Annotated in this window: 212 protein-coding genes, 5 tRNA genes, 1 pseudogene and 1 riboswitch (1 of these 219 cut by a window edge); of the genes and pseudogenes, 154 read left to right on the top strand and 64 right to left on the bottom strand. The window is 69.6% G+C overall.

Features of this window, described 5'->3' with window-relative positions; all coding sequences use genetic code 11:
- The 6 genes from ABD264_RS05355 to ABD264_RS05330 all read right to left on the bottom strand — a co-directional run.
- Nucleotides 1–7: the start of a restriction endonuclease gene (locus ABD264_RS05355; protein WP_344204815.1), read on the bottom strand. Its footprint begins 860 nt before the window's first position; 7 of the gene's 867 nt are visible here — the first part of the coding sequence; it begins with the start codon at nt 5–7; the stop codon falls past the left edge of the window.
- A gap of 140 nt (nt 8–147) precedes the next feature.
- Entirely contained in the window at nt 148–651 is a 504-nt protein-coding gene (locus tag ABD264_RS05350; protein ID WP_344204813.1) for a hypothetical protein, read from the bottom strand.
- Entirely contained in the window at nt 651–1,064 is a 414-nt protein-coding gene (locus tag ABD264_RS05345; RefSeq protein ID WP_344204811.1) for a PIN domain-containing protein, read from the bottom strand. The genes ABD264_RS05350 and ABD264_RS05345 overlap by 1 nt, the downstream gene beginning before the upstream one ends.
- 6 nt (nt 1,065–1,070) lie before the next feature.
- Nucleotides 1,071–1,556: a helix-turn-helix domain-containing protein gene (locus tag ABD264_RS05340; protein ID WP_144940753.1), complete on the bottom strand. Its 486-nt coding sequence runs from the start codon at nt 1,554–1,556 to the stop codon at nt 1,071–1,073.
- Between the two features lie 120 nt (nt 1,557–1,676).
- The gene (locus ABD264_RS05335; RefSeq protein ID WP_344204806.1) at nt 1,677–2,918 is read right to left on the bottom strand and encodes a heparan-alpha-glucosaminide N-acetyltransferase domain-containing protein; all 1,242 of its coding nucleotides are present in this window, start codon (nt 2,916–2,918) and stop codon (nt 1,677–1,679) included.
- A 61-nt stretch (nt 2,919–2,979) separates the two neighbouring features.
- A complete protein-coding gene (locus ABD264_RS05330; protein WP_344204804.1) occupies nt 2,980–4,242 on the bottom strand; it encodes a type I restriction enzyme subunit R domain-containing protein in 1,263 nt (420 codons plus the stop codon).
- A 138-nt stretch (nt 4,243–4,380) separates the two neighbouring features.
- Between ABD264_RS05330 and ABD264_RS05325 the strand changes: the two genes are divergently transcribed.
- The 3 genes from ABD264_RS05325 to ABD264_RS05315 all read left to right on the top strand — a co-directional run bounded on the left by ABD264_RS05325 (nt 4,381) and on the right by ABD264_RS05315 (nt 7,375).
- The gene (locus tag ABD264_RS05325) at nt 4,381–4,884 is read left to right on the top strand and encodes a Fur family transcriptional regulator (RefSeq protein WP_260983256.1); all 504 of its coding nucleotides are present in this window, start codon (nt 4,381–4,383) and stop codon (nt 4,882–4,884) included.
- A gap of 75 nt (nt 4,885–4,959) precedes the next feature.
- Nucleotides 4,960–6,486 carry a catalase gene (locus ABD264_RS05320; protein WP_094395007.1) on the top strand — a complete coding sequence of 509 codons (1,527 nt, stop codon included), beginning with the start codon at nt 4,960–4,962 and terminating at the stop codon, nt 6,484–6,486.
- 421 nt (nt 6,487–6,907) lie between these two features.
- Nucleotides 6,908–7,375 (top strand): DUF4282 domain-containing protein, encoded by a 468-nt coding sequence (locus ABD264_RS05315; RefSeq protein ID WP_290499350.1) that lies wholly within the window; start codon nt 6,908–6,910, stop codon nt 7,373–7,375.
- Nucleotides 7,376–7,442: 67 nt separating this feature from the next.
- Here ABD264_RS05315 and ABD264_RS05310 read toward each other — a convergent pair whose 3' ends face one another.
- From ABD264_RS05310 to ABD264_RS05295, 4 genes are all read right to left on the bottom strand, one after another.
- Nucleotides 7,443–9,233 (bottom strand): DUF2334 domain-containing protein, encoded by a 1,791-nt coding sequence (locus ABD264_RS05310; RefSeq protein WP_344204801.1) that lies wholly within the window; start codon nt 9,231–9,233, stop codon nt 7,443–7,445.
- 170 nt (nt 9,234–9,403) lie between these two features.
- Nucleotides 9,404–10,057 carry a calcium-binding protein gene (locus tag ABD264_RS05305; RefSeq protein ID WP_144941664.1) on the bottom strand — a complete coding sequence of 218 codons (654 nt, stop codon included), beginning with the start codon at nt 10,055–10,057 and terminating at the stop codon, nt 9,404–9,406.
- Nucleotides 10,054–11,394: a glycosyltransferase family 2 protein gene (locus tag ABD264_RS05300; protein ID WP_344204799.1), complete on the bottom strand. Its 1,341-nt coding sequence runs from the start codon at nt 11,392–11,394 to the stop codon at nt 10,054–10,056. Before ABD264_RS05300 ends, ABD264_RS05305 begins: the two co-directional genes overlap by 4 nt.
- 3 nt (nt 11,395–11,397) lie before the next feature.
- Nucleotides 11,398–11,607 carry a hypothetical protein gene (locus ABD264_RS05295; RefSeq protein ID WP_344204797.1) on the bottom strand — a complete coding sequence of 70 codons (210 nt, stop codon included), beginning with the start codon at nt 11,605–11,607 and terminating at the stop codon, nt 11,398–11,400.
- A 521-nt stretch (nt 11,608–12,128) separates the two neighbouring features.
- On the opposite strand from ABD264_RS05295, the gene ABD264_RS05290 reads away from it, so the two are divergent.
- The 8 genes from ABD264_RS05290 to ABD264_RS05255 all read left to right on the top strand — a co-directional run bounded on the left by ABD264_RS05290 (nt 12,129) and on the right by ABD264_RS05255 (nt 23,390).
- Entirely contained in the window at nt 12,129–13,136 is a 1,008-nt protein-coding gene (locus tag ABD264_RS05290; protein WP_344204795.1) for an o-succinylbenzoate synthase, read from the top strand.
- A gap of 196 nt (nt 13,137–13,332) precedes the next feature.
- Nucleotides 13,333–15,558, top strand: coding sequence for a PhoX family protein (locus ABD264_RS05285; protein WP_303104336.1), 2,226 nt, complete (start codon nt 13,333–13,335; stop codon nt 15,556–15,558).
- Nucleotides 15,559–15,842: 284 nt separating this feature from the next.
- The gene (locus ABD264_RS05280; RefSeq protein WP_303104334.1) at nt 15,843–17,555 is read left to right on the top strand and encodes a nitrite/sulfite reductase; all 1,713 of its coding nucleotides are present in this window, start codon (nt 15,843–15,845) and stop codon (nt 17,553–17,555) included.
- Nucleotides 17,552–18,289: a phosphoadenylyl-sulfate reductase gene (locus ABD264_RS05275; protein ID WP_144941673.1), complete on the top strand. Its 738-nt coding sequence runs from the start codon at nt 17,552–17,554 to the stop codon at nt 18,287–18,289. Before ABD264_RS05280 ends, ABD264_RS05275 begins: the two co-directional genes overlap by 4 nt.
- Nucleotides 18,271–19,221: a sulfate adenylyltransferase subunit CysD gene (gene cysD, locus ABD264_RS05270; protein ID WP_290499359.1), complete on the top strand. Its 951-nt coding sequence runs from the start codon at nt 18,271–18,273 to the stop codon at nt 19,219–19,221. Before ABD264_RS05275 ends, cysD begins: the two co-directional genes overlap by 19 nt.
- A 2-nt stretch (nt 19,222–19,223) precedes the next feature.
- Entirely contained in the window at nt 19,224–20,564 is a 1,341-nt protein-coding gene (locus ABD264_RS05265) for a sulfate adenylyltransferase subunit 1 (RefSeq protein ID WP_145009936.1), read from the top strand.
- An 88-nt stretch (nt 20,565–20,652) separates the two neighbouring features.
- Entirely contained in the window at nt 20,653–22,599 is a 1,947-nt protein-coding gene (gene menD, locus ABD264_RS05260; protein ID WP_344204791.1) for a 2-succinyl-5-enolpyruvyl-6-hydroxy-3-cyclohexene-1-carboxylate synthase, read from the top strand.
- Nucleotides 22,600–22,646: 47 nt separating this feature from the next.
- Complete coding sequence (locus ABD264_RS05255) at nt 22,647–23,390, top strand: SDR family oxidoreductase (RefSeq protein WP_144941681.1); 744 nt, start codon at nt 22,647–22,649, stop codon at nt 23,388–23,390.
- A 99-nt stretch (nt 23,391–23,489) separates the two neighbouring features.
- Here the strand turns inward: ABD264_RS05255 and ABD264_RS05250 are convergent, their stop codons facing one another.
- From ABD264_RS05250 to ABD264_RS05240, 3 genes are all read right to left on the bottom strand, one after another.
- A complete protein-coding gene (locus ABD264_RS05250; protein ID WP_144942181.1) occupies nt 23,490–24,323 on the bottom strand; it encodes an amino acid ABC transporter ATP-binding protein in 834 nt (277 codons plus the stop codon).
- A 143-nt stretch (nt 24,324–24,466) separates the two neighbouring features.
- Entirely contained in the window at nt 24,467–25,261 is a 795-nt protein-coding gene (locus tag ABD264_RS05245) for an amino acid ABC transporter permease (RefSeq protein ID WP_144941683.1), read from the bottom strand.
- A gap of 42 nt (nt 25,262–25,303) precedes the next feature.
- Nucleotides 25,304–26,074: an ABC transporter substrate-binding protein gene (locus tag ABD264_RS05240; RefSeq protein ID WP_144941685.1), complete on the bottom strand. Its 771-nt coding sequence runs from the start codon at nt 26,072–26,074 to the stop codon at nt 25,304–25,306.
- Between the two features lie 279 nt (nt 26,075–26,353).
- Between ABD264_RS05240 and ABD264_RS05235 the strand changes: the two genes are divergently transcribed.
- From ABD264_RS05235 to ABD264_RS05220, 4 genes are all read left to right on the top strand, one after another.
- Nucleotides 26,354–27,625, top strand: a complete 1,272-nt coding sequence (locus ABD264_RS05235) for a geranylgeranyl reductase family protein (protein WP_144941687.1) — start codon at nt 26,354–26,356, stop codon at nt 27,623–27,625.
- Between the two features lie 23 nt (nt 27,626–27,648).
- The gene (locus ABD264_RS05230) at nt 27,649–28,698 is read left to right on the top strand and encodes a polyprenyl synthetase family protein (protein ID WP_303104323.1); all 1,050 of its coding nucleotides are present in this window, start codon (nt 27,649–27,651) and stop codon (nt 28,696–28,698) included.
- Nucleotides 28,699–28,794: 96 nt separating this feature from the next.
- A complete protein-coding gene (locus tag ABD264_RS05225) occupies nt 28,795–30,576 on the top strand; it encodes a sodium-dependent transporter (protein WP_344204787.1) in 1,782 nt (593 codons plus the stop codon).
- A complete protein-coding gene (locus ABD264_RS05220; protein WP_144941691.1) occupies nt 30,573–30,839 on the top strand; it encodes a methionine/alanine import family NSS transporter small subunit in 267 nt (88 codons plus the stop codon). The genes ABD264_RS05225 and ABD264_RS05220 overlap by 4 nt, the downstream gene beginning before the upstream one ends.
- A 159-nt stretch (nt 30,840–30,998) precedes the next feature.
- Here the strand turns inward: ABD264_RS05220 and rarD are convergent, their stop codons facing one another.
- Together rarD and ABD264_RS05210 are read right to left on the bottom strand one after the other, a co-directional pair.
- Nucleotides 30,999–31,958, bottom strand: coding sequence for an EamA family transporter RarD (rarD, locus tag ABD264_RS05215; RefSeq protein ID WP_144941693.1), 960 nt, complete (start codon nt 31,956–31,958; stop codon nt 30,999–31,001).
- Nucleotides 31,959–32,097: 139 nt separating this feature from the next.
- On the bottom strand, nt 32,098–33,678 hold the full coding sequence (locus ABD264_RS05210; protein ID WP_144941695.1) for a DUF6882 domain-containing protein: 1,581 nt from the start codon (nt 33,676–33,678) through the stop codon (nt 32,098–32,100).
- A 150-nt stretch (nt 33,679–33,828) separates the two neighbouring features.
- Between ABD264_RS05210 and ABD264_RS05205 the strand changes: the two genes are divergently transcribed.
- Complete coding sequence (locus ABD264_RS05205) at nt 33,829–35,235, top strand: SseB family protein (RefSeq protein ID WP_144941697.1); 1,407 nt, start codon at nt 33,829–33,831, stop codon at nt 35,233–35,235.
- Nucleotides 35,236–35,388: 153 nt separating this feature from the next.
- Here the strand turns inward: ABD264_RS05205 and ABD264_RS05200 are convergent, their stop codons facing one another.
- Together ABD264_RS05200 and ABD264_RS05195 are read right to left on the bottom strand one after the other, a co-directional pair.
- Nucleotides 35,389–36,912: a catalase gene (locus ABD264_RS05200; RefSeq protein WP_344204783.1), complete on the bottom strand. Its 1,524-nt coding sequence runs from the start codon at nt 36,910–36,912 to the stop codon at nt 35,389–35,391.
- A 47-nt stretch (nt 36,913–36,959) separates the two neighbouring features.
- Entirely contained in the window at nt 36,960–37,436 is a 477-nt protein-coding gene (locus tag ABD264_RS05195) for a Fur family transcriptional regulator (RefSeq protein WP_055083244.1), read from the bottom strand.
- Nucleotides 37,437–37,990: 554 nt separating this feature from the next.
- Here ABD264_RS05195 and ABD264_RS05190 point away from each other — a divergent pair.
- Both ABD264_RS05190 and htpX read left to right on the top strand, forming a co-directional pair.
- The gene (locus ABD264_RS05190; protein WP_344204780.1) at nt 37,991–39,643 is read left to right on the top strand and encodes a sigma-70 family RNA polymerase sigma factor; all 1,653 of its coding nucleotides are present in this window, start codon (nt 37,991–37,993) and stop codon (nt 39,641–39,643) included.
- A gap of 130 nt (nt 39,644–39,773) precedes the next feature.
- Nucleotides 39,774–40,676 (top strand): zinc metalloprotease HtpX, encoded by a 903-nt coding sequence (htpX, locus tag ABD264_RS05185; RefSeq protein ID WP_145009914.1) that lies wholly within the window; start codon nt 39,774–39,776, stop codon nt 40,674–40,676.
- Between the two features lie 96 nt (nt 40,677–40,772).
- Here the strand turns inward: htpX and ABD264_RS05180 are convergent, their stop codons facing one another.
- Both ABD264_RS05180 and ABD264_RS05175 read right to left on the bottom strand, forming a co-directional pair.
- Nucleotides 40,773–41,264 (bottom strand): YajQ family cyclic di-GMP-binding protein, encoded by a 492-nt coding sequence (locus ABD264_RS05180; RefSeq protein WP_126874629.1) that lies wholly within the window; start codon nt 41,262–41,264, stop codon nt 40,773–40,775.
- A gap of 53 nt (nt 41,265–41,317) precedes the next feature.
- The gene (locus tag ABD264_RS05175) at nt 41,318–42,202 is read right to left on the bottom strand and encodes a patatin-like phospholipase family protein (RefSeq protein ID WP_144941705.1); all 885 of its coding nucleotides are present in this window, start codon (nt 42,200–42,202) and stop codon (nt 41,318–41,320) included.
- 96 nt (nt 42,203–42,298) lie between these two features.
- On the opposite strand from ABD264_RS05175, the gene ABD264_RS05170 reads away from it, so the two are divergent.
- Together ABD264_RS05170 and ABD264_RS05165 are read left to right on the top strand one after the other, a co-directional pair.
- Nucleotides 42,299–42,380: transfer RNA gene (locus ABD264_RS05170), tRNA-Tyr, on the top strand.
- A gap of 325 nt (nt 42,381–42,705) precedes the next feature.
- Nucleotides 42,706–43,101 carry a thioredoxin family protein gene (locus tag ABD264_RS05165; protein WP_295109516.1) on the top strand — a complete coding sequence of 132 codons (396 nt, stop codon included), beginning with the start codon at nt 42,706–42,708 and terminating at the stop codon, nt 43,099–43,101.
- Between the two features lie 149 nt (nt 43,102–43,250).
- On the opposite strand, the gene ABD264_RS05160 is transcribed toward ABD264_RS05165, so the two are convergent.
- Both ABD264_RS05160 and ABD264_RS05155 read right to left on the bottom strand, forming a co-directional pair.
- A complete protein-coding gene (locus ABD264_RS05160; protein WP_126874631.1) occupies nt 43,251–43,964 on the bottom strand; it encodes a VIT1/CCC1 transporter family protein in 714 nt (237 codons plus the stop codon).
- A 77-nt stretch (nt 43,965–44,041) separates the two neighbouring features.
- The gene (locus ABD264_RS05155; protein ID WP_144941707.1) at nt 44,042–45,061 is read right to left on the bottom strand and encodes a DNA-3-methyladenine glycosylase family protein; all 1,020 of its coding nucleotides are present in this window, start codon (nt 45,059–45,061) and stop codon (nt 44,042–44,044) included.
- Between the two features lie 264 nt (nt 45,062–45,325).
- On the opposite strand from ABD264_RS05155, the gene ABD264_RS05150 reads away from it, so the two are divergent.
- The 9 genes from ABD264_RS05150 to ABD264_RS05110 all read left to right on the top strand — a co-directional run bounded on the left by ABD264_RS05150 (nt 45,326) and on the right by ABD264_RS05110 (nt 54,617).
- Entirely contained in the window at nt 45,326–47,044 is a 1,719-nt protein-coding gene (locus ABD264_RS05150) for a DUF2079 domain-containing protein (RefSeq protein ID WP_344204773.1), read from the top strand.
- A gap of 157 nt (nt 47,045–47,201) precedes the next feature.
- Nucleotides 47,202–49,472, top strand: coding sequence for a DEAD/DEAH box helicase (locus ABD264_RS05145; protein WP_344204771.1), 2,271 nt, complete (start codon nt 47,202–47,204; stop codon nt 49,470–49,472).
- Nucleotides 49,473–49,650: 178 nt separating this feature from the next.
- A tRNA-Thr gene (locus tag ABD264_RS05140) sits at nt 49,651–49,722 on the top strand.
- 53 nt (nt 49,723–49,775) lie between these two features.
- Nucleotides 49,776–49,849: transfer RNA gene (locus ABD264_RS05135), tRNA-Met, on the top strand.
- 129 nt (nt 49,850–49,978) lie between these two features.
- Complete coding sequence (locus ABD264_RS05130) at nt 49,979–51,910, top strand: SIP domain-containing protein (protein ID WP_344204769.1); 1,932 nt, start codon at nt 49,979–49,981, stop codon at nt 51,908–51,910.
- Nucleotides 51,911–52,141: 231 nt separating this feature from the next.
- Nucleotides 52,142–52,591 carry an FAS1-like dehydratase domain-containing protein gene (locus ABD264_RS05125; RefSeq protein ID WP_055085581.1) on the top strand — a complete coding sequence of 150 codons (450 nt, stop codon included), beginning with the start codon at nt 52,142–52,144 and terminating at the stop codon, nt 52,589–52,591.
- Nucleotides 52,588–53,070: a MaoC/PaaZ C-terminal domain-containing protein gene (locus tag ABD264_RS05120; RefSeq protein WP_145009901.1), complete on the top strand. Its 483-nt coding sequence runs from the start codon at nt 52,588–52,590 to the stop codon at nt 53,068–53,070. Before ABD264_RS05125 ends, ABD264_RS05120 begins: the two co-directional genes overlap by 4 nt.
- A gap of 10 nt (nt 53,071–53,080) precedes the next feature.
- Nucleotides 53,081–54,196: a UDP-N-acetylmuramate dehydrogenase gene (locus ABD264_RS05115; RefSeq protein WP_295109538.1), complete on the top strand. Its 1,116-nt coding sequence runs from the start codon at nt 53,081–53,083 to the stop codon at nt 54,194–54,196.
- 16 nt (nt 54,197–54,212) lie between these two features.
- Complete coding sequence (locus tag ABD264_RS05110; protein ID WP_144941719.1) at nt 54,213–54,617, top strand: PGPGW domain-containing protein; 405 nt, start codon at nt 54,213–54,215, stop codon at nt 54,615–54,617.
- Between the two features lie 120 nt (nt 54,618–54,737).
- Here the strand turns inward: ABD264_RS05110 and asd are convergent, their stop codons facing one another.
- From asd to ABD264_RS05075, 7 genes are all read right to left on the bottom strand, one after another.
- Entirely contained in the window at nt 54,738–55,874 is a 1,137-nt protein-coding gene (asd, locus tag ABD264_RS05105; RefSeq protein WP_144941721.1) for an aspartate-semialdehyde dehydrogenase, read from the bottom strand.
- A 27-nt stretch (nt 55,875–55,901) separates the two neighbouring features.
- On the bottom strand, nt 55,902–56,246 hold the full coding sequence (locus ABD264_RS05100; RefSeq protein WP_344204765.1) for a GNAT family N-acetyltransferase: 345 nt from the start codon (nt 56,244–56,246) through the stop codon (nt 55,902–55,904).
- Between the two features lie 39 nt (nt 56,247–56,285).
- Nucleotides 56,286–56,954, bottom strand: a complete 669-nt coding sequence (locus tag ABD264_RS05095) for a dihydrofolate reductase (protein WP_344204764.1) — start codon at nt 56,952–56,954, stop codon at nt 56,286–56,288.
- Complete coding sequence (locus ABD264_RS05090; protein WP_055085589.1) at nt 56,951–57,772, bottom strand: thymidylate synthase; 822 nt, start codon at nt 57,770–57,772, stop codon at nt 56,951–56,953. The genes ABD264_RS05095 and ABD264_RS05090 overlap by 4 nt, the downstream gene beginning before the upstream one ends.
- 38 nt (nt 57,773–57,810) lie before the next feature.
- Nucleotides 57,811–58,761 carry an NUDIX hydrolase gene (locus ABD264_RS05085; RefSeq protein ID WP_144941725.1) on the bottom strand — a complete coding sequence of 317 codons (951 nt, stop codon included), beginning with the start codon at nt 58,759–58,761 and terminating at the stop codon, nt 57,811–57,813.
- Nucleotides 58,762–58,842: 81 nt separating this feature from the next.
- On the bottom strand, nt 58,843–59,754 hold the full coding sequence (gene mshD, locus ABD264_RS05080; RefSeq protein WP_344204761.1) for a mycothiol synthase: 912 nt from the start codon (nt 59,752–59,754) through the stop codon (nt 58,843–58,845).
- 32 nt (nt 59,755–59,786) lie between these two features.
- Nucleotides 59,787–60,476 (bottom strand): response regulator transcription factor, encoded by a 690-nt coding sequence (locus ABD264_RS05075; RefSeq protein WP_055085596.1) that lies wholly within the window; start codon nt 60,474–60,476, stop codon nt 59,787–59,789.
- A 290-nt stretch (nt 60,477–60,766) separates the two neighbouring features.
- On the opposite strand from ABD264_RS05075, the gene ABD264_RS05070 reads away from it, so the two are divergent.
- The 3 genes from ABD264_RS05070 (at nt 60,767) to ygfZ (ending at nt 63,364) form a co-directional block, all read left to right on the top strand.
- On the top strand, nt 60,767–61,375 hold the full coding sequence (locus tag ABD264_RS05070) for a hypothetical protein (protein WP_094394968.1): 609 nt from the start codon (nt 60,767–60,769) through the stop codon (nt 61,373–61,375).
- Between the two features lie 115 nt (nt 61,376–61,490).
- The gene (locus ABD264_RS05065) at nt 61,491–62,108 is read left to right on the top strand and encodes a nitrobindin family protein (RefSeq protein ID WP_055085600.1); all 618 of its coding nucleotides are present in this window, start codon (nt 61,491–61,493) and stop codon (nt 62,106–62,108) included.
- Nucleotides 62,105–63,364, top strand: coding sequence for a CAF17-like 4Fe-4S cluster assembly/insertion protein YgfZ (gene ygfZ, locus ABD264_RS05060; RefSeq protein WP_344204756.1), 1,260 nt, complete (start codon nt 62,105–62,107; stop codon nt 63,362–63,364). Before ABD264_RS05065 ends, ygfZ begins: the two co-directional genes overlap by 4 nt.
- Before the next feature lie 123 nt (nt 63,365–63,487).
- Here the strand turns inward: ygfZ and ABD264_RS05055 are convergent, their stop codons facing one another.
- A complete protein-coding gene (locus ABD264_RS05055) occupies nt 63,488–64,519 on the bottom strand; it encodes a 6-phosphofructokinase (protein WP_290499386.1) in 1,032 nt (343 codons plus the stop codon).
- A 232-nt stretch (nt 64,520–64,751) separates the two neighbouring features.
- Between ABD264_RS05055 and ppk2 (ABD264_RS05050) the strand changes: the two genes are divergently transcribed.
- The 3 genes from ppk2 (ABD264_RS05050) to ABD264_RS05040 all read left to right on the top strand — a co-directional run bounded on the left by ppk2 (ABD264_RS05050) (nt 64,752) and on the right by ABD264_RS05040 (nt 67,933).
- Entirely contained in the window at nt 64,752–65,663 is a 912-nt protein-coding gene (ppk2, locus tag ABD264_RS05050; protein ID WP_172644385.1) for a polyphosphate kinase 2, read from the top strand.
- 52 nt (nt 65,664–65,715) lie between these two features.
- Nucleotides 65,716–66,405 carry a hypothetical protein gene (locus ABD264_RS05045; RefSeq protein ID WP_344204752.1) on the top strand — a complete coding sequence of 230 codons (690 nt, stop codon included), beginning with the start codon at nt 65,716–65,718 and terminating at the stop codon, nt 66,403–66,405.
- A gap of 79 nt (nt 66,406–66,484) precedes the next feature.
- Nucleotides 66,485–67,933, top strand: coding sequence for a PepSY-associated TM helix domain-containing protein (locus ABD264_RS05040; protein WP_344204750.1), 1,449 nt, complete (start codon nt 66,485–66,487; stop codon nt 67,931–67,933).
- 98 nt (nt 67,934–68,031) lie between these two features.
- On the opposite strand, the gene ABD264_RS05035 is transcribed toward ABD264_RS05040, so the two are convergent.
- Entirely contained in the window at nt 68,032–68,397 is a 366-nt protein-coding gene (locus tag ABD264_RS05035; protein WP_055086191.1) for a hypothetical protein, read from the bottom strand.
- A 1-nt stretch (nt 68,398) separates the two neighbouring features.
- Nucleotides 68,399–69,610: a pyridoxal phosphate-dependent aminotransferase gene (locus ABD264_RS05030; protein WP_344204748.1), complete on the bottom strand. Its 1,212-nt coding sequence runs from the start codon at nt 69,608–69,610 to the stop codon at nt 68,399–68,401.
- A gap of 239 nt (nt 69,611–69,849) precedes the next feature.
- On the opposite strand from ABD264_RS05030, the gene ABD264_RS05025 reads away from it, so the two are divergent.
- The 6 genes from ABD264_RS05025 (at nt 69,850) to ABD264_RS05000 (ending at nt 74,006) form a co-directional block, all read left to right on the top strand.
- Nucleotides 69,850–69,922: transfer RNA gene (locus ABD264_RS05025), tRNA-Trp, on the top strand.
- 64 nt (nt 69,923–69,986) lie between these two features.
- Entirely contained in the window at nt 69,987–70,253 is a 267-nt protein-coding gene (gene secE, locus ABD264_RS05020; protein ID WP_344204746.1) for a preprotein translocase subunit SecE, read from the top strand.
- 46 nt (nt 70,254–70,299) lie between these two features.
- A complete protein-coding gene (nusG, locus tag ABD264_RS05015; protein ID WP_344204744.1) occupies nt 70,300–71,217 on the top strand; it encodes a transcription termination/antitermination protein NusG in 918 nt (305 codons plus the stop codon).
- Nucleotides 71,218–71,350: 133 nt separating this feature from the next.
- Complete coding sequence (gene rplK, locus ABD264_RS05010; RefSeq protein ID WP_055086197.1) at nt 71,351–71,782, top strand: 50S ribosomal protein L11; 432 nt, start codon at nt 71,351–71,353, stop codon at nt 71,780–71,782.
- A gap of 87 nt (nt 71,783–71,869) precedes the next feature.
- Complete coding sequence (rplA, locus tag ABD264_RS05005; RefSeq protein ID WP_144941735.1) at nt 71,870–72,580, top strand: 50S ribosomal protein L1; 711 nt, start codon at nt 71,870–71,872, stop codon at nt 72,578–72,580.
- 259 nt (nt 72,581–72,839) lie between these two features.
- Complete coding sequence (locus ABD264_RS05000) at nt 72,840–74,006, top strand: GNAT family N-acetyltransferase (RefSeq protein WP_145009893.1); 1,167 nt, start codon at nt 72,840–72,842, stop codon at nt 74,004–74,006.
- A gap of 222 nt (nt 74,007–74,228) precedes the next feature.
- Here ABD264_RS05000 and ABD264_RS04995 read toward each other — a convergent pair whose 3' ends face one another.
- From ABD264_RS04995 to moaA, 3 genes are read right to left on the bottom strand one after another with little or no spacing between them, the layout of a single operon-like run.
- Complete coding sequence (locus tag ABD264_RS04995) at nt 74,229–75,491, bottom strand: molybdopterin molybdotransferase MoeA (RefSeq protein WP_145009890.1); 1,263 nt, start codon at nt 75,489–75,491, stop codon at nt 74,229–74,231.
- Between the two features lie 40 nt (nt 75,492–75,531).
- Nucleotides 75,532–75,795: a MoaD/ThiS family protein gene (locus ABD264_RS04990; protein ID WP_094394960.1), complete on the bottom strand. Its 264-nt coding sequence runs from the start codon at nt 75,793–75,795 to the stop codon at nt 75,532–75,534.
- 3 nt (nt 75,796–75,798) lie between these two features.
- Entirely contained in the window at nt 75,799–76,875 is a 1,077-nt protein-coding gene (gene moaA, locus ABD264_RS04985) for a GTP 3',8-cyclase MoaA (protein WP_055085299.1), read from the bottom strand.
- Between the two features lie 91 nt (nt 76,876–76,966).
- Here moaA and ABD264_RS04980 point away from each other — a divergent pair, with 91 nt between their 5' ends.
- From ABD264_RS04980 to glmM, 62 genes are all read left to right on the top strand, one after another.
- The gene (locus ABD264_RS04980) at nt 76,967–78,460 is read left to right on the top strand and encodes a molybdopterin molybdotransferase MoeA (protein ID WP_303104256.1); all 1,494 of its coding nucleotides are present in this window, start codon (nt 76,967–76,969) and stop codon (nt 78,458–78,460) included.
- Between the two features lie 98 nt (nt 78,461–78,558).
- Nucleotides 78,559–79,020 carry a cyclic pyranopterin monophosphate synthase MoaC gene (gene moaC / locus ABD264_RS04975; RefSeq protein ID WP_303104864.1) on the top strand — a complete coding sequence of 154 codons (462 nt, stop codon included), beginning with the start codon at nt 78,559–78,561 and terminating at the stop codon, nt 79,018–79,020.
- Nucleotides 79,017–80,201, top strand: coding sequence for a molybdenum cofactor biosynthesis protein MoaE (locus tag ABD264_RS04970; RefSeq protein ID WP_344204736.1), 1,185 nt, complete (start codon nt 79,017–79,019; stop codon nt 80,199–80,201). The genes moaC and ABD264_RS04970 overlap by 4 nt, the downstream gene beginning before the upstream one ends.
- Nucleotides 80,201–81,037, top strand: a complete 837-nt coding sequence (fdhD, locus tag ABD264_RS04965; RefSeq protein WP_145009881.1) for a formate dehydrogenase accessory sulfurtransferase FdhD — start codon at nt 80,201–80,203, stop codon at nt 81,035–81,037. The genes ABD264_RS04970 and fdhD overlap by 1 nt, the downstream gene beginning before the upstream one ends.
- Nucleotides 81,038–81,336: 299 nt before the next feature.
- Nucleotides 81,337–81,870 (top strand): 50S ribosomal protein L10, encoded by a 534-nt coding sequence (gene rplJ, locus ABD264_RS04960; RefSeq protein WP_055085305.1) that lies wholly within the window; start codon nt 81,337–81,339, stop codon nt 81,868–81,870.
- Between the two features lie 122 nt (nt 81,871–81,992).
- Nucleotides 81,993–82,379, top strand: coding sequence for a 50S ribosomal protein L7/L12 (gene rplL / locus ABD264_RS04955; protein WP_068468040.1), 387 nt, complete (start codon nt 81,993–81,995; stop codon nt 82,377–82,379).
- A gap of 173 nt (nt 82,380–82,552) precedes the next feature.
- A riboswitch (glycine riboswitch) is annotated at nt 82,553–82,668 on the top strand.
- A 158-nt stretch (nt 82,669–82,826) separates the two neighbouring features.
- Nucleotides 82,827–85,721, top strand: a complete 2,895-nt coding sequence (gene gcvP, locus ABD264_RS04950) for an aminomethyl-transferring glycine dehydrogenase (protein WP_344204730.1) — start codon at nt 82,827–82,829, stop codon at nt 85,719–85,721.
- On the top strand, nt 85,721–86,866 hold the full coding sequence (gcvT, locus tag ABD264_RS04945; RefSeq protein ID WP_344204728.1) for a glycine cleavage system aminomethyltransferase GcvT: 1,146 nt from the start codon (nt 85,721–85,723) through the stop codon (nt 86,864–86,866). Before gcvP ends, gcvT begins: the two co-directional genes overlap by 1 nt.
- A 157-nt stretch (nt 86,867–87,023) precedes the next feature.
- Nucleotides 87,024–87,767 (top strand): MBL fold metallo-hydrolase, encoded by a 744-nt coding sequence (locus ABD264_RS04940; RefSeq protein WP_094394944.1) that lies wholly within the window; start codon nt 87,024–87,026, stop codon nt 87,765–87,767.
- Nucleotides 87,768–87,994: 227 nt separating this feature from the next.
- Nucleotides 87,995–91,504, top strand: coding sequence for a DNA-directed RNA polymerase subunit beta (gene rpoB / locus ABD264_RS04935; protein ID WP_344204725.1), 3,510 nt, complete (start codon nt 87,995–87,997; stop codon nt 91,502–91,504).
- A 65-nt stretch (nt 91,505–91,569) separates the two neighbouring features.
- Entirely contained in the window at nt 91,570–95,460 is a 3,891-nt protein-coding gene (locus ABD264_RS04930; protein WP_344204723.1) for a DNA-directed RNA polymerase subunit beta', read from the top strand.
- A 184-nt stretch (nt 95,461–95,644) separates the two neighbouring features.
- The gene (locus tag ABD264_RS04925; protein ID WP_303106716.1) at nt 95,645–96,421 is read left to right on the top strand and encodes an IclR family transcriptional regulator; all 777 of its coding nucleotides are present in this window, start codon (nt 95,645–95,647) and stop codon (nt 96,419–96,421) included.
- Nucleotides 96,422–96,636: 215 nt separating this feature from the next.
- Nucleotides 96,637–97,836: a 4-hydroxybenzoate 3-monooxygenase gene (locus ABD264_RS04920; RefSeq protein ID WP_344204720.1), complete on the top strand. Its 1,200-nt coding sequence runs from the start codon at nt 96,637–96,639 to the stop codon at nt 97,834–97,836.
- Nucleotides 97,837–97,879: 43 nt separating this feature from the next.
- On the top strand, nt 97,880–98,692 hold the full coding sequence (pcaH, locus tag ABD264_RS04915) for a protocatechuate 3,4-dioxygenase subunit beta (protein ID WP_344204718.1): 813 nt from the start codon (nt 97,880–97,882) through the stop codon (nt 98,690–98,692).
- The gene (gene pcaG / locus ABD264_RS04910; RefSeq protein WP_344204716.1) at nt 98,685–99,260 is read left to right on the top strand and encodes a protocatechuate 3,4-dioxygenase subunit alpha; all 576 of its coding nucleotides are present in this window, start codon (nt 98,685–98,687) and stop codon (nt 99,258–99,260) included. Before pcaH ends, pcaG begins: the two co-directional genes overlap by 8 nt.
- Nucleotides 99,257–100,696: a lyase family protein gene (locus tag ABD264_RS04905; RefSeq protein ID WP_344204714.1), complete on the top strand. Its 1,440-nt coding sequence runs from the start codon at nt 99,257–99,259 to the stop codon at nt 100,694–100,696. The genes pcaG and ABD264_RS04905 overlap by 4 nt, the downstream gene beginning before the upstream one ends.
- Nucleotides 100,693–101,481 (top strand): alpha/beta fold hydrolase, encoded by a 789-nt coding sequence (locus tag ABD264_RS04900; RefSeq protein WP_144941763.1) that lies wholly within the window; start codon nt 100,693–100,695, stop codon nt 101,479–101,481. Before ABD264_RS04905 ends, ABD264_RS04900 begins: the two co-directional genes overlap by 4 nt.
- A gap of 145 nt (nt 101,482–101,626) precedes the next feature.
- Nucleotides 101,627–102,025 carry a carboxymuconolactone decarboxylase family protein gene (locus ABD264_RS04895; RefSeq protein WP_144941765.1) on the top strand — a complete coding sequence of 133 codons (399 nt, stop codon included), beginning with the start codon at nt 101,627–101,629 and terminating at the stop codon, nt 102,023–102,025.
- Between the two features lie 143 nt (nt 102,026–102,168).
- Nucleotides 102,169–103,380, top strand: a complete 1,212-nt coding sequence (locus ABD264_RS04890) for a thiolase family protein (protein ID WP_144941767.1) — start codon at nt 102,169–102,171, stop codon at nt 103,378–103,380.
- A 33-nt stretch (nt 103,381–103,413) separates the two neighbouring features.
- Entirely contained in the window at nt 103,414–104,112 is a 699-nt protein-coding gene (locus ABD264_RS04885; protein ID WP_144941769.1) for a 3-oxoacid CoA-transferase subunit A, read from the top strand.
- Nucleotides 104,109–104,768 (top strand): 3-oxoacid CoA-transferase subunit B, encoded by a 660-nt coding sequence (locus tag ABD264_RS04880; protein ID WP_144941771.1) that lies wholly within the window; start codon nt 104,109–104,111, stop codon nt 104,766–104,768. The genes ABD264_RS04885 and ABD264_RS04880 overlap by 4 nt, the downstream gene beginning before the upstream one ends.
- A 47-nt stretch (nt 104,769–104,815) precedes the next feature.
- Nucleotides 104,816–105,643, top strand: coding sequence for an IclR family transcriptional regulator domain-containing protein (locus ABD264_RS04875; RefSeq protein ID WP_144941773.1), 828 nt, complete (start codon nt 104,816–104,818; stop codon nt 105,641–105,643).
- A 222-nt stretch (nt 105,644–105,865) separates the two neighbouring features.
- The gene (rpsL, locus tag ABD264_RS04870; protein WP_012397684.1) at nt 105,866–106,240 is read left to right on the top strand and encodes a 30S ribosomal protein S12; all 375 of its coding nucleotides are present in this window, start codon (nt 105,866–105,868) and stop codon (nt 106,238–106,240) included.
- The gene (gene rpsG, locus ABD264_RS04865; protein WP_012397685.1) at nt 106,240–106,710 is read left to right on the top strand and encodes a 30S ribosomal protein S7; all 471 of its coding nucleotides are present in this window, start codon (nt 106,240–106,242) and stop codon (nt 106,708–106,710) included. Before rpsL ends, rpsG begins: the two co-directional genes overlap by 1 nt.
- 79 nt (nt 106,711–106,789) lie before the next feature.
- Nucleotides 106,790–108,904, top strand: a complete 2,115-nt coding sequence (gene fusA / locus ABD264_RS04860) for an elongation factor G (RefSeq protein ID WP_144941775.1) — start codon at nt 106,790–106,792, stop codon at nt 108,902–108,904.
- A gap of 159 nt (nt 108,905–109,063) precedes the next feature.
- Nucleotides 109,064–110,254, top strand: coding sequence for an elongation factor Tu (gene tuf / locus ABD264_RS04855; protein WP_144941778.1), 1,191 nt, complete (start codon nt 109,064–109,066; stop codon nt 110,252–110,254).
- Nucleotides 110,255–110,738: 484 nt separating this feature from the next.
- A complete protein-coding gene (gene rpsJ / locus ABD264_RS04850; protein WP_003803825.1) occupies nt 110,739–111,047 on the top strand; it encodes a 30S ribosomal protein S10 in 309 nt (102 codons plus the stop codon).
- Between the two features lie 16 nt (nt 111,048–111,063).
- Nucleotides 111,064–111,720 carry a 50S ribosomal protein L3 gene (gene rplC / locus ABD264_RS04845; protein WP_055085346.1) on the top strand — a complete coding sequence of 219 codons (657 nt, stop codon included), beginning with the start codon at nt 111,064–111,066 and terminating at the stop codon, nt 111,718–111,720.
- 5 nt (nt 111,721–111,725) lie between these two features.
- A complete protein-coding gene (gene rplD, locus ABD264_RS04840) occupies nt 111,726–112,349 on the top strand; it encodes a 50S ribosomal protein L4 (protein ID WP_144941780.1) in 624 nt (207 codons plus the stop codon).
- Nucleotides 112,346–112,651 carry a 50S ribosomal protein L23 gene (rplW, locus tag ABD264_RS04835; RefSeq protein ID WP_055085350.1) on the top strand — a complete coding sequence of 102 codons (306 nt, stop codon included), beginning with the start codon at nt 112,346–112,348 and terminating at the stop codon, nt 112,649–112,651. Before rplD ends, rplW begins: the two co-directional genes overlap by 4 nt.
- A gap of 31 nt (nt 112,652–112,682) precedes the next feature.
- Nucleotides 112,683–113,522 (top strand): 50S ribosomal protein L2, encoded by an 840-nt coding sequence (gene rplB / locus ABD264_RS04830; protein ID WP_144941782.1) that lies wholly within the window; start codon nt 112,683–112,685, stop codon nt 113,520–113,522.
- Between the two features lie 12 nt (nt 113,523–113,534).
- Nucleotides 113,535–113,816 carry a 30S ribosomal protein S19 gene (rpsS, locus tag ABD264_RS04825; RefSeq protein WP_035959716.1) on the top strand — a complete coding sequence of 94 codons (282 nt, stop codon included), beginning with the start codon at nt 113,535–113,537 and terminating at the stop codon, nt 113,814–113,816.
- A gap of 53 nt (nt 113,817–113,869) precedes the next feature.
- Entirely contained in the window at nt 113,870–114,235 is a 366-nt protein-coding gene (rplV, locus tag ABD264_RS04820) for a 50S ribosomal protein L22 (protein WP_055085353.1), read from the top strand.
- Nucleotides 114,236–115,072 carry a 30S ribosomal protein S3 gene (rpsC, locus tag ABD264_RS04815; protein ID WP_144941784.1) on the top strand — a complete coding sequence of 279 codons (837 nt, stop codon included), beginning with the start codon at nt 114,236–114,238 and terminating at the stop codon, nt 115,070–115,072.
- The gene (gene rplP / locus ABD264_RS04810; RefSeq protein WP_055085357.1) at nt 115,072–115,488 is read left to right on the top strand and encodes a 50S ribosomal protein L16; all 417 of its coding nucleotides are present in this window, start codon (nt 115,072–115,074) and stop codon (nt 115,486–115,488) included. Before rpsC ends, rplP begins: the two co-directional genes overlap by 1 nt.
- 3 nt (nt 115,489–115,491) lie before the next feature.
- Nucleotides 115,492–115,788 carry a 50S ribosomal protein L29 gene (rpmC, locus tag ABD264_RS04805; protein WP_144941786.1) on the top strand — a complete coding sequence of 99 codons (297 nt, stop codon included), beginning with the start codon at nt 115,492–115,494 and terminating at the stop codon, nt 115,786–115,788.
- Entirely contained in the window at nt 115,785–116,072 is a 288-nt protein-coding gene (rpsQ, locus tag ABD264_RS04800; protein WP_144941788.1) for a 30S ribosomal protein S17, read from the top strand. Before rpmC ends, rpsQ begins: the two co-directional genes overlap by 4 nt.
- A gap of 308 nt (nt 116,073–116,380) precedes the next feature.
- Nucleotides 116,381–117,586 carry an alpha/beta hydrolase-fold protein gene (locus ABD264_RS04795; RefSeq protein ID WP_344204703.1) on the top strand — a complete coding sequence of 402 codons (1,206 nt, stop codon included), beginning with the start codon at nt 116,381–116,383 and terminating at the stop codon, nt 117,584–117,586.
- A 393-nt stretch (nt 117,587–117,979) separates the two neighbouring features.
- A complete protein-coding gene (gene rplN / locus ABD264_RS04790) occupies nt 117,980–118,348 on the top strand; it encodes a 50S ribosomal protein L14 (protein WP_012397698.1) in 369 nt (122 codons plus the stop codon).
- Nucleotide 118,349: 1 nt separating this feature from the next.
- Nucleotides 118,350–118,688, top strand: coding sequence for a 50S ribosomal protein L24 (gene rplX, locus ABD264_RS04785; protein WP_055085364.1), 339 nt, complete (start codon nt 118,350–118,352; stop codon nt 118,686–118,688).
- On the top strand, nt 118,688–119,257 hold the full coding sequence (gene rplE / locus ABD264_RS04780) for a 50S ribosomal protein L5 (protein WP_144941792.1): 570 nt from the start codon (nt 118,688–118,690) through the stop codon (nt 119,255–119,257). The genes rplX and rplE overlap by 1 nt, the downstream gene beginning before the upstream one ends.
- Nucleotides 119,258–119,331: 74 nt before the next feature.
- The gene (rpsH, locus tag ABD264_RS04775) at nt 119,332–119,730 is read left to right on the top strand and encodes a 30S ribosomal protein S8 (protein WP_055085367.1); all 399 of its coding nucleotides are present in this window, start codon (nt 119,332–119,334) and stop codon (nt 119,728–119,730) included.
- 31 nt (nt 119,731–119,761) lie between these two features.
- Nucleotides 119,762–120,298, top strand: coding sequence for a 50S ribosomal protein L6 (gene rplF, locus ABD264_RS04770; RefSeq protein ID WP_055085369.1), 537 nt, complete (start codon nt 119,762–119,764; stop codon nt 120,296–120,298).
- Nucleotides 120,299–120,300: 2 nt separating this feature from the next.
- Nucleotides 120,301–120,672 carry a 50S ribosomal protein L18 gene (gene rplR / locus ABD264_RS04765; protein ID WP_055085371.1) on the top strand — a complete coding sequence of 124 codons (372 nt, stop codon included), beginning with the start codon at nt 120,301–120,303 and terminating at the stop codon, nt 120,670–120,672.
- The gene (gene rpsE, locus ABD264_RS04760; RefSeq protein ID WP_144941794.1) at nt 120,669–121,406 is read left to right on the top strand and encodes a 30S ribosomal protein S5; all 738 of its coding nucleotides are present in this window, start codon (nt 120,669–120,671) and stop codon (nt 121,404–121,406) included. Before rplR ends, rpsE begins: the two co-directional genes overlap by 4 nt.
- Entirely contained in the window at nt 121,406–121,612 is a 207-nt protein-coding gene (rpmD, locus tag ABD264_RS04755; RefSeq protein ID WP_055085375.1) for a 50S ribosomal protein L30, read from the top strand. The genes rpsE and rpmD overlap by 1 nt, the downstream gene beginning before the upstream one ends.
- A 2-nt stretch (nt 121,613–121,614) precedes the next feature.
- Nucleotides 121,615–122,082 (top strand): 50S ribosomal protein L15, encoded by a 468-nt coding sequence (gene rplO / locus ABD264_RS04750; RefSeq protein WP_055085377.1) that lies wholly within the window; start codon nt 121,615–121,617, stop codon nt 122,080–122,082.
- Nucleotides 122,083–122,271: 189 nt separating this feature from the next.
- Complete coding sequence (gene secY, locus ABD264_RS04745; RefSeq protein WP_144941797.1) at nt 122,272–123,585, top strand: preprotein translocase subunit SecY; 1,314 nt, start codon at nt 122,272–122,274, stop codon at nt 123,583–123,585.
- Nucleotides 123,586–123,687: 102 nt separating this feature from the next.
- Complete coding sequence (locus ABD264_RS04740; RefSeq protein WP_144941799.1) at nt 123,688–124,254, top strand: adenylate kinase; 567 nt, start codon at nt 123,688–123,690, stop codon at nt 124,252–124,254.
- A 100-nt stretch (nt 124,255–124,354) separates the two neighbouring features.
- Nucleotides 124,355–125,191 (top strand): type I methionyl aminopeptidase, encoded by an 837-nt coding sequence (gene map / locus ABD264_RS04735; protein ID WP_145010371.1) that lies wholly within the window; start codon nt 124,355–124,357, stop codon nt 125,189–125,191.
- A 99-nt stretch (nt 125,192–125,290) separates the two neighbouring features.
- On the top strand, nt 125,291–126,439 hold the full coding sequence (gene rlmN, locus ABD264_RS04730; protein WP_344204697.1) for a dual-specificity RNA methyltransferase RlmN: 1,149 nt from the start codon (nt 125,291–125,293) through the stop codon (nt 126,437–126,439).
- Between the two features lie 296 nt (nt 126,440–126,735).
- Nucleotides 126,736–126,957, top strand: coding sequence for a translation initiation factor IF-1 (gene infA / locus ABD264_RS04725; RefSeq protein ID WP_012397711.1), 222 nt, complete (start codon nt 126,736–126,738; stop codon nt 126,955–126,957).
- Nucleotides 126,958–127,046: 89 nt separating this feature from the next.
- The gene (gene rpmJ / locus ABD264_RS04720; RefSeq protein WP_012397712.1) at nt 127,047–127,160 is read left to right on the top strand and encodes a 50S ribosomal protein L36; all 114 of its coding nucleotides are present in this window, start codon (nt 127,047–127,049) and stop codon (nt 127,158–127,160) included.
- A 158-nt stretch (nt 127,161–127,318) separates the two neighbouring features.
- Nucleotides 127,319–127,687 (top strand): 30S ribosomal protein S13, encoded by a 369-nt coding sequence (gene rpsM / locus ABD264_RS04715; protein WP_012397713.1) that lies wholly within the window; start codon nt 127,319–127,321, stop codon nt 127,685–127,687.
- 58 nt (nt 127,688–127,745) lie between these two features.
- Entirely contained in the window at nt 127,746–128,150 is a 405-nt protein-coding gene (gene rpsK / locus ABD264_RS04710) for a 30S ribosomal protein S11 (RefSeq protein WP_094394925.1), read from the top strand.
- 148 nt (nt 128,151–128,298) lie between these two features.
- Entirely contained in the window at nt 128,299–129,318 is a 1,020-nt protein-coding gene (locus ABD264_RS04705; RefSeq protein ID WP_055085387.1) for a DNA-directed RNA polymerase subunit alpha, read from the top strand.
- A gap of 71 nt (nt 129,319–129,389) precedes the next feature.
- Entirely contained in the window at nt 129,390–130,157 is a 768-nt protein-coding gene (gene rplQ / locus ABD264_RS04700) for a 50S ribosomal protein L17, sunset domain variant (protein WP_055085389.1), read from the top strand.
- A 120-nt stretch (nt 130,158–130,277) separates the two neighbouring features.
- Nucleotides 130,278–131,162: a tRNA pseudouridine synthase A gene (locus ABD264_RS04695; protein ID WP_303105235.1), complete on the top strand. Its 885-nt coding sequence runs from the start codon at nt 130,278–130,280 to the stop codon at nt 131,160–131,162.
- A 258-nt stretch (nt 131,163–131,420) separates the two neighbouring features.
- Nucleotides 131,421–131,864 carry a 50S ribosomal protein L13 gene (gene rplM / locus ABD264_RS04690; RefSeq protein ID WP_055085393.1) on the top strand — a complete coding sequence of 148 codons (444 nt, stop codon included), beginning with the start codon at nt 131,421–131,423 and terminating at the stop codon, nt 131,862–131,864.
- Nucleotides 131,865–131,896: 32 nt separating this feature from the next.
- Complete coding sequence (rpsI, locus tag ABD264_RS04685; RefSeq protein WP_144941805.1) at nt 131,897–132,397, top strand: 30S ribosomal protein S9; 501 nt, start codon at nt 131,897–131,899, stop codon at nt 132,395–132,397.
- Nucleotides 132,398–132,594: 197 nt separating this feature from the next.
- A complete protein-coding gene (gene ppk2, locus ABD264_RS04680; protein WP_295110647.1) occupies nt 132,595–133,632 on the top strand; it encodes a polyphosphate kinase 2 in 1,038 nt (345 codons plus the stop codon).
- Between the two features lie 48 nt (nt 133,633–133,680).
- Entirely contained in the window at nt 133,681–135,030 is a 1,350-nt protein-coding gene (gene glmM / locus ABD264_RS04675) for a phosphoglucosamine mutase (protein WP_144941809.1), read from the top strand.
- Between the two features lie 186 nt (nt 135,031–135,216).
- Here the strand turns inward: glmM and mscL are convergent, their stop codons facing one another.
- Complete coding sequence (mscL, locus tag ABD264_RS04670) at nt 135,217–135,672, bottom strand: large conductance mechanosensitive channel protein MscL (protein WP_055085400.1); 456 nt, start codon at nt 135,670–135,672, stop codon at nt 135,217–135,219.
- Between the two features lie 109 nt (nt 135,673–135,781).
- Entirely contained in the window at nt 135,782–136,738 is a 957-nt protein-coding gene (coaA, locus tag ABD264_RS04665; protein WP_344204687.1) for a type I pantothenate kinase, read from the bottom strand.
- Nucleotides 136,739–136,812: 74 nt separating this feature from the next.
- On the opposite strand from coaA, the pseudogene glmS reads away from it, so the two are divergent.
- The 8 genes and pseudogenes from glmS to ABD264_RS04625 all read left to right on the top strand — a co-directional run.
- A pseudogene (glmS, locus tag ABD264_RS04660) lies at nt 136,813–138,642 on the top strand (glutamine--fructose-6-phosphate transaminase (isomerizing)); the annotation flags it as partial.
- Between the two features lie 231 nt (nt 138,643–138,873).
- Nucleotides 138,874–139,245 carry a holo-ACP synthase gene (locus ABD264_RS04655; RefSeq protein ID WP_094394911.1) on the top strand — a complete coding sequence of 124 codons (372 nt, stop codon included), beginning with the start codon at nt 138,874–138,876 and terminating at the stop codon, nt 139,243–139,245.
- The gene (locus ABD264_RS04650) at nt 139,238–140,899 is read left to right on the top strand and encodes a bifunctional ADP-dependent NAD(P)H-hydrate dehydratase/NAD(P)H-hydrate epimerase (RefSeq protein ID WP_344204684.1); all 1,662 of its coding nucleotides are present in this window, start codon (nt 139,238–139,240) and stop codon (nt 140,897–140,899) included. Before ABD264_RS04655 ends, ABD264_RS04650 begins: the two co-directional genes overlap by 8 nt.
- Nucleotides 140,900–140,984: 85 nt before the next feature.
- Nucleotides 140,985–143,183 (top strand): glycogen debranching protein GlgX, encoded by a 2,199-nt coding sequence (glgX, locus tag ABD264_RS04645; protein WP_303105226.1) that lies wholly within the window; start codon nt 140,985–140,987, stop codon nt 143,181–143,183.
- Between the two features lie 144 nt (nt 143,184–143,327).
- Nucleotides 143,328–145,697, top strand: a complete 2,370-nt coding sequence (gene treY, locus ABD264_RS04640; protein WP_344204681.1) for a malto-oligosyltrehalose synthase — start codon at nt 143,328–143,330, stop codon at nt 145,695–145,697.
- A gap of 3 nt (nt 145,698–145,700) precedes the next feature.
- Entirely contained in the window at nt 145,701–147,521 is a 1,821-nt protein-coding gene (treZ, locus tag ABD264_RS04635; RefSeq protein WP_344204679.1) for a malto-oligosyltrehalose trehalohydrolase, read from the top strand.
- Nucleotides 147,522–147,619: 98 nt separating this feature from the next.
- Nucleotides 147,620–148,711, top strand: a complete 1,092-nt coding sequence (gene mgrA, locus ABD264_RS04630) for an L-glyceraldehyde 3-phosphate reductase (protein ID WP_144941824.1) — start codon at nt 147,620–147,622, stop codon at nt 148,709–148,711.
- A complete protein-coding gene (locus ABD264_RS04625) occupies nt 148,708–149,427 on the top strand; it encodes a LysE family translocator (RefSeq protein ID WP_344204677.1) in 720 nt (239 codons plus the stop codon). Before mgrA ends, ABD264_RS04625 begins: the two co-directional genes overlap by 4 nt.
- Before the next feature lie 108 nt (nt 149,428–149,535).
- Here ABD264_RS04625 and ABD264_RS04620 read toward each other — a convergent pair whose 3' ends face one another.
- Nucleotides 149,536–150,333, bottom strand: coding sequence for a phosphatase (locus ABD264_RS04620; protein ID WP_144941828.1), 798 nt, complete (start codon nt 150,331–150,333; stop codon nt 149,536–149,538).
- A 10-nt stretch (nt 150,334–150,343) separates the two neighbouring features.
- Nucleotides 150,344–151,633 carry a glycosyltransferase gene (locus ABD264_RS04615; protein WP_260983306.1) on the bottom strand — a complete coding sequence of 430 codons (1,290 nt, stop codon included), beginning with the start codon at nt 151,631–151,633 and terminating at the stop codon, nt 150,344–150,346.
- 109 nt (nt 151,634–151,742) lie between these two features.
- On the opposite strand from ABD264_RS04615, the gene alr reads away from it, so the two are divergent.
- The 6 genes from alr to tsaD all read left to right on the top strand — a co-directional run bounded on the left by alr (nt 151,743) and on the right by tsaD (nt 158,503).
- Nucleotides 151,743–153,713, top strand: a complete 1,971-nt coding sequence (gene alr, locus ABD264_RS04610; RefSeq protein WP_144942187.1) for an alanine racemase — start codon at nt 151,743–151,745, stop codon at nt 153,711–153,713.
- Between the two features lie 181 nt (nt 153,714–153,894).
- Complete coding sequence (deoD, locus tag ABD264_RS04605) at nt 153,895–154,611, top strand: purine-nucleoside phosphorylase (RefSeq protein WP_344204673.1); 717 nt, start codon at nt 153,895–153,897, stop codon at nt 154,609–154,611.
- A 131-nt stretch (nt 154,612–154,742) separates the two neighbouring features.
- On the top strand, nt 154,743–156,125 hold the full coding sequence (locus ABD264_RS04600; protein ID WP_344204671.1) for an MFS transporter: 1,383 nt from the start codon (nt 154,743–154,745) through the stop codon (nt 156,123–156,125).
- An 83-nt stretch (nt 156,126–156,208) separates the two neighbouring features.
- Nucleotides 156,209–156,895 carry a tRNA (adenosine(37)-N6)-threonylcarbamoyltransferase complex dimerization subunit type 1 TsaB gene (gene tsaB, locus ABD264_RS04595; protein WP_145009828.1) on the top strand — a complete coding sequence of 229 codons (687 nt, stop codon included), beginning with the start codon at nt 156,209–156,211 and terminating at the stop codon, nt 156,893–156,895.
- Complete coding sequence (gene rimI, locus ABD264_RS04590; protein ID WP_425554287.1) at nt 156,892–157,434, top strand: ribosomal protein S18-alanine N-acetyltransferase; 543 nt, start codon at nt 156,892–156,894, stop codon at nt 157,432–157,434. The genes tsaB and rimI overlap by 4 nt, the downstream gene beginning before the upstream one ends.
- Nucleotides 157,421–158,503 (top strand): tRNA (adenosine(37)-N6)-threonylcarbamoyltransferase complex transferase subunit TsaD, encoded by a 1,083-nt coding sequence (tsaD, locus tag ABD264_RS04585; protein WP_344204668.1) that lies wholly within the window; start codon nt 157,421–157,423, stop codon nt 158,501–158,503. The genes rimI and tsaD overlap by 14 nt, the downstream gene beginning before the upstream one ends.
- 164 nt (nt 158,504–158,667) lie before the next feature.
- Here the strand turns inward: tsaD and ABD264_RS04580 are convergent, their stop codons facing one another.
- Both ABD264_RS04580 and ABD264_RS04575 read right to left on the bottom strand, forming a co-directional pair.
- On the bottom strand, nt 158,668–159,813 hold the full coding sequence (locus ABD264_RS04580) for a glutamate--cysteine ligase (protein ID WP_290499489.1): 1,146 nt from the start codon (nt 159,811–159,813) through the stop codon (nt 158,668–158,670).
- 97 nt (nt 159,814–159,910) lie between these two features.
- The gene (locus ABD264_RS04575; protein WP_145009822.1) at nt 159,911–161,269 is read right to left on the bottom strand and encodes a THUMP-like domain-containing protein; all 1,359 of its coding nucleotides are present in this window, start codon (nt 161,267–161,269) and stop codon (nt 159,911–159,913) included.
- Nucleotides 161,270–161,429: 160 nt separating this feature from the next.
- Here ABD264_RS04575 and ABD264_RS04570 point away from each other — a divergent pair, with 160 nt between their 5' ends.
- The 13 genes from ABD264_RS04570 to ABD264_RS04510 all read left to right on the top strand — a co-directional run bounded on the left by ABD264_RS04570 (nt 161,430) and on the right by ABD264_RS04510 (nt 180,053).
- Nucleotides 161,430–162,413, top strand: a complete 984-nt coding sequence (locus ABD264_RS04570; protein WP_295109446.1) for a siderophore ABC transporter substrate-binding protein — start codon at nt 161,430–161,432, stop codon at nt 162,411–162,413.
- Nucleotides 162,414–162,500: 87 nt separating this feature from the next.
- Nucleotides 162,501–163,484 (top strand): ABC transporter permease, encoded by a 984-nt coding sequence (locus ABD264_RS04565; RefSeq protein WP_145010359.1) that lies wholly within the window; start codon nt 162,501–162,503, stop codon nt 163,482–163,484.
- The gene (locus tag ABD264_RS04560; protein ID WP_344204663.1) at nt 163,477–164,538 is read left to right on the top strand and encodes an iron chelate uptake ABC transporter family permease subunit; all 1,062 of its coding nucleotides are present in this window, start codon (nt 163,477–163,479) and stop codon (nt 164,536–164,538) included. The genes ABD264_RS04565 and ABD264_RS04560 overlap by 8 nt, the downstream gene beginning before the upstream one ends.
- Nucleotides 164,535–165,290: an iron ABC transporter ATP-binding protein gene (locus ABD264_RS04555; RefSeq protein ID WP_144941842.1), complete on the top strand. Its 756-nt coding sequence runs from the start codon at nt 164,535–164,537 to the stop codon at nt 165,288–165,290. Before ABD264_RS04560 ends, ABD264_RS04555 begins: the two co-directional genes overlap by 4 nt.
- Before the next feature lie 268 nt (nt 165,291–165,558).
- A complete protein-coding gene (gene groES, locus ABD264_RS04550; protein ID WP_095798825.1) occupies nt 165,559–165,855 on the top strand; it encodes a co-chaperone GroES in 297 nt (98 codons plus the stop codon).
- Nucleotides 165,856–165,957: 102 nt separating this feature from the next.
- Nucleotides 165,958–167,541, top strand: a complete 1,584-nt coding sequence (gene groL / locus ABD264_RS04545) for a chaperonin GroEL (protein ID WP_144941844.1) — start codon at nt 165,958–165,960, stop codon at nt 167,539–167,541.
- A gap of 230 nt (nt 167,542–167,771) precedes the next feature.
- A complete protein-coding gene (locus ABD264_RS04540; RefSeq protein WP_344204656.1) occupies nt 167,772–169,874 on the top strand; it encodes an acyltransferase family protein in 2,103 nt (700 codons plus the stop codon).
- Between the two features lie 236 nt (nt 169,875–170,110).
- Nucleotides 170,111–171,607, top strand: a complete 1,497-nt coding sequence (guaB, locus tag ABD264_RS04535; RefSeq protein WP_094395213.1) for an IMP dehydrogenase — start codon at nt 170,111–170,113, stop codon at nt 171,605–171,607.
- Nucleotides 171,608–171,656: 49 nt separating this feature from the next.
- Nucleotides 171,657–172,778, top strand: coding sequence for a GuaB3 family IMP dehydrogenase-related protein (locus ABD264_RS04530; protein ID WP_094394888.1), 1,122 nt, complete (start codon nt 171,657–171,659; stop codon nt 172,776–172,778).
- A gap of 78 nt (nt 172,779–172,856) precedes the next feature.
- Entirely contained in the window at nt 172,857–173,903 is a 1,047-nt protein-coding gene (locus ABD264_RS04525) for an SURF1 family protein (protein ID WP_295110856.1), read from the top strand.
- Nucleotides 173,896–174,489, top strand: a complete 594-nt coding sequence (locus ABD264_RS04520) for a DUF3817 domain-containing protein (RefSeq protein WP_144941848.1) — start codon at nt 173,896–173,898, stop codon at nt 174,487–174,489. The genes ABD264_RS04525 and ABD264_RS04520 overlap by 8 nt, the downstream gene beginning before the upstream one ends.
- A gap of 42 nt (nt 174,490–174,531) precedes the next feature.
- The gene (gene guaA, locus ABD264_RS04515; RefSeq protein ID WP_344204651.1) at nt 174,532–176,130 is read left to right on the top strand and encodes a glutamine-hydrolyzing GMP synthase; all 1,599 of its coding nucleotides are present in this window, start codon (nt 174,532–174,534) and stop codon (nt 176,128–176,130) included.
- Between the two features lie 92 nt (nt 176,131–176,222).
- Nucleotides 176,223–180,053, top strand: a complete 3,831-nt coding sequence (locus tag ABD264_RS04510; RefSeq protein WP_344204649.1) for a hypothetical protein — start codon at nt 176,223–176,225, stop codon at nt 180,051–180,053.
- Nucleotides 180,054–180,403: 350 nt separating this feature from the next.
- Here ABD264_RS04510 and cpaB read toward each other — a convergent pair whose 3' ends face one another.
- The 3 genes from cpaB to ABD264_RS04495 all read right to left on the bottom strand — a co-directional run bounded on the left by cpaB (nt 180,404) and on the right by ABD264_RS04495 (nt 182,565).
- Nucleotides 180,404–181,078 carry a Flp pilus assembly protein CpaB gene (gene cpaB, locus ABD264_RS04505; protein WP_344204647.1) on the bottom strand — a complete coding sequence of 225 codons (675 nt, stop codon included), beginning with the start codon at nt 181,076–181,078 and terminating at the stop codon, nt 180,404–180,406.
- A gap of 330 nt (nt 181,079–181,408) precedes the next feature.
- Nucleotides 181,409–181,798 (bottom strand): FmdB family zinc ribbon protein, encoded by a 390-nt coding sequence (locus ABD264_RS04500; RefSeq protein WP_145009801.1) that lies wholly within the window; start codon nt 181,796–181,798, stop codon nt 181,409–181,411.
- 149 nt (nt 181,799–181,947) lie between these two features.
- Nucleotides 181,948–182,565: a 5-formyltetrahydrofolate cyclo-ligase gene (locus ABD264_RS04495; RefSeq protein WP_344204643.1), complete on the bottom strand. Its 618-nt coding sequence runs from the start codon at nt 182,563–182,565 to the stop codon at nt 181,948–181,950.
- 121 nt (nt 182,566–182,686) lie between these two features.
- On the opposite strand from ABD264_RS04495, the gene galU reads away from it, so the two are divergent.
- From galU to ABD264_RS04475, 4 genes are all read left to right on the top strand, one after another.
- Nucleotides 182,687–183,595: a UTP--glucose-1-phosphate uridylyltransferase GalU gene (galU, locus tag ABD264_RS04490; protein ID WP_144941860.1), complete on the top strand. Its 909-nt coding sequence runs from the start codon at nt 182,687–182,689 to the stop codon at nt 183,593–183,595.
- 9 nt (nt 183,596–183,604) lie between these two features.
- Nucleotides 183,605–184,249 (top strand): GNAT family N-acetyltransferase, encoded by a 645-nt coding sequence (locus ABD264_RS04485; RefSeq protein ID WP_144941862.1) that lies wholly within the window; start codon nt 183,605–183,607, stop codon nt 184,247–184,249.
- Between the two features lie 445 nt (nt 184,250–184,694).
- Entirely contained in the window at nt 184,695–185,369 is a 675-nt protein-coding gene (locus tag ABD264_RS04480; RefSeq protein ID WP_144941864.1) for a hypothetical protein, read from the top strand.
- Nucleotides 185,370–185,453: 84 nt separating this feature from the next.
- On the top strand, nt 185,454–187,340 hold the full coding sequence (locus ABD264_RS04475) for a CYTH and CHAD domain-containing protein (RefSeq protein WP_344204639.1): 1,887 nt from the start codon (nt 185,454–185,456) through the stop codon (nt 187,338–187,340).
- A gap of 278 nt (nt 187,341–187,618) precedes the next feature.
- Here ABD264_RS04475 and ABD264_RS04470 read toward each other — a convergent pair whose 3' ends face one another.
- The gene (locus ABD264_RS04470; protein WP_144941868.1) at nt 187,619–189,433 is read right to left on the bottom strand and encodes an MDR family MFS transporter; all 1,815 of its coding nucleotides are present in this window, start codon (nt 189,431–189,433) and stop codon (nt 187,619–187,621) included.
- The gene (locus ABD264_RS04465) at nt 189,430–190,050 is read right to left on the bottom strand and encodes a TetR/AcrR family transcriptional regulator (RefSeq protein ID WP_144941871.1); all 621 of its coding nucleotides are present in this window, start codon (nt 190,048–190,050) and stop codon (nt 189,430–189,432) included. Before ABD264_RS04465 ends, ABD264_RS04470 begins: the two co-directional genes overlap by 4 nt.
- A gap of 108 nt (nt 190,051–190,158) precedes the next feature.
- Here ABD264_RS04465 and ABD264_RS04460 point away from each other — a divergent pair, with 108 nt between their 5' ends.
- The 5 genes from ABD264_RS04460 to ABD264_RS04440 are packed head-to-tail and all read left to right on the top strand — an operon-like array spanning nt 190,159 to nt 195,279.
- A complete protein-coding gene (locus ABD264_RS04460; protein WP_344204634.1) occupies nt 190,159–191,235 on the top strand; it encodes a glycosyltransferase family protein in 1,077 nt (358 codons plus the stop codon).
- Nucleotides 191,232–192,455, top strand: coding sequence for a glycosyltransferase family 2 protein (locus tag ABD264_RS04455; protein WP_144941875.1), 1,224 nt, complete (start codon nt 191,232–191,234; stop codon nt 192,453–192,455). The genes ABD264_RS04460 and ABD264_RS04455 overlap by 4 nt, the downstream gene beginning before the upstream one ends.
- The gene (locus tag ABD264_RS04450) at nt 192,445–193,476 is read left to right on the top strand and encodes a WcbI family polysaccharide biosynthesis putative acetyltransferase (protein WP_344204630.1); all 1,032 of its coding nucleotides are present in this window, start codon (nt 192,445–192,447) and stop codon (nt 193,474–193,476) included. The genes ABD264_RS04455 and ABD264_RS04450 overlap by 11 nt, the downstream gene beginning before the upstream one ends.
- Nucleotides 193,473–194,063 (top strand): DUF3253 domain-containing protein, encoded by a 591-nt coding sequence (locus ABD264_RS04445; protein ID WP_303105181.1) that lies wholly within the window; start codon nt 193,473–193,475, stop codon nt 194,061–194,063. Before ABD264_RS04450 ends, ABD264_RS04445 begins: the two co-directional genes overlap by 4 nt.
- Before the next feature lie 31 nt (nt 194,064–194,094).
- On the top strand, nt 194,095–195,279 hold the full coding sequence (locus ABD264_RS04440) for a M20 metallopeptidase family protein (RefSeq protein ID WP_144941879.1): 1,185 nt from the start codon (nt 194,095–194,097) through the stop codon (nt 195,277–195,279).
- 14 nt (nt 195,280–195,293) lie between these two features.
- Here the strand turns inward: ABD264_RS04440 and ABD264_RS04435 are convergent, their stop codons facing one another.
- Together ABD264_RS04435 and ABD264_RS04430 are read right to left on the bottom strand one after the other, a co-directional pair.
- Complete coding sequence (locus ABD264_RS04435) at nt 195,294–196,259, bottom strand: cation diffusion facilitator family transporter (protein WP_055086422.1); 966 nt, start codon at nt 196,257–196,259, stop codon at nt 195,294–195,296.
- The gene (locus tag ABD264_RS04430) at nt 196,259–196,699 is read right to left on the bottom strand and encodes an ArsR/SmtB family transcription factor (protein ID WP_094394551.1); all 441 of its coding nucleotides are present in this window, start codon (nt 196,697–196,699) and stop codon (nt 196,259–196,261) included. Before ABD264_RS04430 ends, ABD264_RS04435 begins: the two co-directional genes overlap by 1 nt.
- 219 nt (nt 196,700–196,918) lie before the next feature.
- On the opposite strand from ABD264_RS04430, the gene ABD264_RS04425 reads away from it, so the two are divergent.
- A complete protein-coding gene (locus ABD264_RS04425) occupies nt 196,919–197,176 on the top strand; it encodes a hypothetical protein (protein ID WP_344204624.1) in 258 nt (85 codons plus the stop codon).
- A 9-nt stretch (nt 197,177–197,185) separates the two neighbouring features.
- On the opposite strand, the gene ABD264_RS04420 is transcribed toward ABD264_RS04425, so the two are convergent.
- The 3 genes from ABD264_RS04420 to ABD264_RS04410 all read right to left on the bottom strand — a co-directional run bounded on the left by ABD264_RS04420 (nt 197,186) and on the right by ABD264_RS04410 (nt 199,905).
- Complete coding sequence (locus ABD264_RS04420) at nt 197,186–198,028, bottom strand: TVP38/TMEM64 family protein (RefSeq protein ID WP_344204622.1); 843 nt, start codon at nt 198,026–198,028, stop codon at nt 197,186–197,188.
- 366 nt (nt 198,029–198,394) lie between these two features.
- Nucleotides 198,395–199,441 carry an NADP-dependent oxidoreductase gene (locus ABD264_RS04415; RefSeq protein ID WP_344204620.1) on the bottom strand — a complete coding sequence of 349 codons (1,047 nt, stop codon included), beginning with the start codon at nt 199,439–199,441 and terminating at the stop codon, nt 198,395–198,397.
- A 77-nt stretch (nt 199,442–199,518) separates the two neighbouring features.
- On the bottom strand, nt 199,519–199,905 hold the full coding sequence (locus ABD264_RS04410; protein WP_114045794.1) for a DUF1304 domain-containing protein: 387 nt from the start codon (nt 199,903–199,905) through the stop codon (nt 199,519–199,521).
- Nucleotides 199,906–199,995: 90 nt separating this feature from the next.
- On the opposite strand from ABD264_RS04410, the gene ABD264_RS04405 reads away from it, so the two are divergent.
- On the top strand, nt 199,996–200,574 hold the full coding sequence (locus ABD264_RS04405) for a TetR/AcrR family transcriptional regulator (RefSeq protein WP_062818758.1): 579 nt from the start codon (nt 199,996–199,998) through the stop codon (nt 200,572–200,574).
- Nucleotides 200,575–200,814: 240 nt separating this feature from the next.
- On the opposite strand, the gene ABD264_RS04400 is transcribed toward ABD264_RS04405, so the two are convergent.
- Both ABD264_RS04400 and ABD264_RS04395 read right to left on the bottom strand, forming a co-directional pair.
- The gene (locus tag ABD264_RS04400; RefSeq protein WP_344204610.1) at nt 200,815–201,111 is read right to left on the bottom strand and encodes a hypothetical protein; all 297 of its coding nucleotides are present in this window, start codon (nt 201,109–201,111) and stop codon (nt 200,815–200,817) included.
- A 223-nt stretch (nt 201,112–201,334) separates the two neighbouring features.
- Nucleotides 201,335–201,407: transfer RNA gene (locus tag ABD264_RS04395), tRNA-Ala, on the bottom strand.
- Nucleotides 201,408–201,508: 101 nt separating this feature from the next.
- Between ABD264_RS04395 and ABD264_RS04390 the strand changes: the two genes are divergently transcribed.
- Entirely contained in the window at nt 201,509–202,465 is a 957-nt protein-coding gene (locus ABD264_RS04390; RefSeq protein ID WP_344204608.1) for a type 2 periplasmic-binding domain-containing protein, read from the top strand.
- 6 nt (nt 202,466–202,471) lie between these two features.
- On the opposite strand, the gene ABD264_RS04385 is transcribed toward ABD264_RS04390, so the two are convergent.
- Both ABD264_RS04385 and corA read right to left on the bottom strand, forming a co-directional pair.
- Nucleotides 202,472–203,551 carry a mechanosensitive ion channel family protein gene (locus tag ABD264_RS04385; RefSeq protein WP_144941892.1) on the bottom strand — a complete coding sequence of 360 codons (1,080 nt, stop codon included), beginning with the start codon at nt 203,549–203,551 and terminating at the stop codon, nt 202,472–202,474.
- A 35-nt stretch (nt 203,552–203,586) separates the two neighbouring features.
- Complete coding sequence (gene corA / locus ABD264_RS04380) at nt 203,587–204,627, bottom strand: magnesium/cobalt transporter CorA (protein WP_290499522.1); 1,041 nt, start codon at nt 204,625–204,627, stop codon at nt 203,587–203,589.
- A gap of 66 nt (nt 204,628–204,693) precedes the next feature.
- On the opposite strand from corA, the gene ABD264_RS04375 reads away from it, so the two are divergent.
- From ABD264_RS04375 to ABD264_RS04365, 3 genes are all read left to right on the top strand, one after another.
- Nucleotides 204,694–205,218 carry an NUDIX hydrolase gene (locus ABD264_RS04375; protein ID WP_344204604.1) on the top strand — a complete coding sequence of 175 codons (525 nt, stop codon included), beginning with the start codon at nt 204,694–204,696 and terminating at the stop codon, nt 205,216–205,218.
- 8 nt (nt 205,219–205,226) lie between these two features.
- Complete coding sequence (locus ABD264_RS04370; protein WP_344204603.1) at nt 205,227–206,273, top strand: glycine betaine ABC transporter substrate-binding protein; 1,047 nt, start codon at nt 205,227–205,229, stop codon at nt 206,271–206,273.
- An 85-nt stretch (nt 206,274–206,358) separates the two neighbouring features.
- Nucleotides 206,359–207,576, top strand: a complete 1,218-nt coding sequence (locus ABD264_RS04365; RefSeq protein WP_144941900.1) for a pyridoxal phosphate-dependent aminotransferase — start codon at nt 206,359–206,361, stop codon at nt 207,574–207,576.
- Between the two features lie 13 nt (nt 207,577–207,589).
- Here ABD264_RS04365 and ABD264_RS04360 read toward each other — a convergent pair whose 3' ends face one another.
- Together ABD264_RS04360 and xseA are read right to left on the bottom strand one after the other, a co-directional pair.
- The gene (locus ABD264_RS04360; RefSeq protein ID WP_144941902.1) at nt 207,590–207,898 is read right to left on the bottom strand and encodes an exodeoxyribonuclease VII small subunit; all 309 of its coding nucleotides are present in this window, start codon (nt 207,896–207,898) and stop codon (nt 207,590–207,592) included.
- 81 nt (nt 207,899–207,979) lie between these two features.
- Nucleotides 207,980–209,272, bottom strand: a complete 1,293-nt coding sequence (gene xseA, locus ABD264_RS04355) for an exodeoxyribonuclease VII large subunit (protein ID WP_145009769.1) — start codon at nt 209,270–209,272, stop codon at nt 207,980–207,982.
- Between the two features lie 58 nt (nt 209,273–209,330).
- On the opposite strand from xseA, the gene ABD264_RS04350 reads away from it, so the two are divergent.
- Nucleotides 209,331–210,257: a hypothetical protein gene (locus ABD264_RS04350; protein WP_344204599.1), complete on the top strand. Its 927-nt coding sequence runs from the start codon at nt 209,331–209,333 to the stop codon at nt 210,255–210,257.
- Nucleotides 210,241–211,323, top strand: coding sequence for a 4-hydroxy-3-methylbut-2-enyl diphosphate reductase (locus tag ABD264_RS04345; protein WP_344204597.1), 1,083 nt, complete (start codon nt 210,241–210,243; stop codon nt 211,321–211,323). The genes ABD264_RS04350 and ABD264_RS04345 overlap by 17 nt, the downstream gene beginning before the upstream one ends.
- A 6-nt stretch (nt 211,324–211,329) precedes the next feature.
- On the opposite strand, the gene ABD264_RS04340 is transcribed toward ABD264_RS04345, so the two are convergent.
- The 6 genes from ABD264_RS04340 to ABD264_RS04315 all read right to left on the bottom strand — a co-directional run bounded on the left by ABD264_RS04340 (nt 211,330) and on the right by ABD264_RS04315 (nt 216,340).
- Nucleotides 211,330–212,532, bottom strand: a complete 1,203-nt coding sequence (locus ABD264_RS04340; RefSeq protein ID WP_344204595.1) for a DNA recombination protein RmuC — start codon at nt 212,530–212,532, stop codon at nt 211,330–211,332.
- A gap of 70 nt (nt 212,533–212,602) precedes the next feature.
- Entirely contained in the window at nt 212,603–213,214 is a 612-nt protein-coding gene (locus ABD264_RS04335; RefSeq protein ID WP_344204593.1) for a response regulator, read from the bottom strand.
- A complete protein-coding gene (locus ABD264_RS04330; protein WP_344204591.1) occupies nt 213,211–213,660 on the bottom strand; it encodes a hypothetical protein in 450 nt (149 codons plus the stop codon). The genes ABD264_RS04335 and ABD264_RS04330 overlap by 4 nt, the downstream gene beginning before the upstream one ends.
- Before the next feature lie 15 nt (nt 213,661–213,675).
- Complete coding sequence (locus ABD264_RS04325) at nt 213,676–214,551, bottom strand: sensor histidine kinase (RefSeq protein ID WP_344204589.1); 876 nt, start codon at nt 214,549–214,551, stop codon at nt 213,676–213,678.
- A complete protein-coding gene (locus ABD264_RS04320) occupies nt 214,548–215,309 on the bottom strand; it encodes an ABC transporter permease (RefSeq protein ID WP_344204587.1) in 762 nt (253 codons plus the stop codon). The genes ABD264_RS04325 and ABD264_RS04320 overlap by 4 nt, the downstream gene beginning before the upstream one ends.
- Before the next feature lie 104 nt (nt 215,310–215,413).
- The gene (locus tag ABD264_RS04315; RefSeq protein ID WP_344204585.1) at nt 215,414–216,340 is read right to left on the bottom strand and encodes an ABC transporter ATP-binding protein; all 927 of its coding nucleotides are present in this window, start codon (nt 216,338–216,340) and stop codon (nt 215,414–215,416) included.
- Nucleotides 216,341–216,477: 137 nt separating this feature from the next.
- Here ABD264_RS04315 and ychF point away from each other — a divergent pair, with 137 nt between their 5' ends.
- Nucleotides 216,478–217,563: a redox-regulated ATPase YchF gene (ychF, locus tag ABD264_RS04310; RefSeq protein WP_344204583.1), complete on the top strand. Its 1,086-nt coding sequence runs from the start codon at nt 216,478–216,480 to the stop codon at nt 217,561–217,563.
- Nucleotides 217,564–217,955: 392 nt separating this feature from the next.
- Here ychF and ABD264_RS04305 read toward each other — a convergent pair whose 3' ends face one another.
- Nucleotides 217,956–218,756: a transposase gene (locus ABD264_RS04305; RefSeq protein WP_344204581.1), complete on the bottom strand. Its 801-nt coding sequence runs from the start codon at nt 218,754–218,756 to the stop codon at nt 217,956–217,958.
- Nucleotides 218,757–218,871: 115 nt separating this feature from the next.
- On the opposite strand from ABD264_RS04305, the gene ABD264_RS04300 reads away from it, so the two are divergent.
- The 6 genes from ABD264_RS04300 (at nt 218,872) to ABD264_RS04275 (ending at nt 228,989) form a co-directional block, all read left to right on the top strand.
- Complete coding sequence (locus tag ABD264_RS04300) at nt 218,872–219,087, top strand: helix-turn-helix domain-containing protein (protein ID WP_110919384.1); 216 nt, start codon at nt 218,872–218,874, stop codon at nt 219,085–219,087.
- A gap of 198 nt (nt 219,088–219,285) precedes the next feature.
- Complete coding sequence (locus tag ABD264_RS04295; protein ID WP_344204578.1) at nt 219,286–221,256, top strand: type I restriction-modification system subunit M; 1,971 nt, start codon at nt 219,286–219,288, stop codon at nt 221,254–221,256.
- 5 nt (nt 221,257–221,261) lie between these two features.
- Nucleotides 221,262–222,602: a restriction endonuclease subunit S gene (locus ABD264_RS04290; RefSeq protein WP_344204576.1), complete on the top strand. Its 1,341-nt coding sequence runs from the start codon at nt 221,262–221,264 to the stop codon at nt 222,600–222,602.
- A 2-nt stretch (nt 222,603–222,604) separates the two neighbouring features.
- Nucleotides 222,605–225,538, top strand: a complete 2,934-nt coding sequence (locus ABD264_RS04285) for a type I restriction endonuclease subunit R (protein ID WP_344204574.1) — start codon at nt 222,605–222,607, stop codon at nt 225,536–225,538.
- Nucleotides 225,539–225,896: 358 nt separating this feature from the next.
- Nucleotides 225,897–227,852 (top strand): AAA family ATPase, encoded by a 1,956-nt coding sequence (locus ABD264_RS04280; protein ID WP_344204572.1) that lies wholly within the window; start codon nt 225,897–225,899, stop codon nt 227,850–227,852.
- Between the two features lie 267 nt (nt 227,853–228,119).
- Nucleotides 228,120–228,989: an IS5 family transposase gene (locus ABD264_RS04275; RefSeq protein WP_344204570.1), complete on the top strand. Its 870-nt coding sequence runs from the start codon at nt 228,120–228,122 to the stop codon at nt 228,987–228,989.
- A 3-nt stretch (nt 228,990–228,992) separates the two neighbouring features.
- On the opposite strand, the gene ABD264_RS04270 is transcribed toward ABD264_RS04275, so the two are convergent.
- A partial coding sequence (locus tag ABD264_RS04270) for a GNAT family N-acetyltransferase (RefSeq protein ID WP_344204568.1) occupies nt 228,993–229,711 on the bottom strand: 719 nt, incomplete at its 5' end.

Below are 229,711 nucleotides of genomic sequence, written 5' to 3'. Positions count from 1 at the left end.
CACTCATAGTGCTTGCAGCCTATATCGGCCAAGCAAGCGCTCCGCCAATCAGGCGTGGAAGCCACGCACAATGTCACTTGCCCTTGGTGGCAGACACGTTTACGTGACGGAGCTCTACCGCGGCCTAGTCCGCCAGCTCTATGCCAATCACGGATTCGCTCCCGGATTGGGACGCACTTTCAGACCCATTGCGTAGCTGATTTCCTCGTCGATGAGCTCTTCAATCGCGGAAAGTTCGGATGCCAATGTGGCCAAGCCGGTGTCCATCCACCCCTTGATGCTGTACTGAGGCGGATTCGACCGGCCGAGCTGCCTCTTCATCGTGGCCAAGGTCGGCGTTTCACTCGATTCCGCGGGGCCAAACACCTCGCCGCCAACGAACACCCCGTGAACGACGTCATTGCGAAGTTCAAGGGCCTTCTCCAGTCGCTCCGCTAACTGCTCATCAGCTACCTTCTTGAACTCGGTCACTAGTTGCCCACCAGATGCCGCCCATCCCTTCGTCGGGATGTTGGGATCACCGCCCTGCACCATTGTCGTGAGGTGGACCAGTTCGCCAGCTTTGTCCTCTAGCCACGCTGCGGACATCACGACGTGTCCGACTGACTGGATGAGTTCCGGGGGATAGAGGCTCTCAACCGTTGTCGCCATTACTTGCCCTTGGTGGCAGACACGTTTCCGTGACGGAACTCCATCGCAACGTCATAGGGCTTGAGGGCGGTCGCCGGGAAGTCCTTCTCGTTGGATATCACGATGAGCTCGGCTCTTGAACGGACCGCTGCCGCCAGCACATGTCTGTCCTTGGGGTCATTGGTCATGGCAGGCACGAGGCTCTCGTCGTTCTCGAACAGAGCGTCGGGGAAGAAGCCCCGCATGGCGTTCACGCGTCTGCGAGCGCTGTGCGGGTCCTTGTGAAGTTTCTTCACCAGATTGCGCTCTACCTCGTTCAGAATCTCATCCGACCAAAGCGGCCTGAATTGCTTGGCCGTTGCCAGACGCAGTAGTAGATCTGCGATAGGCATGGGAATCAATACGCATGCATCGAGAACCACCGGGAACGACATGGGGATTTACCGGGTGGCCGGGTCTGCCGGGATGTCGAAGTATGTGCCGTGGTTAGCTGCCTCGTGAGTTGCCTGTCGGAGGCCTTCGCGGCGTGTCTTCTCGAGGCGTTCTTCGTAGGCAATGAGATCAGTCAGCAGGACTCTGCGGTGCCTTCCGACTTTGGTGAATGGGATATCACCTTGCTCCAGCAGCTTGACCAGTGTCGGCCGGGAAATTCCCAGATGATCAGCAGCTTGCTGGGTGGTCAGCTTCGCGTTGGTAGGTACCACGGAGACGCCGCGGTTGTTGGCAAGCGCGTCCACGACGTGTGTGAGCAGGGAGTAGACCTCAGCGGGGATCTGCTGTGTGGCTCCGGTCGGAGACACCAGATATGGGATCCCGCGGCCCTGTGCTGAGGGCGTGGCCTCGAGGAAGGCCGCGAGGGCTTTCAGTTCTTCCTCATGAGCCGGGGTGGGTGCGACAGTTGAGCGATCCAGCGGGGCGGTTGTCATGTTTCTACCCTACTGGCTATTCGAAATATTCAAAATGTCGTCACTCCACCTCACCCTGCCCGCAGCCGCTCCCGTAGGTCGAACGCCAGAGCGGGTACCGCGGGACAAGGTTGGCGCCAGTTAGGAGTTGCGGGTCTTTCCAGGATTGGCATTGCCGCCCTGCCCGGCGACGAGGCGACGCGTCCTCTTCGCGCAGTAGGCGACCACCCGCTCGAGCGGTCCCTGCCCCAGAGTCCGTTGCCAGATGACCGCGAAGACGGCGGCCACAAGTACGTGCACGAGGTACCAGAGGTAGGGGGAGTCGTAATGCAGCTCGAGGGACAGGGCCAGCAGGTGCGCCGAGTACAGCGTGAGGGTCATCGATCCCATCGCCGACAACGGCAGGAGCCAGTCCCCGATCTTCTGACTGATCAGCAGGAACACCCCCAGCACCGCCAGACTCAGTCCGAGGCTGGTCGCAATGGCCAGCGGCGTGTTGGAATGCGGGGTCGTGATGGCCAACCACCACCCGGTGTCGGTCGGTAGTGAGCCGGTACCCCACACCAGGATCTCGTCGAGCGTGGACTCGCTCAAGCGCGATGCCTCCTGCAATACGGAGTAGCCTCCGAGGCCGTAGAGGAGCACGGCGGACACGAGCTGGGCCAACACGGTGAGCACGACGCCCACGATCACCAAGCGGACCTGGGTGCGCACTGCTCGCAGATCCAAGCGGCCCAGCCCCATCCCGACCAGCAGGTACGTCATGTACGGCAGCGCCGGGTAGTTGCCGGTCAGCAGAAGCTGAGACAGCGTGCCCGCGGGGTTGCTGAGGACATTGGGCAGGGTGGGGTTGTAGTACCACCACTCCGGCAGGACATCCAGCATGCGCTGCATCAGCAGGGGCGAGAGGATCCCGAACGCGGCGGCCCAGATGAACAGCGTCCTGGGGCGGGCATGCAGGAACGGGATGGCCAGGATGAAGAACATGCCGTAGTAGAACAGGATGTTGTAGGCGGGAGGATCCTCCGGCATCGCGGCGTTGACGGTCATACCCACCGTGACGATCAGCAGGGCGCGGACCAGGACACTCACCCGGTCAGCGGTCAGGGCTCGTCCCTCGCGGGGTTGCCGGGCGCCGGAGCCCAGCGCCAGGCCCACTCCGGCCAGCAGCGCGAACAGGGCCGCCGAGTGCCCGGAGAACAACCGCCAGGACCAGCTGGCCTCCCCGGTCTGCTCGTTCCACGCGGGCAGCAGGTGGATGGCCATGAGCCCGATCAGTGCCAGCCCTCGGGCGGCATCGATCCCCACCAGTCGCCGCTTGCGCGGCGCCCCGTCCGTTGCGGTTGCCACGTCCCCCGTGCCACCGCGTCGTGTCGAATTCACTCGTTCTCCTGAGTTCCCCCCGGCCTCGCGGCCCCCTAACACGTGCTTTCAGGGATAACCCCTACCCTGCCCGCGACCGTTCCCACAAATCGAACGCCATGGCCAGTTCCACCAGATCGGTGGGCGGGAGCTCCTGGAGTCGCTTGGCGATCGCCTCGGACTGGCGGTTCTGATTCCATACGGAATCCTCCAGCACAAGACGCACCTGCGGGGAATGCGAGAAGTCCACCCTGGTGTTGTTGCGCGCCTGTTGCTGCAGGTCCTTGTTCTCGGCGGCCTCGCGGACCAGTAGTTCCACCGCGCTCACCTTGTGCTCGTCGCTGGCGTCCAGGCCTCCGAGGAATCTGTTGACCTTCTCCACCAGCTCGGCCTTGGCCGCCCGCTCGCGTTCCTGCTGGCGGGTCATGCCGGCCTCGGTCATGCCCTGCAGCCCTCGGGCCTCGCCGTCCTCCAGTTGCAGGTCCTCGTCCCGCTGCTTCTCCAGCCGGTAGTGGGTGAGGACGACGTCGTCCGCCGTCACCGTCTCGCGCTCGCCGCCGTCCAGCTGCTCGCGCAGCAGTCGCGCCAACAGGTCCGCGAACACCGAGAGCTTGAGGTAGTACGTGTCCCCGAAGTTGAGGATCTGGGAGAAGAACGCATAGGACTTCGTGTACTGGCCCAGCAGGGAACGGAACTCGTCGAGCTCGTCGCGCGCTGCGGCGTCGTCGTCGTACACGGCGCGGGACCAGCGGTTGGTGAACCGCTCGACCGCCGGCACCAGCGCCGAGGTCAGCGCGCCGCGCTTGCCGTTCCTGTCCGACCACGCCGCCCACACCCGGTCGACCTCCGCGGGTGTGTAGATGTTGGCGGCATCCAGCTTGGTCATCTGTTTGGCCACGAGGTCCGGGTCCGAATCGGTTTCGATGCGCGCGTCCTCGTAGTAGTCCTGGAACGCCGCCAGGATCTGGGCGGGGTCGTTGACGAAGTCCAGCACGTACGTGTTCTTCTTGCCGTCCGCGCGCCGGTTGAGCCGCGACAGCGTCTGCACCGCGGCGATCCCGGAGAGCTGCTTGTCCACGTACATGGCCGTGAGTAGCGGCTGGTCGAAACCCGTCTGGTACTTGTTCGCCACGATCAGGATGTTCTGGTCCTCCTGGCTAAACACCCCGGCCAGGCCCCTCCCGCGCAGTTCCGGGTTCATGGACGCCTCGGTCACCTCCGGCACGGCCGCGTTACCGATCGCGGTAACATCCGGATCCGGCAGCGAGCCCGAGAATGCCACCAGCGTCTTCAGCGGCAGCTTCTCGCGTTCGATGTGCTTCTGGAACGCCCGCTGGTACTTCACAGAGCGTTTGCCACGGCGCCAGAAGGTGAGGAGGGGGAAGCCGCCCTCCCCGAGGGTTCACCCTCCCGTCACCCCTACGTCGTCCGGCACACACCGCAACCTTTTGATGAGTAACTCAAAACATGACACAGTGAAGCTATGACCTCGACCACTCTGACCGATCAGCCCGGGGGACGGGAGAACGGTGGCGGCGCCGTCGTGGCCGTGCCGTGGACCGATCGGATCCGGGCGGCCGGACTGCGGGTCACCAAGCCCCGACTGGCGGTGCTGGACGCTGTCGAGCGCCACCAGCACGCCACCGCGGACGAAGTGCTCGCGGACGTGCGCACGGCATTGCCGGAGATCACGGTGCAGTCCATCTACGTGGTGCTGCACTCGCTCACGGACGCCGGACTGTTGCGCCAGCTGGACCTGGCGAACTCCCCGGCGCGGTACGAGACCCGGGTCGATGACAACCACCACCATGCCGTGTGCACGGTGTGTGGACGCATCGAGGACGTGGCCTGTGCCGTGGGGCATGCACCGTGCCTGACTCCCAGCGAGACCCACGGGATGAGCATCCACGTGGCCGATGTCGTCTACCAAGGCGTGTGCTCCGACTGCTCGGCCCAGCGGGCCGGTGCGACCGCGGCGCCCGTGTAGGCCCCCCCTGAGCTCCGGGAACCCCTCTGGGCCACCGGTTCACCCACCCATCCCAATCCCATCAAGGAGTACGCGATGACGGAATCCACACCGCACGCCACCGGGTCCACGACCCAGGCCGGCATTCCCGCTGTCAGCGACCGCAACTCGCTGACCACCGGCCCCAACGGTTCGATCGTGCTGCACGACCACCAGCTGGTGGAGACCCTGCAGCACTTCAACCGGATGAACATCCCCGAGCGTCGTCCGCACGCCAAGGGCGCCGGCGCGTTCGGCACCTTCGAGGTCACCGAGGACGTCTCGCAGTGGACCAAGGCGGACTTCCTGCAGCCGGGCAAGAAGACCGAGATGCTGGCCCGCTTCTCCACCGTGGCCGGCGAGCTGGGCTCCCCGGACACCTGGCGTGACGTCCGTGGCTTCGCCCTGAAGTTCTACACCGAAGAAGGCAACTTCGACATGGTCGGGAACAACACCCCGGTGTTCTTCGTGCGCGACCCCATGAAGTTCCCGCACTTCATCCGCTCGCAGAAGCGCCTGCCGGACTCCGGGCTGCGTGACGGCACCATGCAGTGGGACTTCTGGACCAACAACCCCGAGTCCGCCCACCAGGTCACCTACCTGATGGGTGAGCGCGGCCTGCCCAAGACTTGGCGCCACATGAACGGCTACGGCTCGCACACCTACATGCTGGTCAACGCCGAGGGCGAGAAGTTCTGGGTCAAGTGGCACTTCGAGTCGCGGCAGGGCGTGGAGAGCCTGAGCAACGAAGAGGCCGAGCGCCTGGCCGGAGCCGATGGCGACGTCCACCGTCGCGACCTGTTCGAGGCGATCGAGCGGGGCGAGTACCCGAAGTGGGACCTGTACTTCCAGATCATGCCGTACGAGGAGGCCAAGACCTACCGGTTCAACCCCTTCGACCTGACCAAGACCTGGTCTAAGAAGGACTACCCGCGGCACAAGGTGGGCACCATGACCCTGAACCGCAACCCGGAGAATTTCTTCGCCCAGATCGAGCAGGCGGCCTTCTCCCCGGCGAACATGGTCCCGGGCACCGGCAACTCCCCGGACAAGATGCTCCTGGGGCGCACCTTCGCCTACGCGGACGCCCAGCTCTACCGCGTCGGCACCAACTTCCAGCAGCTGCCGGTGAACCGCCCGATCAACGAAGTGCACACCTACAACTTCGAGGGCAGCATGACGTATCACCACAGCGGCGCCCGGCGGGTGTACGCCCCGAACTCCTTCGGTGACTCCTGGTCGGACGAGACCGGTCCCGTGGACAATGGCTGGGAGGACGACGGCGCTCTGGTCCGCGAGGCCTACACCTTGCGTCAGGACGACGACGACTTCGGCCAGCCGGGCACCCTGATCCGCGAGGTCTTCAACGACGCGCAGCGCGCGCGGTTCGTGCAGACCGTGGCCGGCGCCCTCGAGGGTGTCGCGGAGCCGGTGCTCTCCAACGCCTTCCAGTACTGGAAGAACGTGGACGAGAACATCGGTCAGCGCATCGAGGAGGCCGTCAAGTCCAACGCAGCCACCCCCGAGGTTCCGGGCATGGGCGTGGACGAGGACCCCACGAGCAACTCCGAGATCAGCGAGTGACGCCCCGGGGGTGAGCGGACCCCGGGTGAGTTCGGCGGGCCCGGGCGCGGTGGGCTGACCACCGTGCGGGGCTCCCGGCCGCCGAAGGCCGCCCACCCCTGACGTTCACACGCGTGCGAACACCCGGTCAGTGATCCTGGCCGGGTGTTCGCGCGTTCTGGGTCCCGCGGGCACCTGCCAGGGGGCGCGGACAACTGAGCGCTCCAGGGGGGACCGGCCGCTCACCTCGAGCACGGGCCCGTTCGGGAAGGGGGAGCCGGGGAGCCGCGCGGCGCGGCGTCGTCCGGCGCGTAATGTCCGCGCTTCGACGTCGGCGTCACAGAGCAATCGTCTGCGAATGCACGCCCGCGGGTCAGAATGAGGGCGGGGCTGCTGCCCGCGGCCCCGTGTCCTTCACTTATCGCCCCCCACGAGGAGTGTCATGTCCGAGCAGAATTACCCCCGCTACGACCACAACGATCCCCGGGAGCCGGTGGCCGGTCCCCGAGCGGACGGTGGTCACCCCTACGCCGCCGGTAGCACCCCCCGCCACGATGCGTATCCCGCCCCGCACGACGGCGCTGCGCAGCCCCCGCACGCGCCGCACCGCCCCGACAGCGAGCCGGGCTTCCTGGCCGCATTGTTCGACCTGGACTTCAAGCACTTCATCACCATCAAGTTCGCGAAGTTCATCTACGTCCTGTCGATCGCACTCAGCGCACTGGGCGGATTGATCGTGGTGATCTCTGGATTGGTCGCACTCACGGAGAGCGCCGCGGGTCTGCTGTTCGTGGTCTTCGGGCTCGTGAGCGTCCTGATCAACATCGTGCTGATGCGCGTGTTCCTGGAGTTCGTGATCTCCATGATCCGCACCGCCCAGAACACGACCGCGCTCGTGGAGAGGCGCTGACCCACGGCTGAACCCACGGTGTTGTGCGTCCGGGTCGGCGCCCCGAGTGGGGGCGCCGACCCGGACGCTACTTCAGCTCCGTGACCGGCGTGAACTCGTATCCGAGCTCCTTGATCCCTTGCACCGTCTGCTTGAGGTATTTCAGGTCCAGGTAGGGGTGGAAGAAGAAGCTCGCGGTGGATTCGCGCACGGTCAGGTTCGCGTTGGCCCGTGAGACCAGGAACTCCGGGGTGCGGGCGGCATGGTTGTTCTGCTCGCCCTCGGTGATGTTGCCGAGGTTCTCGGGGTAGACGGTGCCGCCGTAGATGTCGTGCACGGTGTAGGGGAACTGCTGGCTGTAGGATTTGGCGGCCTCGGAGGCCTTCCCCGTGAGGCTGCTGGCGTAGTAGTCGCCCTGTTCGTAGCGGGCGTCGTACTCGCGGGCCATGGCCACGTAGGAGTTCACGGACCCGCCGTAGTGCGGTGTCTCGAAGATCGTGGTGTCGCCGAGTCCGGCCTCTGCCATGACTTCGCGGCCGGCTTCGAGGCGCTGGGTCCACTGGGCGACGTCGTCCTGGGCCGCCCTGCCCACGGGCGTGATGTAGGAGTCGTTGGTGCAGTCCTTGAACGTGTAGGGGGCGGTGTCCGTGGTGGTGCACGCGTACTTGTAGAACTCGTAGTCCTCGCCGGACCGCCCGCTGTAGGGGTTGTTGCCGGTGCCCATCTGGTGCGTGGAGCCGTGCTGGATGAGCGTGCCGCCCTTGCCCTGCATGTACTTCAGCGCGGAGACCACTTCGGGTCGGTCGGAGAGTGTGAGCCCGTACCAGTCGGAGCCGTCCTTGTTCTTGCCCAGCTGGATGGGGATCACGGCCACCTGGAACGGCACGTTCTCGGAGGCCAGGTAGTCCGCGACCCGCCTCAGGTCCGCGGGGTCGGACTCGGGCCCCACGTCCTCCAGGCGCACGGCCGCCTGCTTGGTGGGCTTCGCCTCGGAGCCGAGGAGGTCGTAGAAGAGGTCCGCGTAGACCAGGTAGACGTCGTTGGAGTCGATGTAGTCCAGCGGCACCTCTGCGAGGTACGTCAGGTTTCCCGAGCGGACGGCCCAGGGCACCTCCGTGGGTCCGCTGGCGGCCGCGGTGCAGGACACGGCGCGGGATCCGTCGCGGCACTGCGACGTCGCCAGCACCTCCACCGCATCTCCACTTCTGGTCGCGGCCTTGCCGGTGAACGGGACGGTGAGGTCCTTGACCCCCTCGGTCTCGCGGTGCACGTCCTGGCCGCCGTATGACACGGCCGTCACACGCGAACTGGCCACGGACGACGTCGCGCGTGGGTCCCAGCCGTACCTCGCCACGAACGCCGCGGCGTCGTCGTCCGGGCGCACCAGCTCGTTGACGTTCTGGTCGAGCCACATGACCGGTTTGTCAGAGGTGCGCACGTCCGAGAGGAACGCTTCGGGAAGGGTGGAGCGGTAGTCGGTGCCAAGGTAGACGGTCGCGTCGTAGCCCTCCAGCATCCCGTCCGTGTACTGCGCCACGGGTTTGAGCTCGGTGGTGCCGAAGTGGCTCAGCAGGTTCCCGGTGGCAATTGCGTACAGGGCGTCGTCGTCCGCGTAGTCTCCGGTGCCGTCGTAGAGCACGAGCGTGGACGTCCCGCCCTCGCGACCGTAGGACGCGGAGACCTGCTCCTCCGGGGCGGTGGAGCTCTCCCCGTCCAGCGCCGGGTCCGCGTACTGCTTGGCCACGGAGGAGGCCTGCCCATCCACCAGGGTGCTGCTCGTCAGCCCGAAGACCACCACCAGGGCGATCACCAGGACCACAGCGAGTCCCGTGAGCCAGGCCAGCCGCGCGCGCCGTGTGAGTCTGTAGTTATGGTCCATCGTCTGCTGCTTCCCCTAGGGCCCGCATCCGTCGGGCGCAGTGGTGGAATGTCGTGCGTGGTGCCTTCTCGGCCGGACGTCGGTCTCCGGCGCCGGTGCCGACCGGTGCTGCGGGCGCGACGTCGCTCGCGGGCGCCGCTCACCCCGCCCCGGTTCGCGAGGCCAGCTGATCAGCGCTGCGCCGTGACCTCGAAGTCGTGAAAGAGGACCTTGGCGTCCTCCGTGTAGAGACCGATCCCGCCGCCGCGGTAGGGCGACTCCTCGTCCGTGACGGAGGCCAGTTCCGTGCCGTCCACGGTGACGGTCATGGTGGGCCAGTCCTGGGTGACCTCCACGCGGTAGTCCCTGCCCACGGGGAACGTGCGGTTGTCACCGGAGGCGATGAAGCGCTGCGCCCCGGGGTAGGCCGGGTCCTGCTTGGAGATCTCCCAGCCGTTGGGCTTCAGGGCCACCGCGTAGAAGTGGTCGTTGTCCCGCAGGTTCCACTGCACCCACCCCACCTCCCACGCGTTGGGCTCGTCGTTGCGCCGCAGCTGCTCCTCCGTGCGCACCGTGACAGCGAAGTCCGCTTCCTCGTAGGACTCGGTGGTGTGCACGAGCGCACCGTGGGTGATGGTCGCGGCCTCCGCGACGTGCGGTTCGAGCAGCACCTGCCGGTCGTTGCCCTTGACGGTGCCGTAGCCGGTGTACATGACCTGCCAGCGGCCGTGCGTGGAGCCGTCTGCCCACGGCTGCACGCGCCACAGGTTATTCACTGCCGCCACGGCCAGCACCGCGAGCACCAGCAGCGCGCAGAGGACGACGACGCCGCGTCGCCGGCTCATGCATGCGCCTCCGCCATCAGCTCGTGTGCGGTTTCGTCCTTCTGCTCCTGGTCCTCCACCACGCGCTCCGTCTTGGACCAGCCGTTCTGCCCGCGCACCGCCCGCCACGCGGCCTTCCACCCGGCGACGTACCAGAGCACGGCGTAGAGCACGTAGAGGTGCATGAGCACCACGGCGGAGAGGACTCCCAGGCCGCTGTGCCGTTCCTGGGACCAGTACACGAGGCCGTAGAGCAGTGCCGGGCCGAACGCGATCAGGTAGGAGGACAGCCACCACCCCGAGACCACCGCGTGTCCGGTGACGATGCCGAGCCCGAGGTCCAGCGCCCAGAACGCGAACGCCAGGGAGAGGAAAGAGGTGAGCAGGAGCAGGAACGGGCTGGTCAGGTGGTAGACCAGGTCCGCCCGCCGGCTCCCCGAGAGGTCACGCAGCACCCACGGCACGAGGTTCCATGACTGCAGGTGCCCCTGGAACCAGCGGGTGCGCTGCTTGACCCACCGCTTGACGTCCACCAGCCCCTGCTGGTGGACGGACGCGGTGGAGACGAACTCGGTCTGCCACCCGTCCATGAGCAGCCGCACGCCCAGGTCCAGGTCCTCCGTGAGGCTCCGGGACCACGGCGAGACGCCCAGCCCGTCCAGCGCGGACAGACGCACGAACTGGCCGTTGCCGCCCAGGCCCACGCTGCCCAGGTGGCGTCGGCCGCGCTGGAACACGTGCGTGTAGAGCACGAACTCGAGGTCCTGCATGCGCGCCAGGAGGCTGTGCTCGCGGTTGTTGATGCGCACCCCGATCTGCACCGCACCCAGGGCCGGGTCCTTGAACAGCGGCATGACGTCCTCGAGCGCGTGGGGGTCCAGGCGGCCGTCCGCGTCCATGACGCACACGACCACGTCATGCGGGGAGGTGCCAGCGAGCAGCTCGCTGCCCCGCAGGTGCTGGATGGCCGCATTGAGGGCCTCGCCCTTGCCCTCCCGTGCGTGTGGCAGGGTGCGCTGGAACAGGTGGACCCGGTGATCCGGGAACGAGCGCACGATGTCGGGGGTGGCGTCCTCGGAGCCGTCGTCGATCACCACGATCTCCATGTTCGGGTGCTCCAGCGCGGTGAGGCGGTCGAGGCTGGCCCCTAGAACCCGGTCCTCGTTGAGGCACGGGATCACGAAGACCACCTTGAGGTGCTCTGGCAGCGCGGCGATCCGCACGCGACGGTCCTGGGCGCTGCGGGGCTCGAAGCGGGAGAGCACCAGGATGAACATGCCGTACAGGACGCTGAGAGCCACGAGCGTCACGGCGAGAACCAGGACCAGGTCGATCCGGTGGCCGAAGAGCAGAATCATGGCTCAGGCCTCCGTGCGCAGGGCGTGCCGGCCGTGCCGCGGCACCTGCTGGTGGGGCACCTCCTGCGCAGGCACCACGGGGGCCATGGTCCGCGGGTGCGCGGCCTGCCGGGGACGGCGGCGGACGTGGTGCCATGTGGTGATGGCGCTCGCGATCGACATGGTGCTCAGGAAGAACAGCATGTACGCCAGGAAGAGGGCCATGGCGATCATGAGGAGTACGCGGCTGCCGCCCTGCAGAAAGCCCTGGAGGGACTCGTAGAGTGGCGCGGAGCTAATCAATGTAAATACATGCATTAGGGGATCCCCCGGGTTCCCTGTGGGTGCGGGTTTGTCCCCCCGGACGCACCGCACCAGTAAAAAGTCCACGAAGTGTGGGCTGTTCCCAGAATGGCAGCTGTTGCATTGCGGATGCAAACACTTGTCCTTTCATGACAGCGCAATGCCGCCCCGGCTAGGGGTGTTGCGTGCAGCTGCGGATATTTATATGTATTTACACTTATCAGTAGGTGTGCATTCTTGATATGCAGCCCTTAACCTCCAGCCCGTCGCGGGTGTCCGTGCACTCTCCGGGGAAGGAATCCACGGGAATTCCCCGCGAGACCGGCGTCGGGCGGCGCGGAGGCTCGCGGACTGACGAACGGCGCCGACTATGGAACCGCGCGAACCGACGGCCGCTGGAGCCTCGTCGACGATGCCGGGTACCGCCCCTGGGCGCCGCCTACCCTGGACCCATGCCCACCCCGCACCTCACCCTCCCCCCGCTCGCCGACCTCCTCGACTCCGCCCACGTGGTCTCCCTCCCCATGCGCGTCACCTTCCGCGGCGTCACCCAGCGTGAAACCGTGGTCTTCCGCGGCCCCGCCGGCGGGGGCGAGTTCGGTCCGTTCCCCGAGTACGAGGACGCCGAGGCCTCCCAGTGGCTGCGCGCCGGCATCGAGGCCGCGTGGCAGGGCTTCCCGGAGCCCGTCCGTGACCGCGTCCCCGTCAACGCCACCGTCCCCGCGGTCCCCGCCGAGCGCGTTCCTGAGGTCCTCGGCGGCTACGCCGGGCAGGTCCACGCCGTGAAGATCAAGGTGGCCGAACGCGGGCAGGGCCTCGCGGACGACGTCGCCCGCGTCGCCGCCGTCCGCCACCTCCTCCCGGATGCCGAGCTGCGCGTGGACGCCAACACGGGCTGGGACGAGGACACCGCCGTGGCCGCGCTGGGCGCGCTGAGCGAGTTCGACCTCGCCTACGCCGAGCAGCCCGTGGCGAGCGTCGAGGGGCTGGCGAGCGTGCGGCGTCGGCTGCGGGACAACGGCGTGGGAACGCTGATCGCCGCGGACGAGTCCGTGCGCAAGGCCGAGGACCCGCTGGCCGTCGCGCGGGCCGGCGCCGCGGACCTGATCGTCGTGAAGGTGGCCCCGCTCGGGGGAGTGCGCCGGGCCCTGGACATCGTGGCGCAGGCGGGGCTGCCCGCCGTCGTGAGCTCGGCCATCGACTCCTCCGTGGGGATCCGCGCGGGCGTCGCCCTGGCTGCCGCGCTGCCCGAGCTGCCGTACGCGTGCGGGCTCGGCACCCTCTCGCTCATGACCGCGGACGTGACCGCCGAGCCCCTGCGCCCCGTGGACGGGTTCCTGCCCGTGCGGGACGTCGCCGTGGACGAGGCGCTGCTCGCCGAGCACGCCATCACCGGCGAGCGGCGGGACTGGTGGCTGGACCGGATGCGCCGCACCCACGCGCTGCTTGCCGCGCAGTAGACCAGGGGGCGACGACGCCGCTCGCGGCCTGCCGCGGGACCGTCGTCGCCGCGGTGCACGACGCCGGGTGGGTGCCCACCGGGTTAACCTCCAGTTCGCCCAACGGTCGCACGGCGATCACACCGGGGTGGTGAGGTGGCACACGGAAACACTCGCTGACATGCACGAACGCATGTCTCACCCAGGGAGCCACTCCATGACCCAAGCACCAGAACGCCGCCGTCTCCTGCCCATGCTGGGCCACGTGAACGGCAAGCGCAGCCCGCTCACGTGCGAGCTCAAGTGCGGCAGCCAGTGCATGACCCCGGACGCCAACACCTCGTCCAACGAGTACGTGCACGACGTCATCTCCGCCGCGATGAGCCGCCGCGCCGCACTCGGGCTCGGTGCCGCCGGGGCGGTGACGGTGGGGCTGGTGGCCGCGACCGCCCAGCCAGCGGAGGCCACGTACGGCTACTGGGGCCAGGGCAGGGCGCGCCTGGACTTCACCCCCGTCAAGCCGGTGAACATGACGGTGGACGACCTCACCGTCCCCAAGGGCTACGACTGGTCGCCGATCATCCGCTGGGGCGATCCCCTGTTCTACGACTCCCCGGAGTTCGACCCCAAGAACCAGAGCCCGGAGTCCCAGTCCAAGCAGTTCGGCTTCAACTCGGACTACCTGGACATCATCCCGGACCCCAACGGACTCACGGGTGTGCTGGTGAACAACCACGAGTACACCAACGAGAACACCATGTTCCCCACGGGCTACGAGAAGACGAACCTCACCAACATGGTCAAGACCGCCATCCAGGCGCACGGCATGTCGGTCGTGGAGATCACCCGCGCCAAGGTGGGGGAGCCCTGGACCTACGTGCGCGGCGGCGCCCGCAACCGGCGCATCACCCTGACCACACCGTTCGTCGTGGACGGCCCCGCGGCCGGCTCGGACCTGCTCACAACCCAGGACGACCCCACCGGCAAGCGCGTGCTGGGCACCCAGAACAACTGCTCCGGCGGCGTGACCCCGTGGGGCACCGTGCTCTCCGGCGAGGAGAACGTCCACCAGTACTTCATCACCTCCGGCACCGCCGAGGAGAAGCGCTACGGCTTCCCCACCACCATGCCCTCGCGCCGCTGGCCCGAGGTGGAGAAGCGTTTCGACGCCCGCATCCCCGGGTACAAGAACGAGCCCAACCGCTTCGGCTGGGTCGTGGAGATCGACCCCCAGAACCCGAACTCTGCCCCGCTCAAGCACACCGCGATGGGCCGCTTCAAGCACGAGGGCGCCAACGTGCGCGTGGGCGACGACGGCACCGTGGTGGCGTACTCCGGTGACGACGAGAAGTTCGAGTACATCTACAAGTTCGTCTCCGCCAAGAAGTACAAGCAGGGGGACAAGAAGCACAACATGACCCTGCTGTCCGAGGGCGACCTCTACGTGGCCCGGCTCAAGGGCAACTCGCCCAAGAAGCAGATCACCGGGGACGGCACCCTGCCCCGGGACGGCGAGTTCGACGGCTCCGGCGAGTGGCTGCCGCTGGTCAAGGGCGGGAAGTCCATGATCAAGGGCATGTCCGTGGAGCAGGTGCTCGTGTACACCCGCCTGGCCGCGGACAAGGCCGGCGCCACCAAGATGGACCGCCCGGAGGACGTGGAGCCCAACCCCCACACCGGCAAGGTCTACGCGGCGCTCACGAACAACTCGGACCGCGGCACGGCGGGCAAGGCCGGCGTGGACGAGGCCAACCCGAAGACCGGCAACCGGGACGGCTACGTCCTGGAGCTCACCGAGCGCCACAACCTCCCGCAGGCAACCCGCTTCGACTGGAACCTGCTGCTGGTGTGCGGTGACCCCACCAAGGACTCCGGCACGTACTTCGGCGGCTTCCCCAAGGAGAACGTCTCCCCGATCTCCTGCCCGGACAACGTGGCCTTCGACAACTCCGGCAACCTGTGGATCTCCACGGATGGTGCGCCGTCCAAGATCGGCTACAACGACGGGCTGTTCAAGGTCACCCTCGACGGCGCGGAGCGCGGCCGCGTGCAGCAGTTCCTCTCAGTCCCGCAGGACGCCGAGACGTGCGGCCCGGTGGTCCACGACACCGAGGGCATGGTCTACATCTCCGTGCAGCACCCGGGTGAGGACGGCTCCTTCGAGCAGCCCCGTTCCTACTTCCCGGACTACGCGCTGCCCACGCGCCTGGAGCCGGGCGAGTTCTCCATGCCGCGTCCGTCCGTGATCCAGGTGTTCCGCAAGAACCGGGACAACAAGCCCCAGTTCCCGGGCAGCGTGAGCGACCAGCCGGGCAAGGGCGAGAACCGGGACAAGCGTCGCAAGAACGGCCAGACCGGGCCCAAGTACCGCGGTTACGAGGACAAGTCCACGCGCGAGCTGCAGCAGCGCGCGCGGCAGGCCCCCAAGAGCTACGAGGGCTGAGTCGGCGCCCCTCGGGGCGCCGGCACCACGGGCGGGCGGGATCGCGCAGGCGGCCCCGCCCGCTTGGTCGGTCGTGCGTGCCTCCAGCACCACCGGACGACGACGCCGCTCGCGCACCGGCCGCGCGCACCGCACCGCCCGGGGGGCGTCGTCGTCCCCGGGGAAAAGCGCTGTGACGTGGGAGGACGCCGAGTATGTGACGTGTTTGTGACGGAAAGTATGGGTGCGGGTGGGCCGGTCGGTACGTTGGAGCGACTCGCCTCCCTCTCACCCAAGGAGCACCCATGACCACCTCCGCAGACACCGGGACAGCGCCCCCCAAGAGTGCATCCGGGCGCGTGCGCGGACCCCGCAAGGGCACCGATCTGGGCCAGTGGAAGGTCAGCGGCCGCACGCCCCTGAACCACAACGAGGAGTTCAAGGCTGAGGAGAACTCGCTCGACGTCAAGCAGCGGATCCTCGACACGTACTCGAAGACGGGTTACGCCTCGATCCCCACGGACGACGTCCACGGCCGCTTCCGCTGGCTGGGCCTGTACACGCAGCGCAAGCAGGGCGTGGCCGGCGCGAACACCTCCAAGCTGGACGCCGAGTCCCTCTCGGACGAGTACTTCATGCAGCGCATCCGCCTGGACGGCGGGCAGCTGAGCACGGGGCAGGCCCGCGTGGTGGGAGGCATCTCCCGGGACTTCGCCCGCGGCACGGCGGACGTCTCGGACCGGCAGAACATCCAGCTGCACTGGCTGCGCATCGAGGACGTCCCGGAGATGTGGGAGCGCCTGGACTCCGTGGGCCTGACCACCACCGAGGCCTGCGGCGACACGCCCCGCGTGTTCCTGGGCAGCCCGGTGGCCGGCGTGGAGAAGAACGCGATCATCGACCCCAGCGAGAACCTCGCCGCCCTGCGCGAGGAGTTCGTGGGCAACCCCGAGTACGTGAACCTGCCCCGCAAGTTCAAGACCGCGATCACCGGCAGCCCCACGCTGGACGTGGTGCACGAGATCAACGACGTCAGCTTCGTGGGTGTGAACCACCCCGAGCTCGGCCCCGGCTACGACCTGTGGGTGGGTGGCGCACTGTCCGTGTCCCCGCGGCTCGGCGAGCGCCTGGGCGCGTTCGTCTCCCGAGAGAACGTGGTGCCCGTGTGGGCCGGGGTGTGCGGGATCTTCCGCGACTACGGCTACCGCAAGCAGCGCACCAAGGCCCGCCTGAAGTTCCTGCTGGCCGAGTGGGGCCCGGAGAAGTTCCGGCAGGTGCTGCAGGACGAGTACCTGGGCTTCGAGCTGCCGGACGGCCCCGCGCCCGAGCGCGCGGTGGGCCACTCGGACCACGTGGGCGTGCACGAGCAGGTGGACGGCAAGCGGTACGTGGGCTTCGCGCTCACCGCCGGGCGGCTCTCCGGGGACGCCCTGGTGGCGCTCGCCGACGCCGCCGAGGCCGCGGGGTCGCAGCGCATCCGCCTGACTCCGCACCAGAAGGTGCTGGTCCTGGACGTGCCCGAGGAGAACGTGGACGCCCTCGTGGCGGCCATGAAGCCCTGGGGCATGGACGCCAAGCCCAGTCCGTTCCGCCGCTCGACCATCGCGTGCACCGGCATCGAGTTCTGCAAGCTCGCGTTCGTGGAGACCAAGGGCCTCGCCGCCCGGGTGATCGACGACATGGAGCAGCGGCTCGCGGACGTGGAGATCCCCACGCCCATCTCCCTGCACATCAACGGCTGCCCCAACTCGTGCGCCCGCATCCAGACCGCGGACATCGGGCTCAAGGGCCAGTACATCGGCGAGGAGTACGTCTTCCAGGTGCACCTGGGCGGCGGCCTCGCCTCACCGGACCGCGATGAGGGCGGCCTGGGCCGCACCGTGCGCGGACTGAAAATCACCGCGGACAACCTCTCGGACTACGTGGAGCGCGTGACCCGCACCTTCCTGCGGGAGCGCCGCCCCGAGCAGAGCTTCGCCGAGTGGGCCCTGTCCGCTGAGGAGGACTCCCTGAAATGACAACCACAGACACGACGACGTCCCCCGGGCGCACCCGTTCCACCGAGGAGCTGAAGGCGCTCGTAGAGGAGGCGCAGCAACGCTTCGGCGAGCGCGACGCGGACCCGGACGAGGTGCTCGCGTGGGCCGCCGAGACCTTTGGGAAGAAGCTCGCGGTGGCCTGCTCGATGGCCTCGGACACCGTGGTCCCCGCCCTGGTCAGCACCCACCTCAAGGGCGTGGACGTGCTGTTCCTGGAGACCGGCTACCACTTCCCCGAGACCCTGCAGACCCGGGACGACTTCGCGCGGGACTGGCCCGTGAACGTGCGGACCCTGCTGCCGGAGATCACCGTGGCCGAGCAGGACGCGCAGTACGGCGCCAAGCTGCACGACCGCGATCCGGGTCTGTGCTGCGGGATCCGCAAGGTCGCCCCGCTGGACAAGGCCCTGGGGGGCTACGAGGCGTGGGTGACCGGGCTGCGCCGCGAGGAGACGCCGCACCGTGCCAACGCCGCGCCCGTGGAGTGGGACGAGCACCACCAGATGGTCAAGATCAACGCCATCGTGGACTGGAGCTTCGACCACGTGGTCCAGTACGCCGAGGAGAACCTGGTGGTGGTCAACCCGCTGCTGAGCCAGGGCTACCCGTCCATCGGGTGCGCCCCGTGCACGCGCAAGGTCGCCCCCGGGGAAGACCCCCGCGCCGGACGCTGGTCCGGTGTGGGCAAGACAGAATGCGGGATCCACCTGTGAGCACCACGAGCCCCCTGACCCGGAGCACACCCTCCGCCGTGACACTGAGCCAGCTGCAGCGCCTGGAGGCCGAGTCCATCCACATCTTCCGCGAGACTGCGTCCGAGGGCGAGCGCCCCGTGCTGCTGTTCTCCGGTGGCAAGGACTCGGTGGTCATGCTGCACCTGGCCGCCAAGGCCTTCTGGCCGGCGCCCATCCCGTTCCCCGTGCTGCACGTGGACACCGGGCACAACTTCCCGGAGGTCCTGGACTTCCGGGACCGGACGGTGGAGCGGCTGCACATCCGCCTGAAGGTCGCGAGCGTTCAGGACTACATCGACGACGGCCGGCTGGCCGAGCGCCCGGACGGTACCCGCAACCAGCTGCAGACCGTGCCCCTGCTGGACGCGATCACCGAGGGACGCCACGACGTCGTCTACGGCGGCGCCCGGCGCGACGAGGAGAAGGCCCGCGCCAAGGAGCGGATCATCAGCCTGCGGGACGAGTTCGGCCAGTGGGACCCGCGCAACCAGCGCCCGGAGCTGTGGAGCCTGTACAACACGCGGCACCGCCCGGGGGAGCACGTGCGGGTGTTCCCGCTGTCGAACTGGACCGAGCTGGACATCTGGTCCTACATCACGGAGAAGGGCATCGACCTGCCCTCCCTCTACTACGCGCACGAGCGGGACGTGCTCAGCCGTGACGGCATGTGGCTGGCCGTGGGGGAGCACGTGGGCCCCCGCGAGGGCGAGAGCGTGGAGACCCGTACTGTGCGCTACCGCACCGTGGGGGACATGAGCTGCACGGGCGCCGTCGAGTCCCCGGCTGCCACCGCGCAGGACGTGCTGGCCGAGGTCATGACCAGCACGCTCACCGAAAGAGGCGCCACCCGTGCGGACGACCGCGTGTCCGAGGCCGCCATGGAGGACCGCAAGCGAGAGGGCTACTTCTAGAGATGAGCACCGAGAACACGGCAAGCCTGCTGCGGATCGCCACGGCCGGGAGCGTGGACGACGGCAAGTCCACCCTGGTGGGGCGGCTGCTGCACGACACCAAGAACATCCTGGTGGACCAGCTCGAGGCCATCGAGCGCGTGAGCCAGTCCCGGGGCCTGGACTCCGCGGACCTCGCGCTGCTGACGGACGGGCTGCGGGCCGAGCGCGAGCAGGGCATCACGATCGACGTGGCCTACCGCTACTTCGCCACCCCCGCCCGCAGCTTCATCCTGGCCGACTGCCCCGGCCACGTGCAGTACACCCGCAACACGGTCACCGGTGCCTCCACCGCGGACGCGCTGATCGTGCTCGTGGACGTGGTGCACGGGATCGTGGAGCAGACCCGGCGTCACCTCGCGGTCGCCGCGCTGCTGGGCGTGCCGCACCTGATCGTGGCGGTCAACAAGATCGACCTGGTCGACGACGCCCACGGTGCCTTCGAGGCGCTGGACCGGGACCTGCACGCGCTCGCGGACGAGCTCGGTGTGCTTGACCTGCAGACCATTCCCGTCTCCGCACTTCGCGGGGACAACGTGGTGGAGCCCTCGGAGAGCACCCCCTGGTACACGGGCCCGTCCCTGCTGGGCTGGCTCGAGAACCTCCCGGACTCCTCCGAGCTCACCCAGGCGGAGCACTTCGCGCTGCCCGTGCAGACGGTCATCCGCCCGCAGTCCGCAGCGGTCTCGCCCGAGTTCACCGACTACCGCGGCTACGCCGGGCAGGTCGCCTCCGGGTCCGTTGCAGTCGGTGACGAGGTCACGGTGCAGCCCGCCGGGCGCAGGACCACGGTCACCCGGCTCGACGTCGCCGGGGAACCGGCTGAGCGCGCCGTCGCCGGGGAGTCCGTCACCCTGAGCCTCGCAGACCAGATCGACATCACCCGCGGTGACCTGATCGCGGAACCCGCCGGCGCGCCGTCGGGCTCCAAGACCGTGGAGGCCGTGGTGTGCTGGCTCGATGACGAGAAGCCCCTCCGGGAGGGCCAGCGCGTGCTGCTCAAGCACACCACGCGCGTGGTCCGCGGGATCGTGGGCTCGCTGGACGGCCGGCTGAACCTGGAGAGTCTCGCCGCGGAGTCCGTGGACGAGTTCGAGCTCAACGACATCGGCCGCGTGAGCATCCGTGTGGCGGAGCCGCTGTTCACCGCCGCCTACACGCAGTCGCACGCCCTGGGGTCGTTCCTGCTGATCGACCCGCAGTCGGGGCGCACCCAGGCCGCGGGCATGGTCCAGGACGACAGTGTGGCCACCCCGGGGGTGCTCGGCAACCTGCGTGCAGACGCCGGGGAGTGGGCCATCTGAGGGGAAACCCCGCGGGGCAGGCCGCAGCCGCACGGGCCACCGCCTGCCCGTGCGCGTGGGTGTCGGCGGAACTCGGTACCCTCTCAGGGTGATCACCCCCAGTCTCGTCACGGCCACCACCGTCCTGCGCGCCCTCGTGCTGCGCGGGATGGCGCACCTGGTGGTCGCACCGGGTTCGCGCTCGGCGCCGCTCGCGTACGCCGCGGCGGCCGCCCACGCGAGCGGGGCGCTCAGCGTCCACGTGCGGATCGACGAACGGGACGCCGGGTTCACCGCCCTCGGGATCGCGCGCTCCACGGGGTTGCCGTGCGCCGTCGTCACCACGAGCGGAACCGCCGTGGGGGAGCTGCTGCCCGCCGTCATGGAGGCCTCCCACGCCGGGGTGCCCGTGGTTGTGCTCAGCGCGGACCGGCCCCCGGAGCTGCGCGGTACCGGCGCCAACCAGACCACCCGGCAGCCGGGGATGTTCGAGAACTTCGCGCGCGCGGCGGTGGACCTGCTGCCCGTGCGGGATCCCGGCCTGGGCGAGGCCGAGCAGCGTGCTGACGCGGAGTCCTTTCTCACCCCTGTGCTCGACGCCCTGCACGGCAGCGACGCGACGCCGCCCGGCCCGGTCCACGTCAACGTCGCGCTGCGCGACCCCCTGCACCCGGTCTCCGACGACGACCACCGCCACCTGCACTCCTGGGCCCGCGCGCTTGCCGAGGAGGTGGAGCGCGCGCGCGCAGAAGAACCGCCCGCGCGGATCGCCCACTCGTGGTCCGTGCTCGACGAGCCCTTCCTCACCCCGGACGCCGCCCCGGCCCCGGACCGGACGCCGACACCACATCTCGCGTGCCAGGATGCGGCCGGTACCCCGCACGGCACACCGCTGTCCCGGTACACGATGACCCCGGGTGGCCCCTCGGCTCCCGACGACGCGACGCGGTCCGAGGGCACTCTCCCGGTCCCCGCGAGCACAGTGCGTGCCCGCCCGGGATCGTCCCACCCCGTGGTCCTCGCGGGCGACGGCGCCGGGGCCGCCACCGCGCGCTTCGCCCAGGCCCACGGACTTCCCCTGCTCGCGGAACCGTCCTCCAACGCCCGCACCGGTGACGCGGCGATCGCCTCCTACGAGAGCCTGCTGGCCTCCTCGCTGGGCGCCCGGGTGGACTCCGTGGTCCTGGTGGGCAGACCCACGCTCAGCCGCACGGTCTCGGCCCTGCTGCGCCGCCCGGACGTCAGCGTGGTCGCGGTGCGCCCGGAGCCGGTGCCCTGGTTCGACCGTGGCCGCCGCCCTGAGCAGGAGGTGGCCGGCTTCGCGGAGGCCGCGGGCGTCGTCGGGCCCGCTGAGGACGGCTGGCTGGAGACCTGGCAGGCGGCCGGTGCGGTGGCCGACGCGGCGGTGCTGCGCCACGCGGACTCGCGCCCCGGGCTCACCCGGCTGCACGTGGCCCGCGCGGTGTGGGACGCGAGCTGCGAGGACGGCTCGGTGCTCGTGGTGGGCTCCTCGACCGTCGTGCGGGACCTCGACCTCGTGGCCCGCGCGCAGGCTCCGCTGCCCGTGGTGGCGAACCGCGGCGTCGCCGGGATCGACGGCACGCTGGCCACCGCTCACGGCGTGGCTCTCGGAACGGGGCGCCCCGTGCGCGCGGTGATGGGGGACCTCACGTTCCTGCACGACTCCGGCGGGCTGCTGCTGGGAACCGGGGAGCGCGTGCCGGACCTGCACGTGGTGGTGGTCAACGACGCCGGGGGCGGCATCTTCCAGACCCTCGAGCACGGGGCCGTGGGGCAGGATCAGCGCTACGCGGCCACCGTGGAGCGGTTCTTCGGCACGTCGCACAGCGTCTCGATCGCGGAGCTGTGCGCGGCGCACGGCGTGGAGTACGTGCGGGCGGACAGCGCGATCGAGCTGACCGCGGCCCTGGCCGCCCCCGTGGTGGGACGCCGCGTGGTGGAGGTCCCGCTCGAGCGCGAGACGCTGCGCGAGTTCAACCTGGCCGCCCACGAGGTGGGTGCCCGCGCGGTGGAGGAGTTCCTGGCCGGGCGGTGACACGCCGGCCCCTGCGGAGCGTCACCGCGGCTCGCTAACATGACGGCATGACTGATCAGAGCGCACAGACAGCAACCGCCCGCACGGCTCTCGTCACGGGGGCCACCCGGGGGATCGGGCGTGCCGTGGCGCAGGACCTCGCGCGGGACCACGTGGTGTTCGTGGGCGGGCGCTCGGCGCAGGGCATCCAGCGCGTGCGCGACGAGCTCGCCGGAGTGGGACCCGGGACGCGAGCCTTCGTCGCGGACGTGACCGACGACGAGCAGGTCGAGGCCGCCTGGGCGCCCCTGCGCGAGGAGTTCCCCGGTCTGGACGTGCTCGTCCACTCGGCGGGCATCGCCCCGCAGTCCCTCGTGGCGGACGCCCCGCGCGAGATGTGGGAGCAGATCTTCGACGTGAACGTGATCTCCGTGGCGCAGCTGACCCGCCTGGTGCTCCCGCAGCTGCGCGAGGCCCGGGGGGACGTGGTGGCCATCAACTCCGGCTCGGGGTTCGTGTCCCGCGCGTCGTCCGCGCTGTACTCCGGCACGAAGTTCGCGCTGCGGGCCTTCACGGACGCCCTGCGCGAGGAGGAGCGGGTCCAAGGGGTGCGCGTCACCTCGGTCCACCCGGGGCGCGTGGCCACGGACATGCAGGCCGAGCTGCACGAGTACATGGGCGAGGAGTACCACCCGGAGGACTGGATCCGTCCGGAGCAGATCGCCGCCGCGGTGCGCCTGGCCGTGGACGCCACCCGGGACGCGGAGGTGGAGGTCATCACGGTGCGCCCCTCGGGGATGAAGACCCGCTGACGCCGAGCCCCTGGCGGGCCGCCCAGCCGGGTCGCCAACCGCTGAGGCACGACATGACCGCTGGACCTCAGGTCAAGCGGTCATTTCGTGCCTGAGATGTCATGCGGGGGTGGTTGGCGCTTCCGAAGTGTCCGGTGCCTCCGGGGCGGCCCCCGTGGTGGGGTTCAGCACGCGTGAGAGGAACGTGCGCGTGCGCTGGTGCTGCGGCGAGCCGATGACCTCGCGGGCGGGGCCCTGCTCCACCACCACGCCGCCGTCCATGAAGACCACGCGGTCGGCGACGTCGCGAGCGAAGGACATCTCGTGGGTCACCACGAGCATCGTCATACCGTCCGCCGCGAGCCCGCGCATGATGGACAGCACATCGCCCACGGTCTCCGGGTCCAGCGCGGAAGTGGGCTCGTCGAAGAGCATCAGGTCCGGGTCCACGGACAGCGCCCGGGCGATCGCCACGCGCTGCTGCTGGCCGCCCGAGAGCTGCGCAGGGCGCTGGTCGGCCTTCTCGCTCAGGCCCACGCGCCGCAGGTTGGCAAGCGCCACCCGCCTGGCCTCGGCGGCCGGGCGCTTGAGCACCTTGACCTGGGCCATCGTGCAGTTCTCGAGCACGCTCAGGTGCGGGAACAGGTTGAACTGCTGGAAGACCATGCCCACGCGGCGGCGCATGGCATCCACGTCCAGGTCCGGGTCCGTGACGGTGAATCCGTCCACGCTGATGCTCCCGGCCTGCGGGGTCTCCAGCAGGTTCAGGCAGCGCAGCAGGGTGGACTTGCCGGAGCCGGAGGGGCCGATGAGGCACACGACCTCCCCGGCGACCACGTCCAGGTCGATGCCCCGCAGCACCTCGAGCTCGCCGTAGGACTTGTGGAGGCCGCGCACGCGCACGGCGGTCTCCGGGCCGGTGCCCGACGTGGACGCGGCCTCGGACGTGGCCACGGGCCCGGGCGGGACCGTCGGCTCGGGGCCGCCACCCGGCGTCGTCCCGTTCTCGGAGACGGAACGGGCGGGACCGGAGTCCCGGGGCTCGCCGGGGCCGGGGACGGGGGCGGGGGATGCTGCGGACGTGGACACGGGCGCTCCTAGGACTTCTTGACCCGGACGGTCTTGTTCTCGAAGTGGCGGGACAGCAGCCCCAGCGGCACGGTGATGATCAGGTAGCACACACCCGCGACCATGAGCGGGGTGAGCCCGGCTCCCGCGCTGGAGATGCCCTCGCGCCCGAACTTGGTGAGCTCGTACTGCTCCACTCCCATGCCCAGCAGGTAGACCAGGGAAGAGTCCTTGGTGAGCAGGATGACCTCGTTGGTCAGGGGCGGCAGCACGATCCGCAGCGCCTGCGGGATCACGATGGTGACCATGGCCCGGGTGTGGGACATGCCCAGCGAGCGGGCGGCCTCGTACTGCCCCGGGGGCACCGCCTGCAGCCCTGCGCGCAGGGACTCGGCGATGTACGCCGCCGCCACCACACCGAGCGCGATCATCACCGTCACGTAGTGGTTGAAGCGGAACCCGAAGGCCAGCGGGATGCCGTAGCCCAGCGCCAGGAACACGAGCAGGGCGGGCACACCGCGGAAGAACTCGATGTACAGGGTGGCGATCCACCGGTAGGGCGCCACGGAGGAGAGCTTCATGAGCGCGAGGACCACGCCCAGGGACAGGCCCAGCACGAAGCCGAGCACCGTGTAGATCAACGTGTTCTTCAGTGCCACCGTGATGATGCCGGGGAACTGGTCCATCGCCACGGCAGGGTTCAGGACCCGCTGTAAGAGGACATCCCAGTCCGCCAGCACGACGAGTGCGATCAGCACGACGACGAGGACGGCGTACTGGATGCCCCGCGACAGCCTCGCGCGCTGCCGGGTGGTCATGGACATGGGTTTCTCCCTGTCTGTGGGCGGGCGATGGGGGAGGGGGGCCTACAGACCCATCCACTCCTTCTTCATCTTGTCCATGGTGCCGTCGCTCGTGATGCGGTCCAGCGTCTTGTTGACGGAGTCGAGCAGCTCGGTGTTGCCCTTCTTCACGGCCACGCCCAGGTTCTCGTTGGTGTCCACGGTCTGGACCACCTCCAGGTCCGGGTTGGACTCGGCGCGCTTGGACAGCGTGGAGATGTTGCCGGACACCGCCTGCACGCCGCCGGACTCCAGCGACTGGAACATCAGCTCCACGTCCTCGAACTGCTGCGTCTTCAGCTTCTTCTCCGTGGCGTAGTCCTCGCCGGAGGTGGCCTGCTGCACGCCCACCGTCTTGTCCCCCACGGAGTCGAACCCCTTGATCCCTGAGTCCTTGGTGGTCAGCAGGGCGATCTGGTCGTTGAAGTACGGCTTGGAGAAGTCCACGGACTTCTTGCGCGCGTCGGTGATGGTGATCCCGGAGATGGCGGCATCGCACTGGCCGGTGTCCAGCGCCGCGCCGGACTCGAGGGTCTCGAAGTTGGCCTGCACGAACTTCTTCTCCCTGCCGAGGTCCTTGGCGATCTCGTCCCCCAGGGACATGTCGAAGCCCACCACCTTGCCGTCCTGCTCGAACTCGAACGGCGGGTACGGGGAGTTGGCGCACACGGTGAACGTGCCGGAGTCGCCGCTCGCCTGGGCGTCGCCTCCCGAGGTGGATTCGCACCCGGTCAGCACCAGACCAGCGGCGGAGAGGACGGCGAGCGCGGGAACGAGTCGGCGCAGGGGTGACATGGGTTCTCCTCGGTCAAGGGGACGGCCCCTTCTGGAACCTGTGGTGATTTTACGCTGTGGAACGCCCCACCCCGCGGTGTCGTCGCGTTGATGACGTCCCTCTCCCACGGGACGAGCTGGGGCGGGGGCCTCGCGGGGCCGGTGCCCGGGGGCGACGGCGTCGGGCGCGGCATCGGCGTCGGCGGTGGCACAATGGCGCACGTGCGTCCGGCGGCAGTGCCGCGCACGAGGGGCGCCGGGAGGGTGCCCGCACCCGAGACGGCGGAGGACTGCGGCGCAGTGAAGGTTCTGATCAGCGGGGGTGGCCCCGCGGGCGCCACCGCGGCGTACTGGCTCGCGAGCCAGGGGATCCGGGTGACGGTGCTCGAGAAGACCGCCTACCCGCGGGAGAAGGTGTGCGGGGACGGGCTCACGCCGCGCGCGGTGAAGCAGATGCGGCTCATGGGGCTGCCCCACGGCGCCGAACAGGGCTACCGCTCCAACCGGGGGCTGCGGCTGGTCGCCGGCGGGCGCACCGTGGAGTTCCCGTGGCCGGAGCTCACGGACTTCCCGTCCTACGGGCTGGTGCGCACCCGCGCGGGCTTCGACGAGGATCTCGCACGCCACGCGGTCGCCGCCGGGGCGCAGATCATCGAGCACCGCTCGGTGCAAGACGTGCTGCGGGACGACACGGGGCGGATCGTGGGTCTGCGCGCCGCCGTGATGGACCCCGCGACCGGACGGCGTACGGCGCAGACCGAGGACCACCGCGCGGACCTCGTGCTCGCCGCGGACGGCAACTCCACCCGCACGGCCGTGGCCGCCGGGCTGCACCGCCGCCAGGACCGCCCCATGGGAGTGGCCGTGCGCACCTACTACCGCTCGCCGCGCTCCGAGCTGGACTGGATGGAGGGCTGGCTCGAGCTCGCGGACGGCAACGATCCGCAGGGTGCCCTGCTGCCCGGCTACGGCTGGGTCTTCGGCGTGGGGGACGGCACCGCGAACGTGGGCCTCGGCATCCTGGACACCTCACCCGCCTTCGGGAAACTGGACTACCGGGCCGTGCTGCGGGACTGGGCGGCGTCGATGCCCGCCGAGTGGACCTTCGACCCCGAGCACCAGGTGGGCAGGATCGGTTCCGCGGCACTGCCCATGGCGGCCAACCGCACGCCGCACTACCTGCCAGGCCTCATGCTGCTGGGCGACGCCGCAGGGCTCGTCTCTCCGTTCAACGGCGAGGGGATCTCCAACGCGATGGAGTCCGCGCTGTTCGCAGCCTCGTGCATCGTGGACGCCGCCGGGGCCAACGGGGCCCAGCAGCGCGAGAACGCGCTGGCCCGCTACCCCGAGCTCGTGCGGGCCGAGTGGGGGGCGCACTTCACGCAGGGCAGGGCGCTCGCGCAGCTCATTGGCCACCCCACGATCCTCTCGGCGGCGGTCCGCTCCGGCATGCACGTGCCGGCCCTGATGCGCTTCGCCGTGCAGGTGATGACCGAGCTGTCCGACCGCCCGGCCCGTAGTGTGACGGACCGCGCCATCGCGGTACTGGATGCACTCACCCCCGCGGGCTGAAATTGTCGATAGAGTGGTGGACCGTGACTGATCCCAGCAGCGTCGACGGCTCCCTGCGCTTGCCCGCAGGGTTCGAGCTCATCGCCCAGGACCCCCGCCTGGGTCCTCTCATGCTGCGTTCCCTGGAGCGCGTCGAGCAGCGCCTGGACGAGGCTGTGCAGGCCACCGACCGGCTCGCGGACGTCACCGCACGCCACCTGCTGGCCGCCGGCGGCAAACGGGTCCGCCCACTGCTCACCCTGCTCGCCGCCGAGGTGGCCGGTGAGATCACGGACGAGGTCATCGAGGCCGCCGTCGTCGTGGAGCTCACCCACCTCGCCTCCCTGTACCACGACGACGTCATGGACTCCGCCCCACTGCGCCGCGGCGTCGAGACCGCGCACACCGTGTGGGGCAACACCGTGGCCATCCTCACCGGCGACATGATCTTCGCCCGCGCTTCCGCCATGGTCTCCGCCCTGGGCCAGGAGCCCCTGATGATCCAGGCCACCACGTTCGAGCGTCTGGTGATCGGCCAGCTGCAGGAGACCACCGGCCCGGCCGAGGACGAGGACCCCGTGGCCCACTACCTCCAGGTGCTCTCCGGCAAGACCGGCTCCCTGATCGCCGCAAGCGGGCAGTACGGCGCCCTGCTGGGCGGCGCGTCGCGCGACGTCGTCGACCTCATGGTGGTCTACGGCGAGAAGGTGGGACTCGCGTTCCAGCTCGCGGACGACATCATCGACCTCACCGGGCCCCCGGACGTCTCTGGCAAGACCCTCGGCACGGACCTGCGCGAGGGCGTGGACACGCTGCCCGTTCTCCTGCTGCGGCGCCACGCCGCCGGAGCAGACCCGGAGGCCGCTGCCTCCGCCCAGGAAGTGCTCCGTCTGATCGACGGGGACCTCACGGACGACGACGCCCTGGCCACCGCCGTGGCGGCCGTCTCCTCCCACCCCGCGGCCGCCGAGGCCTGGCAGATCGCCAATCGGTGGGCCGATGAGGCCATTGCCGCGCTGGAGCCCCTCCAGGACTCCGTGGCCAAGGCCGCGCTGACCGAGTTCGCCCACGCGGTGGTCCACCGCCGGGGCTGAGCACTCAGTAAGCTTTACCCATTCATCCACAACTCGCGCGCCGGGCGTCCCAGGACCCCGGCGCCTATGGGATCTCGTCCCGTGTGAGGTTCAGCCATGTCCACTGACAAGAAGCGTGGTGGCGCCGCGAAGGAAGCATTCTCCGGGCGCACCATGTTCATCTTCGCCGCGATCGGCTCCGCCGTCGGTCTCGGCAACATCTGGCGCTTCCCGTACGTCGCGTTCGACAACGGCGGCGGCGCCTTCATCATCCCCTACCTGGTCGCGCTGCTGACCGCGGGCATCCCGCTGCTCATGCTCGACTACGCGATCGGCCACCGCTACCGCGGCTCCGCCCCGCTCTCCTTCCGCCGCCTGCACCCCAAGCTCGAGACCATCGGGTGGTGGCAGCTGATGATCTGCGTGGTCATCGCCATCTACTACGCGCTCATCATCGGGTGGGCCATGCAGTACACGGTGTTCTCGTTCAGCAAGGCGTGGGGCAGCGATCCCGCCGCGTTCTTCATGAACGACTACATGAAGGTCTCGGAGCAGGTCACGATCGGCTTCGACTTCATCTGGCCGGTGTTCATCGCCACGGCCATCGCGTGGCTCGTGCTGCTCGTGGTGCTGATGCTGGGCGTGCAGAACGGCATCGGCAAGCTCAACGTGGTGCTGATCCCGCTGCTCGTGGTCATGTTCCTCATCATGGTGGGCATGGCCCTGACCCTGCCGGGTGCCTCCGCCGGTCTGGACGCCCTGTTCACGCCGTCCTGGTCCGCCCTGGGCGACTCCTCCGTGTGGGTGGCCGCGTACGGGCAGATCTTCTTCTCCCTGTCCGTGGGCTTCGGCATCATGGTCACCTACGCGTCCTACCTCAAGCCCCGCTCGGACCTCAGCGGGTCCGCCCTGGTGGTGGGCTTCGCCAACTCGTCCTTCGAGATCCTCGCGGGCATCGGCGTGTTCGCGGCCCTCGGCTTCATGGCCACCGCCTCCGGCACGCAGGTCTCGGAGGTCGCCACCTCCGGCATCGGCCTCGCGTTCATCGCGTTCCCCGCGATCATCTCGCAGGCACCGTTCGGCACGCTGATCGGTGTGCTGTTCTTCGGCGCGCTGGCGTTCGCGGGCTTCACGTCCCTGATCTCCATCGTGGAGGTCATCGTGGCCGGTGTGCGGGACAAGCTGGGCCTGTCCCGTCCCGCGGCCGTGTCCCTGGTGGTGCTGCCGCTCGCCGTGATCTCCCTGCTGTTCTTCCCCACCACCACGGGCCTGAACCTGCTGGACGTGGTGGACGCGTTCGTCAACAACTTCGGCATCGCCGCGGCCGCGCTGATCTCGGTGCTGCTGCTGACCTCCGGCTTCACCGCGCTGCCCACGCTGCGCGACCACATCAACTCGGTGTCCTCGTTCAAGCTCGGGCGCACCTGGATGATCATGGCCGGCGGTGTCACCCCGGTGATCCTCGGCTACATCCTGATCGACCAGCTGACCAAGACCGTGGCCGAGGGCTACAACGACATGCCCCAGTGGTTCGTGAACACCTTCGGGTGGGGCATGGCCGTGGGCATCGTCGTGATCGCGTACCTGCTCTCACGCCTGCCCTGGAGCCGACGCACGGGGGACGGCTTCACGAGCCCCGCGCCCGCCATCCAGGACGCCTACCTGGACCGCAAGGCCATCGCCCGCCACGACCCCATGACCCACTACACGGGCACCGAGGGGCGCTCGGCCGCGCTGGACCAGGACTTCTCCCTGCGCGCCATCGACCGCGGCACTGTGGTGCAGCGCCCCGCGCCCTGGGACCACGAGCGCACCGCAAACGGCACGGGTGCCGGGCGCGTCCACTCCACCATCACCGCGGGCGCCCAGTCCCGCCACTCGGAAGGGGACCTCTCATGAGCGGTACCGCCATCGTCATGATGATCGTCGCCATAATCCTGGTGTGGGGCGGCCTGCTCCTCGCCCTGGTCAACATCAAGCGCTCCCCGGAGGAGGTGGACGAGCTCGACGACCCCGCGGACGACACCTCGCAGGCCGCCGGCCCCTCTGTCACCGAGGGCGCCGTCGGGTCGGGTGTCGGTCACCACGACGCCACGATGCCGCCGCACGGCCAGGTCTCGGAGCCGCACACCGACCCCGCGGGGCCGGGTCCCCGGGGCTGACGACCCGGCAATCGCTCCAGCGCTCACTTTGACGCTGAGCACCACCAACGAGCGCAGAGCCCGCCCGGACCACCACGGTCCGAGCGGGCTCTGTCAACATCTGAGGTACAGAGAGGCCACGATTCCCTCAGGCCGGACGGGTACCTCTGCACCTCAGACTCATGCCCGAGGCGACGGCTTCGGCCGCCTGGGCAGCCGCGGGGCACGGGGTGCGCGGACGGCGTCGAGCAGCAGGAGCACCACGGCCACCCACACGAGTCCGAAGCCGGCCCAGCGCTCCGGGGGCATCTCCTCGTGGAACAGGGCGACCGCCAGGATGAACTGGCCGATGGGGGCAACGTACTGGATCATCCCCACGGTGCTCAGGGGCAGCCGGGACGCCGCCGCACCGAAGAGCAGCAGGGGCACGGCGGTGATGACGCCCGCGGAGAGCAGCAGCAGGAAGTGGCCGGGGCCCTCAGAGGTCAGCGTGATCTGGCCGTTGGCGCCCAGCAGCGCGACGGCCACGAGGGCGAGCGGCGTGATGGTGGCGGTCTCCGCGGTGAGCGTCACCAGCGCCGGGTAGCGGGAACCGAGGCGGGACTTCACGAGCCCGTAGAAGCCAAAGGAGAACGCGAGCCCCAGGGACAGCCACGGGACGGCACCGTAGAACACGGCCATCACGAGCACCGCCAGGACCCCCACCACGATGGCCGCCCACTGCAGCGGCCGAAGCTTCTCGTGCAGCACCACCACGCCCAGCAGGATCGCGACGATGGGATTGATGAAGTACCCCAGGGACGCCTCAAGGGTGTGGCCCGTGGTGGTGGCCACCGTGTAGAGCAGCCAGTTGCCCGCGATCAGCACACCGGCCAGGGACAGGGCGGCCACGGCCTGCCCGTCCCGGAAGACCCGCACGAACTGCCGCAGCCCGCGCGTCACGGCGAGCAGCAGAAGACAGAACGCCAGGGAGAACAGCACCCGCAGGGCCACGATCTCGTACGGGGTGGCCGGGGCGAGCACCACGAAGTACAGGGGCAGCAGTCCCCAGATCGCGTAGGCCCCGAACCCGTAGCCCACACCGGCCCGGGTTCTGCGCTGGTGGTCGGGCTCGGGGCCGGGGCTGAGGGTGGAAGTCACCGACCGATCCTATCCGGGGGCGCCCACCGCACTGTTCACGAGGGGTCACGCGTGCACGGCGGCTGCGGCGCCACCAACGACGGAGCACCCGCCCCCACGGGGGACGGGTGCTCCGGTGACGCGTCTGTTCAGGCGCCGGTCACAGGTCGAAGAAGCGGCTGAGGAAGCCGCGCTTCTTCTTGCCCTTGCGCTCGGCCTGCTCGTTGGTCTCGACCTCTTCGCCGTCCACGACGGCCGGGGCGGAGAGGTCGTCGTCCGGTGCGCCCGGACCGGCCACGGTCTCGCGCTCCACGACCTCCTCGCGCTCCTCACGGGCGAAGCGGTCCTCGCGGACGCCACGCTCGCCACGGCCGAGCCGCTCCTCGGCGGCGCGGGTGCGGTCCCGCTCGGGAGCACGGGTGTCCTCGCGGACCACGGTCTCCTCCTCGACCACGACCTCGCGCTCCACGCGGTCCTCGTCGCGGGCAGTCCCGAAGCGCTCCGACTCGAAGCGCTCTGCCTCGACATCCTGCGACTCGGTGCGGTGCGACTCGACGCGCTCCGGGTCCTGGCTGGCGGGCTGGCCGGCGGCGAAGTCCGGGTCCGGGATCCGGGACATGGCCGTGGTGTCCGGGTGCGGGGACGCGGCCGGACCGGCCGTGGCGTGCTCGCCCTGGGGACCGGGCAGCACCCGGGTCTCCACACGGCCCGGCGCGGCCGGCTCGTGGGTGGGTTCCTGGTCGAAGGGCTGGTCCGCCTCGTGCAGCTGGCTGGCGGGCACGGCGACGTCGTCAGCGGGCTGCTCGGGCTCGGGCGCCTCGATCTCCTCGGGGGCGAGCTCGCTGGGCAGCGGCTGCTCCTCGGCGTCCTGCCCGGCTGCGGCAGAGGGGGCGGGGGTCGACGCCGCGGCGGCGGCTTCCGCGCGCTCCCGGCGCTTGCGCTCGGCGTCGGCCTCGCGCTGCTCCTGACCCAGCTGCTCGGCGCGGTGCTCGGCGGCACGGCGGTCCTCGAGCAGGGCCTCACGGTGGGTGGCGGCCTGGCGCTCGAGCTCGCGCAGCTCGTCCTCGCCCACGGAGGGCTCGGCGGGCTCCACGCCCGTGATCTGGTGGTCGTCGAACCAGAAGCGCTGGGCGCCGTCGTGCACGGTGACCACGCACGTGGCGTCCGTGTCCCACTCCACGTGGGCGCCGCGCAGCTTGGCGTAGCTGGCCACGGCGAGGTTGTGGTCCACGGCGGTGTCCGTGGTGAGGGACTCGCCGATGACCTGCATCATGCGCTGCTCGGTGAGGCGGGGGAGCTCGAACTCCGGGCCGTCCAGCAGCAGCCACGCGGTGATGTTGCCGCCGGCGCGCGCGGGGTAGTGGGCGTAGAGGCCCGTGACGGCCTTGGCGGCAAGTGTGAGCCGGCGCGCGAGACCCTCCTGCAGCGGGAGCTCGTCCGTGGTCAGCTCGCCCACCTCGTGGCGCTCGCCGGCCTGCTCGGCCTGCACCGCCGCGGAGACCACGCGGGGGTTGAAGTGGCCCAGCTCGCGCCACGACCACACGAAGGACCCGCGGGCCGCGGACTCCGTGCCCAGCAGGTACGGGGTCAGCGTGACGGGAGGCGTGGTCTGCAAGGTGAACGACGGCGCGGAGAAGTCCACGTCCCAATCCGCACCCTGGGACAGCTCGGCCAGCACTGCCTGGTACTCGGTGGAAATGAAGATCGACGCGTCGATCAGCTCCTGCAAGGTTTTTGTCATGGGTCCAGGCTAACAACTGGCCCGGACTCCCACAGCGCGGCGGTACCCCGTTCGCTAGGCTGGGGGCGCGCGGCCCGGGACCTCCCGGGACTCCCCGCACCCTCGGACGACCTGACCCGGCGCGAGCGGGTCGAAGGGACACTGACACGAATGACCTCTGAGCCGCAGCCCGCATCCGGAGCCCCCACCACGGGCGAACGCGAACTCGTCGCCCGGGTGGGCGAGTGGGTGATGTCCGTCCTGCGCAGCGAACCGGGGTGGGACGCCATGCTCGTGGAGTTCAAGCCCCAGGGCGGGCGCGTGCACCTGCGCGTGATCGAGGACCGCGGCGGGGTGGCGACCCCCGGTGCGGCGGGTCCGATCAAGCAGGACAGCGCGGTGCTGGAGACCCTCGCGGAGCTGCAGCGCAGCTGCTACGTGCCGGGCCGCGGCAGCTGGTTCTCGGCGTCCGTGACGATCACCGCGAAGGGCTGGCCGGAACCGGAGCTGAGCACCACGGCGTCCTACCACTTCCACGACCTGCCGCACGTCTACGCGCAGGAGGGCCCGTACACGGCGCAGGACGTCCTCGCCCAGCTGGAGGCGTTCCCCCGCACCCGTGAGCGGACGCCGGAGTGGGCCGTGGAGCTGGCCGAGCAGGCCGGTGTGGAGCTGCCGTTCGCGGACTCGGCCGAGGACGCCTCCGGCGGGGACGTCCACCCCCGGCTGCGAGCCGCGGCAGAGGCCTACACCCGGGAGCCGGGGGAGCGGGCCATGGCCCGCGCCCTGCGCGAGGCACTGGTGGGAACCGTGCTGCTGGACGTCTCCGGCTCGGACCTGGTGCCGGGGGCGGACGGCCAGCCCGTGGGCCCGGAGTCCCACATCCGCGTGCAGACCGTGTCCCAGGGGGACGGCACGCGCGCCCTGGCCGTCTACACCTCCGCGGAGCAGGCCCGCGAGATGTTCTCCCGTAGCAACCGCAACGAGGAGCTCGCGGAGCCCGTGCTGCTGCGCCAGCGCGCGAGCGCCACCCTGGAGATGGTCGCCAAGGACCGGCAGTACGACGAGGTGGTGGTGGACCCGGCCTCCGAGCACGCCCTGCGGATCCCGCGCCAGCAGATCGAGTGGGTGGCGCGCTCCCCGCACAACGAGGCGCTGAAGCAGGCGCTGCTGGACAACAACATGTCCGGCGTCCTGGGTGCCCTCTTCAACCCCGGCGGGCACCTGCTGCTCGGCACGCGCGAGCAGGGGGAGAACGCGGTGCCGGTCATGGTGCAGCCCTCGCAGGAGGGTGCGGCCCCGGACACCCTGCTGGTGTTCACCTCCGCCGCCGAGGTGGCCGCCCTGGACCCGCAGCTCACGGTGCGTTCCGCCCCCACCCGCCAGATCCTCGACTTCGTCCTGGACTCGGACGCCGCCGCCATCTGCATCAACGCGATCGCCCCGGTCACCACGCTGCCCACGGAGCAGCTGCGGGAGATGCTCGAGCTGGTCACGCAGCACGAGAAGGACCTCGCCGAGTCCCAGGGTGGGCAGCCGGAGGGATCCACGGACGACGTCGCTGCTCCCGGGGTCTGAGCCCGGGCTCACCCACCGCACCCCATCCCACCACCGCGCCGTCGCTGTTCCCGGTTCGCAGCCACGTGAAAGGCCCCGCCCCCCTCCAGAGAGGGAACGGGGCCTCTGCCGTAGCCGGGTCAGCGGGCGCGCGGCCCGCTCACCGGCGCGGGATCAGATGCCGTAGGCCTCCGAACCTGCGTTGCGGGCCTCGGCCTCGCGGACGCGGCGGCCGAGATCGGCGTCGACCTTCTCCCAGTACTGGAAGGCGGCCTCCTTGATCGTCGGGTCCGTCACGTCACCGATGTGACCGGCGATGTTCTCGACCGTCTCGGCCTTCTCCTCGTCGCTGAAGACCTCGCGGTAGAGGGTGCCGGGCTGACCGAAGTCGTCGTCCTCGGAGTGCAGCGTCGCGGCGGCGCGCAGCAGGTCCCCGTCCGACTCCCAGCGCATCTCGTCGGCCTTGACCGGGCCGGAGCCGGCCACGGGCCCGCCCTGGGTGTTGGGCGCGTAGACGGGCTGGTTTGGGTGCTTGAACGTGTACCGCATGGGCCCGTCCTGCGAGTAGGAGTTCATCTCCGAGCGGTACGGGAAGTTCACGGGCAGGTCCGCGAAGTTCGCGCCGATGCGGTGACGGTGCGTGTCCGGGTAGGAGAACACGCGGGTCATGAGCATCTTGTCCGGGGAGATCTCCACACCGGGAACGGTGTTGCTGGGGGAGAACGCCGCCTGCTCGATCTGCGCGAAGTAGTTCAGCGGGTTCTGGTTCAGCGTGAACTTGCCCACCTTGATGCGGGGGTAGTCCTTCTGGGAGATCGTCTTGGTGACGTCGAACGGGTTGAACCGGTACGTCTTGGCGTCCTCGTACGGCATGACCTGCACGTACATGGTCCAGGAGGGGAACTCGCCCTTCTCGATGGAGTCGTAGAGGTCGCGACGGTGCGCGTCCGCGTCCTTGCCCGCGATCTCCTCGGCCTCGGGCCCGGTCAGGCCCTCGACGCCCTGGTCGGAGATGAAGTGGTACTTGATCCAGAAGCGCTCGCCGGCCTCGTTGCTCCACTGGTAGGTGTGGGAGCCGTAGCCGTTCATGTGGCGGTAGGATTTCGGGATGCCGCGGGGGCCCATGAGGTAGGTGACCTGGTGGGCGGACTCGGGCGACTGGGTCCAGAAGTCCCACTGCATGGTGTTGTCACGCATGCCGGAACCGGGCAGGCGCTTCTGCGAGTGGATGAAGTCCGGGAACTTGATACCGTCGCGCACGAAGAAGATCGGGGTGTTGTTGCCCACGATGTCCAGGTTGCCCTCAGTGGTGTAGAACTTCAGGGCGAAGCCGCGGGGGTCGCGCCAGGTGTCCGGGGAGCCCTGCTCACCGGCAACGGTGGAGAAGCGCGCCAGCATGGGGGTCTTGGTGCCCTTCTGGAACACCGCGGCCTTCGTGTACTGGGAGACGTCCTCGGTGATCTCGAGCTCGCCGAAGGCACCGGCGCCCTTGGCGTGCACCACGCGCTCGGGAACGCGCTCGCGGTCGAACGCCGCCAGCTTCTCCACGACGTAGGAGTCGTGCAGGACGATGGGCCCGTCCGGGCCCACGCTCAGCGAGTGCGCGTCGGCGTTCGTGGGGAGGGGCAGGCCCTCCTGGTTCGTGGTGAACGAGCCGGTCTTGCGCAGTCCGTGCTCGTGGGGAGTGGTGTCAGACATGGTTCCTCCTGGGTGATGGATGGGATCCGACGAAGGTGTGGACGGTACTACGGGGCCTCGGGGTCCTGCTGCGCGCCACTGTGCTGGCAGCTCGGGCAGATGCCCCTGAAGACCACCTCGGCGGACAGCAGCTGGAAGCCGTGGTCCTCCGAGGGTGTGAGACACGGAGCGTGTCCCACCGCGCACGGCACGTCCTGGATGACGCCGCAGGAGATGCAGTACGCGTGGTGGTGGTTGTCACCGGTGCGGATCTCGTACCGCGCCGGGGATCCGGGCGGTTCGAACTTCGACACCATGCCGATGGCCGCGAGGTCCGAGAGGACCACGTACACCGACTGGACGGAGATGGTGGGCAGGACCGCGCGGACCTGCTGCACCGTGTCCTCCGCGGTGGCGTGCGGCACGGCGTCCACGGCGTCCAGCACCGCGAGACGCTGCTTGGTGACCCTGCGCCCGTGCGAGCGCAGGTGCGAGGTCCACGCGTCCCGCGAGGGGTGCGTTTCGGCCGCAGCAGTGGTCTCCATGCGCCTCACTCTAATCTTATTCTGAGCCATTCACAATAGTTAGTGTGTCCTAAGTCGCAGGATTCCGCGGATTTCCGCGCCTTCCGGGGCCTCGGGGGGTCGGCACGGCGGCGGGGACGACGACGTCGCCCGGCTTCGTGGAGGGGGCCCGGGGCCGTCCCTCCCGGCCCCGGACAGGCTCGGGCGGGCCCGTGAAAAAAAGTTTCCGGATCCCGCGTCACGTTTTCCCTCCCCGTCTGTCTACACAGTGAATCGCGTGCGGGCCGCACGGGATTCCGGACGGTCCGATCGCTCGGGGCCGACGAGCCGGTGCCACCTCACGTACGGGGACACATCGCGTGGCACACGGTGGGCGAGAGCGACTCTCGGCCGGGCGGGCTGCCCGGCCAGGGGGGAGAGAGCGGTGCTAGGAGACGGGGGTGGAGCCGGTGGGGACCGGCTCCACCCCCGACCGTTCTCCCGGCCCCGCATGGAACAAACGCACTGCCGCTTCCCCGCGAGTGCTGACACAATGGAGGCAACCAGCACCCCCCCTTCTTCTGCCAGAGAGCCTCATGACACACAGCGCAGCCCCACGCCTCGCGCGTCCCGAGGGCCGGGACGAGCAGCCCGCCAGTGACGAACGGCTGCTCACCGCTGTGCGCAACGGGGACTCCGCGGCGTTCGCGGAACTCTACGAGCGCCACCGCGGAGCCGCGCTCGCCGTCGCCCGGATGCACTCCCGCACCGAGTCGGACGCCCAGGACCTCGTCTCGGAGGCGTTCACGCGTGTGCTCGGGCTGCTGCGCGAGGGCAAGGGCCCCCGGGAGTTCCTCCGTGCCTACCTCGTGACCGCCGTCTCGCGCCTGGCGGCGGACCGCGCCAACGAGCTCACCCGCACCCGCCCCGAGGACCCCCAGCCGAACGGGCCGCTGGACCGGGTGGAGCTCTTCGACGACACCGTGGTGCGCCAGGTGGACTCCGCCGTGGTGGCCCGGGCGTTCGCGTCCCTGCCCGAGCGCTGGCAGGAGATCCTGTGGTACCTCGAGGTCGAGGGGCGCAGGCCGCGCCAGGTGGCGGGCGTCGTCGGCGCCCAGCCCAACGCGGTCTCCGCGCTCGGCAAGCGGGCACGCGAGGGCCTGCGCGCCGCCTACGTGCAGGAGCACGTCTCCGCGCGGGCGCTCGCGGAGTGCCGCGAGTTCTCCTCCCAGCTCGGCGCCTTCACCCGCGGTGCGCTCACCCCGCTCCGCACCAAGGCGGTTCAGGACCACCTGGACGGGTGCCGCCGCTGCACGGCGGAGTACCTGCAGCTGCAGGACCTGGGGCTCGGGCTGCGCGGCTGGATCCTCCCCGTGCTCGCCGGACTTCCCCTGTGGGGCGCCGAGGGCTCCCACCTGGCCACGGCACTCGCCGGCACGCCGCTGCTCGGCGCGGGTGCGGCGGCCGGAGCCGGGGTGGCGGCGGAGAGCGCCGCGGGCGCCTCGGTGTCCGAGGGAAGCACCGCCGTCGGCTCCTCTGGCGCAGGCGCCGCCTCCTCCGCCGGTGGGGTGGCCTCACTGGTGGGCTCCGGGGCCGGGCTCGCCGTCGCGGCCACGGCCGTCCTCGTCGCTGCCGCCGCGGCCGTGGGGATCGTGGCCGCGACCAACTCGGGCGGAGGGGACGCGGTCTCCGTGGCCGCCGAACCCACGCAGGGACTCGATGCCACCGCGGGTGACGGGGTGGCGCCCGGGGGTGGGCGGTCACCGGCCAGCGGGGACCGCCCGGCGGGCGCTGCGGAGGCCCAGGGTGCGGCCGGTGCAGACGCCGGTGACGACGACGCCGCGGCCGCGCAGCAGGCGGAGGGTGCCGGAACCGACCAGGACGCGGGAGCCGTGCAGGACGTCGACGACGCCGCACCGCAGCGTCCGGCGGCCGAGCCGTCCCTGCCGATCGTCATCAATCCCCCCGGTGCGGGCCTCTCGGAACTCCCCGGCACCACGCTGCTTCCCGATCCGCAGATCCCGTTGAATCCGCAGAACCCGCATCCGAGTGAGCCGGTGGGGGAGCCCTCCCCGGCGGTGTCGCCGGACCCCGTCCAGACCGGTGATCCGCTGCCGAGCGGCGAGTCGCAGGTCACGGTGGTTCCGAGCACCGATCCCAGGCCCGGGGAACCTAACCCGAGCCCCTCGCCCAGCGACTGCACCATCTCGCTGGTCCTCGGCGACATCGTCCTCTGCCTGCCATTGTGATGGGCCGGGCGAACGGCGACGGGCGGCGCGGCGTCGTCGCCCTCGGGCCGCACCACGAACCCGCCACCGGGCACGGAAGCGCACACGAACCGACACGACCCACGGGCGCGAGCCCCGGAGGAGACCACTGATGCACCGGCACTACAACGGCGTGAAGACCGCACTACTGCTGGGCGGGATGTGGGCGGTGCTGCTCGGGATCGGCTGGGTCATCGCCGGCGCCACGCGCAGCTCATTCTTCATCATCCTGTTCGGGGTGATCGGCCTGGCCGGCACGGCCTACAGCTACTGGAACTCGGACAAGCTGGCGCTGGCATCCATGCGCGCGGTCCCCGTGAGCCCGCAACAGGCGCCCGCCATGTACCGGATCGTGCACGAGCTCTCGCAGGCGGCCGGGCAGCCCATGCCGCGGCTCTACATCGCCCCGACCATGAGCCCCAACGCGTTCGCCACAGGACGCAACCCGGAGCACGCGGCGGTGTGCTGCACCGAGGGGATCCTGCAGATGCTCGACGAGCGCGAGCTGCGCGCCGTGCTGGGCCACGAGCTGATGCACGTCTACAACAGGGACATCCTCACCTCGTCAGTGGCGGCAGCCGTGGCCGGGCTGATCACCTCCGCTGCGCAGATGCTGCAGTTCGCGGCCCTGTTCGGCGGGCGCGGCAACGACAACCGCGGCGGCGGCAACATGCTGGTGGGTCTGCTCATGGCGTTCCTGGCACCGCTGGCCGCCTCGGTCATCCAGCTGGCCATCTCCCGCACACGCGAGTACGACGCGGACGAGGACGGCTCCAAGCTCACCGGGGACCCGCTGGCCCTGGCCTCGGCACTGCGCAAGATCGAGGGCGGGGCGAACCAGAGGCCCATGGACCCGCAGGACCAGAGGCTCGTGAACACCTCCCACCTGATGATCGCCAACCCGTTCCGCGGCGGGGCGGTCTCCGGACTGTTCCGCACCCACCCGAGCACCGACGACCGCGTGGCGCGGCTGGAGAACATGGCGCGCTCCGGCGGCTTCTACGGCAACCGCTGACACGAGGGGACGGACGCCCCCGCCCGGGCTGGGTGGCGGCGTCCGTCCCGTTCTACTCGTCCACGAGCGGCGCCGGAAGCATTCCGGCGGCCGGGATCAGCGGTAGTTCACGAACTGCAGGTCGACCTCCAGGTCCGAGCCCTTGAGCAGCGAGATGATCTCCTGCAGGTCGTCGCGAGACTTCGAGGAGACGCGCAGCTCGTCGCCCTGGATGGTGGCCTTCACACCCTTGGGACCCTCGTCCCGGATCAGCTTGGTGATCTTCTTGGCCTGGTCCTGGGCGATGCCCTCCTTGACGGTGGACTCGATGCGGTACTCCTTGCCGGAGGCGTAGGGCTCACCGGAGTCCAAGGACTTCAGCGAGATGCCACGCTTGACCAGCTTGGACTGGAAGACGTCCAGCACGGCCTCCGCGCGCTCCTGCGAGTTGGCTTTGATGAGGATCTTCTCCCCGGAGAAGTCGATGTCCGCGCCCACGCCGCGGAAGTCGTAGCGCTGGGAGACCTCCTTCTGCGCCTGGTTCAGGGCGTTGGAGACCTCCTGCTTGTCGACCTTGCTGACCACGTCGAACGATGATTCCGATGCCACTGTCCACTCCTTGGTTGCTGGGGTGCCGTCCCCGGAACACGGGCACCGCGTGCTCACGCGCTCCAGAACTCCTTGACGCGGTCCGCGAGCTGTTCCGCCTGTGCGAGACCGGCTTCGAACGAGGGTATCCGACGCGCAGGATCCAGGGGATTCCTGCCGAACGCCGCGCGGCTGGCGCCGTCTGCGGTGATGTGGAACGCGTCGCCGGTCTCCTCGATCAGCAGCAGCGACTCGTCCAGGGTGGGTCCGAAGGGGCTCGTGCGCGGTTCGGGGTTGCACGAGATCACCAGCACCTTGTCGTGTCCGGCCGCGAGGTCCGCGTTGGTTGCGGAGCGCATCCCACCGTCCATGTAGGCGTGGCCGTCGATGTGCACCAGGGGGAACACCGTGGGAACCGTGCAGCTTGCCGCCACGGCCTTTTCCAGGAGCACGCTGCTGCGGGCATTGAAGACCGTGAAGGCGCCGTCCGCGCTGTCCACGGCGGTGAGTGCAAGCTCGCCCGTCGGCCAGTCGCGCGGCAGCGTGTGACCGATGCGCGCGAGCCACGCCTCCTCGGTCATGACCGCGGTCGATGCCGTCGCCCGCGCCCCGAGCCGCGCGCGGGCATCCTGCGGACCCGTGGCGCTCTCGGCAGCCGTTCCCATCAGCTGCACGAACTTCTCAGCGTCGAACGGCGGTGCGGCCGGTGAGGAGACGGGTCCCTGCGCGTCCGCGCTGGCCTGGGGAGACTCCGTGCGCGGGAAATGCGTGGTGAGGGCGTTGGCGCGCAGCTGCACCGCCACGACAGACCCCGCAGACGTACCCACTACGAGGTCCGCGGCCCCGAGGTCCACCCCAGAATCCAGGAGACCCGCGAGGAGACCGCTCTCCCAGGCGATACCTGCCGTTCCGCCACCGCCGAGCACAACAGCGCGGGTGGTTGATGTGCTGTTCTGCATGGTGTTTTCCTCCTGGCGACGATTTTGGGGCCCAAAGGCTCACCGTGTACTGTTGAGGTGCTTCGTCGCACACAGTACGTGTGCGTTGGATGCCTCGGCAGGTTACCCGAGCGGCCAAAGGGGGCTGACTGTAAATCAGCTGGCAACGCCTACGGGGGTTCGAATCCCTCACCTGCCACCGCCGCCGGCGTGCGTGACACCGGCAAGAGTGAAGGAGCNTGAAGGAGCCTCCCCGGACCGAGAGGTCCGGGAAGGCTCCTTTCGTATAACCGGGTCCAGCCCCAGGGACCGTGACAACGCGGCGTCGCCCGGGGTTGCACGCACCGGCATCTCGGCGGGTGCGCACCCGCCGCATCTTCGCTCGTCGCCGCGCGCACCGTGGCCTCGCCAGGTGGCGGGGACGACGACGTCGCCCCGCCTGCTCGCGGCGGCCCCACCGGGGGTCCTTGAGCCGGCAGTGAACGGTCTGGAGTGCTGGGGAGGCGGCGTCCTATCGTGGACGCATGGCTACTGTAGAGATCACCCAGGACACCCTGGGCCAGACCATTTCTGACAACGACATCGTGTTGCTGGACTGGTGGGCAGACTGGTGCGGACCGTGCAAGCAGTTTGCGCCCACCTACGAGACGGCCTCCGAGAAGAACCCGGAGATCGTGTTCGGCAAGGTGGACACCGAGGCGGAGCAGGGCCTGGCTGCAGCCGCCCAGATCTCCTCGATCCCCACCCTCATGGCGTTCCGCGAGGGCATCCTCGTCTTCTCCCAGCCCGGAGCGCTTCCGGCGTCCTCCCTGGAGGAGGTCATCGGGGCGGTCAAGAACCTTGACATGGACGAGGTCCGTGCCGAGGTGGCCAAGCAGGCCGCCGAGGGCGGAGCAGAGCCCGAGGCGCCTCAGAACTGACAGTTCCCCGCGCTGGCAGGTCTCCGGCATCGGCCGGTTCGTGGCCCTGCCGCAGCACATGAGCGGGCCACACCGAGCCCGTGAAGGACACGAACGAGGGCGGCTCCCCATTGGGGAGCCGCCCTCGTTCTGTGTTCAGGCGGGGTGCGTCACGCGGCGGAGACGCCCAGCAGGGAGCCGATCAGGAACGTGACGGCCAGGGCGATGGCGCCACCCACGACCACGCGCGTGGCGGCGCGGGCAACGTGCGGGGTCTCGCCGAGGCGCGCCCCCAGGGTTCCCGTGAGGGCCAGGGCGATGAGCACCGCCACGAAGGTGACGGGAATCCGCCACTCGGGTGGCGGGAGGAGGATCGCGAGCACCGGAAGCAGCGAGCCGACGAAGAACGAGAGCGCGGAGGAGATGGCGGCGGCCCACGGGTTGGCGATGTCGTCCTCGTTGATGCCGAGCTCCGCATCCAGGTGGGCCTTCAGTGCGTCCTTCTCGGTGAGTTCGAGCGCCACCTGGTGCGCCGTGGCCTGGCTAAGGCCGCGCTCGCGGTAGAGCTCCTCGAGCTCCTCCAGCTCGGCATCGGGCATCTCACGCAGCTCCCACTTCTCCCTCTCGATCAGCGCCTCCTCGGAGTCCTTCTGGCTCGACACCGAGACGTACTCGCCCAGGGCCATGGAGAGCGCACCACCGATCACGGCGGCGGTTCCGGCGACGAGGATGGGCCCGGTTGAGACGGTGGCACCGGCCACGCCCACCACGGTGGCGGCCACCGAGACGATGCCGTCGTTCGCTCCCAGGACGCCTGCGCGCAGCTTGTTGAGCCTTTCGCCGGAGGCCTTGGCGTGGGGTTCTGGAATGGTGTGCTGTGACATGTTCCGTAGTCTGCGCCGGATCCGCAGGCGTCGCCAGGCAGGACAGCCATACCTCAACCATCCCAGTGGCGGTGGCCTCAGTGGTGGCGATGGTCCGCCGGGGTCATCCGGGGTCCGAACGACGGCTTGCGGTGGCCGCTGGCCTTGATGAGTCGCACCACGCGCTGGCGGTGGCCGCGCCACGGCTCGAGCAGCTCGAGCATGCGGGCATCGGATCCCGGGGCACCGTCGAAGAACCAGCACACGTAGTCCGCCAGGTGGTAGTCGTACACGCTCACTCCGTCCGGATCCGCGTGGGTGCACTGGGTGATCTCTGCAGCCGTCCACGGCCCGATCCCGTCGATCGACTGCAGCGCCTGCCTCACCCGCGCCGGATCCGTGTGCTCCGCCAGCCGCTCCAGCGCCGAAGCCCGGTGGACCACGCGCATCACGGTCGCTGAGCGCGCCGGGTCCACGCCGGCCCGGTGCCACTGCCAGGAGGGGACGCGGCGCCACTGCTGCGCACTCGGCGGCACGCGCATCCCGTGCGGGGCGGGTCCGGGGGCGTCCTCGCCCACCCAGCGCAGCAGAGCCCTGTGCGCGCGCACTGCCTCGATGGCCGTGACCCGCTGCTCCAGCACGGACACGACGGCGCGGTCCAGCACAGTGCCGGTGGCCGGCAGCCGCAGCCCTGGGTGCTCGTGCCGGGCCCGGGTCAGGGATGCGGGCAGCTGCCCGTACGCGGGGGAGGACTCGAACGCCGTCCAGTCGTCGGCGGCTCCCACCCAGCGAGGTGCGTTCGGCAGCCATGCGAGCGCCCCTGGTCCCCAGGCTTCCGCCAGCACGTCCCGCTCGAGCGGCTTCGTCTCGCGCTCCTGCGGTACCCGGGAGAAGCGTGCACTGACCGGCAGCCCCTTCCACCGGGCCGTGATCCACACGCAGTCCTCTCCGAGCACGCGCACGGTGGGGTCCTCCGCCCCGCGCGCGAGCACACGCAGGGTCTGGGCCAGGTGCACCGGTGCGGCCGGCGTCCAGCGCGCGGTGGCGGCAGGTTCCTCGGGAACTCCGGCGCGCGCCGTCGTCCTCCGGGCGGCCCTGGTGCTCACGTGCGTCGTCATGACCCCAGAATCCCACCGCCCTCCGACACGCACACCGCGCCGTCCCGGCGGCACGGGAAGCCGCTCGACACGTCCGGCAGCAGCAGCGACGGTTCGACGACCGCGCGGTACCTTGACCGGGGGAGGCCCCACCGCCCGACCCGTGCACCGGTCCGGCGCCGCACCGACTCCCATGACGCTCCGCCACCAGCAACGCCCTCTCAGCAACTGCCATCCCCAACACCGCACCCCAGCGGTACCGCACAGATCCCGGACGGAGAACCGGTGACCCCGCAGCGCACATCCCCCCTGCAACCCACCGGGTCCGCCCGCTGGCTCCCCGCCCTGGTGGGCGTGCTCGCGACGGCCCTGTACTGCGCGCTGTCCTGGAGCCAGTGGATCAACTGGGAGGTGCCGTCGTGGGACAACGCAATCTTCACGCAGCTGCTCTCCTCCTACGCCTCCGGCCGCGGCCCCGAGGTGGACCTCAAGGGCCACGGCTTCAACCTGCTGGGCGACCACTTCCACCCGCTGCTGATCGTGCTGGCCCCCGTCTACAAGCTCTTCCCCTCCGCCCTGACGCTGATGCTCGTGCAGGACGTGCTGTTTGGCATTGCGACGGCGGTGGTCACCCGTTGCGCCACCCGGGTGCTGCGCGCGGCCCCAGCAGCCGCCGTGGGGGCGGCCTGCGCACTGAGCTTCGGACTGCAGAACGCCGTGGCCGTCCAGTTCCACGAGATCGCCCTGGCCGTGCCGCTGCTCGCGCTCTCCCTGAGTGCGTGGCGGGAGGGCAGGTGGGGTGCGACCGCGCTGTGGGCCGCTCCCCTCGCCCTGGTCAAGGAGGACCTGGGGATCACGGTCGCGGTGATCGGCACCCTGCTGGTGGGCCGCGCGGTGCTCCCGTTCGCCCGGCGGTGGGCTCCGGAGGCACGACGCCGCCTGGCAGGCCTCACCGCCGCGCTGCGGCAGCCGGACGCGGCGGTCCCCGGCGGCCCGGGAACTCCGGGAACTCCGGGGACCACAGGAACCACAGGACCGGCAGAAACCCTGGGACGCACCGGGGGCAGCGTCGAAAACCGGGGAAGCGGCGTCGTCGTCCTCGACCGCGCCCAGTGGCGCAGCGACCTGCGCGGCCTGCGGCGCGATCCCGTGCTCCTGTGGGGCGCGGTGCTCGCCGTGTGGGGCATGGGGGTGTCCGCGCTCGCGGTGGGTGTTGTGCTGCCGGCGCTGAACCCGGCGGGGGAGTTCGCCTACGCGGACAAGCTGGACCCGGCCGGCTTCCTGCGGGATCCCGCGTCCGCCGTGATCCTGCTGGTGGTCCCGGTGCGCAAGCTCGTCACGTGGTTGCTCGTGCTGCTGAGCGGTGCGGTGGTGGCGGTGCGCTCGCCCGTGCTGCTCGTGGCGCTGCCCACCCTGCTCTGGCGCATGCTCTCGCCCAACGACGGCTACTGGGGTCCGGGCTGGCACTACAGTGCCGTGCTGATGCCCGTGGTCTTCGTGGCGCTCGTGGACGCGGTCGCCCGGCTGCGCGGGGACGCGGACCGTGCCCGACGCCGCACGGGCGGCACTGCGCCCACCTCGCCGTCCGCGCGGTTCGAGGCGCCGGTGCTCACCGTCCTGGCGGCCGGGGCGCCGTGGGCGGCGCTCGTGATCGCGCTGGTGGTGGGGACGATGCAGCCGCTCGCGCAGCTGGTCACGCCCGCCGCGTGGCAGCCGGACCCGCGCGGGGACGTCAAGGCCGCGGCGGTCGCGGAGATCCCGGAGGGCGCGAGCGTGGCCACGGACCTCTCCCTGATGAACGCGCTGGTCAGCCGTACGCGCGTGCACTGGATCGGCAACGGCGAGGATCCCGCTCCGGAGTACGTGGTGGTGGACCGCTCCGGAGGCACGTGGGGGACCACGCCGCCGCAGGACGTGGCCGGGTACGCGCAGGACGTCTACGGGCACCGCTACACCGTGGTCAGTGACGAGGCGAACATCGTGGTGGCCCGCGAATCGTCGTGAGGCGTGACCGCCGTGCGATAGGATGGGGGTTCATCATCCCGGTTCTCTGTCCTTGCAGCACCGTTTCGCCGTTACCGGCACGTCGGTCCTGGACATCAGCGGTCGTTCCGCTCGCACCGGTGCCAGTCACTCCATTCCACCGAAGCGAGGTTCTTCCGTGCCCACTGAATCCACCCCCGACGACCACACGAACGCCCACACCGTGGCCCCCGCGAGCGAGCCGGGCGAGACCCGGATCGTGACCGAGGACGACGCCGCCGCCGTTGCGGACGCCGCGCCGGCCACCGAGCCGGGCGACGTCGCCGACGCTGCAGAGCAGGCACCCGCCGTCACCGACGCCCCCGTGAACCACGACGTCGAGACCCGCGAGGTCAAGACCCAGGACGTCGAGACCCGGGACGCGAAGAGCCAGGACGCAAAGACCCAGGGCGAGCCGGAGAAGGACGCCCAGGCACCCGCCAAGGACTCCTCCGACGAGCCCCAGCTGCCCACCTTCGCCGAGCTCGGCGTGGACGGGCGCGTGCTGGCCGCCCTCGACGAGGTCGGCTACGAGTACCCCTCACCCATCCAGGCGGCCACGATCCCCGCGCTGCTCAGCGGCCGCGACGTCGTCGGCCTCGCCCAGACCGGCACCGGCAAGACCGCCGCGTTCGCGGTCCCGGCGCTGTCCAAGCTCGCGGAGCTCTCGGACCTGCACGGCCCGCAGCGCAGCACCCGCGTGCTCGTGCTGGCCCCCACCCGTGAGCTCGCCCTGCAGGTCGCGGAGGCCTTCGGCTCCTACGCCACCCACCTGGACGACTTCACCGTGCTGCCCGTCTACGGCGGCTCCTCCTACGGACCCCAGCTGGCCGGGCTCAAGCGCGGCGCGCAGGTGGTCGTGGGCACGCCCGGGCGCGTGATCGACCACCTCTCCAAGGGCTCCCTGAAGCTCGACGACATCGCCTACGTGGTGCTGGACGAGGCGGACGAGATGCTGCGCATGGGCTTCTCCGAGGACGTCGAGAAGATCCTCGCGCAGACCCCCACCGAGAAGCAGGTGGCGCTGTTCTCCGCCACCATGCCCAAGGCGATCCGCCGCATCGCGCAGCAGTACCTGCGTGACCCGCAGGAGATCACCGTCAAGGCGAAGACCACCACGGGCACCAACACCCGCCAGCGCTACATGCAGGTCATGGGCCCCCACAAGCTGGACGCCATGACCCGCGTGCTGGAGGTCGAGGACTACGACGGCGTGATCGTCTTCGTGCGCACCAAGGCGGCCACCGAGGAGATCGCGGACAAGCTCAAGGCGCGCGGCTACACGGCCGCGGCGATCAACGGCGACATCCCCCAGAACCTGCGCGAGCGCACGGTGGACTCCCTGCGCGAGGGCAAGATCGACATCCTCGTCGCCACGGACGTGGCCGCCCGCGGCCTGGACGTGGAGCGGATCTCCCTGGTGGTCAACTACGACATCCCCCACGACACCGAGTCCTACGTGCACCGCATCGGCCGCACGGGCCGCGCCGGTCGCAAGGGCGAGGCGATCCTGTTCATGACGCCGCGCGAGAAGTACCTGCTGCGCGCCATCGAGAAGGCCACGCGCCAGCCGGTCGAGCAGATGCGCGTCCCGTCCACGGACGAGGTGAACCAGACCCGCAAGGACAACTTCGCGCAGCAGATCGAGGAGACCATCGAGTCCGAGGACCTCACGCTGTTCCGCGAGCTGGTGGAGCGCTACGAGTCCGAGCACGACGTCGACGCGGTGGAGATTGCGGCCGCACTCGCCGTGATCGCGCAGAACGGCCGTCCGTTCCTCGTGCAGGACCTGCCGGAGGTGCCCCAGCGCAAGCGCGACCGGGACCGTGACCGTCAGGACGGCGGCGGGCCCCGCAACCGCCGCGCCCCGGGCGAGGAGGCCGGCATGCGCACGTACAAGCTCGCCGTGGGTCACCGCGACCGCGTGGTGCCCGGCTCCGTGGTGGGTGCGCTCACGCACGAGGGCGGGCTGAACGGCTCGCAGATCGGCGCGATCGACATCCGCCCCACGTTCACCCTCGTGGGCCTGCCCGAGAACCTGCCGGCGGGCACGCTGGACAAGCTCTCCAACACCCAGATCAACGGTGCACCCATCCGCATCCAGGAGGACCGCGGACCGGGTGGCGCCCGCAGCGGCGGCGGTGGCAACCGCTTCCGCGGCGGCGACCGTGACCGTGCACCCCGCAACGACCGTGGTGGCTACCGCGGTGACCGGGGCGGATCCCGGGACGACCGCGGCGACCGCGGCGGGTACCGGGACGACCGTGGTGACCGAGGGGGCTACCGCGAGGACCGCGGTGGCTACCGTGACGACCGCGGCGGTCGCCCGCGCGGCGGCGGCTCCTCCTACCAGGACCGTCCCCGCAAGAAGAGCTACGGCAAGAACAACGGCGGCTACTCCGGCCGCTGAGCCCCTCTGAGCCACCACACGGCCCCCGTTTCACTGTGAAGCGGGGGCCGTGTGCTGTTCCGGAGCACTGCTCGAGAGGCCACCGAGGCGACCGGCGGCGTCGCCGTCTGGGCGCGCATCCGGCGGCCCGGGGCCGATTTTTGCGCGGGGCCCTGATCCTGTTAGAGTATTCCGCGTTGCCCCGATAGCTCAGTGGTAGAGCGCCATCTTGGTAAGATGGAGGTCCCGGGATCGATTCCCGGTCGGGGCTCTCATGATGACAACCTGCGGTTCCTCGTGGATCGCGGGTTTCATCCATGATGTGGCGGTGTAGCTCAGCTGGTTAGAGCGCACGACTCATAATCGTGAGGTCGACGGATCGAGCCCGTCCACCGCTACCGTTCAGGCGCCGTTCCCCTCGGGGAGCGGCGCCTTTTCTCGTTCCGGCCGCCGCGAGATGCCGTGCGACGAGGACGAGGACGACGACGTCGCCGGGCGCCCGTGAGCCCCGGCCGAGAGGAGTGGGCATGGCCCAGAGCATGAGGCGGACCGAGATCTACCCCATCACCGTGCGCGAGCTGGAGGTGCTGCGGGTCCGGGACGTGACGCCCGGGATGCGCAGGGTCACCCTGGGCGGGGAGGGGTTGCGGGCGCACACCGCCCCCAACGGCATGCCCGTCAACGCGTTCCGCTCGGACGGCTTCGACGACGAGTTCAAGATCTTCCTCACGCACCCCTCGCTCACCGAGCCGCTGATCCCCGAGCAGGCGGACGGCACGGTCATCTGGCCGCGGGACGAGCGCCTGGTGCCCCGCACGTACACGGTCCGCCGCTGGGATCCGGAGGCCGGCGAGCTGGACGTGGACTTCGTGGTGCACGGCGTGGGCATGGCGACCACGTGGGCGCGGCGGGTCGTTCCGGGGGAGCGGATCCCGGTGGCCGGGCCCAAGTCCTCCGGCTCGCACCCCGTGGGGGCCGACTGGACGCTCGTGGCCGGGGACGAGACGGCCCTGCCGGCCATTGCGCGCTGGCTCGAGGAGTGGCCCGCGGGGGAGCGCGGCAAGGTGTTCATCGAGGTGGCCAGTCCGAGCCACCGCCAGGAGCTCACGGTGCCCGAGGGCGTGGAGCTGACGTGGCTCTCGCGCCACGGGGCCGAGCCCGGCACCACCACGGTGCTCCAGGACGCGCTCACGAGCACCGAGTGGTGGCCCGGCACCCCGTTCGCGTGGGTGGCGGGCGAGGCGACCACGCTCACCCCCATCCGCCGCTGGCTGCGCAACGAGAAGGGTCTGGGCCGCGAGCAGATGGAGGTCACGGGGTACTGGAAGCGCCAGCCCACGGCGGTCTCCGCGGCGGATCCGGAGATTCCGCAGTCCGAGGCCGGCCACGCGCTGCACGAGCGCCTGGAAGCCCTCACCAGAGTGCTCCCCGCCTTCGCGATCCGCACCGCCGTGACCCTCGGGATCCCGGACGCCCTCGCCGACGGACCGCGTACCGCCACGGACCTGGCTGACGCCCTGGAGGTCCCCATGGAGGGGCTGGAGCGGCTGCTGCCGTACCTCGTGGTCCACGACGTCCTGGAGGCGCACGGCACCCCTGCGGCGTACGGCCTGCGGGAGCTCGGACGGGAGCTGCTCGACGAGCACCTGGGCGAGGACCTGGACCTGGACGGCGCGGAGGCCTGGGAGGAGATCACGGCCGGTCTCTCGCTGCTCGCGGCCGTCCGCGGGGGCGACGGCGCCCGCTCGGCCCGGGCGCGGACCCGCGCGGACCTGGCGTCCCGCCCGGACCTCGTGGCGGGGCAGCAGGAGGAGGCGGAGGAGTTCGCCGACTACTACGGCCCCACCCTGGCGGGCATGCTGCCCCTCGCGCAGTGCCGCACGCTGGCCGTGGCCGGTCCCGCGGCGGGCGGGCTCGCGGAGCTCTTCGTGCGGGAGCAGCCCGGGCTGCACGTCACGGTGCTCGCAGAGCCCGCCGAGCTGGAGGTGCTGCGCCGTCGGCACGCGGCCCACCCCCGGATCGACCACGCGCCCCTGCCGAGCGACGGGACACCCGATGCCCACGGCGACCACGGACGGCACGGCGACAACCCGCGGTCCGCGGGCGGCGACGCCGACGGCGCACCCGGCGCGCCGGGCGAGCCCTTCGACGCGGTGGTCCTGGCCATGGAGCTCACCCGCCGCACGGACGAGCGCGCGCAGCGGCTGCTGGAGGCCCTGCGGCCCGCGGCGGGGCTGTACGTGATGGACGAGATGCTCGATCCCGTGGGCGCGGAGGAGCACGACGTGGCGCACGGCGTCGTCGACTTCGCCCTCACCGGCAGCGGGGCGCGCACCGACGAGCGGTTCCGCGAGCTGCTGGCCGCGAGCGGGTACGAGGTGGCTTCCCGCCGCAACGTGGGCTGGAGCGGGCAGCTCTACACCGCGCACCCCGTGGAGGGGACCGGCCGCGCCGCCTGAGCACCGGACGTCCCGGGACGGGAGCCCCTGGGCTGCGAGCACTCTGGGTTGCCGGGCTCTTGGGTTGCGGAGCGCCCGGGGCTGCCGATGCTGCGGGGTGCCCCGGGGCGCGGACGCTCCCGGATCGCGAACGTCCCCGGGCGCCGTCGCGACCCGAGACCGGGACCCGAGACCCGTCCAGCCCACCGGATAGGCTGGGCCCCGGAAACCCCGTGAGGAATCGAGGAGAAGATGGCCGTATCCGCAGACGTGGTGGGCAGGACCTACCCGTCCATCGCCCCGTACCAGGTGGGTCGCGAGAAGATCCGTGAGTTCGCCGCGGCCGTGAAGGCCACGGACCCCGCCCACCACGACGTCGCCGCGGCACAGGCCGCCGGGTACGCGGACCTCGTGGCGCCGCCCACGTTCGCGATCGTCGTCTCCCAGAAGGCGGACGCCGCCCTGGTCAACGACCCCGAGGCCGGGATCGACTTCTCCCGCGTGGTGCACGCGGATCAGCGCTTCACGCACCACCGCCCGATCGTCGCGGGGGACGAGCTGACCGCCGCCGTGACCGTGGACGCCGTGCGCCCGCTGGGCGGCGGGGCCATGGTCACCTCCCGCGTGGAGGTCACCACCGTGGCCGGTGAGAAGGTTGCCACCACCGTGTCGTCCCTGCTGGTGCGGGGTGAGGAGCAGTGAACGTGGAGTTCGAGAGCGTCGAGAAGGGCCAGTCCGTGGGGGAGCGCACCGTGAGGGTGTCCCGCGCGGACCTCGTGGCCTACGCCGGGGCGTCCGGGGACCGGAACCCCATCCACTGGAACGAGGAGTTCGCGCGCTCCGTGGGTCTGCCCAACGTGATCGCCCACGGCATGTTCACCATGGGTGCCGCGGTGGGTCTCGTCACCGAGTGGGCGGGTGACGCCGGGGCCGTAGTGGACTACCAGACCCGCTTCACCAAGCCCGTGGTGGTCCCCAACGCGTTCGACACCACCGTCACCCCGAGCACGGCACTCACCGTGAGCGGCGTGGTGGGGGCCGTCGACGCCGAGGCCCGCACCGCCCGCGTGGACCTCACCGTCACCGCACCGGACCTCTCGGAGCCGGACGCGGACCCCGCCACCGCGAAGCCACTCAAGGTCCTCGTGAAGGCCCAGGCGGTCGTGAGGTTCCCCGGATAGAGTTGCTTTCATGAATGCTCTGCGCCTGTCCGACCTCACGACCACCGCCGTGGGCGGACCCGCCGCAGCACTCGTGGAGGCGGGCTCCGAGGAGGAGCTGCTGTCCGCGGTTGCGGCCGCCGACGACGCCGCGCAACACGTGCTTCTCGTGGGCGGCGGGTCCAACATCCTGGCCTGCGAGCAGCCCTTCGAGGGGATGGTCGTGCACGTGGCCTCGCGCGGCGTCGTCGTCGTCGACGAAGCTGACAGCCAGGTGCTCGTGGAGGTTGCCGCGGGGCACCCGTGGGACGACGTCGTGCGCGAGACCGTGGCGCAGGGGCTCGCCGGACTGGAGACCCTCGCGGGGATCCCCGGCACCGCGGGCGCAACCCCCGTGCAGAACGTGGGCGCGTACGGCGCAGAGGTCTCCCAGACCATCGAGAGAGTGCGCACGTGGGACCGCGAGGAGCGGCGCGAGCGCACCTTCGGCTTCGAGGAGCTCGAGTTCTCCTACCGCGACTCGGCGCTCAAGCGCAGCATGAACGCGGGGTCCCCCCGCTACGTGGTGCTGTCCGTGACGTTCCGGCTGCGGCGGCAGGACGAGTCGTTGCCTGTGCGCTACGCGCAGCTAGCGACCGCCCTCGGTGTGGAGGCGGGGCAGTGCGCACCGCTGGAGCTTGTGCGCGAGACCGTCCTGCGGCTGCGCGCGAGCAAGGGCATGGTCCTGGACCCCGAGGACCGGGACACCTTCAGCACCGGGTCGTTCTTCACGAACCCCGTGGTGGCGCAGGAAGAACTGACCGACCGGATCCCCGCGGACGCCCCGCGCTACCCCGTGCTGGACGCCCGGGGCCACGAGGTGCCCGGTGCGGTGAAGTTCTCGGCGGCATGGCTGATCGACCACGCGGGCTTCGGCAAGGGCTTCGGCCTGCCGGGAACCCGCAACGAGCTGCTGGACCTGGACGGCGCTGCCGTGGCGGGGGGCCGGGCCTCGCTGTCCACGAAGCACACGCTCGCGGTGACCAACCGGGGCTCCGCCACGGGGGAGGAGGTCGCCGCCGTGGCCCGCACCGTGCAGCGCGGGGTGGCCGAGGTCTTCGGGATCACCCTGGTGCCTGAGCCCGTGCTGCTCGGGCTGTCCCTGTGACGCCGGTGGGCCGGCCGTGAGCTCCGGGCTGCACGAGGAGATCGAACGCGGCGAGCAGGGCGGTCTCGTCCACCAGTTCGTGCTGCGGATGCGCGTGGCCTCGGACCGGCACCCCGCTCTGCGGGTGCTCCACAAGGCCACGGTGATCGTGCTCGGCACGGTGTTCGTGCTCGCCGGGATCGTGATGCTCGTGACCCCCGGCCCGGGATGGTTGTCCATCTTCCTGGGGATCGGGATCTGGGGCACCGAGTTCGAGTGGGCGCACCGCCTCAACCTGCGCATCAAGCGCGCGGCCCTGCGCGTGTGGCGGTGGTGGACCAACCTGGTCGCGGAGCGGCGCTACCGCCGGGCCCGTGACAGGCCCCGCACACAGAAGCAGGGGCCCCGGCACCTGCGTGCCGAGACCCCAGAAGCCTCCTAGCTCCTCGCCTGACGACGCCGTCTCGACGCCGTGGCGCTCGTCGACGCCCCCGGCCCCGGTGCTGGCGCCGCTCGGAACTCCGAGGTGCCCACAGCGCCCTCGTCGCGGGCGCGGGGCGGGTCAGAGCGTTCCGGTCGCGATCTTCAGCATGCGGCGCACGGGCTCCGCAGCACCCCACAGCAGCTGGTCGCCCACGGTGAATGCGGAGACGTACTGTGGGCCCATGCTCATGGTGCGGATGCGGCCCACGGGGATCTGCAGAGAGCCGGAGGCTGCCACGGGGGTGAGGTCTCGCATGGAGTCCTCCTTGGTGTTGGGCACCACGGTGGCCCACTCGTTGTCCGCGTCGAGCAGGCCTTCGATCTCCGCCACGGGAACCTCGTCCCGCAGCTTGATGGTGAGTGCCTGCGAGTGGGAGCGCATGGCGGCGATCCGCACGCACAGCCCGTCCACCGGAATGGTGCTGTCTGCACCGCGACCCAGGATCTTGTTGGTCTCCGCCTGAGCCTTCCACTCCTCGCGGGACTGGCCGTTGCCGAGGTCGGCGTCGATCCACGGGATCAACGACCCGGAGAGCGGCACCCCGAACTGGGTGGCGTCCAGCTCGCCGCTGCGCTGCTTGGCGAGCACCGCGCGGTCGATCTCAAGGATCGCGGAGGCCGGGTCTGCCAGCTCGTCCGCCACGGAACCGTGGATGTCCCCGAACTGCTGGATCACCTCGCGCATGTGCCGGGCACCGCCGCCGGAGGCCGCCTGGTAGGTCATGGACGTGGCCCACTCCACCAGGTCGTTGCGGAACAGCCCGCCCAGGCCCATGAGCATGCACGAGACCGTGCAGTTGCCGCCCACGAAGTCCTTCACACCGCGCTCCAGGGCAGAGTCGATGACGTCCCGGTTCACGGGGTCCAGCACGATCACGGCGTCGTCGTTCATGCGCAGGGTGGAGGCTGCGTCGATCCAGATGCCGTCCCAGCCGCGGGCGCGCAGGTCGCCGTGTACGGCCTTGGTGTAGTCTCCGCCCTGCGTGGTGACCACCACGGGGAGCTTCTCCAGCTCGTCGAGGTCGTACGCGTCCTTCAGAATCCCGGCGTCCCCGGCGCCCTCGACCGTGGGCGCGGCGCCCCCGGCGTTGGACGTGGAGAAGAACACGGGGTCCAGGCCCGCGAAGTCGTTCTCGGTGCGCAGCCGGTCCATGAGCACGGAGCCCACCATGCCGCGCCACCCGATGATACCTACAGTGGTGGGTTGTGAAGTCATGCCCACCACTCTACCGGCGGCGCCGGCTCAGCCCCGGGCCCCCGGGCCGGGGCTGGTGACCAGCAGGTCCCGGTAGCCGGGGAAGCGGTCCATGTAGTCCTGGACGTAGCTGCACGTGGCCCGGACTTTCACCCCGCGCTCGCGGTAGTCGTCCAGCACCCGGGTCACGAGCGTGCGCGCGTAGCCCTGGCGGCCGAACTGCTCGGAGATGATGGTGTGCTGCAGGTCCACGGTGCCGTCCTCCAGCAGCTCCACGCCCAGGAAGCCGATGTACTGCTCCCCGTCCCACAGCTCGTAGCGGGAGGCGTCGTGGTTGGGGACGATCCGCAGCTGCGGGCTCGGGTTGACCTGCGGGGTATTCTCGCTCGTCACGGTGGGGCCTCCGATCGTTCGGGTGTGTGGAAGATCACGCTATCCCATGGGCTCGCGGTTGTACTCGTCGATCCGGAACCGGGTGCCGTTGCCGGCCCGAGTCCACCCCTCGACCTGCGTGCGGTGCCACGCGTCGTCGAGCCCGGGGGCGTGGGTGTCCCCGGGGACGTCCATGTCCACTGTGGTCACGAGCACGCGGGTCAGAGGCAGCTCCGGGTGCGCGGCGGCCTCGCGCCACACGCCCGGCCCCCCGATCACCCAGATCTCCCGGGCGGGTTCGGGTGCGTCTGCTCCATCACCGCCGCGGGGGCCGACGACGCCGCTCGTGGACTTCGCGACCCGGCCCCCGCCGGGGGAGCGGGCGCCGTCGTGCCCTGCCAGGGGATCCTCTGTGAGGGACACCGCCAGGCGCAGCGCGGTGGCGTAGGAGTCCACTGCCCAGACATGCTCGCCGTCCGCGGGGACGGACTCCGGGCGGGACGTGACCACGATGTTGGGGCGCCCGGGCAGCGGCCGGAAGCGCTCCGGGAAGGACTCCCACGTGCGACGGCCCATGACCACGGGGTGGCCGATCGTGGTTCGCGCGAAGAACTTGAGGTCCTCCGGGAGGTGCCACGGGATCCCACCGTCCACGCCGATCACCCCGCCCGGCGTCTGCGCCCAGATCCCCCCGATCAGGGGCGACCGTGACGTGTCGTGCGCGCTCACACCGCCACCGGTGCCTTGATGCCGGGGTGGTGCTGGTAGTCGAGCACCTCGAAGTCCTCGTAACGGTAGTCGAAGATGGACTCCGGCCGCCGGGCGAGCCGCAGCCGCGGGTACGGGTAGGGCTCACGGGAGAGCTGAGTGGCCACCTGCTCCACGTGGTTGGTGTAGATGTGGCAGTCGCCGCCGGTCCACACGAACTCGCCGGGCACCAGGTCGCACTGCTGGGCCACCATAACCGTGAGCAGCGCGTAGGAGGCGATGTTGAACGGCACGCCCAGAAACAGGTCCGCCGAGCGCTGGTAGAGCTGGCAGCTCAGGGCGTCCGGGCCCTCTTCGCGGGGCTGCACGTAGAACTGGAACAGGGCGTGGCACGGGGGCAGCGCCATCTTCTCCACCTCCGCCGGGTTCCAGGCGGTGACCAGGTGGCGGCGGGAGTCCGGGGTGGTGCGGATGGACTCCACCACGCGCGCGATCTGGTCGATGCTCTCGCCGTGCCCGGCCGGCCAACTGCGCCACTGCACCCCGTAGACGGGGCCGAGCTCACCGTCCTCGTCCGCCCACTCGTCCCAGATGCTCACGCCGCGCTCCTGCAGCCACCGCACGTTCGACGAGCCGGAGAGGAACCACAGCAGCTCCAGCGCCACGGACTTGAAGTGCACCCGTTTGGTGGTCAGCAGAGGGAAGGACTCGGAGAGGTCGTAGCGGATCTGGCGCCCGAAAACGGACAGCGTGCCGGTGCCCGTGCGGTCCGTCTTGCGGGTCCCGTTCTCGAGCACGTCCCGCAGGAGGTCCTCGTACGGGGTGGGAATGGTGGGCATGGGTTTCCTTTCAGGACGACGACGCCGCGGTGGCCGGGTCAGTCGTCGAACGGAGAGATGACCTCGAAGGCCACGGCGGGGGAGCGCTGCGCGCCGCGGGGCATGTGCAGCACGATCATCTGCCCGGGGCTGAGGTACGGGTCCGCGTCCGGGAGCTGCTCCGCGAGGGCGGGTGGCATGTGCCTGCCGAGCACCCTCAGCACGGTGGGCAGCACGGGGCGGTGGGTGCACAGCACCACGGGACGGTCCGTCTCGAAGAGCTGCTCGGTGACCATCGCGGCACGCTTGGGATGCCGCTTGTGGGTGGCCTCCGTGAGCTGGGCCCGCTCCTTGACCTTCACGCCGTGCTTCTTGGCGTAGGGCACCACGGTGGACATGCAGCGAAGCCACGGTGAGGTGACCACGCGCTGGGGCTGCCACGACGCGAGCAACCGGGTCACGGCCAGGGCCTGGCGCTTGCCGGTGGCCGCGAGCGGCCGGTCCCCCTCGGCGCGCTGCCACGAGGAGCGCGGCTTGGCCTTGGCATGGCGGATCACGATCACCGGGCGGGTGGCCAGGGACCCGCTCGAGTGCAGCCGGACCAGCTCGTCCAGGGGAGCGACGTCGTCCTTGTTCGTCAGCCACTTCCGGGCGCGCTGCGCGGTGACCCACTCCATGCGGTCCACCTCGTCGTCCTCCGGCGCGGCCTTGACGCCGGGGGCGACCTCCGCGGCCCAGTAGCGCACGAGCTTGAGGTTGCGGCGCACCTTGTAGACGGAGTCCGCGAGATGCACGCCCAGGCAGATCCGCAGCCCGGTCTCCTCGTGCAGCTCCCGCACCGCCGTCTCGGGGAGGGTCTCGCCGTCGTCCTGCTTGCCCTTGGGCCAGGACCAGTCGTCGTAGCGGGGGCGGTGGATGACGAGCACCTGCAGCTCGTCGTCCACGACCCGCCAGCACAGGCACCCCGCCGCGAGGATGTCGTACTTGCCCGGGGGGGAGTTCTTTGCCATGTTCCGTTCTCCGTCGTCCGAGACCCAACACCCCCGCCCGCGAGCCGCGGGCGGGGATTTCGGTAATGATGCTATCCGCGCTCAGCCGCGGTACATGACGTCCACGTGCCAGCGCTCGAAGCCCAGGGACTCGTAGAGCGCCACCGCCGAGGTGTTCTCAGCGTCCACGTACAGCATGACCTCGTCCAAGCCTTGCTCCGCCAGGTGGTTGATGCCCGCGGCGGTGAGCGCGCGGCCCATGCCCGAGCCCTGCTGCTCCGGGGCCACGCCCACGGCGTAGACCTCTCCCATCGCGGCACCGTCCCCCGAGGCCGGGTGGACCTTGGTCCAGTGGAAGCCCAGCACGGTGTCCGGGTCCTCGGCGCGCACGGCCAGCAGGAAGCCCGCGGCGTCGAACCACGGGGCGTTCTCCCGCTCCTGCAGGTCCCCCAGGGTCAGCCGGCCCTGCTCCGGGTGCTGGGCGAAGGCCTCCGAGTTCACGCGCAGCCAGGCCTGCTCGTCCCTGCCCACCTCGAACGGACGGATCTGCACGCCGTCGGGCAGCGTCACGTCCAGGGGAACGTCCTGTGCCCCGGCGACGGCGCGCTTGTAGCGGTAGAGGTCGCGCACCGGGCTGAGGCTGTAGAGCTCCGCGAGGCGCTGGGCGGCGGGCTGGTTGCCGTGCGCCCACGCCTCCACGGTGCCGTCCACCATGGCGCGCAGCTGACCGCCGATGGCCGTGGCCACCCCGCGGTTGCGGTGCTCGGGGTCCACCACGAGCTCCACGGTGAACGTGGAGGCGGCGTCCGGCTGGGGGACCACAACGGCCGCACCCACCAGGGTGCCACCGTCCGTGGCGGTCACGCAGCTCACGCCGGCGCGCCCGGAACGGAGGTCCACGAGAGTCTGGTCCGAGAACGGCGGCTCGCCGTCCACGCTCTCGGCCCGCTGGGCGAGGGCAACGAGGTCCTCCGGATCGGGGACGTTCTCGTACGGGGTTACTGTCACGGTCATGGTTGTCTCCTCGTTGTGGCGGGCTCGCGTGGTCAGGGGGTCTGTTCCCGGCCCCCGGCGAAGCTGTAGCCCACGTTACGCACCGTGGTGATCAGGTGCTCGTGGTCGGAGCCCAGTTTGGCTCGCAGCCGACGGACGTGGACGTCCACGGTGCGGGTGCCCCCGTAGTAGTCGTAGCCCCAGACCTCCGAGAGCAGCTGGTGGCGGGTGAAGACCCGGCCCATGTTCTGCGCGAGGAACTTCAGCAGCTCGAACTCCTTGAACGTGAGGTTCAGGGGGCGCCCGCCCACCTTCACGGTGTAAGTGTCCTCGTCGATCAGCACGGAGCCGGCGCGGATCACGCTGTCGTCATGGGTGGCGGCGCCCGCCCCGCCCCCGGCGCTCACGAGCCGCAGCCGCGCCTCGACCTCGGCGGGACCGGCGGTGCTCAGCACGACGTCGTCCACGCACCACGACGCCGCCACGGCCGCCATCCCGCCCTCGGTCACGGCGAGCAGCACGGGCAGCGTGCGCTCGCGGGCGGACAGCGCCTGGGCCGCGTTGCGCGCGGCCACGAGGTTGTGCGTGCCGTCCAGGACCACGACGTCCGGGCGGCGCGGGCCGGTGAGGCTGCCCGTGGCCTCGAGGGGGTGGACGTCCACCCGGTGCGAGAGCAGCTCCAGCGCAGGCAGCGCGGTCGCCGCGGCGTCGGCTGCGGGGCTGAGCAGGGCGATGTGGGACACGGTGGGATCCGCTCGGACGGGGGTGGCCGGTCCCGCGCGGGGCCAGCCGAGGACCGCTCCAGTATAGGAGCGGTAGCACGTGCCACCCGGTCGCCGGTGGCTTGCACCGGCGGGCCCGCGTCCGGGCCGAGGTGCGGTCCGTGGAACCGGGTCTGCCCACGGCCACCACCCCAGCGACCGCCTGATTACCCGGGTTGGTCCGGGCGGGGCGCCTGGCCCGGTGCTGGAGGCGAGGCCGTTAGGCTGAGGTGCAGCACAGCAACCCGCCCCGGCCCGAAGGACCCCCGCACATGACGTACGCGCGCATCATTGTCGCCGCCGTGGTGGCGCTCGTCCTCGCGCTGGGCGCCGCGGTGCTCGGGTCGTGGGCCCCACTGGTGGTGTCCGTGGGCATGGCTGTGACGATTGGCTTCGGCTGGCCCGCGGCGGCCGGGATCCAGGCGCGACGCCGCCACAACGTGCTGATCGCCGCCGCCGGGACCCTCGCGTGCCTGCTCGTGCAGCTCTACCCCTCCCAGCGTCTTGTCTGGCTTCCCGCGATCATCGGCGTGTCCTTCATGGCCGCGTGCGTCGCGGAGCTCGTGCGCGGCGAGGGTGCCAAGTACCGGCTGGAGTCCGCCTTGGCCTCCGTGACGGGTGTGCTGGCGGCCGTGGCGTCCTCGGGCTGGATAGCCTTCGCGGGGGTTGCCCACGAGCGGGGGCTGACCGGCTGGCTCACCGTGGCCGGGGTGGGGGCGCCGCTCACACTGATCCTCGTGGTGGCGGGCGCGCGCGTGATCTCCGCGGCCCCGGAGAACCTGCCGCGCAGGGGCATGATCACCCTGGGCGTGACACCCGTGGCGCTGCTCGGAATGGTCGCCGTCTTCACCGGTCAGGTGCTCGCCGCCGTGGTAGCGTGAGCCCATGCTTGGTCTCGAAATCTTCTACCTCGTCCTCCTCGGTCTCGCGGGTCTGGCCATCCTCGGCATCTCGCTCAAGGTCATCTTCAGCCTGTTCAAGGGGCAGATGTAAGCCGTGCCGATCGAGATCCCGTCTGATCTGACACCCGAACTCGTTCCCTTCGCGTGGCTCCTGGGCACGTGGGAGGGCAACGGCTTCATGGGCTACGGGGACGCCGAGCAGCGCGCCTTCCGTCAGCGGGTCACGTTCGAGCAGACCGGTCTGCCGTTCCTGGTCTACCGCGCGCGCACCACGCTCCTCGACGAAGAGGGCGAGCCGCAGCGCGAGGCCACCTACGAGCAGGGCTTCTGGGAACTGGCGCGCCCGCGCGAGGACGGTGACATCGGCCCCGGCATGCTGCCCCCGGACCCCGTGCCGGTCATCACCTCCGCGGAGGACGTCGAGAAGCTACGCAACGCGGACGGCGGCTTCGACATCTCCGTGACCATCTCCCAGCCCGGCGGCATCTCCGAGCTCTACCTCGGCCAGATCAAGGGCCCCCGCGTGGAGCTGACCACGGACGCCGTGATCCGCGCGCAGGGTGCCAAGGAGTACCTCTCCGGCACCCGTCTCTACGGCCTCGTCAACAACCACCTCATGTGGGCGTGGGACATGGCCGCCCAGGGGCACGAACTGGCCACGCACGCGTCCGCCGAACTCACCAAACTCGAACAGGTCGATCCAGAACAGTGACTGACGCAGCACCCTCGTACACCTCCGCACTCCTGCAGCACCACGGAGCCGTGGGCGCGGGTGGCCTGGATGCGGGGGTCGCGGCCCACTACGGCGATCCCGTGCGGGAGCAGCGGGCCCTCGCGAGCGGCCGGGCGGTCGTGGACGAGTCCCAGCGCGGCGTCGTGACCGTGAGCGGGCCGGACCGGTTGAGCTGGCTCACGACCCTCTCCTCCCAGGTGCTCACCGGGTTGCAGCCCGGGCAGAGCACCGAGACTCTCTTCCTCAGTGTGCAGGGCCGCGTGGAGTTCGCTCCGCACGTGCTCGACGACGGAGAGACCACCTGGCTGATCGCGGAGGCGGACGAGGCCCCGGGACTGGCCGGCTGGCTGGACTCCATGCGCTTTGCCCTGCGGGTGACGGTCACGGACGTCAGCGCGGACTGGGCGGTGCTCGCCGCCACGCGCGATCTCGGCGAGCAGCTCGCCACGGCCCTGGGCGACGTCGACGGCGCCGCCCCCGCTGTTCTCGTGTGGCACGACCCGTGGCCGGGCGTGGCCCCCGGCGGCCACCCGTACGCGGACACCGAGGCGCACCCCGGTGAGGACCGCTCCTGGTACGAGCACCTGGTGCCGATGTCCGCGCTGCAGCGGGTCGTCGCGGCGCTGGGGGAGGCTGGCATCGACCTCGCCGGATCGTGGGCCGCCGAGGCCCTGCGAATCGAGGCGTGGCGCCCCCGGTGGGGAGCTGAGACGGACGAGAAGAGCATCCCCCACGAGCTCGACTGGATGCGTACCGCGGTGCACCTGTCCAAGGGCTGCTACAAGGGTCAGGAGACAGTGGCCCGCGTGCACAACCTGGGCCACCCGCCCCGCCGGCTCACGCTGCTGGACCTTGACGGCTCCCAGCACACCCTGCCGGAGGCCGGTGCCACTGTGGAGACGGGCGGCAAGGTCGTAGGCCGCGTGACAGCGGCGCAGCTGCACCACGAGGCCGGGCCCATTGCCCTGGCCGTGCTCAAGCGGTCGGTGGACCCGGCTGCGGTGCTCACCGTGCGCGACGTGGTCGCACCCGCCACAGACGGCGCGGAGGGCAGCGAGGCGGAACCCGCGGACCTTTCCGGTGCGGCCGCCACCCAGGAGCCCACCGCTGCCGGGGCGGCCCGCGAGGAGTGGGCCGCGTCCCAGACCGTGATCGTGCCCCCGGACGCCGGCTCCGTGGTCGGACGCGCGCAGGGACTCATGCGGGGCCCGCGCGGCGGCGGAATGCGCATCTGAGCACACCGTCATGGACCCCGGCGGGGCGGTGACAAACCGAATGGCGGGCTGCGTGTCCCCGGGCTCCGGACACGAGCAGGGCCGGCCCTCCGTGGAGGACCGGCCCGTGAGACGTCGTCGGAATCAGCGGCCGAAGAGCACCTTGGCCTCGTCGTAGCGGTCCTGCGGGACCACCTTGAGGCCGTCGAGGGCCTCGGAGAATTCCACGCGCACGAGGTCCGTGCCGCGCAGGGCGCACATCTTGCCCCACTGCTTCTCGGTGGCCATGGTCACCGCGCCGATGCCCAGGCGCGTGGCGAGGACCCGGTCGAAGCCCGTGGGGGCGCCGCCGCGCTGGATGTGGCCGAGAATCGTGTTGCGGGTCTCGATGCCCGTGATGTGCTCGATCTCCTTTGTGACGAACTCGCCGATGCCGCCGAGCCGTGGGCGGCCGGACGCCTCGGTGCCCTTGCCCGCGATGGCCTCCTTCCGGTCGTCCGGGACGAAGCCCTCCGCGACGACCACCAGGGGCGAGCGGCCGCGGTCGTGGACCTCGCGGACCCACTCGGCCACCTGCTCCATGTGCACGCGGAACTCCGGGATCAGGATCGCGTGGGCGCCGGCGGCCATGCCGGAGTGCAGGGCGATCCAGCCCACGTGGCGGCCCATGACCTCGGCGACCATGCAGCGGTGGTGGGACTCGCCGGTGGTGCGCAGCCGGTCCATGGCGTCCGTGGCGATCGAGACGGCGGTGTCGAAGCCAAAGGTGTAGTCCGTGGCCTGGAGGTCGTTGTCGATGGTCTTGGGAACCCCCACGACCGGCAGACCGGCGTCCGCGAGGCGCTTGGCCCCGGCCAGGGTGCCCTCGCCGCCGATGGCCACCACGGCGTCGATGTGGTGGCGCTCCAGCACCTTCGCGATGTTCTCGGGGCCGCCGTTGGGGCCGTCGAACGGGTTGGTGCGCGAGGTGCCGAGGATCGTGCCGCCCTGGCGCGCGAGACCGCGGACGCTCTGGCGGGGCAGCTCCATGATGTCGCCCTCCACCACGCCGCGCCAGCCGTCCCGGAAGCCGACGAAGTCGTGGTCGTAGGACTTGATGCCGTGCAGCACCGCGCCGCGGATCACCGCGTTGAGTCCGGGGCAGTCCCCGCCGCTGGTCATAAGCCCGATTCGCATGTCTACCTCAGTGCTCCTGTGTGGTTCCGGGTGGTGCCTGGCTCCTCCATTCTAGTGAGCCACGGGCCCGACGGCGCGGTGCCACGGGGTGTCCGCGGGTGCGGGAACGACGTCGCGGGGCGGGACACTCGCAGGGTGGCGCCCGTGCGCCGTCGGGGGAGGCGGGGAACTAAGATCGGGACCGAGAACAGTGAACGAGACGTTCGCTCCGCCAGGTCACCAGGAGGACGCCATGACCGCCCAGCAAGAACCGGCGCGGGAGAACCTGCGCGAGTTCATCGACAAGCTCGTGGACCAGGGCTACACGGTGCGGGACGGGCAGTCGCCGGACCCGGACCTGATCGATCCGGGTGGAAGCGCCGTGGAGACCTGGCGCGAGGGGTACCCCTACGACGAGCGGATGTCCCGGGAGGACTACGAGCTCGAGAAGTACCAGCTGCAGATCGAGCTGCTGAAGTTCCAGTACTGGGGCCAGGACAACGACCTCAAGCACGTGATCGTCTTCGAGGGCCGCGACGCCGCGGGCAAGGGCGGGACCATCAAGCGCTTCACCGAGCACCTGAACCCCCGCGCGGCCCGCGTGGTGGCGCTGAACAAGCCCTCGGACCGCGAGCAGGGCCAGTGGTACTTCCAGCGCTACATCCAGCACCTGCCCACCAACGGGGAGATCGTGCTCTTCGACCGCTCCTGGTACAACCGCGGCAACGTGGAGCGCGTGATGGGCTTCTGCACGGACGAGCAGTACGAGAGCTTCATGCTGCAGGCGCCCGTGTTCGAGAAGATGCTCGTGGACTCGGGCATCCACCTCACCAAGTTCTGGTTCTCGGTGACCCAGCACGAGCAGCGCACCCGCTTCGCGATCCGCCAGATCGACCCGGTGCGCCGCTGGAAGCTCTCGCCCATGGACCTCGCCTCCCTGGACCGCTGGGAGGACTACACCGTGGCCAAGGAGGAGACCTTCCGCCGCACGGACACGGACCACGCCCCGTGGATCACCATCAAGTCCAACGACAAGAAGCGGGCGCGGCTCAACGCCATGCGCTTCTTCCTCAACCAGTTCGACTACGAGGACAAGGACACCTCGGTGGTCTACCCGCCGGACCCGCTGATCGTGCGCCGCGGCCGTGACGCCGTGGACGACTGAGCACCAGCCCCGCGCCTGACCCCGGCCGTTCCCCGTGCTCTCCGACGCCCCCGTGAGCCGCCCCGCCCGGTTGATCCGTGGCTGGGCGGCCGCTGGCGTCTGCACGCTGTGCGCCGCGGCGTCCCACCACGCGATGGACCCGGCGCCCCTGCAGCCCGTGCTGCTGGCGCTCGTGCTCTGCCTCGCCGGGGTGGTGTGCGTGCTGCTGGCGGGGCGGCGGCTCGGTGCGGTGCGCACGGCGCTCGCGGTGCTGGCGAGCCAGGTCCCGTTCCACCTGGTCTTCGCGGCCGGGGGACACGCTTCCGCCGCGGTCGACGACGGCGGGGTGGGACTCGGTGCCCACGCGCACCACCTCCACGGGGCGGGTGCGGCGACCACGGGGGCCGCGACCACGGGGGCCGCCGCCGCGCCGTCGGGCGCCGGGACCGCGGCCCTGGACCCCTCGCTGCTCGACCCCACCCTGCTCGAGACCCTGGGCGCCGCGCTCACCGCTCACATGCTCTGGGCCCACGTGGCGGCCGCCGCCGTGACGTTCGTGCTCCTGCGCCACGCCGAGGACGGCTGGTGGCGCCTCGTGACGGCCGCCGTGCACGTGATCTTCACCGCGGTGGAGCTGCTGAGTGCGGTGCTCGTGCCGTGGCGCCCGCTGCGCCCCGTTCCCCAGGCCCACCTCCTGCCCCCGCGCACCTGGTCACCGGTGCGCGTCATCTCCCGACGAGGACCGCCCGCCCTCTCGATCTGAGCGGTCCATTTCCGATGGCACCCCGGACGCACCGTCCCCGGGGTGGCACCGGTCCATCTTCGTCGAGAGGTACTTCACCATGTCCACAACCCTGGACGCGCGAGCGTCCGAGCGGGCTCGTCCGCACCCCACCACCGCCTGGCTGCTGCCGCTGCTGCGCCGCCTGCACTTCTACGCCGGGATCCTCGTGGGTCCCTTCCTGGTGGTCGCCGCGGTCACCGGCGCCCTGTACGTGTTCACCCCGCAGCTGGAGAGAGCGGTCTACGCGGACGCGCTCACCGGCACCGTCTCCTCCCAGCCGCTCACCCTGGACCGGCAGGTCGAGACGGCCCAGCGTGCCGCGGGCACGAGCGAGTCACCGGTGAACGTCCGCCCCGCATCCGACGGCGGGACCACGCGCGTGATGTTCGCGGACCCTGCGCTGGAGGCCGGGGAGTCCCGCGCCGTGTTCGTGGACCCCGGCACGGGCCGCGTCACGGGTGACATGACCGTGTACGGCACCAGCGGCGCCCTGCCGTTGCGCACCACCATCGACCGGCTGCACCGGGAACTGCTGCTCGGCGAGCCCGGTCGGCTCTACAGCGAGCTGGCGGCCACCTGGCTGTGGGTCCTCGCGCTGAGCGGCCTGGTGCTCGTGGTGCTGCACCGGCGCCGGGTGGCCCGGGGCCGGCGCGCCCGCGTGAGCCTCGTTCCCCGCCCGGGGGAGGCCAACGACTACCGGCGGACCCGTTCGTGGCACACGGCCACCGGCGTGTGGCTCGCCGTGGGGTTCCTGTTCCTCTCCGCCTCTGGGCTCACGTGGTCCGCGTACGCGGGGGAGAACGTGTCCCAGCTGCGCACGGTCCTGAGCTGGACCACCCCGAAGGTCGCCACGGACCTGGGCGGCGGGTCCGGCGGTTCCGGCGCGGCCCCCGTGGACGAGCACGCCGAGCACCACCACGGCCACCACATGCCGGCCGCGGCACCCGGTTCCTTCGACGCTGTGCTCGCGACGGCGCGGCAGGAGGGGCTGGAGGCGCAGACCGTGGAGATCAAGCCGGCCGCCTCGGACGGCGCGGCGTGGACGGTCTCCGAGAACGAGCGCTCCTGGCCCACCCACGTGGACAGCGTGGCCGTGGACCCCCACCGCCTGCAGGTCACCGACCGCGTGCGGTTCTCCGAGTGGAGCCTGCCGGCAAAGCTCGCGCAGTGGGCCGTGGCCGCGCACATGGGGCTGCTGTTCGGGCTGCCCAACCAGCTCGTGCTGCTCGCGCTCGCCGCGGCGATTGTCGTGCTGGTGGTGAGCGGCTACGCGATGTGGTGGCGCCGCCGTCCCACCCGTTCCGCGGCGGCGCAGCTCGGTCCGCTGCCTCCGCGCGGTGCACTGCGGGCGGCACCCGCGTGGCTGTGGCCGGTCCTGGTCCTCGTGACCGTGGCCGTCGGCGTGTTCCTGCCGCTGCTCGGGATCTCCCTGCTGGGGTTCCTCGCGGTGCACCTGCTGCTCGCCGCCCTGGCACGACGCCGCACGGGGGCCGCCGCGCGCGGCTGAGCGGCCTCCGCGTTCGGGCTCGGCCCGATGTGGCATGAACAAGGCCGTGGGCCCCACCGTCCGGTGGGGCCCACGGCCTTGTCGCGCAGGGGAGCCGCTCAGGCGGCGTCGGCGAAGTTGTGCCGGTCCACCAGTGCCCAGGAGGCCCCCGCGTTCACGGCGGTGACGGCCAGGACGGACGGCCACGCGCCCATCTTCTTGGCGAGCGGGTGGGAGAGCCCGAAGCCCGCGATGTACAGGGTGGAGAGCCCCGCGGTGGTCGCCGGTCCGGCGGAGGCCAGCCACGTGCGCCCCGCGGCCACGCCGCACGCGAGCAGCGCCACGCCGCCCAGCGAGCGGACCTTGGTCAGGCGGGCCACGCCGTAGCCGCCGATCAGCCCGGCGGCCACGAGAACGGAGCTCGGCACGGCCACCGGCGAGGGCAGCGCGGCGTCGAGGTTCTTCAGGGTGTCGGTGGTGCTCATCTCAGTTGTTCCCTCCCAGGAAGTTCTGCAGTCGGGCGAGTCCCTCGGCGAGGTCGTCGTCGCCCAGGGCGTAGGACAGGCGCAGGTAGCCGGACGGTCCGAAGGCCTCGCCGGGGACCACGGCCACCTCCGCCTTCTCGAGGATCAGCTCCGCGAGCTCGGCGGAGGTCTGCGGGGTGACGCCGTCGAACTCGCGCCCCAGCAGCGCGGTGACGTCCGGGTACGCGTAGAACGCGCCGGTGGGCACGGGGCAGTTCACGCCGTCGATGGCGTTGAGCCCGTCCACGATGGTGCGACGACGCCGGTCGAAGGCCTCGCGCATGGCCTCCACCTGGTCCATGGGCCCCTCCAGGGCGGCCAGGGCGGCGGCCTGCGCCACGTTGTTGACGTTGGAGGACAGGTGGGACTGCAGGTTGGTCGCGGCCCTCACCACGTCCTTGGGCCCCACGAGCCAGCCCACGCGCCACCCGGTCATCGCATAGGTCTTGGCCACGCCGTTGAGCAGGATCAGGTTCTCGTGCAGCTCGGGCACGGCCTGGGCCATGGAGACGAACTCCACGCCGTCGTAGGTCAGGTGCTGGTAGATCTCGTCGCTGATCACGAAGATGCCCTTGGCGGCGGCCCACTCGCCGATCGCCCGGGTCTCCTCCGCGGTGTGCACGGAGCCGGTGGGGTTGGACGGGGAGCAGAACAGCAGGGCCTTGGTGCGCGGCGTCCACGCCTGCTCAAGCTGCTCGGGCGTGACCTTGTAGTCGTTCTCAGCACCCGCGAAGACCTCCACGGGGCTGCCGCCGGCCAGTCGGATCGCCTCCGGGTAGGTGGTCCAGTAGGGGGCGGGCAGCAGGACGTCGTCGCCGTCGTCGACGACGGTCTGGAACGCCTGGTAGACCGCCTGCTTGCCGCCGTTGGTCACCAGCACCTGCGAATCCTCGACCTCCCAGCCGCTGTCCCGGGCGGTGGCGCGCGCGATCGCCGCGCGCAGCTTCGGCTGACCGGCAGCGGGGGAGTAGCGGAAGTTCGCGGGGTCCCGCAGCGCCTGGGCCGCCGCGTCCACGATGTAGTCCGGAGTGGAGAAGTCCGGCTCGCCGGCGCCGAAGCCGATCACCGGCCGTCCCTGCGCCTTCAGCGCCTTGGCCTTGGCGTCCACGGCGAGGGTCGCGGACTCGGCGATCGCCCCGATCCGGCGCGAGATCCGCTGCTGCGATGGTGACATGGTGATCAACTCTCCTGGCTGGCTGGATGTCGGGCCGCGGTGCCGGACCCGGACGCTGCCTCCACTCTAGGTCGCCCACCTCCGGCTTTGCACGGAACGGGGCGTGCGCGTAGCATGACTGGTTGGTGCCGCCACCCGTGCGGTCATTTCCGCGCGGGACCGTCGCTCGGGCGAACGCCCCGGTGATAGGCTCAGGCACCGTGTTCCGAGCAGCGAGGCACTCGCGGTGCGGGCACTGAAGGGCAGTGGCGCAATTGGTAGCGCAGCGGTCTCCAAAACCGCAGGTTGCAGGTTCGAGTCCTGTCTGCCCTGCTTCACGACCTATCCACGGCACACACACCACCGCCGAGCAGCTGCTTCACGCAGGGGAGAGCCGATGTCGCACACCGCCACGGGGCAGACCCCCGGCCAGCCCACCGATGCGGACCGCAGGCGCGGATTCCTCGGCAGGATCTGGTTGTTCTTCCGGCAGGTCGTGGGAGAGCTCAAGAAGGTCGTCACGCCCACCCGGCGTGAACTGGTCAACTACGTCCTGGTGGTCCTGGTCTTCGTGGCATTCATGATGGTGCTGATCTCCCTGCTGGACCTCGGCTTCGGTCAGGTGGCCATCTGGCTCTTCGGTGACGGCACCCAGGCCCAGTGACCCCCTCCAGCACTTCACAGACGTCCACAGAAAGCAGGAATCCCCAGTGAGCGATCACGAGCTCGAGAACGACGCCACTCAGCCCGCACAGTCCGGCTCCCTCATGGGTGACGGTGTGCAGAACGAGTCGACGGAGAGCGTGAGCGCGGCGGAGACCGCCGGAACGGACGACGTCCAGGACGCCACCCCGGAGGCCGAGGACACCACGGCCCCGGAGCCCACTGCCGAGCAGTCCGTCCAGGAGGCGGACCTCGACGTCGCCGAGGGCGCCGTGGAGCCCGTGGCCGTTCCCACCGAGACGGTGGAGGTCACCGAGGAGACCGTCGAGGACGACGTGGACCCGGTGGCCGAGTTCAAGGCCAAGCTGCGCCGCCAGGAGGGCGACTGGTTCGTCATCCACACCTACGCCGGCTACGAGAACCGCGTGAAGACGAACCTCGAGACCCGCATCCAGTCCCTCAACATGGAAGAGGACATCTTCCAGATCGAGGTGCCCATGGAGGAGGTCGTGGAGATCAAGAACTCGCAGCGCAAGACCGTGCGCCGCGTGCGGATCCCCGGCTACGTGCTCGTGCGCATGAACCTCACGGACGCCTCCTGGGGCGCGGTCCGCCACACCCCGGGTGTCACCGGCTTCGTGGGCCAGGACGCGTACAACCCGGCGCCGCTGCGTCTGGACGAGGTCTTCGACATGCTCGCGCCCACGTTCGAGACCCACGAGAAGGCCAAGGGCGTCGGCGAGACCGCCGGCTCCGCGTCCGGTGCCCAGGGCGGCGCCGCCCCGCAGATCACGGTGGACTTCGAGGTCGGCGAGTCGGTGATCGTGAAGGAGGGCCCGTTCGAGACGCTGCCCGCCACGATCTCCGAGATCAAGGTGGAATCCCAGCAGCTCGTGGTGCTGGTCTCCATCTTCGAGCGCGAGACCCCCGTGACCCTCGGCTTCGACCAGGTCACCAAGATCTAGTCGCCACAGACTTCGGATCTCCCCGGATGCGCTTTGGTCCGGGGCACTTCCGTCCGGTCGCCGCGCCACGGCGACCACCCGCCGTCGTACGCTCCTGTGCGGCGGTACGCACAGCCAGAAAGAGGACCATCACATGGCTCCCAAGAAGAAGAAGGTCGCAGGCCTCATCAAGCTGCAGATCCAGGCGGGTGCCGCCAACCCGGCTCCTCCCGTGGGTCCCGCGCTCGGCCAGCACGGCGTCAACATCATGGAGTTCTGCAAGGCCTACAACGCGGCCACGGAATCCCAGCGCGGCAACATCGTGCCCGTGGAGATCACGGTCTACGAGGACCGCTCCTTCACCTTCGTCACCAAGACCCCTCCGGCCGCCCAGCTGATCAAGAAGGCTGCCGGCGTGCCCAAGGGCTCCGGTGTCCCGCACACCACGAAGGTCGGCAAGATCACCATGGACCAGGTCCGTGAGATCGCCGAGACCAAGAAGGAAGACCTCAACGCCAACGACATCGACGCCGCGGCGAAGATCATCGCCGGCACCGCCCGTTCCATGGGCATCGAGGTCAACTGAGTCCCTTCCGGACTCACCAGCACGTAGACATTCGTGGCAGGGCCGAGCGCGGTCCGCAGACCACAACTGCACAAGGAGAAGAAGCAGATGGCAAAGCGCAGCAAGGCATACCGGGCAGCTGCCGAGAAGATCGAGGCGGGCAAGTTCTACGCCCCCGCCGAGGCGGTCGCCCTGGCCAAGGAACTGGCCGAAGGCAGCAAGTCGGACCCCACCGTCGAGGTGGCCATGCGCCTGGGCGTGGATCCCCGCAAGGCGGACCAGATGGTCCGCGGCACGGTGAACCTGCCCAACGGCACTGGCAAGACTGCCCGCGTGGTCGTCTTCGCCACGGGCGACAAGGCCGCTGCGGCCGAGGCGGCCGGTGCGGACTTCGTGGGCTCCGACGACCTCATCGCCAAGATCCAGGGCGGCTGGACGGACTTCGACGCCGCCGTGGCCACCCCGGACATGATGGGCAAGGTTGGTCGCCTGGGCAAGATCCTGGGGCCCCGCAATCTGATGCCGAACCCGAAGACGGGCACCGTGACCATGGACGTCACGAAGGCAGTCAACGACATCAAGGGCGGCAAGATCGACTTCCGCGTCGACAAGCACTCGAACCTGCACTTCATCATCGGCAAGGCGTCGTTCGACGCGCAAAAGCTCGCCGAGAACTACGCGGCCGCCCTGGAGGAGGTGCTTCGTCTGAAGCCCTCCGCCTCCAAGGGCCGCTACATCACCAAGGCCACCGTGGCCACCACGTTCGGTCCGGGCGTGCCCGTGGACCCGAACGCCACCGAGGTGATCCCCCAGGCGTGACCCGGTGGGGAGCGGGCGCCCATCCCGGTGCCCGCTCCTTCCGATCGTGGCAGCAGGGCCCGTGCCGTCCCAGGCCGGGCCCTGTTTCCATGCCCGGGCGTCGCACCGAGCGTCGTCCCGGGCACCTGGGCGCCCCCTGGCGATCCCGCCCGGCACCCGGGGATGCCCAGGCAATCGTGATGTACTTGAGGCCGGAGTCCGTGCAGATCCGTTGCCGCGGTGCCGTTCGGGCTCGAGAACGGCAGTGAAGGAGAGCACTGTGACGCACCCGTCACCCGTACGCATCGAGCTGCTGCGCATCCCCGATGCCTTCGACGACGACGCCAGGCACACCCTCGGCGGCCTCGCCTCCCTGGTGCAGTCGTGCCGAGAGCACGTCTGGGGGACCAGCCAGCTGAGCAACGACGCGCAGGACATCTTCCGCGACCTCAAGGATCCCTACGAGCGGGTCAACATCCTGTGCGCGTACCTGGGCGACCGCCTGGTGGGCCGTGCAGAGGTGCGCATGCCGCTGCTCGAGGACACGGACATGGCCCAGATCGTGGTCCACGTGGACCCTGAGGAGACCTCGGAGGGCATCGGCCGGGGCCTGCTCGGTGCTGCCGAGCAGCTGGCGCACGGTGAATCCCGCCGTTTCCTGCGCCTCGTGACGGAGCACCCTGCCTCCGAGGCGCGGGATCCCCAGGGCCCAGGGGACGGCAGCGTGGACGGCACCACGGACGGCGGTGTGGAGACCGCCGGGCCCGTGCAGTGGCTTGAGGCCGCGGACGGTTCCGGCCGGCTGCCGGCGAGCCACCGCCAGACCCGCTTCGCCCAGCACGCCGGCTACGAGCTGCGCACCGTGAGCAGCTTCGCCCTGCTGCCCGTCCCACTGGCTGGGGACCGGCTGGACCGGCTGCACGACTCCCTGGCGGACACCCCCTTCGCGGACCACTACCGCATGCACACGTGGGTGGGGGAGGCCCCGGAGAAGCTGCTGGAGCCGCTTGCCCGGCTGCACGCGAAGATCCCCACCGACTCGTTCGTGCGCCCCCTGGTGACCGATCCCGATCCGTGGGACGGGCAGCGGGTGCGCCGCACCGAGCAGCTGCGCCAGGAGGACGGCGACCGCTCCCTCATGGCGGTCGTGGAGGACGTGCGCACGGGTGAGCTCGTGGGCATGACCGAGCTGATCCTGGCCCAGCACCAGCCCGCCCTCGCCCTGCAGGACGAGACGCTGGTGGTGCGCGAGCACCGCGGCCACCGGCTGGGCATGCGTCTCAAGCTCGCGAACCTCGAGCAGCTGGCGGTGGTGGCCCCGGAGGTCAGCACGGTCTACTCGTGGACCCACAGCGGCAACGACCGCATGAACTGGGTCAACGCCCGTCTCGGCTTCCGCGACGCCGGCCAGTCGGCCATCTGGGAGCAGGACTTCAGCATCGTCTGACCGGCGCGCTGAGGGTCACGACGCCACAGCCTCACCGGGCCGTGCCTCGTCAGGGCAGTGCGGCCCAGGTCGCACCCACCGGTCAGCACTCGCCGAGACGGCACCCACCGGAGCAGTCCCCGCCCGAGTAGCCCCCATCCGAGCAGCCCCGGCCCGGCCAGCACTCACCGGGTGGCAGTCGTCGAGGCCGTGCCTGCCCAGGCACCGCCTCGGGCGCGGCACTCACCAGGGCAGCGGCAGCGCCGTCGTCGTGCCACCCGCAGACAGTCCGCCGCGCGGCACGCACAGCAGCCCGTCAGCGGCGCTGAGGCCGCGCAGCATGTTGGAGCCCACGGACCGGCACGGCAGCCAGCCGCCGTCCTCCGCACGCGCGGGCACGAGCCGCTCCGCGCGGCCGCCGGTGATGTCCGCCCCGGCGGTGACCGGCACGCCCGCCGCGGGTGCGCGGCCGAGGAAACCGGCCGTGAACGCGCCGCCGAGCGCCGTCATCGCTACGACCGCCCCCAGGGGATTACCGGGCAGCGCGAGCACCGCCGCGCGCTCCGCGGCCGCGAGCAGGGTCGGGTGACCGGGCTGCATGTCGAGCTGGTCCACGAGCAGCCGCGTGCGCCGTTCGAGGAGCGGCCGGACCAGATCGGCCCGCGATCGCGAGGTGCCGCCCGTGGTGACCACGAGGTCGTGCTCGGCGCCCAGCTCCCGCAGGGCCGTCTCGAGGGCCGCGGCGTCGTCGGGCGCGCGACGGATCTCCCCCACCTCCCCGCCCAGGCCGCGCACCACGTGCGGCAGGGACATGCTGAAGGCGTCCCGCACGCGGCCCGGGCCGGGAACGCCGTGACTCAGGACCTCGGAGCCGGTGAGCAGCAGGGCCACGCGCGGAGCGCCGCGCAGGGGCAGAGCGTCCAGCCCGGCCACCGCGGCGAAGGCGGCGTGCGCGGGGGAGAGCACGGTGCCCGCGGTGAGGATCGTCTCGCCCTCCGCGCACTCCGTTCCGGCCGGGCGCACATGACGGCCCGCGAGCTCGGAGCGCGGGGCGTCGTCGGCGAGCGCCACGAGCTCCCCGTCACTCCGCGCGTACTCCTCGCGCACCACGGTGGTGGCGCCCTCGGGGATCACGCCCCCGGTGACGACGACGACGGCGGTCCCCGGCTCCAGCGCCCCGGCGGACGCGGCGCTCGGCAGGGGTGCGGACCCCTCCGTCTCATGGGCGGCGCGGTCCCCGACCAGGCGCCAGGGGCCCTCGCCGTTCACGGCGTAGCCGTCCATCGCGCTGGAGGCGTAGTGCGGCACGGCGCACACGGCCTGGACGTCGCGGGCGAGGACCCGCCCCGGGGCCTGGTCGAGCGGAAGGTCCCGGCAGACCGCCTCACCACGGGACGTGGCAAGGGCCGCCCCCGTGCGGTGCGCGTGGGCCGTGGCGGCCTCCCGGGAGGCGTGGTGCAGGGTGTGGAGCTCCTGCGCCCACGGGGGATTCGGCGGAGGTGTCATCGGGGGCTCTCTTCTCGGGGGACTGTCGGCGGGCCCGTTCTCATCCCCCCGCGAAGGGTGGCAGCACGTCCACGGTGGCACCGGGGGAGACCGGGGCCTGGGGATCGCGGGCGGCCACCGAGTCCACGAGCCACGAGCAGCGCGGCAGCACCTGCGCGAGCGCGGGCTCCCCGGCGGGCGGGACGGGGTGCAGGGACACGAGCAGCTGCTGCAGCTCGTCCCGGGTGACGGCGGTGTGCGAGGCCACGTGCTCCTCGGGAACCCCGGCGGCGGCTGCGGCGGCGGCGAAGTAGCGGACCAGCACGGCTCAGCCCCCGATCGCGCTCATGCTGCGGTCCGGCTGCACGTAGTCCCCGGAGTCCAGACCGGTGTGGTCCATGCCGTGGGCGCGCGGCTTGACCCACATGGCCTCGCGCCAGCGCTGGGCCACGGCGTCGTCGGACGCGCCCTCGCGCAGCAGGTGCATGAGGTCGGTCTCGTGGTGGGAGAACAGGCACGAGCGCACGTGGCCCTCGGCGGTGATGCGCGTGCGGGTGCAGTCCTCGCAGAACGGCTCGGTGACCGAGGCGATGATCCCCACCGTCCCCAGCACGGGCCCGCCCCCGAGCGCCCGCACGAGGTACTTCTCCGCCGGGGCGCCGGCGCGGGGCGCGGTGTCCTCGGAGAGGTCGAACTGCGTGGCGAGACGCTCCCGGATCTCGGCGGCGGTCACCATGTCCGTGCGCGTCCACCCGTGGTCCGCGTCCAGGGGCATCTGCTCGATGAACCGCAGGTCGCACGAGTTCTCGAGCGCCCAGCGCAGCAGCTCGGGTGCCTCGTGGTCGTTGATGCCGCGCATCAGCACGGCGTTGAGCTTCACGGGGCTCATCCCCGCCTGCTGCGCCCCGGCCACACCGGCCAGGGCCTCGGTGAGCTTTCCCCGGCGCGCCAGAGTCCGGTAGGTCTCCGCGCACAGGGTGTCGAGGGAGACGTTCACGCGGGTCATCCCGGCGTCCACGAGGCCCTGCGCGCGAGCGGCCAGCCCGATGCCGTTGCTGGTCATGGAGATGGGCAGTCCCGGCAGGCGTTCGTGCAGCGCGCCCACGAGCTCCTCGAGGTCCGGGCGGATGAGGGGCTCACCACCGGTGAGGCGGATCTCGCGGACCCCGAACTCGCGCACGGCGATGGCCGCGAGACGCACCACCTCCGAGGCGCTGAGCAACGACTCCCGCGGCAGCCACTGCATCCCCTCGGCGGGCATGCAGTACGTGCAGCGCAGGTTGCACTTGTCGGTGAGGGAGATCCGCAGGTCCGTGGCGGTGCGCCCGAAGCGGTCCGTCAGCGGACCCTGCGTGGGCACCCCGCGCGTGGGAAGGACCTGGGGACTACCGAGGAAGACGGACATGCTCCCAGTGTAGGAGGGCTGTCCAACGGGTCGGCCGGGCCCGGGCGGTGTGGGCGGAGGCGGCCGTGCGGTGGGTGGCTACCCTGGAGGCATGGCCCGCAGCATCGAATCCCACCAGCGCGCCCTGCGCGCTCTGCTCGCCCGGACGCACGGCCCGGGCGACGACGCCGTGGCGCTGCCGCTCGCGCAGGCGGCCGGCCGGGTGCTCGCCGAGGACCTCCTGGCGCCCCTGGACCTGCCCCCGCACACGAACTCCCAGATGGACGGCTTCGCCGTGCGGGTCGCGGACCTCGCCGCCACGCCTGAGAGCGGGACGGCACCTGGGGACGGGACCGAGCCCGGTGCTGGGACCGCGCGCGGGAACGGCACCGCGGCCGGGTCTGGGATCGAGGGCGGCGGCTCCGTGACCCTGCCCGTCCACGGCACGCGGGCCGCCGGCGCGGGGCCCGTGCACCACGAACCGGGCACGGCGACCGCGGTGATGACGGGTGCCGTGATTCCCGAGGGCGCGGACGCGGTGCTCCCCGTGGAGAGGGTGGACCCGCCGCGGTTCGACACCCCCACCATCACGGTTCCGGCCGGGCTGGCGGACACCACGGCCGAGGGGACCTTCGTGCGCCCGGTGGGCAGCGACGTCGCCCGGGGAGCCGTGGCGCTGCCCGCGGGCACCCGGCTCGGCGTGGCCGCGATCGGAGCGTGCGCCGCCCTGGGGCTCGTCGCGGACGCCACGGTGCTCGTGCGCCGCGGTCCGCGCGTGCTCGCGCTCAGCGGCGGGGACGAGGTGGTCCCCGCCGGCGCCGAGCTGAAACCGGGGACCCTCTACGACGCGAACGGTCCGCTGCTGGACGCGTGGCTGCGCGAGGCGGGCGCGGAGGACGTCGCGTGCCTGCGGGTCAGCGACGACCCCGCGCTGTTCGTGGAGCGCTTGGGGGAGGCCGTCCGCTCGTTGCGCCCGGACCTCGTGGTCACGAGCGGCGGCATCAGCGCCGGGGCCTTCGAGGTGGTGCGCCAGGGGCTCGAAGCACACGGCGAGGACGCGTGGTTCGGCCACGTGGCCGTGCAGCCGGGCGGTCCCCAGGGCCACGCCGTCTTCCGCGGGACTCCCGTGGTGTGCGTGCCGGGCAATCCCGTGAGCACGTGGGTCTCGTGCGAGGTCCTGCTGCGTGACGCGCTCGCGGCGGTCTGGGGCTGCTGCGAGGCACCGCGCTGGGGCACGGCGGTGCTCACCGAGGAAGTCCAGCCCCTCCCGGCGCGCACCCAGCTGCGGCGGGGCCGCGTGATGGGTCACGACGACGCCGGGTCGGCTCGCGTCGCCCTCGTGGGCGGGGCGTCCTCGCACCTGCTCACGGCCGCCGCGCGCGCGGACGTCCTGGTGCGCATCCCGCACGGGGAAGCGCCCCTGCCCGCCGGAGCCGCGGTGGCCGTGCTGCCCGTGGCGGGAGGCGTCCTCGCGCTGGGCGGTGCGGGCGAGCCGTGCGAGCCTGGCGGGGACACGACGAGACCACGCGCCCGGTGCGCGAGCCCCGGGCTGGACCACGACACCACGCGACGAGCAGACGAGAAGGACGAAGGAGACGACGAGTGAGCGAGAACGACCCCCAGCACAACCCCCGACACGACCCTCAGCACGGCACTGACCAGGCTCCCACGGAGGCAGAGCAGGAGAGTGGCGGGCAGCAGCGGCTGACCCACGTCCGCGAGGACGGCACGGCCCACATGGTGGACGTCACGGACAAGGAGGTGACGTCCCGGGAGGCCACGGCGCAGGCCGTGCTGGTGACCCGCCCGGACGTCGTCGACCTGCTGAGCACCGGGGAGCTGCCCAAGGGGGACGCCCTCGCGGTGGCGCGCGTCGCGGGAATCATGGCCGCGAAGCGCACCCCGGACCTCGTGCCCCTGTGCCACCCCCTGCCGCTGAGCAGGGTGAGCGTGGACCTCACGCCGGGCGGGGACCGCGTGATCATCGAGGCGACCGTGCGGACCCGCGGGGTGACCGGTGTGGAGATGGAGGCGCTGACCGCCGCGAGCGTTGCGGCGCTGACGCTGTACGACATGATCAAGGCGGTGGACAAGGCGGCCACGATCACCGACACCCGGGTGCTCGCCAAGTCCGGCGGCAAGAGCGGCGACTGGAGCAGGCAGTGAGCGAGCAGGCACGAGCACACGTGGGCAGCGAGCGCCCTCCCCACCGGCACGAGGACGGCGACTTCCACCTCCAGGGGCGGCGGGCCGTGGTGCTCATCGTCTCCACGTCCGCCGCGGCGGGGACCGCGCAGGACCGCTGCGGGCCGCTGCTGGCCGCGTGGCTCGAACGCCGCGGCGTCGACGTCGCGGTGCGGGTGCTCCCGGACGGTCCCGACGTCCTCGCGACCCTGCGCGAGCTCACCGCGGACTCGGCCAGCGCGGACGCGTCGCGCTTCGTCATCACCTCCGGCGGCACGGGCTTGAACCTGGACGACGTCACCCCGGAGGCGACCGCCCGGGTGGTGGAGCGGGAGACCCCGGGGATCATGCACGCGCTGTGGAGCAAGGGGCTCGAGAAGACCCCCACCGCCGTGATGAGCCGCGGCGTGGCCGGCACGGTGGGCCAGACGTTCGTGGTCAACCTCCCGGGCTCGCGCGGCGGCGTCAAGGACGGCATGGCCGTGCTGGACCCGCTGCTGGACCACATCAGCGCCCAGCTCGAGGACGTCCACGGTCACGGAGAGGACCGCCGCGTGGCGCAGTCCGCGGACGAGATCGTCCCCGCCGGGCAGGCCTCGGAAGCGGCGGGTGATGGGGCGGCCAGCGACCGCGCCCCCTCCCCCCGCACGGCGTCCCCCGGGCCCGCTGCACTGAGCACGGGCGTCACCAGCGCAGCCGCAACCGGCACCCCGGCAGCCGGACGGGCAACGACGGCGGGCGTCGTCGTGCTCTCGGCATTGACGGCGGACCCGCTCGACGCGGAGAAGGCCCAGCGCGCCGTCGCCGATCCGGCCTGCGGCGCCGTGGTCGGCTTCAGCGGCGTGATCAGGGACCACGACGGCGGGCGCACGGGCGTCACGGGCCTGGAGTACACGGCGCACCCCACGGCGCAGGAGGTGCTGCGCGACGTCGTCGCCCTGGCCGCCGCGGCGCACCCCGGCACGCGCGTGTGGGCCGCCCACAGGATCGGCGCGCTCGCCGTAGGGGACAGCGCCCTGGAGGTGGCCGTGGCCGCCGCGCACCGTCGGGAGGCCTTCGAGGCATGCGCGGACGTGGTGGACCGGATCAAGGAGTCGGTTCCCATCTGGAAGCGCGAGAGCTTCCGAGACGGCGCCCACGCATGGGTGGGTCTGGACGACTGATGGCTGCCCGGATCATCGTGCCCGCCCGGGTCCGCACGTTCGACGCCCACGGCGAGGTCGCCGCCGGACCGGACCGGCTCGCGGGGGAGGAGCCCCTGGAGGTCCGGCTGAACGGTGAACAGTTCACCGTGACCATGCGCACCCCCGGGGACGACTTCGAGCTCGTCACCGGGCTGCTGCTGAGCGAGGCCGTCATCACGCGGATCTCCCACGTGGTGAAGATGGACTACCGCTCAGGCGTGGACCAGGACGGGCACCGCACCTACAACGTGGTGGACGTCCGCCTCGCCCCGGATGCCCCCGGCCCGCAGCGGGGGGAGCAGCGGCAGGTCTTCACATCCTCCTCGTGCGGCGTCTGCGGGACGCCCTCGCTGGACAGCGTGCTCAAACCCTCCGCGCACCCCGTGGCCCCGTCGCTCCCTCTCGTGGCGGCCGCGCGGATCGTGGCGCTGCCGGACGAGCTGCGGGAGCACCAGCGGGTCTTCGACGCAACCGGAGGGGTGCACGCCGCGGCCCTCTTCCCCGCGGCCGGGGGCGAACCGCTCGTGGTGCGCGAGGACGTGGGGCGGCACAACGCGGTGGACAAGGTGATCGGCTGGGCGGTGCAGCGCGAGCTGCTGCCGCTGGGGGACACGGTGCTGCAGGTTTCCGCGCGGGGCTCCTTCGAGCTCGTGAGCAAGGCGGCCATGGCCGGGATCCCCGTGCTCTCGGCCGTCAGCGCGCCCTCGGCGCTCGCGGTGGAGCACGGCCGGCAGCGGGGGGTGACGGTCGTGGGGTTCAACCGCCGCGGCACGTGCAACGTCTACACCCACCCGGAGCGGATCACCGGGGACTGACCCCGCCGCGTCGTCGCTCCCGTCCGCCGGGCATTTGGTCCGCTCCGCGTGCCTGGGGTACTGTGAAACCACCAAAGACCGCCGGTCATCATGCGCGCCTCGGTGCGCGTGGTCGAAGAGGTTCCCGGAGACGGGATCCGTCCAGCGCAGGTGAACCAGCACGAATCCTTCATCCGGACCCACCATGCTCACGCGTGGACGGTCGGACGTGGTCGAGCCCCGGGCATCTGCGCGGGGCTTTTGTCGTGCCACCCCTCGGGGCGCGCGGAGCCGGCATCCACATGTAAGGAAGGAGCACCATGGCGAATCCTGAAAAGGCTGCCGCGGTTGCAGAGTTGAAGACGCTGTTCTCCAACTCGCACGCTGCTGTCCTGACGGAGTACCGCGGGCTCACCGTGGCTCAGCTGAAGACGCTGCGTCGCTCTCTCGGTGAGAACGCCGAATACGCCGTGGTGAAGAACACGCTCACCGCCATCGCGGCGCGCGAATCCGGGATCGACGCGTTCGAGGGCCAGCTCATCGGCCCCTCGGCCATCGCGTTCGTCTCCGGTGACGCCGTCGAGGCAGCCAAGAGCCTGCGTGACTTCGCCAAGGACAACCCCCAGCTGGTCGTCAAGGGCGGTTACCTGGACGGCGTCGCGATGGACGAGACCGAGATCGAGAAGCTCGCGGACCTCGAGTCCCGCGAGGTCCTGCTCGCCAAGGTCGCCGGTGCCGCCAAGGCATCACTGTCCAAGGCTGCCGCGCTGTTCCAGGCCCCGCTGTCCAAGACCGTCCGCACCGCGGACGCGCTGCGGGCCAAGCTGGACGAACAGGGCGAGAACGCCGCCTGATTCCCTCGGGGATCCACCGGGCCCCGGGTTCACCCCCGGGAAAGCGCCCGTGTTCTTCTCACCACGCACACCTCGCCGGGGCCACCAGCGCCGGCACCACGTACAAGTAAGGAGCCAATACCATGGCTAAGCTGACCACCGAAGAACTCATCGAGGCCTTCAAGGAACTGTCCCTCATCGAGCTCTCCGAGTTCGTGAAGGCGTTCGAGGAGACCTTCGACGTCACCGCTGCCGCCCCCGTGGCCGTGGCCGGTGCCGCTCCCGCCGCCGGTGACGCCGGTGCCGCCGAGGAGGAGAAGACCGAGTTCGACGTCATCCTCGAGTCCGCCGGTGACAAGAAGATCCAGGTCATCAAGGAGGTCCGCGGGCTGACCTCGCTGGGCCTGAAGGAAGCCAAGGACCTCGTGGACTCCGCTCCCAAGGCCGTGCTGGAAGGCGCCACCAAGGAAGCCGCTGACAAGGCCAAGGAGTCCCTCGAGGGCGCCGGCGCCACCGTCACCGTCAAGTGATTCCCGGCGCCCCAGGCGCCACCCGCGCAGCGTGAGCGTCCTCGGACGCCACCTCGCACCACTCCAGAACCCCGCACCGCACGGTGCGGGGTTCTGTCGTGCCCGGGGGCGCCCGTCGCGGTGGCGCCCGTCCTCGGTGTGATGTGCGAAACTGGCCCTGACCATCTGGCCGCCACGGTGCGGCGGGAGAGCATGGCGGGTCGGGGGCTGGGAGGTCCGCGGCGGCGCCATCGCCGAAGGAGCAAACCCTCCCCGGGAACCTCTCAGGCACCCGTACCGCCGCCCCAGGCCACTCTGGAGAGTCCGTGACCCGCGTGGTCGCGGACGCCGTCGGGGCAGGTCGGCGTGCGCGCAGTACCGCGCGTCGGCGAAAACTCTCAGGTTGTGGAACAGAGCGGGGAGGACACGCAGGGCCACCGTGCCCACGAGCAGCCCAGGAGACTTTGCATGTCCTTCCTGTCACGCCACATCGGTCCGGACGCCGATGACCTCGCCACCATGCTCCGCGCCGTGGGCGCGGAGGACCTCGACCAGCTGATCGACCGCGCCGTTCCGGAGAGCATCCGCTTCCGGGACACGCTGGCCCTTCCGGAGCCCCTCGACGAGCCGGAGGCGCTCGCAGCTCTGCGCCGGGTCGCCGGGCGCAACACCGTGATGCGCCAGCTGATCGGGCAGGGCTACCACGAGACCGTGACGCCCGCCGCCATCCGCCGCAACATCCTGGAGAACCCGGGCTTCTACACCTCCTACACCCCGTACCAGCCGGAGATCTCCCAGGGCCGTCTGGAGCTGCTGCTCACGTTCCAGAACGCGGTGATCGACCTCACTGGCATGGATGTGGCCAACGCCTCTCTGCTGGACGAGTCCTCGGCCGTGGCGGAGGCGGTGCTCATGATGCGCCGCGCCAACCGCCGCTCCAGGAGCACGCGAGTGCTCGTGGACTCCCGCTCGCTGCCGCAGACCATTGCCGTGGTCACGGGCCGCACCCGGGCTGCCGGGATCGAGCTGGTCACCGCGGACCTGGGTGATCCCCAGGAGATCGCCCGTGCGCTGGCGGACGGCGAGTACTTCGGTGTGGTCGTCGCGCAGATCGGCGCGGACGGGGCCGTCCTGGATCCCACCGCGGTCGTCGACGCTGCCCACGAGGCCGGCGCCCTCGTCACCGTGAGCACAGACCTGCTGGCCCTGACCATGCTGCGCAGCCCGGGGGAGACCGGAGCGGACATCGCCGTCGGCTCCGCCCAGCGCTTCGGCGTGCCACTGTTCTTCGGCGGTCCCCACGCGGCGTTCATGGCGTCCCGCAAGGGCACCGAGCGGTCGCTGCCCGGTCGCATCGTGGGCGTGTCGACTGACTCCTCGGGCGCCCCGGCTTACCGCCTCGCTCTGCAGACCCGCGAGCAGCACATCCGACGCGAGAAGGCCACCTCCAACATCTGCACCGCCCAGGCGCTGCTGGCCATCGTGGCCGCCGCGTACGCAGTGCACCACGGCCCGGACGCCCTGCGCGCCCTCGCGCTGCGGCTGCACGGCCTCGCCGCGAGCCTGGCTGCCGGGCTGCGGGCGCGGGGGATCGACGTCGTCCACGACCGCTTCTTCGACACCGTCACCTTCTCGGTACCCGGGCGCGCGGACGGCGTGGTCGCCGCCGCCGCGGACCGCGGGATCAACCTGCGCCGCGTGGACCAGGACACCGTGGGTGCGAGCTTCGGCGAGCCCCACACCGAGCGCGACGTCGAGGACGTCCTGACCGCGGTCTCCGAGGCCTGCGGCGCGGCCGACGCCGCCGCGACCGAGGACGTCTCGACCTACGACCTTCCGGCCAAGTGGCTGCGCACGGACGAGTACATGACCCACCCGGTGTTCCACACGCACCGCTCCGAGACCTCACTGATGCGCTGGCTGCGCGAGCTCTCGGACAAGGACCTGGCCCTGGACCGCACCATGATCCCGCTGGGCTCGTGCACCATGAAGCTCAATGCCGCCGCGGAGATGGAGCCCATCTCGTGGCCCGAGTTCGCGAGCATCCACCCGCTCGCCCCCGAGGACCAGACCAGGGGCTGGAGCGAGCTGATCGACCAGCTGCAGTCCTGGCTCGCGGAGATCACCGGCTACGCGGCGGTCTCCGTGCAGCCGAACGCCGGCTCCCAGGGCGAGCTTGCGGGGCTGCTCGCCATCCGCCGCTACCAGGTGGACCGCGGCGAGCACCAGCGCAAGACCATCCTGATCCCGTCCTCCGCGCACGGCACGAACGCGGCCTCTGCGGTGCTCGCAGACCTGAAGGTCGTGGTGGTGGCCACGGCGGCGGACGGCACGATCGACCAGGGGGACCTCGCGGCCAAGATCGAGTCCGTGGGGGACGAGCTCGCGGGCATCATGGTCACCTACCCCTCCACCCACGGCGTGTACGACACGGACATCACGCAGGTGTGCGCGGCGGTGCACGACGCCGGCGGTCAGGTCTACGTGGACGGCGCCAACCTGAACGCGCTGATGGGCCTCGCGCGCCCCGGGCGCTTCGGCGGGGACGTCTCCCATCTGAACCTGCACAAGACGTTCTGCATCCCCCACGGCGGCGGCGGACCCGGAGTGGGCCCCGTGGCCGTGGCCGAGCACCTGGTGCCCTATCTCCCCGGCAACCCGGCGGACGCGGACCTGGACGAGCGCGGTGCAGGCTTCCCCGTGGCCGGGGCACCCCACGGTTCGGCGGGCGTGCTGCCCATCACCTGGATGTACATCGCCATGACCGGGGCGCAGGGGCTCACCGAGTCCTCGCGCACCGCCGTGCTGGGCGCCAACTACATCTCACGGCAGCTCTCGGACGTCTTCCCCACCCTCTACACCGGGGACGGCGGGTTCGTGGCCCACGAGTGCATCCTGGACCTGCGTCCCATGACCAAGGCCTCGGGCGTCACCGCCGAGGACGTCTGCAAGCGGCTCGTCGACTTCGGCTTCCACGCCCCCACCCTGGCGTTCCCGGTGGCGGGCACGCTCATGGTGGAGCCCACCGAGTCGGAGGGCCTCGCGGAGCTGGACCGTTTCATCACGGCCATGCGCACCATCCACGCGGAGATGCAGCAGATCGCGGACGGGGAGATCGCCCTCGAGGACTCCGCAGTCCGCCACGCCCCGCACACCGCTCAGGTGCTCACGGCGGACGAGTGGGAGCGCGCCTACCCGCGCTCGCAGGCCGCCTACCCGGTCCCGTCCCTGCGCCGGGTCAAGTACTGGCCTCCGGTGGGCCGCGTGGACAACGCCGCCGGTGACCGCAACCTCGTGTGCGAGTGCCCGCCCATCGAGGCCTTCGACGCCGCCTACAGCGCGGCAGCGGAACAGGAGAAGTGATGAGCGAGCGGCACACCGCACTGCATGAGGCCCACGAGGAGCTGGGGGCCAGGTTCACCGACTTCGGCGGCTGGTCGATGCCCGTGCGCTACGCGAGCGACACCGCCGAGCACCACGCCGTGCGCCGCGGGGCCGGGATCTTCGACCTCTCCCACATGGGGGAGGTGGAGGTCACCGGTCCCCAGACGGGGGAGTTCCTGGACCACGCGCTCGTGGGGGTGCTCTCGGGCATCGGGACCGGCCGGGCCAAGTACTCCCTGATCGTGGACGAGCAGGGCAGGATCCTGGACGACCTGATCACCTACCGGCTGGGGGAGGAGCGGTACCTCGTGGTGCCGAACGCCGGGAACCAGGAGGCCGTGGTGCGGGCTCTGCAGGAGCGCGCCGAGGGATTCGACGTCGTCGTCACTGACCGCGGTCCAGGGACCTCGCTGATCGCGGTCCAGGGCCCGCGCGCCCTGGAGGTGCTCGAGGCCACCGAGCTGACCCCCGCACAGGACGTCGCTGCGCTGAAGTACTACGCGTGCGTCCCGGCCGAGTGCGCGGGGGTTCCTGCGCTCGCCGCCCGTACCGGGTACACCGGTGAGGACGGCTTCGAGCTCTACTGCGACAACGAGCACGCCCCGCAGCTGTGGAGCGCGCTGCTGGCCACCGCGGAGCGGCTGGGCACCGAGGACGCCCCCATCGGTCCCGCGGGTCTCGCCGCGCGGGACTCCCTGCGGCTCGAGGCGGGGATGCCCCTCTACGGCCACGAGCTCTCCACGGAGATCTCCCCGGTGGAGGCCGGGCTCGGCAAGCTCGTGGAGGTTGCTCTGCGGAAGAAGGGCGAGGCGGGCACCGTCACGGTGGGCGGGGACGCGCTCACCGCCATGCTCGAGGCCACACCTCAGCGCACCCTGATTGGGCTGCAGGGCCTAGGACGCAAGCCCGTGCGCGCCGGCTACACCGTGGTGGTGGGGGAGCGCACCGTGGGCGAGGTCACCAGCGGACTGCCTTCGCCTACCCTCGGCAGGCCGGTGGCCATGGCGCTGGTTGCCACCGACGCGCTCGAGGAGATCGCGGCCGGAACAGTGGGTGTCGTGGACGTCCGCGGCCGGGCGGTGGACGTGGAGCAGACCCCGCTGCCGTTCTACAAGCGGGGTTGAGCGCAGGGAACGGACCCCCAGGGGTGTGCCAGGAGCGGGTCTGCCGGGAGTAGCCTTCCGGTAGACCCGCTGTCACGTGCCGGCCCGTCCGGGGCTGGCCTGCGGGCCGCGGAGAACATCCGTGCGTCGTCGCGGACGCAGGGAGAAGGAGAACACCGTGTTCGTACGAGACGTCGCCCCAGGGATCCACATGATCCAGAACCACCACGTCAACTGCTACCTGCTGGAGGACTCCAGCGGTCTGACACTCGTGGACGCGGGGCTGCCGCGCGTCTGGAACGAGCTCGGCCACGCGGTGCGCGAGCTCGGGCGCTCACCGCAGCAGATCAGGGCCCTCGTCCTCACCCATGCGCACTTCGACCACGTGGGTGTCGCCGCCAGACTCGTGGAGCGGCTCGGCGTCCCCGTGTTCGCCCACCAGAGGGAGCGCCACCTCGCGGCGCACCCCTACAGCTACGCGCACGAGAGCCCCACGGCTCTGTACCCACTGAGGCACCCCCGGGCCATTCCGGTGCTGGTGTCGATGCTCGCCGGGGGAGCAGCGGGTGTGAAGGGAGTGACCGTCACCCGGTCCCTCGCCGTGGGCCAGACGGTTCCCGTTCCAGGCAGTCCACGGGTCGTCCTCACCGCGGGCCACACCTACGGGCACTGCGCCCTGCACGTCCCCGACGCGGACGCCGTGCTCTCCGGGGACGCGCTGGTGACCCTCGACCCCTACACCGGGCTCACCGGGCCCCGGGTCGTGGCCGGCGCGGCCACCGCAGATGCGCAGATGGCTCTCACGTCCCTGGACGCGATCGCGGCCACCCGGGCCACGGTCGTGCTGCCCGGACACGGCGACCCCTGGCGCCTCGGGGCGCAGCGCGCGGCGTACCAGGCCCGCGCCAACGGCGTCGCCTGAGCGGCGGCCGGGCATCTTACGGCCCGGGCGGGCATTCGTCCAGCACGGGTGTGGACAACACGCCGGGAGTGCCCTAAGCTAGTACTTTGCGTTGTCCCTTATGCATGCGTGCCTTCATATAGCGGTGGGCGCCGCAGGGGCGGTTGTCGACAGTCCTCGTCACCGGCCCCTTTTTCTCTCCCCGGGAACCTCGCGTATTCACTGCATGTCTGTGGAAGGATCACATCTTGGTCGCCTCGAGCACCGATACGAACGTCTCCGCCAACCACCCCACGAGCGACAACATTCCTCGCCGGGTCTCCTTCGCGAAGATCCACGAACCACTGGACGTCCCCAACCTGCTCGCGCTGCAGACCGACAGCTTCGACCGCCTGGTGGGCAACGAGCGCTGGCAGGCCCGCGTGGTCGAGGCCCAGGAAACCGGTGACACCAGCGTGTCCACCACGTCCGGGCTCTCGGACATCTTCGAGGAGATCTCCCCGATCGAGGACTTCCAGGGCACCATGTCCCTCTCGTTCTCGGAGCCGGAGTTCTACGACCCGAAGTACACCACGGACGAGTGCAAGGACCGTGACGCCACCTACTCGGCGCCGCTGTACGTCAAGGCCGAGTTCATGAACAACAACACGGGCGAGATCAAGCAGCAGACCGTGTTCATGGGGGACTTCCCGCTCATGACCGACAAGGGCACGTTCGTGATCAACGGGTCCGAACGCGTCGTCGTCTCCCAGCTGGTCCGTTCCCCTGGCGCCTACTTCGAGAAGGGCCAGGACCGCACGTCCGACAAGGACATCTACTCCGCCAAGATCATCCCCTCCCGCGGGGCGTGGTTCGAGCTCGAGATCGACAAGCGCGACCAGGTGGGCGTGCGTCTGGACCGCAAGCGCAAGCAGTCCGTGACCGTGCTGCTCAAGGCGCTGGGCTGGACCGAGGCCAAGATCCTCGAGGAGTTCGGCGAGTTCGACTCGATCCGCGCGACCCTCGAGAAGGACGCCACCGAGACCCGCGAGGAGGCGCTGCTCGACATCTACCGCAAGCTGCGTCCGGGGGAGCCGCCCACGGTTGACGCCGCCCAGTCCCTGCTGGACAACATGTACTTCAACCCGAAGCGCTACGACCTCGCCAAGGTGGGCCGCTACAAGCTCAACCGCAAGCTCGGTCTCGACAAGCCCTTCACGGACCCGGACGCCTCCGTGCTGTCCCTCGACGACATCGTCGCCATGATCCGCTACCTCGTGACCCTGCACGACGGCCGCTCCACCATGCCCGGAACGCGCGACGGCGAGGCCCGCGAGATCCATGTGGACGTCGACGACATCGACCACTTCGGCAACCGCCGTATCCGCGCCGTGGGCGAGCTGATCGAGAACCAGATCCGCACCGGGCTCTCCCGCATGGAGCGAGTGGTGCGCGAGCGCATGACCACGCAGGACGTCGAGGCGATCACCCCGCAGACCCTGATCAACATCCGCCCCGTGGTGGCCGCGATCAAGGAGTTCTTCGGGACCTCCCAGCTCTCGCAGTTCATGGACCAGAACAACCCGCTCGCGGGTCTGACCCACAAGCGCCGCCTGTCCGCGCTGGGCCCCGGCGGGCTCTCGCGCGACCGCGCGGGCATGGAGGTCCGTGACGTCCACCCGTCGCACTACGGCCGCATGTGCCCGATCGAGACCCCTGAGGGCTCGAACATCGGTCTGATCGGCTCGCTCGCCACGTACGCGCGGATCAACCCGTTCGGGTTCATCGAGACCCCGTACCGCAAGGTCGTGGACGGCACCGTCACTGACGACGTCGTCTACCTCACTGCGGACGACGAGCGCGGGCTCACGATCGCGCAGGCCAACGCGCCGCTGACCGAGGACGGCCACTTTGCTGAGGACGCCGTGCTCTCGCGCGCCTCCGACGGCTCCGGTGAGGCCGTGCTGGTGGCCCCCGAGGACATCGAGTTCATGGACGTCTCCCCGCGCCAGATGGTGTCGGTGGCCACGGCCCTGATCCCGTACCTCGAGCACGACGACGCCAACCGTGCCCTCATGGGCGCGAACATGCAGCGCCAGGCCGTGCCGTTGCTCACGTCCGAGGCCCCGCTCGTGGGCACCGGCATGGAGCGCTACTCGGCGCTGGACGCCGGGGACTCGGTGCTCGCCACCAAGCCGGGCGTGGTCGAGGAGGTCTCCGCTGACCTCGTGACCGTGCTCAACGACGACGGCACCACCAAGCTCTACCCGATCAACAAGTTCGTGCGCTCGAACCCGGGCAACACGTACAACCAGCGCGTGATCGTCTCCGAGGGCCAGCGCGTGGAGCCCCGCACGGTCATCGCGGACGGTCCCTCGACCGACCACGGCGAGCTGGCACTGGGCAAGAACCTGCTGATCGCGTACATGTCCTGGGAGGGCCTCAACTACGAGGACGCCATCATCCTCTCCCAGCGCATGGTCTCCGAGGACGTCCTGACGTCCATCCACATCGAGGAGCACGAGATCGACGCCCGCGACACCAAGCTCGGTGCCGAGGAGATCACGCGTGACATCCCGAACGTGTCGGAGGAGGTGCTCTCCGCACTGGACGAGCGCGGCATCATCCACATCGGTGCCGAGGTCCAGGCCGGCGACATCCTCGTGGGCAAGGTGACCCCGAAGGGTGAGACGGAGCTGACCCCGGAGGAGCGGCTGCTGCGCGCGATCTTCGGCGAGAAGTCCCGCGAGGTCCGCGACACCTCCCTGAAGGTGCCCCACGGCGAGTCCGGCACGGTCATCGGCGTGCGCGTCTTCGACCGCGAGGACGAGGACGACGACCTCCCGGCCGGCGTCAACCAGGTGGTCCGCGTCTACGTGGCGCAGAAGCGCAAGATCACGGACGGCGACAAGCTCGCCGGACGCCACGGCAACAAGGGCGTCATCTCCAAGATTCTGCCCATCGAGGACATGCCGTTCATGGAGGACGGCACCCCGGTGGACGTCATCCTCAATCCGCTGGGTGTCCCCGGCCGCATGAACCTCGGCCAGGTGCTCGAGGTCCACACCGGCTGGCTCGCCAAGCAGGGCTGGAACATCGAGGGCGACCCCGAGTGGCTGAAGGGTCTGAGCAACTTCCCGAAGAGCACCGGCCCCACCAACGTGGCCACCCCGGTGTTCGACGGCGCCCGCGAGGACGAGATCTTCGACCTGCTGGACCACACCAACCCCACGCGTGACGGTCAGCGCCTGATCGGGCGCTCCGGCAAGGCGAAGCTGTACGACGGCCGCTCCGGCCAGCCGTTCCCGGACCCGGTGTCTGTGGGCTACCAGTACATCTTGAAGCTCCACCACCTCGTGGACGACAAGATCCACGCCCGCTCCACCGGTCCGTACTCCATGATCACCCAGCAGCCGCTGGGCGGTAAGGCGCAGTTCGGTGGTCAGCGCTTCGGTGAGATGGAGGTGTGGGCGCTCGAGGCGTACGGCGCCGCCTACACCCTGCAGGAGCTGCTCACCGTCAAGTCCGACGACGTCCACGGCCGCGTGAAGGTGTACGAGGCCATCGTCAAGGGCGAGAACATCCCCGAACCGGGTGTGCCCGAGTCCTTCAAGGTGCTCATCAAGGAGATGCAGTCGCTGTGCCTGAACGTGGAGGTCCTCTCCGCGGACGGCAACACCGTGGAAATGCGTGATTCCGAGGACGACAGCTTCCGGGCTGCCGACGAGCTCGGCATCGACCTCTCCCACTCCGAGCCCAGCTCGGTCGAAGAGGTCTGAGAACCCGCTCGTCCATAGCACAGCTCGTCACACTTCAGGATTTTTAGAAAGAGGGACAGGACCTTATGTCCAACGATTCTTCACTGGGTCTCATGCAGATCGGCCTGGCCACCGCGGATCAGATCCGAGGCTGGTCCTATGGCGAGGTCAAGAAGCCGGAAACCATCAACTACCGCACGCTCAAGCCCGAGAAGGACGGCTTGTTCTGCGAGAAGATCTTCGGTCCCACCCGGGACTGGGAGTGCTACTGCGGCAAGTACAAGCGCGTGCGCTACAAGGGCATCATCTGTGAACGCTGCGGCGTGGAGGTCACTCGCGCCAAGGTGCGCCGTGAGCGCATGGGCCACATCGAGCTCGCCGCTCCCGTGACCCACATCTGGTACTTCAAGGGCGTCCCCTCGCGTTTGGGCTACCTGCTGGACCTCGCGCCGAAGGACCTCGAGAAGGTCATCTACTTCGCCGCGTACATGATCACCTCCGTGGACGAGCAGGCCCGCCACGACGACCTGCCCAACCTGCAGGCCGCGATCGACCGTGAGAAGAAGCAGCTGGAGGACACCCGGGACGCGGACATCAACGCGATCGCCCGCGACCTCGAGAACGATCTCGCGCGCGTCGAGGAGGAGGGCGGCAAGGCTGCCGAGAAGCGCAAGCTGCGCGACTCGGCGGACCGCCAGATGGCCAACGTGCGCAAGCGCGCGGACCGCGAGATCGACTACCTGGAGAAGGTCTGGGACCGCTTCAAGAACCTCAAGGTCAACGACCTCGAGGGTGACGAGGCCCTGTACCGCCAGATGGTGGACCGCTACGGCATGTACTTCGAGGGCTCCATGGGCGCCGAGTCCATCAAGAAGCGCCTCGAGAGCTTCGACCTCGAGGCCGAGGCCGAGTCGCTGCGCGAGACCATCGCCACGGGCAAGGGCCAGCGCAAGACCCGCGCCCTGAAGCGCCTGAAGGTGGTCAACGCTTTCCTGACCACGGACAACTCGCCGCTGGGCATGGTCCTGGACGCCGTGCCGGTGATCCCGCCGGAGCTGCGTCCCATGGTGCAGCTGGACGGTGGCCGCTTCGCGACCTCCGATCTCAACGACCTCTACCGTCGTGTGATCAACCGCAACAACCGCCTCAAGCGGCTGCTGGACCTCGGTGCCCCCGAGATCATCGTGAACAACGAGAAGCGCATGCTGCAGGAGGCCGTGGACTCCCTGTTCGACAACGGCCGCCGCGGCCGCCCTGTCACGGGTCCCGGCAACCGTGCGCTGAAGTCGTTGTCCGACATGCTCAAGGGCAAGCAGGGCCGCTTCCGTCAGAACCTGCTCGGCAAGCGCGTGGACTACTCCGGTCGTTCCGTGATCGTGGTGGGCCCGCAGCTGAAGCTGCACCAGTGCGGTCTGCCCAAGCAGATGGCCCTGGAGCTGTTCAAGCCGTTCGTGATGAAGCGCCTGGTGGACCTGAACCACGCGCAGAACATCAAGTCCGCCAAGCGCATGGTCGAGCGCTACCGTCCCCAGGTGTGGGACGTGCTGGAAGAGGTCATCACCGAGCACCCGGTGCTGCTCAACCGCGCCCCCACCCTGCACCGTCTGGGCATCCAGGCGTTCGAGCCGCAGCTTGTGGAGGGCAAGGCCATCCAGCTGCACCCGCTCGTGTGCGGCGCGTTCAACGCTGACTTCGACGGCGACCAGATGGCCGTCCACCTGCCGCTCTCCCCGGAGGCGCAGGCGGAGGCCCGCGTGCTGATGCTGTCCTCGAACAACATCCTCAAGCCGTCGGACGGCAAGCCGATCGCCCTGCCGTCGCAGGACATGATCATCGGTCTGTACCACCTCACCACCGTGCGTGAGGGCTGGGCCGGGGAGGGCAACAGCTACTCCTCGGTGGCCGAGGCGATCATGGCCAACGACTCCGGCGAGCTGCACCTGAACGCCAAGTGCAAGATCGAGCTCGAGGACTTCGTGCCGTACACCGGCTGGGAAGCTCCCGAGGGCTGGGAGCCGGGTCAGCCCGCCGTCGTGGAGACCACGCTCGGGCGTGTGCTCTTCAACGAGACGCTGCCCGAGGACTACCCGTGGGACGAGAACGTCGCGGACAAGAAGCACCTTTCCGCGCTCGTGAACGACCTCGCGGAGCGCTACCCGATGACACGCGTGGCCAAGACGCTGGACAACCTCAAGGACGCCGGCTTCCACTGGGCCTCGCGCTCCGGGGTCACCGTGGCGATCTCGGACATCGCGACGCCGCCGGAGAAGCCCGCCATCATGGAGGGCTACGAGGCACAGGCCGCGCGCATCCAGGGCCAGTACGACAAGGGCCTGATCGACGACGACGAGCGCCGATCGGAGCTCATCGACATCTGGTCCAAGGCCACGGACGAGGTCGCGCAGGCCATGCGGGACAACCTCACGCCCACCAACACCATCAACCGCATGGTGTCCTCCGGTGCGCGAGGCAACTGGATGCAGGTCCGTCAGATTGCCGGCATCCGCGGTCTCGTGGCGAACCCGAAGGGTGAGATCATGCCCCGCCCGATCAAGTCCTCCTACCGGGAGGGTCTGTCGGTGCTGGAGTACTTCATCGCCACCCACGGTGCCCGCAAGGGTCTCGCGGACACGGCGCTGCGTACCGCCAACTCGGGCTACCTGACCCGGCGTCTGGTGGACGTGTCGCAGGACGTGATCGTGCGCGAGTCGGACTGCCAGACCGTTCGAGGCCTGGTCCTGCCGCTCGCGGACGTGACGGACACCGGTGTGCGCACCCTGCACGAGGACATCGAGAACACGGTGCACGGCCGCGTGCTCGCCTCGGCTGTGGCGGACGAGAACGGCGAGGTGCTGGCCGAGGCTGGTGCCGACATGTCGGACGCCATGATCAGCACCCTGTACAACGCGGGTGTGGACGAGGTGCGCGTGCGCTCCGTGCTCACGTGCGAGTCCGCGGTGGGCGTGTGCGCCGCGTGCTACGGCCGGTCGCTGGCCACCAACCAGCTGGTGGACATCGGCGAGGCCGTGGGCATCGTTGCCGCGCAGTCCATTGGCGAGCCCGGCACCCAGCTGACGATGCGCACCTTCCACACCGGTGGTGTGGCGTCCTCGGACGGTGACATCACGCAGGGTCTGCCCCGTATCCAGGAGCTCTTCGAGGCCCGCACCCCCAAGGGTGTGGCCCCGATCTCCGAGGTGGCCGGCCGGATCCGCATCGAGGACACGGACAAGTCCCTGAAGATCGTCGTGGTACCGGACAACGGTGACGAGGAGTTCGCCTACCCGGTGCTGCGTCGTGCCAAGCTGCTCGTGGCGGACGGCGACCACGTCGACGTCGGCCAGCAGCTCGTGACCGGCGCGGTGGATCCGAAGGAGGTGCTGCGCATCCGCGGTCCCCGCGAGGCGCAGAAGCACCTGGTGGACGAGGTCCAGGGCGTATACCGCTCGCAGGGCGTGGGCATCCACGACAAGCACGTGGAGGTCATCGTGCGGCAGATGCTGCGTCGCGTGACCATCATCGAGTCCGGCGACACTGCGCTGCTGCCGGGTGAGCTGGTGGACAATGTGCGCTTCCTCGAGGCCAACCGCGGTGCGGTGGCCGAGAGCAAGCGTCCCGCCGCCGGGCGTCCGGAGCTCATGGGCATCACCAAGGCCTCGCTCGCCACGGACTCGTGGCTGTCCGCCGCGTCCTTCCAGGAGACCACGCGTGTGCTCACGCAGGCCGCCATGGAGGGCAAGTCGGACCCGCTGCTGGGTCTGAAGGAGAACGTGATCATCGGCAAGCTGATCCCCGCCGGTACCGGTCTCGAGCGGTACAACAGCGTGGACGTGGAGCCCACGGAGGAGGCCAGGGCCTCGATGTTCACGGATCCGTCCGCGTTCTCGGACTTCAGCTACGCGGAGGAGAACTCCGGCGGGCTGGGTTCCGAGTTCCAGGCGATCCCCCTGGACGACTACGACTTCGGCGGCAACTGACCCGGGTCACCCGCGTGAGCCGCCCCGCGCGGCGGCGGCGCGACGTCGCCCACCGGTGACGTGATTGACAGCGCCCGGGTGGGCCCCCGAGAGGGGGCCACCCGGGCTTCTTCGTGCCCACCGCTCCTAGACTGGGCGCAGCGCGGCCCGCGGGACGCGCACCGCGGGGAAGGGGAGGGTGGCCGTGGCGAACTCGGCGTCCGGGGAGTCGCTCATCGAGCGCTTCGACCGTGTCCTCAGCGCGTTCGGCCCCGCGCGGCGCGAGCTGAGCTTTCGCGAGATCTGCTGCGCCACCGGGCTACCACCGTCCACCGTCCACCGCATCCTGGGGGACATGAAGCGCGCGGGGTGGCTGGAGGCCGGGTCCGCGCAGACCTACCGGGTGGGCACGCGCCTGTGGGAGCTGGCCTCCCGTTCCGCCTCGGCGGAGAGCCTTGCCGCGGCGGCCATCCCGTTCATGTCGGACGTCCACGCCGTGCTGCGCCAGCACGTGCACGTGGGCGTGGTGGAGGGGCTGGACGTGCTGTTCGCGGAGCGGATCGCGGCGAGCGAGTCCACGGTTCCGCTGCGCTCGATCGTGGCGGGGCGGCTGCCGCTGCACCGCTCGGCAACCGGCCTGGCGCTGCTGAGCCAGTGCTCCACCGAGGTCGTCGCGCAGTACCACCGCGCGGCCTGGGTGCCCGACGCCGCCGGGGACCCTGCCGCGCTCACGGCCACTGCGGAGCGCTTTGCCGCGGATCTGGCCGTCTTCGCGCGGCGCGGGTACGCGGTCCAGCGCGAGCGCATCGACCAGGGGACCGGGGGAGTGGCCGTGCCCCTGAAGGTTCCGGCCGGACAGCGCGGCGCGGCGCTTGGAACCGTGCTCCCGCTGGCGGAGATGCGGGACGCGGACCTCCCGGCCATCGTGCAAACGCTTCGGGTTGCGGGACACGGCATCTCCCGCGCGCTCGGAGCCCTCTGACAACACCATCCGGTTGTTCTCCGGGCCCCAGGCGTGCCCGCGCCAGCCACGGACCGGGCACGGTCGCCGCGCGAGTCCGCCAGACGGGGCGGCGGAAGACCCGCCGGGCCAAGGGCTCGGCAGCACAGGGGACAACATCCCGTTCAACGGAACAGATGTGATGCGCGCCATTGCCCGCCTTCATAATGAGAGCCGGACGTGCGCTAGGAGGACACATGCTCGAGGAGCGAACGGTCGTCAAGACTGACGTCGCGATCGTGGGGGCGGGCCCTGCCGGCCTGATGCTCTCGCACCTGCTGTCGCGTGCGGGCATCGACACCGTGGTGGTAGAGACGCGCTCCCGCGAGGAGATCGCTCGAACCCACCGGGCGGGCATCCTGGAGGCGGGCACGGTGGCCATGCTCACGGACTCCGGTGTGGCCGGCCGGGTGCTCAGTCACGGCCACGAGCACGAGGGTACGGTGCTGCGCTTCAACGGCGAGAGCCGGCGCATCGACTTCCGGGAGCTGGTGGGGGAGTCCGTGTGGCTGTACCCGCAGAACGAGGTGTTCACGGACCTGGCCGCCGCGCGCGAGCGGGACGGCGGCGTCGTCCACTGGGAGGTCTCGGGCACCCGGGTGGACGAGCTGACCACGGAGCACCCCACCGTGCGGTGCACCACCGCGGACGGCGAGGACCTCGAGATCCGCGCCCGGCTGCTCGTGGGGGCTGACGGTTCGCGGGGCGTGTGCAGACGGCAGATCCCCCAGGACGTGCGCACGGACAACTTCACCGAGTACCCGTTCGCGTGGTTCGGGATTCTGTGCGAGGCGCCGCCGTCGGCCCCCGAGCTGGTCTACGCCACATCGCCCCGCGGCTTCGCCCTGATCTCCCAGCGCAGCGACACCGTGCAGCGAATGTACTTCCAGTGCCCTCCGGACACGGACGCGGCCGAGTGGGACGACGAGCGGATCTGGGACGAGCTGCAGGCCCGGGTGGACGGCCCGGACGGGCTCACTCTGAAGCGGGGGCCGATCTTCGACAAGACGGTCCTGCCGTTCCGCTCCTACGTGTGCGAGCCCCTGCGGTACGGGAACATGTTCCTGGTGGGGGACGCCGGGCACACCGTGCCTCCCACGGGCGCCAAGGGGCTGAACCTCGCGTTCTGCGACGTCCGCGTGCTGGCCCCGGCGGTCGTTGACTTCTTCGAGACCGGCGACGACGCCGGACTGGTCGGCTACTCGGCCCAGGCGCTGGAGCGGATCTGGAAGGCGCAGAACTTCTCCTACTGGGTCACGAACCTCATGCACACCGCACCGGACGAGAACCCCTTCGCCGCGAAGCGCCGTCGTGGCGAGTTCGAGGCGCTGACCGGATCGGTCCACGGGTCGGCGTACTTCGCGGAGTCCTACACGGGCTGGCAGGACCGGACCTGACGACACACGACGCCCACCCCGCCACCCACCCGAGGAGATGACCATGACCGTCGAGAACGACGACACGTTCGAGCCCCTGTACGCCAAAGGCGCCGACGACGCCAAGGACACCCAGGCGCAGCTCATCGACGAGATGGCGCGGATCAGCACGCAGCACGAGGCCTCCGGGACGGTCGAGAACCAGCCCCGCCTGGACTACGCACCGTACCGCAGCTCGATCCTGCGCCACCCCACCAAGGACCCGCGCCACACGGACCCGGAGACCATCGAGCTCCACGCCCCGGCCTTCGGCCAGCGGGACGTCCACTCCCTGGAGTCGGACCTGACCATCCAGGACGGCGGGGAGCCCCTCGGCGAGCGGATCCGAATCTCGGGGCGCATCGTGGACGGCAGCGGCCGCCCGGTGCGCAACCAGCTCGTGGAGATCTGGCAGGCCAACGCGGCGGGGCGCTACATCCACAAGCGGGACCAGCACCCGGCGCCCATCGACCCGAACTTCACGGGCGTGGGCCGCTGCCTCACGGGCGACGACGGCTCGTACTCGTTCGTGACGATCAAGCCCGGGCCGTACCCGTGGAAGAACCACCTCAACGCGTGGCGCCCGGCGCACGTGCACTTCTCCCTGTTCGGCGCGGACTTCACGCAGCGGATGATCACCCAGATGTACTTCCCTGGGGATCCGCTCTTCGCCCTGGACCCCATCTACCAGTCCATCGTGGATCCGAAGGCCCGCGACCGGCTCGTGGCCACCTACGACCACGACCTCTCCGAGCACGAGTGGCTGCTCGGCTACCGCTGGGACATCGTCCTGAGCGGTTCGAACCGCACCTGGACGGAGGACGACAGCAATGACTGAGAACACCGAGCGCCTGGTGCCCACACCCGGCCAGACCATCGGTCCCTTCTACGGCTACGCGCTGCCCTACGAGGGCGGGGAGTTCCTGGTGCCGCTGTCGCATCCGAACGCCGTGCGCCTACAGGGCACCGTGTACGACGGCCACGGCGCCACGATCCCGGACGCGATGCTCGAGATCTGGCAGGCGGACGAGAACGGCAGGGTCTCGAAGGAGCCCGGGTCCCTTAAACGGGACGGCTACACGTTCACCGGTTTCGGCCGGGTGGCCGTGGACAACGCGGGCCACTACGACTTCACAACGGTGAATCCCGGACCCACCGAGGCCGGCAAGGCGCCGTTCATCCTCATGACGGTGTTCGGGCGGGGCCTGCTCAACCGGCTGTTCACGCGGATCTACCTCCCCGAGGACACCGAGGCGCTCGGGAACGACCCCCTGCTGAGCTCCCTGTCCGAGGAGGAGCGTTCCACGCTGATCGCCCAGCGGCTCGAAGACGGCTCGCTGCGCTTCGACGTGCACCTGCAGGGCGAGCACGAGACCGTGTTCCTGTCCTACCCGGGGCTGGAGTGATCGAGGCGGGTCTGCTGCTGCCGGGAGCGCACCGGGCCGCGGCCCTGGCGGACGACCGTGCCGTGGCCCGCGCGATCCTCCGGGTGGAGGACGCGTGGGTCACGGCGCAGTCCAGGGTGGGCCTCGTCCCCGCCGTTGCAGCCGAGGCCGCTCACGTCGCGGTGGACCGGGTGCCGCTCGACGAGGCCGCGCTCACAGACCTGGCTGTGGCCTCCGAGGGTGGTGGCAACCCAGTGATCCCACTGCTGGCGGCCTACCGCCGTGCGGTCGAGGAGGAGCACGGCCGCCCCCTGGGCGCGGTGCACGCCGGTCTGACGAGCCAGGACGTGATGGACACGGCCCTGGCGCTCGTGGTCGAGGACGTGCGCAGGATGCTCCTGGAGGGGCTTGACCGCACAGGGGACGCCCTCGTGCGCCTCGTGGTGCGCCATGGGGGCACGGTCATGGTCGGGCGCACCCTGACCCAGCACGCCCTGCCGGTCTCCTTCGGACTCAAGGCCGCGTCGTGGCTCGCGGGTGTGGACGACGCCGCGGACGACGTCGCCGCGCGCGCCCACCTGCCCGTCTCCTTCGGCGGGGCGGCCGGGTCGCTCGCGGCCACCGTGGCCCGCTGTGCCCACCCCGGGGACACCGAGGAGCGCACGTGGCAGCGGGTGAAGGAGCTCCTCGGGTACTGGGCCGAGGAGCTTGGACTCCGGCTGCCCGACGGTGTGTGGCACACCAACCGCGTGCCGGTGCTGCGGGTCGCGGGGAGTCTCGCGGAGACCACCGCCGCGCTGGCCAGGATGGCGAACGACGTCTTGACGATGTCCCGCCCAGAGGTCGGTGAAGTGAGAGAGCCCGCCGCAGAGGGCCGGGGCGTGTCCTCGGCCATGCCGCAGAAGCAGAACCCCGTGCTGAGTGTGCTCCTCAAGCGCACGGGCATCGCAGCGACGGCACTGCTGGCCCAGGTGGCGGCGGGAGCGAGTGCCGCGGACGACGAGCGGCCGGACGGCGGCTGGCACGCCGAGTGGCCGGCGCTGCGCGAGCTCGCGGTGCTGACGGCCGCGGCGTCGTCGCACGCGGCGGAGCTGGCCGCGGGGCTCACCGTCCGCGAGGAGCGCATGGCCCGCAACCTGGCGGACGCTGGAACGGGCGTGATGGCCGAACGGCTGAACACCGCGCTGGCCCCCGTGCTGGGGGAGCGGGACGGGCGCAGCGCCAAGCAGCGCATCCAGGCCGCCGTGCGCGCCGAGCCACAGGACCCGGAGGTGCTCGCCGCCGCGCTCGCGGCGGAGGTGCGGGCGGGGGAGGACGTTGAGCTGCCCGAGGGGGTGGCCGCCTCCGAACTGACCGGTTGGATCCGCAGTCTGCTGGACCCGCGAGGATACCTGGGGGTGGCTCCGCAACTGTGCGAGCGTGCAGCCGCCCGGCACGACGAGAGGAAGAGACGATGACCGTTCCCGAATTGGGGCTCGTGGAGTTCACGCGCCTGCAAGACCTCCCCACAGACGCACCGCTCGTGGTGCTTGGGCCCGCGCTGGGAACCTCCGTGACGAACCTGTACGCCCCGCTCGTCCCCCTGCTCTCGGGCCGCTTCCATGTGGTCGGCTGGGACCTTCCCGGCCACGGCGTGAGCGCACCGGCGCAGGAGTTCACGGTTGCCGACCTCGCCGAGGGCGTGGCTCGCGCGGTCACGCAGCGCGTGGGGCCGGGAGCGTGGCACGCGATGGGGACATCGATCGGCGGGGCCGTGGTGCAGCAGCAGCTTGCCGCGGGCTCCTCCCACTTGGCGTCCGCCACGCTCGTCGCCACGGCCAACTACTTCCCGGACCCGGCCTCCTGGCGCGAGCGCGCCGAACTCGTGGCGAGTGCCGGGACTCCCACCCAGGTGGTCACGTGCGCGAAGGCCTGGTTCGCGGCTGACTTCCTGGCGCGGCACTCCGAGCTCTGCACGCCCCTGCTGCACGACCTCCAGGGCGCCGACCGCGTCAGCTACGCCGCCGCGTGCCGAGCGCTCGCGGACTACGACCTGCGCGGGGTGACGGCCCCCGCCGCCGTGCCGTGCGCCGTCGTCACCGGTACCGAGGACGCCATGGTGGGGCCCGACGTCGCCCGGCCACTCGCGCAGGCGCTGCGGGCTCGCTGCGAGATCGTCGACGGCGCCGCCCACCTGGTGCCCCTCGCAGCGCCGGAGCTGCTCGAGCGGCTCCTCACGGATCTGATCGCCGCCGCGCGCTGACGCGCCGCACCCTCCCGCCCGCGCAATGACGCGCGGCACTACGAAGCCGCACTATGACCCCGCACTCCGACCCGGCAGGCGCCGGTGCGCCGTACCCCGCGCACCGACTCGCCGCCCGTCCATCGACAGCAGAGCAGAGGACAGCATGAACCGACACCCCGAACGCACCGAGGCGCAGGCCCACGACGAGGGCATGACCGTGCGCCGCGAGGTCCTCACGGACGAGCACGTGGACCGTGCGGAGGCAGGCAAGACGGAGTTCACGGAGGATTTCCAGGACTTCATCTCGCGCTACGCGTGGGGCGAGATCTGGACCCGCCCGGGGCTCGACCGGCGGATGCGCAGCGCGTGCGTGCTCACGGCGCTGATCGCCGGGGCGCACTGGGAGGAGTTCGAGATGCACGTCAAGGCGGCCCTTCGCAACGGGCTGAGCACGGTGGAGATCAAGGAGGTCGTCATGCAGTCCGCGATCTACCTCTCCGTCCCCTCGGCCAACAACGCGTTCAAGCACGCCCAGAAGGCACTGTCCGAGGTGCGGGACTGAGCCGTGTTCGCCATGTGAACAAGTGTTCACATGGCGAACACCCCGGCATAGCCTGGTGAAAGCAGCCGGGTGTGCTGTACCAGGCACCGCGCACCCACACCCCGCCGGCCCCGACCGGTCGAACTCCCACGGTGAGGATTCCCATGAACCAGGCCTACGTGTACGACGCCGTCCGGACCCCGTTCGGCAAGCTCGGCGGCGCGCTGTCGGGGCACCGCCCGGACGATCTTGCGGCGCTCGTGGTGCGCACCCTCGTGGAACGCGCTCCCGCCCTGGACCCGGCGGCGATCGACGAGGTCTACCTGGGCAACGCGAACGGCGCGGGGGAGGAGAACCGCAACGTGGCCCGCATGGCCACCCTGCTCGCGGGACTGCCCGTGAGTCTCCCCGGCTCCACGGTCAACAGGCTGTGTGGCTCGTCCCTGGACGCCGCCATGATCGCCTCCCGCCAGATCGAGGTGGGGGAGGGGGACGTGCTGCTCGTGGGCGGCGTCGAGTCGATGTCCCGTGCCCCGTGGGTGCTGCCCAAGACGGACCGCCCGTTCCCGATGCAGAACCTGGAGCTTGCCAACACGACGCTGGGCTGGCGACTCGTGAACCCCGAGATGCCGGACGAGTGGACCGTCTCACTCGGTGAGGCCACGGAGCAGCTGCGCGAGAAGCACGGCATCACCCGCGAGGAGCAGGATGAGTTCGCCGCGCGCTCCCACAGGCTGGCCGCGAAGGCCTGGGACGAGGGAAGGTACGACGACCTCACGGTCCGCGTGGCACCCACCGGCAGGAAGGGCGTGGAGCTCACGCGGGACGAGACCATCCGCCCCGACTCCACGCCGGAGACCCTGGGGCAGCTGCGCACGGTGTTCCGCACCGGCGAGAACGCCACCGTCACGGCGGGCAACTCCTCGCCCATGAACGACGGTGCGTCCGCGGTATGGCTCGGCAGCGAGCGCGGCGCCGAGCTGCTCGGCCGCCAGCCCCTCGCCCGGATCGCGGGCCGCGGCGCCGCGGCCAACGAGCCCCAGTTCTTCGGGGAGGCGCCGGTGCGCGCCGCGGAGACTGCCCTGCGGCGAGCAGGGATCACCTGGGACGACGTTGCCGCGGTCGAGCTCAACGAGGCGTTCGCCGCGCAGTCGCTCGCCTGCCTGCGGCAGTGGGGTGTGGACCAGGAGATCGTCAACGCGTGGGGCGGTGCGATCGCGCTGGGCCACCCGCTGGGCGCCTCCGGCACCCGCGTGCTCGGCACCCTCGCGCGACGGCTGCAGGAGTCCGGGCGGCGCTGGGGAGTCGCAAGCCTGTGCATCGGCGTGGGGCAGGGCCTCGCGGTGGTGCTCGAGAACCAGGACGCCCGGGGCTGAGGCCCCGGTTCGACAGACGGAGGGACAGAGACCGTGCTCACCATTGCAGAGACCGCCGCGGCGGCCGTGGCACCCGTCCACGACGGCGCGTGCGTGATGATCGGCGGCTTCGGTGTCGCAGGACAGCCCGTGGAGCTCATCGACGCACTGATCGACAACGGGGCAACGGACCTGACCGTGGTCAGCAACAACGCCGGAAACGGGGACGTGGGGCTGGCCACCCTGATCCAGCTCGGGCGGGTGCGCAAGATCATCTGCTCCTTCCCCCGCCAGTCGGACTCGTGGCACTTCGACGAGAAGTATCGGGCCGGACAGATCGAGCTGGAGGTCGTCCCGCAGGGCAACCTCGCCGAGCGCATCCGGGCGGCGGGGGCGGGGATCGGGGCGTTCTTCACACCCACCGGCTACGGCACGCCCCTGGCGGAGGGCAAGGAGGTGCGGAAGCTGGACGGCCGTCACCAGGTGCTCGAGTACCCGATCCACGCGGACTTCTCCCTGACCAAGGCGCTGCGAGCGGACCGGGTCGGCAACCTGGTCTACCGCAAGACCGCGCGCAACTTCGGCCCCGTCATGGCAGCGGCGGCCACGCACTCGATCGTGCAGGTGGACGAGGTCGTGGAGCGCGGCGCGCTCGACCCGGAGGCCGTCGTGACGCCCGGGATCTACGTGGACACGGTGGTCCGCGTGGACCACCCCCGGCAGCAGGATTCTCGAGAGGAAGGTGCGGCATGAGCGTCCCGCAGAGCAGCGACCACCCGTTGTCCCCCGAGGAGCTCGCGGAGGTCGTCGCGCGGGACATCCCCGCCGGTGCCTACGTCAACCTGGGGATCGGTCAGCCCACGCTGGTGTCCAACTACCTGGGCCCGGAGGACGATGTCACCCTGCACACCGAGAACGGCATGCTCGGGATGGGCGGCGAGGCCCACGGGGACGAGGTGGACCCGGACCTCATCAACGCCGGCAAGATCCCCGTGGTGGAGACCGAGGGCTGCTCGTACTTCCACCACGCGGACTCCTTCGCCATGATGCGCGGCGGGCACCTGGACTGCTGCGTGCTGGGCGCGTTCCAGGTGGACCGCCACGGCAACCTGGCCAACTGGCACACGGGCAAGCCGGATGCGATCCCCGCCGTGGGAGGGGCCATGGACCTCGCCACCGGCGCCAAGCAGACGTTCGTGATGATGACCCTGAAGTCCAAGAACGGACAGTCCAAGCTCGTGGAGCGGTGCACCATGCCGCTCACGGGGGTGGGTTGCGTGTCCCGCGTCTACACGGACCTCGGGGTCTTCGTGGTCGAAGGCGGCCGGATCGTGGTGCGCGAGACGTTCGGCGTGGGCTACGACGAGCTCGTCGAGCAGCTGGACGTGACGCTCACCCCTGGGCGGTGACCGTCCCGACCAGTGGCAGTGCCGCCGGGGTGCCGAGGAGGACAGCCGTGACCACGAACGACGACGCCCGGACCGTTCCCGGGGACGGTTTCGTGCAGTCCCTGGCGCGCGGGCTCACGGTGATCGCGGCCTTCGACGCCGAGCACCCCGTCATGAGCTTCACGGAGGTCGCCCGCCGCACGGATCTCACCCGGGCGACGGCCCGCCGGTTCCTGCTCACGCTGGAGACACTCGGCTACGTGCGCAGCGACGGCCGCGGCTTCGAGCTGACCCCCAAGGTGCTCGGGCTCGGCCACGCGTACCTCAGCGCACTGTCGCTGCCCCAGCTCGCGCAGCCCCACCTGCGGGCGCTGTCTGCGGAGCTGGGGGAGTCGACGTCCCTGTCCGTGCTCGACGGGTCGGACATCGTCTACGTGGCCAGGGTCGCCACGAAGAGCATCATGAGCGTGAGCATCGCCGTGGGCACACGGCTGCCCGCATACGCCACCTCCATGGGCCGCGTGCTGCTCGCGGGCCTGCCGCCGCGGGAGCTGATGGCGCGGCTGGAGGCGGTCGAACCGCGACCGCTCACCGAGCGCACCCTCACGGACCGGGAGCAGCTGGGCGCGCAGATCGCAGCGGTGCGCCGCGCCGGCTGGGCGGTCGTGGACCAGGAGCTCGAGCTGGGCCTGCGCTCCGTGGCCGTTCCGGTCACGGACGCGCAGGGCACGGTGGTCGCAGCGGTGAACGCGTCCATGCGCGTGAGTCTGGGCACCGGCGACGTCGAGTCCCTCGACGAGCGCGTGGTCCCCGCGCTGCAGCGCTGCGCGCGGGCGCTCTCCGCGGATGTCGCGATCTCGGGACACACCGGTTTCCTCTCCAGCGGGGGAAGCTGATACGATAGGCCGGAATTGCTCGATTCCGGGCGATCTGCAATGAGATGGCACTTTGGACCCTGTCCACTGGTACGCACCTTGTACCTAGATGCCATCTTTCGTCATGCTTGCACACCGTTTCGCGGGCCTCTGGTCCACATGGCGGCGGCATGGCGCCCGGAATCACCGTCCCGTCACCTGCGGGCCCGGCACGCACCGGGTTCCGCTCCACCAGGAGGCACTGTGCCAACTATCCAGCAACTGGTCCGCAAGGGCCGGCACTCCAAGGTCGTGAAGACCAAAGCTCCCGCGCTCAAGGGCAATCCCATGAAGCGCGGCGTCTGCACCCGTGTCTTCACCACCACCCCCAAGAAGCCGAACTCTGCGCTGCGCAAGGTCGCCCGTGTGAAGCTCAACGGCGGCGTTGAAGTCACCGCATACATCCCCGGCGAGGGTCACAACCTGCAGGAGCACTCCATCGTGCTCGTGCGTGGCGGTCGTGTGAAGGACCTCCCCGGTGTTCGCTACAAGATCGTGCGCGGCGCGCTCGACACCCAGGGTGTCAAGGGTCGCCAGCAGGCCCGCTCCCGCTACGGCGCCAAGAAGGAGAAGAAGTAATGCCTCGTAAAGGTCCCGCTCCCAAGCGCCCCCTCGTCGTCGATCCCGTCTACGGTTCGCCCGTGGTCACGCAGCTGATCAACAAGGTCCTGCAGGACGGCAAGAAGTCCACCGCCGAGCGCATCGTCTACGGTGCCCTCGAGGGTGTGCGCAACAAGACCAACTCCGATCCCGTGGCCACCCTGAAGAAGGCGCTCGAAAACGTGAAGCCGGCCCTCGAGGTCCGCTCCCGTCGCGTTGGCGGCGCCACCTACCAGGTGCCGGTCGAGGTCAAGGCAGGCCGTGCCCAGGCGCTGTCCCTGCGCTGGCTCGTGGGCTACTCCAAGGCGCGTCGTGAGAACACCATGACCGAGCGTCTGCAGAACGAGATCCTCGACGCGTCCAACGGCCTCGGCGCCGCTGTGAAGCGCCGCGAGGACACCCACAAGATGGCCGAATCCAACAAGGCCTTCGCCCACTACCGCTGGTAAAATTCGGTAGTCCTGTCGGCCCCGCCCCGCGCGGGGCCGACACCAGGGCCCGGCACCACCTTTTACGAAGGGAACCATCGTGGCACTCGACGTGCTTACCGACCTCAAGAAGGTCCGCAATATCGGCATCATGGCTCACATCGATGCCGGTAAGACCACGACCACCGAACGAATCCTGTTCTACACGGGCATCAACCACAAGCTCGGCGAAACGCACGACGGTGCATCCACGATGGACTGGATGGCTCAGGAGCAGGAACGCGGCATCACCATCACGTCCGCCGCGACCTCGTGCTACTGGCACGACTACCAGATCAACATCATCGACACCCCGGGTCACGTGGACTTCACGGTCGAGGTCGAGCGCTCCCTGCGCGTGCTCGACGGCGCCGTGGCCGTCTTCGACGGCAAGGAGGGCGTGGAGCCCCAGTCCGAGACCGTGTGGCGCCAGGCCGACAAGTACGAAGTGCCCCGCATCTGCTTCGTCAACAAGATGGACAAGCTGGGCGCCGATTTCTACTTCACCGTGGACACCATCAAGTCCCGCCTGGGCGCGACCCCGCTCGTGCTGCAGCTGCCGATCGGTGCCGAGAACGACTTCGTGGGCGTCATCGACCTGGTGACCATGAAGGCTCTCGTGTGGGAGGGCGACTCCAAGGGTGACGTCTCCCTGGGCGCGAAGTACGAGACGCGCGAGATCCCCGAGGACCTCAAGGACCGCGCGGACGACTACCGCAACCAGCTCGTCGAGGCCGTCGCGGAGGCGGATGACGAGCTCATGGAGAAGTACCTCGGCGGAGAGGAGCTCACCGAGGACGAGATCAAGGCCGGCATCCGCAAGCTGACGATCACCTCCCAGGCCTACCCCGTGCTGTGTGGCTCGGCGTTCAAGAACCGCGGCGTTCAGCCCATGCTCGATGCCGTGGTGGACTACCTGCCCTCCCCGCTCGACGTGGAGGACGTGCAGGGCCACGCCATCAACGACGAGGAAGAGGTCATGACCCGCACCGCGGACGCCAACGGCCCCTTCGCGGCGCTGGCGTTCAAGGTCGCCTCGCACCCGTTCTACGGCCAGCTCACGTACATCCGCGTGTACTCCGGCAAGGCGAAGGCCGGCGAGCAGGTCATGAACTCCACCAAGGGCAAGCGCGAGCGCATCGGCAAGCTCTTCCAGATGCACTCCAACAAGGAGAACCCGGTGGACGAGATCTCCGCCGGTCACATCTACGCCGCGATCGGTCTGAAGGACACCACCACCGGTGACACCCTCTCGGACCCGAACAACCAGATCGTGCTGGAGTCCATGAGCTTCCCCGCTCCCGTGATCTTCGTGGCCATCGAGCCGAAGACCAAGGGCGACCAGGAGAAGCTGTCCACCGCCATCCAGAAGCTCTCCGCAGAGGATCCCACCTTCACGGTGTCCCTCAACGACGAGACGGGCCAGACCGAGATCGGCGGCATGGGCGAGCTGCACCTGGACATCCTGGTGGACCGCATGAAGCGGGAGTTCAAGGTCGAGGCCAACGTGGGCAAGCCCCAGGTGGCCTACCGCGAGACGATCAAGAAGGCCGTCGAGAAGGTCGACTACACCCACAAGAAGCAGACCGGTGGTTCCGGCCAGTTCGCCAAGGTGCAGGTCTCCTTCGAGCCGCTGCCGCTGGACGCCGAGGAGCTGTACGAGTTCGACAACGCCGTGACCGGTGGTCGAGTGCCGCGCGAGTACATCCCCTCCGTTGACCACGGCATCCAGGACGCCATGCAGCTCGGCATCCTGGCCGGCTACCCGGTCGTGGGCGTCAAGGCCACGCTGGTGGACGGTGCCTACCACGACGTCGACTCCTCGGAGATGGCGTTCAAGATCGCCGGCTCCATGGTCTTCAAGGAAGGCGCCCGCCGTGCCAACCCGGTGCTGCTCGAGCCGCTGATGGCCGTCGAGGTGCGCACTCCCGAGGAGTACATGGGCGACGTCATCGGCGACCTGAACTCCCGCCGTGGCCAGATCCAGTCCATGGAGGACGTCACGGGTGTCAAGCTCGTCTCGGCGCTCGTGCCGCTTTCCGAGATGTTCGGATACATCGGCGACCTGCGGTCCAAGACCCAGGGCCGCGCCGTGTACTCGATGCAGTTCGACAGCTACTCGGAGGTCCCCAAGGCCGTGGCCGAGGAGATCATCCAGAAGAACCGCGGCGAGTGAGCCACCGGGGTTCGCCCCTGCAATTTCAGTAAATTCGTTATCCAGAAGTAGACTTGCACAGGTTTCGACATGCGCAGCGCTTGCCGCGCTGTGGTCTTACGCTCCGTGGTCCGGAGCAGTCGAGCAAGTCTCACCTCAATGTTCTAGGAGGAACACACCATGGCGAAGGCCAAGTTCGAGCGCAACAAGCCGCACCTCAACATTGGCACCATCGGCCACGTTGACCACGGCAAGACCACGCTCACCGCTGCGATCTCCAAGGTCCTGGCCGACAAGTACCCGGACGTCAACGAGCAGCGCGACTTCGGTGCCATCGACTCCGCTCCGGAGGAGAAGCAGCGCGGCATCACGATCAACATCGCGCACATCGAGTACCAGACCGACAAGCGGCACTACGCCCACGTGGACGCCCCCGGTCACGCGGACTACGTGAAGAACATGATCACCGGTGCCGCTCAGATGGACGGCGCGATCCTCGTGGTCGCCGCCACCGACGGCCCCATGGCGCAGACCCGCGAGCACGTCCTGCTCGCCCGTCAGGTGGGCGTTCCCTACCTGCTGGTCGCGCTGAACAAGTCCGACATGGTCGACGACGAAGAGCTGCTCGACCTCGTCGAGATGGAGGTCCGCGAGCTGCTGTCGGACCAGGGCTTCGACGGTGACAACGCCCCCGTCGTGCGCGTCTCTGCTCTGAAGGCGCTCGAGGGTGACCCCGAGTGGGTCAAGTCCGTCGAGGACCTCATGGAGGCCGTGGACGAGAACGTGCCGGACCCGGTCCGTGACACCGACAAGCCCTTCCTCATGCCCATCGAGGACGTCTTCACCATCACCGGTCGCGGTACCGTCGTGACGGGTCGCGCCGAGCGCGGCACGCTGCCGATCAACTCCGAGGTCGAGATCGTGGGCATCCGCCCCGTGCAGAAGACCACGGTCACCGGCATCGAGATGTTCCACAAGCAGATGGACGAGGCGATGGCGGGCGAGAACTGCGGCCTGCTGCTGCGCGGTCTCAAGCGTGACGACGTCGAGCGTGGCCAGGTCGTGTGCAAGCCGGGTTCCATCACCCCGCACACCGACTTCGAGGCCAACGTCTACATCCTGTCCAAGGAAGAGGGCGGGCGTCACAACCCGTTCTACTCGAACTACCGTCCGCAGTTCTACTTCCGCACCACGGACGTCACCGGCGTCATCACGCTGCCCGAGGGCACCGAGATGGTCATGCCCGGTGACAACACCGAGATGACGGTCGAGCTGATCCAGCCGATCGCCATGGAGGAAGGCCTCGGCTTCGCCATCCGTGAGGGTGGTCGCACCGTGGGCTCCGGCCGCGTCACCAAGATCATCAAGTAGTTCCCCGATGATCACGCGGTGAGGCGCTGAGCCGAACCCTCCAGTGCCCCGCACTCCTTCGAGAGTGCGGGGCACTGTCGTTCCTTGCCGTCGCACCCGGGTTTGCGCCGGCACCGCGTTCTCTGGCACAATGGTCGCTGTTGTTCGCTCAGCGGCGCGAGAAATTGCGCGCTCAGCACGAACAGAGGTTCATCGCGAGAACCGGGTGCGGAGCATGTGTGCAGCCGAAGCAACCGCAATGCACCGACGCCCGCGTGACCGCGCCGCGAACAACCACTTTTCACCGGCACCGAGTCAATGTGTGTGGACCCGGCCGCGTCGCCCAGCGCGACACGCCCGAGTTCGGGTGCCGGAGCTCCGACAGGGTGAGGAACCCGGACTCGGTCCGGATTCAGTCTGTGCGGGGTGGCGGCAGAGACCGCCGAGCACAAGGAGTCCTGGACTCCATACAGGGAAGTACTTGAAGAAAGAGAGTCACGACGCCATGGCGGGACAAAAAATCCGCATCCGGCTGAAGTCCTATGACCACGAGGTCATCGACGTCTCGGCCCGGAAGATCGTTGAGACGGTGACGCGCGCAGGTGCAACGGTGGTGGGACCCGTCCCGCTGCCCACCGAAAAGAACGTGTACTGCGTCATCCGCTCGCCGCACAAGTACAAGGACAGCCGTGAGCATTTCGAGATGCGCACCCACAAGCGGCTGATCGACATCATCGACCCCACGCCCAAGGCCGTCGACTCGCTCATGCGTCTCGATCTGCCGGCTGACGTGAACATCGAAATCAAGCTGTAAAAAGGATCGCACCCCAATGACTACCACTTTCGAACGCCAGATGAAGGGCCTGCTGGGCATCAAGCTCGGCATGACCCAGGTCTGGGACGAGAACGGGAAGTTCGTGCCGGTGACCGTGGTCAAGGCCGACTCCAACGTCGTGACGCAGCTGCGCAACGAGGACAAGGACGGCTACAACGCCGTTCAGATCGGCTTCGGTGCGATCGATCCCCGCAAGGTGACCAAGCCCCTGGCCGGTCACTTCGCCGCCGCAGGCGTGACGCCCCGCCGCCACGTCGTCGAGCTTCGTACTTCCGACGCCGCCGACTACGAGCTCGGGCAGGAACTGTCCGTGGAGCTCTTCGAGTCCGGCGCCAAGGTCGACGTCGTCGGCACCACCAAGGGCAAGGGCACCGCCGGCGTCATGAAGCGTCACGGCTTCTCCGGCGTGGGCGCCTCCCACGGTGCACACAAGAACCACCGCAAGCCGGGTTCCATCGGCGGCGCGTCGTACCCCGCACGCGTGTTCAAGGGCATGCGCATGGCCGGCCGGATGGGCAACGCCCGTCACACGACCATGAACCTGACCGTGCACGCGGTCGACGCCGAGAACTCCCTGCTGCTCATCAAGGGCGCCCTGCCGGGCCCCAAGGGGTCGGTCGTCCTCGTCCGTTCCTCCGTGAAGGGAGCTTGATACTCATGGCAACTGAATCCGTCAACGTCGAGCTGCCCGCTGAGATCTTCGACGCCCAGACCAATGTGGCCCTGCTGCACCAGGTCGTCGTCGCCCAGCTGGCCGCCGCCCGCCAGGGCACGCACAAGACCAAGACCCGCGCCGAGGTCTCGGGCGCAGGTCGCAAGCCGTTCAAGCAGAAGGGCACCGGCCGGGCTCGTCAGGGCTCCATCCGCGCCCCTCACATGACCGGTGGTGGCGTGGTGCACGGGCCCACGCCGCGTGACTACTCTCAGCGCACGCCCAAGAAGATGAAGGCCGCCGCCCTGCGCGGTGCCCTCTCGGACCGGGCACGCAACGGCCGCATCCATGTGGTGACCGATCTCGTGAGCGGCGACCAGCCGTCCACGAAGGCCGCCAAGGAGGCGCTGCGTTCGATTTCCGAGCGCAAGAACCTGCTGGTCGTGCTGGGCCGCGGTGAGGACACCGCCGCGCTGTCCGTGCGCAACCTGGTTGACGTGCACGCCGTGTACGCCGACCAGCTCAACACGTACGACGTGCTCGTCTCGGACGACGTGGTCTTCACCAAGACCGCCTACGACTCGTTCGTCGCAGCTGCGTCCGGTAGCAAGCAGGAGGACGCGAAGTGAGCGCCATCTACAACAAGGACCCGCGTGACGTCATCATCCGTCCCGTGGTCTCCGAAAAGTCCTACGGTCTGATCGACGAGGGCAAGTACACCTTCCAGGTGGATCCCTCGGCCAACAAGACCGAGATCAAGTTCGCGATCGAGCACATCTTCGGTGTGAAGGTCGCGTCCGTGAACACTCTCAACCGTCCCGGCAAGCGCAAGCGCACGCGCTTCGGCTGGGGAACGCGCAAGGCCACCAAGCGTGCCGTCGTGTCCCTCCGGGAAGGCTCCATCGACATCTTCGGCGGTCCGCTCTCCTGAGCGGAGACCACTTTAACGAGGAACTCAAAACATGGCTATCCGTAAGCACAAGCCGACAACCCCGGGCCGTCGCGGCTCGTCGGTGTCGGACTTCGTAGAAATCACGCGCACTACGCCCGAGAAGTCCCTGGTGCGTCCCCTGCCCAAGAAAGGCGGCCGCAACAACACGGGCCGCATCACCACCCGTCACAAGGGTGGCGGGCACAAGCGCCAGTACCGCGTGATCGACTTCCGTCGTCACGACAAGGACGGCGTGGACGCCAAGGTCGCGCACATCGAGTACGACCCGAACCGCACGGCCCGCATCGCGCTGCTGCACTACGTGGACGGCACGAAGCGATACATCATCGCGCCGAACCGCCTGAAGCAGGGCGACGTCGTGGAATCCGGCCCCAACGCGGACATCAAGCCCGGCAACAACCTGCCGCTGCGCAACATCCCGGTGGGCACCGTGCTGCACGCCGTGGAGCTGCGCCCGGGTGGGGGAGCCAAGCTGGCTCGTTCCGCCGGTGCCTCCGTCCAGCTCGTCGCCCGTGAGGGCAAGTACGGCCAGCTGCGCCTGCCCTCCGGTGAGATCCGCAACGTGGACGTGCGCTGCCGCGCGACGATCGGTGAGGTCGGCAACGCCGAGCAGTCGAACATCAACTGGGGCAAGGCTGGCCGCAACCGCTGGAAGGGCATCCGCCCGACCGTCCGCGGTGTGGTCATGAACCCTGTGGACCACCCGCACGGTGGTGGCGAGGGCAAGACCTCCGGTGGTCGTCACCCGGTCAACCCCAACGGCAAGCCCGAGGGACGCACGCGTCGCCCCAACAAGGAAAGCGACAAGCTCATCGTGCGTCGTCGTCGTACCGGCAAGAACAAGCGCTAAGGAGCCTGACTAATGCCACGCAGCCTCAAGAAGGGCCCTTTCGTCGATCAGCACCTCTTCGTGAAGGTCGCCAAGGAGAACGAGAAGGGCACCAAGAACGTCATCAAGACGTGGTCCCGCCGCTCGATGATCGTGCCCGACATGCTCGGACACACGATTGCCGTGCACGACGGACGCAAGCATGTCCCGGTGTTCATCACTGAGTCGATGGTCGGGCACAAGCTCGGCGAATTCGCCCCCACCCGCACGTTCCGCGGCCATGTGAAGGACGACAAGAAGGGCAAGCGTCGCTGACCCCTCGGGGTGAGAACGCTGCACTTCTTCGACAAGACGAGAGAAGGAAAGCAATGGAAGCCAAGGCATCTGCGCGCTACATCCGCGTGACGCCTATGAAGGCCCGGCGCGTCGTCAACCTGATTCGTGGCCAGCAGGCGAATGAGGCATTGGCGATTCTGAAGTTTGCCCCCCAGGCAGCTTCCGAGCCGGTGTTCAAGGTGCTCGAATCCGCCGTGGCGAACGCCCGGCAGAAGGCCGATCGCGAGGGTCTCGCGTTCAAGCCGGAAGACCTCGTGGTCTCCGCGGCCTTCGTGGACGAGGGTCCCACCATGAAGCGGTTCCAGCCGCGTGCCCAGGGCCGTGCGTACCGCATCAACAAGCGCACGAGCCACGTGACCGTGGTCGTGGCGACCCCGGAGAAGGAGGAGGTCCGCTAAGTGGGACAGAAAATCAACCCCAACGGATTCCGTCTGGGCATCACCACCGACCACGTCTCGCACTGGTACGCAGACTCCAACCAGCCGGGTCAGCGCTACAAGGACTACATCCGCGAGGACGTGAAGATCCGCGAGCTCATGTCAAAGGGCATGGACCGCGCCGGCATCTCCAAGGTCGAGATCGAGCGCACCCGTGACCGCGTCCGCGTGGACATCCACACGGCACGCCCGGGCATCGTCATCGGCCGCCGCGGCGCCGAGGCGGACCGCATCCGCGGCGAGCTCGAGAAGCTCACGGGCAAGCAGATCCAGCTGAACATCCTCGAGGTCAAGAACCCCGAGATCGATGCGCAGCTCGTGGCCCAGGGTGTGGCCGAGCAGCTGGCCTCGCGTGTCGCGTTCCGTCGCGCCATGAAGAAGGCCATCCAGTCCGCACAGCGTGCGGGCGCCAAGGGCATCCGCATCCAGTGCGCCGGCCGTCTCGGCGGCGCGGAGATGTCCCGCTCGGAGTTCTACCGTGAAGGCCGTGTGCCCCTGCACACCCTGCGCGCGAACATCGACTACGGGTTCTTCGAGGCCAAGACCACCTTCGGCCGCATCGGCGTGAAGGTCTGGATCTACAAGGGCGACCTGACCGACAAGGAACTGGCTGCCCAGCAGGCGGCGGCTCCGTCCTCGCGCGGACGCAACGACCGCCGCGGTGGCGGCGGTGCCGGCGAGCGTCGTCGTCGCCCGAATGACCGTAACGACCGTGGCGGCCGCCGTGAGCGCGACTCCGCCGCAGCCCCGCAGCAGAACACCGCTGCGGAGGCCAACAACGCAGAGGGTGGTAAGTAATGCTCATCCCACGTCGTGTGAAGTTCCGCAAGCAGCACCACCCGCGCCGTCGGGGAGAGGCCAAGGGCGGAACCCGAGTCACGTTCGGTGAGTGGGGCATCCAGGCTCTGAGCCCGGCGTACGTCACGAACCGTCAGATCGAGGCTGCGCGTATCGCCATGACCCGCCACATCAAGCGTGGCGGCAAGGTCTGGATCAACATCTACCCGGACCGTCCCCTGACCAAGAAGCCTGCCGAGACTCGTATGGGTTCCGGTAAGGGTTCCCCCGAGTGGTGGATCGCCAATGTCAAGCCCGGACGCATCATGTTCGAGATCTCCGGCGTGAGCGAGGAAGTGGCCCGTGAGGCGCTGCGCCTGGCAATCCACAAGCTCCCGATGAAGGCACGCATCGTGCGTCGCGAAGGCGGTGAATGATCAATGGCTATTGGATCCAAGGATCTGAACATGGACAACCTCGCGGCTCTTGACACCGGTGCCCTCACCGACCGGCTGCGCAAGTCCAAGGAAGAGCTGTTCAACCTGCGCTTCCAGGCGGCCACCGGCCAGCTCGAGAGCAACGGCAAGCTGAAGTCCGTCAAGCGAGACATCGCCCGGATCTACACCGTGCTGCGCGAGCGTGAGCTCGGGATCCGTGAGGACGTGGCGCCGGCTGCTGAGAAGACCGAGAAGAAGGCCTCGAAGAAGGCTGCCAAGTCCGAGGGTGATGCCAAGTGAGCGAGCAGGTCAACAACGAAACGGCCGCGGCCGAGCGCGGTGACCGCAAGTCCCGCCGGGGCTACGTGGTCTCCGACAAGATGGACAAGACCGTGGTGGTCCAGGTCGAGGACCGCGTGAAGCACGCGCTCTACGGCAAGGTTCTGCGCAAGTCCAAGCGCGTGAAGGCCCACGACGAGCAGAACTCCTGCGGCGTCGGGGACCTCGTGCGCATTGCCGAGACCCGTCCGCTGTCCGCCGACAAGAACTGGCGGATCGTGGAGATCATCGAGAAGGCCAAGTAGGACCTTCGCGATGCGAGTTCGATCGAAGGCCCCGTTCCGGTTCACGCTGGGACGGGGCCTTCGGCGTACCCGGGCCCCCTCTCGACGATCTCCATGACGACGCCGCGGCGGGCAGGTGGGCCGATCCCGTGGCACTGCCGCAGGGGTACCGCTCGTGCGGTCCACGCCAGCACCCGAAAGGTCACACGCTCGTGACCCAGGAGAACACGGTGGGGCCGTGTCCGCGGCGCCGCCCACCCAAGGTGCCGCGCCCGGATCCGGTCCCCAGGTCGGACGGTCCGTCCGTGCTCGCCTGGGAGGCCGCTCTCATGTCGAACGACTCGCGTGACGTGGCGAGGGCGCGCAGAGAGGTGGAGGCGGCCCTGGCCGCGGGCATGCCGCTGTGCGAGCACGCGGCTCCGGGTCCGGACGGGGCGGCCCGGCAGGTCGTGATGTTCCTCTGCGAGGACAGCGAGGCCTCGGAGGTCCTGCTGTTCGTCAACAGGCTCACGGACGAGTCCCGCCCGGAGGACTCCCTGATGCGGCGGCTGCCCGGCACGGATGTGTGGCACATCGGCTACCTCATGGGGACCAGCTGGCGCGCGTCCTACTGCTTCCTCACCGCCCGCCGGAACGCGGCGGCACCCTGGCGTGACGCCGCGGACCACGTGGACCTGCGCGCCGCCCTGGACGGGGGAGTGGCGGATCCCCGCAATCCGTCGTGGTGCCTGGGCCGCGGGGGGCTGCGGCTCAGCGTCGTCGCGCTCGAGGACGCGCCGGTGTCGCCGTGGCCGGTGCGGCCCGATCCCACCGCACGTGGACCGAAGTGGCTCGCCGCCCCCGGTGGTCACCGCGTGGCGATCGCGGCCTGTGGCGTGGCAGCGGGCGACTCGGCGCGCACGGCACCGGTGGTGCTGCTCTTCGACGGAGAGGTCTGGTGGCAGCACGGTGTCGTGGCCGCCGTCCGGGCCGCGGTCGCCGACGGTGCCCTGCAGCCGGTGCACCTGGTCCTGCTGGACTCCGGGGGCACGGAGCGTCGGTGGGCCGAGCTCGACGACACAGGCGGGATCGAGGACGTGGTGGCGGACGAGCTGCTCCCGTGGCTCGCTCAGCGCCTGGTGTGGAAATCCGATCCCCGGCGGGTGGCCGTGGTGGGCCAGAGCCTCGGCGGGCTCTCGGCGATCCTGTGCGCACTGCGCCGCCCCGACGCCGTCGGGACCGCCGTCGCGCAGTCGGCCTCCCTGTGGCAGCCGCAGCCGGTGGACACGCTGCGGTCCCTGGTCTCGACCGACGGCGCCCGAGCGCTGGTCGGCACACGGCTCGTCCTGGAGGTCGGCGAGCAGGAGTGGGCACTCACCGGGCCCCACGACGAGTTCGTCGCCGAGCTCGCCCGCACCCCGGCCGAGGTGCACTACCGACGCTTCAACGGGGGCCACGACTACGCCTGCTGGCGCGAGGCACTGGTGCCCGCCCTGGTGGAACTCTTCCCCGGAGGCAGGCCGGTTGGTGATCCGCACGGAAGCGCGGTAGAGTAGGCCGGTACGCGTGTTGACGCACGTGTGCTCTCACTCTGACTTCGACCCTGCTGAGTCAGAATCACGTCCCACGGTGTGCACCCCGAGTGCGCGGGACGGAAGCAAGCCGCCGCGGTTCACCGCGGCCCGGCTCCGCGGCGCCCGGCGCCGCGAAGGCTGCACATCTTGCTCGTTGATTCTGCGCGAGGTCGCGAATCCGAGGGGAGCAGCACGGCGGAGTGATCCGCCCGAACACGTGCGGTCGTCCATCGCGTGCAAACTCCGCACACGCCCCGGGCCCCTCCTACGGCCACGGGGGCCACCGTGACGCGGAGCGTTCACACGACCACCGTTCCGCAAGGCTCGACATTCAGCAGGTTTGGATGAGAACCGGCGCGACGACAGGAGTATTCAGTGATTCAGCAGGAATCGCGGCTGCGGGTTGCCGACAACACGGGTGCGAAGGAAATTCTCACCATCCGTGTGCTCGGTGGATCCGGACGCCGTTACGCAGGCATTGGTGACGTCATCGTCGCCACCGTCAAGGACGCCATCCCCGGCGGCAACGTCAAGAAGGGCGACGTTGTCAAGGCGGTTGTGGTCCGTACCAAGAAGCAGAGGCGCCGTCCTGACGGTTCCTACATCCGTTTCGACGAGAACGCCGCAGTGATCTTGAAGAACGACGGGGACCCCCGCGGCACACGCATCTTCGGCCCCGTGGGCCGCGAGCTGCGTGACAAGAAGTTCATGAAGATCGTCTCGCTGGCTCCGGAGGTGCTCTGACATGACGAAGTTCAAGATCAAGACCGGCGACCTCGTGCAGGTCATCACCGGCAAGAACAAGGGCGAGCAGGGCAAGGTTCTGCGCGTGAACACCGAGACCTCCCGCGTGGTGGTCGAGGGTGTCAACGTGGTGACCAAGCACAAGCGCGCCAACGCCCAGGGCGAAGCCGGCGGCCTCGTCAAGGTCGAGGCTCCGATCCACATCTCCAACGTGATGCTCGTGGATCCCGAGACCGGCAAGCCGACCCGTGTGGGCTACCGCACCGAGACCGTGGAGCGCAACGGCAAGCAGAAGACCGTGCGCGTCCGCGTGTCCAAGAGCACCGGCAAGGATCTGTGATGAGCGAAACGACCGAAACCAAGTTCACCCCCCGGTTCAAGACCAAGTACCAGGAGACCGTGGCCCCGGCCCTTCAGGAGCAGTTCGGCTACTCGAACGTCATGGAGATGCCGCGCGTGGTCAAGGTCGTGGTCAACATGGGCCTGGGCGAGGCGGCCAAGGACTCCAAGCTGGTGGACAATGCCATCAAGGACCTCACCGCCATCACCGGCCAGAAGCCCGTGGTCAACCGTGCCAAGAAGTCCATCGCGCAGTTCAAGCTGCGCGAGGGAATGCCCATCGGCGCCCATGTCACCATGCGTGGCGACCGCATGTGGGAGTTCCTGGACCGCCTGGTCACGCTCGCGCTGCCGCGCATCCGTGACTTCCGCGGCCTCTCGGACCGTCATTTCGACGGCAACGGCAACTACACCTTCGGCCTGACGGAACAGTCCATGTTCCACGAGATCGACCAGGACCGGATCGATCGCGTGCGCGGTATGGACATCACCGTGGTCACGTCCGCCAAGACCGACGACGAAGGCCGCGCGCTGCTCAAGGCACTCGGCTTCCCGTTCAAGACCAACTAATTCCATCGACGCCAGAAGGTCCCTGCGGGCTGCAACCGGCAGGGAAACCGTGGCGAGGAAGGGCTGAAGCCCACATGACAATGACAGATCCCGTCGCAGACATGCTGACGCGTCTGCGCAACGCGAACTCCGCCTACCACGACACCGTGAGCATGCCGTACTCCAAGCTGAAGGCTCGGATTGCGGAGATCCTCAAGGCCGAGGGCTACATCGCGGACTGGAGCGAGGAACCCGCGCGGGTCGGCAAGACGCTGACCCTGTCGCTGAAGTTCGGCTCCAACCGTGAGCGCTCGATCGCCGGTGTCCGCCGCATCTCCAAGCCGGGGCTGCGCGTGTACGCGAAGTCCACGAACCTCCCCAAGGTGTTCGGTGGCCTCGGCATCGCGATCCTCTCCACCTCCTCCGGACTGCTGACTGACAAGCAGGCCGGGAAGAAGGGCGTGGGCGGGGAAGTCCTCGCGTACGTCTGGTAACCGGTAGCACAGAAGAAGAAAGGAAGAAGACATGTCACGTATTGGACGTCTCCCGATCTCTGTGCCCGCCGGTGTGGAGGTCTCCGTGGACGGTTCCGTGGTGTCGGTGAAGGGTCCCAAGGGCTCCCTCACGCAGACCGTCGCGGCACCCATCACGGTGGTCGTCGAGGACGGCACCGTTCAGGTGTCCCGTCCCAACGACGAGCGCGAGTCCCGCTCGTTGCACGGTCTCACGCGTTCCCTGATCGCCAACATGATCCAGGGTGTGTCCGAGGGATACACCAAGCAGCTGGAGATCGTGGGCACGGGTTACCGTGTGCAGGCCAAGGGTGCGGACCTCGAGTTCGCTCTCGGTTACAGCCACCCCGTTCCCTTCAGCGCCCCGGAGGGCATCACGCTCTCTGTGGAGGGGAACAACAAGGTCTCCGTCTCCGGCATCGACAAGCAGCAGGTTGGCCAGGTCGCCGCGAAGATCCGCTCCCTGCGTCTGCCTGATCCCTACAAGGGCAAGGGTGTTCGTTACGCCGGCGAGCAGATCCGCCGCAAGGCCGGAAAGGCTGGTAAGTAATCATGGCTCTCGTAATCAAGGGAAAGTCGAAGACTGCTCAGCGGGCTCGGCGTCACCGCCGCGTGCGCAAGCACATCGCCGGAACCGCGCTGCGCCCCCGCCTGGTGGTCACGCGTTCCACCCGCCACATGGTCGCCCAGGTGATCGACGACGACAAGGGCTTCACCCTCGTCTCGGCCTCCACCATGGAGGACGCCCTGCGTGCGTCGTCCGACGACAAGACCGCCAAGGCCAAGCGCATCGGCGAGCTGATCGCCGAGCGCGCCAAGGCTGCGGGGATCGAGACCGTCGTGTTCGACCGCGGCGGCAACAAGTACCACGGCCGTGTGGCCGCGGTGGCCGAGGGTGCCCGTGAAGGAGGTCTGGCGCTGTGAGCGAGCAGAAGAACGAGAAGGAAACTCAGGTGAGCGAAGCCACCACCGGTTCCAACGAGACGGCCGAGTCCAACACCTCGTCCCGTCAGGGGACCGAGGAGAACCGCGGTGGACGCGGCGGTCGCAACGATCGCGGCGGACGCGGCGGCAATGACCGCGGCGGCCGTGGCAACGACCGTGGCGGCCGTGGTGGCCGCGGCGGTCGTGACGACGACAAGGACAAGTTCCTCGAGCGCGTCGTGACCATCAACCGCGTCTCCAAGGTCGTGAAGGGTGGTCGTCGCTTCAGCTTCACCGCTCTCGTGGTCGTGGGCGACGGCAACGGCATGGTCGGCGTCGGCTACGGCAAGGCCAAGGAAGTTCCGGCGGCGATCTCCAAGGGTGTCGAGGAGGCCAAGAAGAACTTCTTCCGGGTCCCCCGCGTCGAGGACCGCACCATCCCGCACCGTGTGCAGGGTGAGGCGGCGGCCGGCGTGGTCATGCTGCGCCCCGCCACCCCGGGTACCGGTGTGATCGCCGGTGGTCCGGTGCGCGCCGTACTGGAGTGCGCCGGCATCCACGACGTGCTCTCCAAGTCCCTCGGTTCGTCCAACCAGATCAACATCGTGCACGCGACCATCCAGGCGCTGCGTGAGCTCGAGGAGCCCGCGTCCGTGGCCGCCCGCCGTGGGCTGCCCATGGACGAGGTTGTTCCGGCGCCGCTGCTGCGTGAGATCCAGAAGGCAGGTGCCTGATGAACGGAAAGCGCATCCAGGCCACCGGCGCGACCCTGCGCGTGAAGCAGGTCCGCTCCGTGGTCGGTCAGAAGCAGAACATGCGCGACACGCTGCGTTCGCTCGGTCTCAAGCGTCCGGGCCACGTCGTGGAGCGCAAGGCCGATGCGGCCACCGCCGGCATGATCAACACGGTGTCGCATCTCGTAGAGGTTGAGGAGGCTTGAGCATGGCTGAGAACACCGAGAGCAAGCGCCACGCTCTGAAGGTCCACCACCTGCGTCCGGCCCCCGGCTCGCACCAGGCCAAGACTCGTCTTGGCCGCGGTGAGGCGTCCAAGGGCAAGACCGCCGGTCGCGGTACCAAGGGCACCAAGGCGCGCTACCAGGTCAAGGCCGGCTTCGCCGGCGGCCAGCTGCCGCTGCAAATGCGGCTGCCCAAGCTGCGCGGGTTCAAGAACCCGTTCCGCGTGGAGTACCAGGTGGTCAACCTGGACCGTCTGGGCGAGCTGTTCCCCGAGGGTGGCACCGTCACCGTCTCGGACCTGGTTGCCAAGGGCGCGGTTCGCAAGAACCAGCCCGTCAAGGTGCTGGGCAGCGGGGAGATCTCCGTGGCCCTGAACATCACCGCGGACAAGTTCTCGGCCTCTGCGGCCGAGAAGATCGCTGCGGCTGGCGGGTCCACGCAGAACGCGTGAGCGCAGACCAGCGTTCGGTTGTAGGGTGAATCCCTGAACTGAGGCGGGCCCCGTGCCGGATTCCCGGCACGGGGCCCGCTGCTTTACCAGGATGTTCGCACGGGGCCCGGCGCGGCCCCGTGCACGTCCTTGGCTAGACTTGCCCGGGGTCGGAACCGATCGGGCCACCACGCTTTTGAAGGAGGACCTGTGCTCAGTGCTTTCGCACGGGCGTTCACCACGCCGGAGCTGCGCAACAAGCTGCTGTTCACCCTCGGGATCATCGTGATCTACCGGCTGGGGACGTTCATCCCCGCACCCGGTGTGGACTACGGCAACGTCCAGCAGTGCCTGGCGCTCGGGAACACCACCGGCGGCGCGTACGACCTGGTCAACCTCTTCAGCGGTGGGGCCCTCCTGCAGCTGTCGATCTTCGCTCTCGGGGTGATGCCGTACATCACCGCGAGCATCATCGTGCAGTTGCTGCGGGTGGTCATTCCCCGATTCCAGGAGCTGCACGAGGAGGGCGCACAGGGCCAGACGAAGCTCACGCAGTACACGCGCTACCTCACGATCGGCCTGGCGGCTCTCAACGCCACCACCGTCATCTCCCTCGCACGCTCGGGGAACCTGCTGGGCAACTGCTCGCTGCCCATCATCCCGGACGACTCGCTGCCGGTGCTGGTCATCATGATCCTCACCATGACGGCGGGCACCACCGTGATCATGTGGCTCGGCGAGCGCATCACGGACCGCGGCGTGGGCAACGGCATGTCCCTGCTGATCTTCACGTCCATCGCCGCCACCTTCCCGTCCGCGCTCGGCGAGATCCTGCGTACCCGCGGCTGGGGCATCTTCCTGGGCGTGTGCGCGATCGGGCTGGTGGTCATCACCTGCGTGGTCTTCGTGGAGCAGTCGCAGCGGCGCATCCCCGTGCAGTACGCCAAGCGCATGGTCGGGCGGCGCACCATCGGCGGCACGAGCACCTACATCCCGCTGAAGGTCAACATGGCCGGCGTGATTCCCATCATCTTCGCCTCGTCCATGCTGATGCTGCCCACCATGATCGCGCAGTTCGCGATGCCCGACGACGGCAGCACCGTGCCGGGGTGGGTCACCTGGATCAACACATACCTGGCACGCGGGGACCACCCCGTGTACATGACCGTGTACTTCCTGCTGATCGTGGCCTTCACGTACTTCTACGTGTCCATCACGTTCAACCCGGAGGAGGTCTCGGACAACATGAAGCGCTACGGCGGCTTCATCCCGGGTATCCGTGCCGGGCGCCCCACCGAGACCTACCTGCGCTATGTCCTGACCCGCATCACGCTGCCGGGTGCGCTGTACCTGGGCATCGTCTCGATGATCCCGCTCATCGCGCTCGTGGCGTTCGGTGCCAATCAGAACTTCCCGTTCGGTGGCCCGTCGCTGCTGATCATGGTGGGCGTGGGTCTGGACACCGTCAAGCAGATCGACGCCCAGCTCCAGCAGCGCCATCACGAAGGCCTGCTGCGCGCCTGAGCCCCCGTTCCGCACGGGCGGTGAGCCGGGGCGCGCCCCGGACGCTGCGCCGTCGGGCCGGTAGCATGGGTGAGGAAGTGCACGTTGACGCAAGGAGAGATCATGACCCGGATGTTGATCATCGGACCGCCAGGCGCAGGCAAGGGAACGCAGGCTGAGCGCATCTGTGACCGACTCGGCGTGCCCGCCATCTCCACCGGGGACATCTTCCGCGAGAACATCAAGCAGCAGACGGAGCTCGGCAAGGAGGCCCAGAGCTACACGGACGCCGGCAACCTGGTTCCTGACTCCGTCACCAACGGCATGGTGCGAGACCGGCTCGCGCAGCAGGACGTCGCGGACGGCTTCCTGCTGGACGGCTACCCGCGCACCGTCGCCCAGGTGGAGGAGCTCGACCGCATCCTGGCGGCCAACGGCGTGGCCCTGGATGTCGTCCTGCTGCTCACGGCGGACAACGACGAGCTCGTCACCCGCCTGCTGGGCCGCGCGCGCGACCAGGGGCGTACGGACGACACCGAGGACGTCATCCGGCACCGCCTGGACGTCTACGACGAGCAGACGGCCCCCGTGGTCGACGTCTACGAGCAGCGCGGCATCGTCTCGCGCGTGGACGGGCTCGGCAGCATCGACGACGTCACCGAGCGGATCATGAGCGTGCTGCCGCACTGACGTGACTCATCGCGCACCACCTCGAGCCCCCGGTCCGATGCGAGGCATCGCCCGGGGGCTCGGCATTCACCACACACCCCACCACGGAAGGACCCCAGGCATCGTGTTCGGACGCCGCAAGATCCAAGTGAAGTCGGACGCCGAGCTGGCACTCATGGCCAGGGCCGGCGTCGTCACCTCCCGGGCGCTCGACGCCGCTGTGGCCGCCGCCGTGCCCGGTGCCACCACTGCGGACCTCGACCGCGCCTTCCGCGCCGTGCTCGAAGACTTCGGCGCCGAGTCGAACTTCCTGGGCTACTACGGCTACCCGGCGACGGTGTGCACGTCCGTCAACGACGAAGTGGTCCACGGCATCCCGGGGCAGCGCGTGCTCGCGGACGGTGACGTCGTGTCCATCGACGGCGGCGCGATCGTGGCGGGCTGGCACGGTGACTCCGCGCGCACAGTGCTCGTGGGGGAGCACCACGATCCCGCGGACCTGGAGCTCTCCGACGTCACGCGTGCGGCCATGTGGCGCGGCGTGGCGGCGATGGCCACAGGCACGCACGTGGGGGACATCGGCCTGGCGGTCGAGACCTACGTCCGCGAGACGGTCGGATCGCGTCTGGGCATCCTGGAGGACTACGTGGGTCACGGCATAGGCACGGAGATGCACATGGCCCCGGACGTGCCGAACTACGCCGTGGGGCAGCGCACGCCCAAACTGGTGACGGGCATGGCCCTGGCGATCGAGCCCATGCTGGTGCGCGGCGGAATCGAGACCCGCGTGCTGGCGGACGACTGGACGGTCGTCACCGAGGACGGATCGCGCGCCAGCCAGTGGGAGCACACCGTGTGCCGCCACAGCGGGGGCGTGTGGGTGCTGACCGCCGAGGACGGCGGGGCCTCCGAGCTCGAGCCGCTGGGCGTCCACCCCGTTCCCGTCCCCGCGTCCTGAGGCGGGTCCGTCACCAGGCCCGCCACGGCCCGGATCCGCCACCCAGAGAACCCGTGGCCCCGCCACCCCCGAGAGCCTGAGAGCAGGCAGAGGAATCCCATGACTGCACAGACCGTAGAGATCACACCCCGCCCCGAGGCGGGCCAGCTCGTCTTCAAGCCCGCACGGCGGGGCAAGCCACCCGTGCACCTGGCCGACCTGGACATGGCCGGGCGCAAGGAGCTGGTGAAGGAGGCCGGCTACCCGGCGTTCCGGGCCTCGCAGCTGTCGAAGCACTACTTCGAGCGCTTCGAGTCGGATCCCGCCGCGATGACGGACCTCCCTGCGGACCAGCGGGAGGAGATGGTCGCCAAGGCCATGCCCCCGCTGCTGCGGACCGTGAAGCAGCTGCGTGCGGACCAGGGCATGACCGTGAAGTCCGTGCACCGCCTGTTCGACAACGCCATGGTCGAGTCCGTGCTGATGCGCTACGACAAGCGCGTGACCATGTGCATCTCCTCCCAGGCCGGCTGCGGGATGAACTGCCCGTTCTGCGCCACCGGCCAGTCCGGGCTCACGCGCAACCTCTCGGCGGCCGAGATCGTGGACCAGGTGGTCCAGGGCGTGCGGGCCCTGCGCGACGGCGCCGTGGGGGACCCGGAGGAGGCCCCGCAGCGGGTGTCCAACATCGTCTTCATGGGCATGGGGGAGGCCCTGGCCAACTACAAGGCCACCATGGGCGCGGTGCACCGGATCATCGACCCGTCTCCGGAGGGCCTCGGGATCTCCGCGCGCGGGCTCACCATGTCCACGGTGGGGCTGGTGCCCGGCATCCGGAAGTTCACGCGGGAGAAGCTGCCCATCACGCTGGCGCTGTCGCTGCACGCCCCGGACGACGAGCTGCGCGACGAGCTGATTCCCATCAACACCCGGTGGAAGGTGGACGAGGCGCTCGACGCCGCCCGGGACTACTACGACGTCACGGGCCGCCGGGTCTCGATCGAGTACGCCCTGATCCGGGACATGAACGACCAGGGCTGGCGCGCGGACCTGCTGGGGGAGAAGCTGAACAAGCGCGGCGCGGGCTGGGTGCACGTGAACCCCATCCCCCTCAACCCGACCCCCGGCTCCAAGTGGACGGCCTCGCGCCCCGGCGTGGAGCAGAACTTCGTGGAGCGCCTGCGCGCCCACGGCATCCCCACCACCGTGCGGGACACCCGCGGCTCGGACATCGACGGCGCCTGCGGCCAGCTGGCCACGGACGTCTGATCCCTGGGGGACGCGACGTCCGCCCGGGGCTGGACGCCGGGGCCTGGGCGCCCGGGCCCCGGCGCCGTCGTCGTCCCGCGCGGTCGGCGGGCGGGCCCGCCGCTCGGGTTGCGAAAAACAGCGTGAGCGCGTAGTGTCGTGCGTTGGTTGTTTGTGCTCGCTGATCGAGCCCTGCCCACCCACACCGACCCCCGCTACCACTCGTAGTGCGGGGTTGTTCGTCTGGTGGACGGGGAGCGGTACGGGCACCGCCGTCCGGATAGACAACCGGACCCCTCGAGAAGTTAGCGGAGGATATGGCCAAGAAAGACGGAGTCATCGAGATCGAAGGCACTGTGGTCGAGGCACTGCCCAATGCGTCGTTTCGTGTTGAGCTGACCAACGGTCACAAGGTGCTCGCCCACATCTCTGGCAAGATGCGCCAGCACTACATCCGGATCCTCCCCGAGGACCGCGTCGTGGTGGAGCTCAGCCCCTATGACCTTTCCCGAGGCCGGATCGTCTACCGCTACAAGTAGCATCCGCGCCCACGGTGGACGGTCGGGGAGACCCGGGCGAGCACGGTGGTGCGAGTGCATACGCCATTACTAGTACGCGAAGGAATGCGATGAAGGTCCAACCGAGCGTCAAGCAGATCTGCGACAAGTGCAAGGTGATCCGCCGCAACGGCCGGGTCATGGTGATCTGCGAGAACCCCCGGCACAAGCAGCGCCAGGGCTGACGGGAACACTCCCGCCCACGCAAGTGGATTGACAAGAACGGACACCGCAGCCGCCGCCCCAGGGCGCGGCAACCCCCGGCACGGAGGCCGGAGACCGATCGGAACGCGATCGGGACGCGGTGTTCAAGACCTCCGGACACACAAGGAGAACCGCCACTATGGCTCGTCTCGCAGGCGTCGACCTCCCCCGTGAAAAGCGGCTGGAAGTTGCGCTGACCTACATCTACGGCGTGGGTCGTACCCGTGCACTCGAAACCCTGGAGGCCACTGGCATCTCCGGGGACGTGCGCGTCAAGGATCTCACCGATCCGCAGCTCGTCGAGCTGCGTGACTACATCGAAGGCAACTACAAGGTCGAAGGCGATCTCCGCCGCGAAGTGGCCGCCGACATCCGCCGCAAGGTCGAGATCGGCAGCTACCAGGGCCTGCGCCACCGCCGCGGTCTGCCCGTCCACGGCCAGCGCACCAAGACCAACGCCCGTACCCGCAAGGGTCCCAAGCGCACGGTCGCCGGTAAGAAGAAGTAATCGTGGTCGCCACCGAACCGGTGGCTGATCAACGTCGAAGATCTTTGTAGGAGAATCCATGGCCCAGAAGACTCGCGCGACGGCCGCTCGCAAGCCGCGTCGCAAGGTGAACAAGAATGTGACCCAAGGTCAGGCTCACATCAAGTCCACGTTCAACAACACCATCGTTTCCATCACCGACCCCTCGGGTGCGGTCCTGTCGTGGGCCTCGGCCGGCGGCGTGGGCTTCAAGGGCTCGCGCAAGTCGACCCCGTTCGCCGCGCAGCAGGCTGCCGAGACCGCCGCGAAGGGCGCGCAGGAGCACGGGATGCGCAAGGTGGATGTGTTCGTGAAGGGCCCGGGGTCCGGTCGCGAGACCGCGATCCGCGCCCTGCAGGCCACCGGGCTGGAGGTCGGCTCCATCCAGGACGTCACCCCGTCCGCCCACAACGGCTGCCGTCCCCCGAAGCGCCGTCGCGTCTGACACGTCTGCGCGGCCACCACTGCCCTCGCGGGCGGCGGTGGCCGCGCACCGACGCGGTGAACTCGCCAGCTCACCGCGTCATTCACCCATTTTGTTTTCCACCACCTGCGTGCGTCATATGGCGGAGGCACGCTGAAAGGAAACATCAGTGCTCATCGCACAGCGCCCCACCCTCACGGAAGAGGCTGTGGCCGAGAACCGTTCCCGGTTCGTGATCGAACCGCTGGAGCCTGGTTTCGGGTACACCCTCGGCAACTCACTTCGCCGCACGCTTCTCTCCTCCATCCCCGGCGCCTCCGTGACCAGCATCCGCATCGACGGCGTGCTGCACGAGTTCTCCACGGTGGAGGGTGTCAAGGAAGACGTCACCGAGCTGATCCTCAACATCAAGAAGCTCTCCCTGTCCTCGGAGGAGGACGAGCCCGTCACGGCGTGGCTGCGCAAGCAGGGTCCGGGCGAGGTCACGGCGGCTGACATCTCCGCACCGGCCGGTGTCGAGGTCCACAACCCCGAGCTGCACATCGCCACGCTGAACTCGAAGGGCCAGCTCGAGATCGAGCTGACCATCGAGCGCGGCCGCGGCTACGTGTCGGCGTCGCAGAACAAGTCGGGTGACGCGGAGGTCGGCCGGATCCCGGTGGACTCCATCTACTCGCCCGTCCTGAAGGTGACCTTCCGCGTGGAGGCCACCCGTGTCGAGCAGCGCACGGACTTCGACAAGCTCGTGCTGGACGTGGAGACCAAGGAGGCCATCTCCCCGCGTGACGCGGTGGCCTCTGCCGGCACCACCCTGGTCGAGCTGTTCGGTCTCGCCCGCGAGCTGAACTCCTCGGCCGAGGGCATCGAGATCGGGCCCTCGCCCACGGACGCCGCCGCTGCCGCGGACATGGCGCTGCCGATCGAGGACCTCGAGCTGTCGGTGCGCTCGTACAACTGCCTCAAGCGTGAGGGCATCCACAGCGTGGGTGAACTGGTGGGGCGCTCGGAAGCGGATCTCATGGACATCCGCAACTTCGGTGCGAAGTCCATCGACGAGGTCAAGGACAAGCTCGGTGAGCTCGGCCTGGCCCTGAAGGACTCCCCTCCCGGCTACGACCTCGCCGCCCACGCGGCGTCCCTCGAGGACGAGGACGACAACAACAACCCGTTCGACGTCGACCTCGACTGACGCCCACACCACTTCCCGTGCCCCGCGGCCGCTGAGCGGCTCGCGCGGGCCCGAACACCAGGAGACCTACTATGCCTACCCCTACCAAGGGACCCCGTCTCGGCGCCGGGCCGACCCACGAGCGCATGATCCTCTCGAACCTCTCGCAGCAGCTGTTCGAGCACAAGCGCATCACCACCACCGTGACCAAGGCCAAGCGCCTGCGTCCCGTGGCCGAGCGCATGATCACGTTCGCCAAGCGAGGTGACCTCGCCTCGCGCCGTCGCGTCATGCGTCAGCTGACCGACAAGTCCGTGGTCCACGAGCTGTTCACCAGCATCGCAGCCGCCATGGAAGGCCGCGACGGCGGTTACACGCGCATCACCAAGATCGGCAACCGCAAGGGCGACAACGCCCCCATGGCGGTCATCGAGCTGGTCATGGAGCCGGTGGCCAACAAGGAGACCGTCGCGGAGGCCGAGCGCGCCACCGCCAAGGCTGCTCCCGCCCCGGCTGCTCCGGTCGACACTCCCGCGGACACCACCGCCGAGGACGTCAAGGCCAAGGAGATCCCCGCTGACGAGCAGGCGCCCGCCGTCGGCTCCAACGAGGCCGCCGAGGTTGCTGCGCAGAACAAGGACGCCGCAGAGTTCGCCGGTTCCCACGCTCCGCTCGAGTCTGGTGAGGCCCCCGAGGGCTTCGCCGTCAAGGGCAACCGCAACTCCATGAAGTACCACGTGCCCGGTTCGCGCTGGTACTCCGGGACCACCGCGGAGATCTGGTTCGACTCCCCGGCCAACGCCGAGGCAGCCGGCTTCCAGCCCGCGGGCGGCGCCGCTGCCCAGAAGATCTCCGAGTAAGCTCGGGTTCTTTGCCCGGTATGGTACCGGTCACGACGCCGCCGCAGGTTCCTGCGGCGGCGTCGTCGTATCCGCAGGTCTCCGTGGGAGACCGACAGGCGGCGTGGAAGGACGGACGTGATGGATGCGCGCACGGTGCGGCTGCGCATGGGGCTGGCTTACGACGGTGCCCCGTTCAGGGGGTGGGCGCGCCAGCCCGGGCTTCCCAGCGTGCAGGCCGCGGTGGAGGACGCCCTGGAGCTGGTGTTCCGCCACCCGTGCACGACTGTGGTGGCCGGTCGCACGGACACCGGGGTGCACGCGAGGCGCCAGACGGTGCACGTGGATGTCGGCGAGCAGGCCTGGCAGCGGCTGGCCGGCACCCACGCCCCGGAGCACGCGGCCGTCCGCAAGCTCAACGGTGCGCTGCGGCGGGTGCTCGGCAGGGACCGCGCCGAGCTGGGGTGGGAGCCGGTGGTGGGGGCGGTGGTCGTGAACGACGTCGCAGTGGCTGATCCCGGCTTTGACGCCCGGTTCTCCGCCCTGTCCCGCGGCTACACGTACCGCATCTGCGATGCAGTAACGGGCCACGACCCGCTCACCCGCAGCCACGCCTGGTGGCTCGACACGGAATTGGACGTGGCGGCCATGGACGAGGCAGTGCGCGAGCTGCTCGGGCTCCAGGACTTCCTGAGCTACTGCAAGCCGCGCGAGGGGGCGACCACCGTGCGCGAGCTGCAGCGGGCATCGGTGCGACGGGACGAGCACGGGATGATGACCGTATCCCTGACCGCGGACGCCTTCTGTCACCACATGGTGCGTTCCATCGTGGGTGCCGCGGTGCGTGTGGGGGAGGGGCGCCAGCCCGTCGGGTGGCCGGGGGAGCGGCTGTGGGCCCGGGAGCGGGACGCCAGCGTGGTGATGGCCCCGGCCCACGGCCTGGTGCTGGAGTCGGTGCAGTATCCGGGGCCGGAGGGCCTGCGGGAGCGCGCCGAGCTGACGCGGGCCAGGCGCGCGACGTCGTGACCCGGGCGCCAGCACCCGGGTCCGCATCCGAGTGGCAACCCCGGCGGTCATCCGGTAACATGGAATGCTGTTGTGCGTGTTCTGCCCCGGTTCACGTGTACCCGCAGCGGTCGCTCATGTTGCAGAGCGCAGGGCCGTGCGGTGCACCGGGTTGTGGACGCACGGATGCCGCCCGGATCTCACCCGGGCCCCGAAGCACAACGGAACCGATCGACACGAGTATTCGTGTCTTCAGCAGACAAACGAAGGCAGATCAACGTGCGTACGTACACTCCGAAGCCCGGTGACGTCCAGCGTCAGTGGCACGTCATCGACGCCACCGACGTCGTCCTGGGTCGTCTTGCCAGCCAGACCGCAACGCTGCTGCGCGGGAAGCACAAGCCGACCTTCGCCCCCCACGTGGACACCGGCGATTTCGTCATCATCATCAACGCGGAGAAGGTGGCCCTGACCGGCGCCAAGCTCCAGAAGAAGCGCGCCTACCGCCACTCCGGCTACCCGGGCGGACTCAAGTCCACCAGCTACGCCGAGCTGCTCGCGAAGAACCCCACGCGCGCCGTGGAGAAGGCCGTCAAGGGCATGCTGCCCAAGAACAAGCTGGCCGCCCAGCAGCTGTCCAAGCTGAAGGTCTATGCCGGCGCCGAGCACCCGCACCAGGCCCAGCAGCCCAAGCCCTACGAGTTCACCCAGGTCGCCCAGTAATTCGGGCCAACGAATAACACATAAGGAGAATCGTGGCTCAGAACACTGAAGAGCAGATCACCGAGGACGTGGAGCTGACCAGCTACACCTCCGAGTCCACCGAGTCCGCCACGGGTGCCGCACTGTCCGAGCGCCCGGCGCTGACCGTCCCCGGCCAGGCCGTGGGCCGCCGCAAGCAGGCCATCGCCCGCGTGCGGCTGATTCCCGGCTCCGGCAAGTGGACCGTCAACGGCCGCAGCCTGGAGGAGTACTTCCCCAACAAGCTGCACCAGCAGGAGGTCAACGACCCGTTCACGCTGCTGGAGCTGCAGGGCGGCTACGACGTCATCGCCCGCATCAGCGGCGGCGGCCCCTCCGGCCAGGCCGGTGCGCTGCGCCTTGGCGTGGCCCGTGCCCTCAACGAGATCGACGCCGAGCACAACCGCCCGGCACTGAAGAAGGCCGGCTTCCTCACCCGTGACGCCCGCGTCATCGAGCGCAAGAAGGCAGGCCTCAAGAAGGCGCGCAAGGCGCCGCAGTACTCCAAGCGCTGATCGACGCCACCCGGCCCTCGGCCGGAGGTTGTCACGCAGGGTCCCGTTCCCCGGTTTCGGCCGAGGACCGGGGCCCTGCGTTGTCTCTCCTGGACCACTGCTGCGGGTGTGGCAGAGGTAACAGGGCAGTGATGTGGGCGTAAAATCGCGGTTGAAGCACCGCGCCGTTTCCACCGCACCGTCACGAGAGGGCCCGCATGAGCAAGCAACTGGACCAGAAGCAGAGCACCGCACACGCCGGAAAGGCGAAGGACGAGAGCACCGCGACCGGTAAGCGCTCCGCCGTGGACGACGCCCTGACGAAGGAGCAGCACCGGGTCTCCGTGGTCGAGGACTACGCGGCGGAGCTGGACGAGATCGCAGAGCTCGGGAAGAAGCTGCACGACGACCGTGGCATCGAGAGCTCCTCGGCCTGGAAGATCGGCTATCCGTACGACGAGAAGCTCTCCCGCAAGGAGTACGAGCGCACCAAACGGGCCCTGCAAATCGAGCTGCTGAAGCTGCAGCTGTGGATCAAGGAGACCGGCCAGAAGCTGTTGATCATCTTCGAGGGCCGGGACGCCGCGGGCAAGGGCGGGTCGATCAAGCGCTTTACCGAGCACCTGAACCCCCGTGGCGCGCGTGTGGTGGCGCTCGAGAAGCCTACGGAGATCGAGCAGACCCAGTGGTACTTCCAGCGCTACGTGAAGCACCTGCCCTCCGGCGGGGAGATCGTGCTGATGGACCGTTCCTGGTACAACAGAGCCGGTGTGGAGCGGGTAATGGGCTACTGCACGTCCCAGCAGTACTACGAGTTCATGCGCCAGGCCCCGGAGTTCGAGCGGATGCTGGTCAACTCGGACACCCACTTGATCAAGTTCTGGTTCTCGGTGACCCGCGCCGAGCAGCTGGCACGATTCCAGTCGCGCCGCACGGACCCCGTGCGCCAGTGGAAGCTCTCGCCCACGGACGTGGCCTCGCTGGACAAGTGGGACGACTACACCGAGGCCAAGGAGGCCATGTTCTTCTACACGGACACGGGGGACGCCCCCTGGACCGTGATCAAGTCGAACGACAAGAAGCGGGCGAGGCTCGAGGCCATGCGCTACGTCCTCGCACAGTTCGACTACCCCAACAAAGACCATGCTCTCGTGGGCGCGGTGGACACCAACATCGTGGGCGGGGCCACGGACCTCGCTGACGACAACGGCGTCAACCCCGACGGCTTCCCGGTGGTCCGCCCCGGGAAGGACTGATCGGGATGCGTCGGATTTGTCCCCAGAGTGGCCGTAGGATGATCTGCGATGTCTAGAATTTTCGGAACGGACGGCGTTCGCGGTCTCGCGAACGGCCTCCTCACAGCAGACCTTGCCATGCAGTTGTCGCAGGCCGCGGCGATCGTCCTGGGCCACCGCCACGCGGCCGAGGGGCGCCGCCCCACCGCGGTGGTGGCCCGGGACGGACGCGCGAGCGGCGAGTTCCTGGGTGCCGCGGTCACCGCGGGGCTCGCAAGCTCCGGCGTGGACGTGTACGACGCAGGCGTGCTCCCGACGCCCGCCGCCGCGTACCTCGTGGGCGACATCGACGCCGACTTCGGCGTGATGATCTCTGCATCTCACAACCCGGCACCGGACAACGGGATCAAGTTCCTCGCCCACGGCGGCAAGAAGCTGCCGGACGCCGTCGAGGACGCCATCCAGCAGGTCTACGAGGCCGGGGACTTCCTGCGGCCCACGGGCGCGGAGGTCGGACGCGTGACGCGTCTGTCGGACGCCGAGGACCGCTACATCCTCCACCTCGTGGGGGCGATCCCCCGCCGCCTGGACGGGCTGTCGATCGTCCTTGACTGCGCGCACGGCGCAGCCTCAGGGGCCTCCCCGGACGCCTTCCGTGACGCGGGCGCATCCGTGCACGTGATCGGTGCAGAGCCGGACGGGCTGAACATCAACGACGGCGTGGGCTCCACCCATCTCGAGCCGCTGAAGCAGAAGGTCCGCGAGCTGGGTGCGGACCTGGGCATCGCCCACGACGGCGACGCCGACCGCTGCCTCGCGGTCGACCACACCGGCACCGAGGTGGACGGGGACCAGATCATGTGCATCATCGCGATGGCCATGAAGGAGGCCGGGCGGCTCAACCAGGACACCCTCGTGGCCACGGTGATGAGCAACCTGGGTCTGCAACTGGCCCTGGAGAAGGCGGGCATCAACCTGGTGCGCGCCTCGGTGGGGGACCGCTACGTCCTGGAGTCGATGGTGGCCAACGGCTACAACTTGGGCGGCGAGCAGTCCGGGCACGTGATCATGGCCGACTACGCCACCACGGGAGACGGGCTGCTCACGGGCATGATGCTTGCCTCCCGCGTGGCACAGACCGGGATGCCCCTGCAGGAACTCGCCACGGTCATGACCCGCATGCCGCAGGTGATGATCAACGTCAAGAACGTGGACAAGGCCGCGACGAGCACCAACCAGGCGGTGCTGGACGCCGTGGCCGAGACGGAGCAGCGGCTGGGCGAGGAGGGCCGGGTGCTGCTGCGTCCCTCCGGGACCGAGCCGGTGGTGCGCGTGATGGTCGAGGCGGCAACGGCCGAGGAGGCCCAGCGCGAGGCCGAGGCGCTGGTCGCCGTCGTCGAGGAGAACCTGAGCCTGTAGACCTGCGCCGCACGACGTCGGGGAACTTCGTGTCCCGACCTCGTGCCCCACCGGCGTGGGTCGGGCAGCCGGGCGACCGGTGACAATTCCGACGCGCACGACACCGGACAGGCAGTGCCACGAGACAGAGAAGGGCCCCGCATCCGTGAGGATGCGGGGCCCTTCTCGTGCGGACGGATGGACGGGTCAGACAGCGGAGTTGCCAGGGGCCTCGTGGCGACCCGTGGCGGCGCCGGGGGCCGCGGTGCCGGTGTGACCCGCGGTCAGTGCGTCACGGATCTCGGTAAGAAGCACGACGTTGGGATCGGCGGCCTCCTCGGCCGGCTCGATGCCCAGACGGCGGTTGCGGCGCTCGATCATCTTGTTCATGGGCATCACCAGGCAGAAGTACACGGCCGCGGCGATGAGCAGGAAGTTGACGATCGCGGTCAGCAGCACGCCGAACTTCAGCTCGTTGCCGCGCAGGGTGAGCACGGCGAAGCTGTCGAAGTTGGGAGAGCCGACGATCGCGGAGATCGCGGGCATGAGCACGCTCTCCACGAGTGCGTTGACGATTTTGGCGAAGGCGGCGCCGATGATGACGGCAACCGCGAGATCCATCACGTTGCCCTTCATGATGAATTCTTTGAAACCATTGATCATGGCGCTCACAGTACCCAGCGAGTGCATGAAAGATGAGGCCAACGGCCCGGAACATACCGGAGATCACAGGCCCGCGGCCGCAGCGGGTGAAAACGGCGGTGCTCCGGGCTCAGTTCTTGCGCAGCAGCACCCGTCGGATCTTGTGGTCGTGGTCCTTCGAGAGGATCAGCCGGGCCCGTCCGCGGGTGGGGCGCACGTTCTGCACCAGGTTGGGCTCGTTGATGCGGTGCCAGATGTCCGTGGCCACCTCACGGGCCTCGTCGTCCGTGAGGTTGGCGTAGCGGTGGAAGTAGGACTCGGGGTCCGAGAACGCCGAGGAGCGCAGGGCGCGGAAGCGGTCTACGTACCAGCGCTCGATGTCGTCCGTGCGGGCGTCCACGTAGATGCTGAAGTCGAAGAAGTCGCTCAGGGCGAGGGCCGTGCGCCTTCCGCTCTCGAGCTTCGCCGGGGCGAGCACGTTCAGCCCCTCCACGATCACGACGTCCGGCCGGGTCACCACGACTTCCTCGTCAGGGAGGATGTCATAGGTGACGTGCGAGTACTTCGGGGCGCGCACCTCGGGTGCACCGGACTTGATCTCCGAGACGAAGCGCAGCAGGGCACGCCGGTCGTAGGACTCGGGGAAGCCCTTGCGGTCCATCAGCCCCCGGCTGCGCAGTTCTGCGTTCGGGTACAGGAAACCGTCCGTGGTCACGAGCTGGACGTTCGGAGTGGAGGGCCAGCGCGCGAGCATCTCGCGCAGCACTCGGGCCGTGGTGGACTTGCCGGCGGCCACGGAACCGGCGATGCCGATCACGAACGGCGTGCGCGCGTGGTGCTCGCCCAGGAACGAGTTGGTGGCCGCGTTGAGCTGCGTGGAGGACATGTCGTAGAGGGTGAGCAGCCGGGAGAGGGGGAGGTAGACCTCCCGCACCTCGTCCACGTCCAGGCGGTCACCGAGACCGCGCAGGTTCTCGATCTCCTGAGCGGTGAGGGGGACGTCGATCTCCGTGGAGAGCCGGGACCAGGTCTGGCGGTCCAGCTCCACGAAGGGGGAGACGCGCTGGGAAGTGGGCTGTGTGCTCATGCTCGGACCAGTGTAGGCCCCCGTGTGACCCACGGGACGGAGGGCCGGGGACGTTTCCGCTAGAATGCATTTTCATGTGTGGAATTGTGGGATATGTGGGCTCAAAGGGTGCTGACGGCCGCCAGCACACCGCTCTCGACGTGATCCTCGAGGGGCTGCGCCGGCTCGAGTACCGCGGTTACGATTCCGCGGGTGTCGCCGTCATCGCGGACGGCACGGTGGAGTACCGCAAGAAGGCGGGCAAGCTCAGCAACCTCCTCGAGGAGCTCGAGGAGCACCCGCTGCCGGAGTCGAACATCGGAATCGGGCACACCCGGTGGGCCACGCACGGCGGGCCCACCGACGTCAACGCCCACCCGCACGTGGTGGACGGCGGCAAGCTCGCCATGATCCACAACGGCATCATCGAGAACTTCAGCGAGATCAAGCGCGAGCTGCAGGCCCAGGGCGAGACCTTCGTGTCCGAGACGGACACCGAGGTGGCCGCCGTGCTGCTCGCCCGCACCTACGACGCGCAGGACCCCGAGCACAAGGACCTCACCGTCGCCATGCAGGACACCTCTCGCCGCCTGGAGGGCGCGTTCACGCTGCTGGCCGTGCACGCGGACGTCCCGGACCGCGTGGTCGCCTCGCGCCGCAACTCCCCGCTGGTGATCGGGCTCGGCGACGGCGAGAACTTCCTGGGCTCGGACGTCTCCGGCTTCATCGACTACACCAAGCGTGCGGTGGAGATGGGTCAGGACCAGATCGTGACCATCACCGCGGACGACTACGCGATCGTCGACTTCGACGGCAACCCCGCCGAGGGCAAGCCCTTCGAGATCGAGTGGGACGCCGCCGCCGCCGAGAAGGACGGCTACCCCTCCTTCATGGAGAAGGAGATCCACGACCAGCCCTCCGCCGTGGGGGACACCCTGCTGGGGCGCCTGGACGAGAACGGAAGCCTCACGCTGGACGAGATCAAGATCGACGAGTCGGTGCTGCGCTCGATCGACAAGATCGTCGTGATCGCGTGCGGCACCGCGGCCTACGCCGGCCAGGTGGCGCGCTACGCGATCGAGCACTGGTGCCGGATCCCCACCGAGGTGGAGCTGGCCCACGAGTTCCGCTACCGGGACCCCATCGTGAACGAGAAGACCCTGGTGGTGGCCGTCTCCCAGTCCGGCGAGACCATGGACACCCTCATGGCCGTGCGCCACGCCCAGGAGCAGGGCGCCAAGGTGGTGGCCATCTGCAACACCAACGGCTCCACGATCCCGCGCGAGGCGGACGCCGTGCTCTACACGCACGCCGGCCCGGAGATCGCCGTGGCCTCCACGAAGGCGTTCCTGGCGCAGATCACGGCCGCGTACCTGCTGGGGCTGTACCTGGCGCAGCTGCGCGGCAACAAGTACAAGGACGAGATCGCCACCCTGCTCGCGGAGCTGGAGGCCATGCCGGCCAAGATCCAGCGCGTGCTGGACGAGGTGGAGCCGCAGGTCAAGGCGCTCGCCTCGAGCATGGAGGACGCCGGCTCGGTGCTCTTCCTGGGTCGGCACGTGGGTTTCCCCGTGGCCATGGAGGGCGCGCTGAAGCTCAAGGAGATCGCGTACATCCACGCCGAGGGCTTCGCCGCCGGTGAGCTCAAGCACGGGCCGATCGCGCTGATCGACCAGGGCCAGCCCGTGATCGTGATCGTGCCCTCGCCGCGCGGCCGTGACTCGCTGCACGCCAAGGTGGTCTCCAACATCCAGGAGATCCGCGCGCGCGGTGCCGAGACCATCGTGATCGCCGAGGAGGGGGACGAGGCGGTGCGCGAGTTTGCGAACCACGTGTTCTACGTCCCCGAGTCGCCCACGCTGCTCCAGCCGCTGCTGGCCACGGTGCCGTTGCAGATCTTCGCGTGCGAGCTCGCCGGGGCCAAGNCCCCCCGGGGGACCCCCCCCCCCCGTCGTCGTGTCCGGAGGCGCCGCGGGGAGGGCATGTGCAGGGGGCGACGACGCCGTGCCCGGCCGCCCAGCCCGGGCACGGGTGCGCCGCGGGTGACCCAGCGCGCCGTGCGACCCGGGTGACCCCACGTGCTGGACGGGCACGTGTGATGCGCCCGTGCGGCGTCGTCGCCAGTGCCCGTCCGGGGGCGCCGGTAGGCTGGCGGCATGATCGTGGGCACGGGTGTGGACATCGTGGACATCGCGCGTTTCGAGCGGCAGGTGGCCCGCACACCGCGCCTGGTCGAGCGGCTGTTCGTGCCCCACGAGCGGGAGCTGCCGCCGCGCTCGCTCGCGGCGCGCTTCGCGGTGAAGGAAGCCGCGGCCAAGGCGCTGAAGGCACCGCCGGGGATGATCTGGCAGGACTGCTGGGTCACCAACGACGCGGACGGCGCCCCCCACCTGCACACCACCGGCACCGTGGCCGAGGAGCAGCGGCGCCGGGGAGTGCGGACGTGGCACGTGACGATCTCCCACGACGGCGGCATGGCCGTGGCGTTCGTCGTGGCCGAGGGACAGGAAGGTCATCCGCATGATTGAGGCGTACACCGGCGCGAGCATCCGCGCCGCAGAGCAGCCGCTGCTGGACGAGGGGCACGGTGACGCACTGATGCGCCGCGCCGCACGGGGACTGGCACGGGAGTGCGAGACGCAGCTGCGGCTCGCCGCCCGCGACGGCGTTCTGGCCGGAAGCTGCGCGGTGGTCCTCGTGGGACCGGGCAACAACGGCGGGGACGGACTGTGGGCGGGGTCGTTCCTGCGCCGCCGGGGCGTCACCGTGACTGCCGTGCTCACCGGCTCGCGCGCCCACGAGGCCGGACTCCGGGCGCTGCTGGCGGCGGGCGGCACCGCGCTGCGGCTCGACGGTGGAGCCGGGGAGGAGTCGCCCGCGCAGGTCTCCGGGCTGCGAACGGTGGACGTCCCGGACGCCGTCGGGCTGATGTCCGCCGCGGACCTCGTGGTGGACGCCGTGCTGGGTACGGGCGCGAGCGGTGGGCTGCGCGGCGCCCCGGCGGAGCTCGTCGAGGCGTTCACCGGCCGTGACCGCAGTGGGCCCGCCGTGGAGGGACGAGGGATCCCGCGGATCGTGGCATGCGACCTCGTCTCCGGGCTGGACGCGGACACCGGCGAGGCCCCGGAGCCGCTGCTGCGTGCGAACGCGACCGTGACGTTCGGCGCGGCGAAGACGGCGCACGTGGTCGCCCCCGGCGAGCAGGCCGGCGGCGCGCTCACCGTGGTGCCCATCGGCATCGAGGACCTGCTGGGCGCACCGGCGGTGCACCGCGTCCAGGGCGAGGACGTTCTGGCCGCGTGGCCGCGACCCGGTGCCACGGACACCAAGTACACGCGCGGGGTGCTCGGCGTGGTGGCCGGTGCTCCGAGCTATCCCGGTGCGGCCATCATGTGCACCCAGGCCGCCGTCCAGGCCGGGGCGGGCATGGTGCGCTTCCTGGGCGACTCGACCGCGCGCGCGATGGTGCTGGCACGCAGCCCGGAGGTGGTCTGCTCGGACGACCAGCCGTGGGACGTGCACGTCCAGGCGTGGCTCGCCGGACCCGGTGTGGTGGGGGACGAGTCCCAGGCCGCGCGCGTGCAGGCCGTGATCGAGGCCGAGGAGCCCGCGGTGCTCGACGCGGGAGCGCTCGACGCCGCGGCGCGCTCCGTGGCGGACGGACCCCTGGGTGCCCACAAGGTCCTCACACCGCACGCCGGGGAGCTCTCCCAGATCTTCGAGTGGCTCGCGGGCTTCGGTGTGGCGCGGGCCACCGCGGAGCGCACGGAGATCGAGGCGAACCCCCTGCACTGGGCTCGAGAGGCGGCCCGGCTGACGGGAGCCACCGTGCTGCTCAAGGGCGCGACCACCGTGGTGGCCTCGCCGGTGGCCGGGGACGCGGCGCCGTCGGCCGGGCAGGACTGCCTGTGCCTGAGCGTGGGCGGGGCGAGTCCGTGGCTGGCCACCGCCGGCTCCGGGGACACCCTCGCCGGGATCCTGGGCACGGTGCTCGCGCACGTGGCAGAGCACCCAAACGCGCTCGCCGTACTGGGACCGTGGGCCCGGGGCGAGGGTCGCTGGGCCGCCGCGGCTGCACTCGGCGCGGGGCTGCACGCGCTCGCCTCGCGGGCCGGCGGCGAGGGGCCCGTGCCGCCGTCGGTGCTCGCAGAGCACGTGCGGGCGGTTCTCACCCGTCCGTGAGGCCGAGGGGAAGCGACTAGGGTTGGTGGTCCGCCGAGAACGGTGACCCGTGACCGGCCCCACCACACGCTGAGGAGAGAAGTACATGGAAGTTTGGCCAGGACACCCGTACCCGCTGGGCGCGACGTTCGACGGGACGGGGACCAATTTCGCGATCTTCTCCGAGGTCGCGGACCGCGTGGAGCTGTGCCTGTTCGACGAGGACGGCACGGAGACCCGCGTGGAGGTCACCGCCGTGGACAGCTACGTGTGGCACTGCTACCTCCCCTCCGTGCAGCCGGGCCAGCGCTACGGCTACCGCGTCCACGGTCCGTGGGACCCCTCCCGGGGGTTGCGGTGCAACCCGGACAAGCTGCTGCTGGACCCGTACGCCAAGGCCGTGGAGGGGGAGATCGACTGGGACGAGTCCCTGTTCTCCTACAACTTCGGCGACGAGGACTCCGAGAACCACCAGGACTCCGCCTCGCACATGATGAAGGGCGTGGTCATCAACCCGTTCTTCGACTGGGAGGGTGACCGCACCCCCCACACCCCGTACCACAAGTCGGTGATCTACGAGGCCCATGTGAAGGGCCTCACCAAGCAGCACCCGGAGATCCCGGAGGAGCAGCGCGGCACCTACGCGGGCGTGTCCCACCCGGCCGTGATCGCCCACCTCAAGAAGCTGGGCGTCACAGCGGTGGAGCTCATGCCCGTGCACCAGTTCGTCCAGGACTCCACCCTGCTGGAGAAGGACCTGCGCAACTACTGGGGCTACAACACCATTGCGTTCTTCGCCCCGCACAACGAGTACAGCGCGGCCTCCCACCTGGGCGGCCAGGTGCAGGAGTTCAAGGCCATGGTGCGCGCGCTGCACCAGGCGGACATCGAGGTCATCCTTGACGTGGTCTACAACCACACCGCGGAGGGCAACCACCTGGGCCCCACGCTGTCCATGAAGGGCATCGACAACAACGCCTACTACCGCACCGTGGAGGACGACCAGAAGTTCTACATGGACTACACGGGCACCGGGAACTCTCTGAACGTGCGCCACCCGCACTCGCTGCAGCTGATCATGGACTCGCTGCGCTACTGGGTCACGGAGATGCACGTGGACGGCTTCCGCTTCGACCTCGCGGCCACCCTGGCCCGTGAGTTCTACGACGTCGACAAGCTCTCCACGTTCTTCGAGCTCGTCCAGCAGGACCCGATCGTCTCGCAGGTCAAGCTGATCGCCGAGCCGTGGGACATCGGCCCCGGCGGTTACCAGGTGGGCAACTTCCCGCCGCAGTGGACCGAGTGGAACGGCAAGTACCGGGACACCGTGCGCGACTTCTGGAGGGGCGAGCCCTCGACCCTCGGCGAGTTCGCGTCCCGTGTCACGGGCTCCGCGGACCTCTACGAGAACAGCGGCCGCCGCCCGTTCGCCTCGGTGAACTTCGTCACCGCCCACGACGGCTTCACGCTGCGGGACCTGGTGTCCTACAACGAGAAGCACAACGAGGCCAACGGCGAGGACAACAACGACGGCGAGTCCCACAACCGCTCCTGGAACTGCGGCGAGGAGGGACCCACGGACAACGCCGAGGTGCTTGCCCTGCGCGCGCGCCAGCAGCGCAACTTCCTGGCCACCCTGATGCTCTCCCAGGGCACGCCGATGCTCCTGCACGGGGACGAGCTCGGGCGCACGCAGCGGGGGAACAACAACGCGTACTGCCAGGACAACGAGTTGACATGGATCAACTGGGAGAAGGTGGACGCACCCCTGGTGGAGTTCACCTCCGTGATCACGCACCTGCGCCACGAGCACCCCACGTTCCGGCGCTCGCAGTTCTTCGACGGCCGACCCGTGGAGATGGGTGAGATCACCGAGGGCGACGCCATGCCGGACATTGCCTGGCTGAACACGGACGGCACGCCCATGGTCCCCGCGGACTGGGACGAGCCCCTGGCCCGCTCCGTGGGCATGTGGCTCAACGGCCAGGGCATCGCCGGGGTGGACATGCGCGGCCGTCGGATCACGGACGACAACTTCATCGTCTACTTCAACTCCAACCCGGAGGCGGTGGACGTCACGCTGCCCCCGGCCGAGTACGGCCACCAGTGGGAGGAGATCATGGACACCGCCGGCAAGCACGCGGGCGGCGCGGTGCGCGAGCACTCGACCGTGCTGACCATGGAGGGCAAGTCCACCGTGCTGCTGCGGGCGTGGGAGGAGCCGGAGGAGGAGCCCGATGCCTCCGTGGCGGCCTCGGTGGCCGCCTCCGCCGCGGTCTACGCCGCCACGGCGGACGAGGTCTGAGGACACCGGCCCACGTCTGAGTGCAGGCACGAGGAACGCGCCATCCCACCGGGGGTGGCGCGTTCCTCGTCCCCGGAGGCGGGGGTTCTCTCGCCCTGGGCGGATGGACTGGCACGAGCGGGCGCACTCGGCAAGACTGGAAGGGTGCTGACACCCACTTCCACGTACCGCCTGCAGATCACGTCCGGGCAGGACCTCCACCGCGCCGCGGAGCTGGTTCCCTACATCAAGCGCCTCGGTGCGGACTGGGTCTACCTCTCGCCCATCCTGCGTGCGACGAGCGGCTCCGACCACGGCTACGACGTGGTGGACCCCACCGAGGTGGACCCCGAGCGCGGCGGCTCCGAGGGTTTGACGGCGCTCTCGGAGGCCGCCCACGCGGCGGGCCTGGGCGTCGTCGTCGACATCGTCCCCAACCACCAGGGCGTGGCCGCGCCGGAGCAGAACCCGTGGTGGTGGTCGCTGCTGGCCGAGGGCCGGGACAGCCGCTACGCGGACGCGTTCGACGTCGACTGGGCGGCCGGCAGGGGCAAGGTGCTGATCCCGGTGCTGGGCGACGGGGACGAGGACCTCTCCGCGCTCACCGTCGAGGACGGCACGCTGCACTACTACGACAACGTGTACCCCCTGGCCGAGGGTACCTGGAGCGAGGGCGAGGACCCCGCCGAGGTGCACGGCCGCCAGCACTACGAGCTGATCAACTGGCGCCGCGGGGACTCCGAGCTGAACTACCGCCGCTTCTTCACCGTGGCCACGCTGGCGGGCGTGCGCGTGGAGGACCGCGAGGTCTTCGACGCGTCGCACACCGAGGTCTCCCGCTGGTTCCGCGAGGGTCTCGTGGACGGGCTGCGGATCGACCACCCGGACGGCGTGCGGGACCCGCAGGACTACCTGGAGAAGCTCGCCGAGCTCACGGGTGGGGCGTGGACCGTGGTGGAGAAGATCCTCGAACCGGGGGAGTACCTCCCGGGCGGCTGGCGCACCGCGGGCACCACGGGCTACGACTCGCTGGGCTGGATCGACCGCGTGCTGACCGATCCGCGCGGGCACTACGAGCTCGCCTCCCTGGACACCCGGCTGCGCGGCGGGGAGCCCGTGCGCTGGGACGAGCTGATCCACGGCACCAAGCGCCGCATGGCGGACGCCGGGCTGGCCGCGGAGGTGCACCGGCTCGTGCGGGAGCTGCCTGAGGACGTCGGCCACGGGGACGAGGTGGCCTACGACGGGCTCGCCGAGATCCTCTCGAACTTCCCGGTCTACCGCACCTACCTCCCCGAGGGGGCGGAGCACCTGACCGAGGCCGTGGCCGCCGCACGGCAGGCCCGGCCCGAGCTCTCGGACGTCCTCACGGACCTCGCCCGGGTACTCGGCGCGGACGCGGCACACACCGAGAACCTCACCGAGGTGGCCCGGCGCTTCCAGCAGACCTCCGGCATGGTGATGGCCAAGGGCGTGGAGGACACCGCGTTCTACCGCTACACCCAGCTCACCTCCCTCACCGAGGTGGGCGGTGACCCCTCGGTCTTCTCCATGGCCCCGGAGACCTTCCACGAGGAGGCCGCCCGGCGGCAGCGCGAGAGCCCGCTGACCATGAACGCGCTCACCACCCACGACACCAAGCGGTCCGCGGCGGTCCGCGCGCGGATCACCGTGCTCGCCGAGGACACCCGCGCGTGGTCCGAGACGGTGGACACACTGGTTGCAACCGGTCGGGAGGCCGGTCTGACGCTGGCGGACGGGCCCGCCGTGAACCTCGTGCTGCAGGCCCTGGTGGGTGCGTGGCCCATCGAGCGGGACCGCGCCGTCGACTACGCCATGAAGGCCGTGCGGGAGGCGTCCGTCTCCACCGCGTGGGTGGACGGGGACGAGGAGTTCGAGGCGGATCTCACCCGGTTCATCGACCTCGTGCTCACGGACCCGGGCACCCGCGGCGTCGTGGAGGGCTGCGTCGCGCGGCTCGAGGGGCCCGGATGGGCCAACGCGCTCGCGGCCACCGCGCTGCAGCTGACCCTGCCCGGCGTCCCGGACGTCTACCAGGGCCAGGAACTGTGGGAGCCCTCGCTCGTGGACCCCGACAACCGCCGTCCGGTGGACTTCGCCGCGCTCGACACCCTGCTCACGGAGCTCGACGCCGCCGCGCCGGGCACCGAGCACGCCACGCCGCCCGTGGACGGCACGGGCGCCGCCCGCATGCTGCTGACGTCCCGGGTGCTGCGGCTGCGCCGTGAGCGACCTGAACTCTTCGCGGACTACACGCCGCTGACCGTGCGGGGCGCGCTGGCCGAGCACGCCCTGGGCTACGACCGCGGCGGCGCGGCCACCGTGGTCACCCGTTTCCCCGCGACCCTCGCCGCAGCGGGCGGATTCACGGACGAGACCGTGGACCTGCCCGCAGGCACGTGGGAGGACATCCTCACCCGCCGCGAGTTCACGGCGACCCCCGGGAACGGGATCCATCTCGCCGACCTCCTGACCACCTACCCCGCGGCCATCCTGCGCAGGAAGGACGACTGACCCATGAGCTCAGACCACCGCTTCGACGTGTGGGCACCCCACGCCCGCACCGTGACCGTCCGCATCGAGGGCGAGGACCACCCCATGGTGGGTCTCGCGCAGCGCCCCGGCTGGTGGACGCTGCCCGACGACGACGCCGCCCCCCAGGGCACCGTGCGCTACGGCTACATCCTGGGCAAGGTCTTCGACGAGGGCACCCCCGAGGAGCGCGCGCAGGTCTCCCAGGTGCTGCCGGACCCGCGCTCGCGGCGTCAGCCTCAGGGCGTGCACGAGCTCTCGTGCACGTTCGACCCGGACGAGTACCAGTGGCACGACGCCGAGTGGCGGCCCCGTCCGCTCAAGGACTCTGTGCTCTACGAGCTGCACCCGGGGACGTTCACCCCCGAGGGCACGCTGGACTCGGCGATCGGGCGTCTCGACCACCTGGTGGAGCTGGGCGTCACCGGCGTGGAGCTGCTGCCCGTCAACGGCTTCAACGGGGACCACAACTGGGGCTACGACGGCGTCGCCTGGTACACCGTGGACGAGTCCTACGGCGGACCGGCGGCCTACCAGCGCTTCGTGGACGCGTGCCACGCCAAGGGCCTGTCCGTGATCCAGGACGTGGTTTACAACCACCTGGGCCCGAGCGGGAACTACCTGCCCCTGTTCGCGGACTACTTCAAGCCCGGGGCATCCAGCTGGGGAGACCTCATCAACCTGGACGGCTGGGGCGCGGACGGGGTGCGCGAGTACATCTTGGACAACGTGACCATGTGGTTGCGCGAGTACCACGTGGACGGCTTCCGTCTGGATGCCGTGCACGCCCTCGCGGACTCCAGCGCGAAACACATCCTCGAGGAGATCGCCGAGCGCGTGGCCGAGGAGGCGCAGCGCACCGGCAAGGACCTGGTGACCATTGCGGAGTCGGACCTCAACGACCCCCGCATGATCGCGGCCACGCACCGCCACGGTCTGGGCATGGACGCGCAGTGGCTGGACGACGTCCACCACGCCGCGCACACCGCGTTCACCGGCGAGACCCAGGGCTACTACGGGGACTTCGCGTCCCTGCACGCCCTCGAGAAGACGATGCACACCGCGTACTTCCACAACGGGACGTACTCCACGTTCCGCGGCCGCTCCCACGGCCGGGAGATCGACCCCGTGGAGCAGCGCCCCTACCAGTTCGTCACGTTCCTGCAGAACCACGACCAGGTGGGCAACCGGGCAGCCGGCGACCGCATGAACCAGTCCATCAGCGTGGACCGCGCGATCGCCGCCGCCACGTGGCTGCTGGCCCAGCCCTTCACCCCCATGCTGTTCATGGGGGAGGAGTACGGGGCGAGCACCCCCTGGCAGTTCTTCACCGCGCACCCCGAGCCGGAGCTGGGAGAGGCCGTGGCGAAGGGCCGCAAGGCGGAGTTCGCACAGATGGCGTGGGACCACGACACCGTCCCGGACCCCCAGGACCCAGCGACGTTCGAGCGCTCCAAGCTGAACTGGGACGAGGTGCACCGCGGGGACCACGAGCGGATCCTGCGGGCCTACCGGGACCTGATCGCGCTGCGCGGTGAGACCCCCGAGCTGACGGACCAGAACTGGGAAACCGCGGCCACCCAGGCGAGTGACTCCGAGCAGTGGTTCGTGCTCAAGCGGATGAGCGAGCCCGAGTCCGTGCACGGCGTCGTCGTCGCCATCAACCTCTCGGACGAGCCGAGGAACCTCCCGCTGATGGGCGGGGACGAGCCGCAGCTGCTCTTCGCGAGCGGCGCGCAGCCCGAGCCGGGCGCGGACGGCACCGTGCGGCTGGCCCCGGAGACGGCGGCCGTGCTGCGCGTCTGAGCTGACCGCGCCCCGCAGAGGACGCGGTGTGGCACCCTTCCGGGGCCGCGCGCCGTCGTTGTGCACGGGGCTGCCGCCGCAGTGGCACACTGGGAGCCATGCTGACATATGGTGAGGGCTCCGTGTGGACCGCGGCCGAGAACCGCTACGAGACCATGCCGTACCGGCGCGTGGGGGACTCCGGGCTGAAGCTGCCCGCGATCTCCCTGGGGCTGTGGCACAACTTCGGGGACGACAAGCCCGTGGCGGGGATGCGCGAGACGCTGCGCCGTGCCTTCGACCTTGGCATCACGCACTTCGACCTCGCCAACAACTACGGTCCGCCGGCAGGTTCCGCAGAGCTGAACTTCGGGCGCATCATACGCGAGGACTTCGCCCGCTACCGGCAGGAGCTCGTCATTTCCTCCAAGGCCGGCTGGAACATGTGGCCGGGCCCGTACGGGGGCGTGGGCGGATCGCGGAAGTACCTCGTGGACTCGCTGGACCAGTCCCTGCAGCGCATGGGCCTGGACCGCGTGGACATCTTCTACCACCACCGTCCGGACCAGGAGACCCCGCTCGAGGAGACGATGCGGGCACTGGACCACATCGTGCGCTCGGGCAGGGCGAGCTACGTGGGCGTGTCCTCCTACAGCGCGGACCTCACCCTGGAGGCCCAGCGCATCATGCGGGATCTGGGCACGCCGTTGCTGATCCACCAGCCCTCCTACTCCGTGCTCAACCGGTGGGTCGAGGAGCCCGTGGCCGGGGCGGGCGGAAAGAACCTGCTCGCGGCGCTCGCCGAGTGCGGCATGGGTTCCATTGCGTTCTCCCCGCTGGCCCAGGGCATGCTCACGGACAAGTACCTCAATGGCGTTCCGGAAGGTTCGCGGGCCGCCGCGCAGTCCTCGCTCAACCCGGAGTGGTTGACGCAGCAGACTCTGGAGAGCGTCCGCGAGCTGAACTCGATGGCACGGGACCGGGACCAGACCCTTGCGCAGATGGCCATTGCCTGGGTGCTCCGCCCGCAGGAGCAGGGGCAGGTCACGTCCGCGCTCGTGGGGGCGTCCTCCGCCCGGCAGCTCGAGGACTCTGCCCGCGCGGTGCGCAACCTGGAGTTCAGCGCTGACGAGCTGCGTCGCATTGACGAGCTCGTCACGGACGCGGACGTCAACATCTGGGGTGCGGCCACCGCGTCCAAGCACGCGTGAGCGGCGCGCAGTACGCCGCTCTGCTCGGGCTGTGGGTCGCCGGGATCGTGATCCCCGGTCCGGACATCTTCCTGATCCTGCGCAACGCCTTCCTCTCCACGCGGCGCAACGCGCTGTTCACGGCTCTTGGGATCATGGTGGGCAACGCCACGTGGATCACGCTCTCGCTCATGGGCGTCACGGTGCTGATCAGCGGCAACCACGTCCTCAAACTGGTCGTGCAGATCGCCGGGGCCCTGTTCCTCGCCCGGATGGGCTACGGTTCGCTGCGCGGCGGGCTGGCGGAGCGTACGGCGCGCGGGCGTGCCGGGGACGCCGCCGCGGATCCGATGCTCGCGGAGGACTCCGCCCTGCAGGAGGAGTTCGCGGAGCAGAGCCGAACGGTCGGCTTCCTGGGCACCTCAGACCTCACACCGTGGCGCGCGGCGGCGCAGGGAACGGTCACCAACCTGGCCAACGCCAAGGCGGTGGTGTTCTTCGTGGCACTCTTCGGCTCCGTGGTCCCCTCGGACATCCTGTGGTGGGAGGGCCTCGCGGTGCTGGGCCTGCTCGTGGCCGTGGGACTCGTGTGGTTCCTGGCCGTGGCCTGGGCCGGCTCGATTCCCCGGCTCGCCAGTCTCTTCAGGGAGCGCACCGTCGAGGTGGAGATGGTCTCGGGCATCGTGTTCCTGGTGGTCGCCGCGGGGCTGCTCGTGGAGGCGCTGCTCGCACTGTGAACCGACCCGGTTGCCCCCGCCGCGCAAAACCCATACGACGACGGTGCCCGTACGCCGACGGCGCCCGCCCCGTGCTAGGGGGAACGGACGCCGTCGTCGTGGTGGTGCTCAGGCCCTGTCCTGGCCCGCGAGTCCGGCGCGGGAGATGACGTAGTCCACGAGCGGGTCGTAGAGGTGCGGCGCCACGTTGTCGTCCATGGGCACGACCACCCGCAGCTGGTCCTGTGCCTCGGCGACGAAGACCCCGGGGTCATTGCAGTCGCCGATGGCGATGGCGGGCAGGCCCGCCCGGGAGCCGGCCTCACCGGCCATGCCGTGGTCCGCGACCACGAGGTCCGGGGCCTCGCGCCCCTGCTCCTCGAGGTGCTCCAGCACGAGGCGCATGGGATCGGGGAAATGGGTGTGGCGCAGGCCGCCGTACTGCTCGACCATCACGACGTCCTCGACCTGCCGGACGTCCCCGTCCTCGAAGGGCAACGCCTCGTCCACGCGGATGACGCGGGCGCCGGAGGCCCTGGCCACGCGCGCGAGGCGGGCGTAGACGGGTGCGAGCCCGGCGGGGTGGCCGGTGGCGAAGAGCAGGCGCTTGCGGCCCTGCACGGCCTGGCTGAAGATCTCCGCGTACGAGTCCAGTGCGGCCACGCACAGCTGCGCGGAGATGGAGTCCTGACCCTCGGCGTAGGAGGGGTCTTCGTTGATGCCCACGCGCTCCCGCATGAGCTCGAAGACGGAGTCCCAGTCCCAGTCCCGGGTGCGCACCACACCCATGTGCTGGTGCTGGTCCCCGTCCAGGAACCCCTGGATGTTGCGGAGGTTGGCCTCGCGGGGCGTGGCGACGGCCCCGGTGATGCGGGAACGGTCCAGGTAGCGGGCGAGGGCGTCACGGCTCAGGTACGCGGTGGTCACACGTGGGAGTTTAGGCGCTGGGAGCGGGCCGCGCACAGGCGAGGTACGTGCGGGCGTGAGCCGCGGCGACGTCGTCCCAGGTCAGCTCCTGCGCGCGAGCCTGCGCGGCGGGGGACATCGCCCCCCAGAGCCGCGGCTCGCTCGCCGCGCGGTGCATGGCTCTCGCCCAGTCCGCGGGGTCCCGGCCGGGCACGAGCCATCCGGTTTCGCCGTCACGCACCGCGTAGCGCAGCCCGTCCACGTCCGTGGCCATGACGGGGGTCCCGCACGCCTGCGCCTCGACGGCCACGAGGCCGAACGTCTCGGACGAGGAGGGTACGGCGACGGCGTCCACCGCTCCCATGAGCCCTGCGAGCTCCGGGCGGGGCAGGGAGCCGAGGAACTGCACGGCGTCCGTCACGCCCTCCTCTGCCGCAAGCTCGTGCAGCCGGTCCAGAAACTCGGGCGCCCCCACCCCCGCGAGGACCAGCCGGACCGGGGACTCCGGGTGCTCGCGCCGCAGCAGCCCCAGGGCGCGCACGAGGACCTGCTGGCCCTTCAGCGGCTGGACCCGACCGGCGCACAGCACGGTGAAGGGGTGGGCGCGAGCAGCGGAGTCCCGGTCCGAGCCCCGCTCCGACGGGCCGGCGGCCGCATGGGCGGCGCCCGGGTGGAAGACGGTGGTGTCCACGCCCGGAGGGATCACGACCACCCGCTCGGGCCGCGCGCCGTAGAGCTCCACGACCTGCTCCCGCTCCGCGGGTGTGTTCACGATGGTGTGGCAGGCGCGGGCGACGAGATCCCGCTCGGAGTCCTCGCGCTCGCGGGGCTCGGGGACCTCGTCCGGCCCCGCGCGCAGGTTCTTGGCGGCGGCGGAGGTGTGCAGTGTGAGCACCACGGGGACGTCCCTGCCACGTGCGGCCTGGACTGCCGCGGTCTCGAGCGCGGCGACCCCGGAGAGCCAGTAGTGGGCGTGCAGCACATCCGGAGAGGCCCCGTCGCGGTCGTAGTGGGCGGCCAGCGCCCGGCCGAACCGCGGAGCGAACCCCGGCAGGCCGGACTTGGGGGTCCGCGCGGCACCGGGCAGGGCCACGGTGAGCAGCCGCACGCCGTCCGCCACCGTGGCGCTCCGGACTCCGGCGCCGTGGGCCGGGTCCCGGTCCAGGGTGGCCATGTCCACGCGCCAGCCCGCCTGGGCGAGGGCGCGCGCGAGGTGCCACACGTAGACGTTCAACCCTCCGGCGTCCCCGGACCCGGGCTGGTCCACGGGAGAGGTGTGCATGCTGAGCAGCAGGACGTGGCGCGGATCGGGGTGGGGCACGCGACCAGCCTACCGGCGCACCGTCCGGGCACGGCGTCGTCGCCCGTTGCACGGGCGGTCGAAGAATGCGGTCCGGTCACGGCAGGGCACAATGGGGTGCGTGAGTGTGATGACGTCGTGGCAGCCCCAGGAACCCAGCGAGCGCAGTGCCGTGGTGGATCTCTCCGCCGTGTGGCACAACGTGGTGAGGCTCACGCAGCTCGCCCGGGGCCGGAAACTGATCGCGGTGGTCAAGGCGGACGCCTACGGCCACGGTGCGCCGGAGGTGGCGCGCACGGCGCTCGCCGCGGGTGCGCACATGCTGGGCACGGCGCACGTCTCCGAAGCCGTGGCGCTGCGCGACGCGGGGATCACCGCGCCCGTGATCGCGTGGCTGCACACGATGTCCACGGACTTTGACGAGGCGCTGTACCGGGACGTCCGCCTGGGGGTGAGCGGCTGGGAGTTCGACGCCGTGCTGCAGGCGGCCCGGCGTACCGGGACCACCGCGGTGGTGCACCTGAAGCTCGACTCGGGACTCGGCCGCAACGGTGCCACCCCCGAGCAGTGGCCGGAGCTCGTGGCGCGCGCGGCCCGCGCCCAGCAGGAGGGCCTGCTCACCGTGGAGGGGGTCTTCACCCACCTTGCCGTGGCGGACGATCCGGGCCGTCCCGAGACGCAGGAGCAGCTCGACGCCCTCAACGAGGCGGTGAGAACTGCTCGCGGCGCCGGGCTCGCTCCCTCGCTCGTGCACGCAGCCAACACCCCCGGCCTGCTCTCCGCGGAGCAGCTCGCGGACCCGGACTCCATGCTCCGGGACGCCGTGCGCGTGGGCCTGGGCCTCTACGGCCTGAGCCCGTTCGAGGACCGCACGCCCCAGGACTTCGGGCTGATCCCCGCCATGACGCTGCGCGCCCGCGTGGCCAATGTGAAGGCCGTGCCCCGGGACAGCGGCGTCTCCTACGGGCTGAGCTACCGCACCGCCAGGGACACGCACCTGGCGCTGATTCCCCTGGGGTACGCGGACGGCGTGCCCCGCGTGGCCACGGGCGCCCCGGTGCGCATCGGCGGCCGGGTGTACCCCGTGGTGGGGCGGATCGCGATGGACCAGTGCGTGGTGGACCTCGCACTGGGGCGCACGGTCACCCCGGAGGGCGTGCCCGCGGGGCAGCCGGTGCTCGACGAGGCCGTGGACCCGCTCGTGCACGTGGGGGACGAGGCCGTGCTCTTCGGCGCGGGCGACCACCCCTCCGTGACCGAGTGGGCGGACGCTGCGGGAACCATCAACTACGAGGTGGTCACGCGGATCTCCCCGCGCGTGCCCCGGGAGTACACGAGCCACAGCCACCTGACGCTGGGGGACGTGACGGTCTCCCGCAGCGCGAGCGCGCTGGCCGCCCACAGCCTGCCGCAGGACCCCCGCCCCACGCGCGTCTCGGGCGGGGAGGCCTTCGAGCAGCCCAACTGGACGCTCACCCTGCACCCGGGCGGTGCCGAGGACACCCGGGGGATCGCCGAGCGGCTCGCTCCGCACCTGCACGCGGGGGACCTCGTGATGCTCAACGGCGAGCTCGGGGCGGGCAAGACAACCTTCACCCAGGGCCTGGGCCATGGCCTGGGCGTGCGGGAGGGGATCATCTCGCCCACGTTCGTGCTCAGCCGGCGCCACCCCAACCTCCCGGACGGTCCTCGCCCTGGCGGCCCGGACCTCGTGCACGTGGACGCCTACCGGCTGGACACCGCCGCGGACATCGACACGATCGACCTCGAGGACACGCTGGACACGTGCGTGACGGTGGTCGAGTGGGGCACCTCCAAGGTGGAGCACCTCAGCGACTCCCGGCTGGTCGTGGACTTCGTGCGGCCGCAGGGCGTCCTGCCCGCGGTGGGGGAGCACCCGGCTGCGCCCGCACTGTCCTACCAGCAGCATGGGGGCGAGGTCGAGGGCGACCACGACGGCGACGTCGTGGACGGGGCCGTGGCGCAGGCGCTGCGGGCGCTCACCGACGAGTGGGATGGGGAGGAGCAGGACGGCGACGAGCCGCGCACCCTGATCCTGCGGGGCTACGGGCCCCGGTGGTCGGACCGTCTGGACCTCTGAACCGGACCGCGGCGCACCGCGCTCCGGCCCCGTGCCCGCGCAGTTCTCCGCGCCCCTGACGTGCCACAATGACGGCAGCGCCACCGCCCACCGCAGACGGTGCGACCCCAGGGGATCCGACGGCGTCGTCGTTGCCCCGAACTCGGCCGGACCCGTCGCGGACCGACCCGAGGAGGACCGCTTGTCAGCGACATCCACACCGCACATCAACCCGCAGGGCGCCCCGATCGCCGAGAGGATCCTGCTTCCCGGAGACCCGCTGCGGGCGAAGTTCATTGCCGACACGTTCCTCGAGGACGTCGTGCAGTTCAACTCCGTGCGCAACATGCTCGGCTACACCGGGACCTACCAGGGGCGAGAGCTCTCCGTCATGGGCACCGGGATGGGGATCCCCTCCATCGCGCTGTACAGCTGGGAGCTGATCCACGTTTTCGGTTGCACCAGGCTGGTGCGCATCGGCTCCTGCGGGGGGCTCACGGAGGACCTGGCGCTCAACGACCTCGTGCTCGCGCAGGCGGCCTCCACCGACTCCACCTACCTGGCGCAGTTCGACCTGCCCGGCACGTGGGCACCCACCGGATCCTTCCGGCTGCTGAACCACGTGCACCGTGCCGCCGAGGACCGGGGGATCCCCGTCCACGCGGGCAACGTGGTCTCCTCGGACACCTTCTACCACGCGCAGGACGACACCACCACACGGTGGGCGCGAATGGGTGTGCTCGCCGTGGAGATGGAGACCGCGGGGCTCTACGCCAACGCGGCCGCGGCCGGCGTTGAGGCCCTGGCGATGTTCACGGTCTCGGACAACCTGGTGACTCACGAGAAGATGACGCCAGAGCAGCGCCAGACGGGCTTCGCGCAGATGATCGAGCTGGCCGCAACGGTGACGGAGCTGTGAACGAGATGAATCACCCCGAGTAGACTCCGGACCTCGCGTCGGGCGTCGGTCCCGAGAGCGCCGTCTCGACCTCGGCGGCCGCAGTCCCCGCCAACGGCACGCCCGCCGCGGCGGGTCGCCCCACGACAGGCGTGAATCCGCGCCGCGCCGTGCCCGTCCTGCTGTTCCTGTTCATCTTCTGCCTGGTGGTAGACCAGGGCTTCAAGTTCACGTCCCAGCCCATGGCCGCGGCGCTGTCCCTGAGCGAGTCCACCGTGAGCCTGCAGGCCACCCTCACGGGCGTGCTGATCGGCATTGGTGCCGTGGTCTACTCCGCGCTCGCGGACTCCGTGGCCATTCGCAAGCTGCTGTACCTGAGCCTCGGGCTGATCGTGGTGGGCTCCGTGATCGGCTTCGTGGGATCCGCGTCCTTCGGCGTGGTGCTCGTGGGCCGGGTGGTCCAGACGGCAGGCCTCGCCGCCGCGGAGACCCTCTACGTGGTCTACGTGACCAAGCACTTCCAGGGCGTGGAGCTGAAGAAGTACCTGGGCTTCTCCAACATGTCCTTCCAGCTCGCCTCGCTCATCGGCACGCTGGTCTCGGGCTTCCTGGCGACGTACGTGTCCTGGACGTGGATGTTCCTGATCCCGCTGCTGATCGTGCTCTCCCTGCCGTTCATCAGGACCCGCGTGCCGGACGATGTCGAGCACACGAGCTCCGGCGTGGACGTGTTCGGACTGTTCCTGGTGGGTGTCATCGCCACCGGGCTGATCATGTTCATGCAGGACTTCACGTGGTGGTGGTGGATCCCCGCGGTGGTGGCCACCGTGCTGTTCGTGCACCACGTGCGCACCAACTCCCGTGCGCTCGTCGACGCCTCCTTCTTCACCAACCGGCCGTACATCAGCGCCCTGGTGATCGTGTTCATCATCTACTCGGTCAACCTGGCATTCGTGTTCCTGTTCCCCTTCGCGATCCACGGAGTGCACGGCATGGCCATGGACAAGGTCTCGCTGCTCACCATTCCCGGCTACGTGCTGGGCGCGTCCACGACGGCGATGTCCGGTGCGGTGAGCCGACGGCTGGACTCCAGGCAGGCCGTGACCCTGGCGCTGTGCCTGCTCGCGCTCGCGCTCGCGGTGGCCGGGGTGTTCATCAACGTGTCCGTGGTGGCCATGGTGGTGGCGATGGCCATGTTCTCGGTGGGCTTCGGCCTGCTCTACGCACCGCTGATGTCCAGTGCGCTGCTGCTCATGCCCGCGGCGAAGTCCGGCGTGGCCGTGGGCTTCTACAACCTCGTGATCAACGTGGCCTCCCCGATCGGGGTGGCCTACACGGCGATGCTGATGTCCTCGAAGCCCACCTGGTTCGCGGGGCTGAGCGTGGGCGGTTCCGCCCAGGGGGACTACTTCTCCACCATCCTGTGGTTCCTGGTGGGCGTCACCCTCGTGGGTCTGGTGGTCTACCGCGTGCTGTTCGGTCTGATCGAGCGGAACAACGCGAAGGCCGCCGAGCGACTGACCGCGCAGCAGTAGCCGTACCCGGCCTGAGAGGCCCCTTCGCCGCCCCGACCGGGTGCGCGCGGAGGGGCCTCTCCGCGCGGGCTTAGACTGTCCGGGTGCTTGTGCTGAGTCTGGATTCCTCGTCGACCGCGTCCGTGGCGCTGGCCCGGGACGGTGAGGTGCTCGAACGCTTCGACACCACCGACACCCGCTCGCACGCCGAGGCCCTGGCCCCGGCGGTGCAGGATCTCATGGCGCGGACCGGGCTCACCGGTGAGGACCTCGACGGCATTCTCGTGGGCATCGGCCCAGGACCGTTCACCGGCCTGCGGGCCGGGCTGGTGAGCGCCCGCGCCCTCGGCTTCGCGTGGAACCTGCCCGTGTACGGGCTCTGCTCGCTCGACGCCGTGGCCCACCACGTGGTGCCCCTCGCGCTCGAGGCGGGGGAGCCCGAGTTCGTGGTGGCCACGGACGCTCGCCGCAAGGAGCTGTACTTCCGCCGCTACCGGCTCACCGGGTCGCACGACCGCCCGGAGGCCGTGCCCGCGGGGGAGCCCGGGGTTGCGGCGCCCGAAGACCTCCCCGGGATGCCCTGCTACGGCTCCGGTGCGGGCCTCTACCCGGACCGTGTTCCCCGGCTGGCCGCGCAGGGCACGGATGTCGCCCCGAGCGCGGCGGACCTCGCCCGCGCCGCCTGGGCGCTCACGAGCCGCGGCGGCGCGCTGAGCACGGACACCACCCCCCTCTACCTGCGCGAGTCTGATGCCAGGGTCCCCGGGGCGCCCAAGCGGGCGACGTCGTGACGGCGCGCGAGCCCGTGGTGGCCGCGGCGTCGTCGCTGCCCCGTGGCTACGCTCTGCGGCCCATGCAACCGGGGGACCTGGAGACCGTCCACGCGCTGGAGACCGAGCTGTTCCCCGAGGATGCGTGGCCTGCGCAGATGTTCCGCGAGGAGCTCGCCCACCCCACCCGCCGCTACTGGGTGGTGACACGGGACCGGGAGATCGTGGGCTACGCCGGAATGATGTGCATACCGCCCGTGGCGGACGTGCAGACCATCGCGGTGGTACCCGCCCACGAGGGCAGGGGGCTCGGCGCCACGCTTCTGCGCGTGCTCCACGAGGCCTCCGTGGCTGAGGGGGCCACCGAGATGATGCTCGAGGTCCGCGCGGACAACCCTCGGGCCCAGGCGCTGTACCGCCGCTTCGGCTACCACCACATCCACACCCGCGCCCACTACTACGGCCCGGGCCACGACGCGCTGATCATGCGCTGCGAGCTGGCGCCCGCGGGCCCGGCGGAGCGCAGCGCGGACGGAAGGACCATCCATGAACACCACTGAGCCACTGGTTCTGGGCATCGAGTCCTCGTGCGACGAGACCGGTGCGGGCATCGTGCGCGGCACCGAACTGTTGACCAACACGGTCTCCTCCTCCATGGAGCAGCACGTGCGCTTCGGCGGTGTCATCCCGGAGATCGCCTCCCGAGCGCACCTCGAGGCCTTCGTGCCCACCGTCCGCGCGGCGCTCGCGGAGGCGGAGGTGAGCCTCGCCGAGGTCGATGCGATCGCCGTGACCTCCGGGCCCGGACTCGCCGGCGCGCTCATGGTGGGCGTGGCGGCGGCGAAGGCCCTGGCGGTCGCCACGGGCAAGCCCCTGTACGCGATCAACCACCTGGTCGCCCACGTGGGGGTCGGGCTGCTGGGGGACGGCGGCGAGCTGCCCGAGCACCTGGGGGCCCTGCTCGTCTCGGGCGGACACACGGAGATCCTGGCCGTGGAGAGCATCACGAGCGACGTGCGGCTGCTGGGCTCCACGATCGACGACGCCGCGGGCGAGGCCTACGACAAGGTCGCGCGGCTGCTCGGGCTCGCCTACCCGGGCGGGCCGGCCATCGACGCCGCGGCCGTCGACGGCGATCCTCGCGCCTTTGCGTTCCCTCGCGGCCTCACCGCCGGCAAGTACATGGGCTCTGTCGAGAAACCCGGACCGCACCGCTACGACATGTCCTTCTCGGGGTTGAAGACCGCGGTCGCGCGCGTGGTCGAGACGTTCCAGGCCGCGCGCCAGCCCATTCCCGTGGCGGACGTGGCCGCGAGCTTCCAGGAGTCCGTGGTGGACGTGATCTCGCGCAAGACGGTGCTGGCCTGCACCGAGCACGGGATCACCACGCTGCTCATGGGCGGGGGAGTGGCCGCGAACTCGCGGCTGCGGGAGCTCGTCACCGAGCGCTGCTCACGCCACGGGATCACGGTCGTGGTTCCGCCGCTGTCCCTGTGCACGGACAACGGTGCGATGGTGGCCGCCCTCGGTGCGCGGCTCGTCTCCCGGGGCGTGGCACCCACGGGGATCGGATTCACCGCGGATCCCGGCCTGCCCGTGACCACGGTGGCCGTGCCCGCCGCGAGCTGAACGGGCCGGTCCATCTGTGCCGCGACGACGGACCCGGGCAGGCGAATCCGGACCTCCGCAGCCGCCGCCGGCAGGACCGGTCGGGAAGCAGACCGACCGCGAACCGGTCCGACCACGAACCGGCCAGTGCACCGGGCAACCGGCCGTGCGGCGTCGTCCCCGGCTCAGCGCGTGGTGCGGTTGCGCTCCACGATGTCCATGACCACGGCGCGCAGGTCCCCGCCGTTCTCCTGGGCCACGCGGCGCTGGCGCTGGTAGCCGGTGGCGCCGTTCATCATGGTCTCCACGTGGGCGAGCTCGTCCGCGCAGTCGAGCTCCCGGGCCAGCGGCTCGAGCTTCTCGAGCAGCTCCGTGAGGTCCTCGGTCACGAGCCGCTCGTGGTTCTGGGCGTCCTTCACCACGATCGCGTCGAGCCCGTAGCGGGCGGCGCGCCACTTGTTCTCCTGGTGGTGCCACGGGGGCATCACGGGGATGGGCTCCCCGCGGTCCAGGGCGCGGGAGAAGGACTCCACGAGGCACTGCGTGAGAGCGGCGAGCGCCCCCACCTCGCGCAGGGTGGAGGGTCCGTCGCACACGCGCATCTCCACGGTGCCGAAGCGGGGGACGGGGCGGATGTCCCAGCGGTTCTCGGAGATCTCCTCGATCACACCGGTGGCCACCAGGTCCCCCACGTAGGACTCGTACTCCTCCCAGGTGTCGAAGTGGAAGGGCAGCCCCGCCGTGGAGAGCTGCTGGAAGATCAGGGCGCGGTGGGACGCGTAGCCGGTGTCGTGGCCGTTCCAGTACGGCGAGTTCGCGGACAGCGCCAGCAGGTGCGGGTAGTAGTTCATGAGTCCGTCCAGCACGGGCAGCGCCTTGTCCCGGTGGTTGATGCCCACGTGCACGTGCAGGCCGAAGATCACCATCTGGCGGCCCCAGTACTGGGCGCGGTCGAGCACCTTGTAGTAGCGCTCCTTGTCCACCACCGGCTGCTGGGTCCAGTCGGAGAACGGGTGGGTTCCCGCACCGAAGATCTCGAGCGAGCGGGGGTCGGTGACCTCGCGGATCAGGTCCTGCGTGCTGGCCAGGTCCGTCACGGCCTCCCCGACGGTCTCGCTGATCCCTGTGACCATCTCCACGGTGTTCTGAAGGAACTCGCCCGTGACCCGTGGGTGGTCCCCCTCCTCACCGAGCTCGGGATGCTCGGCTGTCACTGCTTCGAGGACCTCGTCCGCGCGCGGGGCGAGTTCGCCCGTGGCGCGCTCCACGAGAGCGACCTCCCACTCCACGCCGAGGGTGGAGCGGTCTGAGCTGTGGAAATCAATGTGCACGGCGTGGTCCTCTCGTGGGTGCGCCGGAAACGGCGGTCGTGACCGTACCCGGGGACGCCGTCCCCGGGCCCCGCCCGTCACTGCAGCACAGGGAGCATCAGTTTACGGGGTGCACGGCGAGCACCACGCGGCGTTCCGTCCCGGCATCATGCAGCCGTGTCATCACCAGCGTCGCACGCCCGCAACCGCGTGGTGCGAGCTGTCGGCGCAGCTGCTCGGGTGTGACGTCCGTGCCGCGTTTCTTGATCTCCAGGGTGCCCACGTCGTGCTCCCGCACCCACCTCTTGAGAACCTTCACGGTGTGGGGGAGCACCTCCCGGACCTCGTACGCCCGGGCCAGCGGGGTCTCCACGAGCGTGTCCGAGCTCAGGTAGGCGATGGCGGGGTGGACGAGGTGCGCGCCCAGGTGCTGGGCCAGGTCCGTGACGAGCCCCGCGCGGATCACGGCGCCGTCGGGCTCGTAGAGGTAGCGGCCCACGGGCCCCAGCAGTTTGCCCTCCGGGGCCGGGGACTGCCAGGACGCGGAGGTCAGTTCCGCCGCGGCCGGCGCGTTCTCCGCCGTCTCGGCGGGTTCCGTGTCGCCAGTCTCGTGCGCCGTGCTTTCGAGGGCCGTGCTCCCGGGGGCCGACGACGCCGTTGCGCCGCCTCCGCGGCCCAGCACGAGTGCCGCGCGGGCCACCGTCGGGCGGCGCACTGCGTTGAACCACAGCACCGCCTCGACCACGTCCCCGCGGTCGGAGATCCACTGCGCCTCTGCATCCGCGGGCACGTGCTCGTGCGGAATGCCCGGGCCGATCTTCGCGCCCACCGCGAGGCCGTCGGCGGCCAGACCGGTCACGAAGGACAGGGGCGGGGAGAACGCCTCGGGGTCGAAGATCCTGCGGGTGCTCCCGGAGCCCGTGACCCGGCGTGCGGGGTCGAGCCACACGCCGTCGGCGGGGCCCGCCTCCAAGGAAGAGAGGTCGAGGGACTCGGCGTCAGTGCACAGCACGCGGACCCGGTCCCATCCGGTGAGGTTGACGGTGGCCACGGCGGCGGTGAGCGGATCCCGCTCCACTGCGGTGACCGTGCGGTCCAGGGCCGCCAGTGCCAGCGAGTCCGCACCGACCCCGCAGCCCAGATCGACCACGTGCTCGATCCCGGCCTGCGCAAAGCGCTGCGCGTGCAGGGCGGCCACGGACCAGCGGGTGGCCTGCTCCACGCCGTCGCGCGTGAAGACCATGTGCCGTGCGTAGGCCCCGAACTTGGCCTGTGCCTTCGCGCGCAGCCGCGACTGGGTGAGCGCGGCCGAGACCAGCTCGGGGGAGTGGCCGCGGGCGCGCAGGGACTCGCTGACTGTCAGGGATGCAGCGGGGTCGTAGGGGCCGAGCTCATCCAGCAGGCGTAGCCCCTCGGGGGTCAGCAGCCGGGCCAGACCCGCCGCCTCGGGGTCCTGGGGTGCGGGGGAGGTGTTCACCGTTCCATCACACCACGCGCGGGCAGAACACGGTGATGCAACCCGGGGAGCCGCAGGACACGGGAGGATCCACACTGGATTTTCAGCCTTTATTTAGGTTAGGCTCACCTTATGGCTGGCCGCCTGCACCAGACGACGCCACGAGATTGCGAGTACATTCATGTCTTCCAACCGACTGTTCCCCGGGATCGCCCTGTGCGCGGTGGCGTCCCTCGCGCTGGTCGGGTGCGGCTCCGGCGGCTCCTCCTCGGAATCCTCCGCCAGTCCCGCCGCTTCCACGGTCACGATCCAGGACGACAAGGGTGAGCAGACCGTCGATTCCCCGCCCAGCTCCGTGGTCGCCACGGACAACCGTGTGTTCGAGACCCTCTCGGACTGGGGTGTGCAGCTCAAGGCTGCGCCGAAGACCCTGATCCCGGAGACGATCGCGTACAAGGACGACGACAGCATCGTGGATCTCGGATCGCACCGCGAGCCGGACCTCGAGGCCATCGCGGGTGTGGACCCGGACCTGGTCATCAACGGCCAGCGCTTCTCGCAACACTACGACGACATCAAGAAGCTCGTCCCGGACGCCGCGATGCTCGACCTGGATCCGCGCGACGACCAGCCCCTCGACTCCGAGCTCAAGCGCCAGGTCTCCGCGCTGGGTGAGGTCTTCCAGAAGACCGACGACGCCGAGAAGCTCAACGACGACCTCGACAAGGCTGAGCAGCGAGCCAAGGACGCCTACAAGGACCAGTCCGCCATGGGCCTGATCGTCTCCGGCGGCGACATCGGGTACGTGGTCCCCAAGACCGGTCGCACGATCGGCCCGCTGTTCGACATGGTCGGTCTGAAGTCGGCCCTCGAGGTGGAGGGCTCCGACGACCACCAGGGTGACGACATCTCCGTCGAGGCCATCGCCAAGGCGAAGCCCGAACTGCTCATCGTGATGGACCGTGACGCGGCCATCAGCTCTTCGAAGGACGCTACCCCCGCGTCCGAGGTGATCGAGAAGTCCGAGGCACTCAAGGACGTCCCCGCTGTGAAGAACGGCAACGTCGTGTACCTGCCGGAGGACACCTACACGAACGAGGGCATCCAGACCTACACGGAGATCCTCAACGAGATCGCCGACAAGCTGGAGAGCCAGAAGAACTGACCGCACTCCGCCCAGGAATGTCGTCAACGGTGCCCCGCGGGAACGTCCTCGCGGGGCGCCGCCACGAGTGAGGAAAGCGCACAGGTGATGGTCTCCACGGCCCGACGCACGACCGCCGCCCCGGGGGCGCTGCGCGACTGGAAGTTCTGGTTGGCGCTGCTCGCGGTGGCGGGGCTGCTCGTTCTCTCGATTGTCACGGGGGTCGCGGACCTCGGCGACGGGGGCGGCGGCAGCCGTTTCCTCGCGCTGACCCGCATCCCGCGCACGATCGCCCTTGTCCTGGCCGGCGCGGCCATGGCCATGTCCGGACTGGTCATGCAGCTGCTGACCCAGAACCGGTTCGTGGAGCCCACGACCACGGGCACCACCGAGTGGGCCGGGCTGGGGCTGCTGGTCATGATGATCCTCTTCCCGGACGCGTCCCTGACCGTGCGCATGGTCGGTGCGATCATCGCCGCGTTCCTGGGCACCATGGTCTTCTTCGCGTTCCTGCGCAGAGTCACCCTGCGCTCGTCGCTGATCGTGCCGATCGTGGGCATCATGCTCGGTGCGGTGGTCGGGTCCATCTCCACCTACCTGGCGCTCGTCACGGACCGGCTGCAGAACCTGGGTGTCTGGTTCGCGGGCAGCTTCACCTCTGTGCTCAAGGGCCAGTACGAGGCGCTGTGGATCGTCGCCGTCGTGGCGGTGCTGGTGTTCATCACCGCAGACCGTCTCACCGTGGCCGGGCTCGGCGAGGACGTCGCCACCAACGTGGGTCTGAACTACAACCGGATCATCCTGGCGGGCACCGGGCTCGTGGCCGTGGCCACCGGCGTGGTCACCGTGGTCGTGGGCAACCTGCCGTTTTTGGGACTGATCGTCCCCAACGTCGTCTCCCTCTTCCGCGGCGACGACCTGCGCTCCAACCTCCCGTGGGTGTGCCTGCTGGGTGTTGGGCTGGTCACGGTGTGCGACCTGATCGGGCGCACGATCATCATGCCGTTCGAGGTGCCCGTCTCCCTGATCCTGGGGGTCGTGGGCGCCGCGGTGTTCATCGCCCTGCTGCTCCGGAGCCGCCGCCATGCCTGACACCGCCACGCACGACGCTGCGGTGCCCCCCGCACCGCACCACGACACCGCCCGCGAGGGCTTCGCGGCCTTCATCTCCCCGGCCCACCGGCGACGCTACTGGATCGCCCTGGTCTGCCTGCTGCTTGTGGGTCTGGCCTTCTGCCTCGGAATCCTCGCGTGGGACAACCCCCTGCCGTTCGGCACCAGGGGCTTCTGGCGCATCGCCGAGTCCCGTGCCACGAGCGTGGTGGTGATCGCGATCGTGGCGGTGAGCCAGGCCATGGCCACGGTGGCGTTCCAGACGGCCGCTAACAACCGGATCATCACACCGTCGATCATGGGGTTCGAGTCCCTCTACGTCCTGATCCAGACCTCCGTCGTCTACTTCCTGGGAGCCGTCGGCGTCACCGCGATCCAGGGCCTGCCGCAGTACGCGATGCAGGTGGGCCTCATGGTGCTCTTCGCGCTGGGACTCTACGGCTGGCTGCTCTCCGGTAAGTACGGCAACGTGCAGATCATGCTGCTGATCGGCATCGTGCTGGGCGGTGGCCTGGGCTCCGTTTCCACGTTCATGCAGCGGCTGCTCGCCCCGAGCGACTTCGACGTGCTCAGCGCGCGGCTGTTCGGCTCGGTGTCCAACGCGGACGCGAGCTACTTCCCGCTCGCCGTGCCCCTGTGCGCCCTCGCGACCGTGGCCCTGTACCTGCACTCGCGCAAGCTCAACATCCTGTCGCTGGGCAAGGACGTCACCACGAACCTCGGCCTGAAGCACCGCAGGGAACTGATGCTCACGCTGTTCTGGGTCTCCGTCCTGATGGCCGTCTCCACGTCCCTGATCGGGCCCATGACGTTCCTGGGCTTCCTGGTGGCGATCCTCGCCTACCAGTTCTCGGACACCTACGACCATCGGTACGTGTTCCCCATGGCCGTGCTGATCGGCTTCGCGGTGCTCGCGGGCGCCTATTTCCTGTTGAAGAACGTGTTCTACGCAGAGGGGGCGGTGTCCATCATCATCGAACTGCTGGGTGGCACCGTGTTCCTCGTGGTGATCCTGAGGAGGGGTCGGCTGTGATCCAGCTGGGCAAGCTGTTCAAGGACTACGGGTCCGGGACGTCCATCGGGCCGGTGGACCTCGAGATCCCGCCCGGGGGAGTCACCGCGCTGGTGGGGCCCAACGGGGCGGGCAAGTCCACGTTGCTGACGATGATGGGCCGGCTGCTGGGCCCGGATGCCGGGACCGTGGTGATCGGCGGTCACGACGTGACGACGACGCACCCTCGCAAACTGGCCACGGTGGTCTCCACGCTGCGTCAGGAGAACCACTTCACCGCGCGCCTCACGGTCCGCCAGCTGGTGGCGCTCGGCCGCTTCCCCTACACGCGGGGACGCATCAACCGGGAGGACGAGCGGATCATCTCCGAGTCCATCGAGTTCTTCGACCTCGGCTCCCTGCAGAACCGCTACCTCGACCAGCTCTCCGGTGGCCAGCGCCAGCGCGCCTACGTGGCCATGGTGCTGTGCCAGGAGACCGACTACCTGCTGCTCGACGAACCGCTCAACAATCTGGACATGCGCCACTCGGTGCACATGATGCACCACCTGCGTCGTGTAGCGGACGAGCTGGGGCGCACCGTGCTGATAGTGCTGCACGACGTCAACTTCGCGAGCCACTACTCGGACTGGATCTGCGCCGTGAAGGAGGGCAAGGTCGTGGAGTTCGGGACGCCCGAGGAGATCATGACGGACGAGACCCTCACCCGGGTCTTCGAGACCCCGGTGACGTGCCACGACGGGCCCAGCGGCAGGCTCGCGGTCTACTACTGAGACCCGTGCGCGCAACCGCGCGAGCGGCGGGGTCGGCCAGCTTTCAGCCCACAGGGGAGCGGCGCGGCGCCGCCTTGACCGGGCGCGGGCGGCCTCCCTACAGTGATTGTTGGCACTCTCGTAGTGAGGGTGCTAAAAGGCCAGGCGCTCAATCGGCACCGCGACGACGGTTGGCACGCCAACTGGCCTGTGGCGCTCGCCGTCGTGGGACCCCACGACACCGCGCGGGCGCACACCGTCTCACACGCCTAGAAGAAAGGGAGAGATCGTGTCGGTCTCCATCAAGCCCCTCGAGGATCGCATCGTGGTTCAGCCGCTGGCCGCTGAACAGACCACCGCTTCCGGTCTGGTCATCCCGGACACCGCCAAGGAGAAGCCCCAGGAGGGCACCGTCCTTGCCGTGGGCCCGGGCCGCGTGGACGACAAGGGAAACCGCATCCCCGTGGATGTCAAGGAGGGTGACCTGGTCATCTTCTCCAAGTACGGCGGAACCGAGGTCAAGTACAACGGCGAGGAGTACCTCGTGCTCCCGGCGCGCGACGTGCTGGCCGTCATCGAAAAGTAACCACCCCACGTCTTTCGAGCGCGGTGCCCGAGCTTCCGCCCGCACGGGCAGCGCGGGCACCGCGCCGTCATTTCCTCTCCCTCTTTCTCCCAAGGAGCACACATGCCCAAGCAGTTGGTGTTCAACGACACCGCTCGCAAAGCGCTCGAGGCAGGCGTCAACCGCCTCGCGGACACCGTCAAGGTCACCCTCGGCCCCCGTGGCCGCAACGTCGTCCTCGACAAGAAGTGGGGCGCGCCCACCATCACCAACGACGGCGTGACCATCGCCCGTGAGGTGGAGCTCGAGGACCCCTACGAGAACCTCGGCGCGCAGCTGGCCAAGGAGGTCGCCACCAAGACCAACGACGTCGCCGGCGACGGCACCACCACCGCTACCGTGCTGGCCCAGGCCATCGTCAAGGAGGGTCTGCGCAACGTGGCCGCCGGTGCCGCCCCGGGCGACATCAAGCGCGGGGTCGAGGCCGCGGTGGCCGCCGTGTCCGAGCGTCTGCTCGACAACGCCCGCCCAGTCGAGGGCAAGGACGTGGCCCACGTGGCGGCCATCTCCGCGCAGTCCGAGGAGATCGGCGAGCTGATCGCCCGCGCCTTCGAGACCGTGGGCACGGACGGCGTCATCACCATCGAGGACGGCTCCTCCACCGAGGTGGAGCTGGACGTCACCGAGGGCATGCAGTTCGACAAGGGCTACCTCTCGCCGTCCTTCATCACGGACCAGGAGCGCCAGGAAGCCGTCCTGGACGACACCTACGTACTGCTGTACCAGGGAAAGATCTCCGCCATCCAGGACCTCATGCCGGTGCTGGAGAAGGTGCTGCAGGCCAAGAAGCCGCTGACCATCATCGCGGAGGACGTCGAGGGTGAGGCCCTGTCCACCCTGGTGGTCAACAAGCTGCGCGGCACGCTGGACGTCGTGGCCCTGAAGGCCCCCGGGTTCGGTGACCGCCGCAAGGCGATCATGCAGGACCTCGCGGTGCTCACGGACGCCACCGTGATCACCCCGGAGCTCGGCATCTCCCTCGACGGCGTGGACCTGACCCAGCTGGGCAGTGCCCGCCGCATCACGGTCACCAAGAACCAGACCACGCTCGTGGACGGCGCCGGGTCCTCCGAGGCCGTCGCGGATCGCGTGGCCGAGATCCGCGCGGAGATCGCCCGCACGGACTCCGAGTGGGACCGCGAGAAGCTCCAGGAGCGCCTCGCGCGCCTGGCCGGCGGCATCTCCGTGATCAAGGTCGGCGCCGCCACCGAGGTGGAGCAGAAGGAGCGCAAGCACCGCATCGAGGACGCGGTGTCCTCCACGCGTGCCGCGCTCGAAGAGGGCATCGTGGCTGGCGGCGGCTCCGCCCTGGTCCACGCCTCCAAGACGCTCGACGGCACGGACCTCGGCCTCAGCGGGGACGCCGCCACCGCCGTGAACATCGTGCGCCGCGCCCTGGTCCAGCCGCTGCGCTGGATCGCGGAGAACGCGGGCCAGGACGGCAACGTCGTGGCCGCCCGCGTCGCGGACATGGAGCCGGGCAACGGCTACAACGCACTGACCGGGGAGTACGAGGACCTGCTGTCGGCGGGCATCATCGACCCCGTCAAGGTCACGCGTTCCGCCCTGCAGAACGCGGCGTCCATCGCCGCGCTCGTGCTCACCACCGAGACGCTCGTGGCGGAGAAGCAGGACGACGAGGACTGAGTCCTCCCGATCCTTCCGGAAATCGCCGAATGGCCGGCGGCCCACCCCTTTCGAGGGGTGGGCCGCCGGCCATTTGTGGTACTGCCACCGGCGACGGTGCTCGACCTCTGCCCCCGCGCGACCGGGTGGCTCAACCCGCAGGCCGTGCGCGCTGCCCCCCCACGGAGACGGGTCGGGGCGGAACCGGGTGCGATGTGATCGGTGCGCCCCGTTGCGTTTAGGCTGACCGGATGCGCATTTCCCCAGCCTTGGATCCCATTGCCGGTTCATCCCCGCTTCCGGTGGGGCAGCTTCCCCGGTGGGCTGCCGGATCCTCCTCCGCGCAACGGGTGCAGCGGTACTCCGGGTTCCGCCCGGAGGTGCAGGGACTGCGTGCCGTGGCGGTCGTGCTGGTGGTCCTCTACCACGTGTTCATGGGCCGGGTCTCGGGTGGTGTGGACATCTTCCTGTTCATCTCCGCGTTCTTCATGACCCTCTCGTTCGTCCGCAAGCTCGAGGGCGGGCGTCCTCTGGCGCTGGGCCGCTACTGGCTGCACACCTTCAAGCGGCTGCTGCCGCTGGCGACCGTGGTCATCCTGGCCACACTGTTCCTCGTGTGGTGGCTGTACCCCGCGCAGGACGTGGCGGACTTCCGCTTCCAGGGCGTGGCCTCGATCCTGTACTTCGAGAACTGGACGCTCGCCTTCAACGCGGTGGACTACTACGCGGCGGATCACTCCTCGGCCTCGCCGTTCCAGCACTTCTGGTCCCTCTCGGTCCAGGGGCAGGTCTTCCTGCTGTGGCCGCTGATCTTCGGCCTGGCGTGGCTGGTCAAGCGCCGGACGGGACACAGCAGCGTCCCCGTTCTGGCCGCGTGCTTCGGGCTGGTGTTCGCGTCCTCGCTGGCCTTCTCGGTGCTCTCCACGGCCGCGCACCAGGAGTTCGCGTACTTCGACACCAGGGCCCGGCTGTGGGAGTTCGCCCTGGGGTCCCTGGTGGCGCTCGCCATTCCCTACGTGAAACTTCCCCGTGCGGTGCGGCTGGTCCTGGGGTGGGGCGGACTGGTGAGCATGGTGTCGGTGGGGATCCTCGTGGACGTGCAGGGCGCGTTCCCGGGCTGGATTGCCTTGTGGCCACTGCTCTCCGCCGCAGCGATCATCGTTGCGGGACAGTCCGGTTCGGCCCTCGGGCTCGACCGGTTCCTCTCCTGGGCCCCGGTGGTGAAGCTGGGCGACGCCGCCTACGCTCTGTACCTCGTGCACTGGCCCCTGCTGATCACCTATCTGGTGGTCCGGGACCGGCCGGTGGCCGGGCCGCGCTCCGGCGTCGTGATCGTGGTCGTGTCCGTTCTGCTGGCACTGCTCCTGACGAAGCTCGTGGAGAACCCGCTCAAGCGGTGGAAGTGGCCGGAGGCGAAGAACTGGCGGCTCGCGCTGGTGATCGTGGTGTGCATGGGCACGGTGCTGGTCGCCGCTGGCACGTGGTCCGTCGTCGAGCGCCACCGCACCGCGCAGCTCCAGGCGCAGGCCGAGCTGAACAACCCCGGCGCACGGGTCCTCGAGCCGGGCTACGCGTTCGCAGGGGACCCGGATGCCCCCGCGCTGCCCGCATCCATGAAGGACCAGTGGGTGGGCCTGCCGCAGGCCTGCGACGGTGAGTACAAGAGCGCGAACAAGAAGGCCCAGGGATTCTGCCGCCAGACCGAGAAGGTGGAGAACCCGACCAAGGTGGTGGCCGTCGTCGGCAACTCCCACATGGAGCAGTACATGGGCGCCGTGATCCCCGTGGCGCAGGAGGAGAACTGGCAGCTGATCTCCGTCCTGCAGCCCGGGTGCGGGTTCGGCGTGGAGGGGCAGTCGAGCACGTGCAAGGACGGCAACGAGGCCGCCATGGACTACCTGCGGGAGCTGAAGCCAGATGCCGTGCTGACCACCTCCACGCGCGCGGAGCTCATGGACGGCCCGGCAGAGCGCGTGGTGAGCGGCCTCGACGCCCTGACACGGGAGCTCACCGCCCAGGGGACCACCGTGGTCGGATTCCGCGACAACCCCCGCCTGGACTTCGACCCCACCCGGTGCGTGGCCGAGAAGGGCCGCGACGACGAGTCCTGCAGGGTCTCCGCCGACGCCGTGCTGGTGGCGGAGAACCCCGCCCAGTCCCTCGACTCGATCCCCGGGTTCGCCGGGATCGACCCCACTCCTCTGATCTGTCCGCAGGGTGTGTGCGCGCCGGTGATCGGCAACGTGGCCCTGTGGATCGACTCCCACCACCTCACCTGGGAGTACACGCGCACCATGGCGCCGCTGCTGCGGGACCAGCTCGTCGCGGCCGTCGGGACCGGTGCCACGGGGTGAGGGCCCCGCGCGGGTCGGCCGTCACGCACCGGGGTGACCGCACGGCGTCGGCACGCGGTGTGACGTCGTCCGCTCCGCGGCCCGCGCACGGTACGACGCCGTGGTCCCAGGCCCTGTCCGGAGCCTGCGACCCGCGGCGAACGGGCGGGGGGCGCGTCGGAGCCGCGCCGTAGACTGGTGGCGACATTCTCGCGCGAAAGGGACTACTCGTGGCTGAACCCGTGCCCACGGCACTGATGGACGACCCGTTCGGATTCACCGGACTGACCTACGACGACGTGCTGCTGCTGCCCGGCAACACGGACGTGATCCCGTCGGAGGCCTCCACGACGACGCGCCTGTCGCGCAGGATCACGCTGCAGGCCCCCGTGCTCTCGGCGGCCATGGACACCGTGACCGAGTCCGCGATGGCCATCTCCATGGCGCGCCAGGGCGGGATCGGCGTGATCCACCGCAACCTGTCCATCCAGGACCAGGCGGACCACGTGGACCGCGTCAAGCGCAGCGAGTCCGGGATGATCACCAACCCCGTGACGGTCTCCCCGGACGCCACGCTCGCCGAGCTGGACCGGTTGTGCGGCTACTTCAAGGTCTCTGGCCTGCCCGTGGTGGACGAGAACCAGAAGCTGCTGGGCATCATCACGAACCGCGACACCCGTTACCTGCCGGAGAGCGACTTCGAGACCCGCCTGGTGCGAAACGTCATGACCCCCATGCCGCTCGTCACCGGCAAGGTGGGCATGAGCAAGGACGAGGCCCACGCCCTGCTCGCGAAGCACAAGATCGAGAAGCTGCCGCTGGTGGACGAGCAGGACCGGCTCACCGGGCTGATCACCGTCAAGGACTTCACCAAGGCGGAGCAGTACCCGCTGGCCACCAAGGACGACGAGGGCCGGCTGCGAGTGGGTGCGGCCGTGGGCTTCTTCGGTGACGGCTTCGAGCGTGCCATGACGCTGGTGGACGCCGGTGTGGATGCGCTGTTCATCGACACCGCCAACGGCCATTCGCAGGGCGTGCTCGAGATGATTGCCCGGCTCAAGAAGGAGCCCGCGGCGGCGCACGTGGACGTGATCGGCGGCCAGGCGGCCACCCGGGCTGGCGCGCAGGCCCTCGTGGACGCGGGCGCGGACGCCGTCAAGGTGGGCGTGGGCCCCGGCTCCATCTGCACCACCCGCATCATCGCCGGCGTGGGTGTCCCCCAGATCACCGCGATCAACGAGGCTGCACAGGTCACGATCCCGGCCGGTGTGCCGCTGATCGCCGACGGCGGGCTGCAGTTCTCCGGCGACATCGGCAAGGCGCTGGTGGCCGGTGCTGACTCCGTGATGCTGGGCTCGCTGCTCGCGGGCTGCGACGAGTCCCCGGGGGAGCTCGTGTTTGTAGCGGGTAAACAGTTCAAGGCCTACCGCGGCATGGGCTCGCTGGGCGCCATGCAGTCCCGCGGCAAGAACACCTCCTACTCCAAGGACCGCTACTTCCAGGCGGACGTCTCGGACGACCAGAAGCTCATCCCGGAAGGCATCGAGGGCCAGGTCCCGTACCGCGGCCCCCTCGCCTCGGTACTGCACCAGCTGGACGGCGGGCTGCGCCAGACCATGTTCTACGTGGGCGCGCACACCGTCACGGAACTCAAGCAGAAGGGCCGCTTCGTGCGGATCACGCCGGCGGGGCTCAAGGAGTCCCACCCGCACGACATCACCATGACGGTGGAAGCCCCCAACTACAAGCGCTGATCCGCGCCGCACCCATCCCCGTGCGCGCCGCGCGGTGAAAGGACATTTCGTGAGCTACGACATCGAGATTGGGCGTTCCAAACGGGCGCGCCGCACGTTCAGCCTGGACGAGATCGCCCTGGTCCCCTCCCGCCGCACGCGGGACCCGCGGGACGTGAGCACCGCGTGGCAGATCGACGCCTACCAGTTCGACATCCCCGTGGTGGGCGCACCCATGGACTCGGTGATGTCCCCGGCCACGGCCATCGAGCTGGGCCGTGCGGGTGGTCTGGGCGTGCTGGACCTCGAGGGGCTGTGGACCCGCTACGAGGACCCGCAGCCGGCCCTGGACGAGATCGCGGACCTCAGCTCCGAGAACCTGCCGCAGGCCACGCGCCGGATGCAGGAGCTCTACTCGGCGCCCGTCCAGCCCGAGCTCATCAAGGCCCGTCTGGCCGAGATCCGGGAGGCCGGCGTGATCGTCTCGGGCTCCCTGTCCCCGCAGCGTGTGGTCGAGCACTACCGCACGGTCCTCGAGGCCGGCGTGGACCTCTTCGTCATCCGCGGCACCACCGTCTCCGCCGAGCACGTCTCGCGCGAGCAGGAGCCGCTGGACCTCAAGAAGTTCATCTACGACCTCGACGTCCCGGTGATCGTGGGCGGCGCCGCGGGCTACACCCCGGCGCTGCACCTCATGCGCACCGGAGCGGCCGGGGTCCTGGTGGGCTTCGGTGGGGGAGCGTCCCTGCGCACCGAGTCCATCCTGGGCATCCACGCGGCCATGGCCACGGCGGTCTCGGACGTCGCCGCGGCGCGTCGGGACTACCTCGACGAGTCCGGGGGCCGCTACGTCCACGTGATCGCCGACGGCGGTCTGGGCACCTCGGGCGACATCGTCAAGGCCATCGCCATGGGCGCGGACGCCGTGATGCTCGGAACCCTGCTGGCCCGCGCCGAGGAGGCACCCGGACAGGGCTGGCTGTGGGGCGCAGAGGCGCACCACTCGCACTCGCCGCGCGGTGTCCGCACACACGTGGGCACGGTCGGCCCGCTCGACGAGCTGCTCAACGGGCCCTCCCGGCACGTGGACGGCTCCTCCAACGTGATGGGTGCGCTGCGCCGCGCCATGGCCACCACCGGCTACTCGGACCTGAAGGAGTTCCAGCGCGCCGAGGTGGTCATCCGCAGCTGAGCCCGGGTGCCGTCGCGGGCCTGCCCGCGGGGTGCGCTGGTGTGGGAAACGCCCAGCGCGGGCCAGTAGGGTTGAACCGTGCTGAAAACCGCCCTGCGCCCCCGCTCTCTGGCCTTTCTGGCGGCCGCCCTGCTCGTGGCGGCGCTCTTCGTGAGCCTCAGCATGTGGCAGCTCAACGCGTCCTTACAGTCCTCGACCGTCGCGGATCCCGCAAAGGACCGCGTCTCGGCGCTCGCGGACGTCACCACACCCGGTGAGGCGGTCACCTCCCAGCAGGCGGACCACGTGGTCTCCGTGACCGGCACGTACGTCCCGGACTCCACCGTGCTCGTGCCTGGGCGGCTCCAGGACGGTGCGTCCGGGTACTGGGTGGTCACGCAGCTCGTGGTCCCGGACTCACAGAAGCGGTGGGACGCCGCGGACTCGGACGTCTCCCTCGCCGTGGCCCGCGGCTGGGTGGCCTCGCCCCAGCAGGCGGACGCCGCGCCGTCTGGTCGGATCCGCGTGATCGGGCGCCTGCTGCCCACCGACTCCCCGCTGCCCAGCGAGAAGCTGCCCTCGGACCAGGTGGGTTCCGTGTCCACGGCGCAGCTGAGCAACCTGTGGAACACGCCCCTCTACTCCGGCTACGTGGCGGCCTTCTCGGAGAATCCCGCCGCCCAGCCGGCCCCGGTGTCCTCCGATGGTGCGCTCGAGGACTCCGCGAGCCTGATGGGTCAAGGACTGAGCCGCCTGCAGATCGACCAGCAGCCCACGGACACATCTGTGCACGCACTGAACCTCTTCTATGCCATCGAGTGGGTGGTCTTCGCCGGGTTCGCATTCTTCATGTGGTGGCGCTTCGTCCGCGACGAGCAGCTGCGCGAGGAGAACCCGGAGGAGTACTTCTACTTCGAGGGCGACTACTTCTGGGACGAGGCTGAGCAGTCCTACTACTACTGGGACGCGCAGGACCAGTGCTTCTACTACTTCGACGACCAGCCGGCCGTCGCGGCCCGCGCCCGCGGCAACGCCCCACACGAGGACGCCGCCCGCCCGGGTGCGCGGCGCGCCGGAGCCAGCGGCGCGGCGTCGTCCTCAGAGAACCCCACCCCGCGATCCGACAACGGAGCACCCCATGACTGAGCCCACGCCGAAGAACGACCAGCAGCCCCGCCCGGTGCGCCGCACAGACGGCGTGCGGGTCACCGCGCCCCAGGACGCCACCCCGGAACGGGCGACCGTGCCGGACAGCGTGCGCGCCAAGGCCGCCGCGCTGAAGCCGCGGCGCCGCTTCGGTGGCACCGAGGCCCAGATCCGCACTGCGCTGAACGTGTACAAGGTGTGCGCGTGGGTCTCCGGCACGTTCCTGCTGCTTCTCGTGGCGGAGATGGTCACCCGCTACGGCTTCCACTACGACCTCATCGCCGGAGGCACGGACAAGGCTACGGGCCAGACTGTGGCGCTCGGGTGGCAGAACCTGGACCTCGAGAACCTCGCCGGTGGGGTCAACGTCTCCACGTGGATCCTCATCGTCCACGGCTGGTTCTACGTGGTCTACATCCTCTCCTGCCTGCGCGTGTGGTCGTTGATGCGGTGGCCCTTCGCGCAGCTGGTCGTGATGGCCCTGGGCGGCGTGGTGCCCTTCCTCTCGTTCATCGTGGAGCGCAAGATCCACCGCTCCACCGAGGCGGAGCTCGCCGCCAATCCGAGGGCCGCCAAGCGCTACTGAGACCGGCGGGGCGTGTCTGTGCCGTGTTCTAGACTTGTCCGCGTGACTGAATCCCCTGAGAACCTGAGCGACCTGGAACAACGCCCGGTACTCGTGGTCGATTACGGTGCGCAGTACGCGCAGCTGATCGCCCGCAGGGTGCGCGAGGCGAATGTGTACTCCGAGATCGTTCCGCACACCTGGTCCACCGAGAAGATCCTGCAGCGCAACCCCGCCGCCCTGATCCTCTCGGGCGGGCCCGCCTCCGTGTACGCACCGGGAGCCCCGCAGCGCGATGCCGAACTCTTCCAGGCCGGTGTTCCCGTCCTGGGGATCTGCTACGGGTTCCAGGTGATGGCCAACGCCCTGGGCGGCGCGGTCGAGCGCACGGGTGCGCGCGAGTACGGCGCCACCACCGCCACGGCCACCGCCGACACCGTGGGCACGCTGCTGGACGGCACCCCTGACGTGCAGACCACGTGGATGAGCCACGGCGACTCCGTCACGGCGGCGCCCGAGGGCTTCACCACCCTGGCCACCACCGAGGGCGCGCCCGTGGCCGCCTTCGAGAACCGTGAGCGCGGGCTCTACGGCGTGCAGTGGCACCCCGAGGTCAAGCACTCTGCCTTCGGGCAGAAGGTCCTGGAGAACTTCCTCTTCAACGGCGCCCAGCTCAGCCCCACCTGGTCCACGGGCAACATCATCGAGGAGCAGGTTGCGGCCATCCGCGCCCAGGTGGGCGACGGCAAGGCGCTGTGCGGCCTCTCCGGCGGGGTGGACTCCGCGGTGGCGGCCGCGCTCGTGCAGCGCGCGATCGGGGACCGGCTCACGTGCGTGCTCGTGGACCACGGCCTGATGCGCCAGGACGAGGTGGAGCAGGTCGAGAAGGACTACGTGGCCGCGACCGGGATCAAGCTGCACATAGCCCGGGAGAAGGAGCGCTTCCTCGGGGCGCTCGAGGGCGTCACGGACCCGGAGACCAAGCGCAAGAACATTGGGCGCGAGTTCATCCGCGCATTCGAGGCCGCGGAGCACAAGGTGCTCAGCGAGGAGGCCGCGGACGGCGAACCCGTGCGGTTCCTGGTGCAGGGCACCCTCTACCCGGACGTCGTCGAGTCCGGCGGCGGCGAGGGCGCGGCCAACATCAAGAGCCACCACAACGTGGGCGGGCTCCCCGAGGACCTGCAGTTCGAGCTCGTGGAACCGCTGCGCGCACTGTTCAAGGACGAGGTCCGCGCGGTGGGCCGCGAGCTCGGGCTGCCCGAGAACATCGTGGGCCGCCAGCCGTTCCCCGGCCCGGGCCTGGGCATCCGCATCATCGGTGAGGTCACCGAGCAGCGCCTGGACATCCTGCGCCGCGCGGACGCGATCGCCCGTGAGGAGCTGACCCGCGCCGGTCTCGACGACGAGGTCTGGCAGATGCCCGTGGTGCTGCTCGCGGACGTGCACTCCGTGGGTGTGCAGGGCGACGGCCGCACCTACGGCCACCCCATCGTGCTGCGCCCCGTGAGCTCCGAGGACGCCATGACCGCGGACTGGTCGCGGCTGCCCTCCGAGCTGCTCGCGCGGATCTCCAACCGGATCACCAACGAGGTGGAGGAGATCAACCGGGTGGTTCTGGACGTCACGTCCAAGCCGCCGGGAACCATCGAGTGGGAGTGAACCCCACCGTCTGAGTCACCGTCAGTTCCGGTGCGCCGGTCCGCCCCGTCCCCCACGGGATGCAGGCCGGCGCACTCGTGAGTAGGAGCACCATGCCGACACCCCCGTCCCAGGACCGATCGACCCCCCAGGCGGCGGACCGTGCCTCCACCGGTTCGGAGCACCCCCGCGTGTCCCTGAGGTCCTGGACCCAGCAGATGGACGCCTACACGGGTCCGGACACGCTGCTGGACTTCAACCAGGTGGACAACGTGTGCATCGACCTCACGGAGGCGAATTCCTCGGGCCAGGCGCAGCTGCTCATGCAGCGGCCCACGCGACTGTCCACGATGATCCACCAGGACACGCCCGCCTACGACCGGGCGGTACGCTCCGCGCGTGCACTGCGCACGAAGATCCACGAGCTGTCCGTGATGCACGGCCTGGACGCCGCGTACCTCGCCGCCGGGACGGCGTCGTGGCTCGCGGACCCGGTGGCAGACGGGCTGCGACGCTTCATCGCGCCCGTGCTGCTTGCCCCGGTCACCATCAAGCTGCGTCCGGACCACAAGGACTTCGAGCTGCACATCGTGGGCCCCGCGCGGCTGAACCCGGCGCTGGTGCGTCGGCTGCGCGAGGACCACGGGGTGGAGCTGGCCACGGCGGAGATGTCCCGGCTCGCGTACGGCACGCGCAAGCTCGACCCCGCCCCGGTGCTGGAGATCCTGCGCCAGCTCGCCGTGGACGTCCCCGGGATGCACGTGGAGCACCAGCTCGTGGTCTCCACGTTCGCGGACCTGCACGAGCGCCCGGCGGACGAGCACGTGGTGGCCCGCACTGAGGTGGTCGAGGCGCTCGCCCGCCTGAAGAACCCGGAGGTGGGCAAGCTGCCGGTGGTTCGCCCGCTGCAGAACAAGGCTCCGGCACTCGACGACCGCGATCCCGCGGACGAGCTGCTGCTCACGGACCTGGACGCGAACCAGCAGGATGTTGTGGACCTCGCCGAGCAGGGTGAGAGCTTCGTGGTGAGCACGCCCGTGGGCACCCCCGCCGTGGACACTGCGGTCGCCACCGTGGGCGCGCTCGTGCACCGCGGTCGCAGCGTGCTCGTGCTGGGGGAGTCCCGCACCACCCTCGCCTCGTTCACGCGCGCCTGGAACAGGGCGGGCCTGGACTCGCTCGTGCTGCCCCTGGGCTCGCACCTGAGCCCGGACGACGTCGCCCAACGCCTCGTGCGGGCCGTGGCCCGCAACGAGCGCGCCGCCGAGCCCGCGACCGAGGCGATCCACGACGCACTGCGCCGCTCTCGCGAGCAGCTGCGCGTGCACGAGGACTCTCTGCACTCCCGCCGCCCCCGCTGGCAGGCGTCCCCGTACGAGGCGATGCAGGCACTGGCGCAGCTCACCGCCCGGGACCCGGGCCCCAAGACGACCGTGCGGTTCCGCCGCTCGGTGCTCGACGCCGTGTCCCACCGCAGCGAGGTGCAGCGCCAGCTCCAGCGCGCGGCCTCCCTCGGAGCCTTCGACGAGGCCGCCCTGTCCAGCCCGTGGCACGGCGCCCGTCTGGTCAACGACGACGAGGCGCGCCAGGCCCACGACCTCGCCAAGTCCCTGCTGCTCGAGCTGACCACGCTCACCACCGCCATGCGCAACGTCCTGGGCGTCTCGGGCCTGCGCGTGGGCACGACCATCGCCGAGTGGGAGCAGCAGCTCGAGCTCGTGATCGACGTGGGGAACTCCCTGGAGTACCTCACCCCGGACATCTACGACCGCCCCGTCACGGACCTGATTGCGGCCACGGCTTCCGCGGCCTGGCGGCGTGACCACGAGATCGAGCTGAGCGGGCTGCAGCGTTCCCGGCTGCGCAAGGCGGCCAAGGAGTACATCCGCCCCGGGGTCCACCTTTCGGACCTGCACGCGGCGCTGGTGAAGGTGCAGTCCGAGCGGGACAGGTGGCGGCAGTGGGCCACCACCCTGGAGCAGCCCGCGGTCTCTGACCGGGCCGAGGAGACCCTGCGCACGCACCGTCGTTTTCGGGAGGACCTGGAGGGGCTCGCCATCGCCCTGGAGGGCTCGGCCACGGCCGTCCGTCTGGAGTCCGCGACCGTGGACGAGCTCGGGGCGATCCTCGAGGAGCTGATCAACGACGAGCCCCACCTGAGCACCCTGCCCGAGCGCACCGTCCTGCTGGACGACCTGCGCGCCCGCGGCCTCGGGGAGTTCCTGCAGGACCTGGAGACGCGCGGGGTGCCTGCGGACCGGGTGGGGGAAGAGCTGGAGCTCGCGTGGTGGCAGTCGGTGCTGGAGGCCATGATCAGCGGCGACGACTTCGTGGCCATGCCGGACGGCTCCGAGCTGCGCAGGACGGAGTCCGCGTTCCGCCGGGCCGACTCAGCGCACGTGGCCGCAGCCCCGGCGCGCCTCGAGCACGAGCTCTCGACCCGCTGGGCCCGCGACGCCCGCCGCTTTCCGCGCGAGGCCGTAGCGCTGCGGGACATGCTGCGCAGCGGGCACGTGAACACGCAGGACCTGGACCGGGTGCAGCACCTGACCCCGTCGCTCGTGCCCGTGTGGACGGCCAGCCCCCTGGCGCTCACCGCCACCCTCGGCGAGGACCAGGAGGTGGACACGGTGGTGGTCCTGGACGCCGAGTCCACGCCGCTGGCGGCTGCTCTGCCCGCGGTCGTCAAGGCGCAGCAGGTGATCGCCTTCGGAGACGAGCACGCCGGCGGTCCGCAGCCGTTCACGGTGGCGCCGCAACTGGCCGGCCGGGACACACCGCACCCCGTGGCGGAGGTGGACTCCGCCCACGAGGCACTCTCGCGGGTCGTGGACACCCGCTCCCTCACCTCGGTGCGCCGGCCTCTGGACCCGAGGCTGTTCAGCTACCTCAACGAGGCGTTCTACGGCGGCGCACTGACCCGTGTGCCATTCGCCTCCGAGCTGATGAGTCCCACCACGGGCCTGTCCGCGGAATACGTCGAGGACGGGGTGGGCGTGCTCACCGCGGGCAGTGAAGGGGTGCAGGCCCCCACCGCGGAGGTGCACCGCACCGTGGACCTCGTTTTCGCCCACGCGGCGCGGCACCCCGAGCGCTCGCTCGCGGTGGTCACGGCGAGCGCGATGCACGCCTCCCGGGTGGCCCAGGCCGTCCAGCGCAGGCTGCGGGAGACGGGGGAGTCGGAGGAGTTCTTCGCTCCGGGGCACGAGTCCTTCCGGGTGGTGGAGCTCCACCGTGCCGCGGGCATCGAGCGGGACACCGTGATCTTCTCCCTGGGCTTCGGCCGGACGACGTCCGGTCGCAGCACCCCCCAGCTGGGGTCCCTGTCCGAGCGGGATGGTCGGCAGGCGTTTGTGCGCGGCATGACGCGTGCGCGCCGGCACACCCACATCGTGACGTCGATCCACCCCAAGGACACCGAGCCGCGCCGGCTGAAGTACGGAGCCAAGGACATGTACCACATGCTCGAGGTGCTCTTCGGTGACGGCACCACCTCCGAGAGGGCAGCCACGGAGTCCGAGGATTCGCACGATGCCCCGGATGCGCTCGTCGACGACCTCGCGCGCCGCCTGCGCGCCGCCGGCGCCACGGTGCACACGGGATACGCCCACGCCGTGGACATGGCGGCCTACGCGGAGACGGAGTCCCTGTCCGCCGGAGCGGTGCTGCACGGCGGCGGCGTCGAAGAGGCCGTGCGGATCCCTGTGGCACTGCGCTCGGACGGCTCGGACCGCAGCCGTGCGTTGAGCGTGCGGGAGCGTTCGCGCCTGATCCCGCAGCAGCTCGAACGGGCGGGTTGGAACTACGTGAGCCTGTGGTCGGTGGAGGTCTTCACGGATCCGCAGACCGTGGCGGGACTCGTGCAGCGCTACCTCGGACTGGGTGCCGCGGACGGGGCGCCGGCAGCGGGCGCAGGCCAGGGAAGCTCCGCGCGTGGGCTCTGACGGCGACACCTCACGCACTGGCACGACGCCCGGTGAAGCGTCCGGCCGGACAGACAATGCGGTACCCGATGCGGCGTCGGCTGTGGTGCCCGCCCCGGCCCCTGGCAGGACTTCTGGCGCCGGGCCCGACGCGGTGCCAGGGCGACGCCGCGGCTCGCACCGGCGTGCCACCGGCGGCACCGTGCCGGACACGGAACGCGCACTGGGCAACACCCGGTGGGCCGGTTCCCCCGATGACCTCGGCGCGGACGCGCCGGACCCCCGGGAGGTGCAGGGCGAGGCCGGGCACGAGGAGTGGCTGAGGCGGCAGCGTCCTCCCCACTGGGGCTGAGCCCGGTCGGTTCCCGCCGTCAGGGTGACACCAGCACGAGGGAGACACGTCCCGCCCCGTCCAGCGTGGCGAGCGCGGTGGCGGTCTCCCGGGCCGCGGCCAGCACCACGAGACCGGTGTCGTCCTCCGAGCCGCCCGGCGACAGGATGGACGCACCGCCGCCCGAGGCGGTGCTGGCGGCCCACAGGACGGTGACGGCACGTGCCACCGTGGTGCCCTTGCCCGAGGCGCCCTCGTCGGAGTGGTGCACCACGTCCACCACGTCACCGGGGCGGACGTGCCTCAGAACGGCGGGATCCCCGACCCGCACCGTGGCCGCGGTGGTGCCCGGCGGCTGGCCCGTGAGGAGACCCGGACCGAGCACGGTGGTGGGTGTGACGGGCTGGCCAGTGGTCAGCGCGACCGCCGTCGTCAGTCCGCTCGCGTCCGAAACCGCTGCGTAGGCGCCCGAGGGGGCGAGTGCCACGGGGAAGTCGGAGACGGTCAGGTCCTCGGCAGCGATGGCGTGTCCCGCGGGGATCTCCGCGGCGGCCGTGACCACTGTCGTGGTGTGGGCGCCGGGCGGCGCGAGGCGGAGAATGACGAGAGTCAGTGCCACGGCGCACAGTGCGGCGGCCACGAGACGGTGGCGGCGCCGGACGGCGGTGCGCAGCCGCAGTGCCAGGGGATAGCGGGGACGGGAGCGTGAACTCATGCCCGGACGCTAACCGTAAGTCAGACCTGTGCCGGGAGCACGGGTACCATGTGCAGGGCGGAGCGCCGTGACGGGAGCCCCGGCCCGCCTGTTGCAGTGCGCTCGCCGCGCGCAGGGACGCCACCGCTGCGGGATGCCGTCCGCTGCGGGACGCGCTCGCCCGGGGAGAACCGTGCGTCTCTGTCCGCCTCGCCTCCTGGTGCGCGGTCCTCGTCGCTGGGCCCGGCGCCCGGGCGCCACGACGTCGTGGTGCGATGTCGTGGTGCGACGCGCAGCAGATCGGGCAGGGCCCCAGATCGAACGGCACCGGACACCGGTGCAGTGCGGCGGTCAGGAACCGGAGGTGGAGCTTCCCGATCCCGTGGAGCTCGTCGGGGTGCTGCTGCTCGAGGCCGATCCGCCGGACGTGCCGGAGTCCTTCGAGGCCCCGGAGCTCGCGGAGCCCGAGCTCGCGGAACCGCCGCTCGACGCGCCGTCGCCGGAGCCAGAGGACGCGGAACCGGACGCCGCACCGGAGGACGAGCCGCCGTTCTTGCCCGCGTCGGCGCGGGAGTCGTTGTGGTAGAAGCCGGAGCCCTTGAAGACCACGCCCACCGAGTTGAACTTCTTGCGCAGGTGGCCGCCGCACTCGGGGCACACCGTCAGGGCGTCGTCGGAGAAGGACTGGCGGATGTCGAAAGCATGGCCGCAGTCTTTACAGGCATAGGCGTAAACGGGCACGAGTGTTCCTTCGAGGGCTGACGGGGAGGCGGATTGCCGACGTCACATGCTACCCGCACCGCGGTGCGGGCGCCGTTCGGCCCCCGCCTCCCCTCCGTTCGGCCCCGGCACCGCCTCCGCCCGGCCGCCCGGCCACTGCCGGGACCAGTTCAGGCCGCGGTGTCCAAGCGGATCGTGCCTCGCTCCGTGAGCACCCCGGGGAGCACTGCGTCGTGAGGCTCGTGCGGAACGGTTCCGGCGGGGAGCACCTCGTCCGCGTGGCAGCAGGCCAGGATCTCCGGCTCCCGCCCCGCCCCGGCCAGGAGGGGGAGGAAGCGGTCGTAGTACCCGCCACCGAAGCCGAGCCGCACCCCGCCGCGGTCCACGGCCACCACGGGCACGAGCAGCAGGCGCACCGTGGCGAAGACCTCGAGACCGCGCCGCGGTCCGGTGGGTTCGAGCAGTCCCGGGAGGTTCCCCGGTGCGAGGGGAGCGTCCGGTCGCCACTGCGCCCAGCTCAGCCGGTGCCCCGGTTCGACCACCGGCAGCCACACGCGGCGCCCCGCTGCGTGCGCCCGCTCCAGCCCGTGCAGCACGGGGGGTTCGCCGGGCAACGGGAGGAAGGCGGCGACGTCGCCCGGGCCGTGGCCCGCCAGCACCCGGCCGAGGTGCGTGGCAAAACCCTCCCGGTCCCGCTCGCGGACGGCCGCGGTGCGTCGCCGACGCCGCTCGAGGACCTCGGCGCGCAGCCGCGCCTTGGCACCGGGTGTCCCTGCCGCTGCGTCCATGCGATCCATCCCTCCGGCACTGTCCGCTCTTGGGAGTACATGCCCCGAAAACCCCCGTCATTCCCGCATGTCCCGGGTCTCGCACCGGGGGTTCCGGGCCGTGTTCGTCTACCCTAATTCCATGAGTGATCACGAGAACAAGCGCGTCCACAAGGCCGTCATCCCCGCCGCGGGCCTGGGCACCCGTTTTCTTCCCGCGACGAAGGCCATGCCCAAGGAGATGCTGCCGGTGGTGGACCGCCCCGCCATCCAGTACGTAGTCCAGGAAGCGGTCGACGCCGGGCTGGACGACGTCCTGATGATCACGGGACGCTCCAAGCGGGCGCTCGAGGACCACTTCGACCGCGTCCCCGCGCTCGAGGCGCAGCTGAAGGAGTCCGGCAAGGACAAGCTGCTCTCGGAGGTGGAGCACGCCTCCGACCTGGGCGAGATCCACTACCTGCGACAGCAGGATCCCCAGGGCCTGGGCCACGCGGTGTTGCGTGCCAAGATCCACGTGGGGGACGAGCCCTTCGCCGTGCTGCTCGGTGACGACCTCATCGACGAGAAGGAGGATCTGCTCTCCCAGATGATCCGCGTGCAGGAGCGCACCGGAGGCTCCGTGGTGGCCCTCATGGAGGTCCCTCACGAGAGCATCAGCGCCTACGGCTGCGCGGACATCACCGCGGTCGAGGGGGAGGACTACGTGCAGGTCAACGGTCTGGTGGAGAAGCCGGCTCCCGAGGACGCACCCTCCAACCTCGCGATCATCGGCCGCTACGTGCTGCACCCGGAAATCTTCGGCATCCTCGAGGAGACCGCGCCCGGGCGCGGCGGGGAGATCCAGCTGACCGACGCCATGCAGACCGTCGCGGACCGCGGCGACGCCGCTCACGGGATGTACGGCGTGGTCTTCAAAGGGCGCCGCTTCGACACCGGCGACAAGCTCTCCTACCTCAAGGCCAACATCGAGCTGGCGTGCGAGCGCGAGGACCTCGGGCCCGGGTTGCGCAGCTGGATCAAGGACTACGCCGAGACCCTCACGGACTGAATCCACCTCGTGGACGGGCAGGCCGCGTGGCCGGTCACGGTGCAGTGGGCGCAGCTGATGCTGCGCCCACTGGCGCTGGGCGACCGGGGTGAATGGGACCGGGTGCGCTTCCGGAACAGGCAGTGGCTCGAGCCGTGGGAGGCGAGCAATCCCGAACCGGGCGACACCGCGCCGTCGTACCGTGAGTTCGTGCGCCTCCTGCGCCAGCAGGCCCGCGGCGGGCAGAGCCTTCCGTGGCTGATCGTGGAACGCCGTCCCGAGGACGGGCGCCCGCAGCTCGTGGGGCAGCTGACGGTCTCGGGCATCACCCTGGGCTCGTTCCGTTCCGCGACCCTCGGCTACTGGGTGGACGGTGAGCAGGCCGGGCGGGGCATCGCGCCCATGGCTGTGGCCATGGCCACCGACTACTGCTTCCAGCATTTGCGGCTGCACCGCATGGAGATCAACATCCGCCCGGAGAACGCGAAGTCGCTGCGGGTGGTGGAGAAGCTGGGATTCCGGGACGAGGGGCTGCGCGAGAGGTTCCTGCACATCGGTGGTTCCTGGGCGGACCACCGCAGCTTCGCGCTGACGGCGGAGGAGGTTCCGAAGGGTTTGGTCCACCGGTTCACGGGCGAGGACGAGGGGATCACCGTGCGCCACACGCGTCACTGACCCCGGGGGCGAGTCCCCGCCAACCCGCAAGGTTGTGACGAAGGGCGTGTGACCAGGATGGGGGACGACGACATCGCGCGGCAGGCACTGCGCCCCAGGTCAGGGACGTGAAACGCGCCAGACAGGAAAAAATCCCCATCGAATTACATTGATGTGGGCAACACGCGCATTCCATCCGGGGAATCTATCCCCGCTGCCCTACTCTTGCACGGTGGGGTTGTCATGGGTGAGCAGTTCGGCGGTGCTGGCCGTCGTGATTGTGCTGAGTGTCATGTGGTTCGCGCCGCACGTGGTGCGGCGGACGAACCTCCCCGTCCATGCTCAGGTGGAGGCTCCTGACCTCCAGGTCGACCCCTCCCTCCACAGCCACGAGCGCAGAGGCCCCGAGCCCAGTACAGTGGTGAGCATTACCTCGGCCAAGGTTCACGAACGGGAGACCCCAGTCATGGAGACATCGGCACACGCGCCGTCCGCCACCACGCTGCAGAGCGGATCCCTGGCGGGGCTGCGCATCAAGTGGGACCGCACCATCGTGTTCCTCACCGGTGCCGTTCTGGTGGCCGCGGCGCTCCTGTCCGCGCTGATCGCGCCCTTCACCGCCCTCTCGTGGGCCGTTCCCGTGGTGCTCTTCCTGCTGGGTGCAGGGTGCGTTGCCGGGTTGCGCTACCTGGCTGTGGAGGACAAGCGCCGCGGCGCCGTCCACACCGCCGCGCCGGTGGCCGCGCCCGCCCAGCACGCCATCTTCGACAACGAGGACGAGGCCCGCCAGGACCGCGCCGAGCAGACCCGCGCGGCGGATGCGGAGCTGGATATGCCGGGCGCGGACGACCAGCCCGGGCAGCGCGCGACGGAGCGGGTCTACACGGTGGCCGAGCTCCGTGCCGAGGCGCTGAAGGTTGCACGGACCACCGGTTCGGACACCACCACGTGGGAACCGGTCCCGGTTCCCAAGCCGCTGTACACCCAGGCTCCCGTGGTCGAGCGCAACGAGCCCGAACCCCTGCGAGTGCCCACCCGGCCCGCCGCGCGGTCCACCACTCTGAAGGATGCAGTGCGCTCCGGCGAACAGGAGAGCACTGCCCTGAACCTCGACGACGTCCTCAAGCGACGCCGGGCCTGACACCACTGCACCAGCCAACTTGACGACAGCTGCGCGCCGCGGAACCCCATGAGGGCCGCGGCGCGTTTCACACAAGGGAGCCCCATGGTCACGCAACAGGTTGAGATCGAACGCAAGTACGACGTCCCCGGTCCCCAGAAGCCCGCGTTGAAGCTGCACAACCTCGAGCGTTTCACGGTGGGCGAGCCCGTGGAGCACGACATGAGTGCCACCTACTACGACACCGCGGACCTGCAGCTGGCACGTGCCAAGGTGGCCGTGCGGCGTCGTCGTGGTGGTGCGGACGATGGCTGGCACGTGAAGTACCAGGCGGGAAGCGTCCGCGGGGAGGTGCATTACGAGCCCCTCAAAAGCGCACCGGAGCGGATTCCCGCCGCGCTGCGGAAGCTGCTGCTGGGGCTGACCCTCGGTGAGGACCTCACCCCGGTGGCCACGATCGACACCCACCGCACTGAGTACCCGGTGCTCGGGGAGGACGGGCAGTACGCGGAGCTGTGCCTCGACACCGTGACCGCGCGGGACGAGCGCGCTGGCATCACCCGTGCCTGGACCGAGTGCGAGGCGGAGCTCTCCCGGGACGACCTCACGGAGAAGCAGGCCCGCAAGGTCTTCGAGGCCGTGGAGGCCGTGCTGTACGCGGCGGGAGCCACACCGTCGTCCTCCGTGGCGAAGATCGCCCGTGCCCTCGAGCAGGACGGCGGGGACGCGGTGCGCATCGTGACCCCCGAACACGTCGAGTCGACGGCGGGCGAGGACGGTCGCGGTGCCGGGAAGGATGCCGACGGTTCATCGCCCGCGGGGGCTCCCGAGGACGGGGAGCGGAAGTCATCCGAAGAGTCCAGGAAGGCGAAGAACAAGAAGGACAAGAAGAAGAGCGGGGGCAAGGACTCGGGGGAGTCTGCGGAGCCGACCAGGAAGACGTCCAAGACCAAGGACTCTGGGAAGGACGCCGCGACCAAGGCGTCCGACGCGAAGCACGCGGGTGAGGGAGCCCAGCCCACCGGCGCGGACGTGCTCACGAGGATGCTGACCCGGCTGGTGGGCGAGCTGCAGGCGTGGGACTTCGCGGTGCGGCTTGGCGCCGAGGACTCCGTGCACCAGCTGCGGGTGCGCTCCCGTGCGCTGCGCAGCGTGCTGCAGGCATCACGGGACTTCGTGGCGCAGGAGGTGGCCGAGGACCTGGAGAACCGGCTCAAGCTCCTCGCCCGCGTGCTGGGGGATGCGCGGGACCAGGAGGTCGCCCGGGAACGCCTCGAGACCCTGCTGCAGGCGCAGTCCGCGGGGCTCGTGAGCATGGCGGCGGCCCAGGAGCTGCGCGAGGCGGCCGAGCACCTCGGGGAGGACGCGGCCCGCGGTGTGCGCCGGGAGCTCGACAGCCCCGCCTACCTCCAGCTGCTGAAGGACCTGCGGCACCTGGCGGCAGGGCAGGGCTTCACGGAGGAAGCCGCGCGGCACTCGCCCAAGAAGTTTGCCAGGACCGTGCTGGGGACCGCACTGAACCGCGTGCTGGCCAGGGCCGAGACGCCCGTGCCGGAGGACGCAGGGGAGGTCACCGTGAGCACCATGGCCGAGGTGGTGGGCGAACGGATCTCCCTGCCGGGCAGGGACCCGCGGCAGACTGCGGTCTCCTTCGAGATCCTCCACGAGACGCGCAAGGCCGCGAAGTCCGCCCGGTACGTGTCGGAAGCCCTCCAACAGGCCCACGCGAAGGCGGGCAAGAAGCGAGTGCGCGCGGCGGCGGTCGCCAAGGACTATCAGGACGATCTCGGGGTCATCACCGATGCCGCCGTCATGGAGGAGTGGCTCGCCCGCGTGGCACGTTGCTTCCAGCGCACGGGCAGGGACCGCTACGCCGTGGGGCTGCTGCACGGCCTGGAGCTCTCGGACCTGCGCAACGGCATGCTCGAGGCGCCCGAGATCCTGGAGGACCTCGTGGAGGACCTGCGGGACGCGCTGCCCAGCAAGGACTGACTCCCTCCCGCCGAGTTCCGGCGCGGGTGGTGCTCGCGCCCCGGGAGCGCTCGGGGAGCTCGGGGCCGTCCGAACAGCTGAGGGGTGCTCGGAAGAGCACGCACGGGCTGACTCGTCGCGTACGGACATGCAGAAGGGGCTGGGTTGTCGGCCGGGAGGTGTTTCCCGGCCGACAACCCACCCCCTTCGTGCGTTGCAGTCCCTGCCGCTACTGGAGCGGCGACGACGCGGCGTTCACGGTGTGCGCCGCCGCCCGGTCGGCGCGCCGCCCCGTGGCCTCACGCCCTGTGGCGCGGTGCCGAGCGGCGACGGCGGGAGCGTCCCGCGCGGTGGTTCGCGACGGCCCGTGTCTCGGTCGGGGTGGCGTCGGAGGTGGACGACGTGGCACCGGTGCCTGCCTGCGCGACGGAGGCGGGCGCCGTCGTCGCCGAGGACGGGGCGGCGGCCGGGTCGTAGCTCGGGCCGGCGCCCGTGGTTGCCGTGGCCACGGCGAGCTGACCGGTGGTGGCGTCCGGCTCGTCGGAGTCAGCCTCCACAACCTCCCGGTCCACGCGGGTGGACAGCGGCTTCTCCACCACGAATGCGAGCATCACCAGGGCAACGAGCGCGAGCGGAATCATGTAGAGGAAGATCGGCAGCAGGGCATCGTTGTAGGACTGGATGACGGGGTCCCGGAACATCTGCGGCAGGGCGTGCACGCTCTGCGGCGTGAAGGAGTTGGCGTTCATGCCGCCGCTGGCACCTCCCGCGCCCCCGGGAACCTGGGGCAGGTTCTCCGCCAGCAGGTCCTTGAGACGGGAGATGAACAGCGAGCCCACCACGGCGGAGCCCACCGTGGCACCGACCTGACGGAAGAAGTTGCTGGCGGCCGTGGCGGTGCCCACGATCTTGTTGGGGAACGAGTTCTGCACGATCAGCACGAGGATCTGCATGCTCAGGCCGATGCCCGCGCCGAACACGGCCAGGTAGGCGCACATCCTGAAGGTGGAGTCGTCCACCTGGAGCGTGGACAGCAGCCACAGGCCCACACCCATGACCACCATGCCGACCAGCGGGAAGAACTTGTACCGGCCCGTGCGGGAGACGACCTGACCGGAGACGATCGAGGTGATCAGCAGGGACGCCATCATGGGCGTCATGAGCAGACCGGCCTGGGTGGCGTCCACACCCTTGACCATCTGGATGTAGGTGGGCATGTAGCCCAGCGCGCCGAACATGGCCACGCCCACGGCGAGTCCGGACAGCGTGGTGAGCGTGAAGTTGCGGTCCTTGAACAGGGACAGCGGGATCACCGGGCTGCTCGCGCGGGTCTCGGCGACCGCGAAGGCGATGCCGCCGGCCACGGTGGTGGCGCACAGCCACAGGATCTGGGGGGAGTTCCAGTCGTACTGGGTGCCGCCCCACGTGCACACGAGCACCACGCACGTGGTGGCCGCGGCCAGCAGGACCATGCCCAGGTAGTCGATCCGCTGGCTGCGCTCCCGGGTGCGCTGGGGCAGGCGCAGGAACGCGGCCACCGCGATGATGGCCAGGATGCCCAGCGGGATGTTGAACGAGAACGCCCAGCGCCAGCCGGGGCCCTCGGTGATCCAGCCGCCGAGCAGCGGCCCGGCCACGGAGGACACCGCGAACACGGCGCCCATGACGCCCATGTACTTGCCGCGGTCCCGGGCGGGGACCACGTCCGCGATGGAGGTCTGGGCGAGGATCATCAGACCGCCGCCACCCAGGCCCTGGACCACGCGGGCGGTGATGAGCCATCCCATGGTCCCGGCGGACGCGCCGATCACGGAACCCGCGAGGAACAGGAGAATGGCGGCGAGCAGCACCGGCTTGCGGCCAAAGAGGTCCGAGATGCGGCCGTAGACGGGCATCATCACGGTGGACGCCAGGATGTAGCCGGTGATGACCCAGCTCATGTGGTCCACGCCGCCGAGGTCGCCCACGATGGTGGGCAGGGCGGTGGAGAGAATTGTCTGGCCGAGGGACGCGAGCAGCATGACGACCATGAGGCTCGCGAAAAGCCAGCCGAGGTGTGTGGGTTTCTCCTCGGTGGCGGGGCTGGTCCCAGCCCGGGTGACGGTGGTTGTCATGAAATCTCCTTGAGGGCGGTGCGGAAGACACCGATGGCGTGGTCGAGGGCGAGCTGGACGGCGTCGTCGTCGAGGGTGGTCGCCAGGTGGGTGTTGGTGCGGAACGCGAACTTGATGACCGCACCCGCCAGTAGAACGAAAGCGTGCGATGTCTCCTCGGATCGAGGAGTGGTGCCCTGGGCCGAGTGCTCCACGACCGTGGAGACCACGAGGCTCTCCACGGTGGTGATGTGCATCCCGACCCGGCGTTTGAGCTCGGGGTTGTTCTCCACGAGCTCGTGACGGCGGGCCGTGAACTCGGGGGGACCGGTGGCGTCCCGCAGCACGTCCATGAACAGCCGGACGGTGCGGGCGAACTCGTCTCCGGTGGTCGGATCCAGGAACCGTTCGCGCGCCGCCTCGGAGATCCGCGGTTCGGTGGCGCCCAGGACCGCGGCCTCCTTGGAGGGGTAGTAGTTGAAGAACGTGCGGCGGGAGACCCCCGCGCGTTCGGCGATGGCGTCCACCGCGGTGTCCCCGTAGCCGCACTCGCCCACGAGTTCCAGGGCTGCCTGGTGGATCTCGGCGAGGGTGCGGGTGCGGTGGCGTTCGCGCAGTGACGGGTTGGATTCGGACACGCGTCAACTTTATGCATGAGTGCAAACTTGCACAAGTGCAGACTTTGCGCTAGAGGTATGACCTCGCTCACCCCGGAGCGTGTCGGAGGTGCTCGATAGGGTGAACGCGTGATCGCACCCCTCCTGGCCTGTGTGGGCCCCGAACAGCACGGCGTCCGCATGCACGCCCAGAACCTCGCCGCACACACTCCCGACGCGCGCACGGTGGCCGGTTCGCTCACAGAGCTGCGACCGGTTCTGCTGGGGGAGTCCTCACCGGTCCACCTTCACTTCACGGACCGCATCTTCGGCCCGTCACCGCAGGCCGCGGCCTCCACCGTGGCGGATATCGCCGCGGTCCGCCCGGTAACGGTCACCGTGCACGACATCCCCCAGCCCTCGGACGGCCACGCCTTCGAAGCTCGCCGTGCCGCCTTCGCCCGCGTGGTCGATGTCGCCCGCGCCGTGATCGTGTGCAGCGCCTCAGAGCGCGCGCAGCTCGAGCGCCGCGTCCCCGCCACCTCGGGATTGCCGGTGCACGTGAACCACCTGCCCATCGACCCGCCCGAACCGGGTCCCTGGCACCGCGCCTGGCAGTGGGCCGGTGCTCAGCCTCCCTGTCCCTTGTCCCTGTCGGACGGCGACGGCACGGAGCGGGTTCCCAGGGTCGCCGTCCTCGGTTTCCTCTACCCGGGCAAGGGCCACGAGAGCGTGATCGAGGCGCTCGCCGGTCTCGACACGCCAGTGGAGGTGGTGGCGCTCGGTCGCGCGTCGGACGGCCACGAGGACCTCGTCCCCGCGCTCGATGCGGCCGCCCGCCGTCACGGCCACAGCTTTCGGACCACGGGGTTCCTCGACGACACCGCCCTGACCCGCGCCGCGCAGCGGGTCACCGTCCCGGTGGTTGCGCCGGCCCACGTCTCCGCCTCCGGGTCCATCGGACGGTGGATCTCGAGCGGGCGCGCCCCGATCGTGACGCCGCACCCCTTCTTCGAGGAGCTCGCCGAGCGGGCACCCTGGGCGCTCACGCTGACCGATGACCTCTCCGCCGCGCTGCGGGCCGCCCTCGCGGACCCGCGCAGCACGTGGATCGACCCTGCCCGTTGGAACGGCGAGGACCTGCCCTCCACACGGGTGGCCGCAGCCCGGCAGTGGGCACTGCTCACGGGCGAACAGATCCCGGCGAACCGCGGAGGTGACCGGTGAGTGCGCCCGCCGTGAGCGTCGTCGTGCCCTACTTCGAGAACCAGCACGGCCTGGACCGGCTGCTTGCCGCGCTGGCGCTGCAGGACCACCCGGTCGCCGAGATGGAGGTGGTCGTGAGCGACGACGGCTCCGCCGTGCCCCCGGTGCTCCCGCCCCTGCCGTTCCCGAGCTCGGTGGTGCGTCAGGAGAACCTCGGCTTCCGGGCCGGGGCGGCGCGGAACCTGGGCGCAGGCGCGTCCTCCGGGGAGGTGATCGTGTTCCTGGACGGGGACATGATCCCAGAACCCGGGTTCCTCACCGCCCTCCTGGCCGGGGTGCGGGACGCGGACGACGGCCACGGGGCGCTCGCGGTGGGCGCCAGGCATCACGCGGACCTCTCCGGCTGTGACGTGCCGGCGGTGGTGGAGTGGATCAGCACCGGCTCGGCACCGGGAGCGCGGCGGCTCGAGGACCCGCAGTGGCTCGCGCAGGGATACGAGCGCACCGCCGATCTCTCCCGCGCGGGGACCGAGGACTTCCGGCTCGTCATCAGTGCGCTGCTCGCGGTGGACCGGCGGCTGTTCGAGCGCTGCGGCGGTTTCGACGAGTCGCTCGTGGGCTACGGCGGGGAGGACTGGGACCTCGCCTTCCGCTGCTGGCAGCTGGGTGCGCAGTTCCGCCACGTGCCCTCCGCACGGGCGTGGCACGACGGGCCGGACCTCGCCGGGCGCGGGATCTCCCGCGCGGTGAAGGACGCCGAGACCCTGGCGCTGGCGCAGCGCATCCCCCTGCCGAGCACTCGCGGCGCGGGCGTGGTCTTCGAGCAGCCGTGGGTGGTGGTGCGGGTGGGCGGTCACGACGACGACGCCGAGGCATACCTGAGTGCCGCCCACCTGCTGCGGGACACGGACGCCGGGATCTGGTTCGTGGACCGCAAGGACGTTCCCGCCGCGCTGGCCGCGGACCCTCGCGCCCGCGCGGGGGAACCTCCGCGCGAGATTCTCGACCGTGCCCTGCTCCTGGCAGACGTCCACGCTCCGCTCCGTCTGGAGGTCCCCCTGCGCGTCTGGTGCGCGGAGGGGGAGAGCGAGGTGCCCGGACTGCTGAGCGTTCGGGACCTCCGCGCCGTGCGGCGGGGCGAATCGTGCCCGGACCGCAGACCCGTGCCCGATCCTGGCGCGCCCGTCCACGCCGCAGACACCAGCACACGACTCGAGGACAGGGTGGGACATGCCCGCTGAGCACACGCCGCACGTGATCGACGATGTTGATCCGCAGGGCCAGGACGCCGTGCACCGCCCGCCTGCGGAGTCAACCGTGAGCGGGCAGGGGCTGCAGGACGACGGGCGGCGCCGTCACTACGGAGACTTCTACGGGCTCACAGAGCTTCCGGACCTCCCCCTGTTCGCCGTGTACGGCAACTGCCAGGCCGAGTCACTGCGCGTGCTGCTGCACGGAGCGCTGGAGGGGCAGTGGCACGGCGTGCGGATGCCCCCGGTGCACGAGCTCACCCGTGAGGACCTCCCGCACCTGCACGCCCTGCTGCCGCGGCTGGGCCTGTTCGTCACCCAGCCCGTGGCGCCCGGTTACCGTGGGCTGCCGCTGGGCACGGACGACGTCGTGCCCCGTCTGGGCTCCCGGGTGGAGGTTGTTCGCGTGCCCGCGATGCGGTGGTCCGCGTTCATGCCCACGCTCGCGATCGTCCGTGCGCCGAGCGTGGGGGACCCGCCGGTGGTGCCGTACCACGACCTCCGGGTCCTCACGGCGGCCGCCCGGGGCGAGAGCACCGTGCACCTGGAGCATCCCTCGGCCGCCGCCGCGCACGCCGGGCGGGAGGAGTCCCTCGCGCAGCTGCGGATCCGGCAGGAGGCCCACCGCACGCTCGACGTCGCCTCCGTCCTGGACGCCGCCGGTCCGAACGCGGTGCACGTGATCAACCACCCGTGCAACGACGTGCTGCGCACCGTGGCCTCCGAGATCCTCGATGCGGCGGGGCTCTCCGCGCCGGTGCCCGACCCGGGGAGGGTGCTGCTCGGTGGCATCCGCGCGCCAGTCCACGAGAGCACTCTCGAGGTCTTCGGGTACACGGCCTCCGACCTGGACGGCGGGCCGCGGGAGGACTGGCTCGTCCAGGGGTCGCACCTCACGGAGGACACCGTGGCCGCGGAGCACCTGCGCTGGTACGCCCAGAATCCCGCCGTGGTCTCGGCGGGGCTCACGCGGCACGCGCGCCTGATCGAGCGCCTGGGGCTGCGCCCGTGAGCAGGCGCAGGGACCAGGGGGAGGCGTCGGGCACCGACGCCGCTCGGGAGGCGAGCGGAGCGCACCCGGAGGGCACGGCGTCGTCGGGCCCGGAGCGCACCGCAGACGGCCACCACGTGGTGGTGAACGGCCGGCGCTGGCGCGCCACGGACCCCGGGATCCCGGAAACGCTGCGGCAGGAACTCGTCGCGGAGCTGATGGGTGCCCGCCGTGCCGTGAGGTCCGAGGGCCGGGGGGCGAGGCAGCGTGTCCAGGATGCGAAGGTCGCGCTGGGAGAGCGCGGCGAGCCCTGGTGGGAACCGCCCACGGAGGAGGGCCTGCGCGCACGGGAACAGGCGACCATCCGCGCCCTGCTGAGGCACCGGGCGGGGAAGACCATCTGCCCCTCGGACGTGGCCCGCGCCCTGGGCGGCGAACAGTGGAGGGAACTGATGGACGGAGTCCGGGAGGCGGCGCGGGTGCTCGCGGACGTGGGTGAGATCACGGTGCGGCAAAAAGGTGAGAAGGTGGACATTGCGACCGCCCGCGGTCCGGTCCGGCTGGCGCCTGGACCGGCCCTCAAGGGTCTGCCCGAGCCCGGGCGATGACGCCGCGCCACCACCATCGAGGAGCCCGAACGTGTCATTCCTGGAGGACGCCCAGCTGCTGCAGCCCGAGCTCGTTGAGCTGCGAAGGCGCCTGCACGCCCACCCTGAGCTGGGCAACGACCTCCCCTGGACGCAGCGGCAGGTGCTGGAGGCACTGGACGGCTGCGACCTGGAGATCACCCTGGGCCGGTCGCTGAGCTCGGTGGTCGCGGTGCTGCGGGGCGGGCGTCCCGGGCCCGCGGTGCTGCTGCGCGGGGACATGGACGGGCTGCCGATCGAGGAGCAGACGGGGCTCGACTTCGCCTCCACGAACGGCGCGATGCACGCGTGCGGGCACGACCTGCACACCGCCGGTCTCGTGGGCGCGGCCAGGCTGCTGAGTGCACGCCGGGAGGAGCTGCCCGGCTCCGTGGTGTTCATGTTCCAGCCGGGGGAGGAAAGCCCCGGCGGCGCCGCGCCGATGATCGAGGAGGGCGTGCTGAACGCCGCGGGCGAGCGCCCCGTCGCGGCCTACGGGATCCACGTGAGCCCGGGGGAGCCCGGGGTGTTCACCTACCGCCCAGGCACCCTCATGGCGGGGGCCAACCACCTGAGCGTCACGTTCCACGGCAGGGGTGGGCACGGCTCGCAGCCGTGGACCTCCAAGGACCCGGTCACGGCGCTGTGCGAGTTCGGCACCGCGCTGCAGACCATGGTGACGCGCCGGTTCAGCGTGTTCGACCCGGTGGTCGTGACCATGACGCAGCTGTGGGCCGGGGAGGCCATGAACGTCATCCCGGACAGCGCCCGCACGGCCGGCAGCGTGCGCACCCTGTCACGCGAGACCACCGAACGCTTCCCCCACCTGGTCCGTGAGCTCGCGGACGGCATCGCCGCCTCCTACGGGCTGCGTGCGCAGGTGGACTGGAACGAGTTCTACCCCGCGACCATCAACGACCCGCAGGAGGCGCGCTTCACGGGGGAAACGCTCACCCGGCTGTTCGGCGCGGAGCACGTGCAGGTCATGGAGAACCCGCGCATGGGCTCCGAGGACTTCTCCTTCGTGCTGCGCGAGGTCCCCGGGTGCTTCGTGTTCCTGCAGTGCAGCCCGGCGGACGTGGACCTCGCCACCGCACCCTGGAACCACTCGCCGCACGTGCGCTACGACGACGCCGTTCTGGGCGCCCAGGCGGCGGCGCTCGCCGAGCTCGCGTGGGGCCGGCTGCAGCTCGGCTGACGGGCACGCCCACCTCAGGCGTGCAAGACCTCGTCGGACTCCGCGTGCTTGATGCGTGCTGTCTCGATCTGGAACGTGGAGTGGTGCACCGAGACGGCGAAGTGCTCGGCCACGCAGGTTTTGACGTCCTGCAGCAGGTCTGCCGCGTGGCCGTCCCGAAAGCACTCGTCCTCCACCACCACGTGGGCGCTGATCGTGGGCAGGCCGGTGGCCACGGTGGAGGCATGGACGTCGTGCACGTCCACCACGTGGTGCAGGCTCATGATGTGCTCGCGGAACAGGTCCAGGTCCAGCCCCCGGGGCGTGAACTCCATCAGTACGGCAGCCGTCTCCCGCATGATCCGAGCGGCCCTCGGCAGGATCAGCGCGGCGATGAACAGGGCGGCCACGGTGTCCGCGCGCTGGAAGCCGGTCGTGGCGATCACCACCGCGGCCACGATCACGCCGAGGGAGCCCAGGGCGTCGTTCGCCACCTCCAGGAACGCGGCGCGCATGTTGAAGTTGGCGCCCCTGCTGGACGAGAGCACCAGGATGGCCACCACGTTGCACGCCAGACCCAGGGCGCCGAAGACGAGCAGCTCGGTGGGCGGCACCGCGCGCGGCTCCAGGAGCCGGCGGATGCCCTCCACCACCGCGAAGACCCCCACACCGAGCAGCAGGGTGGCCTGCGCCAGCGCCGCGATCACCTCCACCCGCCGGAAGCCCCAGGTGTGCTTGGAACTGGCCGGGCGGGCCATCAGGTGCGCGGCCACGAGAGCCACCAGCAGTCCGAGGGCGTCGGTCAGGGCGTGGACGGTGTCCGTGAGCAGCGCGAGACTCCCGGTGACCGCCGAGCCGACCGCCTGGGCGACCACCATCCCCGCGGTCAGTCCGAACGCGATCCACAGCCGCCACGTGGTTCCGCCCGCCGCTGCTGCGTGCTCGTGACCGGCGTGCCCCGAGCCGGGGGAATGCCCTCCGTGGGAGTGCCCCGCGCCCATCAGCGCTCACCTCGGCCGGAGGGGACCGCGGTGAGCCGCGCGGCGCGGGTGCCGGTGGCGACGTCGTCGAGCCCCGCGGCCACAGGCGGATGGTGGAGGTGCGAGCACAGCACGGCGTCCGTGCCGGTGGTGTGCAGGACCCGTTCCGCGGCCGTGATGACCGCCGCGAGCTCCTCCGGGTGGGTCAGGGAGTACCACGTGGCACGCCCCTCGGGGCGGGCAGCCACAAGGTGGCACTGCGCGAGGAAGCTCAGGTGCTTGCTCACCGTGGACTGGGCCAGGCCCATGTGCTCCACGAGGTCCCGGACGCGGTGCTCTCCGCCGGCCAGGTGCTGGAGCACGGCCAGGCGGGTGGGTTCACTGAGGGCCTGGAAGAGATGGGAGTACGCCGCCGTCGCCCGCGCGTCGAGGGCGGGGAGCTCGTCAGGATCAATCGCCATACGACGATGATATCGCTGGAGCGCGTGAATGCGAGGGGTGAATAAGGATCTGTTTGAGGTGGACTGGCCTACCTTGTCACTCTCAGGAGGGTGACGCGGCCGAACCATGGAGTCGGATCCCCGCCAGCATCCAGGAGCACACGCCATGCCCACCCGCACCCGAGAGCCCGCCAAGGACCGCATCCTCGCGGCAGCTTGCCGCCTCTTCGACGCACGGGGGTGGCCGCGACCGCCGTCGTGCTGCTCGCCACGACTCTGTTCACCGGGTCCACCCCGGCCACCGCGGTGCTCGTGGTGCTGCTGGGTCTGTTCGGGGTGAGCGCGAACAGCGTGCTCATCCACCTGCCCGTCCGCTGCGCCGCGCCGGGCAGTGCCCGGAGGCTGAAGCCACGGAATCTCCCGTACCGAACTACCTTCCGGAACGTGCGCGGGCAATCGGCGGACGTCACGGCGGACTCGCAGGAGCGCTGCCGCTGAGCCGCCGGGCTACTGGCCGGGGCGGCCCTCGGCGGTGCCGCTCGCCGACGTCGATACCCTGGCCCTGCGTGCCCGGCGAAGTTCCCGGTAGGCGAGCAGCGTCAGCACCAGCACGACGACCCACGCCACGCCGATGACCGTGCCGTGAATCACCGTGGGCTCGGTGATGAACGCACCGATCGCGACGAGGGAGACCTGCCCCGGGACGGTGCCCAGGGCGCTGCCGATCAGAAAAGACCGTTGAGAGACCCCGAACGCGCCGCTGCCGTAGTTGACCACCCAGTAGGGCAGGCCCGGGGTCAGGCGCAGCAGGTAGGTGCCCGAGGTGCCCGCCTCCTGCAGGCGTTCCTCCACGGTGGCCGCGTGGCTGCCGAGCAGCTTGCTGACCGTGGCCTTCCCCAGGCCGCGAGCGAGCCAGTACGCCACCCAACTGCCCAGCATGGCGCCGATCACCGAGAGCACACTGCCCTCGACGACGCCGAACAGCACGCCCCCGGCGATCGCCAGGACCGAGACGGGAATGGGGGTCACGGCGAGCGCCGCGTAGAACACGATGAACGCGGCCCACGCCAGGCCGCCCCAGCCGTCCAGCTGGTCCCGCAGGACCTGCGCCGAGGGCAGTTTGACGTGGAACGCGAGCCAGAGCATCACGAAGAGGACGAGCACCAGCAGTGCGTTGCGCAGGACCTCGCCCCACTGCACGCCGCTGCTGGCCGGTGCAACCGGGTCCACAGGTCCCGCGGGGTCTATGGGCTCCCCCGACGTGGTGGGACGGGAGCGCGACGCAGCCGCGCGAGGATCCTCCGGTGCGGTGTGGGAGGCGGGCTCGGGGCTCATCGGTTCGTCGGTCATTCTCTCCACTTCCACGGTGCGGGCGGCGGGGGCGGGCACCTCGGGTCCATCACACACGCAGGAAGCCCGTCCCCCCGGGGGAGGGAACGGGCTTCCTGGGACTGTGGACGCGGGTGGACTCAAACCGAACACCTGGCAGAGGTTCGAGCGGCTCGGCACCGCGTGGGAACAGGCGAAACTCGGTCTTGGCGACGAGCCGCGAGGTGCCGCCGACGATGAACCCGGAGTCGTAGTGAACGCTAGGAGACGAGCTAGAACACCTCTGACGGACAGCCAAGTGGACGCTATTACGCCACGTCTCCACGGTGCCGGAGCGTTGCCCGCGGATGAGGCCGCCGTCGACGGAAACTACGAGGGTGTCGTCCCTCACGCGTGCGCCTCCTCCTCGCCGCGGGTGTCGGTGGGGATGCGGACGAGCATCTTGCCGGTGTTCGCGCCGCGCATCATGTCCAGGAACGCATCCACGGTGTGGTCGATGCCGTCGACGATGGTCTCGTCGTAGGCGATCTTTCCCTCGGCGAACCAGGGAGCGATCTTCTCCTGGAACTCCGCGCCCAGCTGCAGGTAGGCGGCCAGGGTGAAGCCCTTCAGGGTGAGGGCGCGGGTGATGACGTTGGCGAGGTTGTCCGGACCCGGGGCGCGTTCGGTGGTGTTGTATCCCGCGATCGCCCCGCACAGTGCTGCCCGTCCGCCGTCGTTGAAGACGTCGAGGGCCGCTTCGAGGTGGTCGCCGCCGACGTTGTCGAAGAATACGTCGATGCCCGCGGGGGCGGCTTGAGCGAGCTGGCCGCGCACGTCACCGTTCTTGTAGTTGAAGGCCACGTCGTACCCGTACTTCTCGGTGAGCAGGGCGAGCTTCTCGTCGCTGCCGGCAGAGCCGATGACACGGTCGGCGCCGAGGAGCTTCGCGAGCTGTCCGACCGCGGTTCCCACCGCGCCCGCAGCGCCGGAGACGAACACCGTCTCACCCGGCTGCAGCTTCGCGATCGCCGTCAACCCGACGTACGCCGTCAGCCCCGTCACCCCGAGAATGTGCAGGCGCAGGGAGGACGGCACGCCGGGAAGATCTGGCACGGCGCGGAACGTCGAGGCGGCATCCTGCACGAGGTCACTCCACCCGTGCTGGTGCAGCACCAACGCACCCACCGGCAACTCCGGCGCCTCCGAGGCGACGACGCGGCCGATCGCACCACCGGTGATCGTCTCACCGAGCTGGTACGGGGCGACATAGCTGCGGACGTCGTTCCTCCGCCCCCGCATGTTCGGGTCGACCGACACGAACTCGTTCCGCACCCGCACATGCCCGGCCTCGAGCGCCCCCAACGGCACCGTCACGGTGCGGAAATCGTCGTGGGTGGGCCAACCCTGCGGGCGGGCGGCGAGCTGGATCTGCGTGCTGACAGGCGTGGACATGACTGATGAAACTTCTCAAAACAACAACGAACAGTTCCGGGCGCCGGGCGCATACCCCCGGCATGGCAACGAAACGACTACAGGGCGACGCCGATGGCCAAGGCGATCACCCCGAGCAGCGGCAGGATACCCTGCTTGAGCGCGGCGCCGCGCTTGTCGGGGCTGGAGGCGAACAGCACGAGCGCAGCGGCAGCCATCGACCCCGCACCGGTGAACACGAGGGCCGCGCCGACCGCTGTCGCACCCGTGGCGAGGAAGACGATGCCCGCGACGACGGCGATCGCGAGGAACAGGTTGTAGAAGCCCTGGTTGAACGCAAGACTCTTCGTCGCCTCCGCTTCTTCGACCGTGGTCCCGAACGTGGCGCGCGCCTTCGCGCCCGTCCAGGCGATGGACTCCATGTAGAAGATGTAGACGTGGATCAGCGCCGCCAACCCGGCGAGCACGAGACCTGCGATGACCATGATGCGTTCCCTCTCCGGACTCCTGCCCGTTCTGTAATGACTCTTCCAGTATATACTGGACTGAACGTTACGGAACGAGCGAGGTGCAACATGGCCCGGACGCAGGCCTTCGACCGCGACACTGTCGTGCGCGCCGCCCGCACAGTGTTCTGGGAACACGGCTACGACGGCGCCTCCATCCCCGAACTCGAGGAAGCGACCGGCATCCGCCGCTCCAGCCTGTACAACACCTTCGGCTCGAAGCGCGGTCTCTTCGACGAGGCCGTCCAGTCATACCTCGACGAGGTCATCCGCCCCCGCCTGCGCCCATTCAAGGCCGACCCCGTCGCGCCCGATGCCCTCACGGACTACCTAACCGGGCTGTGGGACGCGTTCGGCAACCTCGACTCCATGCCCGCCACCAACGGGTGTCTCCTGGTGAACACCGCGAGGGAATCCATCGCTCACGACTCCGCAGTGGCACAGCTCGTTGCCGAGTATCGGGCAGAGCTCGCCTCGGCGATGAGGCGGGGCGTACACGCCCAGCGACCCGCATCGTTAGCCACGCAGACAGACGATCTCGCGGAGAACATCGTGGCGCTCGTGATCGCGGCCTTCGCACTCGCCCGAGTCGACTCCACCCAGGCCCGCCACAACCTCACCCTCGCACTCCGCCTCGCCCACGACTGAGCTGAGACGGCCGATACGAGCAGACCGTGGCCGAAGACACCCGCGTCGTCCCTGTTCCCGCTGACGAACTCGCCAAGAAGGCGACGTGACGGCGCTCACCGCCGTCTGACGGCGGTCCGGCGCCACCCCACCATGGCGGCGCCTGCCCGGACCTGGAGAACCGCGAGATCTCGGCGCGGACCAGTCGCCGCCACTTTCGTGCCAGGACGCGCCTCCCCCGATTGCATGGGCAACCAGCGCTCACATCGAGACACAGGCAACGCTCGCTGCTACCGGGACATCGCGATCACCGAGGTCGAGTACGCGGCGCTCGCGGCGCAGGTTGAGGCCGCGTTCGACGAACGCCTCGCCTCCCGTTCCCAAGAACTGGCCGAGCTGACCGAGAACCGCAAGCGGCTCCAGAACGAGAGCGACAAGCTGCTCGCCGCGCACTTCGCCGACGCGATCGACCTCGACACCCTCAAGCGTCACCAAGACCGCATCCGCGCCAGCCTCGCTGACATAGACCGTCGGCTCGCCAGCGAGCACGACCACCACGAGGGATCATGTAAGCAACTCAGCACCGCACTCCGCCTGCTGGTCGACTGCGCCACCCTCTACGCACGGACCGACGAGCACGGCAAGCGGCTGGCGAACCAAGCCTTCACTGATGGCATCGAGATCAGCGAGGACGAGCAGGCGACGATCCGACTCGCCGAGCCCTTCACCGCCCTCACACCGGCATCAACCGATGTCAGGTGTTCTAGTACGTCTTCAATAGTGGAGCTTAGGGGAATCGAACCCCTGACCTTTTCATTGCGAACGAAACGCTCTACCAACTGAGCTAAAGCCCCGAACAACAGGGAACACTCTAGTCCTCCCGGCCGGTTTTCGCACATCAGCCGGTGGGGCGGACGTGGCGGGTCGCGTGCGCCGCGGCGCCTAGGCTGGTGGCATGACCGCCGAAGACCCCACCGTGCCGCTGTCCGAGCCCGTCGAGACCGCCCACGAGACCCCCGCGGAGACCGCAGGGGAGACCCCGCAGGAGAGCGCCGGGAACGACGCCGCGCAGGCGCCCTCCGCATCCGAACCCACGGATGCCCGCCACGGCCTCACCATCGGCTACGTGCCCGGTGTGATGCCCGGCAAGTGGTTCGGGCGGTGGCGCGAGCGGCGGATGCGCCCGGTGCTGCGGGACGAGCTGGTCCCCGCCGCCGGCTGGCGTGAGGCGCTCGACGGCGGCAGCGTGACCGCATGCTTCGTGCGCCTCGGCTGGAGCCCGGCGGACCCATCGCTCGAGTCCCTGCGCACCACCCACCACGCCGTGCCGCTCTACGACGAGCTGCGGGTTGCGGTGCTGAGCACCGACGACGTCCTGGGCGTCCTCGACACCCTCACCGTCGCGCAGCTCACCGAGGAGTCCACGCCGCAGCCCCACGCGGACATCGGCGACGCCGCCATGGCCGTCGAGCTCGCGGCCGCCGGTGTGGGCCCCGTGGTCCTCCCGATGTCCGTGGCCCGGCTGCACGCCCGCAAGGACGTGACCACCCGCGAGCTGACGGACGCCCCCACCGTTCCGGTCGCCCTCGTGTGGCCGAAGGGTCTGGACGACGACACCGAGGACGCCATGCAGCGTTTCGTGGGCGTGGTCCGTGGTCGCAAGGAGACCAGCGGGCGGGAGGAAGCCGGCCGCGCGGCGTCGTCGTCCGGGCAGCGGGAGAAGAAGGCAGCCGAGCAGCCCACGGCGAAGGAGCGCGTGGAACCGGTGGCAGCGGCGTCGTCGACCCCCAAGAAGCCCGCCGCGAAGGCCCAGTCCGGGGGCTGGGCCAAGGCTGGCGCGAGCACCAAGCCGGGCCTGCGCCGCAAGCCGGGGCGCAAGGTCAAGAACGGGCGGAACAAGAAGCGCCGCTGAAAGTGCTCAGCCGTCCCCGCGGCGCTCGGAGGACGTGGTGCCCGCGCCACCGGTCTCGTCGCGGCTGGGGGTGCGCCCGTCCGGCGTGTGGCTGTCCGCGTCCGCGGGGTGCGGAAACACCGGGGTGGTGCGCAGGTTGCCGGTGGTCGGCACGCGCGGCACGGGGAACGAGGTGGTGGGCGCATCGCCCTGCATCTCGGGCTCCGAGCCGGTGCGCACGGTGACCTGGTTGGTGGCCGGGATCCGCAGGCCCTCGCGGTCCAGCATCTTCTTGATCCGCACGCGCATCACGCGGGCCACGTCCCACTGCTGCAGCGGCGCGGTCTTCACCGCCAGGCGCAGCGTGATGTTCTCACCGGTGACGTTCTCCACGCCCCACACCTCCGGGTCCTCCACGATGCTGGGCCCGATGTCCGGATCGTCGCGCACCATCTGCGCCTCGTGGGCGATCATGTCCGCGATCAGGTCGATGTTCGTGTCGTAGGGAACGGGGATGTCCAGCACGCAGCGCGCCCAGCCCTGGGACTGGTTGCCCACGCGCAGGATTTCGCCGTTGCGCACGTGCCACAGGGTGCCCTTCACATCCCGCACCTGGGTCACGCGCAGCCCCACGTTCTCCACGGTGCCGATGGCCTCACCCAGGTCAACGGAGTCCCCGATGCCCAGCTGGTCCTCCGCGACGATGAACACCCCGGAGAGGTAGTCCTTCACGAGCGACTGCGCGCCGAAGGACAGGGCCACGCCCGCGATGCCCGCCGAAGCGAGCACGGGAGCGATGTTGAACCCGAGCTCCGAGATGACCATGAGGATCGCGATGGCCCACACCACCAGCGAGGACACGGAGGAGAGCACCGCGCCGATCGTGCGTGCCCGCAGGGCCTGCCGCTCCGCGGCGATCCCCGAGTCCTGCACCCAGCGGGCCTGCCCGTGGTCGAAGCGCCGCACGATCCGCGACTGCGTGCCGCGCGCGATCCCGCGGGTGATCTTGCGGATGAGCAGGCGCGCGACGGCGGAGACCACCACCGCGCCCACGATCACCAGGGCCACGCGGAAGGGTTTGTCGAGCCAGAATTCCCAGTTGTCCATCCCTGCCAGGCTAGAGGTGGCGGATGGGAGTGCGCTCACAGCCAGTCCTTGATCTTGAACACCGCGTAGAGGACCACGCCCACGAGCACCATGAGCACGAGGGCGAAGGGGTAGCCCAGGGTCCAGTGCAGCTCGGGCATGTTCTCGAAGTTCATGCCGTAGATGGAGCCCACGATGGACGGGGCGAAGAGGATGGCCGCCCAGGAGGAGATTTTCTTCATCTGGTCGTTCTGCACCATCGCGGCCTCGTTCTGCCGCGCGGTGGTGAGGGTTGAGTCCAGGCTCATGGCGTCCGTGAGCGAGGAGCGCATGGAGTCCAGCTTGCCGCTGACCTGGATCACGTGGTCCAGCACGTCCCGCAGCCGGTGCTGCAGCTCCTCGTGCGTGCCGTACTTGGTGAAGCCCGCGAAGTAGCGGCGCATCACCTCGCTGAGCGGCGCCACGCCGCGGTGGAACTCGTTGACCTCCCGCGCCAGCTCGTAGATGCGCTGGGAGACGTTGGACTCGCCCGCGAACAACGAGTCCTCGATCTCGTCGATGTCGTTCTCCAGGCCGCTGAGCACGGGGAAGTAGTCGTCCACGATCTGGTCCAGCAGCGCGTAGAGGATGCCGTCCGGTCCGAAGCACAGCAGCTGCGGATCCGCCTCGACCCGCTTGCGGGCCTTGCCCACACCGCTGGACTCGGAGTGGCGGATGGTGATCACGAAGTTCGGGCCGGTGAAGATGTGGATCTCCCCGATCTCCACCGTCTCGGACTCGTCCTGGTAGACCGCCGGGCGGATCACGGTGAACAGGGTTTCCCCGTAGCGCTCCATCTTGGGCCGCTGGTGCGCCTGGACGGTGTCCTCCACGGCGAGCTCGTGGAGCTGGAAGTGCTCGGTGAGGGACGCGATCTCCTCCCTGGACGGGCGGTAGAGCCCGATCCAGGCGACCACGGTGTCCGCGTGGTCGTCCTGCGCGCAGTCCTGCTGGGCCCGGTCCATGACCGTCTGCAGCAGCCGGTAGGTGTCCTGCAGGGACTGGGGGGACTCGACCTTGCGGCCGTCTCGGTAGATGGCGCTCTCCACGATGCTCACCCGGCCATTATGGGCCCCGACGGCGACTGTCAGGGACCGCAGGGGCCCGTCAGTAGACTGGCGCCCATGACTCAGCCCTTCGACTCCCGCGTGGGCGCCTACGCCCTCATCATCCGTGACGAGCAGCTGTTGCTCACCCACTGGAACCCCCGCCACCCGGGTTTCGAGGGTGCGTGGACGCTTCCCGGCGGGGGCATGGAACCGGGGGAGCAGCCCGCGGAGACCATGGTCCGCGAGGTCTTCGAGGAGACCGGTTTCCGCGTGGACTCGGACGGGCTCGTGGACGTGCACAGCTACTGGATGACCCCCGAGCAGCGATTGGACGGCCAGGACCGCGGCAACCACGCGTGCCGGGTGATCTACACGGCGCACGTCACCGGCGGGGAGATGGCGGTGGAGCAGGACGGCTCCTCGGACGACGTCGCCTGGATCCCGCTCGCGGAGGTCGGCTCGACCCCGCGGCTGGACCTGGTGGACCAGGCACTGCGGCTCGCGGGTCTCAGTGACCGTCTGGGCGCGGTGCGGACCCCCACCGAGCGCATCGCGGAGCAGGACGTCTCCACCGAGCCCGGGCGCGGCGGGGACCGGTGAACCCCGGGGTGCGCGTTCGCGCGGTGGCCGTGCTCACCCTCGGCGCGCTTGCGCTGGCCGGCTGCGGGCAGGCTGCACCGCAGGACGGCGGGGACGGCGCGCAGACCGGGGCCTCGGCAGCGTCGTCGGACGGCGGCACCGTGAAGATCGCGACCGGCGTGGACGTGCAGACGAAGGTGCTCGCGCACCTCTACCGGCAGCGGTTGCAGGCGGACGGGGTCAACGCCACCGTGGTGGACGTGGGCTCCTCCCGCGAGCAGATCGTGGACGCCCTGCAGGACGGCCGGGCCACGATGGTTCCTGACTTCACCGGCGACCTCTACGTCTACGCCCGGCAGCACGAGACCCCCGAGACGCCGCAGCCGAGTGCGAGCGGTTCCCCCGCGGCGTCGGCCACGCCCGTCGCCAGCTCGGACGCGCCCCGCGGCCTGCTGGACTCCCTGGGCCAGTTCCTGGGGATCACGGGCGAGACGGGCCCGTCCGACGACGACGTGTACCGCGCCCTGCCGGACGTCCTGCCGCGCGGGATCCGGCTGCTGGACTCCTCCGGTGCGCAGCGCACGGACCGCATGGTGGTGACGGCGGTGACCGGCGCGAAGTACTCGCTGGGGGATCTGAACTCCGTGGGAACGCACTGCGGGCAGCTGAGCGTGGGCATGCCCACGGGCTACGCGGCCAGCGCCCAGGGGGAGCGCGGACTGAAGGCGTACTACGACTGCACGCCCAGGGCCACGCCCGAGTACGGCAGCACGGGCGAACTCGTGGACGCGCTGCTGAGCGACGGCGTCCAGGCGGCGGTGCTGCCCTCCACGGATCCCGCGATCGAGGACGACGGGCTCGTGGCCCTCGACGACCCGGACAGGCTCTTCCGCCCGGAGCGCGCCGTGGTGATCGGCTCCGACTCTCTGAGCGACGACGCCGCGGCCACGGTCAACGCCGTGTCCGCGGACCTCACGTCCGAGGACCTCACCACCATCACGCGCCTGGCGGGGGGCAGCTCGCCCGCCATGACGCCGGAGAAAGCGGCCACCTACGTGCGCGAGCAGCCCCGCTGACGACGTCGCCCCGCCCGTCCGGGGCGAACCGCGCGGTGGCCTGGAGCTGGGTCACGGCCGCGGGAGTGCCGAGTAGTCTGAGCCCATGGCAAAGGTGAACCAGTCCGACAAACTGAAGAACGTCCTCTACGACATCCGCGGGCCCGTGCTGGAGCAGGCCGAGAAGATGGAGGCCGCCGGCCAGCGCATCCTGCGCCTGAACATCGGCAACCCCGCTCCCTTCGGGTTCGAGGCACCGGACGCCATCCTCGTGGACATGATCAAGAACCTGCCGAACGCGCAGGGCTACTCGGATTCCCGGGGCATCTACTCCGCACGCACCGCGGTGGTGCAGTACTACCAGACGCGCGGGATCATGAACCTGGACACCGACGACGTCTACCTGGGCAACGGCGTCTCCGAGCTGATCACCATGACCCTGCAGGCGCTGTGCAACCCGGGCGACGAAATCCTGATCCCTTCCCCGGACTACCCGCTGTGGACCGCCTCGGTGGCGCTGTCCGGCGGCACGCCCGTGCACTACCTGTGCGACGAGGAGAACGGGTGGAACCCGGACCTCGAGGACATGGCCTCCAAGATCACGGAGCGCACCAAGGGCATCGTGATCATCAACCCGAACAACCCCACGGGCGCGGTGTACTCGCGGGAGACCCTGCAGAAGATCGTGGACCTCGCCAAGGAGCACGATCTGATCCTGTTCTCGGACGAGATCTACGAGAAGATCACCTACGACGGTGCGGAGATGGTCAACACCGCGAGCCTCACGGGCGAGGACGTGCTGTGCCTGACGTTCTCGGGCCTGTCCAAGGCGTACCGGGTGGCCGGCTACCGCTCCGGGTGGCTCGCAATCACCGGGCCGAACTGGCGCGCGGAGTCCTACCTGGAGGGCATCAAGCTGCTCGCCAACATGCGCATGTGCGCAAACGTCCCTGCGCAGCACGCCATCCAGACGGCGCTCGGCGGCTACCAGTCGATCAACGACTTCATCCTGCCGGGCGGGCGGCTCAAGGCGCAGCGTGACATCGCCCACCGCAAGCTCAACGAGATCGACGGCATCACGTGCGAGCAGGCCCACGGCGCGCTCTACCTCTTCCCGAAGCTGGACGTGGAGAAGTTCGGCATCGTGGACGACGAGCGCTTCGCCCTGGACCTGCTCAAGGAGCAGAAGATCCTGCTGAGCCACGGCACGGCCTTCAACTGGGGCAGGCCGGACCACTTCCGCCTGGTCACCCTTCCCGCCGTGGACATGCTGGACACCGCCCTGGACCGCCTCGGGGAGTTCCTCTCGACCTACCAGCAGTAGCGCCGCACGCGCGTCACTCGTTCGACGACGCCGCCTGCTCCCGGTCCTCACGACGGGCGCGGGCGGCGTCGAGGCGTTCCCGGGCGCCGTCGAGCCACTGCTCGCAGCGGGTGGCCAGTGCCTCGCCGCGCTCCCACAGCTGCAGGGACTCCTCCAGGGTGGTGCCGCCAGCCTCGAGCCGGGAGACGATGTCCACGAGCTGCTCGCGGGCCTGCTCGTAGCCCAGGCCGTCGACGTCCGAGAGGTCGGGGCCGGTGCCGGGGGCGTTGTGCGGGGATCCGGCGTTCTGCTGCGTGTCTGCGTTCTGGTTCTGCTGTGCCATGGGGGTTCCTTCCGGTGAGGTGCGGGATGGTGCTCTGGCGCTCTGTTGCGCTCGTGCTTGGGTGCGGGGGTGGCCGCCCGGTCAGTGCTCTCCGGGCTGCCTCGTGCTGCTGGAGGTCACGTCCACGCCCAGCTCGCCGCGCGCAAGACGCACGGAGAGGGACTGGCCGGGGGCGGCGTCGGCGGCGTCCGTGAGCACGGAACCGTCCGCGGTCTGGACCACCGCGTACCCGCGGTCCAGCGTCTGCTGGGGTGAGAGCGCGCGGACGCGGGCCCGCATCTGGCCCACGGCATCCCTGGCGCGCAGGGTCTGCGCGTTGGCCGCGGACCACGCGCGGGAGCGCCAGCGGTCGAGGTCCTCCTCGCGGATGAGGATCATGCCGTCCGGCTGGGACAGGGACGGCCGCGAGCGCATGGTGGCCAGGCCCTGCTGCTCGCGGTCGATCAGCGTGCTCACTGCGCGGTCCAGGGCGGCCCTGGCCTGCAGAAGGCGCAGCCGCTCGTCCTGGACGTCCGGGACGATCCGCTTGCCGGCGTCCGTGGGGGTGGAGGCCCGCACGTCCGCCACGTAGTCCAGCAGGGGCTGGTCGTTCTCGTGGCCGATCGCACTGACCACCGGCGTCCGGGCGGCGAACACGGCCCGCAGCAGGGATTCGTCGCTGAACGAGAGCAGGTCCTCGAACGCGCCGCCGCCACGGGCAATGACGATGACGTCCACCGCGTCCATGCCGTCCAGCTCCTGCAGCGCCTGGATCACGGCCTTCGCCGAGCCCGTGCCCTGCACCGGGACCTCGCGGATCTCGAACTCGACTCCCGGCCAGCGGTTGGTGGCGTTGCGCACCACGTCCTTCTCCGCGTCCGAGTTCCGCCCGGTGACCAGCCCGACCCGGTGGGGGAGGACGGGCAGCCGCTTCTTGTGGGCGGGGTCGAACAGGCCCTCCTCCGCGAGGGCGCGGCGCAGCCGTTCGAGGCGTTCCAGCAGGTCCCCGAGACCCACGGGACGGATGTCCCTGCCGAGCATCGAGAGCCGCCCGGTCTTGACGTAGAAGTCCGCCTTGAGGTTCACGACCACGCGCGAGCCGCGTTCGAGGGGACGCTCCAGCCGGGCCATCTCCCGCTGGAAGAGCGTGACATTCACCGAGACCTCCTCCTGCAGGTCCCGCAGGGTCACGTAGGAGACGCGGGCGCGCTGGTTGACCTCGATCACCTGGCCCTCGACCCACGCGTCCGGGGCCTTCTGCACCCAGCCGTGCAGCGCGTGGGAGAGCGTGCTGAGCGGCCAGGGGTTCTCGGGCGTGGTGTCACGGGCCAGCTTGGGCAGCTCCGGGGGACGTTCCTGCTCTCCGGCGCCTTCGGGGGAGGACGAGGTGTTCATGGGACATGACTACCATCCGCCGAGGACACGCACAGCGGATTCTCCTTAGAGTGGAGCGGTGAGCACCCCCGAGCACTTCCCACGTCCACCGCTGCTGCGCAGCCTGACGGCGGCACTGTGCGCCCTGCTCGCCGGCGCCGGTTTTGCCCTGTGGCTGGGGATCTCGTGGCTGCAGGACCACGTGCTCTCGCCCTCGGGCTTCCAGGACACGGCCGCCTCCGTGGTCACGCAGACCTCTTTCCAGGAGGACCTGGTGAGCACCCTGGTGGATCAGGCCACGCTCCACGCTGGCGACACCCCTGGAACCGGGATCGACGCCCTCGACGGCGTGCTCCAGCGGGTCCGCGACTCCGCCGTCTCCGCAGCGCAGCAATGGCTCACTGCGCCCGAGCAGGAGGGCACCTGGATCCAGGTGCTCGACGACACCCACGACGCCAACGTCCCCGTGACACCGAGCGCGGGCAAGGCACCGGACGAGTTCGTGGTGGACGTCTCCGCCCTCGGCGCGGCGGTGGAGCAGCAGGTGGAGAAGACCGTGGGGTTCTCCCCGGGGATCGCAGACCAAAACCTCACCATCACCGTGCCGGGCGCCCACACCGGCGCGGTCGTGGACACCCTCGTGCAGCTCGCGCAGTGGCGATACGCGCTGCCGTGGTTCGCCGGGATCCTGGCGGTGCTCGCACTGGTGGTGGCACCCCGCCGGTGGCTCGCGCTCGCGGGGGTGGGACTGTCCGGCGTGCTGTTCACGGGCGTGGTGCTCGCCGTGGCGCTGAGCTCGGCCCAGAAGCTCGTGGACGCCTCCGCCGTCGAGCCTGTGGCGCACGTGGTCACGGAGCAGATCGTGGCGCAGCTGCGTGAGTCCTTCGTCACCTCGAGCGTCACGGGGATGCTCGGCGCGGGCGCCGTGGCGCTGTTCGGTGTGATCCTGGCCGTGGTGCGCCCCAGGGCGGTCACCTACCATAAGAGGCATGTCCACAGTGGTTGACCTTTCCATGCCCACCGTCCCCAGGGTGCGCCGCACCCCGGAGGAGATCGCCGCGGCCGCCCCGGTCACCGGGGAGCGCCGGGTCCTGCTCGCCGCACCGCGCGGCTACTGTGCCGGGGTGGACCGTGCGGTGATTGCCGTGGAGAAGGCCCTGGAGCACTATGGTGCTCCCGTGTACGTGCGCAAGGAGATCGTGCACAACAAGCACGTGGTGCAGACCCTCGAGGAACGCGGGGCGGTGTTCGTGGAGGAGACGGATGAGGTTCCCGAGGGCGCGATGCTCGTGTTCTCGGCCCACGGCGTCTCACCGGCTGTGGTGCAGTCCGCCCAGGACCGGAACCTGCACACCATCGATGCCACCTGCCCGCTGGTCACCAAGGTGCACCGGGAGGCCGTGCGCTTCGCGAAGAACGACTACGAGATCCTCCTGATCGGCCACGTGGGCCATGAAGAGGTCGAGGGCACGTTCGGGGAGGCACCCGAGCACATCCAGATCGTGAACTCCCCGGAGGACGTGGACACGCTGGAGGTCAACGACCCGGACAAGGTGGTGTGGCTCTCCCAGACCACCCTGAGCGTGGACGAGACCATGGAGACGGTGAACCGGCTGCGGGCCAAGTTCCCGAACATGATCGACCCGCCCAGCGACGACATCTGCTACGCCACCTCCAACCGCCAGGCGGCCATCAAGGAGATCGCCCCGCAGGCGGACCTGGTGATCGTGGTGGGATCGGCCAACTCGTCCAACTCCGTGCGGCTCAAGGAGGTGGCGCTGGAGTACGGCGCCGCGCGCGCCGAGCGAGTGGACTTCGCCCACCAGGTGGACGAGTCCTGGTTCGAGTGCGTGGCTACCGTGGGGGTGACCTCCGGTGCGTCCGTACCCGAGGTGCTCGTGCAGCAGGTCCTGGAGCTGCTGGCCGAGTACGGCTACGGGTCCGTGGAGGAAGTGGAGACCGCCCAGGAGGACATCCTGTTCTCCCTGCCCAAGGAGCTGCGCGCGAAGCTCGCCAAGGACGGGGACACCGCCCGCGGTCTGGGCGGCCGCGGCACCAAGCCCTCCCGCTGAGCCGCGTCAGTCCTCCACGAACTCCGTGGCCGTCAGCGGCCGGGGCACCGCGTCCACGGGGGTGGTGTCGAGGGTTCCGGCACCCGTGACGGTCGGGTCCAGTTCCGCGATCTTGCGGGCCGAGGGCAGCACGCGCGACTCCATGGAGCCCACGAGTTTGTTGTAGCCCTCCACCGAGCGCCGCAGGGACCCGCCCATGTCGGACAGGTGCTTGCCCACCGAGCCCATGCGGTCGTAGAGCTCCCGGGACAGTCGGTACAGCTCTCGCGCGTTGTCCGTGAGGGTGGCCTGGCGCCAGCTGAACGCCACGGCTTTCAGAGACGCGAGCAGGGACACCGGTGACACCAGGGCCACGTTCTGCTGCGCGGCGTAGTCCAGCAGGGAGGCCTCCGCGTCCAGCGCGGCGGCGAGGGCGGACTCGACGGGCACGAAGCACATCACGAGTTCGGGGGAGCTCTCCTCCGCGGACCAGTACTTCTTGGAACCCAGCGTGCTCACGTGCGAGCGGAGAGCCTTGGCATGGGCGGCGAGCAGCTGGGCCCGCCGAGTCTCGTTCTCGGGGGAGCCGTCCGCGGGGACGGCCTGGGCATCCAAGTAGGAGTTCATGGGGGCTTTTGCGTCCACCACCACGGACTGTGCACCCGGGAGGTTGATGACCATGTCCGGGCGCTGCACCCCCGCGTCGGTGGTGCGCACGGTCTGCTCGGTGAAGTCCACGTGGCGAGTCATTCCCGCGGCCTCCACCACGCGGCGCAGCTGCATCTCGCCCCACGCCCCGCGTGCCGTGGTGGAGCGCAGGGAGGACTCCAGCGACCCGGTGGCCTGCAGCAGCTGCTGGTCCGTGGTGCGAGCGGCCTCCAGCGCCTGGGCCACGGCGCCGAACTGCGCGGCGCGGTCCCGCTCCAGCTGGTTCACGTGGCGTCCCACGGAGGAGAGCTGCTCGTTGAGCGGTGCCAGGGCACGCATGACGTCCTGGTCCTGCACGGCCCGAGCCTCCATGGACTCCACCCGCTGCTCGAGCTGCTCCGCGGCCGCCCGGGCGGAGGCGCCGTCCTGCAGCGCGGCAATCCGCTGCTCCTGGGCCTGTTCCAGCTCGGTCTCCAGCGCCGTGGACTTCTGGTGGGCCAGCACGTACCCCAGCACCACACCCACCACGAGGGCGAACAGCGCCCACAACCACCACACCTGAGCCATCACCGAAGCATCCATGCGCTCACCATGACAATGCTGTCCGACACGCATAAGCGCCCCGGCTGAGCTCGTCACCGGATCCGGAGGGCTACAGCCACCCGTTGCGCGCGGCGACGGCCGCCGCCTCGGTCCGGTTGGTGGTTCCGGTCTTGCCGATCGCGGCCGACAGGTGGTTGCGCACCGTCCCCGCGGAGAGCTGCAGGGCCCGGGCGATCCGCCCCGCCGAGGCCCCGTGGGACGCTTCCCGCAGCACGTCCTGCTCCCGCGGGGTCAGGGGGTTCGGTCCGGCCAGCAGGGACTTCTCGGCCAGCGCCGGATCGACCACGCGCAGCCCCGCGTGCACCTTCCGGATGGCCTCCGCGAGCTCCGCAGCGGGGGTGTCCTTGACCACGAAGCCGGACGCCCCGGCATCGAACGCGCGCCGCAGGTAGCCGGGGCGGTCGAACGTGGTGACCATCAGGCACCGCGTCCCGCGCCCGGCAGCCACGATCCGCTCCGTGGCATCCAGGCCGGTGAGCCCGGGCATCTCGATGTCCAGCAGCGCCACGTCCACGGGGAGGTCCCCGGCGAGGGCCACGGCCTCCTCGCCGTTGGCGGCCTGGGCCACCACGGTGATGTCCGGTTCCAGGTCCAGCAGAGCGGCCAGTCCGGCGCGCACGAGGGCCTGGTCGTCCGCGATCAGCACTCGGATCTCGGTCATGCCCGCCTCACTTCCACGATCGTGCCGCCCCGGGGATCCCGCGCGACGGTTGCCTCGCATCCCGCCGCCCGTGCCCGCTCCTTCATGCCGCGGATGCCGTTGCCGTCTCGCAGCTCCGGTTCGGCGGCACCGGCCTCGGAGCGTGCCTGGTTTCCGGGGCACGACGACGCCGCCTCCCCGCGGTCCCCGGCACGCACCGGCCGCTCCGTGTCCGGGCCGACGCGCCCCACACTGGCCCGGTCGGGCGCATCCGCTACGGCGTCGTCGGTGCTCGGACGGCTCGTCGAGGGCGCCGTGCCGCCCGGACGAGCCACGGTGTCGGTCCGGGCTGAGTGGTGAGTGGGGGCACCCGCGGCCCGTGCGCCGTCGTCCGCGATGCGCAGCGACGAACCGGTGAGCGTCACGCTGCAGTGAGCGGCGCCCGAGTGGCGGACCACATTGGTCACGGCCTCGCGCAGGATTTATGCGAACACGGAACGGGTGACGGCGTCGAGGAGCGGGACCGAGGACGGCAGGTGCGGGTTGATCCCGGCGGCGCGCAGGGCCGCGCGTGCCTGGACGAGTTCGACGCCCAGGTCCAGGTCGCGCAGCCTGCCGACCGTGGAGCGGACGTCGGTGAGGGCTTCGCGGGACAGGGCCAGGACGTCGTCCAGCTCGGCGACGGCGCGCTGCGGGTCCGTCTCCACGAGCCGCTGGGCGAGCTGCGTCTTGACGGTGATGACCGTGAGGGAGTGGCCCAGGATGTCGTGCACGTCCCGACCCACGGCCTCTCGCTGCCGGGAGATCTCGAGCTCGCGGGCCAGGCGCTCGTGGGTCTCGGAGCGATCCACGGCGAAGCGGGAGAGCAGGATGATCGGCCCGGGCAGGACCAGGCCGAACAGCGGCCAGAACCACTGCTCCCGGGGGAGCAGCATGAGCAGCGGAACCAGGGCGGCCGTCTCGATCAGGAGCGAGGCCAGGATGCCCTGGCGCAAGGGCAGTCGGAACGCGCACACGGCCACGAAGAACGGTGCCGTGTAGGCCATGCCCCATGGGGAGGCCGGCAGCAACAGGGTGAGCGGCACCAGCAGGACCGCGCACCACAGCACGGCGTTGCCCAGCACGCTCAGGTACGGAAGCAGAATCTGCCGGATCCAGGAGACCGTGTAGAGCCCGGCGAAGAGCGCCAGTCCGAGCAGTCCCAGGGCCCTGGCCCAGACCGGCTCGTCACTCTGCAGCAGTGCCGCGGCGGGGATCACGAGGAACACGAGCCAGACGGTGGCAAACAGCAGGTCGGACCAATGGTGCTCGGGTTCCTCGGTGCGTGGGCGCGGGGCGGTCCGCGTGGCGGCGCTCACCGGCGGCCCGTGGAGGACCGGGCTGCCAGCAGCGCGATGATCCCGAACACGGCGGCCCAGGCCACGGCGTTGACCACGAGCCACAGCAGGCTGTCGGTCTGCGGGGCACCGCCCATGGTGGCCACCTCACCTTCGGTCACGGGATAGCGGGCAATGCCCACGATTCCATACATGGGGGTGAAGCGGGCGACGGCCAGCATCCCGCCGGAGAGCGGCATGAACACGTTGCCGAAGAACGCGAACACCACCAGGGCGCCGGAGGCGGCCCCCACGGCGGTGTCCGAGCGGAAGATCAGGCCCGCGGCCAGCCCGTAGAACGCGAACACCACGGAGACCACCACGCACAGCACGGCGGCCAGCGTCCAGCGCCAGAGGTCGTCCATCGCGGCGTTGGTGAACGCTCCCACCAGGAACACGATGACCACGGGCAGCACGGCGATCAGCAGAGCCACCGCCACCTTGGTGGCCGCGTAGCCGCCCGTGCCCATGGGGGTCAGGGCGAGCTGCCGGCCCCAGCCCTGCAGCCGTTCCACGGCTGCGCCGGCGGAGATCGCGGTGGTGGCGGTGACGGCCCCGTACACGGCCATCGACACCATCACGTACGCGGAGACGTTGCCCCCGGGCAGGCGGGCGTCGGACCAGCCCTGCACCGCGCCGAACAGGATGAACAGCACGGCGGGCAGCAGGGCCACGAAGACGAGGTTGGGGATCGCGCGGACGTTCCGCAGGACGTCGTGGGCGGTGTAGGTCAGGGACATGACGGGCTCCTTGGGGTCTGGGTGCGGTTATGGGCGCACGAGCTGCGGGGCGAGGGGAGGGGCGGGAGAACGGTGCGGTCACCCGCGGTGCGCTGCGCGCGGGTTCACGCGGCCGCGTCGTCTCGATGGATCAACGCCGCGAACGCCTCGTCCAGGCCGCCGCGGGAGATCTCCAGGGCGCTCGCGGGGGTGCGGGTCAGTAGCTCGCGCGCGAGGGCGTCCGCGTCCTCGGTGCGCAGGTGCACGCGGGACTCCGATCGGCGCGAGACGGTGGCGCCCGCGAACTCGGGCAGCGGTTCGCCCGCCGGCCACACGAAAGAGACGGTGTGGTGCCGAGACATGGAGCGCAGCTCGTCCACGGAGCCGTCGAACGTGACGCGCCCGGCATCCATCAGGACGATCCGCTCGGCGACGTCCTCCGCCTCCTGGAGGTAGTGCGTGGCGAACACGACCGTGAGACCGCGCTCGGTCTCGGCGCGCATCGCGTCCCAGAAATCGGTGCGGGACTGCACGTCCATGCCCGCGGTCGGCTCGTCCAGCACGAGCAGCTCGGGGCGCGGGAGCAGGGCCAGGGCAAAGCGGACGCGCTGCTGCTGCCCGCCCGAGCACTTGGCCACCTTCCGGCGCGCGAACGACGCCGCTCCCGCCCGTTCCAGCGCCTCGTCCACGGGCAGGTGGTCCGGGTAGAGGGACGCGATCATGGTCACGGTCTCGCGCACGCTCAGGTCCGCGAGCAGCCCGCCCACCTGCTGCACCGCGCCCACCTTCCCGTGGGCCACGGCCGCGCGCGGGCGCTCGCCACACACGCTCACCTCGCCGGAGGTGGGCTCGCTCATGCCGAGCACCATGTCCAGCAGGGTCGTCTTTCCCGCGCCGTTCGGCCCCAGCAGGGCGACGACGCCGCCGCGCGGGATCTCCAGCGAGACTCCCTGCACGGCGCGGACCGTCTCGGAGCGTGTGCGGAAGGTCTTGACGGCATCCTGCACCTGGATGGCGGGGGAGTGGGGCTGCGGTGGGTGTGTGGTGTTCATGAGTCCAGATTCCCGTGCGGCGGGTCGGCGCTGAACTGCTGATTGTCACGAGTGGGGCGTGACATGTGTCAGGGGTGGGGGTGGGCCGAGGAGTCGCGTGGCGGCGTCGTCGGGCGGCCCCGGTAAGATGGCGGACCGTGGCTCTTACTATTGGAATCGTCGGTCTGCCGAACGTCGGAAAATCAACCCTGTTCAACGCGCTCACGCGCAACACGGTGCTCGCCGCGAACTATCCGTTCGCGACCATCGAGCCGAACGTGGGCGTGGTGAACCTGCCGGACGAGCGGCTGGACAAGCTCGCGGAGCTGTTCGACTCCCAGAAGATCGTGCCGGCAACGGTGTCCTTCGTGGACATCGCGGGCATCGTGAAGGGCGCGTCCGAGGGGGAGGGGCTGGGCAACCAGTTCCTGGCCAACATCCGTGAGGCGCACGCGATTGCCCAGGTGATCCGCGTGTTCGACGATCCGGACGTGATCCACGTGGACGGCAAGATCGACCCGGCCTCGGACCGCGAGACCATCAACACCGAGCTGATCCTCGCGGACCTGCAGACGCTGGAGAACGCGATTCCCAAGCTGGAGAAGCAGGTCAAGATCAAGAAGGGCTCGCCCGAGCAGCTCGCCGCCTACCGGGCCGCGGAGAAGGTGCTGGCCGAGGGCCGCACGATCTTCGAGGCCGCCGGGCTCGAGAAGCTGGACACTGACAACCTGCGTGAGCTGAATCTGCTCACCGCCAAGCCGTTCATCTACGTGTTCAATGCGGACGAGGGCGTGCTGTCCTCACCCGAGCGTCAGGCTGAGCTAAAGGCGCTGGTGGCGCCCGCGCAGTGCGTGTTCCTGGACGCGAAGCTCGAGGCGGATCTGGTGGAGCTCTCCGAGGAGGAGGCCCGCGAGATGCTGGAGATGGAGGGCCAGGACGAGTCCGGCCTCGACAAGCTGGCCCGCGTGGGCTTCTCCACCCTGGGCCTGCAGACCTACCTCACCGCCGGCCCCAAGGAGGCCCGCGCGTGGACCATCAACCAGGGCGACACCGCCCCCAAGGCCGCCGGGGTGATCCACTCGGACTTCGAACGGGGCTTCATCAAGGCGGAGATCGTCTCCTACGACGACCTCATGGCCGCCGGATCCATGGCCGACGCGAAGGCCGCGGGCAAGGTGCGCATGGAGGGCAAGGAGTATGTGATGCAGGATGGGGATGTGGTTGAATTCAGGTTCAATGTCTAAAACAGGCTTCTGACCAGGGCTTTTATCTTCGCAGCTTCGGATCTGGCTCGTCAGTCGAGTTCCGATCCACCATTAGTTGCTAAGCTTTTGTCTCGCTGACCTGGGGTTTTGATCGACCTCTGCGATGCTTCCGCGGGGGCCGATTCTCGTTTCCGCAGTGCGGGAGCTTTTCTGGGACGCAGCCTCGGATGGCCAGTTCTGGGGTGGGTTCGAGTCGTTCGACGCGCGATCTCTCGGCAGGTGCGCTGACTCAATAAGCAGTCTGACTCAAAAGTCGGTCGCCGCAACGACGCCGCGGTTCACTGGGGCAGGTCTCGTTCCGCCAGAGTGCGAGTGATCTCGTCCCACTGGGAGTTCGCCACCAGTTGGTTGTGCCGGCGCAAGGCGGTCTGCTATGACCCGAACTCTGCGGGGAGCTCGCGCCACGTGATGCCGGTGCGGGTCTTGTAGAGAGCGGCGTCGACGATCGTGCGTATGTCAGTGCGTGGCCGCCCGCGGCGAGGGTGATCTTCTGTGTGAACGATGTGCTTGATCCAGCTCCATTGCTCATCTGTGAGTCGTTGATAGTCGGGCAGGAGGCCCTCGGTGACGCTGCTGTCGTCGCCATCCGTCGCCTGGTCATCGATTCGCACTGCTTTGACCACGCCACGGATGACGGCGCATTCGGTGCATTGGACGGTCGGTTCCACGCAGCGAGGGGAATGCCCGGCCAAGGTCTCGACGTGCTGGCAGGTCAGTTCCACTTGCCAGATGGTGCTGCGGTCGATGTGGAAGGAGGGCGGGTATAGGAGCTGCCGGAGCTCATCGCGCTGAGCTGGCGAAAGTGGCGGGAACGGGCAGCACAGGTGGCAGTGCTCCACCCGGTTGTTCTCGAGACGCCAAACGCCCATGTTGCATGACGTGTGCGCGGCTCGGAACTCGGCATTGTCGGCGTCGATCCGCGCAAGGCCCTCTTCGTCCGTGCCCGGGGCCGGCTCGCCGAGAAGGGCGCGCCCACAAGCGCGGCAGGGCTCGCCCGCTGCATAGGCTTCATAGGGAAGCTGGAGGTCATCGCCTGCCCGCTCCCTCCGCTTTGCCTCCTCTGCTTGAGCCCACGATTCCGAGAGCAGTGCCCTGCTGCGCGGTGTGTGCAGGACGCGGGGGAGAACTGTCGCGCTCCCGTCGGGGATCTGCTGCGAATCGGGCAAGGGCATGCTCTCCTTCGAGGTCTGATGCGGCCCAGTTCGAGTCGCGAGCGACCCTGCCGTGACCGTAACTGGAAGCGATAACTTCCTGGAAGTTATGACTACCAGACCTGAGGCTGGTTGTGTGACAGATCCGCTGAAAAAGGTGCTCGGAGCGCAGGTGCGCGATCTGCGCTTTGCGCGCCATCTGTCGCAGGAAGGTCTCGCCGAGGAACTCGGTGTCTCGACTCGGTACCTTGCCGGCATCGAGCGTGGGGAGCGCAACCTCACCCTGGACTCGGTCGACGCCTTAGCGGAGCAACTCGGCGTCGAGGCGCACGCACTGATCGTTCGCCGGTGATGTCCGCTGCGTGTGCTGGTCCTGCATGGCGAACGGGGTGAGCATCGTGGATGCCTGACCGGGCAGGCAAGACTTCACGCGAGCTGAGAGAATGTCAGTGGTGCCGTCTACCTTCAGTGGTGGTTGGGCGGCGTCACTAGTACCAGTCTCGTCGCCCCGCCGCTTGGCAGGTTGTCTAGTCACAAGTGAAGGATCCCCGTGCCACACAGCTCCATCAACCACGCACGAATCGCGGCGCTCATCTGGAATATCGCTGATGATGTCCTCCGCGACCTCTACGTTCGAGGCAAGTATCGGGACGTGATCCTTCCCTTCACGGTCCTGCGTCGCCTGGACAGCGTCCTTGGCCCGACGCGTGATGCAGTGATGGCGATGAAGAAGATGCTGGACGAAGCGGGCGTCGCTGACCAGGACGCACCGCTGCGCGATGCGGCCAAGCAGGACTTCTACAACACGTCTGGTTTCTCGCTGCAGGATCTGCGGCACGTGTCGAACTCGACGCGCCTGCGGCAGAACTTCGAGGCCTACTTGGACGGGTTCTCGCCAAACGTGCAGGAGATCATCGACAACTTCGAGTTCCGTAACCAGCTACCTCGGCTTACGAAGGCTGACGCGCTCGGTGCGTTGATCGAGAAGTTCCTCGCTCCAGACCTTGATCTCTCCCCAGCGGGGCTGGACAACCACGGGATGGGCACCGTCTTCGAAGAGCTGGTGCGTCGCTTCAATGAGGAGAACAACGAAGAGGCCGGAGAGCACTGGACGCCGCGTGACGCTGTGCGCCTGATGACCCGGCTGATGTTCGAACCCATCGCAGACACGATCCCGGCGGGTACATACCGGCTCTACGACGGTGCGATGGGCACCGGTGGCATGCTGACCGTCGCCGAGGAGACCCTGAAGCATCTGACGGAGCTGTCCGGCAAGAAGGTCTCCACGCACCTCTACGGGCAGGAGATTAACGCCGAGACTTACGCGATCGCGAAGGCCGACCTGATCCTCAAGGGCGACGGCAAAGCGGCCGACAACATTGTCGGCGGACCGGAGCACTCCACCCTGTCGAACGACGCCTTCGCAGGGCAGGAGTTCGACTTCATGCTCTCCAACCCGCCGTATGGCAAGAGCTGGAAGACAGACCAGGATCGCCTCGGCGGCGCGAAGAAGATCATCGACCCAAGGTTTGTCGTCAACCACGACAATGACAGCGAGTTCTCGCTGGTGACGCGTAGCAGCGACGGCCAGCTGATGTTCCTCGCGAACCTGATCTCGAAGATGAAGCAGGGCACCGAGCTCGGCTCCCGGGTCGCATCGGTGCACAACGGCTCCTCGCTGTTCACCGGTGACGCTGGCCAGGGCGAGAGCAACATCCGACGATGGATCATCGAGAACGACTGGCTCGAAGCGATCGTCGCGCTGCCGCTGAAGATGTTCTACAACACCGGTATCGCCACGTACGTGTGGGTGCTCTCCAACCGCAAGGAAGATCGCCGCAAGGGCAAGGTCCAGCTCATCAACGCCACCGACTGGTTCACGCCGCTGCGCAAGAACCTGGGCGAGAAGAGCGTAGAGGTCAGCTCGGCTGACGCCGACAAGGTCCTCGAGGCGTTCACGGCTTTCGACGAGTACGAAGACACCGATCACTCGAAGGTGTTCGACGGCGTGGACTTCGGGTACCACAAGATCACCGTCGAGCGGCCGTTGCGCATCGCCGGTGTCGACCCGCACCGTGTCTACACGGCGAAGGAGATCAAGCAGCTGAAGGAGGACGGCGTGCGCGACGAGAGCGCTCCGCCTCTCATCCGCAAGGCACTGCCGTACGCTGCAACGCCGGATCCGCTGCACGGGAGGTACGAAGCCGTCATCGACGGCCGTGCCCGCGTCGTCGAGTACGAGCCCGACATCGAGCTGCGCGACACCGAACAGGTACCGCTCAACGAGCCCGCGGGTGATTATGCTGACGGCGTCGAAGCATTCTTCCGTCGCGAAGTCGAGCGATACGCCCCTGATGCCTGGATCGACGACTCGAAGACGAAGATCGGCTACGAGATCTCCTTTACTCGTCATTTCTACAAGCCCGCGCCGATGCGCACCCTGGCTGAGATTCAGGCCGACATCCGTGCACTGGAGGCAGAGACTGAAGACCTGATCGCTGAGATCGCAGGTGAGGACTGATGGCAGTGTCAATGTTTTCTCCTCCGCGGGTGGATAGATCGGCGGATGCGTGGGAAACCCGATCTCTTCGATCGCTCCTGACTCCCCGCAGCGAAAGGGACAGGCCTGATCTTCCACTTCTGACCGTCGCCCGTGAACGCGGCGTATTCGTCCGTTCAGATGAAGATGCAAATCACAATGCGATTCCTGACGATCTTGGTAACTACAAGGTTGCACGGTCGGGAGACTTAGTCATAAACAAGATGAAGGCCTGGCAGGGCTCATTGGGACTCGCCCCGGTAGACGGAATAGTTAGTCCTGCTTACTTCGTGTTCGAAGCCGACTTCGAGGTCCCGCGTTTCGGCGAGTATCTTTTGCGAAGTAAGCCCTATGTGGCAAAATTCGGCGCAGCATCGGACGGCGTGCGGATCGGGCAGTGGGATCTCGACATTTCTCACATGCGAAACATCGAAGTTTCGCTACCACGGGCGGATGAGCAGGCAGCGATCGCAAAGTATCTCGCCCATGCGAACAGTCGCATCGGTAGGGCAATCGCCGCGAGGACTCGTCTCATATCGCTCCTTGAAGAGCAGGCGCGCGAAATAGTGAATCGCGTAGTCACGAAGGGTCTGGACCGGACAGTGCCGTTCGTTGATTCCGGCGTCCCGTGGATTGGGCTTCTGCCCGAACATTGGAGTCTCGTTCCTGCTCGCAGCATCTTCAAGCCGGTTTCACGAGCAGTGACCGACTCTGCGCTCCCGCAACTATCTCTCACCCGCTCAGTGGGCCTTGTCCCGAGTGGTGCCCCAGGATCAGGGACGATTGCGGCAGAGAACTCGGATAACCTGCAGCAATGCAACCGTGGAGATTTCGTCCTTAACAAATATCGGGCGCACATGGGACTATTTCGATGGTGTCGCACGCCAGGCATGGTTACGAGAAACTACACGGTTCTGAAGCCAAGTTCTCTGGTGTACCACGACTACTTCGAGAACTTGTTTCTAGACCCGGTGTTCGCGGAAGGACTCCGGATCAATGCACGAGGCGTGGGTGACGGAATGAGCCCGCTCTACACGTCAACGCTCATGTCGATGAAGATGCCTTTGCCGCCGATCGAGGAGCAGCAGGCGATAGTTGGCTCGATCATCGCCGACACCGCGCGTCTGAATCAGCAAATCGCGCTCACCTTGCGAGAGATAGAACTGCTTCAAGAGTTCCGAACCCGCCTTGTCGCCGATGTCGTGACGGGGCAGGTCGACGTCCGCGGGATCGCCGAGTCGTTGCCTAACACCCCGGAACAGGACACCGATCTGGACTCGCTGTTGGATGATGACCTCGAGGACGAACTGGGCGAAAGCGAGGAGTGAGCATGCGGCGTCTCAATGAGGAGAGCTTGGAGGCACTTATCGTCGACCAGATGGTCGACGGGGGATGGGCCGAGGGAGCGCCTGCCGGCTACGTTGCGTCCTACGCGCTCGATCTTGGCCGATTCACGGAGTTCGTCGAGGCTACCCAGCCCGACCTCATTGAGCCGCTTGGACTAGCCTCGGACACGCCCACGCGTCACAAGTTCCTTGCGCGGCTTCAGGGGGAGATCACGCGCCGTGGCGTTGTGCATATGTTGCGCAACGGCATCGATCACCTCGGTCTGCATGTTGATCTGTACTATCCGACGCCCGACGCGGCGAACTCGAAGGCTGCCGCTCTTTTCGAGGCAAACCGATTTGTGGTCACACGACAGGTGCATCACAGCGTGAGCAACACGGGTGACGCTGTCGACCTCGTCGCGTTCGTCAACGGACTGCCGGTGTTCACGTTCGAGGTGAAGAACAACATCACGAACCAGACGGTCGAGGACGCGGTCCAGCAATATCAGCGCGACCGAGACCCCCGCGAGCCGCTTTTCGCGTTCGGTCGGACGATCGCGCACTTCGCGCTCGACGACCAGCGAGCCCGATTCTGCACCCAGCTCAAGGGCGTTTCCTCATGGTTCCTCCCCTTCGACCGGGGCTTCAACGACGGGGCCGGCAACCCGCCGAACCCCGATGGCGTGATGACCGATTACCTCTGGCGGGAGGTGCTCGCTCCGCTCAGCCTCGCGGGGATCATCGAGAACTACGCACAGATCGTTGTCGAGAAGAATCAGAAGACCGGCAAGAAGGTCTCGAAGGCGATCTTCCCGCGTTACCACCAGCTCGACGTCGTCCGAAGGCTGCTCGCCGATGTCGAGGCGAACGGCGCGGGCCGCCGGTACCTGATCCAGCACTCTGCAGGTAGTGGCAAGTCGAACTCGATCGCCTGGTTGACCCATCAGCTGACCGAGACGACCCATGACGGTCGCATCGCTTTCGACTCGATTATCGTCGTCACGGACCGCATCATCCTCGATAACCAGCTCACACAGACCATCAAGTCGTTCCTACAGGTGGGCTCGACGGTGGTTCACGCGGATCGGTCGGGGGACCTGCGCCGCGCGATTTCGGCTGGCAAGAAGATCATCGTCACGACGGTGCAGAAGTTCCCGTACATCCTGGATGACATCGGAGCAGACCATCGTGACCGTAGGTTCGCCATCGTTATCGACGAGGCGCACTCGTCCCAGGGGTCGAAGACTTCGGCGGCCGTCTCGAGCGCACTCGGCGGCATCGAGGCCCACGCCGAAGACACCGTCGAGGACCGGATCAACCGGATCATCGAGGGCAAGAAGCTGCTGACGAACGCGAGCTACTTCGCTTTCACGGCGACGCCGAAAAACAAGACGCTCGAGATGTTCGGCGAGCCGGTGCCCAACGCCGAAGGAGGCACCAGCTTCCGACCATTCCATTCGTACACGATGAAGCAGGCGATTCAGGAGGGCTTCATCATCGATGTCCTCTCCAACTACACGCCGGTCGGCAGCTATTACAAGCTGATGAAGACTGTGGAGGACGATCCCGAGTTCGATGCGAAGCGCGCCTCGAAGAAGCTTCGTGCCTATGTCGAGGGCAACGAGCACGCCATTGCTCAGAAGACCGACATCATGGTCGAGCACTTCCTTGCTCAGGTGGTCGCGAAGCGGAAGATCGGCGGCCAAGCGCGGGCAATGGTCGTAACTTCGTCGATCGCACGGTGCATCGAGTACTTCCATGCGATTCGTGACGCGCTCGCAGCCCGCAAGAGCCCGTACAAGGCGGTCGTCGCATTCTCTGGTGAGCACGAGTACAAAGGGCTGAAGGTCACCGAGGCAAGCTTGAATGGCTTTCCCTCCAACGCGATCGTCGAACAGGTGAAGACCGACCCGAGCCGGATCCTCGTCGTCGCGAACAAGTTCCAGACCGGCTACGACGAGCCACTGCTGCACACGATGTACGTGGACAAGGCGTTGTCGGGTGTCCTGGCGGTGCAGACGCTGTCGCGGCTCAATCGGGCACATCCGGCGAAGCACGACACCTTCGTTCTCGACTTTGCCAACGATGCTGAGGAGATCCAGCGCGCGTTTGAACCGTACTACCGCACGACCGTGCTGGCTGAAGAGACAGACGCCAACAAGTTGCATGACCTGGTCAACGACCTCGACGCATTCGGGATCTACACACCTGAGCAGGTCGAAGAATTTGTTAGCCGGTACCTGGCGGGGGAGAGGCGCGACCAGCTGGACCCGCTGCTCGACGTGAGTGTCGCGGAGTACATCGAGATGCCCGACGAGGACGATCAGGTGGCGTTCAAGGGCGGTGCGAAGGCTTTCCTTCGCACCTACAACTTCCTCTCCACCGTCCTGCCCTACGGCAGCGCTGAGTGGGAGAAGCGATCGATCTTCCTTGACCACCTGGTGCCCAAACTGCCGGCTCCCAAGGAGGAGGATCTCGCCGCCGGGATCCTCGAGAACATCGACTTGGAGTCGTATCGCGCTGAGAAGCTCAAGGCGATGAAGATCGTGCTCGATGACGAAGATGGCACCCTTGCACCGATCCCGGCTGCCAGCGGAGGACACCTCTCGGATCCGGAGCTCGAGAGGCTCTCGGCGATCGTCCGGAGTTTCAACGATCACTTCGGCAATATCGAGTGGAACGATGCGGATCGTGTCCAGCGGTTCATCACCGAAGAGATCCCGCGGCTGGTTGCCGAGGACGAGGCCTACAAGAATGCGCAGGCCAACGATGACCCAGTGAACGCCCGCGTCGAGAGTGACCGTGCCCTCAGCCAAGTCATGCTGCGCCTCATCTCAGATGACACTCAGCTCTTCAAGGAGTTCCAGGACAACAGCAGCTTTAAGCAATGGCTCGCCGGGGCCGTGTTCAATGCGACGTACCGGAAGAGTGCATGAGACTTTCATCCTCAGAAGGAGATGATGGGGCAATGGTCGCTGACAACACGGACCGTTCACATAAGGTCATCCGCTGAGAGCACTGGTCTGAAGAGATCGGTCGTTTTGGCGGGTGGCACCACCACGAGGGCCCGCACGCGTGCGATTGGACTAACCACGACGGTGAGTGCCCGTACTGGGCGAGCATCGGTCGGCGATCCGACGCCTGACTTCCGCCAAGCCCGATCGGTCTTAATGCGACTTCACTGAGACGCTGCACGCACTGAGATGGACGCTGGACCTGCTGCAACCGCTCCGATGTCAGTGCATCACCGTAGCCTGAAGACTCAGGGCTCGACATCTACTGAGGGGTGCACAAGTGAAACTGACATCGTTCCGGGTTCGCCGGTACAAAAACGTTCTGGATTCCACAGACGTGCCAGTCCAGGAAGACGTGACGACTCTGGTCGGCATGAACGAGTCCGGCAAATCGACAATGATCGACGCGCTTTACAGACTGAATCCGGTTTACGGTGATGAGTTCGTCGAACGCGACGACTACCCTCGTTGGCGATGGAAGCGGGATGGCCGAGGGGAAGAACTTTCGAGGGTATCCCCGATTCAGGCTGAGTTCCGATTAGAGGCTGATGACCTCGCAGCACTCCGCGAGGCACTAGGCGAAGGCGTCTCGACGAAGAAGACAACTACGATCGGTCGGCGTTACGACGGTGAGGTGTGGGTCACGATCGGAACCGATGAGGGTCGGTTCTTACGTAACGTCCTCGCCGGACACCCCGACACGGATTCTCTTCTGGAAGCTCACGACACTGTCGCTTCGCTCAAGGCCGAGCTCGCCGTACGGGTAGCAGCCGATGTCGAGACGGCCGCAACGGCAGCGGCAGCCGCTCTAGAAGGGCAAGATGAAGCTGTCGCCGACCCTGCACGTTTAGTTCAGGGGACAACCAACAAGGACGTACTCGCGAGGATCAGTGCACTACTCGGCGACAGCGATGACGTGAACGCGATTGCCCGGAAGACGGTACGCGCGCGCATGCCGAAGTTTTTCCGATTCGCCGACTACCAAAACCTTGAAGGCCGCATCGATGTAGCCTCGCTGCGTACGAAGGAGGATGAGCAGCCGGGCGCATCCTCGAAGCAGACTGCCCGTGCGCTCCTGCGTCTCGCTGACACGGACGTGGACTCCATGATCGACTCGGATTTCGAGTCCAGCACCGCGGAGCTCGAGGCAGTGTCAAATGACATGTCACGGGAGATGGCCGAGTATTGGAGCACGAACCCTGAGTTGCGCATCAAGATCCTGACGGAGCCAGAGATCATTCAGGATGGCCGTGGGATGCACAGCGTCGTGCGCTACCTCAACTTCCGAGTCGAGGACCGAAAGCACGAATTCACGAACAACTTCTCGCAGCGCTCGTCCGGGTACCGTTGGTTCTTCTCATTCCTCGCGGCGTTCAGTGAGTTCGAGCACCAGGCTGAAGACGTGGTGATCCTTCTGGATGAGCCTGCACTCACGCTTCATGCGAAGGCCCAACGGGACTTCCTCCGCTTTATCAACGAACGTCTCGCGCCAGCCGGGCAGGTGCTTTACACGACGCATTCGCCGTTCATGGTCGAGGAGATTGAGCGTGTCCGCGTCGTAGAGGACAAAGGGGACGACGTCGGGTCCGTCACGTCCTCGGATGCGCTAGAAGTCGGTGAAGATAGTGCGTTCCCGCTTCAGGCTGCGCTCGGTTACGACCTGTCGCAGAACCTCTTCATCGGGGAGAGGAACCTGCTCGTAGAGGGGCCTTCGGATCTCGCTTACCTCGACATCGTCGGTCGCTACCTACGCGACCAGGGTCGTGAAGGTCTTGACGAGCGTTGGCGCGTCCTCCCTGCCGGAGGTGCATCGAACGTACCTGCGTTCGTCTCGTTACTGGGTAAGAAGGTCTCAGTCACCGTCCTGCTCGACTCCGGCACCGAGGGCGGCGGAAAGGTCGAGGCTGCGGTGCGGGCGAACAAGATTGACGGGGGCCGGATTATCTTCGTCGGGTCCGTCCTCAACCAGAAGCACAGCGACATCGAGGACCTTTTCACGGCCGGGGACTATCTAAAGCTGTATAACGAGGCGTTCGGTAAGAAGCACAAGGTGAGCGATCTGCCGGATCACCCAGATCGCCTTCTTCTCCGGCTCGAGGCACTGGACAGCAAATTCGACCACTGGCGTCCAGCGGCGGTCTTGCTTAGTGACCCGTCGAAGGTAGAGGCGCTCTCTCAGACAACGCTGGCCAACTTCGAGAAGCTGGCCAAGACCATCAACGCGACGCACCCTTAAGGTGGCAAACATGCGATCGAACCAAGATGCAGTTCAGACAGGTAAGGCTCTCTGATAGCGGAGAGAAGTAGTTCCACCGAATTCAACAAGGAGAGTCGTGGCGAATGACCCTTTGAACCTCGACACGTCTGCCGAGTGGTCCGGTTTCTGGTGGCTGCCGGACGACCCTGAATACCAAGTCCCCGGCGTGCTCCGGTACGAGCCTAGGTCGTGTTGCTAAACGGCCGGCCGGAACCGTTCGGTCATCCTTGGATTGTGTCGCGTGACGTGATCTCTGACGAAACGTGGTCTGTCATCGGTCCGCTGTTCCCGCCTGCAAAAACGAGAGGACGCCCGCCAGTCGATCGTCGGGTCATCGTGGAAGCGGTGGTGTGGCGGTTCCGGACGGGCGCTCCGTGGCGAGACCTGCCGGAGCGGTTCGGAAACTGGAACACGATCTACCGCAACTTTGACCGATGGGCGAAGGACGGCCTTTGGGCGCGTGTTCTCGAACACGTGCAAGGCGTAGTCGAGCGCAATGGGGACATCGACTGGGTGGCGTCAATCGATTCCACAATCGCACGCGTGCATCAGCATGGAGCGACACTGCCACGGGCTAAAAAGGGCACTTCGAACTACAACAAGTCCACCGCTGAGCCGTCGGATCATGCGATCGGCCGGTCGCGCGGCGGGCTCACGACGAAGACACATCTCGTTTGCGACGGCAGAGGCCGACCACTCGGGTTCGTCGTAACCGGCGGCCAGGTCGCCGACACCATCATGTTGCCGGCGACGATGAACCAGATCCGCGTCCCGACCGCGGGACGTCCACGACTTCGGCCGGACCGGTTGCGCGCCGACAAGGGATACCCATCGAAGGCCAGCCGCGCATGGCTGCGGGCACGGGACGTCAAGACGACGATCCCTGAGCGCAACGACCAAATCGCACATCGCCGAAAGCGTCCGGGCCGGCCCATTGTGTTCGACGCGGACGACTACAAGGGCCGGAACGTCGTCGAGCGGTGTTTCAACCGGCTGAAACAGTGGCGGGGCATCGCGATGCGCTCCGACAAGACCGCCCGTAACTACCACGCAGCCCTCTGCCTCGCCGCGACCCTGCTGTGGGCCGAGAGACCCAGCTCTTCTTCTCCGAACTGATCTTCAGTTTGCCGATGCCGACACAGCGTAGGCAGATTCCTCGACGCCTCGCCCGTCCGTTGTGAGCGTCGTCGCGACCAGATTCATGCCAAGCCGCTCGCAAAGCGCACGCGAAGATTCGTTGGCGGCGTCCGTCTTAGCTACCACTTGAACGAAGCCCCAGTCGCTGAGGGCAGCAGCCAGGAGAGCGCCCACAGCTTCAGTTGCCAGGCCCTTCCCACCGAAACGGGGATTGAACACGTAACCAATCTCGGCGCTGTCATCGTGAAGCCAGACGAGCCCGACCTCTCCGACAACTTCGCCTGTCTCAAGAAGCTCGACAACCAGAACCAGCTCGTCGCCGGGGCCGTCGAACCGCGCTGCAGCGTACAGGGAGAGCTCACTCACGGTGTGCTCCCGAGTCCACGTTCCAGCGCTCAGGTACTGAGCCACGTCCGGTCTCGACCTATAGGCGAGGACCGCATCGACGTCAGCTTCACGAGGCCGCCTCATTCGGAGTCTGGATGTATCGAGCACACGAAGACCGTAGCTGAACGAGCATTTAGCAACACGCCCTAAGGACGGCTTGGTGCTCTCGCTGATCGGAACGTTTGAGGGCTCTTCAGGATCCAGGGTGTAGTTGGGGTCGGCGCGTCGGTCGCCGGATAGGGGTCGAGGCCTCCCGAAGATGAAGGTTCCTACACGCCTCATCTGGAAGACCTCGACGTGCCTGACGCTACCTT

Origin of the sequence: Kocuria salsicia (assembly GCF_039532055.1) — a bacterium.
Lineage (GTDB): Bacteria > Actinomycetota > Actinomycetes > Actinomycetales > Micrococcaceae > Kocuria > Kocuria salsicia.
This window is presented reverse-complemented; position numbering and strand designations above follow the sequence as displayed.

Bases quoted from the DNA above. Each gene is read 5' to 3' on its own strand.
- ABD264_RS05350 (WP_344204813.1), bottom strand. From the start codon at position 651: ATGGCGACAACGGTTGAGAGCCTCTATCCCCCGGAACTCATCCAGTCA.
- ABD264_RS05345 (WP_344204811.1), bottom strand. From the start codon at position 1,064: ATGTCGTTCCCGGTGGTTCTCGATGCATGCGTATTGATTCCCATGCCT.
- ABD264_RS05340 (WP_144940753.1), bottom strand. From the start codon at position 1,556: ATGACAACCGCCCCGCTGGATCGCTCAACTGTCGCACCCACCCCGGCT.
- ABD264_RS05325 (WP_260983256.1), top strand. From the start codon at position 4,381: ATGACCTCGACCACTCTGACCGATCAGCCCGGGGGACGGGAGAACGGT.
- ABD264_RS05320 (WP_094395007.1), top strand. From the start codon at position 4,960: ATGACGGAATCCACACCGCACGCCACCGGGTCCACGACCCAGGCCGGC.
- ABD264_RS05315 (WP_290499350.1), top strand. From the start codon at position 6,908: ATGTCCGAGCAGAATTACCCCCGCTACGACCACAACGATCCCCGGGAG.
- ABD264_RS05310 (WP_344204801.1), bottom strand. From the start codon at position 9,233: ATGGACCATAACTACAGACTCACACGGCGCGCGCGGCTGGCCTGGCTC.
- ABD264_RS05305 (WP_144941664.1), bottom strand. From the start codon at position 10,057: ATGAGCCGGCGACGCGGCGTCGTCGTCCTCTGCGCGCTGCTGGTGCTC.
- ABD264_RS05300 (WP_344204799.1), bottom strand. From the start codon at position 11,394: ATGATTCTGCTCTTCGGCCACCGGATCGACCTGGTCCTGGTTCTCGCC.
- ABD264_RS05295 (WP_344204797.1), bottom strand. From the start codon at position 11,607: ATGATCGCCATGGCCCTCTTCCTGGCGTACATGCTGTTCTTCCTGAGC.
- ABD264_RS05290 (WP_344204795.1), top strand. From the start codon at position 12,129: ATGCCCACCCCGCACCTCACCCTCCCCCCGCTCGCCGACCTCCTCGAC.
- ABD264_RS05285 (WP_303104336.1), top strand. From the start codon at position 13,333: ATGACCCAAGCACCAGAACGCCGCCGTCTCCTGCCCATGCTGGGCCAC.
- ABD264_RS05280 (WP_303104334.1), top strand. From the start codon at position 15,843: ATGACCACCTCCGCAGACACCGGGACAGCGCCCCCCAAGAGTGCATCC.
- ABD264_RS05275 (WP_144941673.1), top strand. From the start codon at position 17,552: ATGACAACCACAGACACGACGACGTCCCCCGGGCGCACCCGTTCCACC.
- cysD (WP_290499359.1), top strand. From the start codon at position 18,271: ATGCGGGATCCACCTGTGAGCACCACGAGCCCCCTGACCCGGAGCACA.
- ABD264_RS05265 (WP_145009936.1), top strand. From the start codon at position 19,224: ATGAGCACCGAGAACACGGCAAGCCTGCTGCGGATCGCCACGGCCGGG.
- ABD264_RS05255 (WP_144941681.1), top strand. From the start codon at position 22,647: ATGACTGATCAGAGCGCACAGACAGCAACCGCCCGCACGGCTCTCGTC.
- ABD264_RS05245 (WP_144941683.1), bottom strand. From the start codon at position 25,261: ATGTCCATGACCACCCGGCAGCGCGCGAGGCTGTCGCGGGGCATCCAG.
- ABD264_RS05240 (WP_144941685.1), bottom strand. From the start codon at position 26,074: ATGTCACCCCTGCGCCGACTCGTTCCCGCGCTCGCCGTCCTCTCCGCC.
- ABD264_RS05225 (WP_344204787.1), top strand. From the start codon at position 28,795: ATGTCCACTGACAAGAAGCGTGGTGGCGCCGCGAAGGAAGCATTCTCC.
- ABD264_RS05220 (WP_144941691.1), top strand. From the start codon at position 30,573: ATGAGCGGTACCGCCATCGTCATGATGATCGTCGCCATAATCCTGGTG.
- ABD264_RS05210 (WP_144941695.1), bottom strand. From the start codon at position 33,678: ATGACAAAAACCTTGCAGGAGCTGATCGACGCGTCGATCTTCATTTCC.
- ABD264_RS05205 (WP_144941697.1), top strand. From the start codon at position 33,829: ATGACCTCTGAGCCGCAGCCCGCATCCGGAGCCCCCACCACGGGCGAA.
- ABD264_RS05200 (WP_344204783.1), bottom strand. From the start codon at position 36,912: ATGTCTGACACCACTCCCCACGAGCACGGACTGCGCAAGACCGGCTCG.
- ABD264_RS05195 (WP_055083244.1), bottom strand. From the start codon at position 37,436: ATGGAGACCACTGCTGCGGCCGAAACGCACCCCTCGCGGGACGCGTGG.
- ABD264_RS05190 (WP_344204780.1), top strand. From the start codon at position 37,991: ATGACACACAGCGCAGCCCCACGCCTCGCGCGTCCCGAGGGCCGGGAC.
- htpX (WP_145009914.1), top strand. From the start codon at position 39,774: ATGCACCGGCACTACAACGGCGTGAAGACCGCACTACTGCTGGGCGGG.
- ABD264_RS05175 (WP_144941705.1), bottom strand. From the start codon at position 42,202: ATGCAGAACAGCACATCAACCACCCGCGCTGTTGTGCTCGGCGGTGGC.
- ABD264_RS05165 (WP_295109516.1), top strand. From the start codon at position 42,706: ATGGCTACTGTAGAGATCACCCAGGACACCCTGGGCCAGACCATTTCT.
- ABD264_RS05160 (WP_126874631.1), bottom strand. From the start codon at position 43,964: ATGTCACAGCACACCATTCCAGAACCCCACGCCAAGGCCTCCGGCGAA.
- ABD264_RS05155 (WP_144941707.1), bottom strand. From the start codon at position 45,061: ATGACGACGCACGTGAGCACCAGGGCCGCCCGGAGGACGACGGCGCGC.
- ABD264_RS05130 (WP_344204769.1), top strand. From the start codon at position 49,979: ATGGCCCAGAGCATGAGGCGGACCGAGATCTACCCCATCACCGTGCGC.
- ABD264_RS05125 (WP_055085581.1), top strand. From the start codon at position 52,142: ATGGCCGTATCCGCAGACGTGGTGGGCAGGACCTACCCGTCCATCGCC.
- ABD264_RS05115 (WP_295109538.1), top strand. From the start codon at position 53,081: ATGAATGCTCTGCGCCTGTCCGACCTCACGACCACCGCCGTGGGCGGA.
- asd (WP_144941721.1), bottom strand. From the start codon at position 55,874: ATGACTTCACAACCCACCACTGTAGGTATCATCGGGTGGCGCGGCATG.
- ABD264_RS05090 (WP_055085589.1), bottom strand. From the start codon at position 57,772: ATGCCCACCATTCCCACCCCGTACGAGGACCTCCTGCGGGACGTGCTC.
- ABD264_RS05085 (WP_144941725.1), bottom strand. From the start codon at position 58,761: ATGGCAAAGAACTCCCCCCCGGGCAAGTACGACATCCTCGCGGCGGGG.
- mshD (WP_344204761.1), bottom strand. From the start codon at position 59,754: ATGACCGTGACAGTAACCCCGTACGAGAACGTCCCCGATCCGGAGGAC.
- ABD264_RS05070 (WP_094394968.1), top strand. From the start codon at position 60,767: ATGACGTACGCGCGCATCATTGTCGCCGCCGTGGTGGCGCTCGTCCTC.
- ABD264_RS05055 (WP_290499386.1), bottom strand. From the start codon at position 64,519: ATGCGAATCGGGCTTATGACCAGCGGCGGGGACTGCCCCGGACTCAAC.
- ppk2 (WP_172644385.1), top strand. From the start codon at position 64,752: ATGACCGCCCAGCAAGAACCGGCGCGGGAGAACCTGCGCGAGTTCATC.
- ABD264_RS05040 (WP_344204750.1), top strand. From the start codon at position 66,485: ATGTCCACAACCCTGGACGCGCGAGCGTCCGAGCGGGCTCGTCCGCAC.
- ABD264_RS05035 (WP_055086191.1), bottom strand. From the start codon at position 68,397: ATGAGCACCACCGACACCCTGAAGAACCTCGACGCCGCGCTGCCCTCG.
- ABD264_RS05030 (WP_344204748.1), bottom strand. From the start codon at position 69,610: ATGTCACCATCGCAGCAGCGGATCTCGCGCCGGATCGGGGCGATCGCC.
- secE (WP_344204746.1), top strand. From the start codon at position 69,987: ATGTCGCACACCGCCACGGGGCAGACCCCCGGCCAGCCCACCGATGCG.
- rplK (WP_055086197.1), top strand. From the start codon at position 71,351: ATGGCTCCCAAGAAGAAGAAGGTCGCAGGCCTCATCAAGCTGCAGATC.
- rplA (WP_144941735.1), top strand. From the start codon at position 71,870: ATGGCAAAGCGCAGCAAGGCATACCGGGCAGCTGCCGAGAAGATCGAG.
- ABD264_RS04995 (WP_145009890.1), bottom strand. From the start codon at position 75,491: ATGACACCTCCGCCGAATCCCCCGTGGGCGCAGGAGCTCCACACCCTG.
- moaA (WP_055085299.1), bottom strand. From the start codon at position 76,875: ATGTCCGTCTTCCTCGGTAGTCCCCAGGTCCTTCCCACGCGCGGGGTG.
- ABD264_RS04980 (WP_303104256.1), top strand. From the start codon at position 76,967: ATGGCCCGCAGCATCGAATCCCACCAGCGCGCCCTGCGCGCTCTGCTC.
- fdhD (WP_145009881.1), top strand. From the start codon at position 80,201: ATGGCTGCCCGGATCATCGTGCCCGCCCGGGTCCGCACGTTCGACGCC.
- rplJ (WP_055085305.1), top strand. From the start codon at position 81,337: ATGGCGAATCCTGAAAAGGCTGCCGCGGTTGCAGAGTTGAAGACGCTG.
- rplL (WP_068468040.1), top strand. From the start codon at position 81,993: ATGGCTAAGCTGACCACCGAAGAACTCATCGAGGCCTTCAAGGAACTG.
- gcvP (WP_344204730.1), top strand. From the start codon at position 82,827: ATGTCCTTCCTGTCACGCCACATCGGTCCGGACGCCGATGACCTCGCC.
- gcvT (WP_344204728.1), top strand. From the start codon at position 85,721: ATGAGCGAGCGGCACACCGCACTGCATGAGGCCCACGAGGAGCTGGGG.
- ABD264_RS04930 (WP_344204723.1), top strand. From the start codon at position 91,570: ATGTCCAACGATTCTTCACTGGGTCTCATGCAGATCGGCCTGGCCACC.
- ABD264_RS04920 (WP_344204720.1), top strand. From the start codon at position 96,637: ATGCTCGAGGAGCGAACGGTCGTCAAGACTGACGTCGCGATCGTGGGG.
- pcaH (WP_344204718.1), top strand. From the start codon at position 97,880: ATGACCGTCGAGAACGACGACACGTTCGAGCCCCTGTACGCCAAAGGC.
- pcaG (WP_344204716.1), top strand. From the start codon at position 98,685: ATGACTGAGAACACCGAGCGCCTGGTGCCCACACCCGGCCAGACCATC.
- ABD264_RS04900 (WP_144941763.1), top strand. From the start codon at position 100,693: ATGACCGTTCCCGAATTGGGGCTCGTGGAGTTCACGCGCCTGCAAGAC.
- ABD264_RS04895 (WP_144941765.1), top strand. From the start codon at position 101,627: ATGAACCGACACCCCGAACGCACCGAGGCGCAGGCCCACGACGAGGGC.
- ABD264_RS04890 (WP_144941767.1), top strand. From the start codon at position 102,169: ATGAACCAGGCCTACGTGTACGACGCCGTCCGGACCCCGTTCGGCAAG.
- ABD264_RS04880 (WP_144941771.1), top strand. From the start codon at position 104,109: ATGAGCGTCCCGCAGAGCAGCGACCACCCGTTGTCCCCCGAGGAGCTC.
- rpsG (WP_012397685.1), top strand. From the start codon at position 106,240: ATGCCTCGTAAAGGTCCCGCTCCCAAGCGCCCCCTCGTCGTCGATCCC.
- tuf (WP_144941778.1), top strand. From the start codon at position 109,064: ATGGCGAAGGCCAAGTTCGAGCGCAACAAGCCGCACCTCAACATTGGC.
- rpsJ (WP_003803825.1), top strand. From the start codon at position 110,739: ATGGCGGGACAAAAAATCCGCATCCGGCTGAAGTCCTATGACCACGAG.
- rplC (WP_055085346.1), top strand. From the start codon at position 111,064: ATGACTACCACTTTCGAACGCCAGATGAAGGGCCTGCTGGGCATCAAG.
- rplD (WP_144941780.1), top strand. From the start codon at position 111,726: ATGGCAACTGAATCCGTCAACGTCGAGCTGCCCGCTGAGATCTTCGAC.
- rplB (WP_144941782.1), top strand. From the start codon at position 112,683: ATGGCTATCCGTAAGCACAAGCCGACAACCCCGGGCCGTCGCGGCTCG.
- rpsS (WP_035959716.1), top strand. From the start codon at position 113,535: ATGCCACGCAGCCTCAAGAAGGGCCCTTTCGTCGATCAGCACCTCTTC.
- rplV (WP_055085353.1), top strand. From the start codon at position 113,870: ATGGAAGCCAAGGCATCTGCGCGCTACATCCGCGTGACGCCTATGAAG.
- rplP (WP_055085357.1), top strand. From the start codon at position 115,072: ATGCTCATCCCACGTCGTGTGAAGTTCCGCAAGCAGCACCACCCGCGC.
- rpmC (WP_144941786.1), top strand. From the start codon at position 115,492: ATGGCTATTGGATCCAAGGATCTGAACATGGACAACCTCGCGGCTCTT.
- ABD264_RS04795 (WP_344204703.1), top strand. From the start codon at position 116,381: ATGTCGAACGACTCGCGTGACGTGGCGAGGGCGCGCAGAGAGGTGGAG.
- rplX (WP_055085364.1), top strand. From the start codon at position 118,350: ATGACGAAGTTCAAGATCAAGACCGGCGACCTCGTGCAGGTCATCACC.
- rplE (WP_144941792.1), top strand. From the start codon at position 118,688: ATGAGCGAAACGACCGAAACCAAGTTCACCCCCCGGTTCAAGACCAAG.
- rpsH (WP_055085367.1), top strand. From the start codon at position 119,332: ATGACAATGACAGATCCCGTCGCAGACATGCTGACGCGTCTGCGCAAC.
- rplF (WP_055085369.1), top strand. From the start codon at position 119,762: ATGTCACGTATTGGACGTCTCCCGATCTCTGTGCCCGCCGGTGTGGAG.
- rplR (WP_055085371.1), top strand. From the start codon at position 120,301: ATGGCTCTCGTAATCAAGGGAAAGTCGAAGACTGCTCAGCGGGCTCGG.
- rpmD (WP_055085375.1), top strand. From the start codon at position 121,406: ATGAACGGAAAGCGCATCCAGGCCACCGGCGCGACCCTGCGCGTGAAG.
- rplO (WP_055085377.1), top strand. From the start codon at position 121,615: ATGGCTGAGAACACCGAGAGCAAGCGCCACGCTCTGAAGGTCCACCAC.
- ABD264_RS04740 (WP_144941799.1), top strand. From the start codon at position 123,688: ATGACCCGGATGTTGATCATCGGACCGCCAGGCGCAGGCAAGGGAACG.
- rlmN (WP_344204697.1), top strand. From the start codon at position 125,291: ATGACTGCACAGACCGTAGAGATCACACCCCGCCCCGAGGCGGGCCAG.
- infA (WP_012397711.1), top strand. From the start codon at position 126,736: ATGGCCAAGAAAGACGGAGTCATCGAGATCGAAGGCACTGTGGTCGAG.
- rpmJ (WP_012397712.1), top strand. From the start codon at position 127,047: ATGAAGGTCCAACCGAGCGTCAAGCAGATCTGCGACAAGTGCAAGGTG.
- rpsM (WP_012397713.1), top strand. From the start codon at position 127,319: ATGGCTCGTCTCGCAGGCGTCGACCTCCCCCGTGAAAAGCGGCTGGAA.
- rpsK (WP_094394925.1), top strand. From the start codon at position 127,746: ATGGCCCAGAAGACTCGCGCGACGGCCGCTCGCAAGCCGCGTCGCAAG.
- rplQ (WP_055085389.1), top strand. From the start codon at position 129,390: ATGCCTACCCCTACCAAGGGACCCCGTCTCGGCGCCGGGCCGACCCAC.
- ABD264_RS04695 (WP_303105235.1), top strand. From the start codon at position 130,278: ATGGATGCGCGCACGGTGCGGCTGCGCATGGGGCTGGCTTACGACGGT.
- ppk2 (WP_295110647.1), top strand. From the start codon at position 132,595: ATGAGCAAGCAACTGGACCAGAAGCAGAGCACCGCACACGCCGGAAAG.
- glmM (WP_144941809.1), top strand. From the start codon at position 133,681: ATGTCTAGAATTTTCGGAACGGACGGCGTTCGCGGTCTCGCGAACGGC.
- mscL (WP_055085400.1), bottom strand. From the start codon at position 135,672: ATGATCAATGGTTTCAAAGAATTCATCATGAAGGGCAACGTGATGGAT.
- coaA (WP_344204687.1), bottom strand. From the start codon at position 136,738: ATGAGCACACAGCCCACTTCCCAGCGCGTCTCCCCCTTCGTGGAGCTG.
- ABD264_RS04655 (WP_094394911.1), top strand. From the start codon at position 138,874: ATGATCGTGGGCACGGGTGTGGACATCGTGGACATCGCGCGTTTCGAG.
- ABD264_RS04650 (WP_344204684.1), top strand. From the start codon at position 139,238: ATGATTGAGGCGTACACCGGCGCGAGCATCCGCGCCGCAGAGCAGCCG.
- glgX (WP_303105226.1), top strand. From the start codon at position 140,985: ATGGAAGTTTGGCCAGGACACCCGTACCCGCTGGGCGCGACGTTCGAC.
- treZ (WP_344204679.1), top strand. From the start codon at position 145,701: ATGAGCTCAGACCACCGCTTCGACGTGTGGGCACCCCACGCCCGCACC.
- mgrA (WP_144941824.1), top strand. From the start codon at position 147,620: ATGCTGACATATGGTGAGGGCTCCGTGTGGACCGCGGCCGAGAACCGC.
- alr (WP_144942187.1), top strand. From the start codon at position 151,743: ATGACGTCGTGGCAGCCCCAGGAACCCAGCGAGCGCAGTGCCGTGGTG.
- tsaD (WP_344204668.1), top strand. From the start codon at position 157,421: ATGAACACCACTGAGCCACTGGTTCTGGGCATCGAGTCCTCGTGCGAC.
- ABD264_RS04570 (WP_295109446.1), top strand. From the start codon at position 161,430: ATGTCTTCCAACCGACTGTTCCCCGGGATCGCCCTGTGCGCGGTGGCG.
- ABD264_RS04565 (WP_145010359.1), top strand. From the start codon at position 162,501: ATGGTCTCCACGGCCCGACGCACGACCGCCGCCCCGGGGGCGCTGCGC.
- ABD264_RS04560 (WP_344204663.1), top strand. From the start codon at position 163,477: ATGCCTGACACCGCCACGCACGACGCTGCGGTGCCCCCCGCACCGCAC.
- groL (WP_144941844.1), top strand. From the start codon at position 165,958: ATGCCCAAGCAGTTGGTGTTCAACGACACCGCTCGCAAAGCGCTCGAG.
- ABD264_RS04540 (WP_344204656.1), top strand. From the start codon at position 167,772: ATGCGCATTTCCCCAGCCTTGGATCCCATTGCCGGTTCATCCCCGCTT.
- guaB (WP_094395213.1), top strand. From the start codon at position 170,111: ATGGACGACCCGTTCGGATTCACCGGACTGACCTACGACGACGTGCTG.
- ABD264_RS04520 (WP_144941848.1), top strand. From the start codon at position 173,896: ATGACTGAGCCCACGCCGAAGAACGACCAGCAGCCCCGCCCGGTGCGC.
- ABD264_RS04510 (WP_344204649.1), top strand. From the start codon at position 176,223: ATGCCGACACCCCCGTCCCAGGACCGATCGACCCCCCAGGCGGCGGAC.
- cpaB (WP_344204647.1), bottom strand. From the start codon at position 181,078: ATGAGTTCACGCTCCCGTCCCCGCTATCCCCTGGCACTGCGGCTGCGC.
- ABD264_RS04495 (WP_344204643.1), bottom strand. From the start codon at position 182,565: ATGGACGCAGCGGCAGGGACACCCGGTGCCAAGGCGCGGCTGCGCGCC.
- galU (WP_144941860.1), top strand. From the start codon at position 182,687: ATGAGTGATCACGAGAACAAGCGCGTCCACAAGGCCGTCATCCCCGCC.
- ABD264_RS04480 (WP_144941864.1), top strand. From the start codon at position 184,695: ATGGAGACATCGGCACACGCGCCGTCCGCCACCACGCTGCAGAGCGGA.
- ABD264_RS04475 (WP_344204639.1), top strand. From the start codon at position 185,454: ATGGTCACGCAACAGGTTGAGATCGAACGCAAGTACGACGTCCCCGGT.
- ABD264_RS04470 (WP_144941868.1), bottom strand. From the start codon at position 189,433: ATGACAACCACCGTCACCCGGGCTGGGACCAGCCCCGCCACCGAGGAG.
- ABD264_RS04450 (WP_344204630.1), top strand. From the start codon at position 192,445: ATGCCCGCTGAGCACACGCCGCACGTGATCGACGATGTTGATCCGCAG.
- ABD264_RS04435 (WP_055086422.1), bottom strand. From the start codon at position 196,259: ATGGGCGCGGGGCACTCCCACGGAGGGCATTCCCCCGGCTCGGGGCAC.
- ABD264_RS04430 (WP_094394551.1), bottom strand. From the start codon at position 196,699: ATGGCGATTGATCCTGACGAGCTCCCCGCCCTCGACGCGCGGGCGACG.
- ABD264_RS04420 (WP_344204622.1), bottom strand. From the start codon at position 198,028: ATGACCGACGAACCGATGAGCCCCGAGCCCGCCTCCCACACCGCACCG.
- ABD264_RS04415 (WP_344204620.1), bottom strand. From the start codon at position 199,441: ATGTCCACGCCTGTCAGCACGCAGATCCAGCTCGCCGCCCGCCCGCAG.
- ABD264_RS04410 (WP_114045794.1), bottom strand. From the start codon at position 199,905: ATGGTCATCGCAGGTCTCGTGCTCGCCGGGTTGGCGGCGCTGATCCAC.
- ABD264_RS04405 (WP_062818758.1), top strand. From the start codon at position 199,996: ATGGCCCGGACGCAGGCCTTCGACCGCGACACTGTCGTGCGCGCCGCC.
- ABD264_RS04390 (WP_344204608.1), top strand. From the start codon at position 201,509: ATGACCGCCGAAGACCCCACCGTGCCGCTGTCCGAGCCCGTCGAGACC.
- ABD264_RS04385 (WP_144941892.1), bottom strand. From the start codon at position 203,551: ATGGACAACTGGGAATTCTGGCTCGACAAACCCTTCCGCGTGGCCCTG.
- ABD264_RS04375 (WP_344204604.1), top strand. From the start codon at position 204,694: ATGACTCAGCCCTTCGACTCCCGCGTGGGCGCCTACGCCCTCATCATC.
- ABD264_RS04365 (WP_144941900.1), top strand. From the start codon at position 206,359: ATGGCAAAGGTGAACCAGTCCGACAAACTGAAGAACGTCCTCTACGAC.
- ABD264_RS04360 (WP_144941902.1), bottom strand. From the start codon at position 207,898: ATGGCACAGCAGAACCAGAACGCAGACACGCAGCAGAACGCCGGATCC.
- xseA (WP_145009769.1), bottom strand. From the start codon at position 209,272: ATGAACACCTCGTCCTCCCCCGAAGGCGCCGGAGAGCAGGAACGTCCC.
- ABD264_RS04345 (WP_344204597.1), top strand. From the start codon at position 210,241: ATGTCCACAGTGGTTGACCTTTCCATGCCCACCGTCCCCAGGGTGCGC.
- ABD264_RS04340 (WP_344204595.1), bottom strand. From the start codon at position 212,532: ATGGATGCTTCGGTGATGGCTCAGGTGTGGTGGTTGTGGGCGCTGTTC.
- ABD264_RS04335 (WP_344204593.1), bottom strand. From the start codon at position 213,214: ATGACCGAGATCCGAGTGCTGATCGCGGACGACCAGGCCCTCGTGCGC.
- ABD264_RS04320 (WP_344204587.1), bottom strand. From the start codon at position 215,309: ATGTCCCTGACCTACACCGCCCACGACGTCCTGCGGAACGTCCGCGCG.
- ABD264_RS04315 (WP_344204585.1), bottom strand. From the start codon at position 216,340: ATGAACACCACACACCCACCGCAGCCCCACTCCCCCGCCATCCAGGTG.
- ABD264_RS04305 (WP_344204581.1), bottom strand. From the start codon at position 218,756: ATGCCCTTGCCCGATTCGCAGCAGATCCCCGACGGGAGCGCGACAGTT.
- ABD264_RS04285 (WP_344204574.1), top strand. From the start codon at position 222,605: ATGCGGCGTCTCAATGAGGAGAGCTTGGAGGCACTTATCGTCGACCAG.